The following is a 230,686-nucleotide window of genomic DNA, read 5'->3' as shown; positions in this document are numbered from 1 at the left end:
TGTCGGCCTTGATGTAATTGGCGATCGTATTACCGAAATAAACATCACCAGCCCCACCTGTGTGCGGGAAATTGAAGCCCACTTCGATTTCAGTATTATGGGTAAACTGTTTGATGCCATCGAGAGTAAACTGGCAGTCTGAGGAGCGTTGAATGACTGAATTGAAATCCCTGCAAAATCACTTTTTAATCGCAATGCCGTCATTGGATGATCCGTATTTTTCGCGATCCATCACATATATCTGCGAACACAACAGTGAAGGCGCAATGGGTATTGTTATCAATCAGCCTTCTAACATGAACCTGAAAGAACTGCTCGAACAGACAGACAAAGACGGCACCTTCAACGACAGCATTGCTGAACAAATCATTCTGGCCGGTGGACCGGTGTCCCAGGAGCGAGGCTTTGTATTACACAGTGATGAAGGAGATTGGGGCTCTAGCCTGAAAATGGCGCCGGGTGTGGTGGTAACCACATCGAAAGACATTCTCTCAGCCATTGGTCATCAGCAAGGCCCAGAACATGCCCTTATTGCGCTTGGCTATGCGGGTTGGGAAGCCGGTCAGCTTGAGCAGGAAATGCAGGAAAATGCCTGGCTAATGGTAGAAGCCGACACCGATATTCTGTTCAATACCCCCATGCATCAAAGATGGCAATCGGCGGTGAAAAAGCTGGGTGTGGATGTTTGGCAACTTACCCCGCAGGTGGGCCACGCCTAAGATGAGCCGTTCCGTTTTAAGTTTTGATTTTGGTACCAAGAGTATCGGCGTTGCGGTGGGTCAGGAAATCACTGGCACCGCCTCTCCCCTTGCTGCATTAAAAGCCCGAGATGGCGTTCCCGACTGGGCGCTGGTGCAGAAGATCTATGACGAATGGCAACCTAGCCTAGTGATAGTTGGCCTGCCGCTAAATATGGATGGCACCGAGCAACCCGTCACCCAGCTAGCAAAGCGCTTTGCCAATCGTCTTGAAGGCCGTTTCAATGTGAAAGTAGAAACCTGGGATGAGCGCCTGTCTACAGCCGATGCCAAAGCCATGTTATTCGAGCTCGGTGGCTTTAAAAAGCTGACTAAAGACAAAGTCGACAGTGTGTCTGCCTGTGTGATTTTTACCAGTTGGGCGGAGAATCAGTATTAGCTAACTGTCACCCAATGCCAGCTCATCGTGTACGGTCTGGCATTTCCAACATAAAGAAAACTGACCATCATTGGTTTCCCCACAGGCAGTGCACTGCCAGGTTCCAGAAAAATCAGCAGGACTCAGCGCTTCGACAATTTGTTTAGCTTTGGGCAACCACTGCTCATCGAGCAGCCATAATTCCATTTGCGTTTCCTGCCAGGGGAGCTCACCCACAGCGCCGCCCGCGTACTCATTCTTTACCAAATAAGGGATATTGGCGGCGTCCAACTCAGAGCGAACCTGCTGCACCAAAAACCGGTCGTCATCACTGAAAAGTTTCTGCATCGCCCCTCTTATTTTTCACTTAGTCCATATCGATTGAGACACCTGACAGCGAGCCCAGTTCAGAACCTTCGCTGCTGTCGAGTTTGATCATCAGGCGTAAATCATTGGGTGAGTCAGCGTGATGAATCGCTTGTTCATAACTAATACGATCTTCTTTATACAGATCATACAATGCCATATCAAAGGTACGCATGCCCATTTCGCGGCCTTTTTTCATCGCTTCTTTCACTTCACCGATGCGGTTTTTCTGAATGAGATCAGAAACCAGCGGTGAATTAAGCAAGATTTCGATGGCCGCTACCCGACCCTTTTCATCTTTCTTCGGCACCAGTTGTTGCGCCACAATCGCACGCAGGTTCAAGCTTAAATCAAACAACAGTTTGTTATGCATTTCCTTCGGCGCTAAGTGCATAATACGCTCGATGGCCTGGTTGGCGTTGTTGGCGTGAAGCGTTGCCACACACAAATGGCCGGTATCGGCAAACGACATGGCGTATTCCATGGTCTCCATGGAGCGAATTTCACCCAGCAAAATTACATCAGGCGCTTGTCGCAACGAACTTTTCAGCGCGTCATCAAAGCTCAGGGTATCAATGCCTACTTCACGCTGAGTGACCACACAAGAACCGTGTTTATGAATAAACTCAATGGGATCTTCAATGGTAAGAATATGCCCCTTGGTATTGTGATTTCGATGGTGAATGAGTGCAGCCAATGAGGTAGATTTACCGGTACCGGTTGCCCCTACCATCAACACCAGACCACGTTTACTCATGATGATGTCTTTTAGAATTGGCGGTAAACCCAGTTCGTCGGCGGTGGGAATTTCCGTCACAATTCGGCGGGCAACCATACCAATGGAGTCCCGTTGCCAGAACGCACTGCAACGAAAGCGTCCAATCTCTTTAATACCCACCGCAAAATTACTTTCTTTGTTTTCGCTCAGTTCTTTTATATAGCGTTCTTCCATTACGCTGTGTACCAGTTCCTTGGCTTGAAACTGTGTAAGCGGCCCGCTGCTTAAGTGCGTTAGCTGGCCGTCAATTTTTGCACTCACCGGAAAACCTACAGAAATAAAGATGTCCGATGCGCCGCGCTCGGTGGCAAGTTTAAAATAATCCGTTAATGTCACCCTGTTCTCCTTACATCATTTTGTTTTTATCAACGGACTTCGCAGCCGCGTCTTGATGTGAGATCACGCCGAGGGCAACCAGCTTCTGCAGCGCCTGATCCATGGTTTGCATACCATGTGCCTGGCCGGTCTGAATCACCGAATACATCTGTGGTACTTTATCTTCACGAATAAGGTTTCGAATGGCCGGAATCCCCACCATTATTTCGTGCGCCGCCACACGGCCGCCGCCCACTTTCTTCAGTAGGGTTTGAGAAATAACGGCGCGCAGTGATTCTGACAACATTGAACGAATCATGGCTTTTTCTTCTGCCGGGAATACATCGATAATACGGTCAATGGTTTTCGGGGCGGAGTTGGTGTGAAGCGTACCGAACACCAAGTGTCCAGTTTCCGCGGCGGTCATTGCCAGACGAATGGTTTCTAAATCACGAAGCTCGCCCACCAGTACCACATCCGGATCTTCACGTAGCGCTGAACGCAGTGCATTCGAGAAGCTATGTGTATCGCGATGCACTTCCCGCTGGTTCAATACGCTCATTTTATTTTCATGCACGAATTCGATAGGGTCTTCGATGGTAAGAATGTGGTCGCGTTTTGTGTTATTGATATGATCGATCATCGCAGCCAGCGTAGTACTTTTACCCGAACCGGTAGCGCCGGTTACCAGCACCAAACCCGTTGGCTGATCAATTAGATCACGGAAAATAGGTGGCGCGGCAATGTCATCCAGCGACAATACTTTACTGGGGATGGTACGTAAAACCGCAGCAGCGCCTCGGTTCTGCATAAAGGCATTAACACGGAATCGAGACAAATCTTTTACTTCAAAAGAAAAATCCACTTCCAGGTTTTCTTCATACTCTTTGCGCTGCTTGTCGTTCATGATTTCATAAATCAGCGCGTGAACCTGTTTGTGGTCAAGCTCAGGGATGTTCAGCTTACGCATTTCACCGTCAACACGGATAATAGGCGGCAACCCAGCCGATAAGTGCAAGTCAGAAGCTTTATTTTTAACACTGAAAGCTAAAAGTTCGGTAATATCCACAACCATGTCTCCAAACGCCGATTGATTAATGCAAACAATAGCAGAACGACTGAAATCCGCACGCTCGCGAATCGAACTAGCCACTGCAAGTGCGCATCGTCCTCCAAAATCCGTTGAATTACTAGCGGTAACCAAGACCAAACCGGTATCCGATATTGTCCAAGCGTATGAAGAAGGACAACGTTTGTTTGGCGAGAATTATGTGCAGGAAGGTGTTGAAAAGGTTCAGCAACTCAGTGAATACACCGATATTGAATGGCACATGATTGGCCCGTTACAATCGAATAAGACCAAAGTGGTTGCCGAACACTTCGACTGGGTACAAACCATCGACCGCGAGAAAATCGCCCGCCGGTTAAACGACCAGCGCCCTTCATCGATGAAACCACTTAATGTGTTAATTCAGTTAAATATTGATGATGAAGACAGTAAATCAGGTATTCAGCCAGCTGAATTACCTGCGCTGATTGACACCATCCAAACTATGCCTAATCTGAAATTACGTGGATTAATGGCCATTCCAAAAGCCGCACCCGATGAACAGCAGCAGAACGCAACGTTAAGCGCGCTGGCGGATTTATTCCATCAATACCAGCAAAATCTGAGCGAATTTGATACCCTGTCCGTAGGAATGAGCGGGGATATGGACGCCGCCATCGCCCACGGTTCTACCATGGTAAGAATTGGCAGCGCGATTTTTGGCGCCAGGAGCTAACCCTCCTGCCCCGCTATCTTGTAATTTGAAATGACAAAAAGGGTATTCATGCAACAAAAGAAATTGGCTTTTATTGGCGCAGGTAATATGACACGCAGCATCATCAGCGGGCTTATCCAGTCTGGTTATGACAAGGCAAATATCATCGCCAGTAATCCCTCTACGCCAAAACTCGATAAACTGAGTGAAGAATTCGGCATTCAGGTTACCCAGTCAAACGATGAGGCCTGCCAGTTTGCTGATGCCATTGTGCTGGCAGTGAAACCACAAATGATGGGTGACATGCTTGGCGCGCTGCAGGAAAACAACGACTTCGCTGGAAAGCTGTTTTTATCTATTGCCGCTGGCCTGCCGGTATCCCGTTTACAAGAAATGCTAGGCGGCGAGTATCCGGTGGTACGCGTAATGCCAAACACGCCAAGTTTGATTGGTAAAGGCATGACTGGTTTATACGCCGACGACACCGTGAGCAGTGCCGACCGCGACTATGCCGATGATGTGATGAAAGCTGTCGGTGAAACCGTATGGGTTGAACAAGAAGACGGCATTAATGGCGTTATCGCCGCCGCAGGCAGCAGCCCGGCTTATTTCTTCCTGTTTTTACAGGCCATGCAAGAAGAAGCCATCAACATGGGCTTCGACGATAAAACCGCCCGTGAAATGGTGCAGCAGGCCATGCTTGGTGCCGCTGAAATGGTTTGTCACAATCCAGATATTGAATTAAGCGAGCTTCGGGCCCAAGTTACGTCTAAGGGCGGCACCACAGCAGCGGCCGTAAACACCCTTCTCGACGAAGGCCTTAAAGAAACCGTAAGCAAAGCGATGCGCGCAGCGGTTTCACGGGCTGAAGAAATGGCTAAACAACTTTAAGTTTCACAGGAAAAACAGTTAATGAGCAACGCATCGGCCTTTCTTATTTCCACCCTTTTCGATTTGTATTTGATGGTGGTGATATTACGATTGTGGTTACAGCTGGTAAGAGCGGATTTTTATAATCCTGCCAGCCAGTTTATTGTTAAAGCGACCCACCCAATTGTGGGGCCAATGCGCCGGGTCATTCCGTCCATCGGCAATTTTGATACGGCGACGTTTGTATTAGCGCTGCTCGTAGCTGCGCTGAAGTTTGTGGTGTTAATCGCCATGTTCGGTGGTAATTACGATCCACTTTCTATTGTTATTCTGTCTGTGGTCACGGTAATCAATGAAACGTTCAGACTGATGTTCTGGGTACTGATCATTCGCGCTATTCTTAGCTGGGTATCTCAAGGTCAGAACCCCATTGAATACGTGATGTATCAGCTCACGGAGCCGTTCCTGGCCCCCATCAGAAAAATTATTCCGCCTATTGGTGGCTTGGATTTATCGGTGCTGGTTGCCATCCTGTTGCTGCAGTTTATTCAGATATTCCTCAGCAGTACCTTTGGAATTCATTAGTGATATGATTGAAAGGCAGCAGTACGCTGCCTTTTTTATTGCCAGGTCGTTTTTTAGCGCTAAGCTTTTTTAAAGGGTTATCAATAAGGACATCATGATGAATCAACGCCATATTGCTTATCTTCTTCCACTTGTTACTGCTTTCTTCCTGTTGTTAAGTGGTCAGGCAGCAGCCGAACAGAAAAAGCAGTTAGGCGATTGGGATGTCCATTACATCGTGGTAAACACCACCTTTTTCACCCCAGAGGTCGCACGTAGCTACGGCATTGTGCGCAGCAAATATAACGCGCTGGTAAATATTTCTGTACTCGACAAAGCCACGCAAGAAGCCCAGGTTGTCTCTGTTAGCGGTACCGCAACCAATTTACTTGGCACGAAAAAATCGCTCACATTTAAACGAGTGCAGGAAGAGGATGCGATTTATTATTTAGCCCCCCTGTCGTTTAACGACAGGGAAACCTTTCGGTTTAATATTGAAGTGCAACGGGGCAACGACACACAAACGCTGAAATTTCAGCAGGAAATGTTTGTGGAGTAGCAACTAATCTTACAATGCCGCAGGGTTCACGTTCGGCCTTTTACGTTTGGCAACGCAGGGAGCAATCATGAACAAACGTCTTATCTTTAGTGTTTTTCTGTTTATTTTCAGCTTTTCCTCATGGGGTTTTGACGGCAAAAAGCTCGACCAATTGCTTGAAACGCTCGCCGCTAACGACAAGCTGATGGTAAGTGTGGCGGTAACCGAACACGGCCAACCGATTTATCAAAAGGCAGTGGGGTTTGCCGATATTGAAGCGGATAAAAAGGCAGATATCCACACCCGCTACCGCATTGGCTCAATTACCAAGACCTTCACCGCCACGCTGATTTTTCAGCTTATAGAAGAAGGCAATCTCTCTCTCGACACGCCACTTGCAAACTTCTACCCGCAAATTAAAAACGCTGAAGACATCACCATTGCCATGATGCTGAGTCATCGTAGCGGCATTCATAATTACACAGATTTACCAAACTTCTTCGCCACCGCTCATGTGCCGAAGAGCAAGCAGGAAATGCTGAAACTTCTCGCATCGCTAGACAGTGATTTTACACCCGGCAGCAAAGCCAGCTATTCCAACTCAGCTTATATGCTGCTTGGTTTTATTATTGAAGACATCAGTGGGAATACCTACGCGGCGCGACTTCAGTCTCATATTCTGGACAAACTATCGCTGACTGAATCGTCTTTTGGTGATGTTGATAATGACGACCACAGGGCCCGCTCCCACATGTTCCAGCAGAGCACCTGGCAACGTGTCCCTGAAGCTGACCACTCAGTGGTTCTTGGCGCCGGCGCCATTATTTCTACTCCCACGGATGTCGCGAAGTTTCTCTCTGGTTTGTTCGCAGGTAAACTTATTTCCAGCGCATCGCTTTCAAAAATGAAAACCATTAAAGATGGATATGGTTCTGGCCTGGCCCGGTACCCGTTTAATGATAAAACCCTATATGGTCACGATGGCGCTATTGACGGATTCAGATCGTTTACTGCAACTCAGGAAGACGACGATGTTGCTGTTGCCGTTTTCACAAACGGCATTAATTATCCATTGAATGATATCAACATCGCTGTGTTTAGCAGTTACTATGGAAACGATTTCGATATTCCCGATTTTTCTCAGCAAGCGATTACCTTAACCACGTCCTCATTAAAACGTTTTGAAGGCGTATTCGCCTCTGATGCTTTACCGCTGAAAATCACTTTTTTCGTTAAAGATGCTCAACTGTATGCCCAGGCGACTGGCCAAGGCCCTCTTCCCCTGACGCCCTTTTCTCCTCACGAATTTCGTTTTGAGCCAGCACGTATCACAATCGTTTTCGATAGCAACGGATCTGGCATTGATGTGGACCGCTTCACGCTCCACCAGGGTGGCGGTAAATTTCCGTTTGTTCGTGAATAGTCATATGGGCCGGAATGAAAAAAGGCCTGCATAATCGCAGGCCTCGGTAAGTTGTTTATCAGATCTAATTATTCAATCTGACCGCGCAGCTCGCCGTCAGGATTGGCTGGCGTATGCACGTTCACATAGTGGCCACCTGAAATCAGCACGTTGTAAATATCCATATCGATCATGGTATTTACTGGAGTCATCCACATACCCATATCATCCATTGACTGTTCCAGACCCACTAGCACATCGCCATTTTCTCCCGCAGCACCGGTATGAATGTGTGCCATAGTGGCATCGTCCACGCCTTCGGTATGGGCCACGAGGCTCAGGTCATAGGTCATGCTGTTCACCAGCGCATAGCCATTGCCCGTTGCCGTGGTCGTTACCGCAGGAACTTGTTGGTCACCGGTTAATGGGAAGGTTACCAGGGTGTATTCCGGTGTCAGGATTTGGCCGCGGATTTCGCCGCCCATGTTTGCTGGCGTATGCACGTTCACGTAGTGTCCTCCTGAAGCCAATACCGCCAGGATATCCGCATCAATCATGGTTTCAGCAGGCGTCATCCACATGCCAATATCATCGGCAGACTGCTCTAGCGCGACAAGTACGTCGCCATTCATGCCAATGTTACCTGTGTGAATATGTGCACCTGTTGCGTCATCCACGCCTTCTGTATCGACAACCAGCTCCAGCGCGTAGGTTGATGTATTCACAAGTGCATAGCCGTGACCCATTGCCATGGTGTCGACCACAGGCACTTCTTGCTCGCCATCTAACATAAAGGTCGCGAGAACATAATCATCAGTCAGGATCTGCCCGCGAAGCTCACCACCCGCATTATCGTTGGTGTGAACATTCACATAATGACCGCCGGATGCCAGCACGTTGAAAGTCTCTTCGTCGATCATCGCATTTTCTGGCGTCATCCAGGTACCGGCATCACTACCCGATTGCTCAAGCGCGACCAGCACGTCACCATTCATACCCACTCGACCGGTGTGAATGTGTGCCATGGTGGCATCGTCTACACCTTCGGTAACGACTTTAAGTTCTAAGCCGTAATCATTGGTGTTAACCAGCGCATAACCACTGCCGAAGGCGTCTGTCATTACAGCTGGAACTTCCTGCGCGCCAGATAAGGCAAATGTCGCTAAAGCATAATTTTCAGTCAGTATTTGCCCGCGAATTTCACCACTTGGGAAGTCAGGAGAATGCACGTTGACATAATGCCCGCCGGATACCAGCACCGCGAGGATGTCTTCGTCAATCATGGTGCCTTCGGGCGTCATCCACATTGTCATGTCATCCATTGACTGTTCAAGGGCAACTAAGACATCACCAGTGGTACCAATGCGTCCCGTATGAATGTGCGCAGCGCTGGCGTCATCTAAATCTTCGGTATAAACGACCAGGTCAAGGTCGTAGGTGGTGGTTGAAACCAAGGCATAACCGTAGCCATCAGCCATGGTAGATACCGCTGGTACCTCCTGCTTTCCACTCATTTTGAAAGTAACGATAGCCATATCATCTGATACGATTTGGCCGCGAACTTCTCCGTTTTCAAAGGTTTCTGTATGAACATTGATGTACCAGTCGCCGTCTGCCAGATCTTCGATCAGCTCGCTGGTAACGTCGGTTTCAGCAAGGGTGTAAGCGTCGTCGCCATCCATTTCAAAACCAAAAGCCACATCGCCATTCATCCCAATATCGCCATCGTGAATGTGCACAGCCGTCACACCATCCACACCACTGATATCCACAGAAGCACGAATTTGCATGAGGTTTTCATCGACCTCTACGGTCGCTGTCGCCATTTGCATGGAGCCCGTCATTGGTACCGACTGCATGCCGTTTAAATCAATATTATATGTGGTGGTAGCCGTGAAGGTTGGCTCTACAGGTGTTTCAATAGGATCGTCATCATTGTCGCTGCCGCATGCTGATAGCATCACTGCGCTGCCCATGATCGCTAGCTTGTATAATTTCATGAATCTCTCCGTCTGGCAAAACAAAATTAACAATCTTTTAACGCAATCTGGACCATAAAGTTTATTTATTCACTTAAATAACCTTAAAATTTTCATTAACAATTATTAATGCCTAAACAAGTTTATGATTTCCGTCGCTTTATCCGATTTGTTTAAAATGATAGAGGTAATTACCCATTGATTATTTCTTCAATCGTGTTTTTAAGAGTACTAAACAGCTTTATTCAACCTGTTTCAGGTGCTTTATCGTAATAGAGATAAGTCAAACACATGAGAGGTAGTCATGCCTGAAGGGCCGGAAATTCGCCAAAGCCGGGATGCTTTGGCAAAAGTGCTAAAGGGGAAGAAGCTGAGCAAAATTATTATTGGCCTGGAATCACTAAAAGCCAGTCAGCCAATGATTGCAGGGCAAACAGTATTGGACGTGGACTGTAAAGGCAAAGCCATGCTTATCCATCTTAGCAATGGCAAAACAATTTATTCTCACAATCAACTTTATGGGAAATGGGTTGTTGTCGAAGGCGAAGAGCTACCAGAGTCGAACCGTTCTCTGCGCTTAGGGTTATTTACTAACAAACAAAGCGCCTTGCTTTATAGCGCTTCTGATATCGAGTTATGGGATACCGTTAGTCTGAGTGAACATCCGTTCCTCAGCAAAATCGGTCCGGATATTCTGTCTTCAGACACCAGCGCTAACGTTGTTTTGCATCGACTGCAATTAAATCAGTTTCGACGGAGATCCTTTGCAGCACTTTATCTCGACCAACATTTTATAGCTGGGCTCGGTAATTATCTGCGTAGCGAAATTCTGTTCTATGCGGGTTGCGATGCTACCGCCCGACCCATGGATTACGACGACTGCAGGCTGAAAAAGCTGGCTGAGCAAACCGTTGATGTGGCTTTGCGCTCCTATAAAACCTTTGGCTATACTGTACCGGATAAAGCATACCGCCGCGCAATAAAAGAAAAAGCGGATTACGACAGTACGCGTTTTATGGTGTTTGATCGTGAGGGAGAGCCCTGTCGCGTTTGCGGGACGTTAATTCGCAAAAAGACGCTTTCTGGCAGACGGCTTTATGAGTGTCCGAAATGTCAGCCTGCAGCGGAGTAATCACGCAGGCTGATAGTTCATAGCGATTTTCTTACTCTGTCGGCAAATAGCTGGTCTCATTTTTCCAGGCAGCTTCATATGATGGTCTGCCCAGCACCCGTTCAGCATAAGCTTTCACGTTATCGTAAGTGAAGTCGAGCTTGTTGCCCTTGGCCCAAGAGAGAATATGACCCGCGACAATATCAACACCGGTAAACATATGACCGGTCAGGTAGTCCTGATCGCCTAACAACTCGGCAAAGGTTTTCAGTGCCACTGTGAATTCAAATTTTGACACGTCCTGCATTTTCTCGATGCGGTATTGTTCCGGTAAAGCAAAATCGTGCTTCACCATGGTCCACAGAGGCTGCTCGAGTTCGGTAACCAGAAACATCATCGCCTGTTCATAGAGCATGCGCGGGGTACTGCCCAGTGTCGGCATAAATTCTTGGTAACCGTGCTTGTCCATCAACCAGGTAACGGTAGCGGCTGACTCACTCATTGGCCCGTTTTCTGTTAGCAGAGTTGGAATTTTCCCGGCAGGGTTTAACGCCAGAAAATCCACACTTTTGTGCTCGCCTTTTCTGAGATTAATCAGTTTGTATTCGTAGGGTAAACCCAACTCTTCCAGTGCCCAAGCCACACGCACTGAGCGAGTGCGCGGAAATCCATAAAGTGTATACATTGCCATTTCTCCTGATGGGTCTGTTGATCTGCCTCTTATTGAGGCAGCATTAACTCTACTTAGCATAAGCCATTACAGGTTATCACCGCAATTCACCACTCTGGGTAGCAAGTTTGATTTTCAAAAAATAGCTCTGCAGGAAAAAAATTAAAAAAATTTGTCAGGATTACTGAATCGTCATCGTCTATGGGGATATCGAAAACATAAAGCTTGTTGGAGGGCAGTGTGTATCTAACAAGGAATGTAACTTTAATGAGGGATTACCCATGACAACTTCCGTAATGCAACAGCAATCCACAACCACTTCCAGCAATACAGACAAGGCCGCGTTTACTTATGCTACCGGTTGGCAATGGTTAAAAGAGGGCTTTGCGCTGCTACGTAAATCACCAGTAAAAATTATCCTCTTCGCGATGTTACCCATGCTGCTTAGCGGGTTCATCCAGTTGCTACCGGCTCCATACAGTATCATCACGTCGAAATGGTTTGGAGCAGCGGCAGTAGCCCTACTTTGGCCACTTCTACATCATATCAATCTCACGGGGCAGTTTTCTTTTAAATCGGCGTTCTCTTCCGGCAACTGGTTATCTGTAGCGTTATTTGGCTTAACGGGTATTGCTATGGCAGCCATGCAATTTGGCGTAGCCATGTTAGTGATTGGGCCTGATGCTGTAGACCTCTTACTGCACATGAAACAAACCGAGGTTGCACGTTGGCAGCTCGGACTCGTATTTGCTTCCGCAATGCCTCTGATGCTACTGTTATCTTTTGCACCAGCAAGAATACTATTGGAAAATCAGCGTGTTATGAAAGCTATTTCAGAAAGCATTCACTTTTTAACCAAGGCATGGAAACCACTTCTGATCATCGGTATTGGCTATGCGCTTATCTTATTTGCCGCGCCGTACATTATCCTCTCTGTCATCATTTTCGGCCCATTGATGAGTTGTGCTCTATACGCTGGCTACACGCACCTCACAGCACCTAGTAAGTAACAAACCTTGAAAGCGCCCCATATCACACGCCTGCTGAGAGACTTCGCGCCATTAATTGCGCGGGTCGCGGCAACTTACGAGAAAGACACGGCATTACAAGAAGATCTTATTCAAGATATTTCTCTGTTGGTATGGCGGGCGCTGGATAGCACCGAAAGTAACGAAAATCAGTTTCGGGAAGAATCCACTCTGAAAACCTACATCGCAAGAATTGCTCACAACCGGGCCGTCGACCATGTCATCAAGGAACAGCGCAGGTATGCAACGAGTGAGGAATATGATGAATCGTCTGACACTTTTTCTACGCCAGCCAATAGCCATGAACAGGTTTTGGATCTCATGAGCGGACTTCACAAACTGAAAATCAATTATCGTCAGGTCATTGCACTACAACTTGAAGGCTTCTCATACCCAGAAATTGCCACGACACTAGGGCTCAGCGAAGATGCCGTAGCACAGCGCGCCAGCAGAGCTAAGCAGCAACTAGCAAAGCTGATGAACAGGAACTGATAAATGGACCCACAAATTGAACAATGGCAGCAGGCATTTAAAGCGAACACGCCAAAGGTTGATACCGAGGCGTTGATTCAAAGAACCCGCCGTGCCAGACAAAAAATGAAGTGGAAAGCGTTTGCCGATGTTGCCGGCGCTGTGGCAGTGACACTATTCGTTCTGTATACCCTGATATTTGACGTACAAAGTACCGGCCAATTTACTTTAATTGCCTGTTTACTGCCGGTTCCGCTAGCTTTTACAGTATGGTCGTTCCGCCTGCGCCACAAACAATGGACGATGCAAACGTCAGATGTTTACAGCATGCTGAACTTTGAAAAAAACGCGCTGCATAAGCAAGTTCATTACTGGAAAGTCAGCTTTATTGCCTGTGCTGTGATTTGGCTGGGATTATTGCTTCTGGCAATCATCAATATCACGCTTTATGCCACCTGGACATTGTGGCTTACCCAACTGCTCGCGAATGCAGTAGTGGTGCTTGGTGCAGGATGGCGTTATCGCTATTTGAAAAAGGCGCTTCCGGACAAATTGGAACGTATAGAAGAGGTTAGCTAATCGACGAATGGCAGATATGATATCAGGAACGAAGTTACAGCTAACCTGAAGCGTATTGATGAAGCCTATTCGGCTTCATCGCGCAGAAAAACTAAATCCGTATCGCTGCTTTGTTCTTCTGAAAAGTAGTACCCTGCCATATTAAACGCCTTCAAACCTGCGACATCCTCAACCTGATTTTCAATGATGTAGCGCGCCATGAGACCACGGGCTTTCTTGGCGAAGAAACTGATAATCTTATACTGGCCGTTCTTTAAATCTTTGAAATGCGGCGTGACAATCATGCCGTCTAAGGATTTTGCCTTCACCGACTTAAAATACTCATTGGATGCTAAATTTACCAGCACGTTGTCACCTTGTGCTTCAAGGGCTTTATTCAATGCAGTGGTAATGTCTGCCCCCCAGTATTCATAAAGGTTTTTACCTTTGGGATTTTCCAGCTTTGTGCCCATTTCCAACCGGTATGGCTGCATTAAATCCAGCGGTTTTAGCAAGCCGTAAAGCCCAGACAAAATACGCAGATGAGCTTGCGCATATTCCACGTCTTTATCTTTTAAAGAGTAAGCATCTAGCCCGGTGTATACATCGCCGTTGAACGCATAAAGCGCTTGTCGCGCATTGTCCTTGGTGAACGGAGTACTGAAAGAATCGAAGCGGTTTGCATTCAGCGTCGCCAGTTTGTCACTGATTTTCATAAGTGAAGATAAATCAGCCGGTGTTAATTTCTTACAGGTTTCAGCTAATTTTTCTGCCGAAGACAACATCTCTGGCTGCGTATAGATTTCCACCGGAACCGGCGATTCGAAGTCGAGATTTTTCGCCGGTGATACCACTACTAACATTCTATTTCCTCTTTAATTCAATTCGTCCGCACCGCTGTATTGTCACCGGTTAGGCATGTCATAAAGGTTACCACAAAATACGGCCCCATCGGTGAACCGGTTTACTGCATTAACGTGATTACCATTCTTCGTTTTAGCCGTACATTTTCACCCATTACGGTGTTATTTATAGCGCCAGTCTGTTATAAATTTACTAAATTCGATCTGGTTTAATCTTCCGGACATACAAACTCTACATTTGGGTTGATTTAGTTATTCACAACCCCAGAATTCTACCAGCGGGTTTGCACAACGCAGCCGGCTGTTCGTTTTATTTAAAACATCTATTCAGAGAGCAATGATGAGCAATCAATTAGACGCGCTGCGCGAAATTACCACGGTTGTTGCCGATACAGGCGACATTGAAGCGATCAAAAAATACGAGCCGGTAGACGCTACCACCAACCCTTCACTGCTGCTTAAAGCGGCGGGTATTCCAGAGTACGCTGGTTATATCGACGATGCGGTAGCCTGGGCGAAACTGCAATCTCAAGATCCTGCGCAACAATTAACTGATGCGTCTGACAAACTGGCCGTCACCATTGGTAAAGAAATTTCAGGTGTTATTCCAGGTCGCATTTCTACAGAAGTTGATGCACGTTTGTCTTTCGACACCGACGCCACCATCGCCAAGGCTGAGCGCCTGGTTGAGCTGTACAACGATGAAGGCATCGACAAATCTAAAATCCTGATTAAAATCGCCTCTACCTGGGAAGGTATCAAGGCCGCTGAAATTCTTGAGCAGAAAGGTATTCAGTGTAACCTGACACTGCTGTTCAGCTTTGCCCAAGCCCGTGCTTGTGCCGAGGCAGGTGTGTACCTGATTTCCCCGTTTGTAGGCCGTATTCTCGACTGGTACAAAGCCAACACAGACAAGAAAGAATACACCGCAGACGAAGATCCTGGTGTAGTTTCCGTAACCCGCATTTACAACTACTACAAAGAGCATGGTTACAGCACCGTGGTGATGGGTGCGAGTTTCCGTAACATCGGTGAAATTCAGGCGCTGGCCGGCTGCGACCGTTTAACTATCAGCCCGAATCTGCTGGAAGAACTGAAAAACAACACTGACGAACTGCCAGTGAAACTGAAAGATAATGGCGCAACCGCTACACCAGGCGCGAAACTTGACGAAGTTGGTTTCCGTTGGGACATGAACGAAGACGCCATGGCAACCCAGAAACTGGCTGAAGGTATCCGTAATTTTGCGGCAGACCAGGAAAAACTGGAGACCATGCTGAAAGAAAAGCTTGGTCAGTAATTGCCTTGGAGGCCTGTTAATCGAGTAACAGGCCTTTTTACTATTCGGAATTGGAAATACGATGACAGATTTTACTCAACAGCCAGCCTGGGAGAAGCTTTCTGGACTGGCTAAAAGCATCAGCGACACGCACATGCGTGACTGGTTTAATAGCGACCCATCACGGGCAGATAAAATGCAGGTTGAAGCCTGCGGCCTGTTTGTTGACTACTCAAAGAACCGCGTGACGGATGAAGTGCTAAGCGAACTATTCACTCTGGCAAAGGCCCAGGGCGTAGAAGCCCACCGTGAGGCAATGTTTAGCGGTGAAGCCATTAACAGTACCGAAGGCCGTGCCGTGTTGCATACCGCTTTACGTAACTTTAGTGGCAAGCCAGTCGTGGTTGATGGCGAAGATGTGATGCCTGAAGTTCTGGCAACATTGGATAAAATTGAAGCCTTCACAGCCTGTATTCATTCGGGCGAGCATAAGGGTTATACCGGGAAAGCCATTAAGCAAATCGTTGCCATTGGCATAGGCGGCTCATTCCTTGGCCCCAAAATCATGACCGAGGCACTCAAGCCGTATACGTGTGACGCGGTGAAAGTGCACTTTGTTGCCAACGTTGATGGCTGTCACATTCACGATGTGCTTGCCAGTGTCGATCACGAAGAAACCCTCGTCGTGATGTCTTCTAAGTCATTCTCGACGCAGGAAACCTTGCAAAATACGTTAACTGCCAAAGCCTGGTTCTTAGGTGAAGGTGGTAAGCAAGAAGATATCGCGAAACATTTCGTTGCGGTGTCCTCTAATGTTAAAGCCGCGACAGAATTTGGTATTGCCGAAGAAAATATCTTCCCAATGTGGGATTGGGTAGGTGGTCGTTATTCACTTTGGTCTGCTATTGGTTTGCCTATCTCACTGGCACTGGGTTTTGAAAACTTCAAAGGCCTGCTGGAAGGTGCACACGAAATGGACAAACATTTCTGCACTGCACCATTCGAGAGCAACTTACCGGTTATCCTGGCGGTGCTTGGCGTGTGGTATCGCAATTTCTTCGATGCACAATCTCATGTAATGCTGCCCTACTATCATTACCTGCGCGGCTTGCCTGCATATGTGCAGCAGCTCGATATGGAAAGTAATGGTAAGCAGGTCACACTAGAAGGTAACGTTGTTGACTGGCAAACCGGTCCGATTATCTGGGGTAGCGAAGGCACCAATGGCCAGCACAGCTTCCACCAGCTCATCCACCAGGGCACCTCTGTGATCCCCGCAGACTTTATGCTGCCGCTGAATGTACCGAATCAGAACGACACGCATCATGCTATGTTGGCGTCTAACTGCTTCGGTCAAACTCAGGCACTGATGCAGGGTAAAACCTTTGATGAGTGTTTCGCCGATTTAGAAGGCAAAGGGCTTTCAGAAGAAGCGCGCAGCGCACTGGCACAACACAAAACCATGCCGGGCAACAAACCGAGCAACACTATTTTGTTTGAAAAGCTCGATCCGCAAACACTTGGCGCACTCGTTGCAATGTATGAGCATAAGGTATTTGTCCAGGGCGTTATCTGGCAGGTGAACTCCTTTGACCAATGGGGCGTTGAGCTTGGCAAAGTACTCGGTAATCAGGTACTTGCTGGCATCCAGGGTGAAGTAGAAAGCGATACGTTTGATGCATCAACCCAGCAACTTATTAGTCGATTCAGAAACGCCAATGCACCAACTTAAGGAAAGTTAAGCTGGGTTAAACCAGACATGGTGCATCTGACAAACGGCCGGTTTTTACTGGCCGTTTTCATTGGGCAAATCCACACGATGTCATACAACCGTCACAATTTGTTAATAAAAAGTAAACTTTTTCATTTTATTATCGTGTCGACTGTGATACAAAAGTAGTCAGAAGGATGAAAAAACATTCAATTCTGGCACTGATGTTAGTGGTGTATAAAAGGAGATCCCAGTGGATAAGTCAGATCTGTTTGCAATGTTAAATATTGAAGAAACTCCGGCTAAAACTAAAAGCAAGAAACGAAAGTGGAGAGAAATCGAAGCTCTGCAGGACCGATTCAAACTGGAAAAGGAACTGGCAGAAATCGATTACGGGTTTGAGTACGAACTGGAAACCATGGAAAGATAAAACGAAAACGGCCACCTGGAAACAGGTGGCCGTTTTGCTTTATTAGACCAGGGTAGAGGTTTAGTTAAACCTGCCATGTTATGGGTGTTTTCTGGTGTTGCTTTAGCCACGTGTTTGCCTGGCTAAAATGCTGACACCCGAAAAAGCCACGACGAGCGGAAAGTGGTGACGGATGCGGTGATGTCAGTACCAGATGGCGCTGACTGTCGATATTCGCCCCTTTTTTCTGCGCGTGGCTGCCCCACAATAAAAACACCACGCCGTCGGTGTGACGATTTACTGTGTCTATAACGGCATCAGTAAATGTCTCCCAACCGAATTTGGCGTGACTGTTTGCACGCGCCTCTTCCACGGTAAGCACCGTGTTAAGAAGCAACACACCCTGCTCTGCCCAGCTTGTCAGATTACCATGCTGCGGGATGCTGAATCCGTCGATATCAGTCGCCAGCTCTTTGTAGATATTCCGCAACGAAGGCGGAATTTTAACGCCGTCTCGTACCGAGAAACTCAGACCATGTGCCTGACCGGCACCGTGGTAAGGATCTTGCCCCAAGATCACCACTTTCACGTCATCCAGCGGTGTCATGGCAAAGGCATTGAATACATCTTGCTCGGGTGGATAAACCGTTTTCTCCTGCCGGGCCTTATCCACCTTCGCTATCAGTTCGACAAAGTAAGGCTTAGCCTTTTCGGGGCTAAGCACTTCGTGCCATGAACTCATTTTAAAATAGAGAACATGTGCGCTTTCAGCGCCTCGTAGTCAGCAGGTAGTGGCACCGCCTGACTTTCTTTGCTTGAGCAGTCTACCAGTGCCTGAGGCAGGCTTAACGGTGAACCCAGAACGTTTTCCACGGTCTCGCGAAATTTAGCCGGGTGCGCGGTTCCCAGGAACACGCCATATTCACTGTCACTCAGATCGTGGCTTACAGCACGATAAGCGATAGCGGCATGTGGTTCGCTGGTGTAACCCTGCTGCGCCAACTGACGCATGGCAATTTGCGTGTATTCTTCATCAACACATTCGCCGCGCAGGCAGTCTTTATCCAGGTATCCGCGCTCAATAAGCGCTTCAATACGTGGCCAGTTGTTTGGCTGGCTTACGTCCATGGCGTTAGACATGGTTGCGACGGTAGGATTTGGCGCCCACTCACCGGTTTTCAGGTAACGGGGAACCGTATCATTGAGGTTTGTTGCAGCCACAAAACGCTTAATTGGCAGACCCATAGACTTGGCAATCATACCCGCTGTCAGGTTACCAAAGTTGCCGCTAGGTACGGAGAATACCAGCTCTTCACGCTGCTCAGGCGTTAATTGGCTTACGGCTTCAAAGTAGTAGCAAACCTGTGCCAGCAGACGGCTGATATTGATTGAGTTGGCAGAGTTAAGATGCAGACCTTCGCGTACATCCGGATCGTCAAACGCGTTTTTAACCATCGCCTGACAGGCATCGAAATCACTCTCGATAGCAACCGTATGAATGTTATCACCCAACGTAGTAAACAGTTTTTCCTGCAACTGACTGATTTTACCTTTCGGGAACAGGATGACCACGTTGATGTTAGGAATACCGTGGAAAGCATGGGCAACCGCTGCACCCGTGTCACCCGAGGTTGCAGTAAGGATAGTAATTGGCTCGCCATTACTGATACGAGACAACACTTGTGCCATGAAACGGCCACCAAAATCTTTAAACGCCAGTGTCGGGCCGTGGAACAATTCCAGCGTTGCCACTTTGTCGTTTACACTGACAACCGGGGCCGGAAACGTGAAAGCCGCTTCAACGATTTCCTGCAGCGTGCCCTCGCCCAGCTCATCGCCGATAAGGGCAGTGAGCACTTCAACGCTGCGCTCTACAAACGGTTTTTCCAGCAGTGCGTCAATGTTTTCCAGTTTAGGAATGCTGGTAGGAAAATACAGGCCCTGATTCTGACCCAGACCACGTTTTACAGCTTCAGAAAATGATGCTGTATCAGATGCTACTTTTAAATTTACTAATTCCACTTGGGATACCTTTATTCTTTCACTTGCTGTTCTACCGCGCCTTTTTCAGGAATGCGGCAAACGTGGCTGAAGCCATCTTCGTTTTGTACATAATTAGCCTGAAGCCACTCGCGAATTGCCTCAGCTTTATCTGCGTCGTCACACACGGCAAACACGGTAGGACCAGAGCCAGAAATACCAAATGCCAGGCCGCCATTTTCCATGCTGAACGCACGGGCATCATCAAACCCCGGCAGTAACGATTTACGATAGGGTTCTGCAATAACATCCTGCATTACGCTGGCAGCTAAATCGGTATCGCCAGCATGCAAGGCATGCACAAACACACCCAACTGACGACCAAAGGTTAACGTATCAGCCATGGCCACTTCTTTTGGCAGAATATTACGGGCTGCCGACGTAGACACACTAATTCCAGAGTAACATACCACCCAATACCAGCTTTTCACGGTTGGCAACTGTACGGTAACTTTCGCATCATTGCCGGTCATCAGCGTTAAGCCGCCTAAATAGCATGGCGCCACATTGTCATAGTGGATACTGCCGCTGATCTGCCCTTCCAGTTCGCCCATCATCAACAGAAGCGCGTTTTCATCAAACGGGTAGTCGAAATGTGCGTTCAATGCATGGAAAGCAGCAACAATGGAACTGGCACTGGAGCCGAGTCCACTGCCGATAGGAAGGTTTTTATGTAGCGTCATCGCCACATGATGGGTTTCTTTGCCCGCTTTCACCATTTCTTCAAAGAAATGTGCGTAGCAAAGTGTCACGATATTATTGTCAGCACCTGGCGGTAATTTGTGGGCAAAAGCGCCGGTACAAGTCAGCGTGAATTCGGCAGCATCGCTGACTTCCACCACATCGCCAAGTTCTGTGCCGTCCACAGGTGCCAGCGCGGCACCCAGAACGTCAAAACCCAGACTAACATTGCCAATTGAGGCAGGCGCGTAAGCGCGGGTTGTTTTCATACTACTATCCTTTAATTACAGCGCCATTTGTTTCCACGGCATGGTACGCAGGATATCTGCAAATACCCCCGCCGCTGTTACCGTACCACCGGCACCATAACCACGAATTACATAAGGAATTGGCTGATAATAATCACTGCTAATTGCCAGCGCGTTCTCGCCGTCTTTCACTGCCGCCAATGGATGAGACAATGGTACCGCCTGAATGGTTACTCGGCACTTGTCACCATTGATGCTACCGATATAGCGCAGCACGCTATTATCTGCTTTGGCGGCATCAACACGCTTTCCGAACTCCGCATCCAATTCTGGTAACTGCTGCATGAACTCATCAATAGAGGCGCCCTCAGCAAAACCCGCAGGCAGTACAGATTCAATTTCGATATCTGACAACTCAAGCGCAAGACCAGCTTCACGAGCCATAATAAGCAGTTTACGGGCAACGTCCATACCACTTAAGTCGTCACGTGGGTCTGGCTCAGTGTAACCATTCGATTTCGCTGCCGTGGTGGCTTCAGACAGGCTCATGCCTTCTTCCAGCTTTCCGAATACATACGACAAGCTACCAGACAAAATACCTTCAAACTGGTGCAGTACGTCACCGGCTGCAAACAGTTTTTGCAGGTTATCGATAACCGGCAAACCGGCACCTACCGTTGTTTCATACAGGTACTGACGGTTGGTGTTCTGTGCCGTGCGACGCAGCTTTTTATAGTAAGCCATGGTGTCGGTGTTGGCTTTCTTGTTTGGTGTCACCACGTGGAAGCCCTGCTCCATCATGTCGACATACTGTGTTGCCACTGCTTCATGACTGGTACAGTCAACAATCACTGGGTTTACCAGGCTGTTATCGTTAGCAAACTGGTGCAGACGGTCTACGCTCAGCGTTTCGGATGACTCAGCCAGCAGTGATTTCCAGTCGCTAGCCACATCAATGCCGTTGCTGTCGAGCAGCAATTTACGGCTGTTAGCAATACCGTACACGCGCAGTTGAATGTTACGTTTAAGCAACGCGGGTTGCTGACGGGCGATCTGACCCAGTAACTCTGTACCCACATTACCGCAGCCAACCAGGAATACGTCGATGGTGTGACGATCTGAGAAGAAATTCTGGTGGATCACGCGAACGGCTTTTTTCGCCTTTTTCGCTTCAATCACGGTGGAAATAGAACGTTCAGACGAGCCCTGCGCGATAGCAACGTTATTTACCCGAGCCTGCGACAACGCAGCGAAGAAGCGGGCCGCCAAACCTTTGGTGTGGCGCATACCGTCGCCCACGAGCGTAACAATGGCCAGGTCGTGACGGACTTCAATTTGATCAAGCAGCTGGTTTTGTAGCTCAAGAGTAAAGGCATCTTCCAGCAGGTGCTGGGCACGTACGGCATCTTTTTCCTGGATACAGAAGCTAATGCTGTACTCAGAGCTGGACTGCGTGATGAGACTAATGGAAATATTCGCATTGCTCATTACTTCAAATACGCGACTCGCCATGCCAACCATGCCCTTCAAGCCAGGGCCAGCTACATTAAACATGGTCACATTATCAAGCTGGGAAATACCTTTTACGGAGGTCCAGATTTCACTTTTTTCATTGCTGATGAGCGTACCCGGTGCCGCTGGGTTTAAAGTATTTTTGATAAGACAAGGAATGTGGTGCTGAGCGATGGGGCCAATGGTCTTAGGATGCAGTACTTTCGCGCCGAAGTAAGACAGTTCCATGGCTTCCTGGTACGTTAATTTATCAAGCAGTACCGCGCCTTCAACCTGATTCGGATCGGCGTTATATACGCCGTCTACGTCAGTCCAGATTTCGCAGCACGATGCATCGATACACGCTGCCAAAATCGCTGCAGAATAGTCAGAACCGTTACGGCCCAGCGTTACTTTTTCGCGATCGTCATTGGCTGCAACAAATCCAGGCATTACCAGGAACACGCTACCGTCGCTAACCACTTCACTAAAGCGGGCCTTACTTAATGCCACATCGGCGATGCTGTCGAGGTACTCGCCATTTGCCAGTACGTAATCAACCGGGTCGATAAGCTGATTGGCTACACCTTTGCTTTCAAGAATACCGCCAAACATAGACACACTGATGTATTCGCCAAGGCTGAGAATTTCTGCCGCCACTGAATCTGGCGCAGTACCCAGTAAACGAATACCTTCGAGCTGCTGTTTTAAGATGCCTAAACGGCTGGCAATAAAAGTAGAAACCTTTTCAAAAGGGAAATCAGTAAGGGTTTCATCGAGTTCTTTAGCGATACCGTTTACCAATTCATCTAGCTTGGTGAACAACGGGTTGAAATCTTCGCCGGCAGCGGCTTGATCACAAAGCAGCGACAGCGCGTTAGTGACGCCCTTCGGGGCAGAGAGCACTACGGCTGCGCCCTCGGTTTGGTGGGCGGTCATACAAATCTCGGTAACGCGAAGATAACGTGTTGCGTCGGCCAGAGAAGATCCACCAAACTTTAAGACTTTCATGTAATGCTCCTTTCGGTTTTATTTTGCTACATCAACGCTTAATTGCGTAAAAAAAAACCCGCTCCTTGTTGGGGGGCGGGCTTTCGATGTCTGTTTGCTTATGCGCACTAGCCAGCGACCGCCCTCAACGAGGTGGTAATAATCATCATGCCGGTGGTGCTAATAATTGTTTTCATAGCGACAATTTGCCGTATAGACGTCTAACTGTCAACCGCGATTTTGCTTTTTCTGGGTAAAACACCGCCAAATCAGAAAATTTAGTCCTAATAAGCGCGCAAAACTGACATGCCATATTGCAATATGGCAAAACAATCATCCTAAGCTCCCCTCACTCACCGGGAAGTTTTTGCTTTGCGTGCCGGTAAATTTTGCCCGTAACAATATTCCCATCAGCTTCCTCCCAATCGACACATTCACAGCTACTCTAAAAAAGTAAAACAAAATCAGTTGGTTTCACGCCGTAATTAAAAGCCTATCAATAAAACACAAACGCCATTTTGCGGCATCTTCTTTGCTCTGCGAGTGATAGTAGTTAATCACTTCCTTTATTACCTTCTTTTCGGAGCCTATCGATGTCTTCATTTAACGGATTACTCGGCGTTTCACCCGTAGCGAAAGGCTACCAGTTTGCGGTTTGGGCCCCCAACGCAAAAGCGGTGGCAGTAACAGGTACTTTTAATGGCTGGAACGATAACGGAACGGCACTGAACGCAACCAACGGTGGCGTGTGGTATGGCTGTATCGATAATGCAGAAAACGGCCAGGAATATAAGTTCATCATTACAACGCGACAGGATGAGCGGCTGGTAAAGAATGACCCACGGGCGCGCAAGTTAACGAATAGTGTGGGCAATAGCGTTATCTACGACGATGACTTTCCTTGGGAGCATTCCCCGTTTAAAGCCCCTCCCATCCATGAACGGGTAATTTACGAAATGCACATCGGCACCTTTAATAAACCGATGGACGGCCACGGCACTTTCGCAACGGCTATTGAAAAGTTACCCGAACTAAAAAAGCTGGGCATCAATATTATTGAGCTGATGCCGGTTAATGAGTTTGCCGGCGACATTAGCTGGGGATACAACCCGGCTTATCCTTACGCTGTAGAAGAAGCCTATGGCGGCCCGGATGGTTTGAAAGAATTTATTGATGCCGCCCATGGGCTGGGCATGGGTGTCGTACTCGATGTTGTGTATAACCACCTTGGCCCCAGTGATCTGGATATTTGGCAGTTTGATGGCTGGCAGGAAAATGATAAAGGCGGCATTTATTTTTACAACGACTACCGTAGCGCCACCCCCTGGGGCGACACACGCCCCGACTACGGCCGTCAGGAAGTGCGTGACTATCTCACCGACAACGCTTTAATGTGGGTGGATGAGTTTCATGCCGATGGCCTGCGTATGGACATGGTGCCCTATATGCGCAGCGTGTCTGGTGCCGATAATGGCGAGGATGATATTCCGGAAGCCTACGATTTGATCCGAACCATAAACCAACAAGTCCACCAGGCGCATCCAGATAAGATGACCATCGCTGAAGACTTACACTCCCACGAATACATCACCAACCCGGTTGAAGAAGGGGGTTGCGGTTACACTTCTCAATGGGCCGCTGGCTTTGTTCATCCTATCCGTGATGCACTGACAAAAACGGAAGACAGTCATGTCGATTTAAATACGGTCGCCTCTTCGGTGACAAATGTGATCAGCAACAACCCGTTCGCCCGGGTGGTTTACACCGAATCCCACGATGAAGTGGCAAACGGACAGTCGCGGCTGGTTGAAGAAGTTGCGCCCGGCAATGTAGACGATAATTACTTCGCTCGTCAAAAAGGTATTCTGGCTGGCGTACTGGTACTGACGTCCGTCGGCGTGCCCATGTTGTTCCAGGGGCAGGATTTCAAAGAATCCGGCTGGTTCGACGATAACCACGATATTGAATGGGACCGCAAAGAGCGCTTTAAAGAGTTTGCTGAAGCCTTCGCTGCACTGGTGGCACTGCGCACCAATAGTGACGGTAAAAGCGCCGCCCTGACCGGCGGTTCCGCGGAAGTCATTCACAAAGATGACGGGCAGAAAGTGCTGGGGTATAAGCGTACGAACGGACTTGATGACAAGTCAATTTATGTGTTTATTAACCTTTCCGGGGCTGATGTCGATGAATACCGGCTCAACGGCTTACCTTCAGATGCCAAATGTTTGTTCAGCTGGCAGGACGGGATCACCACTGACTCGTTTTCAGTTAACGACAACCTTATTCACATGACGCCTTACTCGGCTTTTATATTTTCCGGCCACTAAGGTGGTACAGGTAGTGAAGTTATAACTTCACTGCCTGATTCGTTCCGGCGCTTTCATAAGCGGCTTCCATTACCTCAATGGCAGCAATAGCATCTGCTGGTGTAACCGGTGGTTTATCACCATTTTTTACTGCCAGGGCAAACTGAGAATAGTAGTCGTGGTAATTCCCCTGCTCGCAGCGAATGTGGGTTTTACCTTCAGCAGTAGCTAAAACCGGCCAACGCGATTTCTCTTCTATGCCCCACTTTTCGGGATTATCTTTCGGCCGGTCTCCGGCAAAAATTGCTGCCGCCTGAACGTCGGTAGAATTAGAGTAATAACTGCCGGACTCTCCATAAACAATAAACTCTTTGGCTACCTGATAATTCAGTTTAGACGCTGAGACATGGGAAGTAATCCCGCTCGTGTGTTTGAGTGTAAGACAGTAACTTACGTTGGTAAGCCCCTCCGGATACATCTGATTATCAAGACTGGCATAAACAGATTCTACCGGGCCAAGTAAATGCAATATCTGATCGATTTGATGAGAACCAAGATCACGCAACAGCCCGCCCTCAGGGCCTTTCTCCAGAGTCCCCTGATCATCCAGATCAAAGCGGGTATGAAGCCGGGATAGTTCGCCTAAAACACCGCTATCCAGCGTTTTTTTCAGAGTGAGCACATCTGTATCAAACCGTCTGTTATGAAAAACGCCCAGTACGACGCCTTTTTCCTGCGCCTTTTCCTCTAGAATCCTGGCGTGCTTTACATCAGGCGCAAATGGCTTGTCCGCTATTACATGCAGCCCCGCATCGAGCGCTTCGAGTACCAGCGACTGACGCGTAGCTGGCGGTGTGGTAATTGTTACTGCATCCACTGAACCAGAGGCAATCATGTCCGTAAGGCTGCTATAAACAGGCAATTCAGGAAAATCCGCCTTAACTTTAGCAATAGTTTCCGGTGCTCTGGCCACTACTGCAGCCAGCGTTACCCCTTTCGCTGCTTCGATAAACGGTGCATGAAAATGTTGTCCGCCAGTACCGTAGCCTACTAATCCTATGCGCATAAATTCCTTAAAGCGTGGCCAGTAAATTGAGCATTAACAATACAGTAACGAAAAATGCATTTCAATTTAAAATAAAATGAAAAATAAATTTAGCAACTGGTCTTTTTCAACTCCTGTCGACTATTAATATTCCTCTGCCTGGACGACACATTTGAAACTGATTCACTAAAAAAAATAGCCTAACCCCATCATCAATCAGTACAAAAAACAACCAACGTCAGCAACTAAAGATATAAATTCAAATTATTTAAGACACGATTTAAAACAGTCACAATTAAAAAAATACCATTAAACTTCAATTATTTGAAATCAGAATAATCCAAGAGATTTGCTGCAGCACCCTGAGATCAGCAACAAAAAGACACTTGATAGATTCAACTCAAATCATTAAGCTTTATTTTAATTGAACGGTCAATCAACAAAAAATTATGCCTAAAGTCGGAATGAAACCCATACGAAAGCAGCAGCTTATTGAAGCCACGTTGGCTTCAATTGATGAGTTTGGTCTGTACCACACAACCATTACTACTATCAGTAAAAAAGCGGGCTTATCGTCTGGGATCATTAATCACTATTTTGGTGGTAAGCAGCAGTTAATCGAAGCCACTGTGCGTCATTTACTGGACAAGCTAAATCATGTTCTGGTCGAAAAAACGGCTGGGCAAACCTTGTCTCCGGTTGAGCGCCTTAATCTGATTGTTGAAAGTAACTTCAGTGTGTTTCAACGCTCAGAGCCTGCTACTAAAGCCTGGTTAAGTTTTTGGGAACAGTCGCTGCACGTGCCTGAACTGGCGCGACTACAGCACATCAACAACCAACGTTTGTTGAGCAACTTACGGTTCTCCTTCCGACAGCTCATGCCAAAAGATGAGGCTATCGAAGCGGCTCAGGCAACCGCTGCAATGATTGACGGCTTTTGGCTGCGCAGTGCCTTGAGTCAGGAATCGAATCCTGACTTTGAGGCAAGTGAGCGCCTTTGTAAGCAATTTATTGCAAAACTAATTTCTTAATTTCGGAGCATTTAATGTCGTTACCCCGCTACCAGAATTTCGTACATGGTAAATACCTGGCTAATAGCACAGGTGAAACCTTTGATGTCATTAACCCCGCCACCGGTGAAGTGGCCTATCAAATGGAAAAAGCTTGTGATGATGTCAGACAAGCGGCAATGGAAAGCGCCCAGGAAGGCTTTGCTGTTTGGAAAAAAATGTCAGGAATGGAGCGCAGCCGCATTTTGTTGAAAGCGGTTGCCTTGTTGCGTGAACGCAATGACGAGCTGGCAAAAATTGAAGTTCTGGATACCGGTAAAGCCTGGCAGGAAGCGTCGGTAGTTGATGTGGTAACCGGTGCAGATAGCATCGAGTTCTTTGCTGGCCTTGCACCTTCCATCGAAGGTAATCAACAAGATTTAGGCGGCGACTTCTACTACACCCGTCAGGAACCCCTTGGGATTTGTGCCGGTATCGGTGCCTGGAACTATCCCCTTCAAATTGCCTGCTGGAAATCTGCACCAGCATTAGCCTGCGGAAATGCGATGATTTTTAAACCTTCTGAAGAAACTCCGCTGGGCGCACTCAAGCTGGCAGAGATCTTCATTGAAGCGGGTGTACCCGCAGGTGTGTTCAACGTAGTTCAGGGCGACGGTGAAGTGGGAGCCTGGCTAACCGCGCACCCTGAAATTGCCAAAGTATCGTTCACTGGCGAAGTGGGTACAGGTAAAAAAGTCATGGCGAGCTCTGCTTCTTCACTGAAAGACGTCACCATGGAGTTGGGCGGCAAATCGCCACTCATCATTTTTGATGATGTGGATGTAGACAATGCGGTTTCTGCCGCCATGCTCGCGAACTTTTACACCCAAGGCGAAGTGTGTACCAACGGTACCCGGGTTTTCGTTCATAAGCGTGTTTATGCCGAGTTCATGGAAAAACTCAAGCAACGCACTGAACAGAACATCGTTGCCGGCGATCCGATGGACCCTGCGACGAATCTGGGAGCATTGATCTCTGAGAAGCACCGTAACCTGGTGATGGATTATATCCAGAGAGGTAAAGATGAAGGCGCGACGCTGGTAACCGGTGGTCACGCACTTAAACCGGCATCTGCGCCAAACGGTTATTTTGTTGCACCAACCATTTTCACTGACTGCACCGACGATATGACCATCGTGAAGGAAGAGATTTTCGGTCCGGTGATGTCGGTATTAACCTTCGACGACGAAGACGAAGTAATCGCCCGGGCGAATGACACACACCTTGGTCTCGCAGCAGGTGTTTTCACCAAAGACATTACCCGTGCACACCGCGTTATTCATCAGATGGAAGCCGGTATTTGCTGGATTAACAGCTACGGTGCATCACCCGCTGAAATGCCGGTTGGCGGCTATAAGCAGTCGGGTATCGGTCGCGAAAATGGTTTGAAAACCCTGTATCACTACACCCAGACCAAAGCGGTTTACATCGGCATGTCTGATGTAGAAAGCCCGTTTTAATCTAGGAGGTCTGATGCAGAAGTTTGATTATATTATTGTCGGTGCCGGTTCAGCAGGTTGCGTATTAGCCAACCGTCTTACTGAAAGCGGCGACCACAACGTATTGCTCATTGAGAATGGGGGGAGTGATAAAAGCATCTTTATTCAGATGCCTACTGCCCTGTCTATTCCAATGAACACGACAAAGTACGCCTGGCAGTTTGAAACCGAGCCAGAGCCTCATTTGGACAATCGCAAAATGCACTGCCCCCGTGGTCGTGTGCTCGGCGGCTCTTCGTCGATTAATGGCATGGTGTATGTGCGTGGTCATGCCAAAGATTTCGATGAATGGGAACGACACGGTGCCACCGACTGGAGCTATGCGCACTGTTTGCCATATTTCAAAAAAGCGGAAAGTTGGGCGTTTGGTGGCGACGAGTATCGTGGCGGCAAAGGCCCCTTAGCCACTAATAACGGCAATAACATGGAGAATCCGCTTTATTCTGCTTTTATCGAAGCGGGCGTTGAAGCGGGATATTTCCAAACCAAAGATTATAACGGCGCTTTGCAGGAAGGCTTCGGCCCCATGCATATGACGGTAAAAGACGGCGTACGCTGGTCGGCATCGAATGCGTATCTTCGTCCTGCCATGGGACGCAGTAATCTTACTGTTATTACTCATGCCCTGGTTGAGAAAGTCCTTATCGACGATAAAGTCGCAAAAGGGGTTCGGTTAACCCGTAAGGGCAACACGGAAGAGTACTTTGCTAATGAAGTGATTTTATCGGCGGGTTCAGTAGGCTCCCCTCACCTGCTGCAACTATCGGGTGTGGGCGACGCTAACACCCTTAAGGCGGCAGGCATTGAGGTTAAACATGCGCTTCCGGGCGTGGGCCAGAACCTGCAGGATCACCTAGAGTTTTACTTCCAGTTCCGCTGCAACAAGCCCATTACGCTGAACGGCAAGCTGGACTGGTGGAGCAAGTTAAAAATTGGTGTTCGCTGGATCCTCACAAAGAAGGGGCTGGGTGCAACCAATCACTTTGAATCCTGCGGCTTTATTCGCTCTAAAGCCGGCGTTGAATGGCCTGATTTGCAGTATCACTTCCTGCCTGCAGCCATGCGTTACGACGGTAAGAGTGCAGTGAAAGGACATGGTTTCCAGGTTCACATTGGCCATAACAAGCCAAAAAGTCGCGGCCATATTAAGGTGACATCGGCCGATCCAACCGTGCCACCAGAGATCCTGTTCAACTACTTAGCTGAAGAGGAAGACCGCGAAGGCTTCCGTGATTGCGTAAAACTAACACGGGAAATCATTGGCCAGGATGCGTTATCTGCGTATCGCGGTGAAGAGATCCAACCGGGTAAACACGTACAAACCGACGAAGAAATTGATGCCTTTGTGCGTCAGAACGTTGAAAGTGCTTATCACCCTTCGTGCTCATGCAAAATGGGCACAGACGATATGGCCGTAGTGGATCCGCAAACGCGGGTACACGGCGTGAAAGGCTTGCGGGTAGTGGATTCCTCCATCTTCCCCACCATTCCCAACGGCAACCTCAATTCGCCGACAATTATGGTTGCAGAGCGAGCCGCAGATTTAATTCTGGGCAAATCTGCATTACCACCGGCGACCGATACACCCGTTCTGATGGAACAGGACTGGCAGACTAAGCAGCGAGCTAACTCGTAAGGGTTACTCGCCAGTTTACGCTCGAACAGCATTTAACTTGGGAGAAATTATGACCACCTGGTTATCCGCCGGGCTGATATTCACGTACGCGTCTATCGCCTTTATCCTGTTGAAATGGGGCCGCATCCGCTGTGTCGGTGTTACCCCAGTTCGCACATTAACGTTTATCGCTATTTTGTTTACCTCTGGGCTCGATGTGGGCCTGATCATGTTCCCGCTGACTGAATTTGCCGGTTACGCCGATACGGCTGTGAGCCCGGAATACAGTTTTGCCAACCCGTTAGCCATTGAGTTCGGGTTCTGGGGTTTCCTGATTTGGAGTTTCTACTTCCTTACCTGTTTCTATTTTTGCGTGATTGAACCGCGGGTGAAGTTTTTCGAAATTTCCTGGGTAAAGTTCATAAATAATGTAGTGATCATTGGTACCTGTGCCTTCACTGCTTATTTATTACTGGCAAATTTGCCCTGGTATTTGCCTTCACTGGAAGACACCAGCGTGGGAACGGGTATTTTTTATCTTATTGTTCTGGCTGTAATTAGCGGGGCGGTATATTCCAGTACCAGCTTGAAATACGTTCGTATTTTAAGTTTGTCGACCACCTGGTTATTCATCGGCCTTATCGCGCTGATGTGGGCAGGCGCCTTCTTAGGTGACAACGGCTCTGTAGGTGCGTTTATTAATACCACTGCCATGATGGGTGACTACTTTGGCAACATCGAACAGTTTCTGTTGCCGCTGAACGATTATCACGAATTTTACCTGTTTTGGTGGTTTGCCTGGAGCATCATGATTGGTCAGTTTACCTCCCGTTTCGTGGGTGGTTTACGTACCTATCAGGTTCTGGCGGCAATGTTGATATTTCCGTCAATCCCCATCGCGACATGGTTCTCCGTACTATACTTCTATCACGATAACGGGTTGAACACTGGCGGCTTATATAACCTGGCCATGGCATTTGTGGGCATCACATTTGTGTTGAATTCATTGGATTCACTGGTGCGTCTGTACACCGACAACCTGAATATCACTGTGGCCCGTTTTGGCAAAGCCAAATACATCATCGGCAACGTGGTGGTATTGAGTTTACTTACCATGCTGTTCCAGCTGGATTTCCTGAAAATCCAGTGGGTGGGCGCGTTAGTGATTGGCTTGTTCTTCATTTGTGCCGGTTACATGGCTGTCACTAAAGCAAGAAAAGTCAGCAATATCGAAGCTTCACCAAAAGAAAACAAAATTGATTTCACTAAAATAGAGACTCTTAATTAAATGAAAAAAGCAGTATTAATTAAATCACTATTACCGTTGGCAGCGACCAGTCTATTGGTAGCCGCTGATGCCCAGGCCGATTGGTCTGGCACCGTTTCGCTAAATTCAGACTACACCTTCAATGGTGTGAGCCAAACACAGAACAACCCAGCTCTGCAGGGCAGCATAGACTACAGCGCCGACAATGGCTGGTATGCGGGCACCTGGGCTTCTAACATTGACTATGCCGGTGACGAAACCAAACTGGAGTGGGACGGCTACACAGGTTATTACCAGGCGCTGACTGACAGCCTGAGTCTGGATACCGGTATTGCTTATTACACTTACCACGGCGCCGACTACAGCAGCGACTACAATTATCCGGAAGTCTACGCCAGCTTTAATCACGGCAATAAACTGGGTAACACAGAGCTCAACTTCTGGTATAGCTGGGATTATTTCGGATTGGGTGGTGGACACTCAATTATTATGCTGGCCCATTCTTTTGAAGTGGCACCAGGTCACACCATTCGCATTAGTGGAGACCGCTCAAACAGCCATGATGAACAAGCATGGAGCTGGGACGGCGATAACGACTATTATCACTGGCGACTGGCTTACCTGACTTCTTATCAGGGGTTTGATTTTTCCTTGGCGGCAGAAGATACCACCATGGATCTCGACAGAGCAGATGCCCGCATTGTGGCGTCAGTGAGCAGAACTTTCAGTTTCTGAGCATTTATCTGAATATTGGCGGTGCGTGCACCGCCATCTGTTAACTTGTTATTCGAGCTAAACAAACTTCCTTAAGATCACTTCCCGACTGCATACACCTTTTCACGATTGTACCGCATCACAAATGGCATCAGAGTCAGGGGTAGCTGATATCCCGTTTCCTTAAACCACCTGTCATCATAATTAATCTGCTGATGAGCACTGGCGTTGAGGCGCATAGGATTGCCAAATAAAACATGGTGTTCTGAGTGATGTATATCACGTTCTTGATCAGCGGGTTCTAAGCCGCATTTTTCGAAGGTGCGGGCCAGCGTATTTCGCACATCAAAGCAAAACGCTTCATACCCGATTTGCTGATAGGAAAGGCCAGATCGAATCAGATTTGCTTCCCGCTTTCTATTTCGAGTATACCAGCGAACCATCTGGTACCAGTAATGCCCTTTTGCTTTTTTAAATCCTTTACGGTTCTCAAGGCGAGCGAGTCGGGTTTGCGAAACAGCAAATGAGCGCACATCCCTGAGCAGAAAAATCACCTGTGGATCGGCATTTTTAAGTTCGCTCAGCAAAGAAATATGATCTTCCCCCTTCGAGGTATCAACGATTCCCAAGTCTGCAAACTGCTCGCGGAAGGTATCAAGAACAATTTGATATCCTGCACGAATATCGGCTTTATCCGGCTTACCAGTATGTTTCTGTTGTTGCTTCACCCGGCTAAGTGCAACACGCCAGAAGCTGCATTCAGAAGCATGCGCTCCACAGCTGCAACGTTGTGCGGGATCGTCCAGCCAGAAATCAGGCTGTTCACGCAGTACCTGATAGATTTCTCCTAAAGAAACCAGTTGCCAGTGACAGGCCAGCGCCATTGAAAGCACAGTTGAACCCGAATGAGACTGACTGGTGATCGAGATGATTTTTTGCGTGGAGGGGGTCGATATTTGATTCATAAATGCTTTTCTACGAAATAAAAGTACGTCGAGTCAGCATTTATTCTGCAACGGGAATGCGTTACAGAGTTAAGCTTTACTGAAAATTTACGTCAAAAATTCTTAATTAATAATCATCGTTAGTCAGCTATAACGCAAGGCAAAAAAAGCCGGCGGACACTTCACTGAACCGCTGGCTTTTTTTGTAAGTTTAACGCTTAGAAGCGATAAGCCACTTTACCGTAAACATAACGACCGGTGAAACCGTAAGGCGAGAAGCCAGAATACGGGAACAGGTTAGTAAATGTAGACGGCGACTCAACCAGGTAGCGACTTGCTTCCGGGTACACATCAAACAGGTTGTTAGCACCTACCGATACCGACAAGCCTTCCGTTAGTGCCACATTTACGTCTAGATCCGTGATCCACTCAGCAGGAATAATTTCATTGGTTGCCGCAGTAGAAGCTGGATCTTCCACCTCACCGTAACGGGTAGTGCGCAGGGTGGTGGTATAGCGATCGTAGTTCCAGGTCACACCCAGATTAAATTTATTATCCGGTGAGCTAGACTCGAAGCGACGCAGTTCAACACCCGAGAACAGGTTGTCCTGGTCAAACCCAGCATTCTGCAGCACTTCTGGTGCATCAATCACATCGGTAACTTCGTTGTCGTTGAAGTTCGCGCCCAGATTGAAGTTGAATGCGCCCCACTCTGCCGTTTGCAGCGTGTAAGTAGACACGATATCGACACCCTGCGTGCGTGAGTCAATGGCATTCAGGAAGAAACGCCCCTGTGTGGCACCGGTACCCGCCAGCAGCGCAGTAATGGCTTCACCAGACAAGTTGTTCGATAACACGATGCGATCATCAATATCGATGCGATAGAAATCTACAGTCAGGTTAAAATCAGCCGTTGGCGAATAGGTAAAACCTGCACTGTAGTTCGTCGATTCCTCGGCATCCAGACCCGGGCTACCTAATGCCTGCGCTACTTCACTGGAAGGCGCGAAGGTACCGGTTTCGGTAGGTACATCGTCAATGAATACTGTAGAGATAGAAGTAAAGTACTGCTGTTGCAGGGAAGGTGCACGGAAACCCGTAGAAACCGATGCGCGCAACGCAAACTCATCAGTGATAGTCACTCGGTTAGACAGTTTCCAGTTAAAGGTGCTACCGAAGTCAGAGTAGTCTTCGTAACGACCAGCTACCGCAACATTCCAGTTTTCCAGCACGTCAGCTTCTAAATCCACATAGAAACTGTAGTTATGACGGCTGTTTTCGCCAGCAGATGCAGGGGTGAAGCCAGGGAATACCTGAGAACCGGCCGCAGCCAGGGTATCGCCTTCACCGGCAATTTCAAGACCGCCTGCCGCGTATGGACCTTGCAAGTAGGACGCTTCTTCACCGGCAGAGATCTCATAGCTCTCGTGACGATATTCTGCGCCCATGGCGAAGTTCATTTCACTGTAGAACACACCGGTTTCTACCAGACGAGAGGCATCCGCATTCACTACGGTGGTGTTATATTCCAGAGTACCGGCGTCGAAGCTAGTCTGGCTGGTTGGGCCCACAGAGGTGTTCAGCGTATTTACCACGCCGTATTCCAGTTTGTTACCTCCATGGGTAACAGACAGGTCGTAATTCCACACATTGCCGTAGCCTTTTATACCAGCAAGTAATGACGTATCAGTGATATCAGTGGTAATTTGCGGCAGGAAACCATCAGGATAAATAGTCACAATGTTACGGCCATCCTGAGCCCGACGATAAAAACCACCGCTGATTGAATCACGGGTACTGGCACCGGCTGTTGCGTAGAACTCAACCTCATCGGTCAGCGCTTTACCTGCATTCACGAACAGCGCGTAGTCTTCTACTTCACCGTTACCATAAACGTGATTGTAACGGTTAGCTGTCAACTCGCGTGGGTCGAGGTTGCCATCAGCATCGCGGGCGTAGTTTTCGCGAGGGTCGAAATCGGCACGATTAGCCTGACCACGATCGCGATATTCGGCAGACACATTGATGAAGCCATCATCGCCCCATTCAAAGCCCATGTTGCCGCGCAAGGTGGCAGTTTGTCCGTCGGTCAGGCTGCGGTCTGAACCAGTATCAAAACCTAAGTTACCTTCGTCATTAATGTACACACCGTTTAAATCTGGCACGCCGTCCATGGTGGTCACGTTTGCACCGTAGGTGGCAGAAAACTCACCGCCTTCGGAAGCGTCTTTCAACACGATGTTGATAACACCGGCAATGGCGTCAGAGCCATACTGGGCTGCCGCACCATCACGCAGTACTTCAATACGCTTAATGGCATTGGCTGGAATGGCATTTAAGTCTACTGCCGATGAGCCACGGCCCACTGAACCGTTCAGGTTAAGCAGTGCGCTGGTATGACGACGCTTACCGTTTACCAGTACCAGCGTGTGATCCGGTGCCAGACCACGCAGCTGCGCAGGACGCACGTGGTCAGTACCGTCGGTAATGGAAGGCTGCGGAAAGTTAAAGCTAGGCAGTAACTGGTTCAGAATCATGTTAGTTTCTGTCAAACCCGTCGCTTCGATAGAAGACGCATCGATGATATCAATGGGTACAGGTGAGTCATTAACGGTGCGGCCCACACGGCGCGAACCAACAACCTGAATTTTTTCCAGATCGGCATCAGCGACGGTGTCAGTTTGCGCCTGCACCTGTGTTGAAAAAGAAAGCGGCAAGCCGATAATGGCTGCAGAGAGAAGAGAGTATCTGAATTTAGAGGAAATGCATCTTTCCTGTTGCATAGTGTGTTCCCGAATTTATATGTGAATTCAACCCATTGCATGCTCTGCAATGATGGCGTCGTTGCGCCTACTGTTTTTTCTGGCGTCAGGGTGAGACTTAGGCATCTAGTAATGATGACTTTTTATTATTTGAAAAGGACAACGTGTGGTTAAAGCGGACTGAGTTTTTAGGCAACTAGCCAGCTACGTTGCGCACCGGAGTTAATCACAACTGCCGACGCAACTCCAAGACTAAACGAACAAGATCCGTTAACCGTCTTCTTTTCGTAGACGAACTGTCATTTTTCTTTCATAAAATAACGGTCCGGTTTACGACCGGAATATGAAAAAGGATTAAAAGGAGTCTGTTGAATGTCTTCAGAAATAAAGACACTGTCGAGTAAAGTGGTGTACGAGAATAAATGGATGCGAGTGCGGGAAGATGCCATCGAACGTCCTAGCGGCCAGCAAGGCATTTACAGCGTGATGGAAAAACCCGATTTCACTGTAGTCATTCCGATCCAGGATGATTATGTGTACATGGTGGAGCAATACCGATATCCGGTAGAGAAGCGACAATTAGAATTCCCCCAGGGCACCTGGGAAGAGAATGGCCAGGCCGATCCGGCAGAACTCGCCGCTGGCGAACTGCAGGAAGAAACGGGCTTGCTGGCAAAAAGTTGGACCCATGTGGGTTATCAGTATTTAGCCTACGGTTTTTGTAACCAGGGTTATCACATCTGGATTGCCACAGATTTCACCATGACCGAGCAGAACCTCGACCCGGAAGAAGAAGGGCTCACCTGCCATAAAATTCGCCTTAGTGAACTTGATGAGAAAATCAAAAACGGCGAAATTCTCGATGCGACCACCTGCAATGCATTAGGCCTAGCCCGGATGAAAGGACTTATTTAGGTTCATCCAGGGATGAATCGCCATCGCGCCAAGGCTGATCTTAACCGGTACTGTTATAAGTAGAAACCTTCATAATGAGCAACCGCTTTAAGGAGATGACTATGAGTAAAGTTGTACTGATCACCGGCGCGTCCAGCGGCATTGGCGAAGCTACGGCCAAAAAACTGGTACAAGAAGGTCATAAGCTTATCATTACCGCGAGAAGTAAAGATAAACTCGACACCATTGCCAGCGCGCTGGGGGAAGAAAACGTACTGGCAATGGCTGCCGATGCCACCCAGTTTAACGAGCTGGCATCCGTTGTAGAAGCTGGCGTGAATCATTTTGGTCGTCTGGATGCGGTGTTTGCCAATGCGGGCAAAGGTGTGAACACGGCAGGTACTGAAGCGGGTGATCCTGATGAATGGGATACCCTAATCGACCTAAATGTCAAAGCTCTGCTATGGACGGCTAAACTCACCCTGCCCCATCTGAAGAAAACCACCGGACATTTTCTGCTGACCAGCTCAGCCGCTGGCAAAATCCCGATTAAGGGCTCCGTTTACGGTGCCAGTAAATGGTTCGCTTACGGATTCGGAATGAATCTGGCTGAAGAGATGAAAGAGTGGCAAGGTCGCTGTACCACTATTTGTCCTGGCATGGTCAATACGCCCTTTTTCGACGAACCCAAAGACGATAAACTGCAGCCAGAAGACGTGGCGGATGCGGTGGCCTATGCTATTGGCACTAACGCTCGTAATAGCGTGCGTGAAATCTATCTGATGCCGGCTAACTAGATCTGCCTAGCCGAACACTCCAGGGCTGACACGGCAGCAAGGTCTCGCCTTGCTGCTATTTTATGGCCAACCATTACCCATTCTTATCCTGGTGATAGTCAGCATTCACCAGAGTGTTGTGACCGGTAAAATCGCTGTGCTAGTGTTAGCCTGTGAAACCAGATTGAGCACCGGCAATGACAGACACGCGCCTGGCGAACAAAATCGCCTTTCAAATTCTCACCCACTTCGATAAAAGTTATCGCTGGTTTACCCGCATCACCCGGGGAGCCAAAGAGCGCTTCGAAAACGGCGAATGGCAAGCAACACAAATTGCTTCCCGCGAGCGCCTCAACATCTACGAGAAAAGCGTGTCTGATGCGGTTGCCGATATTTATCATCAGGTTGAGGTGCATCAGCGGGATCGCAGCTTCTGGCAACAAATGAAAGAAACCTATACCCGTCACCTGGAAACTCACCCACAGTTTGAGCTGGCAGAAACCTTCTACAATTCCATTATCGGTCGTCTGTTTCGTCACCAGTCATTCGAAAATGATGTGATGTTTGTGCTGCCAAGCCGCTGCTATCTGCCAGGACGTGATCGGGCACAGGTGATCAACAGTTTAGATACCACCACCACGGTAGCTGAAATGTATGAGTCGATTTACAAGTTATACCGCTTTAATCTGGCTTTTGAAGATCGTCAGCGCGACATGGACAGCCTTGAAAATGCCCTGCGTAAGCGTTTGAACAAAGCGCAACTCGCCAGTGTGGAATTAGTCGAAATCTTAAAACCCGTATTCTATCGCGGCAAATCGGCCTATCTGATCGGGCGCATTTGTATGCCCGGTGAAACCCTGCCTTTTGTGATTTCCATGCACACCAACAATAGCCAGGAAATTTATGTGGATGCCCTGCTTACCGACCGGCAGGATCTTAGCGTGATTTTTGGCTTTGCCCGCAGTTATTTCATGGTGGATACCCAGTACCCGGCTGAAGTGGCGGCGTTTCTGCAGGAACTTATGCCCAACAAAAAGCATTTTGAACTGTATATGTCGCTAGGCCATCACAAGCACGGTAAAACAGTATTTTTCCGCAACTATCTTCAGCACCTCGATAACACCGACGATATTTTTGAACGGGCGCCGGGCACTCGCGGCCTGGTCATGATGGTATTTCATCTGCCCACCTACGGCGTGGTGTTTAAAATTATTAAAGACGAGTTTGCTGAGAGTAAGAAAATCACCCGCGAGCACGTAAAAGAGTGTTACAAGCTGGTGAAAAACTCGGACCGCGTAGGCCGTATGGCAGATACCCACGAATACGTGAACTTCCGCTTCCCGCTTAATCGCATGGCGCCTGAACTGATCGACGAACTGAAATCGACCTGTGCCTCTAGCTTGGAATTTACTGACGATGAATTAATCATCAAGCACCTCTACATCGAGCGCAAAATGACGCCGCTGAACCTGTTTCTGTTACAGGAAACCGATGAAGATAAACTGCACAATGCGATAAACGAACTCGGTTTATGCATAAAACAAATTGCCCTTGCCAATATTTTCCCCGGCGACATGCTGCATAAGAACTTCGGCATTACCAAAGGCGGTCGGGTAATATTCTATGATTACGATGAGATCTGCCTGATGAAAGATCGTAATTTCCGCGAACTGCCCAAATCCGATGATCCCTACGCACTGGACACCTTATCAGTTGCTCCCAACGATGTATTCCCAGAACAGTTCGAACACTTTATTGTGGGTAAAAAGAAATTCAAAGATATTCTCAAGTCGCTCCATGGTGATTTAATGACGCCTGAATATTGGCGAGAGGTGCAGCGCATTACTGCCCGTGGCGATGTTCAAAACTTTACCCCGTATAACCCAGCCATGCGTTTTCAACTTCGGGAAACCTGAACAACAAACTTCAGCTATAGTGTTGATAAACCGATTTTTCGGTAGCATTGCAATATTAAAAGAATGTCACATTTGACGTTTTAGTCGTGAAATCGCTTATTATTGTGATCAATGTCACGTCGTTTTGGCGTAAGAAGTCCTGTTAACATTAACTAGCAGAGCCGGATGTATGAAAGCGTTAATCATTGAAGACGATCCCACTGTTGCAGAACATATTCGCAGCGGATTGGAATCAGCCGGACACGAATGCTTTCATCAGAGCGACGGTAAAAATGGATTAAACCGGGCCCTTGATGAACATTTTGATCTGGTGATTCTGGACATCATGTTACCGGAAATGGATGGATTTACGGTGTTGGAAGAAATCAGAGCCGTACACCCCGCATTACCGGTATTATTATTGAGTGCTAAAAGTCAGGTAGACGATAAGGTTCGCGGGCTGCGTTCCGGTGCCAACGACTATCTCACCAAACCTTTTGCCATTGAAGAATTGCTTGCCCGCGCTGAGGGTCTTGCAGGTCGCCCTGGTGCTGCCAGCAAGGAAACAGAGCTTTCGGTAGGCGATTTAACATTAGATCTGCTTCGCCGCAAAGTGACCCGGGGTGAAACAGAAATCGACTTGCAGGCGAAAGAGTTCCAACTGCTAGAATGTTTATTGCGAAACCGCGGCAAAGTGGTTACCCGCAGTATGCTGTTGGAGCGGGTTTGGAATTATCACTTCGACCCACAGACTAATCTTATTGATGTGCATATTAGCCGTCTTCGCCAAAAGGTAGATAAGACCTTCAACATACCGCTTATTGAAACGGTACGTGGCACGGGGTATCGCATTTCTGAGGGCCTCAGTTGATTGCAATTGGTGCGTTTACCCGCAGCTCAAGCTTCCGGGTAGGCGCGCTCTTTACCGCTTTATCTTCCGCCGGGATCTTGTTTATCTTCTACTTCTGGTCGTTGGCCGACGACGACAAGCTGCTGGCTGAAGCCCACTCTGCCATTGCAGCGGAAAAATTCCTTTTCTCCGAGTTATTTCGCAGTGGTGATATTGAGCAAACGATATCCAGTGTGAACCGGCGAGTGAGTTTGCCGAATAACGACACACTCGTAGCATTGTACGACAGCAATCAGAAAATTCTTGCCGGCAATCTACAACGCTTACCAGACTACGACGCAACAAACGTTCCCGTTATTCTCTCGTTACCCATCACCGAATACCTAAGCAAGGCCGTAGCGAATGACAGCTACCTCGCCACCAGCGATTACTTCTTAATAGATGACATTCCTTTAGGGGAATACCGCATCATGGTGGCGCGAAGCGTGGAAGCACTCTATAGCACGCAGAAAATTGGTCGCGCCCTTGGCTGGCTGTTTATTGTTATGTTGGTAATGATTGCGGCATTGAGTTTTGGGGTCGCCATCTATGTGGTAAATCGCATTAACCGCATGTCGCGTACCGCCAGTGACATTATGGACACGGGAAATTTGGCTGCGCGTATGGAGATAGACAGTAACTGGGATGACTTAAGCCGACTGGCAATCGTGTTTAACAAAACCCTGGATAAAATCGAAAATTCAGTGAAAAACATCAAGCAGGTTTCAGATAACATTGCTCACGATCTGCGCACACCGCTGACCCGCCTTCGTGGTAAGCTTGAGCGCATGCCTGACAGCGAACTTCGCGACGATGCCATGGCTGAAACCGACAACTTACTGGGTATATTTAACAGTCTACTGCGCATTGCTGACGTGGAAAGTGAGCGACAGCGCGCCGGATTTGAGCGCGTTGCCCTGCATACTGTGGTGAATGACGTTATCGATTTGTACGAACCGCTGTTAGAAGATCAGCAAGTCAGATTAACCACAAATATCGATGCCGTTGAGATTGAAGGCGATCCGCACTTGCTGTTTCAGGCGCTCAGTAACTTGGTCGACAACAGTCTTAAGCATGCTAAAAGCAGTGGGCGCATTGAGGTGCTGCTGAAGCAATACGGGAACCGAAACATCATTGCCATATTCGACAGCGGCAGAGGCCTGCCCACGGCTGAATTTGAAAACCTGGACCGACGGTTTTATCGAGCCGAGCAAAGTCGCACCACCCCTGGTAACGGATTGGGCTTGTCGATGGTGAGTGCGGTGACATCTTTGCACTACGGTAAGCTGTGGTTTGTAGATAACCCACTGTGTGAGACAAGCGGGTTTGGAGTGGTAATGAGTCTGCCAGTGCGATCAAGCAAGAGCCTGTCGCACTAGCCATCTAAGTTATCTTACATCAATGCCGGAATGCCCGGCAGTAAGCCTACCAGCGCCATCACTGTTGTTAGGATCACAAACATGACGCCTGGAATGATCCAGCGACTCATATGAGACAATTCGGCACTCCGTTCCTTACTCCCAATCAGGCCCAGATTATCTAACAGCATGGTGAGAGACCAGCCAAATGCCGGATTCACCAATGAGCTGGCAAATACTACTATTGCCGCAGACTGGGTGGTTTTCCCTTCACGGGTCATTTCCATACCGGCTTCCAGCAATGGAACAAATACGCCCACAATCAACGCGACACAGAGTACCGGTTCCCAAATTGCTAAATCCATGGGATAGCCCATCACCGCCGCCAACACACAAAATAGCGCCGTTAAGATTGCCCCTGCTGGAATGGGACGCTTGGCAATGGCCGCAGGCACCATGTAGGTCCCCCAGGAAGAAGTAAAATTCGCACCGCCCATTAAAGAGCCGGCAACCTGACGGGTAGCCGCAGATACCATAGTATCGTCGATATTCATGTGCACCCGCTCGGTTCTGGCCGGATAACTGATCTTCTGAAACACCTGGTGCCCGAGGAAATCCGGAGACCACATGGCTACAGCTAACACTGCGAAAGGCAGTACCACAACAAAGTTTTCTACCGTGGGTAACCCTAGCATCCAGCCAGTGTCATCGCCCCACCAGTACATGGGATTGAAGTTGGGTAAACCAGGACCCGTGGAAAATTCAAACGGCGCCCCGAGTAAAAATGCGACCCCGCCCCCAATGAGACAGCTAAGCGGCACTGCCAGCCAACGCTTTTTCCAGTGTTCAAGCAGCGCGTATAAAACGATGGTGGAGATAATGACGATGAACGCAATATGCGCCATTCCAATGCCTTCCGCCCAGGCGATGAGCTTTTTCACCTGTGATGTTGTGCCAATGAACCCCAGGTATAGCAACAAACCACCGCACACACCGCGACTGGTAAGGCTGGCAAGCAAACTTCCCCCTTTGAACACAGCGAGCAGTAAGCCAAAGATACCAATCAACAAACCAAATGCCATGGGATGACCACCAGCCGCCACCACGATAGGAATAAGCGGAATAAGCGGTCCGTGCGTACCTGCCAGGTTGGCGGTGGGCAGGAAGAAGCCAGAAAACAGCAAAATAAACACCGATACGATAATTAACTCGTAGCGCACGTTTTCAAGAATGAATCCATCGCCTAACCCCAGCTGACTGGCGAACGTTGCTGCGATTGCCCCCACCATGACGACTTTACCGATAGTAGCCGCGAGCGCGGGAATGGTGTCTTCCCATTCAAAACGATAATCTTTAAACGGTAAATTTGGACGCCAGCGCTTTGGCGCCATGATTTGCAACTCGTGCTCTAAATAGTCATCGCGACTGCTAAACGATGAAGACCGCTTGTGTAAGTCGGCGTATTGCCCTGATTTATTCGGCTCAGCGTCAGAGGACGGCAGATCAAACTCAGTACGTGTTCCCATACTTTCTCCGGTTGACTAGAAAAGAAAGCCCATCCTATGTGAAGAAAACACGCAAAAATGTTAATTTATTTAGCCTAAATTAACACAAAGAAAACAACCATGTATTAATTATCAATATTCCCTTTATCTAATGGGTGCTGAAATACCGTTATCCTGCATAAAAATAGTGAATTCACTGCCCCACTTGCTATTAACATTTTAGCAACATAAGTACCTACGCTATTAGTCGTATATTCATGATCAACCGCAATGAAATTCCTCAAAATTCTCTTGCTAAGTTATTTGTCGGCAATCGGCAACACCTTATCGCAATCGTGTCAGAAGCTTGAACTATTCACCTTGTTTGCCGTATCGACCCATATGGTTAGTTTCGCCATAGCGCATGAAACCAACCCTCTTCCGGGCAGTTCAGCAGTATGCCCATACGCGATGTCAAACGCATACGCGAATCTCTGACTTCCTGTTCGGAAGCCTGGTCTGTAACTTACACAGAAGGATGGTAATGTGACTTCATCCAGTCAGAAAAAAACCAGCAAATTCACACTATTCGTGGCGTTATTGCTGCTTATCTGTGGTCTTCCCCTGCTTATTGGTGGTGGTTGGCTTGCTGCCGTTGGTGGCAGTTTTTATTATCTTCTTGCCGGTATTGGCATGCTTGTTTCCGCTTTCCTGCTGGCGAAAAACCAGCGCGCGGGGGTATGGGTTTATGGCTTAGTGGTGCTGGGAACCGTGCTTTGGGCGGCCTGGGAATCAGGGCTGGATTATTGGCGCTGGGTGCCCCGACTCGATGTTGTCATGGTGCTTGCACTGTTTGTAGCGCTAACGATGCCACGCCTTCGCCAACCATTTAGCAAGAAAACCGCTTACGGCTATGCGGGAGCCTCTGTGGTGGTATTCGCAGTAGCCTTCGCGCTGGCGTTTGTGCCTTATGGATTTAATCAGTACGACGATGTTCCTGTCACCGCAAAAACCTCTTATAAAACGTTTACCGGCAGTAGTGATATTTCCGACGCCCCTGCCGACGGTGACTGGCCGTCTTATGGACGCGATAACGCGGCCACCCGTTATTCTCCACTGACACAAATTAACCTTAAAAACGTGGATCAACTCGAACGCGCCTGGGAGTTTCGTACCGGTGAAATGGATGTGAAGAGTTGGGGTGCAGAAACCACGCCTATTAAAGTGGATGACCGACTTTATCTTTGTTCAGGTTTGAACAACATGTTTGCGCTGGATAGCCGCACCGGCGAAAAAATCTGGCAATACAATGCGGGACTCGATCAGATAGACATTCCATACACAGCCGCATGTCGTGGTGTGGCGTACTATGAAACGCCCGCATCGGCAATGGCCGACGGTCAGACAACCTGCAAGGCGCGAATTATTGAAGGCACGCTGGATGGACGCATTATTGAGGTGGATGCTGAAACCGGCAAACCCTGCGAAGACTTTGGCAATAACGGTCAGGTCAATATTAAAGAGCACATGGGCGAAACCCCGAACGGCTATGTGGCCATTACAGGTGTACCTAATGTGGTACAAGGCGTGATTGTAACCGGTCATCAGGTAATCGATGGTCAGGCACGCTACGAACCTTCAGGTGTCATTAAGGGTTTTGATGCAGTAACCGGCGAATTGAAGTGGGCTTGGGACATGGTGCGCCCTGATATCGACACTGTTCCACCGGAAGGCGAAACCTACACCCGTGGTACACCGAACATGTGGACCACAGGTACCGGTGACAACGAGCTTGGTTTAATTTACCTGCCTATGGGTAATTCCACTGCAGATTATTACAGCTCCATGCGCCGCAAAGAAGAACATGAATATTCCAGCTCACTGGTGGCCATTGACGTTAATACCGGTAAACCAGTTTGGCATTTCCAAACCGTACATGCAGATGTGTGGGACTACGATTTAGGTTCACAGGTGACGTTGCTGGACTTCCCCACCGAAAATGGCACTGTGCCGGCACTCATGCTGCCATCAAAACAAGGCGACTTGTATGTGCTTGATCGCCGCACCGGTAAACCACTCACCGAAGTCACTGAAAAACCGGTGCCTGTGGGTGGCGTAGAGCCTGAAGAGCGTAGCCCTACGCAACCTTTCAGTGGCTATCACGCTTTGCGCAAACCCGATCTGACACCGCAGGATATGTGGGGCGTCACCCCGTTCGATCAGCTTGCCTGCCGAATTCAGTATCAGGAAGCCGCTTATGATGGCATGTACACCGCGCCCACCGTCGACCAGCGCTGGATACAGTATCCGAGCTATAATGGCGGATCAGACTGGGGCAGTGTGGCTATCGATCCTGTACGTGGCGTTATGATTGCCAATTACAACGACATGCCCATGTACAACAAGCTGGTACATCGGGAAGAAGTGAATGAAGAAGGTTGGCTAACCCGGGCGCAAGAAAATGAAAAATTTGGCGGCCCCACTGGTGGTGCTGAAGGCGCGGGCGATCCCCAGGTAGGCACACCGTACGGCATTGATGTCAATGCGGGCTGGCGCTTACCGTTCACTGGTTTACTGTGCAAAGAACCTCCTTACGGCGGTATCCGAGCTATCGAGCTTGCCTCGGGTAAAACTCTGTGGGACAGACCGCTGGGTACCGCACGCAATAATGGTCCGTTTGGTATTGCATCCCACCTGCCAATCAACATTGGCACACCGAATAACGGTGGCTCTGTAGTGACTGCCGGTAATCTTATCTTTATTGCTGCAGCCACTGACGGCCTTATCCGTGCCATTGATATCAACACTGGAGATACGGTATGGCAGGACGAACTACCTACTAGCGCCCAAGCGAATCCGATGGTGTATGAGCAGGATGGTAAGGAATACCTGGTTATCATGGCCGGTGGTCATCACTTTATGGAAACCCCGGTTGGTGACTATGTTATTGCTTATACGTTACCAGACTCAGTGACGAGTGCCGCTGGTAGTCGATAAATTCATTGCCAGAACATAAAAAACGCCAGTTCGCTGGCGTTTTTTTTATTTTTGCTTTTGCCGCATCTCATTCCTGCGCATGGGCATGCCATCGATACGCTGAAACAAGCCGTTTAGCGATAACTCATTACCTCTCGCTTTTACCCCACCGTCCTTGCCTATCAACAACACGTTTCCATCTGCATTCAGGTATCGCTCCCGGGTATTCTGGCTGAAGGAGTCGGTCAGAGTTCCAGAATAATTCGTTAGCGTTTCATTGCCATTTACAATAAACCAGAGCGTGTCGCGGTCTGAAATATCCTCTTTGGCATCATGTAGCATGGCCAAATCACTCTCACGATTTTCACTGAAAATGAGAATTATCCTGTTTTTCCATCTGAGCTCAGTGAGAGAGTCAAGTTTTTGAGGCGCTGCGTCTACAGAGAATATTGACAATAACGCGGGTAGTAAAAATCGTTTTTTCATCAGGTTTTCTCACAAGTTAATGGATTGTCAGGAATAGCGCTGTATCGCATAGCGTAGTACCAACGCAGTCCTGACTAATTTATAACGATACAGTTTTGGAAAAGCTCAATCAGGCTGCCTGAATGGCAACAACTATCATTGCCCCGGACAGAGTGATATTAAATTTACAACCTTTCACAAAGTGATAATTCAGCCGCATTTATTTTATGTTCGGCGCTTTATGGGAATGTGAGCAATACTCTGCTCATTGAGAAAAGCTCTTGCGAATAAGCATAAACAATCACCTGCAATAATGTTACATTATAACATATCAATCAATATAACCACATCGCGACGCATGCAAAGAAAGTGGAGAGAGTGTTGAGTTCTACATTAATAAAAAATGTCACTATTGTGAATGAGGGATGTAAGTATCCGTCTGATGTACTTATTAAAAATGACAGAATAGAAAAAATAGCCCACACCATTACGCCCTCTGGTCCGGAGGCTGTAATAGATGGACAAGGAGGCTATTTGCTTCCCGGTATGATTGATGATCAGGTGCACTTCCGTGAACCGGGACTAACGGAAAAAGGCACCATCGCCACCGAGTCAGCCGCGGCTGTTGCGGGCGGAATTACCAGCTTTATGGAAATGCCGAATGTGAATCCGGCAACCACCACAATTGATGCATTGGAGAAGAAATTCGCTATTGCCAGAGAAAAGTCGTTGGCAAATTATTCCTTCTATTTAGGTGCAACAGAAAACAACATTGAGCAAATCAAACAACTCGACCCCGCAAAGCACTGCGGTGTGAAAGTATTTATGGGGGCATCTACCGGTAACCTGCTTGTCGAGAACCCACAGGCTTTAGAAGCCATATTTCGTGAAGCGCCCGGGATCATTGTCACGCATTGTGAAAGTGGCTCGGTTATAGAAAGTAACCTCAAACGTCTGCAAGCTGAGCAAACAGACATTTCCATTATTCATCACCCCGTCATTCGTGATGTTGAAGCCTGTTACGCATCATCGTCTTATGCGGTGAGTCTGGCTGAGAAATATCAAAGCCATCTTCACGTATTGCACTTAACAACAGCTAAAGAGCTGTCGCTTTTTAAGCCTGGCCCGATAGAAAATAAACGTATTACCGCGGAGGCTTGTGTTCATCACTTGTGGTTCAGTGAAGAAGACTATGCCGCAAAGGGCAACCTGATAAAGTGTAACCCTTCCATAAAAGCGGCTGTCGACAGAGACGCACTCATTTCTGCCGTTAATGACGACCGAATTGATATTATTGCCACCGATCATGCGCCTCACACCCTGACCGAGAAGCAAGCACCCTTTATGAGCGCCCCTGCAGGCCTACCGTTGGTGCAGCATGCGTTACTTACCCTTCTCGACCATGTTATGGCGGAACGTATGACAATAACGAAAGTGGCGGAAAAAACCGCACATAATCCAGCTAAACGTTATGGCATCATTGACCGGGGATTTATCCGCGAAGGCTATTTCGCCGACCTAGTTCTCATTGACTCGAATGACTCTACGCCCGTCAGTCATAGTAACGCCCTGTATAAATGCGGCTGGACACCTTTTGACGGACACATCTTCAACACAAAAATAGCTGCCACATGGGTAAATGGTCAGCAAGTTTATGACGGGCAAAGCGTAAAGCCTGCAACAGCTGCACGCCTGCACTTCGATAAAACCCTATTCAATAAATAACAAACCCAAACGACAGGAAAACAAATGAAAAAAACACTAATCGCCGTTGCCATGACGGCTTCAATCCTGGGCTTACAGGCATGTTCGCCAGCCCCCTCTTCTGAGAACGGCAACCAACATGGCGTTTCAGTTGAAAGCACTCAAAAAGACAATCAGGACAACCCTTTATTCAAGGCTAGCCCGTTAATTTACGAGGCACCGGTTTTTGATAAAATCGACAACGCCCATTTTCTCCCGGCCTTTGAAGAGGGCATGAAACAGCACAGCGAAGAAATTGAAGAGATTGCAAAAAATCCGCAGCCTGCGAGTTTTGACAATACCCTTGTTGCTATGGAAAAGAGCGGGGCTCTGCTTACCCGCACCAGCCGGATATTTTTCAATTTAGCGGGCACGGATAGTTCTGCAGAGCGTCGTGAACTGCAGAAAACACTGGCGCCAAGGCTGGCTGCACATCGCGACAGTATCTCACTGAACCATCAATTGTTCAGCCGGATTGAAACTCTCTACAACCGTCGTGATGAACTTAAACTCGATGCAGAATCGCTGAGACTTCTTGAAGAAACCTACGGGAGTTTCGTGCATGCCGGTGCGAAACTCAATGAAGTGGAAAAGAATAAAATCAAAGACATAAACGAAGAACTTTCTACCCTGACAACTCAATTTTCACAGAACCTGCTGGCAGAGACGAAAGCGATTGCCGTGCTCGTTGATGATAAAAATAAGCTGGCAGGGCTTTCAGAGCGACAAGTGAAAGCTGCTGCGGATGCAGCGACGGCAGACGGCCATGAAGGCCAGTATCAAATAAAAATCACCAATACGACCCGACAGCCCATTCTGGCCTCTCTTGAAAATCGTGAATTAAGACAAAAAATTTGGGAGACCTCTGCATTTCGTGCCCAATCTGGCAGTAATGACAACAGTCAAATAATTGTCAGACTAGCAGAACTACGCGCGCAAAAAGCTAACCTCCTCGGATATAAAGATTGGGCGAGCTATAGCCTGGAACAACAGATGGCAGGGACACCTGAGGCAGTTTACGACATGCTCGGCAGCATGGTACCTGCGGTAGTTAAAAATGTTGAAGCAGAAGCGGCAGATATACAAAAGCTGATTGATGCAGAAGGCAGCGACTTTATCCTTGAACCCTGGGACTGGGCGTATTATGCAGAGAAAGTCCGGCAAGCCCGTTATGATCTGGATGAAGAACAGGTAAAGCAATATTTCGATTTTGATCGGGTGCTCGAAGACGGCGTTTTCTTCACAATGAATAAATTGTTTGGTATCCGCTTCGAGCCACGTCCGGATCTTCCGGTCTATCACCCTGATGTGAAAGCATACGAACTCTTCGATATCGACGGTAAAAGCCTGGCCATTTTTTATGCTGATTACTTTGCCCGCGACGGAAAACGGGGCGGTGCCTGGATGAGTTCATTTGTCGGACAATCGCATTTATTGAATAAAAAGCCGGTTGTAGTGAATGTTATGAATATTGAAAAGGCCCCGGACGGCGAGCCTACGCTGGTTAGCTATGATAACGTCACCACCATGTTTCATGAGATGGGCCACGGTGTTCACGGCATGCTCTCAGATGTGAAATATCCGTCCTTGTCTGGTACAAATGTTTCCAGAGATTTTGTTGAATTCCCTTCAACCTTTGAGGAAGACTGGGCAGCGTATCCGGAAGTCATTGCAAACTATGCAAAACATTATCAAACCGGCGAGCCTATCCCGAAAGACTTATTAGACAAAGTGATCAGCTCCAGAACCTTCAACATGGGCTTCGACACGCTTGAATACATGTCTGCCGCCCTGCTCGATATGGAATGGCACTCAATCACGCCGGATAATATCCCTGCAAACATCAACAAATTTGAACAAGCTGCTCTGACCAAACACGGTGTAGATATTGATTACGTGCCACCCCGTTACAAATCAGCATTCTTCTCTCACTCTATGGGCGGAGGCTATTCTGCCGGCTACTACGCCTACATGTGGAGTGAAATTCTGGCCGCCGACGCATTTGCCTACATGCAAACAAAAGGTGGTTTGAAGCTGGAAAACGGCATGCAGTACAGAAAACATATTTTGGCCACAGGAAATTCTCGCCCTCCTATGGAATCTTACAAAGCATTCCGTGGTCAGGAACCGACAACCGAAGCGTTGCTTATTCGCAGAGGGTTAAAAACGCGAATTAATTAACTAGAACTAGGTTTTTTGCGAGGTTACGCCCTTCCCTTTTCGGGAAGGGCTTTAAATCACACCGCTCTACTTGTCATTTGCCTTAGGACAAATTGAGTATTTAGTCGCTGGTAACCACGGCAACAGCGTTATGAGCATGCAAGCTTTCCTGATGCTCCACTTTGCACCAGAATTTATTCACATAATCCATCGCGCTAAGAGACATCTGTAATTTTCTTGCTGCATCTTCACAGAACATCTGATTAGCCGCATTTAAACGGGCAAACTCCTGTTCATCTATCCGCTTTACTGCCGTCTGCACCGGGGTGGCAAGCACATCTTCGAGCGCCCAGATAAGCGTATCCGGGCACGGCCATGCTTGTTCATTTAGTGTTAAATGAATATACGCAAAGGAGCGCTGACTGTGGGGTGTTGCTATTGCACCATCCGGCCCCTGTAGCCACGTCAGAAGTCGCGCTTTTTCTATCAAGGGTTCAGAGAAAACACTATCCACGGCCTCCGCTGTCAATTGCTGAGAAAGCGACGTAGAGCAAGGGCAAGTGCTGGAATACGGTATTGCTAATTGCATTTGATGCGTAAAGTCTTGCTCATTTTTCTCAGAAATGAGTGAGATGCTGTAAGCCTGAAATCCCGACCTTCCACTTAACAGAGCGGGTTTCTCTAGCGTAAGAGAAAAGTCGATACTGATTCGGGCACTTTTGCTAAGGCCCTGCTGGCTGGAAATCATATCTTCCAGCAAGCTTTCTATTGATTCTTTTGAATACTCCTTAACAGCAAAATCGTTGATGCATGAATACAAACGGGACATATGTATGCCTTTTGCTGAGCGGTCATCAAGACTGACATAGATATCAGAAGAAGCTGCAACGGTTTGCGTTGCATTAGCTAAAGCAATATTTAGCGGTATGGCAATACCGTCCATACCAACCCAGCGAATTGTTGAATGCAAAGAAGATGAAGTGTCCGAAGTAATATCGGGAATAACACGAGAAGACAAACTGAACTCCAAAAGATATATAAAATTACAAAAGATGCACGCTATAGTGGCCGGAATCAGGCAGGATCTCCGTGAATAACCACTTCGTGTTTGTTTCTGTTTACAGCTAAGTAAAAGCAATTCGGCCGGCCAGTGTGGCAGGCCGGACCTGATTGTTTAACCCGACACAAAATGCAATCTCCGTCGCAGTCGAAGGATAGCCCGACCAACGATTGGGTATGTCCGCTTGTTTCACCTTTAAGCCACAACTGCTTACGTGAACGGGACCAGTAGGTGACGTTGCCGGTTTCCAATGTGTGAATCAGGGCCTCTTTGTTCATCCAGGCAAACATGAGCACTGTATCCGTTTCACTATCCTGAGTAATAACCGGGATAAGCCCATCCTGGTTAAATGCCAGCTCGCTGATAACATCGCTAAGTGGAAACGCAGTTTGGTCAGATAATGACTCTATGCTGCGGAAATAGTCTTTAGTCATTTGAATTTATTACCGGATTTATAGTAATCGACTTAAAGTGAATGCAACTCATAACGCATCCCCTCATTGAGAAAAACTATTACGAGTTACCATAAATATCTATCTAACGTAATGTTATATTATAACAATACTGGCATAAAGAATTGTTACTTTTTACTGATACCTGCTGAAGTTTAAGTGGCAAAACGCCGGAGAGATGGAATGTTAAACTTTAATAAAGAAGACAGAAATTAGTGTACTGCCTTATTTAATGCAGAGCAGATACATCATTTCAAAGTCTAAAACCGGAGAACTATCAAACATGTTTAACCAAGAAATGGTTCATACAGCGCTACAAACCTGGTGTGATAACGTTGTAAAAGTAGGCAAAGTCCATGCTGAAGGTGGTGACGCGGCAGCGTTTTCAAACCAGGTGCTTACTGATAATTACGATTATGACAATGGGCACGTGTTGTTTAAACCCACCCTGACTTTCGGAGAGCAAACCTTCCGACCCACCAAAGAAGGTGCTTTATCTTACTTTGTAGGTGGTAACAGTGACTATCCTAATGATGGCGGGTTCAAGTTAAAGCCGTGGGTTAAGGTTTGGTATAGCAAAGAAGACTTTATTCTTCATGGCGACCTGGCCATTGTTCAATGTAATGTGCATTTTATCGGTGCTGATGACAGTCACATTTTTGTGAACAAAAGTTTCGTGTTTAAACAATGCGAAGACGGCAAAGTGCGTATTATTCTTCATCAATCATCGCTGCCCTATCAGTCTGCTTAAATAGCCCTGGCAACTGCAAGGTAGTAAGAGATTACCAAGCTGTGCGTACCCTGGTGCGCACGGCTTTTTACTAAATTTTTCTGGCATGCTATGAAGAACAGCTATAGTGGGAAACGCCACCTGCATATAAATATTCTTCAGGTCGTTTTTTACAATATTTGCTTTCCAACTCGCTGGTTTGCTCACTGTAGGGGTGAGTAAAAACGTTTTGTAATTCGTTAATCAGGGAATAGTCCCCGGCTGCTGCTTGTTCGTAGGCCGGCACAACCAACCATTCCCGCCAGGCGAACTTAGGATTAACCTGCATCATTCGCTCAGATACTGTGCTTGCATCCTCGCATCGTGTGACTTGTGCTTTCCAACTCTCGAACCATTGCTCCCATTTTACTTCCAGGGATTCGGATAACGGCTTGTAAAAGCTCTCTTTCAGCGCGCTGAATTCAACGGGTAATGATGACAGCCCACGGAAAAACAGTGTGTAGTCTACCGGTGTCTGCATCATCAGTTTCAATAGTTCAATGACAAACTCCGGAGCGACTGTATTTAACCCCAGTTTAGATGCCCACATAGCGTCCAGCTTTTCCTGCATGACAGCCTCAAAACTTTTATTGATCTCGTCAAGTTGCTCCAGCTCTTTACTGCCTGATAATAACGGGGCAAGCGACTGACAAAACATGGAAAAGTTCTTTTGCGCAGCCACAGGCTGATTAAGAAATGAAAAGTGCCTACCGCCTCCGGTCCAGGGTTGAAAAAAAGGGTCGAAAGGCTCACAGAATCCAAAGGGGCCATAGTCCAGCGTAAAGCCACCAGCTGCACAGTTGTCGCTATTAAAGTTCCCCTGACAGTAGCCAACTCTAATCCAGTTTGCGATAAGGTCAGTCAGCCGGTGTCGAAACGCTACCGCCAGATGAGTGACTTTCGCTTCGAGAGGCTGGTCTGCGGAAATATCTTCGCTGTATTCCCTAACAATAAGGTGCTCAACCAAAGCACGCAATTCTGCCAGCGCCTCAGGGTGCTGATTGCTGCGGGCACGACGGGCAAACAATTCAAGTTGCCCCACCCGAATGAACGAGGGCGCAACGCGGGTAGAAATGGCTACCGGGTTTTCAACCATCATGGTGGGGTCGGCGCTCCGGGAATTGTCTTCATACCAGGGTCTGTATACAGTGTCTGTAGCCGAGGCTATCAAACATAATGAACGAGACGTGGGAACACCCAGGGCATGCATATATTCCTGAGCAAGAAACTCACGCACGCTAGAGCGCAACACCGCCCTGCCATCGGCTCCCCGGCAATAAGGGGTTGGCCCGGCGCCTTTCAGCTGCATTTCAAACCGGGAGCTTTCACCATTAACCTCAAACACAGAAATTGCCCGGCCATCACCATAACCATTGCCGGTTTGAAACGGACACTGCTGAATATATTCGGTGCCGTAAATAGACAGCGCATAGCCGGTGGCCCATCCGGTAAAACGAATGGGTGCAGGCTGGTTGCTTAGATCGCCGGAAAATAAGCGGATAAAATCGATATCTTTTGCCAGCTCATCATCAAACCCGAGTTCTTCGAAAAGTACTTTACTGTGTGCAATACAAATCGGCTCTGCAATAGACGTCGGTTTCACGGGTACGTAATGCCCTGAAAATACCTGACGGGGATGATAGTCATCGCCAGATTCGGTGGACTGCGGATCGCGGGTGAGCGCTTCGATGAAACTGTAGTCGACAATCTCTGCCAGCCCGGTCACAGATTTTATTCCAGCTTTACGCTTCTCATTCGATGCATTCATGTCAATAACCCTTATTTAGTGGCCAGCGAAGACAGGCAAGACCGTTGCATATCTATGAGTTTATAGTTGTCAGTATATTTGGAATACGCCTATAAAAGCCAGGTAAAGCAATTGGAAGGTTTCAAGCCTCGCCATCCTGTTCAGGTTCTGCTGCACCACCTGAGCTAAAAAATAATGCATGGCCAAACCGGTACAGTTTAAGGCCATGCATCTCCTCTCTTTATCTACAGATTACCTTAAAAACGCCTCGTGTAATCCGCCGTCCACGCTGATAACTTGCCCGGTTGTTTTACTTAACTGGCCGGAAATAAGCAGGTAAGCCGCCTCAGCCTGATCATCAGGTGTAATGGGTAATTTAGTCAGCGTCCGCTGTGCATAAAAATCAGCGAGTTTATTGCGCAGCGACTCTGTGCTTTCTGTCTCATCAAACCCGATATCATATTTGCTCAGCGAAGAGATCACCCGCTCCCTTGGAAACATACTGCTTCCCTGCACCACGGTAGCCGGCGCAAGGGCATTCACGTTCACCAGCGGAGAAAGTGTTACCGCTAATTCCCTGACCAGATGATTAGCCGCCGCCTTGCTGGTGTCATAAGCGATGGAACCTTTTTTCGATACTGCAGCATTAACACTGGTTGTCAGCACTAACGCGCCCTTCAGCCCCTGTTTAGCCCACACATTCTGAGCCTCTGAACCAACGATATAACCGCCTTTCACATTTACGTTGAAGCTGAGGTCGAAAATCTGGTCGTTAGCCAGTAAATCAGCGCCTTCGGCTTTAAATACGCCCGCAGTTACGATGATTTTATCAATACCGCCATACGCCATTATCACGTTTGAAAGCATTGCTTTAACTGACTCTCTGTTGGTAATGTCTACTTCAAGTGCAATAGCGGGCCCGCAGCCTGAAATCCCTGTTCCCGCAACACCAATGCCCTGTCCAAGCTTAGCGGTCAGTTCATTTGCTGTCTGCTTAGCATTTTCTGCACGAAGGTCGGCACAAACCACGTGCGCGCCTTCGGCTGCTACGCGATGGGCTGTCGCTTTACCAATGCCGTCACCGGCACCAATCACCACCACGATATCTCTTGCTAAAGGCTTCTCTTTGGGCATGCGCTGAAGCTTCGCTTCTTCTAACGCCCAATACTCAATGTCGAATGCTTCCTGGGGAGGGAGCCCCTGGTATTCAGAAATCGCTTCAGCACCTCGCATGACTTCTACTGCGCAGTTATAAAACTCAGCGGTTACGCGGGATTCACTTTTATTCTTACCCCATGCAATCATACCAACGCCCGGAATAAGCACCACCGTTGGACTTGGATCACGCATAGCGGGAGAGCCTTCGCGCTTACAGGCATTGTAGTAGTCAGCGTAATCCTGCTGATACGCCTTGAGTCCCGCTTTGAATTTCTCTATTAAACTGTCAACGTTCTCTGTCTGCGGATCGAAATCAACAAACAAGGGTTTAATTTTGGTTCGCAGAAAATGATCAGGACAAGAAGTGCCCATACTCGCTAAACGTGATGCATCGTGACTATTCACAAACCGTAAAATCGTACTGTCAGCCTGCACGGTAGCGATAAATTTCTTCTCTTTTGAGATAAGCCCACGGGCTACGGGTAAAAAGTCAGAGAGTAAATCTGCACGTTCCTGTTCGGAGAGAGACTGGTATTTTTCGCCGCCGAACGTTAATTCACCCTTATCATGCTCTTCAATAAACCGGGCTGCCCGTTCCGCGATACTCAGAGAAAGGTCGTAACAGGCTTTACTTTCGTTTGCCCAGTTTATGTGCCCGTGCTGACCCATCAAAACACCGTCAATTCCCGGATTTGCCTCGTAAGTCTTTTTCAATAGCAGAGCCGCTTCCCATCCCGGACGGATCCACGGCATGTAAGCAAGTTTGCCTCCCCATATCGTTTCAGTGAGTGCAACCTGGTCTTTACAGGTGGCTACAGCGATAACCGCATTTGAATGCATATGATCGACATGCTTTTCATCAATCATAAAATGGAGAGGCGTATCAATAGACGAGGCCCTTGGATTTAAATTGAAAACACAGTGTGGGAACATGCCAACCATGCGGTCTTCGCCTTTCTCTTTGTAGCCTTTGTCTTCGAAAGATTGATAGACATTATTCAGCGAATTGAGCTTCTCCTGATAAAGGGTCGCGAAGTTTTCTTTCACCGAAGTTCGCAAGTCACCGCCGGAACCTTTCACCCATAGTACTTCAACTTCGGTACCAGTTAGCGGGTCTTTATCCATGATTTTTGCCGATGTGTTCCCCCCACCCGTATTGGTTATACGAAGATCAGAACCCAAAATATTAGAGCGGTAAATTAAGTTCTCCACCGCATCTAAATTATTCACTTCTTCGTCATTCCAAAGATAATCGACATGCATGAATTCTTCTGGCTTATAAATCATCTGAACGCTCCTGTAATTGATATCAATTGAATAAAACTGAAACAAAAAACCAATATCAATCAAATTCAATCATCTATAGATATAAAAAATGCCTTCCTCCAATGAAGGAAAGCCATACAGAGCATTCTACATAAAACAAACGTTATAACATAACACTTATTTTCATTTAACTAGTTAAGGTTACATATTGAAACTGCAGACGCACAATTTATTTACAGACCCATATTTCAGGGGAATCAAATCATTGCTTCTGCATAAATATGGTCACTTCCGCCATGGTTATACCAAACTTCTTTATGTAAGAACGGTTCATCATGGTGTCTTCAGATATGCCAAAAAACCAGTCGTCAAAGGCGACTTCATAAGTGGTATCATCAACGGGTAAATCCATGGAATAAGCGAAGTTAAAAGCATTGCCGTAACTGGTGCCTTCTGCAGTTCCCAGAATATCGCCCGCTTCACCAGCAAATGTATTATTTCCGGTAGGGGTAATGCGCCAGGTTCGGTTTTTCACACCGTCGCCTAACTGATAGTTAAAAGACTCGTCCAATATCAGCGTTTCACCATCCTGACGGGCATCAATATCAACAATAAATCGTTGCACCACCTCACCAGAACGGTTCTGCACAATGCCCCAAGCTTTCACTTTGCCGTCGAAAAAATCATACAGATCAAATTTTGGCTGCTGATTGGTGTACGCATCACTTTGCACTGAGCCCGCACAACCCGTCAGACTTCCCACCAACAAGGCTGCTGCAGCTAACATCGCAAAATTTTTCATTCTTTTTCTCCCAGTAATTGTTCTCGCATTTCCGGTTCAGAGGTACTTTCAGACAGCCAGATACCAAAAAAGGCGCGGGTAAATGCAGGATCGTCTACGTTGCCTATAGCCTCGCCATTAAAGAAGAAGCGGGTATGTCTATCCTCATTGACTTCACCCATGAGTGTGTCGCCGTCTGATACATCCGGGAAGATGGCGGTCATCGTAGACTGCCATTCAGCCAACTTGTCTTCGTCTTTCAATCCCTGCTTGCGCATCTCTTTTGCCGATCGTTCAGCAATGTCACGCCCACCCAAGTCGCGCAGATATGTCAGCTTTAGCGCGAAGGGTTTGTCCTCGGCCCATTTACCGTTTGGCGCGTAGAGCACGGCATCGTACACATCCCAAAAGAGGTAAGTCAGCCTGGCTTTCCCCACCCTGTTGCTCTCGGTGGAGAGTCGTTCAGCATCTGCTAAAACAGGCGCAGCATAAGTAAGGCTTAACAGTAGATGCGCGACAACATTGAGCTTAGGCATGGCGTACTCCTTTCTTATTTAATGTTTACAGGCTTTACGAAGGGCGTGATCATTCATTAACATCTGTTAATGTAGTCTGCTTACCGATATCTGCCACGGTCGGTGGTTGGCGGCCGCAATCCTATTTAGTGCGGCCAATGAATCAGGAGCGTTATGCAAGACAAAGTCGTCGTTTCAGACACTCAGCTTTCAGAAGTTGCCGAAAAAATGTTGGCGCTGACCACGCCAAGCCCACTTACCGACTTCAAACCAGACTGGCCAGGCGCTGAATTTGTCAGCATGCAAATAAAACGGGATGATCTTATACACCCGATTATTTCTGGAAATAAGTGGCGCAAACTAAAACATACCCTGAATGCCCTACCCGGCAGTTGTCGACACATCATCAGTTTTGGTGGCGGCTTTTCTAATCATCTTCATGCCTGCGGTTATTTATGCATGAAATTGGGTATTCACTTCACGGCACTGGTTCGCGGCGATTACACAGCCAATCCCACGCCGATGTTACGCGACTTAGCCTCGTGGCAAGCCGACATTCAGTACTTGGATAAGGCCACGTATTCCAAACGAACCGACCCTATTTGGCTGGAAAACTTGCAAAAACAGTATCCTGAGTCTGTACTTATTCCTGAAGGCGGCAGTCAGGCTCATGCGCTTAAAGGGGTGGCAGAGCTGTTAGAAGAAGACAACAGCGCGTGTGACCATATTGTGGTCCCTGTTGGCAGTGGCGCCACCCTGGCCGGTTTGATTGGCGCAAAAAGTCCTCCGGTTTCAGTCACCGGCATTGCCGTTTTAAAAGGCGAAGGCTATCTTGAGTCGCTGGTGCAAGCGTTACTACCAGCAACGGGGCAACAACACCCATGGCAAATTCTGCATGACTATCATCAGGGTGGTTACGGTAAGCGAAACGCTGCACTGACAAGCTTTTGTGATGATGTGACACAGCAGTACAATGTGCCGGTTGAGCCTGTTTATTCTGGTAAATTATTGTTCGCGATCAAAGATTTGCTCGAAAAGCGATTTTTCCCCGATGGCACAAGGCTGAGAATCGTGCATACTGGTGGTCTTCAAGGAGCAAGATAATTTGATCTGTCGGTGTAAGAATTACGTTCTAAGCCATGTAAACCTTACAGTTTTTCACTGCACCAGGTTGCCTTTTTCAGGAACAGCCACTCGCGCGTTCCACACGCTATAAAGGAGAGCCACATTGATAAATAATCCGCAGCAGCTGCCTGAACCTCTGCAATTGCTGGTAAACCGTTCCCTCCAGTTATGTGAACTGATGTTGCCGCACTGCAGTGCCCTTTATCCGTTTGCTGCTATTTATGAAGACGGACGCGTGGGTTGCTTGTTTGCCGATGATCGATGCCACGGCGAAAATGAAAGTTATCTCATCGAGCAATTACAGTGGCGTATTATCGACACCACTACCGATACGGAAAGTTACAGTGTGCTGGTGTACGCAGCCACGGTGACAACCGACAGACATAAGCAGTTGAATGCGATTGCCATCAATGCAGGGCATCCAAATGGCGATGAAACCATGCTACTCTACCCCTACTTTCGTGTGGGGAAAAAAATCGTTGTCTCCCCTCCAATTCCAGGCTGAAAAAATGCTGCCAGCAGGCTAACTTTGCTTGCCAAAAAGTTGATGTCTGCTAGCATTCAGCGCAAATTTACCTAACGTCACGGAAACAAGAATATGTCTCGCGTTTTAATTATTGGTGCTGGCGGCGTCGCTGCTGTAACCGTTAAAAAATGTGCCCGTCTGCCTGAATATTTTGACGAAATTTATCTGGCCAGCCGTACCGTTTCGAAATGCGAAGCGCTGCAAAACGAAGTTGGCGCTGATCGTGTTAAGGGTGTCTTTGCAGTAGACGCTGACGATGCAGCTGAAGTAGAAAAGCTGATCAATGAAGTTAAGCCTGATTTGGTGGTAAACCTGGCACTGCCTTACCAGGATCTGCCTATCATGGACGCCTGTCTGGCAACTAAAACTGATTATTTGGATACCGCCAACTACGAGCCAAAAGATGTGGCTAAGTTTGAGTACAGCTGGCAGTGGGCGTATCAGGACAAGTTTAAAGATGCTGGCATCATGGCACTGCTGGGTTCCGGTTTTGATCCGGGTGTAACTAACGTTTACACGGCATATGCGGCTAAGCACCACTTCGACGAAATCCACTATCTGGATATCGTTGACTGTAACGGCGGTGATCACGGTCAGGCGTTCGCGACGAACTTCAACCCTGAAATCAATATCCGTGAAATCACCCAGCGCGGTAAGTTCTTCGAAGGCGGCGAGTGGAAAGAAACTGATCCACTGAGCGTACGTGAAGATCTGGACTACCAGAACATTGGTGTACGTGCTTCTTACCTGATGTTCCACGAAGAGCTGGAATCTATCGTTAAACACTTCCCTACCCTGAAGCGTGCCCGTTTCTGGATGACTTTTGGCGATGCCTACCTGAACCACCTGCGTGTGCTGGAAGGTATCGGTATGACCAGCATCGAACCGGTTGAATTCCAGGGCCAGAAAATAGTGCCTCTTGAGTTCTTAAAAGCGGTTCTGCCTAACCCGGGCTCACTGGCTGAAGGCTACACCGGCATGACCTGTATCGGTACCTACATTACCGGTATTAAAGACGGCAAAGAAAAGACTATCTTCATCTACAACAACTGTGACCACGCAGTATGTAATGAAGAAGTGGGCGCACAAGCCGTGTCTTACACCACCGGTGTACCCGCCATGATTGGTGCCATGATGATGCTTCAGGGTAAATGGCATAAGCCTGGCGTATGGAACATGGAACAGTTCGATCCGGATCCGTTCATGGACGAGCTGAACAAGCACGGCCTGCCTTGGCACGTGATTGAATGTGACGAAAGCCCGTTCAAAAAGTAATTCGGAGTATTTGCGTTGACTGATTTAACTCAGCGATCTGATGTGCCTTCTCCCGCATATGTGCTGGAAGAAGCGAAGCTCATCCGCAATCTTGAGCTGATGAAACGCGTGCAAGACGAGTCTGGGGCAAGAATTATTCTTGCCCTTAAAGGCTTCTCTATGTGGTCGAGTTTCGACATCATCAAACCTTATCTTCACGGTGCCACAGCCAGCTCTGTCTGGGAAGCCAAGCTTGCCGCTGAAATGGGTAAAGAGGTGCATGCGTTCTCGCCTGCTTATAAAAAAGCGGACATGGCTGAGCTGAAAAAGCTGGTCAACCATATCTCGTTTAACAGCTTGAATCAGTGGCAAACCTACAAAGATGACTTGTTCAATGTGTCCAAAGGCATTCGTATTAATCCTGAACACCAGGAAGCGGAAACCCCGCTGTACGATCCGGCGGCGCCAGGTTCCCGTCTAGGTATTCGCGTTTCAGAGCTTGAAGGTGTGGATTTAACTGGTATTGAAGGCTTCCACTGTCACAACCTGTGTGAGTGTGATTCTTTCGCTACCGAGCGCACCCTGCTGGCTATCGAAAAGCGTTTTGCCAAATGGCTGCCTACGCTGAAATGGCTGAACTTAGGTGGTGGTCACCTGATGACGCGGGAAGGTTACGATGTGGATCATCTGATCAAAACACTGAAAGACTTCAAAGCTCGTCATCCGAATCTAGATGTCATTCTTGAGCCGGGCTCAGCGGTGGCATGGCAGACTGGTCCGTTAATCGCGGAAGTGGTAGATATTGTTGAGAACGAAGGCAAGATTGCCATTCTTGATATTTCCGCTACAGCGCATATGCCTGACGTACTGGAAATGCCTTACCGTCCGGCAATTCGCGGTGCAGCAATGCCTGGCGAGAAGACGTATGACTATCGCTTAGGTGGCAATTCCTGCTTGGCAGGTGATGTTATCGATACCTATTCTTTCGATAAGCCTCTAGAAATCGGCGACCGTCTGCAGTTTGAAGATATGATTCACTACACCATGGTAAAAACCACGTTTTTCAATGGTGTGGAGCATCCATCAATTTGCATTCTGCGGAAAGACGATAAGCTGGACGTGATTCGTCAGTTTACCTACGAAGACTTTAAAGGTCGTCTGTCTTAAAACAGGCTGTCAGGAAACTCTGCAAAAGCGCCTCCTTGGCGCTTTTCTTTTATCCAACTCTAACATCTTTCATACCAACGCCTATACATCATTCTGTGAACCGCCGAATTTCCAACGCTCAACCTTTATCTTAACGGCACGTTGAACTTCTCTATTTCTGGCAATGTATAAACCGCAACGCATCTAAACAACTTTTTGGATTTTCGGAGCAGTAATGTGGAAAGACTTTAAAAGCTTCATTGCCAGAGGCAATGTGCTGGACTTGGCTGTGGGTATTATCATTGGTGCCGCCTTTACAACCATCGTTAAGTCGCTGGTAGACGATATTTTGATGCCGATCATCGGCCTGTTCACCAAAAATGTGAATTTTTCAGATCTTTACCTGAATTTATCCGGTGGCGAATATGCCACGTTAGAAGCCGCGAAAGCCGCCGGGGCAGTAACCGTAAATTATGGTTTGTTCATTAATGCCGTGATCAACTTTCTTATTGTGGCGGCGGTGGTTTTTATGATGGTGAGAACGCTTAACAGGCTGAAAGAAAAAGCCGAAGACCCAAAAGATACCAGTATCAAAACCCCTCAGGATATAAAACTACTTCAGGAAATTCGCGACGCATTGGTAGAGCGCAAAGCTCCCTGAGTCATAGCGACAGGAAAACCAAAACTCTCCCGTCGATATTTATTGGCCTGTCAGGGCAGTTCGGCGGAATAATTCGCCAACTAAATGACTGTACTGCCACGACAAATACCGGTATCCCCTACCGTGTCATCTAGCAACAATTCGCCGTCGAGATAGATTTTGAATTCTGTGCCTTCAGGGGCACTGATACTGTATTCCAATGCATACATGTGCTCTTCGTGCACATGCACCGTGGCTTCCTTTTTAGGGTAAACAAGGTCGTAAATACCGTTGTCGTTGCGCTCAGCAACCACATCCAACATCCAGGTACCTTTTGCGATTTCGATTGATAACACCCTTTCGATCATGGTCGTTCCTTATCTTCGCTGCCGCCTGGTTAAAATGACGGCGGCCTTACCGAATTGCGGCAATGTCTGCCCGTGCGACTATTCTACGCCTGATGTTTTCAATGTTGGCTGTCATCCATATCAAGACCAGCCTGATACAACGCATTTTTCTTAAGATTATAGTGTTCTGCTACAATCGCAGCAGCCTTCTTCAGCGGCAATACAGGCTTCAGTGAACTGAGCAATGCCAGAGCTTCCGGCGGTAACTCCCGAGGCACGTCTTCAACGCCACTGATCATCAACACAAACTCGCCTTTTTGACGCACGGGGTCAGCTTCGAGCCATTCTGCCACCGATGCAGCCGAGCCATCTACGTAAGTTTCAAAGGTTTTCGTCAGCTCTTTGGCCAGAACAATATGACGCTCGTTCCCCAACGTTTTCTTCACATCGTTGATAGTATCGAGCACCCGGCGCGGCGCTTCATAGTAAACGGTGGTAAATGTACGTTCTTTCAAAGTTTCCAGCACCTGTGAACGAGGCCCGGTTTTCGGCGGCAGAAAGCCTTCAAACATAAAGCGGTCGGTGGGCAAACCCGATGCACTGAGCGCTGTAATGGCCGCACAGGGGCCAGGAAGTGCAATCACATTGATCCCCTCCTCCCGACAACGACGCACCAGTACGAAGCCCGGGTCGCTAATAAGCGGCGTGCCGGCATCACTAACCAGTGCAACCGATTCCCCTTCTTTCAAACGCTGACATAGCATGGCTGTGCGCTTGTCTTCATTGTGCTCGTGCAATGACAGGGTGCGGGTAGAAATAGTGAAATGCTGCAGTAATTTGTGCGTATGACGGGTATCTTCTGCCGCAATCCAATTCACTGATTTCAGTGTTTCCAGCGCACGGGGCGAAATGTCATCAAGATTACCAATTGGGGTAGGCACAATATAAAGCGTTGCAGATTCGATCATAGCGCGAGCTCACAGAATAAACATTAGATTGGCTGCCCTGTTTCGAAGCTAAGACATCGATACAGTGAACAAACACTTAGGTTGTGTTTAAACAGCGGGGCCACCAGAGATTAGGGGGATGATTGTACCATGTCATAAGGCCAGTTTATTCATGCAAACGTAGATTTTCTGCCTGTTTCCGTTAAACTGACCCGGTATCCAGGTAGAAGGAATTCTCGGTGAATTTGTCCGCAAGCTGTCTTCGTATCCCCCAACTTTCTCTCATTGCCAGCGCACTGTTCTTTGCAGGCTGTGGAAGTGCTCCAGGCCCGAAACAAACCCGGGCGCCGGTGAAAAGTGTTATCGATAAACCCGCCGTTGACGTAGAGGTCACACCGGCGCAATTACTTACCGATGCGCAAAGTGTGTGGTTAAACGAGCGCGATACTGAACAGCGCAATGCGCTATTGCTAGCCGCAGTTGGGCTTTATCTCGATGAAGGGCAGTTTAATAAAGCGCAACAAATCCTGCTTTCTCTTAAGCAAAGTCCTTTATCTGAAGAACACAGCATTCTCACTAACTTGTATACCGCCAAGGCTTACATGGCGCAGCCTAGCGTGACAGAATCTGAACTGCTAGCACTGCTCCAACCGCTGTCTGGCGATCAAGCTGTGCGTCAGCAACAGCAAGAGTTGAAATCGCAGTTGTATGCGCAACAGCATCAATGGCTGGCTGCGGCTGATGCCCTCATCGACAGTCGCGAAGCCGACGAAGAGTTGGTGTCTCAGGTGTGGCAGTGGGTAAATGCAGCTTCAGACAAAGAACGTGCCGCTGCAGAAGCCCGATTTTCCAGCCTCCGACCATATTTAGCACTGTATGATTTAGCTGAACAGGAAGGCCTGAATGCTGCCGCTCTTAACCGTTCCTTAGCGCAATTCAGCCGGGTATTTCGGGGACATCCCCTGGTTCAGTTCCTGCCAGCAGAAATTTTGGCTGCCACCCAGGCAACTGTCACAGCACCACAAGAAGTTGTGGTTCTGCTCCCCCTTAGCGGCAAACTTGCTGCCACTGGCACCACCGTAAAAGAGGGCTTACTGTCGGCCTATTATCAGCAAAGCAACGACAACGAATCCCGTCGCGCGCCGGTAAAATTGCATTTCGTTGATACCGTAAACAAATCCGCTGACGACCTCTTAGCTGCTGTAGCAGGTTATCGCTGGGTAATTGGCCCCCTGCTAAAAGAAAACGTGGATGCCATCATTAACCGAGTCTCACCTGAAACCTACATGCTGGCATTGAACCGCGCAGAATTCCCTACCGACTCAGTAACGCCACCAGCCACCAATTCTGTGCTGGAGAGCAGCAATGTTCCTGTATTGGCAGATATTACTCTGCAAGCAGAACAAAGCTTGAATACGCTGGCACAGGCTAAAGCAAAACATGCCTTTTTCGCCCTCGCGCCAGAAGACGAAGCCGGACAACTGGCGGATTACATTTATCAAAATGGCTATAAAACGCCAATCGTGGTGTCGGCACAAAATAGTGTAAACCAACGAATGAAAAGCGCGTTTACCGCCCGTTGGCAAATGCTGAATGACAATGTCGCCCGCAATAAAAAAGTGAAGTTAACCACGGTTGATTTCACCGATAGTAACAGTCTACGGGAAGGCATTACTGCCTCGTTGGATGTGGCGCAAAGTCGCGACCGCATCAAGCAAATCGAATACATGGTGAACGAGAAATTGTATAACGTGCCCCGGAATCGCCGGGACGTTGATGCCATCATCGTTTTTGCTTCGCCAGAGCAAACCGAGTTGCTTAACCCCATGGTGGAAGCCAGCCTGAGCCCGTTCAATGGCCAAACGGTTCCCGTGTTCGCCACGTCACGCTCTATCGAATACGATGACAGCAAAAACCAATGGCGCGATCTACAAAACGTACGCTTCCTCGATATGCCCTGGATGATGCCGCAAAGTCAGTGGCAGGATTTACGATCACAATCTCAGGCATTATGGCCTCAACGTAGTACTAATATGTCGCGACTGTTTGCATTTGGTGTTGATGCCTACAACCTCCTCCCCCACGTGCCAAGTATGATGACATTGCCGCAAACTAAAGTTGATGGCCTTAGTGGTACCATGCGAATTAACGCAAAAGGTGAAGTTATTCGCACGCTGCCCCAGGCCATTATCGATAATCAGGCAGTGAAATTACTCTCTGAAGACGGATCAATTTCTGCCGGACGCTAACCTATGGCGGCAACCACCCAAATTGGTCAGCTAGGTGAACAAAAGGCCCGACAATATCTTGAAGATCAGGGCCTTTCGTTTATCTGCGCAAACTATTCCGCAAAAACCGGTGAACTTGACCTTGTAATGCAAGACAATGAAACTATTGTTTGTATCGAGGTGAAGTACCGCGATGATGATGCTTATGGCAGCGCCGTCGACTTCGTTACCCCATCTAAATTACGAAAAGTAAAACGCACCTTTGAACATTATTTACTGTCTCGGGGTCTTAACCCAATTCACACACTCATGCGAGTGGATGTGGTAGCATTAGATGGTAACAAGCTGAACTGGCTGAAAAATGTGTAAGGCGCTAGCCGCCCATCAGGCAAGCAGAGACGTAACCTAAGTAAAATAATATGATAGAAAAAATAAAAGCGAATTTTACCGAAAGTATTCAAACGAAGATTTCTGCCATCGAGATCCTGCCTGAAGCCATAGAAAAAGCAGCGTACATGATGGTGGAAGCGCTTATTCGTGGCAATAAAATTCTTACTTGCGGCAACGGTGGCTCAGCCAGCGACGCCCAGCGCTTCTCTTCAGAAATGCTCAATCGCTTTGAGCGTGACCGTCCAAGTTTGCCGGCTATTGCACTTAGTACCGACACCTCAACATTGACTGCCATTGCCAACGACACCGCCTTCGACGAAGTGTTTGCCAAACAGGTACGGGCACTGGGTCAACCTGGGGATATCTTGCTGGCTATTTCCAGCAGCGGCAATGCCAGAAATGTGATTGCAGCAGTGGAGGCAGCGCTTTCAAGAGATATGACGATAGTCGTGCTTACCGGCCGGGATGGCGGAGAAATTGCGGGTTTCTTGAGTGAGCACGATGTAGAAATTCGTGTACCGTCTAACCGCACGGCGCGAATTCAGGAAGTTCATCTACTTGCCATTCACAATTTATGTGAATGCATTGATGATATGTTATTCCCTGCAGACCATGGAGACGAACATTAATGTGGTGTAGTACAAGGAAAGCACTCTGTGCGGTAACCGCACTTACTCTGTTATCAGGCACACAAGGCTGTGCCGTAGTGGCCGTCGGTGCTGCCGGTGCATTAACGGCCAAGGTTGCCAACGACCGACGCACGGTAGGCACCCAGCTTGATGATCAGACAGCCGAAGGCCAAGTGTCTTATCAGTGGTCGAAAAGCGATGCGCTGAAAAAGAGTACAAACCTGCAGATTGATATCTACAACGGTGTTGCGCTGGTAACAGGCCAGGCGCCAAGCCAAAGTCTTATCGATGAAGCGATTGCCGGCGTGGAACAAATTGAGTACGTGCAGAAGATCCACAACCAGATCCGCCTGCAAATGCCTATTGAAGCCTCAACCCAGGCCAACGATATTTGGCTGGCATCAAAGGTCAAAACCAAATTACTGGCTGACGAACGCGTCCCTTCGCTACAGGTTCGGGTTATTGTACAAAATAGCGAAGTGTTTTTAATGGGTCGTGTAACTAACCAGGAAGGCACGTATGCGGTAGAGATTGCCCGTAACGTCAGTGGTGTTCAGCGGGTCATTCGTGCGTTTGAAATTATGTAATTAAGGGGCCTGTCGCCCGCTTTATTTCGCACCAATTGCGTTCTATCGCACAAAAAAATGCCGACATCGCGGTCGGCATTTTTAATGGTTTCATTTGCGCTTAATGCGTTAGCTTATCCAGCTTTTTACCAGTGCACTTAACTCTTCAGACTGGCTATTCGAAAAGAAACATTCCTGGAATTGCGCTCCGCCAACTGCTTGCTTAACCAAATCTTCAGGGAGTGCCTTCAGCGCTTCCACAATAGGTTTGTTCGTTGCAGCTTTTACATCGTTAAGAATAACCGCATTGGCATTTTGCGATTCGCGGCGCTCTGGCGGGTAACCCAGACCGGTTTCGCCGGTGAAGGCCTTTTCAAAAATATAGCGTACGTTCAGTTCCGCGCCCCAGCCAAACCCTTTGGCAAACGGCAGCGCCAGCGCATTACCGTCGTTAATTTGGGCAAACAGATACGCATCTGCAGGGTCGATGCAGTAACCACAGACCACACCAGGGTAGGCATTCAGGGACATCAGCGCGCCCTGACCTGTACCGCAACCCGACACAACAAAATCTACTGCTTTACTGTTTAGCAGCAACGCAGAAATAATGCCCAGATGAATGTAAGTAAGACGATGGTCATCATCATTTTTCATACCTACGTTAAAAATCTCGTGACCCTGTTGTTGACCAACGGCTTCAAGTTGCTCAAGTACCACAGCATTTTTCGATGCCTGGCTAAATTCGTTCATTAATGCAATGCGCATGGGGTGTTCATCTCCATTTCAGGTTATGGCAGAAATGTTGGCGACTATCAGTTACAAAGTAAACGATACACATCTGGTTTCGGGATTTCGTTTCATATATGAAAAAATTGGCGAATAGGTATGCAATTAAAAACTTCTCGGTTAGCAGGAAGGCGGGTGTACAATGCAGGCTCAGGAAACAGCTATCATAACAACCGGCACGATTTTTTCTCTTTTTCAGCGTTTCTCGTGTCGTGATTGTAAAAAAGGAATTTTATGGACAAATACCTGATCCCCAGTGTTACTCACGCCTGTGAAATCTTCAGACTGCTGGCATCCGTGCCTGCTGGCCTAAGCATGCATGAACTAGAGCTAGCCATGGACCTCCCCCGCACAACATTGTTCCGGTTACTCAGAACCCTGTGCCACGAGCAAATGCTGGAAAAAAAAGGTAAAAAATACCTGTGCGGAAATGAACTAACCCGACTGGGTCTGCATATGATTAATGCTGACCATTTACATCAGGTGGCGGTGCCACATATTCAGCGACTGGCATTAAAAAGCGGACACACGGCGCACCTTGCGGTACCTAATAATGGTAAAATTCTCATTGTAGAAGTGGTAGATAGCCCGAATCCACTCATGGTGTCTAAACGCCCAGGGGGAACGGCGCAAATGCACTGTACCGCCACGGGAAAGGTTTTTCTGGCAAACCTGTTCTTTGATCAGCTCGACGAGATCATCGAACAGAATCCACTGGAAAAACACACAGAATTTACCATCACCGACAAAGCCGGGTTAATAAAAGAACTCAATCGGGTCATTGCGAGTGGTTATGCGGTGGACGAACGAGAACTCAACCCAGAGGTGCGCTGCCTGGCTGCGCCTATCAGGAATAATCAGGGTGTGGTTGTTGCCTCCATTGGCATAACGGCGCCCGCGGTGAGCTTCACTAAATCAGCCATTCCTGCGGTAGCTGAACTCGTAAAAGAGGCGGCAAGAAACATATATAAAGACGCTTATCGACAGCGTCTATCTGAATCAACCTGAATCTAGTTCGATGAACTCTGGATACACTCTAGTACTGGACTCTTTTAATACAGGACTCTTTAATACAGGAATTTATGCAAAGACTTGACCGCCAGACTGCCACTGCACTACTGGTTGCTGCAACCTTATTTATGGAGGTGCTGGACTCCACCATCATCACCACTGCCTTGCCAATCATCGCCAAAGACTTTGGGGTTGCCGCTGCGCATCTCTCAGTGGGGATCTCCGCTTACCTGGTGGCCGTAACCGTGTTTGTGCCCATTTCCGGCTGGTTGGCAGATCGCATCGGCCCCAAGGTAATTTTCAGCGCGGCAATTTGTGTCTTTGTGCTGGCGTCTTTGTTATGTGCAATCAGTACCGACCTCTACACGTTTACCGCCGCCAGAGTACTTCAGGGCGTAGGTGGCGCCATGATGGTGCCGGTAGGTCGTCTGGTCGTTATCCGAACCTTACCCAAAAAAGATTTTGTGCGTGGCATGGCAATCCTTACCTGGCCTGCCCTGGCCGCGCCTTTGATTGGCCCAGTGTTGGGTGGTTGGATAGCTGAAACCTTCAGTTGGCACTGGATATTTCTGATGAATGTACCGCTGGGAATGCTGGCCCTCATCGCCGGCTTTTACCTGATAAATAACAATAAAGGTGAGCCCCAGCCATTTGATATTAAAGGTTTCTTGCTTAGCGGTATTGGCTTCGGATTGTTTATGGCCGGGCTTGAGTCATTTAGCAGTCGACCTGAAAGCTTACTTTTTCCCTCTCTACTCACTGGTGCTGGTATATTACTTCTAGTTCTTACTTTCTGGCATATGCACCATGCAGAAAACCCGCTGTTTTCACTAAAAGCCATTTCGGTTCAAACCTTCAGAGTGACGGTAATGGGCGGTTCGGCAATTCGCATGGGTTTAGCCAGTGCCCCCTTCCTCATTCCGTTAATGTTACAACTTGGCTTTGGTTACACAGCTGTTCAAGCAGGCTCATTATTTATATGGCTCTTCGCCGGTAATCTGGCAATGAAGCCCGCCACAACCTGGATCATGAATACGTTTGGCTTCCGCACTGTGCTGCTTGCCAATACCGTGCTCATTGCGCTGAGCTTTGTTCTGATTGCACAGTTTACTGCACAAACCCCTTACCTGATTATGGTGCTGGTGTTGTTTTTCAGCGGAATGACGCGCTCAATGCACCTTACGGTACTGAACACCATCAACTTCGCCGACATTCCACAACACGAAATGCGTGATGCCAATACACTCAGTGCCGTGGTGATGCAAATGACCCGAGGATTGGGTATTACTTTTGGCGCACTCACCCTTGCTTTGGCCACGTTTATCACCGGCACCTCTACAGAAGACCCGTCTATTTTTGATTTTTCACTGGCATTTTATATGTTAGCCGCGGTCACCTTACTCGCACTGATAGACAGTTCCCGACTACCTGCTAATGCCGGCGAAGCCATTTTAAATAAACGAGCAAAAGCCTAAATGCATTGATGAGCCTGGCGTAGTCTGCTGCGCCACGGCTTCCTTTCTCTCTTTGTAGTGGCATACCGTATTGTGCAATGTTTGACAGAGACACCTACCACATTGAAATACCTTTAAATTGTCGAAGATTGTCGACAAAATTCGAGTAAAAAGGTTGACTAACATCATGATCACGCCTACATTGTCGACAGTTTAGTTAACAAGCTGTTGATCTTTTAAGTATGGAAATAGCCGCAGAAAGCGCCGTAACCCACGCTGATAAAACATTTTTCCGGCTTCGTAAGGACATTGTTGAAGGTGTCATTGAGGCCGGTTCGAAACTCAGCGAAACCGAATTGTCGACAAAATACGATGTTAGCCGCGCTGTAATTCGTGAAGCAATTAATCGTCTTACCGCCAGTCACTTGGTTGAACGCCGTGCTAATGTGGGTGCTCGCGTAGTGAGCCTGTCTCCACAAGGGCTGATTCAACTTTATCAGGTTCGCGAAGCCTTAGAAGGTATGGCTGCTCGCCTTGCCGCCCAGAACATGAATCAGCAGGAAATTGATGATTTACAAGGTTTGCTGAACGACCACTTCGATGAGGTGAAAGACGGCCAGCGTTATTACCAGGAAGCCGGTGATGTGGACTTCCATTATCGCATTGTTCTGGGAAGTAAAAACCAGCACCTCATTTCCGTGCTTATCGATGGCATTTATCACCTAGTGCGTATGTACCGTGTGCAGTTTGGCATGGCCGGTCCCCGCGTCACCACCGCCTTCGACGAACATCGTCACGTCGTACAGGCCATCGCCAACCGTGATGATGAATTAGCAGAAATGCTGATGCGCCGACACATTTTGTATTCGAAAAACAATATCGAACGCAAACTTCTTCACACTTCACCGCATTAAACGGAGATTATTCCATGCACAGTGCAGGCAAGAAATTTCGTCAGGCTTTAGCCGACAACAAACCGCTTCAGATTGTAGGCACCATTAACGCCTACTCTGCCATGATGGCGAAGCAAATTGGTCATCAGGCCATTTATCTGTCGGGTGGTGGCGTGGCAAATGCGTCGTATGGTTTGCCGGATCTGGGTATGACCTCACTGAACGATGTGCTGGTTGATGTGCAGCGCATTACCTCTGCCTGCGATTTGCCACTGATGGTTGATATCGATACAGGCTGGGGCGGCGCATTTAATATTGCCAAAACCATTCGTGATATGGAAAAAGCCGGCGCAGCAGCGGTGCATATGGAAGATCAGGTGGCGCAGAAACGCTGTGGCCACCGTCCGAATAAAGAAATTGTGTCCACTGAAGAAATGGTAGACCGCATTAAGGCCGCCGTTGATGCCCGTACCGATCCGGACTTTTTTATTATGGCCCGTACTGATGCGTTTGCCCAGGAAGGTCTTGAAAAAGCGGTTGAGCGCGCAAAAGCGTATGTTGCCGCCGGTGCAGACGGCATTTTCGCCGAAGCGATTAAAACTGAAGAACATTATCGAGCCTTTGCCGACGCGCTGGATGTACCGATTCTGGCCAACATTACTGAATTCGGTCAGACCGAGTTGTGGAACAAAAAAGAGTTGGGTGAATGGGGTGCCGACATGGTGCTGTATCCGCTGAGCGCGTTCCGCGCCATGAATAAAGCAGCCGAGCTGGTGTATCAGTCGATTCTTACTAACGGCGATCAGAAAGCGGTGGTTGATACCATGCAGACCCGCATGGAGCTTTACGACTATCTCGGCTATCACGACTACGAGCAGAAGCTCGACGAATTATTTTCTAAATCGAAATCTTAAATCACTAATTGTACCTTACACACGATTATAAAATCGGAGACAAGATAATGGCTAAAGAACTAAGCGGTGCCGGTTTACGGGGCCAGGTAGCAGGTAAAACAGCGCTTTCTACCGTAGGGAAATCAGGTTCGGGACTCACTTATCGCGGCTATGATGTAAAAGATCTGGCCAATCATTGTGAGTTTGAGGAAGTGGCCTATCTGATCCTCAAAGGCAAACTACCGAATAAAGGCGAGCTTGCTGAATACAAAGCCAAACTGAAAAGCATGCGTGACTTGCCAGCTGCATTAAAAGAAGTGCTGGAGCGCATTCCAAAAGATGCTCATCCCATGGACGTGATCCGTACCGGTTGCTCCATGCTAGGTAACCTTGAAATGGAAAACGACTTCTCTGAACAGGAAGCTGTTACCGATCGCATGCTGGCTTGTTTCCCAAGCATTATCTGTTACTGGTATCGTTTCAGCCATGACGGCATGCGTATCGACACCACTACCGATGATGACTCTATCGGCGCCCATTTCCTGCACATGCTGCACGGCGAGAAGCCTCGCGAACTGCACGAACAGGTCATGCACGTATCGCTGATCCTGTACGCCGAGCATGAGTTCAACGCGTCTACCTTTACCGCCCGCGTGTGTGCTTCCACCCTGTCTGATATGCATTCGTGCATTACCGGCGCCATCGGCACCCTGCGTGGCCCGCTGCACGGTGGTGCTAACGAAGCTGCGATGGAAATGATCGAAGGCTTCACTTCTGCCGACGATGCCGAAGAAAAAATGATGGGCATGCTGGAACGCAAAGAGAAAATCATGGGCTTCGGTCATGCCATTTACCGCGAGTCTGATCCGCGTAACGAAATCATTAAAGGCTGGTCTGAAAAACTTGCCGCCGATGTGGGCGACGAGGTGCTTTACCCGATTTCTGTGCGCTGTGAAGCCGTGATGTGGCGTGAGAAAAAACTGTTCTGTAACGCTGACTTCTTCCATGCGTCTGCCTACAACTTCATGGGTATTCCTACCAAGCTGTTTACACCGATTTTTGTGATGTCACGCCTTACCGGCTGGGCCGCTCACGTTATGGAGCAGCGCGCGGATAACCGCATTATCCGTCCGTCTGCAGAGTACACCGGCGAAGAGCTGCGCACTGTTACACCTATCGACCAGCGAGACTAGGTGCTTTGGCGGGCCACCACATTGCCTGCCCTGATGTTGCCGGAGAAGACCAATTATGAATACTGATTATCGCAAACCGTTGCCAAATGCCGGTTTGGATTACTATGACACCCGTGAAGCCGTGAACAGCATCGAAGCCGGTGCTTATGAAAAACTGCCTTACACTTCCCGGGTACTGGCTGAGAACCTGGTGCGCAAATGCGACCCAACTATGCTTAGCGATTCCCTGAAACAGCTGATTTACCGTAAACGGGAGCTCGACTTTCCGTGGTTCCCGTCTCGGGTAGTCTGCCACGATATCCTTGGCCAGACAGCACTTGTGGACCTTGCTGGACTGCGTGATGCCATCGCGGAAAAAGGCGGTGATCCGTCGAAAGTGAATCCGGTGGTACCGACTCAGCTCATCGTCGACCACTCACTTGCAGTGGAACATGCTGGCTTTGAAGAAGACGCGTTTGATAAGAACCGCACAATTGAGGACCGCCGCAACGACGATCGTTTCCACTTTATTAACTGGACCAAAACCGCGTTTAAAAATGTAGACGTGATTGGCCCGGGCAACGGCATTATGCATCAGATCAATCTAGAAAAAATGTCACCGGTGATTCACGCCCGCGACGGCGTGGCGTTCCCGGACACCCTGGTTGGTACCGACAGCCACACTCCACACGTTGATGCACTGGGCGTGATTGCCGTAGGCGTCGGCGGCCTGGAAGCGGAAAGCGTGATGCTTGGCCGTGCCTCCTACATGCGATTGCCTGATATCATTGGCGTGGAACTTACCGGTAAACCACAGCCAGGTATTACCGCCACAGACATCGTACTGGCGCTGACCGAATTCCTGCGTAAGGAAAAAGTGGTTTCGTCCTATCTGGAGTTCTTCGGTGAAGGCGCCTCTGCGCTGACCATCGGTGACCGCGCCACCATTTCCAACATGACACCGGAATACGGTGCCACCGCGGCCATGTTCTACATCGATGAACAGACTATCGACTACCTGAAACTCACTGGCCGTGAAGACAAGCAGGTTGAGCTGGTAGAGCAATACGCCAAACTTACCGGCCTGTGGGCAGACGATCTTGAAACCGCTGAATATGAGCGGATGCTGAAATTCGATCTGTCTACTGTTGGCCGCAATATGGCTGGCCCGTCGAATCCCCATGCCCGTCTTGCCACCAGCGATCTCGCAGTTCGTTGCATCACCGGCAGTGTGGAGCACGAAAACGGACAAATGCCGGATGGTGCGGTGATCATCGCCGCCATTACCTCCTGCACCAATACCAGTAACCCGCGTAACGTGATTGCCGCCGGCTTACTGGCCCGCAACGCCAATGCCAAAGGCCTGCTCAGACAACCATGGGTGAAAACTTCACTGGCACCAGGCTCCAAAGCCGTGAAACTGTATCTGGAAGAAGCCGGGCTGCTAACTGAGCTGGAAAAGCTGGGTTTTGGTATCGTGGCCTTCGCCTGTACCACCTGTAACGGTATGAGCGGCGCTCTGGACCCGAAAATTCAGGAAGAAATTGTTAAGCGTGACTTGTACGCCACGGCGGTATTGTCCGGTAACCGAAACTTCGACGGCCGTATTCACCCTTATGCAAAACAGGCATTCCTGGCGTCACCACCGCTGGTTGTGGCTTATGCCATTGCCGGTACGATTCGCTTCGATATCGAAAAAGATGTGCTGGGTACCGATGCAGACGGTAACCCGGTGACACTGAAAGATATCTGGCCATCCGATGAGGAAATCGATGCTATCGTGAAAAGCGCGGTGAAACCCGAGCAGTTCCGTCAGGTGTATGAGCCCATGTTCGACCTCAAAGTCGATTACGGCAAGGATCTGAATCCGCTGTATAACTGGCGTCCGAAGAGCACGTATATTCGTCGCCCGCCTTACTGGGAAGGCGCACTGGCCGCTGAACGTACGATGAAAGGTATGCGTCCGCTGGCTATCCTGGGTGACAACATCACCACCGATCACCTGTCGCCGTCGAATGCCATCATGGCGTCCAGCGCGGCCGGTGAATACCTGTCGAAAATGGGCGTACCGGAGGAGGATTACAACTCCTATGCGACACACCGTGGTGATCACCTTACCGCTCAACGCGCGACTCTGGCTAACCCGAAACTGTTTAACGAAATGGTGCTGGAAGACGGCAAAGTGGTACAGGGCTCGCTGGCTCGCATCGAGCCGCAGGGCAAGGTGGTGCGCATGTGGGAAGCCATTGAAAACTACATGAATCGCAAGCAGCCACTGATCATCGTGGCCGGTGCGGACTACGGTCAGGGTTCATCCCGTGACTGGGCCGCCAAAGGCGTACGTCTGGCCGGTGTGGAAGTGATTGTGGCCGAAGGTTTTGAGCGTATTCACCGCACTAACCTGATTGGTATGGGTGTGTTACCGCTGGAATTCCACGAAGGCACCACCCGCAAAACCCTAGGACTGGATGGCACCGAAACCTATGATGTGGAAGGTGAAGTCTCGCCAGGCGCAACCCTGACGGTCGTCATCCACCGCACTAACGGCGAAGCCGAAAAAGTAGACGTAAAGTGTCGTTTGGATACAGCCGAAGAAGTATCTATCTACTCAGCGGGCGGCGTACTGCAGCGCTTTGCTCAGGATTTTCTTGAGTCTGAAAACGCCTGATAGCCCCGTCACAGACCGGACAGTAATTCTGCTCCGGTCTGATTTTTCCCTTCTTATACAAAGGTGAGAGCACATTATGAAATTCGCCCCTCAAATTAAAATTCCAGCTACTTATATTCGTGGTGGAACTAGCAAAGGTGTGTTTTTCAAATTAACCGATTTACCGGAAGCAGCACAGCAGCCGGGGCCGGTGCGTGATGCGCTATTATTGCGTGTTATTGGCAGCCCCGACCCTTACGGCAAACAAACCGACGGTATGGGCGGCGCGACCTCCAGTACCAGCAAAACCGTGATCCTGTCGAAAAGCGAACAGGAAGGTTATGACGTGGACTACCTGTTTGGCCAGGTCGCCATCGACAAGCCATTCGTGGACTGGTCCGGTAACTGCGGCAACCTGACCGCGGCTGTCGGCGCTTTCGCCATCAGCAATGGTCTGGTAAACCCCGAAAGCGTGCCGGAAAACGGCATTGCCACGGTAAAAATCTGGCAGGTAAATATCGGCAAGGCGATCATTGCTAAAGTCCCCATGAACAATGGCGAAGTGCAGGAAACCGGCGACTTCGAACTCGACGGCGTGACCTTCCCTGCCGCTGAAGTTCAGATTGCGTTTATCGATCCGGCGGATGGTGAAGGCAGCATGTTCCCCACCGGTAATCTGGTGGACGATCTCGAGGTGCCCGGTGTGGGCATGCTTAAAGCCACCATGATCAATGCCGGGATCCCGACCATTTTTATCAATGCTGACGCTATCGGCTATCAAGGCACTGAGCTGCAGGACGCCATTAACAGCGACAGCAAAGCACTGGCCATGTTTGAAACCATCCGTGCCCATGGCGCGGTGAAAATGGGCCTGATTAACAACATCGAAGAAGCAGCTGCCCGCCAGCACACGCCGAAAGTCGCATTTGTCAGCGGTCCGGCTGAGTACGTGTCCTCCAGCGGTAAAGCGATTGCCCGTCAGGACATCGATCTCAATGTACGCGCTCTGTCCATGGGTAAACTCCATCATGCGATGATGGGCACCGCTGCCGTCGCCATTGGCACCGCGGCGACCATACCCGGTACGCTGGTGAATGAAGCGGCCGGTGGCGGTGAGCGCAGCTACGTGGTGTTTGGCCATCCTTCCGGCACGCTGAAAGTGGGCGCGGAAGCACAATTATATCAAGACGAATGGCAGGTAAATAAAGTCGTTATGAGCCGCAGCGCCCGTGTGCTGATGGAAGGCAATGTGCGCGTGCCTGGAGATGTACTCGACGTCTGAGCAAACTTCAGAATTGCTATGTGCGAAAACGCGACCCGGCGCGTTTTTTTGTGCCTTTTAAAAATTGGGTTTTCAATGGCTTGGCGTGAAGCGAAGGAAATATGCAGAGTGGCGGGACTTAGAATGGTATTCATCAGCATTTATATCTGTGTATACTGCTTCGGAAGCTTGTAAACATTAAGTTAACCGGTGTGGTTGTTGTTCTATAAAACCGGCATAGAACGGAGACAACCCCATGTCATATTATGGACGACATCAGAACCGCCCCTTTCGATTGCTTTCCCTGCTGACAGTTTCAGCACTCAGCCTCACGCTACTCAGCGCTTGCGACGATGACGACGAGCCACTTCCTGAACCGCCACAATCTCTTGACGCCTTTGACGACGACGGCGTACTGGAAGCCAATATCCGTTGGACAACCTACGGCGTGCCGCATATCACTGCTGACAACCTGGAGAGTCTGTCTTACGGGGTGGGTTATGCGTTTGCCAGAGATAACCTGTGTATTCTGGCCGACCAGATTGTGCGCTATAACTCTCAGCGCAGCCGATATTATGGTCCCGACCTTGTGCCCGGCAGCGGCGACAGCAGCCACCTGATCAGCGACTTTGGTTTCCTCACGATAGGCATCCGCGAAATTGCAGAGGATTCGCTGTCCTCCATGAGCGAAACCAGCCGGGCCATGTATCAGGGTTATACTGCGGGTTACAATCGCTACCTTGAAGATACGCCGGTAGCGGAACAAGATCCCGCCTGTGCGGGACAGCCTTGGGTAACCCCCATCGACGCCACCGATTTGCTCACCTATTCTCTTGGGGTTGCTGTACTTCCCGGTGCGACGAACTTCTTGAGCGCCATGTTTGTAGCCGCTCCTCCCGGCAAAGACTTTACGCCCGTGCCAGAAAGCGCGAATCTCACGTTAAACATTAATCACACCTCAGCGATTCCTGATACCAATCCGTCAGAGCTCGGCTCTAACGGCTGGGGGCTGGGAGCGGATAAAACGGAAAATGGTATGGGCATGGTACTGGCTAATCCGCACTTTCCCCATACCGGCAGTCTGCGATTCTGGCAGTTCCATACCACCGTGCCAGGTTTTCTGAACGTAACCGGTGCTTCGCTCATTGGTTTGCCTGGCGCAGTGAATATCGGCTTCAACGACAACGTGGCCTGGACCCATACCTTCTCCTCGGCAGAACATTTTGTGGTTTATCAGCTTTCACTGGATGAAACGGATACCGACGCCCAGACCCAGCTAATTGACGGCGAAGCCGTGGCGATTGAAGAGAAAGACATGGTGATAGAGGTCGCTGTGGGTGGCGGACAGACCGTGAATGTACGTAAGACTGCGTATTACACTAACTACGGACCGATGATTGAAATACCCGGCAGCTTCGACTGGACTGCAACTCAGGCATTCGCCATTAAAGATGCCAACCTGCCCAACCTGGATATTCTCGACCACTGGATGGCGATGAACCTGGCCACCAGCATGGACGAATTCAAACAGGCTTTTATCAATTACGACGGCGTGATCTTTAACAACACCATGGCCGCGTCCGCCGATGGTCAGGTGTTTTATATCGATGATTCTACTGTGCCGAACTTATCAGCTACGGCAATCGGTGCCCTCACCACCGTGCCCGAACTGGTGCAGACAAAAGCTGCGGCTGGCTTCACCGTGTTGCCGGGAAACCAATCAGTATTTGATTTTGACGGCCCGGTGCCTTATGAGGCGGCACCGAAATACGAAGGCAATGATTCGGTGCAAAACTCCAATAACAGCTACTGGCTGACCAATGTGGATTCGCCCATCACCGGCATCTCGCCGCTTTACGGTGGCGAAAACGATCAGCAGACACTACGTTCCCGAATGGGCCAGAAGTTACTTGAGGAAGGTAGCGGCAGTGATGGCCTGTTCACTTCTGACGAAGTGGAAAGCCTGCTGATGAGTAACCGCAGTTATTTGGCAGAAGAAATCCTCGCCGACGTGCTCGCCATGTGCACCGCGCAGGGCTCAACACCGGTAAATGTGGATGGTGAAAGCGTGGTTATTGAGGCGGCCTGTAATGCATTAGCGCTGTGGGACAGCACCATGAATACCGACAGCGTTGGTGGTCAGGTCTTCCGGGAGTTTGCCTACCAGTTCCAGACAAATCCCCAGTGGGAAGTCGCTTTCGATGCCACTCAGCCTCTGACCACACCTTCTGGTCTCGTTACTAATGCCACCACCCTTGAACAGTTTGCCCGCGCGGTCACCGTGCTTGAAGCCGCTGGCGTAGCACCTGATGCGACACTGGGCGAGGTGCAATTTGTGCAGCGTGCCCGTCCTGACGGCACGGCCGATCCCGAGCGCCTTCCATGGGGCGGTGCCAATAACGTGGAAGGCGGCTTCAACGTGTTCCGCCCGGTGCCAAACACCAGTGGCCTGCTGCCGCAGAACGCTACCCTGCTGCCGCAAATCAGCTATGCGCCACTCAATGATGTGTCTGAAATCAGCGCGGAAGCCGGAGGCTACCGCATTAATTACGGCAGCAGCTGGATGATGGTGGTGAATTTTACCGATACCGGCCCTGCTGCTCGCGCTCTGCTAACGTATTCCCAGTCACGGGTTTATGGCAGCGATCACTTCTTTGATCAGACCCGCTGGTACTCCGCCCAACCCGCCCTGCGGCCAGTGGCATTTACAGATGATGAAATTGAGGCAGCGAAAATTGAAGAGATGACGCTGGTATCGCAGTAGTTTTTCGGGTCAGCAATTTTTGACAGAAATCTACCGGGTCAGTTTACCGGTGATTTTTATCATCAAAACAGCGCAGTGAAACAGCATAGTGAAACTGCGCTCAACGTAGCACTACAAACTCAAAACCCGTCTTCCGAACAGTCGCTGTTTGGCTCCTTTACTGATGTAATCGAAGAAAAGGTCAACGAAACACTTCAGCAGCGTCTGGCTGAAATTGAACACGCCGTTATCGATACCATTACTCAATCATTCAAATACTAAAACCGGTTAGGGAAAACTACTCATGAAAAACTTAAAATTACGTACTGCAATCTACGCACTGGGCCTTTTCGCTAATTCCGCTTTCGCGGGTGAGAGCGACAAGGACCATTCATCGGTCTGGAAAGTCACTAAAGGCGAAGACAAGGTTTACGTAGGTGGCACTATTCACATTTTGCCCATTACCGAGTTCCCGCTGCCATCTCAGTTTATGAAAGCTTACAAGAAATGACCGTAGATAAAATGAAGCGTGAGTCTCCGGCATCTTTCGATGAAATGATGGTACAGCGCAACAAACGCTGGATCAGTCAAATCGAAGCCATGTTCGGCGATGAAGATCAGGAACTGGTACTGGTCGGTGCAGGCCACCTGGTGGGCGACGACAACGTGTTGGAATTACTCGAGGCCCGCGGCTACCAAATTGAAAAACTGTAAGATTTATCCTCCCAAGGACCTTTGAGCCTGCGCTTCGCACAGGCTCTTTTTTATTTATTCACTGCTCTCCTCCAACTGCTGTCAGAGAATTGACGAAAAAATAGGCACGCAATTTGATATCCCTGTTTACAACGACGTAACAACTAGCGTCGACACTCAACACGTTAGCAGGTTTAAGGGGTTACACATGCAGGCACTATTGATTGAAGATGATTTTGTTTCTTCGGCAGCACTCTTCACAGCACGAAGATATGCATTGGCGGGACATCTGCGCCGTCATAATGGCGAATCCTTTATTCATCATCCCCGCGAGTTGGCTAAACTTCTGAGTGGCTTCCCCCATAACCGCGATGTGTTGGCCGCTGCCTGGCTTTCCCGACCACTGCAGGAAGCCTATGCAGACGTAGAAGAAATTGAGGATTGTTTCGGCACTAAAACCGCAGAACTGGCCTCGAAACTCGCCGCTTTTAATCTACCAGATAGTTGTTCCTTGCCGGCAATGGCTAAAGTCGAATTTGCCGCTATCCGAAATGCCGGCCCCGTGTTGCAAACCATGGCATTGGCACATCTTTTTGTACTCGCAAACACAACGGCTGAATACAGCCCTGAAATGTTGGCACCGTTTGCAAAATGGTTGAGACTACACATTCATACATTTAATCAGGCAAATACCCGATTAATTGAAAAAGTCAGTGCCTGGCTGCTTGAAACAGAACAACAGGAGTTTGTACTAGAGGACGCGGGCTGAGCCCGCCTTATGAACTTAGTAAGTTGAGCGTCAGTTTACATCCATGACTGGCGCTTGGTTTCGACTTCCCACAATGCTTTATCGGCAACGTTTACACAGAATCCATATTGAAGATAGGGAACCACCACATCACCACTGGCCAACACATAGCGAATGTTCGCCAATCCACGTCGTTGCATCAGCACGCTTTGAGAAACGCCAACCTGCTGTACCTTATGTAGCGCGAAACAATATCTATCAATACCAATGATGCCTTTGCGTACATAACAATGGGTTTCGTCTTGCCAAATTCCCCACGCCCGCCAGCGTAAATAGATAAGTAAACAGTGAATAGCCAGTACCGGTATGGCAATGAAGAAAAGTTTTAAATCATCATTAGCAAGGCTCAACGCCGTCAAGAAGAGAAACAGCGGCACGGCGGTGAGTGCTATCCAGCGCCCGATAAAACGTTGACTGATTGGTTGATAAGGCGCGTCGTACAGGCAATTGCCTGGCATAGCATCGGCAGCGAGCGCTTGCGCTTCTGGCGTAGTCACCGACGGTACCACTAGTTTGTTCGTAGCGTGTAACTCTTGCTCGGGATTAGCACCGGTCTTATTCTGTTCGAAAAAGAAGTTCGCTCGCTTAAGCAGATAATCGAGCCAGTCTTGCTTTACCGAAATCATCTGCACACGGGTTTCCCGCATACTCACTTCCTGCAAGCTAAACAACCCGGAACGGCGAATGTAACGGTCGGCTGTACGGGTAAGCGTATAGTTGTAATACACCATTACCGAGCCGCCAACAGAGATTAATGCCATGACCCCAAAAACAACCATCATGGTTGAAATGACGTACAAGCCCATCTGCCACCATGCTACCTGCTGGTCGGCGAAGAGTGCATCAACAGAAAGCCCGAGTGAATCAACCCAATCAAAAATAAATCCTGAAATTTCCTGATAAAACGGTGCTGCTGCACCGAGAAAAATCCATACTCGATTGTTTGTTAGCCCATGCAATACCAGATCAAACAAACTGCGACGATTGATCACCCGCTCGTCATCGCTTTGCATTCCGTCGCTAGCCTGCGCTGAACCTGATGCCTCTGTTGGCTGTTCAGACGCAGAAGCCGCTTTATTTGCAGTCGCACTTGCCAAGATCTCCTGACGCAGAATTTTGGCATCATTCCGGTCTACGGCGACGATTTTAGCTTCTTCTTTTCCTGAACCCGCGGTATCCAAAATCACCACGGTATAGTTGGTGAGGCGATAGTAAAAAGGCTGCTCAATTTTGACATTTTGAATGCGCCAGAATGGCAGGTTGAGGTTTCTGCGTTTTAACATACCGCTGCGAATTTCTATGTGCTGGTCCAAAATGCGGTATTGATAAAACCAATAATTGACCACGCCACTCACCACAATAATGACCGCGACGAGCACCGCGCCAGGGATGAAATACGGAGAGTCGACAATATCAAATTGATTTGCGGAATAGGCTGCTACCGAAATAAGCACGATGAACTGGCGAACAAACTGAACGATATTCGAAGCAATGAAATAGATGATCGCAACAGGTGCCAGACGTCGCCAGCTTTTTCCCGTAGCCAGAGAAGTCAGTTCTGCATCCATTAACGTGCTCCGACGTCTTTGTGCTCGAGAATGAATCGACGAATTTTTTGGGCTTGCTCTACGGGAAGGCCGGGAATTTCAAATGTATGCGCTACGCCACCAGCGGAAAAGACCTGCAATTTTGCCAGCCCGGCCATTCTGTCTACCGGGCCACGTTTTATCTCAATATGCTGTACGCGCAGCACAGGCTGACACGTCACAGAACGAAAAATCAGCCCTTCGCTGAGCGAGATGTCTTGCTCCCGTAAAGCGAACTTTATTCGTCGATCTGCGAACCAGTGGTAAAAGAAGATCCAGGTCAAAAAAAAGAGAAGTCCGGCGCAAATAAATGGATAGGCTTGTTGTAAGCCCTCAGGCAATTCAGCAAAAGGCTGAAACCTGATAGCACTGACAATAAAAAGTAGAATACTGAAAATCAATGTGGTGATGATCAGATTCATTTTGCGGTAAGCCGGAGAAACCGGCTCGTAGTTAAGGTTATCGAGCGATGGTAAGGCGGCCGTGTCTAGCTGCCCATTACAAAAAGCACTACCATCCATGGTTGTCATGACAACTAGTCCTCAATCATCTGTGTATTAAGCCATTCGTGCAGCGCTTTCATATCGTGCGCCACTGCCATTTGTAGTTCTTCCACCCAGTCATGCACGTTCTGCCACCACGCAGGATGGTCGCCCTGTTGGATCTGGTTCGCAATTCGCTGCACCCGGGACAGCCCCACCGAGCCCGCAGCGCCTTTAATCTTATGCGCCTGTGAGCAGACTTCAGACTTTTCATCGGCACTCAGACTCAGTTGCAGAATTTCCATGTACTCGGGCATTTTATCCTGGAACACTTTCACGCTAGCACGAACCATGTCTTCACCAATGGTATCCACCAGCATTTGCAATAACTCAATATCGAGAATGTTCGATAAGGCTTTGCTGTTGTCCGTTTTAGGCTTGTTCTCCACCTCGGTATGCAGTGGTGCCGCCGGTTCGGTAAACAGGGCATTGAATACCTCAATCACGCGACTTTTCTTAATCGGCTTGGCAATAACATCATCCATGCCGTTCTGCAGATATTCTTCACGCTTCTTAATCACGTTAGCGGTGAGCGCCACCATGGCAGTCCCCATGACTAAGTCTTCGTCGCGCAGGGTATTGGCAACATCAAAGCCAGTCATATCAGGCAGCTGAATATCCAGCAGGATAAGGTCGTAATGGTTGTTACGAGCTTTATCAATTGCTTCCTGGCCGGTCATCGCCACATCGACAGTTTGACCGAGCTTTTCAAGCAGCGCTTTGGCTACCATTACGTTCAGTTCGATATCTTCCACTAACAGAATATTTAAATCTGTTACCAGCAGTTTTGATACCTGCATCGGCGCTTTGGAGATATGTAATGGCAGTGTAATTTCAAACCGGGTGCCTTTACCCACTTGACTGGTTACACTGATATCGCCATCCATTAAATCAACCATTTGCTTACAGATGGCCAAACCGATACCGGTACCGGTTGCCGACTGGTGGTCAGGGTGATCGACCTGATAATACATGGCGAAAATCTTGTCGATTTCCGACTCAGGAATACCCACACCGGAATCTTCCACCACGTAAGTGACCATGGTCATGTCGTCTTTAGCTTCCGTAGCAGACACACTTAAGCGCACATTGCCCTTCTGCGTAAACTTCACGGCATTAAACAAAATGTTCCACAGAATTTGGCGTAACCGGGTTCCATCCACTTCCACTAATTGTGGTAGAGGCTCTTGAATCTCGGTAATCAGTTCCAGCGACTTATCTGCGGCCAGCAGACGAATGATACTCGCCAGTTCCTGGGTGAAATCTCGCAAAGAAACCGTTTTAAGGCTGAGTTCCAGTTTGTCGCGGTCGAGCTTATCAAGGTCGATAATGTCATTAAAGATATTACCCAACGTGATAGCACTGGCGTAAATGGTACTCACCCAGCTAAATTGTTCATCGCTTAAATCGGTATCACGCAACATGCGGCTTAAGCCAACAATCCCGTTTAGCGGCGTACGTAGCTCATGAGAAATCGTAGCGATAAATCGGGTTTTATCAGTACTGGCCTTGGCTGCGGCATTTTCAGCCTGCTTGCGCTCGGTCATATCACGACCGAAAGCCAGCAAACCTAAACGTTTGCCTTCATTATCGAAGAACGGTACCCGTTTCATTTCGAAGTAACGACGACGGCCATCGGCAAAGCGTAACCATAATTCTTCCGTCATGCTTTCGTTAGTTTCGAGTACTTCTTGGTCTGAAGCAACAATCTGTAAGGCCAGTTCTTCTTCAAATACATCGTGCAGAGTAAGGCCAACTAACTGCGCTTCCGTTTTCCCGGTAAGCATTTCTGCAATCCGGTTACAGCCAGCGAAGCGCCCTTCTTCATTACGGTAGTAAATAAGGTCTGGCGACGCATCGATGATGGAGCGTAATAAGGTAGATAAATGCCTGGCTTGCTGCTCAGAATGCGACTTTTCTTCAATTTCCCGTTCGAGATCTTTGAATACCGCTTCGCGATCATCCTGGGCTTTACGTCGCTGTTCCATTTCATGATTGAGCTGTCGAATGTTGCTTTGCAACTCTCGATTCAGAAACACATCTTCTTCGCGTAGACGCTCAAGTTGGCTAACCACTTCTTTCAGATTAACCCGAGACGTTTCTAACTGTTTTACCAGCTCACTAAGAAAGTAAAGCACCCAAGGGGCGGACATCATGGTCAGCACTACTGCGATAATAAAATCGTCAGGCTGAACCTCGTTCCCCATCGCCACACGGATCACGTATGAACCGCCCAACGTGAATACCAGCGTAACCACAACAAAAAGCATGCTGAGCTTCAGCGTGCCAAAACGTTTGATGAATTGAGCGAACTTTATCGCCCAGGAATCATTTGGTGAGTCTTGATGCATAGCAACCGTACTACAAATAACTAAAACTATAACCTGAAGCACTTATATCACTTTCAGCAGGTAAAACCCACAGGTGTCATAATTATGAGTGCATAATTGTGCGTTGCACTTTCTGTTAGCCAATAAATAATCATCGAAGGACACATCTATATAAAGGAAGCAACTTGAGGACATTCGTCGGCTGACTTTGCGTAACGCTCGTCAGGCGCGTATATTAAATAAACAAATACAACTTTTGTGCGGAAGCCTCAGAAATCCGTCAAAACGATATTCATTCAGCCACACCGGATAAAATCATATAATTAACCACATTAACTGAATGAATATTCAATTTTAAAGCTGTAGACAGGGTTAAACTTTAGTATAAACGTACTAAAGCGGTAGATTTTTGAGCGCCGAGCTCAAAATTCAAACAGGCCAATTAAAACCGTAAGCAACTGATAAAAAACAGCTTTATTAAATAAAAGTAAAATTGATGCCGTCATGTCATTTTTATCATTTGATTTTATATTCTAATGTATGTATTTTGTACGGCCCGCTAAGCAATAGTGCATAAAAATGCGGATAACGACTGGCGTCCTACTAATAATAATTAACGACATAAACAGACGCTTGGAGTATGGTTTATTCCTGCTCTGATTTAACGTCTACACGATATTGTTGAGATGCGTGCCCTTCTCGGGTGACGATCCGACACATGCCTTGTCCAGTCGAAGGTTGAAGGAGTTTTAAGATGAGTTTATATAATCCCAATGATTCCCGGGATAACTGTGGCTTTGGTCTTATTGCCCACACTCACGGGGAAGCCAGCCATGAACTGGTGACGACTGCTATCCAGGGCCTGGACAGAATGCAGCACCGTGGTGGTATTGCCGCTGATGGTGTTACCGGTGACGGCTGTGGATTGCTGCTACAAAAGCCAGATGCCTTTTTTAAGGCCATTGCCGATGAGAACGGCTGGAAGCTGAGTAAGAAATATGCAGTAGGCATGATCTTTCTGAGTCAGGATGACGAGCTGGCACAAGCTGCCAGAGAAGTACTCAACGAGGAACTGGAAAAAGAAACCCTGACCGTTGTTGGCTGGCGTAAAGTGCCGGTAAATCACGATATTCTGGGTGAACTGGCATTAACCGGTGTACCACAAATCGAACAGGTTTTCGTGAACGCCCCTGCGGGATGGCGTAAACGCGACGTAGAGCGTCGTCTGTTTATGGTTCGCCGCCGTGCCGAAAAACGTCTTGAAGAAGACAAAGATTTCTATGTTGCCTGTCTGTCAGGATTGGTAACGATTTATAAAGGCCTGGTTATGCCTAAAGATCTGCCTGCCTTCTATGCAGATCTCGCCGATGAGCGCTTAAAAAGTGCTATCTGTGTTTTCCACCAGCGCTTTTCTACCAATACGCTGCCTAAGTGGCCTCTGGCTCAGCCTTTCCGCTTCCTGGCACATAACGGTGAAATTAATACCATTAAAGGTAACCGCGACTGGGCGATGGCCCGTACCGGTAAATTTTCTACGCCGTTAATTCCTGATCTGAAAGACGCCGCGCCTTATGTTAATACAGAAGGTTCTGACTCGTCTTCACTGGATAACATGCTGGAACTGTTCCTGGCCGGTGGTATGGATTTATTCCGTGCTATGCGCCTGCTGGTTCCGCCTGCGTATCAGAACAACCAGACCATGGATGAGAACCTGCGTGCATTCTACGAATTCAACTCCATGCACATGGAGCCGTGGGATGGCCCTGCCGGTATCGTACTCACCAATGGTCGTCACGTTGCCTGTAACCTCGACCGTAATGGTCTGCGTCCGGCGCGTTATGTGATCACCAAAAATGGCTTCATTACCCTGGCATCCGAAGTGGGTATCTGGGATTACAGTGAAGCTGATGTGGTAGAAAAAGGCCGTGTAGGCCCGGGCGAAATGCTTGCGGTGGACACCTACAACGGTAAAATCTGGCGCTCTAACGAAATCGACGATGACTTAAAAGATCGTCACCCGTACCGTGAGTGGCTAGACAAGCATATCCGTCATTTAACGCCTATCGACCAGATGGACTCATCCCTGCTGGGTAAGCGGGTGTTTGATGACGACACCCTGGCGGTGTATCACAAGCTGTTTAACTACAGCTATGAAGAAATCCAGCAGGTTGTTAAGGTTCTGGCGAAAGACGGTCAGGAAGCAGTAGGCTCTATGGGTGACGATACCCCGATGGCCGTCCTGTCTTCTAAATCCCGTACCGTTTATGACTACTTCCGTCAGCAGTTCGCCCAAGTTACTAACCCGCCCATCGATCCGCTGCGTGAGAACCACGTTATGTCGCTGGCCACCTGTATCGGTCGTGAGCAGAACGTATTCAGCGAGACCTCGGGTTACGCCGACCGCGTATTGTTCTCATCGCCGGTGCTGGTTTACACAGACCTGAAACAGCTGCGCGAGTTTAATCCGGATAACTACTATTCAGAGAAAGTCGACCTGCAATATAAGCAGGAAGAAGGTCTGCGTAAGGCTATCGAGCGCATCTGTAACGAAGTGGAGTACCTGGTTAAACAGAAACGCGCCGCTTTCGTTATTCTGTCTGATCGCAACATCAAGAAAGATCGCCTGACTATTCCAGCGGCCATGGCTACCGGTGCGGTTCACCGTCGTCTGGTAGAAAAAGCGCTGCGCTGTGATGCTAACGTGGTGGTAGAAACCGCTTCTGCCCGCGACCCCCATCACTTTGCTGTGCTTATCGGTCTTGGCGCCACCGCGGTTTATCCGTTCCTGGCCTACGAGACCATTGAACAACTGTGCGAAAAAGGCGAGCTGACCTGCAGCGTTAAAGATGCTGTGTTGAACTACCGTAAGGGTATCAACAAAGGTCTGTACAAAATCATGTCTAAAATGGGCATCAGCACCGTGGCGAGTTACCGCAGTGCGAAACTGTTTGAAGCCATTGGTATTAACCAGGAAGTGGTTAATCTGTGCTTTAACGGCGTGCCATCACGCATTCAGGGCGCCGGTTTCGACGACTTCGAACAGGATGCGATCAACCTTGCCCGTGTCGCATGGCTGAAACGTAAGCCTATGTCCCACGGTGGTCTGCTGAAGTATGTTCACGATGGTGAATATCACGCTTATAACCCGGATGTGGTGAAAACACTGCAAACGGCGGTGGTATCCGGTGAATACAGCGACTATCAGGTTTATGCGAAACATGTTAACGAGCGTGCGCCTTCGCACTTCCGTGACCTGTTGAAACTGAACTCACCGAACGAAGCGATTGATATCAGCGAAGTTGAACCGGCGGAGAATCTGTTCCCCCGTTTCGACACCGCAGCCATGTCTATCGGTGCGCTAAGCCCTGAAGCTCACGAAGCGCTGGCGATTGCGATGAACCGCTTAGGCGGTCAGTCGAACTCCGGTGAAGGTGGTGAACACCCTTCCCGTTTCGGTACAGAAAAGAACTCTAAAATTAAACAGGTGGCCTCTGGTCGCTTTGGTGTAACCCCGCACTACCTGGTTAACGCCAACGTTATCCAAATCAAAGTGGCGCAGGGTGCGAAACCGGGCGAAGGTGGTCAGCTGCCGGGTGACAAGGTTAACAAGTACATCGCGCAACTGCGTTTCTCTGTACCGGGCGTAACCCTGATTTCACCACCGCCACACCACGATATTTATTCTATCGAGGATTTGGCACAGCTTATTTTTGACCTCAAGCAGGTTAATCCGACCGCGCTGATTTCAGTTAAACTGGTATCAGAGCCGGGCGTAGGGACTATCGCGACCGGTGTGGCAAAAGCCTATGCTGACCTCATTACCATTTCTGGTTATGACGGTGGTACCGGTGCCAGCCCGCTGACTTCGGTGAAATACGCAGGTAGCCCATTCGAACTGGGCCTTGCTGAAACACAGCAGGCGCTGATTGAAAACGGTCTGCGTCACAAAGTACGCGTACAGACTGACGGTGGCTTGAAAACCGGTCTGGATGTGATCAAGGCGGCCTGTATGGGTGCAGAGAGCTTCGGTTTCGGTACAGGACCAATGGTTGCGCTGGGCTGTAAATACCTGCGAATTTGTCACCTGAACAACTGTGCGACAGGTGTTGCAACTCAGGATCAGAAGCTGCGTGATGAGCACTTCATCGGTTTACCGGAGATGGTGATGAACTACTTTAAGTTCATTGCTCAGGAAGTCCGTGAAATTATGGCAACGTTAGGCGTACGCAAGTTCGAAGAACTGGTAGGCCGTACTGATTTACTGAAAATGGTTGACGGTATTTCAGCAAAACAGAACAAACTGGATCTGTCTCCACTATTGGCTACGCCGGTAGAGGGTGAACACACTCGTCTGTTCTGTTCAGAAACCACCAACCAGCCGCTGGATAAAGGCGTGCTGAATGCGAAGATGCTCGATGATGCCCGTGAAGCGATTCATAACGGCACCGGCATTCGTCTGAGCTATCCTATCCGCAATACTGACCGCTCCGTAGGTGCCATGCTGTCCGGCGAAATCGCCAAGCATCACGGCAACCATGATATGGAAGATGTGCCGGTAGAAATTCAGTTCACCGGTACAGCCGGTCAGAGTTTCGGTGTGTGGAACGCGGGTGGTTTGCACATGCGTATTGAGGGTGATGCCAACGATTATGTGGGTAAAGGTATGACCGGCGGTAAGCTGGTGATCTATCCACCTAAGAACATCAGCTTCGACGCTCACAGCAGTGCCATTATGGGTAACACCTGCCTGTACGGTGCGACCGGCGGTAAGTTGTTTGCAGCAGGCCGTGCCGGTGAACGCTTTGGTGTCCGTAACTCTGGCGTAACAGCCGTAGTTGAAGGTATCGGCGACAACGGTTGTGAATACATGACTGGTGGTATCGTTGCAGTACTTGGCCCGGTAGGCGTGAACTTCGGTGCTGGTATGACAGGTGGCTTTGCTTATCTGTATGACGAGAACGGCGACCTTGATGCCCGTGTTAACCCTGAGTTGGTTGAAATCATGGATATCGGTGATAAGGCGATTCTGTCTGAGCACTTACGTGGTCTGATTAATCAGCATTACGAAGAAACCGGCAGTGAGCACTCCCTGTCCCTGCTGACTAACTTCGCTGAATCTGTGAAGCGCTTTAAGTTAATCAAGCCGAAAACCAGTGACGTTAAAAACCTGTTGGGCCACATCAGCCGTTCTAGCGACGAGCTGCGGATCCAGGCGCAATAAGAGAGGTAGGTGAAGTAATGGCTAAAAATGTTTACCAGTTTGTTGATGTTGAACGGATTGACCCGCCGAAAAAACCTATCATGGTGCGCAAGGCTGAGTTCGCTGAGATTTATCAACCGCTGACACAGTCACAAACCGAAGGCCAGGCAGATCGCTGCCTGGACTGCGGTAACCCGTACTGCGAATGGAAATGCCCGGTGCATAACTACATCCCGCAGTGGCTGGACCTGGCTAATCAGGGTCGCATCATGGAAGCGGCTGAACTGTCTCATAAGACAAACAGCCTGCCAGAGGTATGCGGCCGTGTATGTCCGCAGGACCGCCTGTGTGAAGGTGCCTGTACCCTGAACGACGAGTTCGGCGCGGTGACCATCGGCAGTATTGAAAAATACATCACCGATACCGCGTTCAAAATGGGCTGGCGTCCGGACATGTCTGACGTAGTGTGGACTGACAAGAAAGTAGCAATCGTCGGTGCAGGCCCTGCAGGTCTGGCATGTGCGGATATTTTGGTTCGTAACGGTGTTAAACCGGTTGTCTTCGACAAGTACGAAGAAATTGGCGGCCTGCTCACTTTCGGTATTCCTTCGTTCAAACTGGAAAAAGACGTGATTAAGCGTCGTCGTGAAATCTTCACTGAAATGGGTATTGAGTTCAGACTTAACACCGAAATCGGTAAAGACATCGACTTCCAGAAGTTACTCGACGAGTACGATTCAGTCTTCCTCGGCATGGGTACGTATAAGTCTATGCAAGGCGGTTTTGACAACGAGCACGTTGAAGGTGTTTATGATGCGCTGCCGTTTCTGATTGCCAATACCAACCGGGTAATGGGTCTGGAAAAAGATCCGGCAGACTTTGTCGATATGAAAGGCAAAACTGTTGTGGTACTCGGCGGTGGTGATACCACCATGGACTGCGTACGTACGTCTATCCGTCAGGGTGCCAAGCGCGTTATCTGTGCTTACCGTCGTGACGAGGCCAGCATGCCAGGTTCTCGCAAAGAAGTTCAAAATGCGAAAGAAGAAGGTGTGGAATTCGTATTCAACGTGCAGCCGCTTGATATCGCGTTAACCGATAAAGGTACTGCAGCTGGTGTGAGTCTGGTAAAAACCGAAATGGGTCCACCAGACGTGAATGGCCGTCGCCGTCCGGTTGAAGTGGAAGGCTCAGAACACGTGCTTGAAGCTGACGCGGTTATCATTGCATTCGGTTTCCAACCGAGTCCTGCTAGCTGGTTTGCTGACTACGGCATCATTCTTGACGAGAAAGGCCGTGTTATCGCCCCTGCCGGTGGTAAATACGCTTATCAGACTGCTAACCCGAAAATCTTCGCCGGTGGCGATATGGTGCGCGGCAGTGATTTGGTGGTTACTGCCATTGATGAAGGCCGTAAAGCCGCTGACGGTATTCTGGATTTCCTTAACGTGTAATCCGGTCACCGTGATGATTAAGAGCCACTGTCTTGTACAGTGGCTTTTTTGTTTGTGTAGAGAATACCTGCTGCGCAATACTCACGTGTCTTCACAGATACCCACATTTCATTGTTGTATTCACCGATCTCTCCTATAGTTTTTCTACATTGAGAGGCCAGACGGTCTTGTGTCAGGAGAACCGAAAATGAGAACGAAAACCTACAGTCTGATTGCAGCGACCCTACTCAGTGCGGCGTCACTCTCGGTGGCTGCAGCACCAGTGACGGTGGCATGCCCGTCTGATTTTCATAAACTGACGGTGCCATCAGATGCCAAACAGTGTCAGCAATTCGACGCCACATTGCCTGCGACACTGGTGTTCTATTCGTCCACCCCACAACAATCGCTGATTGACCATTTCCAGGCTTCGTATCCAGGAATGGCAGTGGTTGCCTCTGTGCAAGGCCGTACCTTACTCACCGCCAACAATGACAATGTACGGGTGATTATCTCTCCCGATAATAAAGGCTCACAGGTGGATATGATGGTATTGGGAGAACAAGAGTAGTTACAGATATTCAACGGAAAAGGGCCGGCGCTGCCAGTCTCTTAGGCTAATTTTAACTTGCCGCTCCATGCTGGCATTCGCTTTGCAAAATCCGGATAGCAGATTTATTTCTCACCGAAAGACGTCACAAATTTGACGCTTTGATTTTGTATTCGCGAGGCACATTATGGAACTGGCAATAATTTTAATGATGTTACTGATTGTGGTGGCACTCGGTGCCATGAAACTGTCGGATAGCGGGGTAAGTTTTCCCTTTCGCAGTAAACCGCAACTTTTTACTCCTGTGGAGCACAATTTCCTCAAACTCATCGAGCAAGCAGTAGGCCGAGAGTTTCGGATTGTGTGCCGCGTGCGTTTGAGCGATGTACTTGCAGTACGCGCTAAGGCGAGTAAGAAGCAAGGCTCCAGTGCCATGTCTCGTGCATCTTCTAAGCAACTCGATTTTGTATTGTGCGACCGTGAAGACATGACGCCGATTATGGCAATCGACTTGGTGCACAACGATGGCAAGAATAAATATAAATCTCAGCGCGACTTTTTCGTCAATGGTGCGCTCGACGCAGCAGGCCTTCCCCATGCTCGGATTAAAGTGAAAACCGGCTACTCGGTGGAAGAAATTCGCGAGTGTATTGAAAGTAAGTTGGTAGCATACCGCCGCAGACAACAGAAAATAGCGCAAGCACCTACGCTGAACCCTGCACCAACTAAGCGCCCTACCCGTCCTGTACGGTCTAGCCGGGCTGCCGCTGCTTAATTAAACAGTTACTCTCCGGGTCGGAATTTCCCCCAAGGATTCCGACCCATTTTCTGCTAATTTCTGTCAGTTTTGCTACTTTCATATTACCATTAGTCAATACCCACTAATCTGCAATCTATGCCAACTCTGGCTATCGTGCAGCTCAGCTACGGAACTCAACTATGAAAATCGGTATTCTTGGTGCTATGGATGAAGAAATAGCGCTACTTCAATCGTCGCTGGAAAATTGCGAAACCCGTCAGTGGAAACACCTGACCTTCTACACTGGCACATTGCATGGTGCAGAGGTTGTGCTGGCGAAATGCGGTATTGGTAAAGTGGCATCAGCACTAGCAACTACTGCACTTATCGAACTTTACGCCCCGGATTATGTGGTGAATACTGGCTCGGCCGGTGGTTTCGACCCGGCTCTGAATGTAGGCGATGTGGTAGTAGGCAGTGCCGTTAAATATCACGATGTGAACATTACCCACTTTGGTTACGAACTCGGGCAGTGTGCAGGTATGCCAGCGCACTACGAGTGTGATCAGAAGCTCATTGATGCGGCAACCGCGGCAGCGCAGGAATTGTCTCACGTGCAAAACACCACCGGTATGATTTGTACTGGCGATTCTTTCGTAGGTTCTGATGAGGCCGCGCAAGAAATTAAAGAAACCTTCCCTGCGATGAAAGCCGTAGAGATGGAAGGTGCGGCCATCGGCCAAACCTGTTTCATGTTGGAAACCCCGTTCCTGGTTATCCGTTCGTTGTCAGACATTGCTGGTAAAACGTCTTCGGTGTCGTTCCAGGAATATTTGGAAACCGCCGCGAAACACTCTGCGCAACTGGTAATGGGAATGATTGCCCGACTGGCATAAATAACACCGCATGGAAGCACTTTACCAGAGCCCGGTATTACAAAACCTATTATTGCTGTTGGTGGTAGTGGCCATCGACAGCCTCTGGCGCTGGCCGCAGAAATATCATCCCCTCACACTGTTTCGCTTACTTGCCGACGGCATGGCCAAGAAAGTTAAACCTACCACGTCAGAAAACCCGACACAGCACCGAATTTCGGGCGCATTGGGTGCCATTGTGCTCATCGTGCCGTTTACTGTGCTTGTGGGGATTCTGGTTTCTATGGCGGAATATCCGCTATTTTTTGAGGCAGTAATTTTACTAAGCGTAATGGATTTCGCTCAAATCCGTTTTCACTATAACGCTGTGGTTACCGCGTTAAGCAAAGAGAAAAAAGTACTGGCCCGTGAAATGGCCGGTTACATGGTAGCGCGCGATACCGACAGGCTGTCTGACATTGGTATTGCGAAAGCAGCAATGGAAAGCCTGCTGCTGCGTTTCTACTATCAATTCTGTGGCGTCGTGTTTTGGTTTTTGATTGGTGGACCGGTAGCGGCGCTACTGTTCAGACTGTTATTGCTTTTTAGCTGGCAGTGGCACTGGCGGAAACCCGGATTTTACTGGTTTGCACTGCCCGTGCGCACCATTACCCGCTTGCTAAGTCTTGTACCCGCTTTCATCGGTGCGGGCTTGCTATCACTCGCAACCAATCCTATTAGCGGCTTCAAAGCCCTATTCGCTAGCCCAGCAAAAGACAGCACTTCACTTTTGTTGGCGCTTTCTGGCGGTAGTCTGGGCATTCGCCTGGGCGGCCCCTCGCTTTACGCCGGCAACATGATTCGTTATGCCCGAGTAGGTGGCAAACGTGAAGTCCGATTCTCTGATATGGTGTATTGCCGTCGTGCCATTATCCGCACAATTTTGCTGCTGCTAAGCCTGTTGATAGTGGTACTCACCCTTATTCACGCGTTGCTTTAATTTCTTTCAATAAATACTGAACTATTCGTAGTGCTCCTGCCGTAATAGATGAGGTAAACTGTATTAGGACCGGTCTACGAGTTGCAATGACGATGGATACGACTATGCGCAAACTACTTATTGTTACCACACTGCTTTTCGCAACCATTTTAATTTCGGCGATTTACTGTTCCGATGACGCTGAAGCTGACGGCATCGGGAAAATAACAGCAACGCCCTATTTGCTAGACAAAGTAAAAGCCGATGAATGGCTGCTTATTGATGTACGCAGTCCGCAGGAATACGCTGACGGCCATATTCCAGGGGCGATCAATATGCCTCACGAGCAAATAGATGAATATGTTGAACAGCTTAATGATGCCCGCGACAAACCGATTATCATATATTGTCGCTCAGGCAGACGGGCGATTATGGCAATGCAGATCCTTGAACAGCAGGCATTCACCGATGTGAATCATCTTGAAGGCGATATGCTGGGCTGGACAGAAGCGGGGCTCCCGGTTAATAAATTAGCCATGTAACCCTTGCTCGTATGGTAGCAGAGCCAGTAAGCTGGTAATATTCCGCGCTTTGATTTTAAGCAGATCCACCTGAATGCAGATAGATATCGCCACGCCGGCTATGTTGTTTCCGGCAATCTCACTTCTTCTCTTAGCCTACACCAATCGTTTTTTGACGCTGGCAACGATCATTCGTAATTTTGCCAGAGAAAACCGAGATGAAAATACCCAGGCTCAGATCAGAAACCTCCGTCAGCGCATTTTGTTTATCAAGCGCATGCAGATTGCCGGTGTGGTGAGTTTCTTTCTTTGCGTACTCTCCATGTTAGCGATTTACCTGACTTATCAGAATGTGGGCAATTGGATTTTTGCCCTTAGCTTGGTGTGCCTGATGTATTCGTTATGGATGTCTGTGCGTGAAATTCTGATTTCCGTTGAAGCCCTCGATTTCCACCTGGACGGGATTAAAGATGACAAAAAATCATCAAAATAGCGTCAGCGCCCCTTCCGCAAAAGATATCGAATATTCACCACTGGCCCCCGAACATTTCAATGGCGTGTTATCGTTGGGTAACCGCATTCAGGGTGACGGATACCTGACTCATTTCACATTGGAAGAAATGTATCACCAGGGCTTTCATAACGGCATTAATGCCAGTTATGTAGCGATGTATAGAGGTGAAATCGTCGGCTTCCGTCTTACTTATGCCCATTCTCAATGGCAGCCCGATGAATGGTGTTCAGTGAAGAAGTGGCCTGTCGACCCTACCCGCGTTTGTTACTTTAAATGCAATACCGTGGACGACCATCTTCAAGGTTGTGGCATTGGCAGCACCCTGCTTGCCCTCGCCACAGAGAAAGCGAAGCAGCAAGGTGCCCTCGCTGGCCTGGCTCACATTTGGTTGGGCAGTCCTGGCAACAGCGCCTTTCGCTATTTCAGCAAGAATGGTGGTGAGTTAATTGCACGCCATCCCGGAAAGTGGCGTTACGCGTCTATCCATGAAGGCTACGATTGCCCGGTTTGTCCAGGCTTCTGCGAGTGTGAAGGCGCAGAAATGATGCTGGTTTTTTCATGAGTTACGATCCGCTGATTTCTTTCAATAACTTTTATGAGCTCAATTTTCTTCATAAGAATCCATCATATATTCTGTTTGCTTTCTAAAATTATCCTCAAGCGCAACAATTGCGGCCCACATACCGGAAATAAAAAACAAGCAAATAGCGATAGGCATACTTGCTAAGAACCAAAATTCTTTTCGCATAAAACCTATAAAAGTTAACGGGAAAGAAAATAAAAACACAAGGATAGCCAAATAAAAAGTTACCTTAGCTAAAACTAATAGGACACCCAGGTTTTTAGTATGTATATTTCTGTATGGAATCACTTAACCTCCAGTTGATATCAGATTAACACCTGCTCGTTTGCTGAACCACCTCATAATAACTTTGGATACGAATAGGAACTAAGGTTTACGTCCCCTAGAGCCTATTCATAGTCGGTGAAAAATTAGCACTCAAAATAGAATTTTAACCACATACTTTTTTCCAAGTGCAGGTATGCCTATTTTCCGTCGGTATACAAGATGCTTTTATATATGAGCAAACTTCACCAACATCTTTTGGATCATTCCCCCATTGGACGTGATAGTAACGCAACCATAGTTCCATATCAAAAAACTGTTCTGCAGTTTTTAACCTATACTCCCTAGATATCTCCGAATTTTTGTCTGGTATCATATTACAATTACTATCAAAAGATTCTTTGGGAACAAATTCAACTTGCCCAGACATAAATCCATACTTTACAAGCACTGAACTATTATCGTTAAATTTTAATCTAACTGGAATAATAGGTAAGAAACTATTGACGTTAAGATACCTAGAAACTGATGCTGCAAAATCATTCGCAATGCCTAACTCAAGTGCGCTCACATCAGCTCTGTTATGTAGTTCGAGCATTACATTCTGCAATTCCTGGTTTGCGTTCTTCACTTCAAATGCATTTGTTGGAGTGATGATGTTGACAGCGGCATAATACTCTCCAACGTTACAAGCTTGTTCTTGAACTCCAATTTCTTTCAGAGTCAGATTAAATGCCGACAATTTTCGTTGCGAGGTTATAAAATCATTTGCAGAATGATTGACTAACAAGTCTATTTTTGACATCTCGATAAACGATTGAAAAATCGTAGAATGATGCATCTAGTTCGGTTGGCACATTCAACTCAATAGCTTCGATATGCTCTATAAAATCATCTATAATTACTTTAGATATTTTATAGTACTTGATAATACTCTCGTCAGAATTAACTACTAAAAAATAATGTGGTCTGGCTTTCGGACGCTTACTTTTAGCTTTTGATAGCATTTGTGAAGATGAACATCCATCGCATTCGAAAACATAGTCTGTTGCAAGCACTTTTTTGGTATAAGTTATAGAGCCGAGCACTACAAGTAGAAAATAGAAAATAGAAAATAGAAAATTTCATTTTAATAACTATCCTTGTTTATCAGAAGTTGATCTTTCCAACATTACCTTACTTTATAAATCGATTTTTATTAATATCACAGTAAAAATCTCGCTACAAGAGTTTTTATTAGAAATGATTTACTGCGAATTTAACGAATTAAATATGAGCATATCCTGTTAATTCCACGACAGGTTATCTTAAGTAGTTTTATACCCGCGAATTCAACTTCCGAGTGCAACACTGATCATACATGCTCATTCTTCATATCCCACGGTGATTTAAAGCCATATCGTTTTATTGGCGACTGTTATGTCGCCTTTCTATTGCAACACAACCTTCCTGAATTCGGGGCTCCCTCATAGACGTTCATTTTAGGATATATTGTCTGATTAAACCGTTCGTATTTTCATTGCTTCCTCGCTCAAGCACCCGGTTTTCTTGTCTCTGTAAGAGATGTGCGTGTTTGGAATATCTTTACAAGTAATTCAATGTCCAATTCTAAGTTTGTTTCGATTCTGAGTAGGGGTTATGGGGTTTTGATGCAATTGATAAATAGAGTAACTCTTTGTATTTCTCACAACTATGAAGATCGATATATAGACGGTCATTCGTTGTTGAATACTGAACCCAACTAAACCTTTCAACAGAAATGCCAGCAAACTAACTCATATCAGCCCCTCTCGCCTGATGAAATACTACGGGGTGCTACCAGATGGTCGTCTGCTGTTTGGTGGACGTGGTGAAGTAGCAGGAAAAGGTCACGACAGCTTTCAGGCGAAAAGGCGGTTGTACAAAGCGCTACAGCGCAGTTTTCCGGCGCTGGCAGGGCTTGGCATCGCTCACTTCTGGAGTGGCTGGGTAAGTGTGTCTTACGATGATTTACCCCGTATTCGCTATGATGCAACGAATAAAATCGGTTACGCCATGGGCTACTGCGGTTCCGGCGTGTCTTTTGCGGCGCTCGCCGGTAAACGACTGGCTCAGCAGCTACTGGGAGAAAAAATCGATACGTCACTACCCGTTTACGCTGACGATCTGCCCCGCTTCTCTCTGCCACAGTTTCGCCGACTGGCGCTGCGGGGGCTTTATACCTGGGCGGCGATAAGCAAACAGTAACATCGCGGCTCTGCTCAGAAGGACAGAAATCAGCTCAATAAAAAACCCGCCATCCGGCGGGTTTCGATATTCTTACTTTGGCTGAATCAGGCGGTCAGCGTCACACGGGCAAACTTACGTTTACCCACCTGATAAACCGCTTCGCCGGCTTCGGTCAGCACCAGGCGGGTGTCTTTCACTTTCTCACCATCAATCTTTACTGCGCCTTGTTTAATCATGCGCATGGCGTCCGAGGTTGAACCTACCAGACCGGCTTCTTTCAGCAGATTGCCGATGGCAATACCATCAGCTTCTATGGCCACAGAGACTTCTGGCATGTCATCAGGAATGGCGTTCTTCTGGAAACGCTGAATGAAGTCCTGGTGTGCACCTTCGGCAGCGGCTTCGTCGTGGAACCGTGCGATAATTTCTTTCGCCAGTTCAATTTTGATGTCGCGAGGGTTAGTACCGGCTTCGACTTTCGCTTTCAGCTCTGCGATGTCTTCCAGCGGACGGAAGCTCAGCAGATCGTAGTAGCGCCACATCAGGTCGTCAGAAATCGACATCACTTTACCGAACATGTCGTTAGGTGCATCAGTAATACCAATGTAGTTACCCAGCGATTTTGACATCTTCTGCACGCCGTCTAAGCCTTCTAACAGCGGCACCATTACCAGGGCCTGCTGGCTTAAACCTTCATCTTTCTGCAGTTCACGACCCATCAGCAGGTTAAAACGCTGATCAGTACCGCCTAATTCCACATCGGCTTTCAGGGCCACGGAATCCCAGCCCTGTACCAGCGGGTAAAGGAATTCGTGAATCGCAATAGGCTGACCATTCGCATAGCGCTTTTTGAAGTCGTCACGCTCAAGCATACGGGCAACGGTTTGACTGGCAGCCAGTTTGATCATACCCGCCGCACCTAGTGCATCCATCCACTCAGAGTTAAAACGGATTTGGGTTTTCTCTTTATCGAGAATTTTGAACACCTGTTCTTGATACGTTTGCGCGTTTTCCAATACCTGTTCTTTGGTTAAAGGCTTGCGTGTCACGTTTTTACCAGTAGGATCACCAATAAGACCGGTAAAATCACCGATCAGGAAAACGACATTGTGGCCTAACTGCTGAAAGGTGCGAAGTTTGTTGATGAGGACAGTATGACCGAGGTGCAGATCCGGCGCAGTTGGATCAAAACCCGCTTTAATGGTCAGAGTCTTGCCTGATTTGAGTTTTTCAATTAACTCTTCTTCTGGCAGGATTTCATCCGTACCTCGTTTAATTTCAGCTAAAGCGGTTTGCCAATCGGTCATGCTCGTACCACACTTATTAGAATTACTGGGAAAAATAATCGGAGCATTTTACGCATCCCAGTGAACCTTTGAAAGACTTGACCGTCAAAAATCGGCTTCCTGCACGATCTAATTGTGAATTTACAGGTGCTTTGGTGGAAAGTCGTGCTGTAACACGATATTCTCAGGCTGGGCAGTAATATGAGATTGAAATTACCGTGGTTCTGAAAACATTCAAAAATCTTCCCAAACCACACCGAACCGGGTTGGTGATCGCCAGTTTTTTACTGGGTGGTCTTATTCTTCTTCCTTCCGAACCGGTTGAGGCAAGTCGTCATCAGGAGTCATTGGTCCTGGACGCAGGTGTTCGTTATCCCCTTGATATCGCAGTAGCCGACACGCCGGAAGTGTACGTTGCTGAAGATGAAGGCAGGTGGGAAACCTATAAAGTGGGGCGTGGCGACACGCTGGCTAAAATTTTTAAACGTGCTGGATTCTCACCTCGCGATACCTACGAGGTGACGCAAGCTGGCGAACTGGCGAAAACGCTGGTGACCTTGATCCCTGGCGATGAGTTATCGCTGCGTGCAAATGAGGATGGCAGTTTTAACGGCTTGCGCTATCGCGTATCGGTTAATGAAACGCTGCTTATTCAGCGCGACAAAGAAAACGATAAACTCGTTGCCGATATTGAAGCGAAAGACATTGAAACCCGCTACAACTTTGCTCAGGGTGAAATTGACTCCAGTTTCTGGAATGCCGGTGTAGAAGCAGGCCTGACAGATAACCAGATCATGCACCTGGCTGGCATTTTTGGTTGGGACATCGACTTCGCCATGGGTATTCGTAAAGGCGACATGTTCAATATCGTGTACGAAGAAAAGTACATTGATGGCGAGTTTGTTGGTTTTGGCGATATTGTTGCCGCAGAGTTTGTGAATCAGGGTGACCGTTTCGTTGCGATTCAGTACGAAGATGGTAACTACTACACGCCGGAAGGCCGCAGCATGCGCAAGTCATTCCTGCGTGCGCCTATCAACTTCAAGTACGTGAGTTCTAACTTTACCAAAGCCCGTTTCCACCCTGTGCAAAAGCGCTGGAAAGCGCATAACGGCACAGATTACGTGGCAGCGGTTGGCACCCCTGTTATGGCTGCCGGTAACGGTAAGGTAATAGAAGCCTCGTACAATAAGTACAATGGTAACTACGTATTCATTCAGCACGGTGAAAAATACGTGACCAAGTATCTTCACCTGAAAAAGCGCGGTGTAAAGCGTGGCGAAACGGTGAAGCAAGGTCAGACTGTGGGCTATCTAGGTTCAACCGGTATGGTCACCGGTGCGCACTTGCACTATGAATTCCTGGTGAATGGTGTTCATCGTAACCCACGTACTGTTGAGTTACCCAAAGCGGAACCTATCGATCCGAAAGAGCGTGATGCATTTATGCAAATAGCGGAAACCCGTTTGCACGAGTTAGATAATAACAAGCGCATCATGCTGGCAATGAAATAAGTTGTTTTCCCCATTGAAAATGCCCGACGTGTCGGGCATTTTTGTTTCCCCCGAAAAAGAAAAGCAAAAGCGCTATGACAACACATCAGGTTACCGTATTAACCGCAGAAGCGTCTGATTACGCTGCACTTGTTCCCGGTTCATTGCCTGAACATGTTGTTCTCGACTGTGTCACCGATGATCCGACAAAAGTCGATTTAGAAAATACCACCATTTTGCTGGCCGATCCGGATTTAGCCACGCAGGTTATTCCTCACATGCCAAAACTGGTGTGGTGCCAATCGATTTGGGCGGGTAATCGCCCTCTTTTGGCGCTGGACAGAAAAGACTATATTCTTACCCCGGCAAAAGGCGTGTTTGATGTGCAAATGCGTGAGTTTGTATTTACTTACTTGCTACATTACTGCCGCAATGTTGATGGCTACCGCGAGGCCCAACAGCAAAAAGAATGGTTCCAGCCAACCTTTGGCCGTCTGTGCGGAAAAACCCTCGGCATTACCGGCGCGGGCAGTATCGCCAAAGCGCTGCTGCCGGTAGCGGCTAGTTTGGGCCTGAAGGTCATCGGCGTTAGCCGTTCCGGCGAGCATCAAGACGGCTACGAGCAAATTTATACGTGGGATACCATGGATGATTTCGCGTCCCGCTGCGACTATGTGTTGAATCTGATGCCAGACACACCCCAGTCGGCAAACCTGCTCAACAAAGACTTCTTTGCCCGACTGCCAGACCACTGCGTGCTGATTAACGCAGGCCGAGGCACGGCTATCGTTGATGAAGATCTGATTGCCGCTCTGGACGCTAATCAGCTGCAGGCGGCGGTACTGGATGTGTTTCGTGAAGAGCCCTTACCAGCATCACACCCGTTCTGGGCGCACCCGAAAATCCGCATTACCCAACATACCGCAGCAGAGTCCCGCCCTGAGGATATCGCGGCGTTATTTGTGGATAATCTCGAACTATTACTGGAAGGCAAACCGCTTCCCCACCAGTTCGATTTTTCCAAGGGGTATTAGCAAGAAAAGCGCCGATGAAGGCGCTTTTTCGTTTAATGGCAATACACCTAACCTCGCGGATCTGTTGCTGTCACTTCTATTCTGTCGCTATTGCTGTGGTGGAAAGCTTTCAGCGCATCTAGGCCGGTAAGCGGATGCAGTTCACGAAACTCTACCCAATCAATGAGCGTGAAAAGAGCGATTGACGGGTAACCCCAACCATCAAACTCGCCAGCGTCAGCCATTTCATTCAACAAACTCAGCGTTGACGCGATGCGTTCCTTCTGCAAACGCACAAACAGCTGATCATTAGTGGCTTCAATGCCAGAACGTTTAAGCATGAAGAGTTGCACAAAAGAATCGTTCGCCGCATCAATAAGGGTAAGCTGATTTTCTTGATCCCAGGTTAAAGGGGGTAGATCCAGTTTCGCCAGTAAATAGCTGTGAATGACTCTGGAGTCGAAAATCATTTGACCATCGTCTTCCAGGCAAGGCACTTTCAATGTGGGATTTTTAGAGGCAAGTATGTCTCTGCCTTCACCCTCAAAGATGTTCAAGTTAATGAATTCATGCTCGGTATTTGCCAGTACAATACGAATGCGTCTGACAAACGGTGATGTGGTTGAACCGTATAATTTCATCTTATGATTCCTGTATTGGGGAATTCTCGATTAGTACGGCTAAACAGTAACGGGGATTAGTATAAATTGGTACAGGGTACAGCGGTAAAATCCGACCGGTGAACCCTGTAAAGTGATGAATAACCGGATTAGATACTAAAGCTGGAACCACAGCCACAAGTGGTAGTGGCATTCGGATTATTCACCAGAAAACGTGAACCTTCCAGGCCATCCACATAATCGACGGTGCCGCCAACCAGATATTGCAGACTCATTGGGTCTACCACCAGCGTAACGCTGTCTTTCTCAATGGTCATGTCGCCCTCGTTCACTTTCTCATCGAAAGTAAAACCGTACTGGAAGCCTGAACAGCCACCACCGGTTACGTACACCCGCAGTTTAAGATTCGGATTTTCTTCCTCTGTCACCAGCTCTTTGACTTTTTTCGCAGCAGAATCAGAAAAGTCGATTGGCAGTGCCATTTCTACAGACATAGTTACCTCACAAAAACGCTGAGCAGAATGCTCATCAATCTGCTAATTATCTAATACCTGAGTAGAGCATTCAACTATTAGCGCGAATGAGCGGAATAACTGTCAGCAGTGAAATCGTTTTATCTTACGCTTGCAGGTTTCCTACGAGGCTATTTATATCGCATTCCCGCAGAATATTTCGCCGGAGCTTCCCCGTACCATTACGAGGCAGCGCTTCGATGAGATGTATCACTTTAGGCAGTTTATAGCGGGCCAGCCCTTTTTCCATTTCCCGTAATAAGCCTTCCTTGTCGAAAGATTCATGACTCACAGAGGGCACCACAAACAGACAACCGGATTCTCCCCACTTTTCGTCCGGTACACCTATCAGCGCACATTCGAGTATTTGCGGGAAACGCAGTGCCACAGCCTCAACTTCAGCGGGATACACATTCTCTCCACCGGAGATGAACATATCTTTGATGCGATCCACAATCCGGATATAACCGTCCTCGTCGCTCACGCCAATATCACCGGTCTGAAACCAGCCGTCAGGTGTGAAGCTGCGTTCGTAAGCACGTCGGTTCTTCCATATATCCACAAACAGGTTCGCCCCTTTGATCTGTATTTCACCGGCTTCACCAAATGCCACCGGTTGATTACCCGGTCCGGTCAGCCGCACATCGATACGGTGTGTAGGCAAACCCACGTAACCGGCTTTCTGATCGATAATACGCATATCAAAGCTCATCCCGAGCACGGTGCCGGCTTCACTCATGCCATAGCCGTCCACAATGGGGATGCCGTCATTCAACCATGCTTTGATTTGTACTTCAGGATGCGGCGCACCGCCCGTCAGCAGCGCTTTTAATCCCGTCATTTTTGACGCATCAAAATGTGCCAGTTGACGAAGGGCATTGGCCATTTGGGGTACACAGAAATAATGACTGACCGCCAGCTCAGGATCACACAACCGGTCAAAGGTGCGGGCCGGCTCGAATCCGTCAGAAATGATTAATCGCCCACCGAAGTAAAGCGCAGGACGCACACAGGAAATCAGGCCGATGACATGGAACATGGGGGTCTCGCACAAAAAGGTACTGTGTTCGTCCACATGCCCCAGCAAAGCCATATTCTGCGTGGTTTCCATAATGGTTTGTTCGGTATGTACAATACCTTTTGGTAACCCTGTCGTACCCGATGTGTAAAGGATAAGCGAAGGCGCTGCTGCGTTCTCGTTACCGGTAGCAGATGGTGTCAGTTCGCTGACCAGATCAGGCAGTGCGGAAAGCGCTACATAGGGCAAACCGGCACGATCAGCCTCTTTATCACCACATACCAGCGAAGGCTCGCAATCATCCAGTAATTGCATTAATTCTTCCTGAGACAACCGCCAGTTCAGAGGAACAAACAGTACCCCTGCCCGTCCGCAAGCCAGATGCAGCGCCACGGTTTCAGCAGAATTTCTCGCCAGACAAACCAGCCTGTCACCCTTATGCACACCTTGTTGTGACAACCAGGTCACCAGGCGGGAAACGAAACCGTCCCACGCCTCATATGTCCAGCGACGCTGCGAGGTAATGTCGTACACCGCTTCGTCTACGGGACGCAGACGGGCCTGAAAAGAGAGAAAATCCATGCTGCTCACTCCGCTTACTTCTGCTGACTCTTATCGTATGCACCCAGACCCGGCTTATAGGTCTTGTCATCAATAAACTGCTTGATGCCTTCTTTGCGGCCATCGTTATCGAAGCTGTTTGCTGCTTCCTGAGCACGTACCAGATAGTCTTCCGCATTGTCGTAAGTCATTTCTTTCACGCGGCGGATAGCATCTTTTGTGGCTTTCAGGGCGACCGGATTTTTGCCTTTCAGCACATCACAAACTGCCTGTACACGGGCTTTCAGCTCACTCAGCGGTACCGCTTCGTTAACCAGTCCCCACTCAGCCGCAGTTTTACCGTCAATGTTCTCACCCATCATGGCGTGGTACATGGCTTTACGCAGTGGCAGCAAATCAGCCACGACCTTACTGGCACCGCCGCCCGGCAAAATACCCCAGTTAATTTCACTCAAACCGAATGTGGCTTCTTCGGCCGCAAATGCGAGATCACAGCCGAATAACGGGCCGTACGCACCGCCAAAACACCAGCCATTGATCATGGCAACCGTTGGCTTGTGGTACCAGCGCAGACGGCGCCACCAGCCGTAAGCTTCTGACTGCGCCCTGCGTGTTGCGCCCAGGCCTTTCGCTTCGTTTTCTCGGAAATATTCTTTTAAATCCATGCCCGCACTCCAGGAAGTGCCTTCCCCTGTCAGCACCAGCACGGCTACATCGTCGCTGTACTCCAGCTCATCCAGCACCCGCATCATCTGGCGGTTCAGCGCCGGATTCATGCAATTGCGTTTTTCCGGACGGTTCAGGGCAACCCACGCCACCCCGTTTTCGATTGTCACCGCTACGGTGTTTGCTTCCTGATTTTCTGTACTCACAATCATTCCTTACTCAAAACGATAAAATTCAATGCTTTAAAAAATTAAATGGGATAGTGGCCGGGTTCAGTTTCCACCGTGATCCAGCGCAGCTCAGTAAACTGGTCGATACCGGCTTTGCCGCCAAAGCGTCCGTAACCGGAGGCTCCCACACCGCCGAAGGGCATTTGCGCTTCGTCATGCACGGTAGGGCCATTTACGTGACAAATACCGGACTGAATTTTTCCGGCGATTTTCATGCCCCGTGCTGTATCACGGGTGAATACCGCCGCACTGAGTCCGTACTCGGAATCGTTGGCAATGCGCACCGCATCCGCTTCGTCTTTTGCACGGATCATCGCCACCACCGGGCCGAAGCTTTCCTCACTGTAAATCGCCATGTCAGCGGTGACTTTATCCAGCACCGTAGCCGGCATCAGTACCGATGTGGCTTTACCACCGGTAAGGATCACGGCACCTTTGCTGACCGCGTCGTCAATCAGCCCGTTGACCTTTTCTACGGTTTTCTGATCAATCACCGCACCCAACGGAGTGTTCCCTTCGCGGGGATCGCCGGTTTTCATGGTGGATACCTTAGCAGCCAGCTTGTCCGCAAAGGCATCAGCCACCGCATCCACCACAACCAGACGCTCGGTAGACATACAGATCTGGCCCTGATTCATGAACGCGCCGAAGGAGGCCGCTTTCACCGCTTCATCAAGATCAGCATCGTCCAGCACCAGCATTGGAGCTTTACCGCCCAACTCCAGTAAGCAGGGCTTCAGATGTTCTGCTGCCCGTTTTGCGATAATGCGGCCCACGGCGGTTGAGCCGGTGAAATTAATGCGTTTTACCGGTTTGGCATCAATCAACGCACCCACAACATCAGCGGCATCTTCCGGCGCATTGGTGACGATATTCACTGTATTTTCAGGGAATCCGGCTTCTGCCAGCGCTTCGATGATCAGCGAGTGAGTGCGTGGACACACTTCCGATGCTTTTAAGATCACCGCATTGCCGCAGGCAAGTGCAGTGGAAATGGCGCGAACGCCCAGAATAATTGGCGCATTCCAGGGAGCAATTCCCAGAATGACACCTACCGGCACACGCTGAGCCATGGCAACACAGCCCGGTTTGTCAGACGGGATAATTTCACCGCTGATTTGTGTAGTGAGTGAGGCGGCTTCACGCAGCATGGAAGTTGCCAGCATCAGGTTAAACATGGCCCAGCCTGCAGTGGCGCCGGTTTCTTCCATCATGGCTTTGACGAAATCGTCTTTCTTACCTTCAAGGGCAATGGCAGCCTGAGACAGGATGGCACGGCGCTGGTTGGGGCCAAAACCAGACCAGATTTCAAAGCCTTGCTGTGCTTTTTCTGCAACAGCCTGCATTTGCGCACCTTTCATTGCCGGTGCCTCACTGGCAACTTCGCCGGTGAGCGGGTTTAAGCGGGTAAAGTTCATCATCACTCCGTTTTCCGGTGGATTAGTTATTTTGTGACGGCTGACAAAGGAGAATGCGTTGCTGTTCCCCGTCCGCCCTGTTTGTTATTTAAGAAATAAATCGCCAGTGTGGCTACCAGCGCGCCGGTGCCCATGGCAATGGCCACACCCTGCAAGCTGACGCCATTTGTGAAAAGTAGTCCGGCAACCACCGGGCTCAACGCTGCACCACCGCGACCGATACCTATGACCACACCTGTACCGCTAGCCCGCACGTTCGCCGGGAACGCCTGTGCCATCAGTCCATAAAGCCCTACAACACCGGCATTAGTGAAAAAACCTGTGGCTGCGGAGACCAGCGCCAGCGTACCTAAGTCGCTGTAGCCAATGCCGAATACCGACACCATCACGAAAGCCAGAATAAGTACCGGTATCATGGTGAGTCGTAAATTCAGCTTGCTGGTAAGCAGCCCCAGTAAGATGGCACCTACCGCACCGCCCAGGTTTGCCCACACCAGCACCTGACCGGCCTGTGCAGCACCAAAGCCCATGTCCACCACAATTTTGGGGATCCACTTGAGAATGAAATAGAACGTCATGATTTGTGCAAAGTACGCCACCATTAACAGCAGCGTGAGCTTGCGCATTTCAGGCGAAAACAGGGTGCTGTAACTGGATTTTTGGGCTGATACTGCCGGCGCAGGCAATACATCCAGCAGAGGCTTTTTCATACGCGTAAGCAGATGATTGACCTTGTCCAGCGTGTTTTCTTTCGGATGGTTAACCATATACAGCAGAGATTCAGGCAGCCAGAACGCCACCACCAGCATAAACAAACCGGTAATGCTGCCGCCGAAAATAAATACCGCACGCCAGGTGTGGGTTTCCAGTAACATAGAGGCAATACTGCCGCCAAGCACTGCGCCGATGGGATAGCCGGTGGCCATGATAATGACGCAAAGGTTGCGGCTTTTCTTATTAGCAAATTCCGATACCATGGCGTTCGTAGAAGCCAGCATACCGCCAATTCCCAAACCGGTAATGAAGCGGATGATCAACAGTGTCATCACGCTATCGACGAACGCCGCACCAAACATGCCAGCTGTCATCAGTACCAGACAAAACTGAATTGTGGGTTTGCGGCCAAATTTATCGGCGATACCGCCCAGAAAAATAGAACCGAAGGCCATCCCCACCAGCTCCATAGCCAGCACCACACCGAGTTCGGCACGGTTAATCCCCCACTCAGCGGCAATACCCGGCGAAGCAAAGCTAATAGCCAAAACATCAAAGCCATCCAGCGCATTAAGAGAGATACAAATGACAATTGCCACCCACTGCACAGGGCTTAATTTGGAATCATCAAGAATTGCGGTTAAAGACATAGTGGCCATCCTCTAAGTCACTTACGCAAAAAGAAATTAAGGCGTTAGACGTAAATAACTTGTGTAATCGTTAAACACGATATTAACAATTAAACACATTCTGAGAATGGCATAAAGTGACTAATTACTTTGCAAAAAGTGACACTCTATATTTTATGCAAAGAATATTAAGCTTCGCTGTCAGTCAGAAGCTGTTGTCTGAAGTCCCGGGGCGACTGCCCGGTCCAGTTCCGGAATGCTCTGGTGAAAACGGCAGGGTCGGAATAACCGACTTTTTCTGCCACTTCATTGATGCGTAATCCCTGCTGGCCAAGGAAAAATATGGCTTTATCCCGTCTCACCACATCTTTCAGTTGCTGAAATGAGGTGCCTTCATCTTTCAGCTTGCGCATCAGAGTGCGCGTTGTCATGTGCAACTTACCAGCACAATGTTCTATCGTGCCGGTGCCGTTTGACATGGCTTTACTCAAAATCAGCTTGAGTTCCGTCGCCAGGCTGTAATCAGCTTTATATTGACGAAATAACTCAAGAGGACAGCGGGACATGAACGCCTTTAACGACGCTGCGTTTTGCTTTACCGGCCGCTCCAGATAATGGACAGGAAAAACTAAAGCAAGTTCAGTATGGTTAAACCGGTGAACGCCGGGAAATAAATAATGATACTCGCCAATATGATTAGGCGGCGGATAGGGAAAGCGGGTTTCATTAAGAGGAAGAATGTCTGAAATCAGCCAGGACGCATAGCGGTGCCAGGCCAGCAAACAAATTTCAGCAAAAAGGTGGTCCGGATCAAGGTGCATTTCCGTGGGCCTGATGACCAGGCGGACAACGTCTTTATCTTTGTGAAGGGTGATAAAATCATCATCTGTGAGCAGATTATAAAAGCGTGCACCTAAGGCCAGCGCCTGCCCCAGCGACGACTTTTGAACAGTCAGCTGCCCCATCATGTAATAAGAGCCTGATTTCAGCCGGTAGCCGGACATCCCCATACTTTCATCACCGAGGTCGTCCCAGATAAGCTTCTGAAAGAGCGCCAGCTTTTCAGCCGGCACCCGCTGGTCCGGTTTATCAACCACAGATTCATTTAAGCCGGCTGATTCGAGCAGGCGCGCACTGTCTACGCCACGCTCTTTGGCTGCATGGTAGAGCGCAGTAATGTAGTGGTTCGATGCACTGCCATACTCAAAATGTCTTCTCACCGGCAAAACCTTCTCTAGTGGCCTTCAGCTTTAGTGACTTTCAGGTGTTTTACACACATAACTGCCAGCATCATTCCCGTTGCCTTCCCCTTTATAAGTGGTCACCGACGGATACGGACAAAGAGGACGGGTTTCTTCTGGCATGCTTTCCCCGTAGGCAACAACGGAGACAGGCTTGTCACCCTTTTCAACCCAGTCTACCAGTGAAGAGAGCATATCGAACTGATCCAGCGCCTGTTCACCGCCACGACAATGACCCATTCCCGGCACAAAGTAAAACTGTGACCACTGGCTGACCTGTTCGTAGCCACCGTTTTGCGCCACCATGTCATTGAAATAGGCTAAGGTATCTTTAGCCGAAAACCAGGGGTCGCTGACACCATGGAAGAACATTAGTTTGTTCTCTTCAACAACAAAGGTCGACAAATTGGTCAGCGTGGCGTTACCGGGCTCCAGAGGAAACCCGTCCGCGATAGCCAGTTCCCGGTTAATGTCAAAGGGCTCATCAATGCGGGCCCGTCCCAGTGGACCAGGCTGAGCAGACAGTAAGCCCGGTGCAGAGCGGGCCGGTTTATCGTCGATACCGGTATCAAAGAAAAATCCCGGATACACGTTATTTCCGTTTCTGTCAGCCGGACCGTTAAATGCGGTTACCAGCCCTTTGGCTTCTTCCGTTGTTAAACATGAATCACGGTGCTGTTGCCCGTCGCAAATCATTTCACCGGGGTCAAATTCGCACTGTTCCACCGCAAAAATCAGTCCGTCTTCACGGCCGTCCAGACCATCACATTGCGCCAGCAGTGCTTGCTCAACGGCTTTTTGTTTCTTGTCACTGAAAGGAGGCTGATTGTTTCCGCTCAGCGCCCGCAATGTTTTCGCCACATACAAATCTGCAATTTCTGAGTAATTCGTTTGTCTGGCCGGTGCGCCTGCAATAATGCCATCAAATAAATCGGGGAAGCGTTGCGACATGGTCATGGCTTCACGCCCGCCTGTTGAACACCCGACAAAATAATTGTTCTGCGCCGGCTGCGAATACACTCCGGTGATCAACTGTGAAACCAGCTTTGCGGTTTTCGACACAGCCCCGGAGTAAAAGTTGAGTAACGCCTGCTGATCTTCAAAAAATGAAGGATCGAACACCGTATCAGACTGGTGCCCGCTGTCTGTACTGGCGACGGCAAAGCCCCGGAACAGCGCGGGCGTATCACCGGCAGCCAGCGCACCTAACGGCTCGCGGATCAGGCCGTTTAAGCCGCCTCCGCCCTGAAACAGAAACCGGCCATTCCAGTCAAAGGGCAAATTCAGGCCAAAACCAATAGCGTAGTCCTTCCCTTTTACGCCTTTACGTTTTTCAAACTCACCGGTGATCTGACAATAAGGCATAAAAGCCTTCGCCTGCGCCGGTTTTAATTGTGATTCAAGGGCCGAAACCGACGTTACTGCTTTAACTGACGTTAATGATACGCCTTCAGGCAACATCAACGACGCTTTCAAAGCAGCACATGTTCCGGCATTTAATTGCTCGGCAACACCATTGTCCGCCATCGCTGTAGGCACGGTGCAAAGTAAGGCGGCACCAACCGCCAAGTTACCCATAAATTTCATGCGATCCCTCCGCAAAAAGCAGCGGCAGCACTGCATGGCTGCCGCACACAGTTAAAATGTATAATTGACGTCTATCCCAAAGGTACGGGGCGCGCCATAAAATTCAGTATTGTTGCTGAGCTGCTGCCCGGACACATACTCTTCGTCGGTTAAGTTACGTCCCCAAGCATTCACACGCCAGTTTCCTGTTTCGTAGGTAACCATGGCCGAAAGCAGTCCCCGGTCGGCCAGTAAATCAGTTTCCGGGTCGTAAATCAGATTCGTCCATTGTTCATCTATCCACGCGTAATTTAATCTGGGTGTCAGCAATGCACCATCAGATAATTCAATGGCATATTCAATACCCACAGTGAAGCTTTTTTCCGGCGCATACAGGTTTGGACCTGAGCCCGCAGCCACCAGAAACGGCGTGTAATCGAAGCATGTTCCACTGCTGGCATCCTGTCCTGCGCTGCACTGAGGCAACGACGGTGAACCGGATTCACGGGTGTTAACGATAGGCTGGGTAGGCTCCATTTCTGAGTCGATAAACGAGCCCGCGAAATCAATGGTGAGGTTATCAAGATAGATATCCAGCGCAAACTCCAGCCCGGCGATGCTGGCATCGGCAATGTTGTACACGTCTGAACGGCCGGTGGTCACATCAATATTCGTGTTCTGGAAGTTCTTGTAATCATTATTGAATACTGCCACCGAAGCACTCACCGTATCGTCAAACAGGCGTCCTTTCCAGCCACCTTCAATGGATATCACGGTTTCTTTGTCGAACACCGAGGTTTCTGAATTTATCCCGCCGGGTTTGTATCCTCTGGCGATATAGCCATAGAAACTGTGATTTTTTGAAGGCGTATAGTTCACCGATACTTTGCCCAGAATATCATCATCTTCGTAGTTTCCGGAGATGGTGGCGACCTTGACGCCATCCGGAGCGATGATACCTCTGCCCACTACCACGCCACTTTGCGGGTCGGCTGAGCCTTCAAACCAGGCTTTACGTAATCCGAATTCGGTTTGCCATTGGTCTGAGAAGCGGTAACTCACCTGCCCGAATACCCCTTTTATGACTTTCTGATTCTGAATGTCGATTTCTACCGGAAACGGGCCGTTGTCAATATCCACCAGCACTTCATTCTTCTGATAGTAAGCACCGGCAACCCAGGTAAAATCCTTGCCGTCAGGTGAAATCAGGTTCAGTTCATGACTCACTTGATCTTCTTTGACAAACTGGCTGCGCGTACTCACATCAAGCTCTGTGGCATCGTAGTCATAGATATTATCAATCTCTTTTTCCTGCGTGCCGCTTAACCATTTCACAGACAGTCCGTTTTCAAACCGGTGGGAAATATCCAGTAACAGGCTGTCGGCCGACTCCTCGTTTTGCGACGGGGTGTTATAGGCTAAATCCCGGATTGAGCCAGTACGACCCTCAGAATACGCCGTGCCTTCAATGGGGCGGTATGCAAAGCCGCCGGCAGATTTATCTGAGGTTTCGTATTTTACGTAAATGTCGGTGCTGTCGAGGGGTGACCACGCCAGGCCGAGTCGCGCACTGGTTTCATCCAGACTACCCGCATCGGTGTCGACGCTGCCCGTACTGTTATAAAAACTGTCGCGGTTTTTGTAGTTCACTGCAACCCGCGCGGCAAAAGTGTCAGAAACCGGCAGGTTCACCGCTGCACGGGCATTGCGCGATGCATAATTACCGATCCCCAGCATCACATTGCCGTCGAAATCACCGCCGATTTCCGGTCTGCGGGAAGTCACCATAATGGCACCGCCCGTTGAATTTGAACCGGCAAACGTACCCTGCGGACCACGCAGCACCTGAATATTCGCCACATCGTAGAAATTCAGCGTGCTCACGATAGGCGGTTGAAACAAACCGTCAATGTAGGTGCCCACACCGTTAGTCACGTCGGGATCACCACTTGCCAGGCCAATACCGCGGATATTCACCGACTGGGTTAAGCCAGCATCAGTGATGGTTAATCCCGGTGATGCGAAAGGCAGATCGTCCAGCCGCGACACCGCCTTTTTCTCCAGTTGTTTTGCTGACAGCACCGTCATCGAGGTAGGAATATCCTGCACTCGTTTAATTCTGCGTTCAGATTTTACTGTGATGACTTCCACGTCATCTGCGTCTGAAGCGGTATCTGTTTCCTGAGCGAATGAAATGCTGGTAAAACCTGCCAGCCCCGCCACAACAGCGAGATTAAGCAGATTACGGGTCGATTTTATTTTTGTAGTGTTCAGAAGGTACATGCTTTTAGTCCTTTTGCCTTATTTAAGATGGGATCTGTCAACAGGAAACAGACAACCGTCAAAAACCAAATAACAAGCAAATGTTATTTTTTTGTTTCACTCGCGTGAATGGCATATTACGACTAAAAACTTTGCCGATTACGACAAAGGGGGATTTTTGGCATGTTTTTGAAATTGAATGTTGGAATTGATTTTATGATTAGCCTGATAAATAAAAAAACAGCGGCACCCGCCGCTGTTTTTCAATTTCAATTAATCCCTCGCTCTCGCCCCTTCTTTTGACGGCGCCGGCGGCGTCATCAATACCGGGTTGTCTGCATAGAACGTCATGTCTTCAGCATTCGGCCAGGGCACGGTTTGGGAAATGCTATCCCCACTGCCCCACATCACCACGTCCGGCGAATCCGGAGTGAAAGGTGTCCAGCTTTTGCCATCCGGCAAGGCTGGCTTGCCTGTGCGCGCAAATGACACAATAGCCTGTTGCATGGCGTCGCTGAGCGCACGGTCAAAGGCCGTATAAGTGCGGGTTTCACGGTAAATGTTCAGGGCATCCAGCGTACCCAGCCAGTAAGGCACATCAGCAGTGTGATACACACCGGCCGTCTTCGGATCGTGATCGGCAAAGGTGATGCCTGCGGTATACGGATGCACCCGGGCGAACACGTAGGGGAATACCGGCGATGTCAGGTTTTCAGTTTGTGCCTGTGACCAACGCCACATACTCAGCCCCAACGTGCTGTCTCTGGCCATATCTTTACCGGCACGCATGGCTTCTGCATCAGTGTTGATTGCAAAGCGGCTAAGCAGTTCATCTGCTTTGCCGGGGTAAAGCTGATTCACCAGTGCGGTTAATTCAGCTTTCGATTTCACTCCGCCAAGCGGACTGAAACCTTCATCGCGGGTAAATCCAATCATTGCGGGTATATCGCTGCCTGCTTTATCTGCAAATAACATAGCAGGCTGGGCAGGTAGCACATAGCCGTCGACAACCGGCCCGGCCTTGAAGCTGCCGGAACATCCCAACTGACAATCCCGCTGTGCTTTTAATATCTGATCCGCAGAGATGTGCCTCAGTGCATTGATGTTTTCGGCTTTGAAATATGACTGAATGGCCACCCCGGTTTGCTCCGCGTCCCGGCGGGACGTCATGGGAAACATAAACGCCGAACCGCTCATCCCCACTACTTTGCTGATTAAACCTTTGCCAAAAGGGCTCACCTGCAGATAAGACACAGACGCTGAACCGGCAGACTGACCGGCAATAGTCACGTTCTCCGGATCACCACCAAACTGTCGGATATTCTGTTTTACCCAGCGCAGTGCAGCAAGCTGATCCATCAATCCGTAATTGCCCGATGCGCCGTCAGGCGACTGTGCGGTTAACTCAGGGTGAGCCATAAATCCTAAGATCCCCAGTCGATAGGCAATGCTGATGGTGATCACGCCTTTTTCTGCCAGCGGCTCGCCGCCATAAATGGCCATGGAAGGCGAACCGATGGTGAAGCCACCGCCGTGGATCCATACCACCACAGGCAAACCGTCACCAGCTTTCGCGGCGTCGGGTGCCCAGATATTCATGTACAAACAATCTTCACTGGTGGCTTCGTGGCTGAAGTAGTGATTAATATTGCTGTTACGCAACGGCTGGATGCACTGGGGCGCCATACGGTCGGCATGAAACAATCCCTGCCAGTTGACCGGCTGCGGTGCTTTCCAGCGCAGTTCTCTGAGCGGTGCCTGCGCGTAAGGCACACCAAACCAGGCCTGTACGCCTGAGGGCAGCACTTTACCCTGCAGTTTTCCGCTTTGCGTTGTAATGATGTCTGTGGCTTTGTGTACCACGGGTAGCTGAGCCAGCGCTTCTGCCAGCACCGTGCTGCTTGCCAGCGCAACACCGCTTACCATGACAGCGGTCAGCGCCAGCCGGGAGAGAGCCCGGCTGGTGATCTGTGTTAGCGGGAGAATTGAAAACATACCCTACTGCCCCAGATGCTTATCGAAGAAGTCTGCAGCAATGCTATATCCTTCCTGCGATTCAGGAAAATCAGGGTTGGTCATAAAGCCGTGATACAGGCCATCATAAATGAGCAAATCGCTTTCCACACCGGCGGCCAGTAACTTACGGTGACTGTACGCCGCGCCACTCATCAGAAAATCCCGGGTACCGGTAAAAAACAGAACCGGCGGAAATTGTGCCAGCTTAGTTGCGTCGTTCAGCGGGGCGGCAATAAATTGCGAGGTATCCACACCGTCAAAGTAAGACATTCCGCCCCGTGGTGCAGGTGCAGTAACCGGCTTCATATCCGCTTCGATATTGGTAATGCTCAGCTTACCGGTAAAAACCGAATCGCCTGACGGCGTCATGCCTAATCCCGCGCAATATACGCCCAATGCGCCGGGTACAGGCCGTCCGGCTTCAATTAACATGGCCGTGGTTTGTGATACCAGCATGCCGCCGGCAGAACATCCCACCATACCAATATTCTCGGGCGGCACCTCTTTTGACACCACATCCCAGACCTTCAGTAAGTCTTCACTGGCTGCCGGGAAACGGTGTTCCGGCCCCTGCCGGTACAGAATGGATATCACCTTCACTTTCATTTGTGCTGCAACAGGAATACTGATCAACAATCCGTTCGCTCTCACACCGGTGCGAAAGCCACCGCCCGGGCCGTTCAGAATAAGCCGGTTTGCATTTTTCTCAGGAACGCCCCCTTTAGGTGTAATAATGGCAGCAGAAATACCGTTAATGGTGGTTTCCTCGATGTCTACGGGAAACACCGACTTCATATGATCCACATAGGGTTGCAGATTGTTGTTGTACACTTTCCGGATTTCTTTGATATCGGTGATATCTGACGGCAGCGGCATGGGAGCCCCCGGCCCTTCGGTTGCGCCGCTGCGTTTCAGTACCGCCTGGCCACCTTCACTTAAGGCATCAGGTAGCGGGACAGAAGCGTTACGAATAGTAATAGCGCCTGATGTATCTAATTGCGTTGTCATCTCTGCGGCCCGGGTTGATGTCACAGCAGACAGAGCAAGCAATACAGCTAAATGACGAATAACAGAAACTTTCATTTCGTTCTCCTTGTTATGAAAAAACACTACCGGAGAAGACACCGCTTCTGCCGGTAGTGGCACATCTGCGAGAACAACAATCCCAACCTCGCATAAAACAAAACCTGAAAAGCAAAAAGGCTGCGCTGATTAAACGCTGCCTTTTTCAGGGTTAGAAAGACATGGTGGCACCGACAAAGTAAGAACGGCCAACGATGTCGTAGCTTTCGTTGTCAGTGATGCCCGGCGTTCCGGCCACCACCAGCGGATCTTTATCGAACAGATTGCTGATACCGCCACGAAGATTGATACTTTCGGTGAGACGATAGCGCCCCACCAAATCAAACTTGTTGTAGCTTGGTACACCCGGTACCGTACTGGCGGTATTCGTCAGCGTGCTGCGGTCATCCATGCTGTCGGTGAAGCGCCAGCGCAGGGTAAGGCTCATGGCATCTTTTTCATAACCGAAGCTGGTCTGCGCCCGCAGTTTAGGCCGAGGTGTTGTCATAAAACCGATGGTTCCCGCTTCATCCACACCTTCATCGCCCGGCAATGTCACCACTTCATAGGAATTCACATAGGTGATAACCGAGTGCACAGAGAAGTCACCAGCACCGGTAGACAACTTATAGTTCACCTGGAAATCCATACCGTCAGTCGCCAATTGACCAAGGTTGAAGTAAGGCGTACGTACCAGTTCCAGATAGCCGTCCTGATCTCGCGACAACAGCTGACAATAGGCATTATCTGTGGAATACGTGGGGTTTGAGCCATCCAGGTTGTGGCACTTATTAATGGCTGTTAAACCTGGAACAGCAGAAATAACATCTTCAATTTCTATCGAGTAATAGTCTGCTGACATCATTAATGTTTGATCTGCACCAAACTCCGTATTCCACACGAGACCCAGCGTGTAGGTATCTGCGGTTTCCGGTTGCAGTTCAATGTTGCCCGAGCTCAATGTGGCCGTTGCTGTAGTCGGAAACAGATAGTTGTCTACGGTTTCAACCGGGATCCCCATGGCAACACACAGTCCGCGAAGCTCGCCACTACTGTCTGCTGCGCGCGCTGCGGTGCGCACATCGCAAGGCTCACCACCGGAAGGCGGATTACCAAAAGTGACCTGACTGCCGGTGGCGGCACTGAACAGTTCGTTGATATTCGGCGCGCGGATAGCACGCTGATAACCACCACGTACCATAATTTCATCCGTGGCATGCCACAGACCATCCAGCTTGTAGGCATTTACGGTACCTGAGTACTCGTAGTCAGACATACGGTAGGCCGTACCGATTTCAAACGAGTCTGTTACCGGAATAATGAACTCCGCCGCCAGCTCAGTTACATCGGAAGAACCGGCAGATGGCTGCGCCGCGATGACTGCCTGCACATCCTGTTCAGCCAGCGCTTTATCAGGGCTGAAATAATACTCATCGTTACGGTAGTTCGCCGATGCCGAGAACATCACGTCGCCGGCAGGCAGTTCAAATAAGCTACCCTGTATCACAACGTCAAAGGCGGTACGCTGTAATTCTTCAGTGCTGTGAGTATCACCACTAATGTATGACTGACAAGCGTCCGACATACTCAGCACATTTGCCAGGCCGAAGGGGTTATACCCACCGGCACAAATACTGTCGCCACCGTCAGCAGCGTTAAACAGGGTTTGTACACGGGAAAGAAACACGGCATTGTGCTGTACCTGGTTGTGACGGGAGTTATCCCATGACACCCAGGCATCAAAAGTCCAGTCGCGGAATCCAGTATCGCCTTCAAGGCCCACAATGTATTGTTGAGTCACGTAGTTTTCATCCCAGCTTTTTGCCGGCGTCATCACGTAACGGGCATTGTAAGAAAACGGTGCCGTCGGGTCGGCCCGGGATGCCAGTAATGTGGATAAATCGTCAGGAATAAACGGGTTAGTGACCGGAATCGTTGGCGTACCGAACTGGGTCAGTGTGCCACCTGAGTTGGTCACTGCCGTATGGTCAGTAAACAACGCCTGCGCATAACCGGTAACGGCAGGAGAAAACTCGTAATCGAAGCGGGCAAACAAGTTTTTACGATCGGTTTGCGGGCGCAACATGCCCTGTATTTGTACCGGCATACGCACGTTGCCATTAACAATGCGATAGTCGCTCTCATCGCTGCCCATATAATTCACGGCGCCGGTCTGACTGAACAGCGACCCGTCATCATTGAACCCCAGGTTATTGTTATTAGGCACAGAGCCATAACCATACCCGGCAAACATGGCATCCACCACGGCCTGGTCAGGCAGATTGGTGGCAGAAGGGACAAAGGTACCTGTGCCGATATATGAGGAAGGGATCCCCAGCTGGAAGAAATCAAAGCGATCTTTGCCGTAAAGTGCATCTTGACGGGCGGAGCTGACGGAGATAAACATGCTACTTTTTTCGGTTACTGCACCGGCCGTTACCGAGGCATTGTAACTGGCATAGTCATTTTCCATGGAGTTGCCGTACTGCACATCCACGTTCACGCCTTCAACCCCCCGTTGCGTGACAAAATTCACAACACCTGAAACCGCGTCAGAACCGTACACGGCCGAAGCACCACCGGTAATGACTTCCACATCGCGTACAACAGAGGTAGGTAACACATTGGTATCTACCACACCGGACGAGCTTGAAATTGGCAAACGGCGACCATCCAGAAGAATCAGGTTGCGGGTTGCGCCCAGACCACGTAAGTCCAGTAGTGCACGGCCGCCTGTGCCCTGACCACCCGACGAATCACGGGTGAACTGAGGCATTTCATTCATGGTGGCTTCAACATTCACCTGACCGGTATCTTCAATAAATTGCTCACCCACCGTCATGATCGGGCTAGATGCACTTTCATCCCGGCGGGCAATGCGGGAGCCGGTTACAACAATTTGTTCTACATCGGCAGCATTTTCTGCCTCATTGTCCTGTGCAGTAGCAACGGTAGGGCATAAGGCTAATACCACTGCGGAAGCTATAATTTTGCGGTTGAACCGGGTGACAGGCTGTTTTGTGTTATTTGTTTTTTTCACGGGTCTCTCTCCTGTTAAGAGATTGAGTGTTAACAGTAATGCGTGTTCAACGACCTGTTGACGACGACGGAGTAATTATTCAGGTGCTGTTACAAATTTTAAATTACCAATAGATAACCAAGGCATAACATTTTGTTAACCATGTAAAGAACTTTCAGTTAATTCAAAACGTTGGGGATAGTGGAAAAGCAGCTCAAACTCAGTGACAATGAAAACCAGGAAGGCCAAAATCAAGAAAAATATAATTATAAATCAATAACAAAAAGAACCTTAAAAATGCAAGACTTAGACTTATGACTAATGGTTGATAAAAGATACGAATACTGGCCATTAACCCTTTGTTATAGTCATCACAACTTTAGATAATTTACAGAAGCCCACGAAACGTAATTTAATAACAAAATCATAACAAGTTTAGTTTGTAACCAGTGTTATAGGATTGGTGAAGCAATGACATCTAAGTTGGCACTAATGGGCGCGCACATCAGCCGCTCGAAAATGGGAAAATTGCAGACGTATCTTGCGCAGCAAAATGGCCTCAATATTGATTACGGTTTAATTGATGGCGAAATACTGTCGGACTTTAAGCCCGAAAGCTGCGTAAAACGTCTGATCACCGAAGGCTATCACGGCATCAATGTGACCCATCCCTATAAGCAATCAGTGTATCCGCTGGTGAAAAGCCCGCTGGCAGAGGGTCATGAAAAAATTGGCTCTTACAATACCCTGCGGTTCACAGAAGATGGCATCCTGGGGGCCAACACCGACTACAGCGGATTTAAGCAAGGCTATCTGTACCGCCGTGGCGACAAATCTCCGGGCAAAGTACTGGTTTGCGGTGCAGGCGGCGTGGGCAGAGCCATTATGTTTGCGCTGGCAGAATTGGGCGCAGCTCATCTTTATATCAGTGATATTAATACCACCGCCGCTCAAGCTATGGCTGATTTGTTGGTTAAGCATGGACATTCCGCCAGTGCGGTATCGCCGGATGAAGTTAAGGTGTTGCAGAATAAGGTAGACGGCCTGGTGAACTGCACGGCGCTGGGTATGTACGGTAAGCCTGGTACACCGTTTGATTTAAACTGCCTTTCTCATCCCGAATGGGCCTTTGATGCCGTATATGTCCCATTGAAAACAGATTTTATTAAGGCGTGTGAAACCGAAGGTTTGCAATGTGTAACGGGATTCGATTTATGGATATTTCAAGGAATTGATGCGTACAATTTGTTCTTCGGTGCCAGCGTCGTCGCCACGCCGGCTCTCATTAATGAAGCATTGAGCTGGCTTGATTAAGATTGCCTCTCCTGCATTAGCCGGCCTTTGCGCCGGCTTTTTTAATTGTCAATTGTGCGAAATGTGCCCGGCTTAGGAGGCTTGTGTTATGACTGCATCTAATGCGAGACGATATCCAATAGCACCGAAACCGGCAATCACCCCGGTCGCCACATCAGACAAATACGTGTGGTGACGAAAAGGCTCACGAGCGTGAATATTAGTAAGGTGTACTTCAGTAAAGGGCACTTCACAACTTAACAGCGCATCACGCAAGGCTATGCTGGTATGCCCCAGTGCACCGGGATTAATAATAATATGCTGATATTGTTGTCTGGCAGCGTGAATAGTGTCTATTAGCTTACCTTCACAGTTTGACTGAAAATGCGTCAGAGCAACGCCTTTCTGTTCTGCACAAGCAGTCAACTTAGACACAATATCCTGCAATGTTGCATTGCCATATTTTTCCGGCTCCCGCATACCTAACATATTCAGGTTAGGACCGTTCAGTAGCAATAGTTTCATGGTTTTCTCCTGCAATGCGAAATGCCGGAACGGGTCGTTCCGGCGCAAAAAATAGACGAGATTAGTTTGCGAAATCGCTGTCTTTGATCAGCAGTGTCAGCAACCCGGCCAGCACAACAGGAATAGTGAACACAATAAAGGTGGTAGAAAGTCCGGCACCGGATTGCAATAAGTAACCACCGGCAAAGGGCCCGATTACCGCACCGGCACGCCCTGCTCCGACGGCCCAGCCCACACCGGTGGCGCGGATCTCAGTGGGATAAAGTCTGGCCGACGTTGGCCAGAAGCCGTTGAAGCCGCCATTCAGAGTCACCCCGAGGATATACGCGGTAAGCAGAATCATTGATACGCCCATAGAGACATTGCCGAATACCATCAGGGTGACAGCAGCCAGCACGAAGAATGTAAAAATCATTTTCTGTAAACCGAACCGCACGGAAATCCAGCCAAGCAAAATACTACCGGTGAAGGATCCCAGATTATAAGCGGCGCCGGCAAAAATGCCCTGTTCCAGCGGTAAACCGGCATCCACGGCAATCTTAGGGATCCAGCTGATAATGAAATACAGTGTGAAGAAACCGAAGAATACGCCGCTCCAGAGCAATAACGTGGGTCTGGCACGCCCGTCAGTAAACAGCTTTTTCACCGATGTGCGTGCACTGTCTGCCGGCGCAGCCGGCAGAGTGGCAAGAGGCGCCGCCTTCAGTTTCACCAGAATACGGTTGATGTTATCAAGCGCATTGCCCGGCTGACGCTTGAGCAGAAATTCCGGCGACTCAGGCATGAAGAAAAACACTACCGGCACCATCAGCAAAGTCACAATGCCTGAGATTTCAAACATAACGCGCCAACCAAATTCGGGAATAAGCCAAGCAGAAGCAAACCCGGTTGCCACCGCACCAATTGGATATCCAGCTTGAAGAAACGAAACACAAAGATTGCGTCGTTCCCGGGTAGCAAATTCACTGGTCATGGTTGCCATACTTGCCAATATTGCGCCTACGCCAAGACCGGTTACTACCCTTGCGATTACCAGTTGAGTTAACGATTGCGACCAACCGGAGAACAGCATACCTGCACCGATGGTGGTTACCGCAAAAAGAATCATTTTGCGCCGACCAATCACATCCGCATAGGGAGCGATAAACAAACATCCGAGAGTCATTCCAATCAGAGCTGCACTGAACACAGCCCCGAGCACTGCAGGCTCAATATTCCACTCTTGTGCCAGCACTGGTGCAGTATAAGACATCAACACCACATCCATGCCATCAATCATATTCAGGGTAAAGCAAATCATGACAACAAGAATTTGAAGCGGTGCCATGTTGTTATTTTCGAGTACGCCACGGAGGTGCGTCACACTTTGCTCATAATCGTTAGTAACTACAGACATAAGGACAGATTCCCAAATGTATATTTTTGATTAATATTTCGTTAAACCTTGTGATTATCCTAAGTATTCGGCTCGGAGTTACAATTACTCTGACGTCGGTACACTATAACTTTAAGTTAATAGACTGGTATGAATCTCTGCGAGTTTACTTTGGGCTGTCTCGAAACAGTTACGTAAGTGATTAGACATAGACACTTCGTTGTGGCGCACAAAGTATATGGATTGCCTCACATCGCCGAGGGGCACAGAAACCAGGCCCGGATAACGTCCGGGTATAGCGGTGTATTCCAAAGCAATGGTTAATCCCAATCGCTGCTCAGCCATAGCGCACGCGTCGTCTGCGTAACGCACCATCACAGCGGTTTGCGGCTCTTTGCCGATTTCTTCATAGCCATCGCGGATCGCCTGACCCAACAAGGTTTCAGGGAAATAATTGACGATGGGATGACCGGCGATATCATCAAAAGAAAGTTGTTCTTGAGACGCCAGCGGGTGGTCTTCCGGTAGAACCACTTGCAGACGCAGATGAGTGGAAGGATCAGCCTGAACCAACGGATGACTGACTTCCCCTAAAGCGATAGCAAAGTCAATGCGCCGCTGGCTTACATATTCCGCCATGGCTTCATTCGGTAGCGTTTCCAGTTTAAGCATGACGTCCGGCATCACTTTTTTAATTTCGGCAAAAAGCCAGGGAGCGACCACATTAGACAGGCTGGGCGTGCAGCCTATGTGAAATTGCTGATTATCGCCGCGAATAATGCGTCCGATGGTATCCTCCAGCCCTTCAATACGCTGGTAGATCGGCTCAACTTCACGAAACAATTCCAGCCCTTCCGGCGTGGGTATCAAGCGCCCTTTACTGCGCTCGAACAGGGCGATCCCCATCTTGTATTCCATGTACTTAAGCAACCGGCTTATACCGGGTTGAGACACATTCAATATTTCCGCAGCCCCGCTAATAGTTTTTGCAATCATCACGGCTCTGAATACTTCTAACTGACGAAAATTCAAATTCACTTCGTCACTCCTTACAGGTTACTTAAGCGACACAGATTAACATGAAGTTATACAATACGGACAAGCAGATCTTTTACAAGCGAGAAAACCATTTTTAACATGAATATTGAAGAATTGTCTCTGTCTAAGAAGTGCTGGAATATTTATGAAACACTCTATCGCCTCAGTATGCCTGTCGGGTAACCTGAAACAGAAAATCGAAGCTGCTGCCGCTGCCGGATTCCGCGGCATCGAAATATTTGAAAATGATTTGCTGCTGTACGATGCCTCTCCCGCCGTTGTGCGGCAAATTGCAGAAGATAACAATATCGAGATTATTGCGCTGCAGCCTTTCAGAGACTTCGAGTGCATGCCACGTCAGAACATGAAAAAGAACTACGACCGGGCGGAGAGAAAATTTGATACGATGGCGGAGCTGAACACTGACACACTACTTATTTGCTCCAACGTGTCGCCGGCCTGTGTGGACAATCCGGCATTGGCTGCAGAACAATTTAATCGCTTGGCCGACAGCGCCGCCTCCCGTGGCATCAAGCTAGGCTACGAAGCCCTGGCCTGGGGGCGTTACACTGCTGATTTTACAGCGGCGTGGGATATTGTGAAGCAAGCCGACCATCCGAATTTAGGTATTATTCTTGACAGTTTCCATATTTTCGCCCGGGGGCGAGACCTGTCTGCCATCGCAGAAATCCCCGGAGATAAAATCACGCTTGTGCAAATTGCCGACGCGCCCTGGCTGAAACTGGACGTGCTGCAATGGAGTAGACATTTCCGCTGCTTCCCCGGCCAAGGCCAGTTTCCGGTAGTGGAGTTTATGCAGGAAGTCGCAAAGACCGGTTATGACGGCTACGTTTCTCACGAAATTTTTAACGACGAGTTCCGCTCTACCCCCACCCAAGATACAGCACTGGACGGCAAGCGCTCACTACTCTGGCTGGAAAATGAAATGGCAGGGCGGGCACCGGACATCGTGGCGCCAGAAATTGCCGACAAAGCCATTGCGCCACCGCAGGCTTCCGTGACTGATGTGGAATTCATTGAATTTGCGACTGCGGGCAGTGCGCGGGATACTTTTTTAGAACTGATCAGCGCCCTTGGCTTTCAGCAAACTCATCAGCATAAGAGCAAGGATGTAGCCCTGTTCCGCTGCCAGAACGTGAACTTTATATTGAATCAGGAACCAGACAGTTTCGCTCAAAATCACTTTCTGGTTCACGGCACTTCGGTATGCGCCGTTGGATATCGCACTGACAATGCAGAAAATATGGTGTCCCGCGCCAGCTATTTCAAATATTCCCGTTTTGAAACCGAGGCCCGCCCGCAAGAAATGCAGATCCCAGGTATTCGGGGCATGAACGGGGAATTGGTTTATTTCGTGGAATCTGGAAGCGATCAGCGCCGATTTTATGACGTTGATTTTATTCCATTAGAAACCAGCGCCCCGGTCAGTAAAGCGGCGATGCGTGTTGATCACATCACAAGTGGTATTTCTGAATCGGAATTCTTGTCTACGTCGCTGTTTTACCGCGTACTGTTTGGTCTGAATGTGGATCAACCACAAGATCTTATCGACCCTTATGGCTTGATTGTTAGCCGAACGGCCACCAGTCAGAATAAGAAAATACGTCTTCCTTTTAATATGTCGCGCAGCGGCAACTCTTCTACAGAGCAATTTCGCCGTCGCCATGGTGGTTCAGGTGTGCAGCATATTGCTATTCACTGCGACGATATCCTTACGTACATCGAAAATGTGGACCAGAAATACATTCTGCAGATCCCAGAAAACTATTACGATGACCTCGAGGCGCGTTTTGACTTAATCCCCGAACTGTCAGCAAAAATGCGCAAATATAACTTGTTGTATGACGAGAGCCCCACGGGATACTTTATTCACTGCTACACCATCGATGTTAATGGCTTATTTTTTGAAATTGTTCAGCGCCATCAATATGGTAATTACGGTGAGGCCAACGCCCATGTCCGGATTGCGGCGCAAGTTACCGCAAGGCAGAAAAATCAAAATTAGGCATCCTGACTTCCGGCATTTATCGGCGAGTCGAATACGTCAGACCAATCCAAACTATTGAAGTATTCGCCTCGCTTAGTTTTCCACTGAATGACATCGGTAGTGAAAATAATTTGCTCAGGAACAAACCCCGCCGGCAGCGTAAATTCCAGATCAACCGTTTGAAAATACTTGAATCCCCATTTCACCGGGCCTGAAGGAAATGTTTCGCTATTGGAGGTGGAAACTTCATGGGGAACACCGTCCAATGCGCCGCGAACGGTTATACCTAATTCACCTTTCAAAATTGTTTTATTGTCATTTTGTTGCAGTAGCACCGCAGTAAGCCGGTAACGGTTATCGCTGGCGCTGGCGGCAACCTGCACACCGTCGATGAAAAAGCCGTCCTGAGTGACTTCCGGGGCCACCACCCGTTGATAAAAGCTTAATCTGTCTTCCAGTGCTCGGTTTTGCTGGAGTTGTTCTTCCAGGCTTTTCTTCATCGCAGCCACCGAATTATCCGCGAGTATAGCCTCAACCTGTAACTCGCTTACTCGATTCTTTAGTGTTTTATTTTGCTGTGCTAGAAACGCAACCGATTCCGACTCGCTGGCCGACGCCTTTGCCCCCTCATCCATTTCAAAACGGGCAATCTGATAGCCAAACACCAGCATGAGTATCAACATGGCAACGCAGATCAAGATAAATCGAAAATGCCCCCATTTATCAACCAATTCAGCTCTATTTAACGGAATTTTCATACTTTCTCTTGTTAGTTTCAGTCAATTTCCAGCCACATATGCTGTTAGGAAAAGCAGTGACTTATGGTAGGATAACGCTATTGCAAAAGGATAAGCCACATAAATGCAACTTTCAGCCCTTAGACAGGAATTAGCCCACCCCAGAACATCAGTTCAGGTTTGTTTACTGGGTATCGTTGGCGGACTTATCGCAGCAGGCCTTATCATTCTCTTCCGGCTTTGTGTTGAGTGGGTGCAGGAAAGTGCGCTGGGCTGGCTCACTCAAGTTCTGCCGCACCCGTGGCTCATTTGGTTTGTTATGCCCGTGGGTGCAGTGCTCTGTATTCTCGCCATCGCTTATATTACCGGATTCCGTCATTATCGCCTGGGTATACCGTTCGTTATACACCGGGTTAAGCATCACTATGGCCTCATTCCTTTTCGAACTACGGTAAATCAATTTTTTGGCGGTATGCTGGCGTTGGCAGGCGGTTTTGTCGTGGGCCGAGAAGGGCCATCCGTGCATTTAGGCGCATTTGGTAGTAGTTTTGTTGGGCAACAACTTAACCTCCCCTACAACAGTATTCGTATACTGGCTGGCTGTGGTATTGCGGCGGGCATATCTGCATCCTTTAATACCCCCTTTGCGGCCGTTATTTTTGTTATGGAAGTGGTGCTCAGAGAATACAAAATTCATATCTTCGTGCCGGTGATGCTGGCTGCCGCTATCGGCTCGGTACTTACCCGAATGGTTTTTGGCGAAATCAATGAACTCTCCTTTCTGGCCATCGCCGCCTTTGATGAATGGATGTATTTCTATTTCATACTGTTCGGTATTGCATTGGGCGGCCTGGCCACCTTATTCAATACGCAACTTATGCGGGTGATGCAGTTTTTCCGGCCTGTGAATATGGGGCTACGGCTCTTGCTTGCAGCGGTAATCACCGGTGCAGTGGGCACCTTTCTACCTGAGAGTCTTGGCTCCAGTTTTGCGAACGTGGACCACCTGTTTCACACCCACCCGGGCACGCTGTTGTTGCTGTCGATCCTTGCGGCCAAGCTGGTTCTGGCTATTTTCGCCATTGGTCTTGGTGTGCCTGGCGGTATTATCGGCCCGGTGATGGTAATTGGTATGCTGGCGGGCGCGGTATTGCTTATGCCGCTGCAGTCGTTAGTCGATGTCGACGAATACACCAGTAGCTTCGCCTTGCTCGGTGTGGCGGGTATGCTCACAGCCGTATTACACGCTCCGCTAGCGGCCTTGTCAGCGGTGATGGAGTTATCATATAGCCCGGAAATTATTCTCCCCGCCATGCTGGTAATAGTACCCGCTTACGTTACGGCTACCCAGTTTCTCGGTAACCGTTCTATTTTTATTCGACAGCTCGATTACCAGAATCTGCCCTACGCAGTGACCTCCATTCGTGAAGCACTGGAAAAAACCGGTGTGCTGGCCGCCATGACCACCGAATACAAATTATTTCTGGATGCGCCGGAACAGGTTATTGAGAATTACCTGTCCGAAAACCCGACCTACATTGTGGTACAAAAGATCCGCACGGAATTGGATGTAAGCTACAAGCTGGTACAATACGACGTAAGCTTAGACCACAATGCGCATCCATTAAGCTACTTTGCCCTTGAGGGCGTTAGTAGCCAGGCTACATTGCATGAAGTCTATGAAAAATTGAAAAATGGCCGTAATGGTGCGGTATACATTTATGACCAGTCTGAAAAGGAAATTAAGGGCGTAATTACCTGGAACATCCTTCAGACCTTCCTGCTTCGCGCTCAATACTAAATACAGAGATCAAAATGATTTTGTGGTTAAAAGCCCTTCACATCTTTTTTATGGTGGCCTGGTTCGCCGGTATATTCTATCTGCCTCGCCTATTCGTATATCACGCAGAGACGACGGAACAAAATGTTCGTGATCAGTTTAAAATTATGGAACGAAGACTCTGGTTCTTTGTCACACCTTTTGCAGTACTAACGCTGGTATTTGGTCTCGCACTCATCCACGTTTACGGTATGGCCTGGTTTAAAGCTTCTGGATGGCTGCACCTAAAACTACTCTTGGTACTTGCCATTTACGGATATCACTTCTATCTATATAAACTGGTAAAGCAATTCGCACGGGATGAAAACACCCGTTCACCGAAGTTTTACCGTTTTTTGAACGAAGCCCCCGTACTCGTTTTATTAAGTATTGTGATCCTTGCGGTGGTAAAGCCGTTTTAAGCTTCAGACAACACGTTCAGCTGATTAAAGGAAGTAGTGAGCTGACGTAAATTATTTTGTCCACGGGGAAATGACATGGATGTGAGCAACGAACACCTGAAATTGTTGATAGAGAGAACGGATCAGGCCTTTCAAGCCCTGCTAAAAGAACCTGATTCTGATGAACTCAGTGATGCCTACGAATTAGCCCGGGGCGAACTGAACAATTATGTCAGTTCTGTGCGACATAATATGTCTCAGCGGCAGCGATAATATTATTCCCCTTCAGCCGGATCATTAGCAGCACCAACAGGTTGTGTAAATGATTCAAATTGATTCGGCAGCACTGCCGAGAGCTCTCCAGCCACAATCACATATTCTTTCGCCAGAGACGGCAGTTGTTCCGCCAGTTTAGGCAAATTTTCTGTAAGCTGCTCCCGTTGTTCCACAGACCGTTTCTGCAATGCCAACTCTACATTCGCCAATGTTGAAAAGAGCTTAAGGCACCGGGTTAAACGCCGGGCCGGATCTTCACTTTTCTGAACACCTTTGTCCTGCTCGGGATGCTGCTGAGCCAACAACCAGGCATCTTGCCAAACCGGCTCCATCTGGCTGTGCGCACTGAGTAATCCAGTAAGCCATTCAGACAGGGCTTGTCGCTCTGCAGCATCGACATTCCATACACAGTCATTCGGCACTAACTTTCCGCCTTCCCGCATAACCTGCAGTTCCTGCCGTAACCCATCCATTAGCCCTTCGGCAAGATGGTCGAACGACGTATTGTCTGCTGGCCGACTATCCTGTTTTATTAACCAGGGCATCCAGCTTTCCGGCATAGGAATTTCCGGGCAAGCTGCAACAGCAAAAATAAATCCGCGACAATACATCTGGCTGGGTAACAAACAACTGAATTCAGGCTGGATGAATAATTGCTGAAAGCTTGTGGAGCGCGTTGGCATTAGATGGCAAACCTATGATTGGGAGGCAAGAATGGTTATGCTGACTATCAATATTATAACAATAACATGTAAATAGGGGATGCAGTATGGCTGCAGATAAATCAGGATACATTGTCGCCGCGGCTTTTATCGGACCAGGAACGGTGACCACTGCCAGCATAGCGGGGGCAGACTTTGGCTTTCACTTGGTTTGGGCACTACTTTTTTCTGTCGTCGCCACTATGGTGCTACAGGATATGGCAGCACGGCTCGGGCTGGGTACCGGCCGTGGACTTTCTGATGCCTTACTCACTCTCACCCAAAGCAGACCACTACGCTTTATTGCTTCGGCACTGATCATTTCTGCCATTGGTATTGGCAACGCCGCATACGAATCTGGGAATCTTACCGGTGCCGCCATTGGATTAAATGCGATTGTGGACATAGGCACACCCTCCTGGGCCATGACGCTAGGTGTACTCGCCGCACTGTTGCTTGTTACCGGTAAATATAAGTTGATTGAATCAGTATTGGTTGGCCTTGTCGCACTAATGGCACTGGTATTCATAATCACTCTGATTTTTGCTTCACCAGACTGGTCGGCGATGGGTAAACAACTTGTGTCGCCACGCCTTGATAGCGATACCATTACCATGGTGCTCGCGCTGATTGGCACCACGATTGTTCCCTACAACCTGTTTCTGCATGCCAGCCTGGTAGCTAACCAACACAAAACAACCGAAGACAGTGATGCCTTGCAGGCTTGTCGCCGGCAATCCGTTACAGCCATTGGTGCAGGCGGTCTGATTACACTGGTGATAGTTGCCACCGCCATGACCGCGTTTTACGGCAAGCCTGAAGCACTGAATGCAGGTAACATGGGAACGCAGCTAGCGCCAGTACTTGGCGAGTATGCGCAATGGTTTTTTGCAGCCGGATTATTTGCAGCCGGGCTCACCAGTGCGATTACCGCTCCCCTAGCGGCCGCTTATGCGGTTTGTGGTGCATTAGGTAAAGATGCCGACATGAAAGGCGGAGTATTCCGTTTAGTCTGGCTAACGGTGATTATCTGCGGTGTTGTAATTGCCAGTATCGGTGTAAAACCGCTGTTGGCCATTCTGTTTGCTCAGGCTACCAACGGGCTCCTGCTACCTATCATTGCCGTATTCTTACTGGTAGTTATGAATAAAAGCGCCCTGCCCGCCGCATACAGAAACAGCACGATGAGCAACCTTATTGGTGCTGCAATCGTACTGTTTGTTGTTTGCCTTGGCCTCTACAAACTAGCGAAACTTTTTGTTTAGACAGGCTTGTAGTAAAGTTGGTAAGTGCGGAGCTGGCTATTCTTCCGCAGGAACTGAATCGCCAGCCAATCGTGCAAGAATATCTTCCAGCATACTGCGGCTACAAGCAAAGTTAATGCGGAAGTGATCTGCAGCGTGGAAATCAGCACCAGGCGACGGACCAACGCCCCGGCTTTCAGCCCATTGCTGTACGTTTGGCACATTTAGGCCACTGGCATCAATCCATGCCAGGAATGTGGCTTGTGACTTATGTACTTTCAGGCCAGGGATAGCATTGATCTTTTCCACCAGCAAAGCCTGGTTGCCGCGCAGATATTCCAATAATTCTGCATGCCAGGCATCACAATGGGTAAAGGCCGCCTCTGTAGCCGCCAGCCCCATCAGAGTGACCCATGGCATATGACCGGCTGCAGATTGAACAAACTGCTGACGAAGTTTTCGGTCAGGAATAATCGCAAAGGACGTTCCTAAACCAGCCACATTGAAGGTTTTACTGGCCGCCATCAATGTAATACTGATATCTTTTAAGGCCTCTTCACGGCCTGCTGGAATGTGCTTAGCAGACTCATCCAGAATGAGATCGCAGTGAATTTCATCACTGCACAGTTTCACATCGTTTTGCAGACAGATTTCAGCAACCTTATCAATCTCGGCCTGACTGAGCACACTGCCCACCGGATTCATCGGATTGCATAGAATAAGCAGCTTACATTTCGGATCGGCGGCCTGGGTTTCCAGTTCCGCAAAATCGATGGTCGGTCTGCCATCGACTACCACAGTGCCAATATCGACACGCTCCATACCGTTGATTTTGGGGGCGGCTAACAGTGGAGGGTAATTAGGTGTCTGTACCATCACCTTGTCACCCGGCTTACAATTGGCCTTAATCGCAATGTTAAAAGCAGGCACTACACCTGGTGTCCACACCAGCCAGTCGGCATCGATTTCCCAGTCATGCTTGTCCTTTAGCCAACGCACCACGGCTTCAATAGCAGTTGTATATCCAGCAGGCAATTCATAGCCCATAATGCCGTGTTCAACCTTGGCGGCCAGAGCATCTAGAATAGCGGGCGCACATCGAAATTCGGTATCTGCAATCCAGGCAGGAATGATGTCCCGCCCTTTATATTTTTGCCACTTGTATGAATAGGTTTCCTGACGGGAAGGCGTATCGTCAAAATTGAAAGGCACGTAAAAATTCCTGTAAAGCAGATTAAAGATAAGCGCGCTAATGCGCGTAAACCCTGAAGTAAGGTAACACTACAACGATTAGGACTGGTCTTCAATCCACCAGTTGCTTCACTTTCTGAATAAGATGTTCTGTTTCGAAAGGTTTGGCTAAAAAGGTGGTTGCGCCGCCCTTTTTCGCGGCCATGACTGTATCGCGGGTCGCTTCTCCGGTTAACAGCACAAACGGGGTTTGCAGCCCCTTTTCACGACAGGCTTTTAACAGTTCCAGGCCATTATACTGCGGCATATTTTGGTCACTAATGATAAGCGATAGATTATCCGGTGATTGGTTAATCAGAAAATCATAAGCCATTTCACTGCGGCTAAATGCTATCACGTTGGCTTGAAGCCCGTCTTCCAGGGCAAAGGTAATGATGTCGAGTGTGATAGTGTCGTCATCGACTACCACAATGGTGTACTTCGCCAAACTAAACTCCGTTTGTTTTTTGTTGAGGATAATTCTTTCAGTAGCGGAAGAAAACTATGCTTTGGACGAAAAAAAAGCGCCATAAAGGCGCTTTTTTATAATACATCAACTTGCACTTACTTTGCACGACCTGCACGTTTACGGTCGTTCTCAGTCAGCAATTTCTTACGAATACGGATGCTTACCGGGGTAACTTCTACCAGTTCATCGTCATCGATAAATTCCAGTGCCTGCTCAAGAGACATCTTCACAGGTGGAACCAGTGTTTGCGCTTCATCAGTACCTGACGCACGAACGTTTGTCAGTTGCTTACCTTTCAGGGCGTTTACTGTCAGGTCGTTGTCACGGCTGTGAATACCGATGATCATACCTTCATAAACTTCAACACCGTGACCGATGAACAGACGACCGCGTTCCTGCAGGTTAAACAGGGCGTTAGTCAGTGCTTTACCCATTGCATTGGCAATCAGTACGCCGTTCTTACGCTTACCGATAGTACCGCCTTTGTGCGGACCGTAGTGGTCGAATGTATGGTACAGCAGACCAGAACCAGAAGTCAGGGTCATGAACTCAGTTTGGAAACCAATCAGACCACGGCTTGGAATGATGAAGTCCATACGAATACGGCCTTTACCATCTGGGTTCATGTCGCGCATTTCTGCTTTACGCAGACCCAGTTGCTCCATGATAGAACCCTGGTGCTCGTCTTCACAGTCGATAGTCAGCGTTTCGAACGGCTCTTGCAGCTCGCCGTCAACGTCTTTCAGGATTACTTCCGGACGTGATACCGCCAGCTCGTAACCTTCACGACGCATGTTTTCAATAAGGATACCTAAGTGCAGTTCACCACGGCCTGATACGCGGAATTTATCCGGGTCAGCTGTTTCTTCTACACGCAGTGCCACGTTGTGTACCAGCTCGTCTTGCAGACGCTCAAGGATGTTACGTGAAGTCACGTACTTACCTTCTTTACCAGCAAACGGAGACGTGTTTACCTGGAACGTCATGGTAACTGTTGGTTCATCAACAGTCAGCGCTGGTAACGCTTCAACCGTGTTTACATCACACACGGTGTCAGAGATTTTCAGTTCGCCCAGACCGGTGACTGCGATGATGTCGCCCGCACTTGCAGAATCAACTTCATGACGCTCAAGGCCTAAGTAACCTAGCACCTGACCGACTTTACCGTTACGCTTCTTACCGTCGGCACCAACAACTGTCACCTGTTGGTTCATCTTCACACTACCGCGCTTAACACGGCCAACACCGATAACACCTACATAAGAGTTATAGTCCAGCTGAGAAATCTGCATCTGGAATGCACCGTCAGGGTCTGCATTTGGCGCTTCAACCTGATCCACGATTAACTGGAACAGTGGCGTCATGTCTTCGCCTTTGGTATCTGCATCCATTGATGCCCAACCGTTTAGAGCTGATGCATAAATAACCTGGAAGTCTAACTGTTCGTCAGTCGCACCTAAGTTATCGAACAGGTCGAATACCTGATCCATTACCCAATCAGGGCGCGCACCTGGCTTATCGATTTTGTTGATAACCACGATTGGCTTCAGGCCCTGAGCAAATGCTTTCTGGGTTACAAAGCGTGTCTGTGGCATCGGACCTTCCTGCGCGTCAACCAGAAGCAGTACAGAGTCAGCCATAGACATAACACGCTCTACCTCACCACCGAAATCGGCGTGTCCGGGAGTATCTACGATATTGATGCGGTATTCATTCCAGTTAATGGCGGTGTTTTTCGCCAGAATGGTAATACCACGCTCTTTTTCGATATCGTTAGAGTCCATCACCCGTTCCTGGGCTTCGCCGCGGCTTTCCAGCGTACCGGACTGCTGAAGCAGTTTATCAACCAGCGTAGTCTTACCGTGGTCAACGTGCGCGATAATCGCAATATTTCTTAAATTATTGATATCAGTAGCGTTATTTGCTTCTGTCATGTTTTTAGTCTCGTTTCGGGTGCCTAATCGGGGGGCCAATTCGGAGTGTTTGGTGTACCTGATCTTGCGTAGGCGGGGTAATTTTGGGCGCGATTATATAGGGGATTACTGGTTAATAATAGGGCGGCGTGGCTAAGACGATGATTTATTTTGTCAGATAACTGATTATTTTACGCTCAACTCGCAGGCTCACTCTGCATTAAGCGCCCGTAAAACCCCGGCAATGCCTTAAGTAATGCATTAAGAACTGTAGCACAAACAATCGGGTTCTACCCTGAACGACGGTAAACCTGAACTTTTTCACTGTTCGGACTTCTCGCTCGCGGTCAATCAGTAAACGTACTGAACGCTGCACAATAAGTCATCACAACCATTACGTTCTAAATTATTCCAACGATTTATCGATACCGGTACTAGTATCCGAGTTTGCTTTGTTCTAGTCTAGACGCAGTTTCATTCACCAGCTACTAACTGTTCTTTCAGTATTCTTTTCCTGCCTTCGTATATTTCATCCCGTGGTATAGGTTGACGGTTAAAGTTCACGCTGATGACGGAAGGGTGTTTTGAAACAGTTGAAGGTCTGAAGCGTTACATTTGCACCAAAACAGACATCTCATGCACCAAAATCGTGCATTTGCATTTGTGAATTTATCTGCTACGCCCTGCTAAGCCGCATTCTGGTGCTTAACTACAGCTGGCATGAAAATAGCTTCAGAAATTCCCAATTATTTTGGAGTGAAATTGTTCATTCCACTTTTTAGTATAATAATCCGGAGGACACGATGTCAGTAGAAAAGGCATTAGAGCTCATCAAAGAAAGCGAAGCAAAATTCGTAGATTTACGCTTTACCGACACTAAAGGTAAAGAGCAACACGTTTCGATCCCTGCAGGGTTAGTCGACGATGAGTTCTTCGAAGAAGGTAAAATGTTTGATGGTTCTTCAATTTCTGGTTGGAAACACATCAATGAATCAGACATGATCCTGATGCCAGATGCAGAATCTGTTGTTGTTGACCCGTTTGCAGAAGAAACGCAGGTTAACATCCGTTGTGACATCGTAGAGCCATCTACATTGGAAGGTTACGACCGTGACCCTCGCTCTGTAGCACGCCGCGCTGAAGAATTCCTGAAGTCTACCGGTATCGGTGACACTGCATTCTTCGGTCCTGAGCCAGAATTCTTCCTGTTCGACGACGTTAAATTCCACACTGATATGGCGGGTTCCTTCTTCAAGATCGATTCTGCTGAAGCAAAATGGAATTCAGGCGCAGACTTTGAAGGCGGTAACCTTGCTCACCGTCCAGGCGTGAAAGGCGGTTACTTCCCAGTTCCTCCAGTAGATTCTGCACACGATATCCGTGGCGCAATGTGTCTGGTAATGGAAGAAATGGGTCTGGTAGTTGAAGCTCACCACCACGAAGTTGCAACTGCTGGTCAGAACGAAATCGCTTGTGCTTTCAACACCCTGGTTAAGAAAGCTGACGAAGTTCAAATCTATAAGTATGTTGTTCACAACGTGGCAAATGCATACGGTCAATCTGCGACCTTCATGCCTAAGCCTCTGGTTGGCGACAACGGTTCTGGTATGCACGTTCACCAATCAATCGCTAAAGATGGCAAAAACATCTTCGCAGGTGACAAGTACGCTGGTATGTCTGAAGAAGCACTGTACTACATCGGTGGTATCATTAAGCACGCTCGCGCGATCAATGCTTTCACTAACGCTTCTACTAACTCTTACAAGCGTCTGGTACCAGGCTTCGAAGCACCGGTAATGCTGGCATACTCTGCACGTAACCGTTCAGCTTCAATCCGTATTCCTTACGTAACTAGCGATAAAGCGCGTCGTATCGAAGTACGTTTCCCTGACCCAACGGGTAACCCTTACCTGGGCTTCACTGCAATGCTGATGGCTGGTCTTGATGGTATCATCAACAAGATCCACCCTGGCGATTCAATGGACAAAGATCTGTACGATCTGCCTCCTGAAGAAGCTGCAGAAATCCCAACTGTTGCTAGCTCACTGGAGATGGCTCTGGAAGCACTGGACAACGACCGTGAATTCCTGAAAGCGGGTGGCGTTATGACTGACGACATGATCGATGCATACATCGGCCTGAAGTCAGAAGAAGTAACTACCCTGAACATGTCTACTCACCCTGTTGAGTTCGATATGTACTACAGCGTGTAATTACACACCTGAAGTTACAGAATTAGAAGAGGCCCGCATCAGCGGGCTTTTTTTTGTTCACAGCTTTGGCTAGACTGAACCAAGACTTTACCAGGACGTATTCGCCATGAAATATTTTGTAATGCTGTTATTGCTGTCGGCGCAGACTGTCAGCGCGCAGACCATTTATAAAATAGTCAAAAAAGATGGCACCGTACTTTACACTGATGTGCCTCAAGACGGCGCAGAAGCATTGGAGCTGGCGGGAAACACCGACAATGTGGCAACCAGCTTACCCGTACCTGATGTGCAAGTTCCCTCAAAGGAGGCACCTAAACCCAACTATCAGGTCACCATCACATCGCCACAACCTGAAGCCACCATTCGTGACAACCAAGGCAACTTTTCCATTTCAGCTTCCACCACGCCTACCTTTAACGGTCGCTATCGTCTGACCTTCGACGGCCAGGCACTGCGTATGAACAGCAGTGGTCAATTCAGACTCACCGGCATTAATCGAGGCGCCCACACCTATCATATCGATATTATCGATAATACAGGCAAGACTCTTGCATCTTCCCCTCAACAGACGCTTTATCTACACCAGGCATCGGTGCTGATAAATACTAACTAGCGTTCTATGCTGGCGCAGCCAGCGCACCATGCGGGTTCAACGGGATTATTTTTTTAACCGTGCCTGCACCTTTTGATAACGATAAACTATAATGCACCACAAAGGTGCAATGAAAGGATTGGTCGGCCATGTTAGCCACCGAATATGAAACTAGCCATTTATTAAACACCCTCAACACTGCGCTGGTGATGGTGAATGAAAAGCTGCAAATCGTTTATACGAATCACGCCGGTGAAGCCCTATTTGAAACCGGTTTTAAGCAGTTGTGTGGTCACCAGCTCTCTGATTTCTTCGCACCTAATGCCATTAATGATGCGCGATTACGTGCAGCCATTCGCAAAGGGGAAGACTTCACAGAAAATGATTTTCGCTTATGCTTTAAAGATGGTCGAAACGTACTGTCTGACCTCACCGTTACGAATTTGAATACTGAGCACGGTCCGGCGCTGATGTTTGAAGTGCGCCGGATTGACCAGCAGCGTCGTATCTCCCGTGAAAATCAGCAAAATGCCCAACACGACGCCGCGCGAGAACTTATTCGAGGCCTCGCCCATGAAATTAAAAACCCCTTAGGGGGCATTCGCGGTGCAGCGCAGTTATTAGAAAAAGAACTAACAAACCCCGATCACACCGAATTCACGCAAATGATCGTTGAGCAATCAGACCGGTTACGTAACCTGGTCGACCGCTTGCTTGGCCCTAATTCTTTGCCTAGATTGGAATGGAGCAACTTGCACCAGGCACTTGAAAAAGTGCGGAGCCTGATGAAGGTGGATTCCGATAACCCTATCACCATTATTCGTGATTACGACCCAAGCATTCCCGACCTGAAGGTCGACCAAGATATGGTGCAGCAGTCGGTACTAAATATTTTGCGGAACAGCGTTCAGGCGCTTACAGAGGCGAAAACACCGCATCCGCAGATTCGCCTGGTTACCCGGATCGACCGGCAAATGACCATCTTAGGAAAACGCCATTCTCTCGTTGCGAAAATTCAGATTATCGATAACGGTCCAGGCATTCCCCCAGACATCAAAGACACGCTGTTTTATCCCATGGTAAGCAGTAAACAGAATGGCAGTGGTCTTGGCTTGTCAATCGCACAAACTTTAATTAACCATCATGGCGGAAAAATCGAAGTGGACAGTCATCCTGGTCACACCGAATTCACGCTATATCTCCCCGTTCCCAAAAAGGAGTCGGAACATGAATAACGAGTCCGTTTGGATAGTAGACGACGATAGCTCCATTCGATGGGTTTTGCAGAAAGCCTTGCAAGCTGCAAATATCGCTTGTCTGAGTTTTGAAAATCCTGAAGATTTGCTGCTGCAATTGCAGAGCGGCCAAAGTCCAGAGGTCATCGTATCTGACATCCGCATGCCACAGATGGATGGTATGACGCTGCTTCGTGAAGTGCACGACGTTGACCCACTCATCCCGGTTATCATCATGACGGCCCACTCCGACCTGGATAGCGCAGTTAATGCTTATCAGAGTGGTGCATTCGAATATTTACCCAAGCCTTTTGATATCGATGAAGCCGTTACGCTGACTCAGCGTGCCATTGCCCATGCTCGCGAGCAAAGCCGCCAAAATCAGGCTCCTCAGGACGAGGTAGTCACTGAAATCATTGGCGAAGCACCGGCGATGCAGGAAGTTTTCCGTGCAATAGGCCGTTTATCTCGTTCATCCATCAGCGTGTTAATTAATGGCCAATCTGGTACGGGTAAAGAACTGGTTGCCCATGCATTGCACCGCCATAGCCCTCGCGCAGCCAATCCATTTATCGCCTTAAACATGGCGGCGATTCCTGCAGACCTGGTAGAATCCGAATTGTTCGGTCACGAGAAAGGTGCATTTACCGGTGCCCAGGCGGCACGTCAGGGACGATTCGAACAAGCCGACGGCGGTACGCTGTTTCTTGATGAAATTGGTGATATGCCGTTAGACGTGCAAACCCGTTTGCTCCGGGTATTGGCAGATGGTCAGTTTTATCGCGTAGGCGGACACCAATCGGTATCGGTTGACGTTCGCATCATTGCCGCGACTCACCAAAACTTAGAAAAGCGCGTGGCTGAGGGAAAATTCCGTGAAGATTTATTCCACCGCTTGAATGTCATTCGTATTCATATTCCCTCACTCAATGAAAGACGTGAAGACATTCCGCTATTGGCTCGCCACTTTCTTCGCCGCGCAGCGAAAGAGCTTGATGTCGAAGCCAAAATATTAAGCAAAGAAGCCGAGAAAGTGATGACTCAGCTTGCCTGGCCAGGTAACGTCCGCCAATTGGAAAACGTCTGTCGTTGGCTAACCGTAATGGCAAGCGGCCAGGAAGTGCTACCCAATGATCTGCCACCAGAAATTCACTCTGAGGGCACCGCTGAGAAAGGCACCGCAGCAGCGATTGGCGAATGGCCGGAATTATTAGCTAAATGGACTGATGCGCAATTGCGTGACGGGCATTTCAACATTCTGAACGATGCCATGCTTACATTTGAGAAAATCATGCTTGAGCGTGCGCTGAGTTATACCCACGGTCACAAGCAAGATGCAGCCAAGCGTTTAGGTTGGGGGCGAAACACCCTCACCCGCAAGCTGAAAGAACTGGACGTAAACGGCTAATCCAGAGACCAGGGACGAAAAGAAAAGCCCGCAGCAAATACATGCTGCGGGCTTTTTTGTATAGTCACTTTTTGATGCCGTGTTTTTCTGGTGCAGTCTTCGGCAGAATTATTTGGTTAATAGGCTAGTCATCACCTGGTTGAAATGCCGCACCCATTTCGCACTGAACTGCCCTTTCGCCATGCGATTAATCTCGATAACCGCGTCTTTCTTCGGCATTCTGTTTTCCTGATTATGCGACCGCGCATGCGTCATTGCATCGTAGGTATCCAGAATTGCCAGCAACTTGGCCCCATCACAAATATCGTCTTCTTTTAATCCTAACGGATAACCACTGCCGTCTACGCGCTCATGATGCTGCATTACAATTTTACGGGCATGATCCCATTGATCTAAATGCTCCAGCAATCGCGAACTTTTGTACACATGCGAGCGCATTAAATTAAATTCTGAATCGCTGTAGGGCTCGGTCTTGTTGAGCAAATGAAGTGGCATAAATGCCATGCCGAAATCGTGTACGTAACAGGCCACAGACAACTGATCATCGTCGATAGGGTTACCCGCGGCGTGGTTGACATACAATGCCAACTTGGCAATCCGGTCGCCCCGCCCTGCCCAATAGTTCGAACGGTGTTCAATGGTTTGCATCAAATCTCGAAAGAACAGCATGTCTTCACGTTTTTCTTTGCTAACCGTTTTCAGAATACCCGTATTCGCTACTGTTGCGGGTGCTTTCGCAGCACTAGGCTTATCCTCAACCACAGTTTCTTCCGGTTGTTCAGAAGCAATATCGAGATCAGGATTAAGCAGTAATACCGCATCGGCCAGAAGTTTGTCGTGATCACCTAGGTTCTCTGGCGTAATTCGGGTGATTGCCAGTACCAGTTGCTCATGAAGGTGTTCATCATATTCGGCTTTGCCATCGCTCATGACCTCCATGACGAAGCTTTTCACCCGGTCCATGGTAAGCAATACCAGATCGCTCATAATACTGGTGTAGTTAACCTGCCCTTTACGCAGGTAGTCGAGCAAATCTTCAACGTGCTGTAACAGCGGAATCATCGGCCCGAAGTTTACCAGCCCAAGATCACCCTTGATGGTATGAATAGAACGAAACAGGCTTCTCTGCAACTCGTTGTCTTCCGGACGCAACTCAAGTTCAATAAGCGTTTGCTCACTGGACTCGTATAACTCGTTAATCTCCTCCATGAGATCACTTAAGATATCTTCCTCTAGCTCTTCCGGTGTGAACGTCTGCATTTTATCTCTGTGTAGAATTAAACCGTTACTTAATTTATATCATCACAATAGCAGTTTCGCTAATTCCGCTCGCTAGACTTTTGGATAAGTGACCGCTTGATTAAGCAAACTCAACGATAAAATCACTGATCGGATAACTGAAGCCTGCACGATCCCGTATACTTCGCCGCAAAATTATAAAATAGGAAAAATCGTGTTAGCTATTCTTCGCGTCATCGCGCTTTTAATCGGCTTTGTGTTGGTTAATCTGGTTGTCTTTATTGTCTGTGTGCTGCGCCCGTTTCATAAAAACAACGTTCATTTCGGCGGTAATGCCTACGCGCTTCTGTCTCGCATTGTCGGACTAAAAGTGATTGTCAGAAAAAGTGAAGAAGTGAAAGCTGATACGCCCTACGTGTTCATCGCTAATCACCAGAACAGCTACGACATCATTACTATCTGTAAAGCCGCACTGCCTGGGGTGGTGACCATTGGTAAGAAAAGCCTGAAGTGGATCCCTCTGTTCGGCCAGATTTACTGGCTGTCTGGTAACATCATGATCGACCGCAAAAACAGTGGAAAGGCGCGGGATACACTGAAAATTGCGGGTGAGAAAATTCGCAGTAAAGGTACCTCGGTGTGGGTCTTTCCTGAAGGAACACGAAGCTACGGCCGTGGTATTCTGCCGTTTAAAAGTGGTGCATTCTGGCTGGCTAAAGCCGTAAAGGTACCGATTGTGATGGTTACCGCCAGTAGTACTCACGATAAAGTGAAGTGGAATCGTTGGAATAACGGTGTAGTACTGGTGGATATCGACGCGCCCGTTGAGATGGGGCCAGAACATTCAGCGAAAGGCTGGACTGAGCATTTCGAGCAGCAGATGAAAGAAAAACTCATCGCGCTGGATCAGGAAGTGGCGCAAATTGAATCTGCAAAGAGATAGCATCCTGACGCAGGGTTAATTACACTATCGCTAATTTACTTGTTGAGAGAAAACATGAATCAGTTTGACGAGCGCGAAGAATGGTACGAGTTTAACCAGGAGACCATCGAGGCACTGCTGGAAGATGGTAGTCAGGCCGACGCCGTTTACACCATTGAGCATCACTTAGCTTCCAGTGATTTTGATATTCTGGAAAAAGCGGCGGTAGACGCATTCAAAGCAGGGTTTGAAGTGTCTGATGCGGAAGAACTGATGCTTGATGACGGTGGCACCATTTTCTGCTTCGATGCCATTGTAGAACGGAAACTCGATCAAGATGCCCTGAACAACGACTCTGATACGTTGCTGAAAATTGCCGATAAGCACAATGTGCACTACGACGGTTGGGGAACTTACTTCATGCCCCGCGAAGGCGAGCACGAGCTCAACGATTAATCCTTCGCATAATCTGCACATGCCTTAAACCGACTTATTCAGTCGGTTTTTTATTGTCTGGTGAGCGACAGGGTGTGAATTAACAGTCCGGCATCACCGGGCTCACCATGGCCTGGTAAAACAAGGGTTGCAGCGTTCCCGTAACGGGACAGCACCTTTTGCACTGACGGTCCCCACTGCTGTAAATCCGCATCGCCGGTATAACCCAGCGTTTGCGTTTCAGCGCCGCGGATAAGGCACCCGCCGACAAGAATATTGGCTTCTTCTAGCCAAACTACACTGTTATCTGCTGCATGGCCCTTACCGGGATAAAACACTTCGATGCCAGGAGCCAGTTCAAAAACCTCTTCGGTAATACTGTGCGATGCCAACGGTCTCTGATTGCGCTGAAGGAATGCATTCGTCATCGCCGATGCATACGTCGCCACAGCATTTTCGTTGAGCACGCCGATCCCGGCAGTTCTGTCTTCATGCCAATGACTTGAGAATGACTGGGTTACCGGCATTCCCTGCGCTTTCGCCCACGTCAATAGTTGTCGTGTTTCTTCCGGCGTCCACGGCGTATCAATGATACTGCTGCCTTGCTCAGACAAGACAATCACACCGTTTGATTCAACCAACCCGAAACCTTCCACCGCCTTGTAGGAAACATGAAGCCACACGTTGTCAGACAGCTGCTTGAGCTGCATTTCCCCTGTTGCCTTGGCCGCTGCAGGCAGATGAGTTGCACATAAGATAAAACTACAAAACAGATATTTTGCTAGTTGCAATGGACGCTCGCTTTTAATCATAAGGAGAACTATTCAACTGTTATACCAGTGATTGTACCCAGCCCGCCATGCTTTTCTGAACGGTTCGGTTAAGGGTTGTTTCAGCATTCGTTCAGCTTCAGAACGCCAAACTGTAAAGCATAGTCAGGCACACATGAGAGGAAAGATGATGCTGAAACTAACGAACCGGATTGTAAAAATGCCTTTGGCCACCTTGGTTACTTTAAGTGCCCTACTCGCCGCGCCCGCCTTTGCCGAGTCACAGGAACGTGTCAGCAATGCAAAGGAGTTTCAATTTGGCGAAGCCCATGTTCCTGTTGATGACAAGAAGCTGATAAAAAACCAATCTCTATCTTCGACTGCCAGCGTGGCTAAAAGCAGTAAGAAGCGCAGCGCCATCACCTCAGTGGTTAATTCTGATTTCTGGATTTATGACGCTTGGATTGAAACCTACAACGATACGGATTACGACGGGTATGCATCGACACTGAGTGTACATATTGATGTCGATACAATATACGGTGAAGCGCCGGTTTACGCGGTATTGTATTTAGGTGACGCCGAACAATTTTATGAAGTCCATGACTCTTCGGTTTTCTATATTTATGGCGACAGCACTACCGATGAATTCGTGATCGAGACCGACCTGATTTCTGGCTACCAGCCTTTTGATTATGACATCATGATTGAGATTTATGACGCGACGACTAACGAGTTGGTGGCCATTGCCGATCACACCACAGATGCAGACCTTTCCTATGTGCCTCTGGAAAGTGAAAATTACGATGTGGTGATTGTGGAACAAGAAACCGTGGTTGAAGTTAGGGAGTATGGCGGCGCCCTCTATTGGCCTATTCTCGCGGGCTTATTTGGCCTGGCACTATGGCGCAGAATGCGCCCTTAACCAAAACCATAAATATAAAAGACCGGCTTCGTCCGGTCTTTTGCTGTACATTGGCGAAATACGGGTTTAGGTGTCACAATTAAGTACTACTGGAACAAATGTTGTCGCTATGGAAAATGCACAGAAAACACTGAATCGCAGAAGAATACTCAAAGGGGCATTAGCCACCTGGCTTACCGCGGGTTCTACACCTTTCGCCATTGGCCGGGAAAAGCCTGTTTTACGCGTTCTGGGCACGCATGTCACCCTACAAGAAGCCCTCCGACAACAAGCGGAACAAGATTTAGGCATTCGCATTAAGTTTGAGCCCGGCGGCAGTGCTATTGTGCTTCAGAAAGCATCGATGAATCCTTCTGGTTTCGACCTTTATGAACAGTGGTCGAACAGTATTAATGTGCTGTGGCGGGCCAACGCTATTCAGGCAATCGATAAACGCAAACTGACTTACTGGGATGAAATCAATAATCTGACGAAAACCGGCAAGGTCACTGCAGATGCCGAGATTGGCGCCGGCGATGCGCCACACAAAATTATCAACGTGCAGAAAGACGGAACGCTTTCTGACAAACATACCAATAACATCAGCTTTTTACCCTACGTGCACAATGTGGATTCCTTCGGCTACCTTAGCAAGGAGGTTCCGGCAGATCTCGATGTTAATAACGAGAGCTGGGGGTGGTTGCTCGATTCCAGATACAGTGGCAAGGTGGGCATTGTTAACGATCCGACAATTGGGCTGTTTGACCTGGCATTGGCAGCGCAGGCTAAGGGCTTTATGCGCTTTGAGAATATCGGCGCCATCACGCATGCTGAACTTGATAAGCTCTTCGGCTTGCTCATTGAGTTAAAACAGCTACAGCACTTCAGTGGTTTCTGGACATCGGTACCAGAGTCCGTGCACTTTATGCGTTCAAAGCGGGTGCTGATTGAAAGCATGTTTTCACCGGCAGTGTCTGATCTTAACGGTCAGAATATACCGGTTAAATTTGCGGCGCCCCGAGAAGGCTATCGTGGTTGGCACGGTGTAATGTGTTTGTCGTCGGCCACCCATGGCCGTGTTAAAGACGTGGCCTACGAATATATGAACTGGTGGCTTTCCGGTTGGCCAGGCGCATTTATTGCCCGTCAGGGATATTATATTTCTAACCCGCAGCGCTCTAAACCACTACTCTCTCAAGCTGAATGGGATTATTGGTATGAAGGAAAGCCAGCTTCCGAAGCCTTAAGCGGGCCAGATGGCAAAGTGTCAGTTCAACCGGGGCAGCAACGTTCGGGCGGAAGTTACGAAGACAGGTTTAGTCATGTTGCTGTATGGAATACCGTTATGCCGACTTACGAATACAGTCTGCAAAAATGGTATGAATTCATTACTTCTTAGCGGTTAATAACACTTTATGTTTCATTCAATTCGCATTCAATTAATTGCCGTCCTGCTCCTCATGAGTGCGCTTGTTCTAGTGCAGGGCTTTTTAAGTCGTGCCAACGAGCAAACGTTAACCGAAGGCATGACGAATACGCGCCAGGCGGTTATTGATGTAGGCATAGTTGGCGAACTTGAAAGAGATGTCGTCGATTTACAGCGCAATGTACTTATCTTTAAAGAGATGACCAGCGCCTCTGCGGTAACGCGATTCGAGCGGTTAATGATTTCAATCACGGAAAAGTTGAATGTTCTGGAAAGCTCATCCATCGCAGCCACGTTTGATGACAACGGTGACGACACTTTACAGCGCATGCGCGAGCACCTTGTCGCCTACAAGGAAAATTTTCACACCGTGGTTGATGACAGGCACCAACGGGATCAATTAATTGAGTCTGGCTCACTTATCATCGGCAATGAAATCGATGCTCTGCTTCAAACGGCGGCAGAAAAACAACACCTGTCGACAGGTAAAATTAACCAACTGCGTATACAAATCATTGCGTTGGAAAATACCATTTTACGTTATCTGCTTGAGCCCAGCATGGACACCATTCAGGATTTTCGGGATTCGCTGGCGTCTGTGTACGCGTCACTGGAAAACGAAAGCACCGAAAGCGCCGTTGCGATCAAAGCGCAAATTGAAGGGCTTGAAGAACGCTTCCTGCAACTGACTCAGATCACGCAGAATAATTTGTTTCTGGTAAATGTGGTCATGGCGGGTTCAGCCAACGAATTTCTCTATCTGAGTCGGGAGCTGGCCAGTCACGTAAGTGCGCAAACCAATATTATTAATCGGAATGCGCAGAATGCCGCAATAAGCGCCAGGTTGAACGGCGAAATCTACCTGGTGATTGCCATCGTTTTAGCATTTGGATTTGCGATATTTACCGTGAAGCGGGTACTGACCCCCATCCGAAATATCACAGGTGTATTTAACGAGTTGGCTAACGGTAAAGAAATTGAAGCCTTACCGAACCTGGAGCGACGGGACGAAATTGGCAAATTGACCCGAGCAGCCTCCGTTTTCAAGGATAAGAACGCGCAGACCCGTTCACTCCTTAAAAACGCGCAGGAACTCAACGTTCAACAGGAAGCGTTGAATAAAGAGCTTGCCGAATCGAAGCGTAAAGCAGAACGGGCAACGGCCTCGAAGAGTATCTTCCTGGCGAACATGAGCCATGAAATACGTACTCCACTAAATGGTATAATCGGATTGCTGGAACTGGCACACCAGCAACCTATGTCAGCCATGCTCAAGGACTATCTTGATAAAGCCTCCTATTCGAGTCAAATCCTGGTAAGCGTGATCAACGACATTCTCGATTTCTCGAAAATTGAAGCAGGAAAACTGGAGCTGGAAAATGTCAGTTTCTCACTGCATTCAGTTCTCGATAATCTGCTGGCGGTGGTGAGTCTTCGCGCCCAGGAGAAAAATCTCAGCGTACGTCTGGAAGTAGATCCTTCCTTACCCACCAGAATCGTAGGTGACCCACTGAGACTGTCTCAGATCTTAATGAATATCTGTACCAATGCTGTGAAATTTACCCAACAGGGTTCGGTTAACGTGTTCATTAAAGGCATGGTGAATCAGTTGGGTGATAAAGTGGTCCTGCGCATCGAAGTCACAGACACGGGCATAGGCATGTCGCAAGCCCAGGTAGACAGAATTTTTCAGCCGTTTACCCAGGCCGATGATTCGACAAACCGCAAATTCGGCGGTTCCGGGTTAGGACTCACCATCGTTAAACAGCTAACGGAATTGATGGCCGGCAAGCTGAAAGTTTCATCAGAGCCTAACAAAGGGTCGACATTCGTTATTACCATTCCCATGTCTATTCAGAATCAACAACGAGGTATTCTGGCCGATGTGCCTGAATTGCCGTTAGGTAGCAGCTATTATTCCGATCGCCCCCTATTACCCAAGAGCTATTTCGAGCTGTTAAAACTGAGAACAGCCAAACAGCCGCTACGTGCACTCAAAAGTGACGTGGGTGTTCCAGCCTCGTTATTGGTTGAAATTGACAGCTACGCAGAATTTAAATCGTTACTGCCGCAGCTTACGCTCTATGAGCGCCAAGGGATCCCTGTGGGGATCATTATGGAAACACAAACCGGGCAGTTGCAGGAGAAAATACAAAGTCAGTGGCAAGGCCCCATTCTTCTGCACCCCTTTACGCCAGGACAATTCATTGTTTTTATTTGTGCATTGGCAGGTGTAGAAAGCAAAGTGTACAGCAAGGACGTTTCGGAAGAATCGACCATGCTGGAAGGACACATCTTGCTGGTTGAAGACAATAACATTAACCAGGTTGTTACCGGTGAAATGCTGTCATCGTTAGGCCTCACCTTTGACATTGCGGAAGATGGCTTGCAAGCCGTAACCAAAATCAGCAATGCGCCGGTATATGATCTTGTATTGATGGACGTGCAGATGCCGGTTATGGACGGTTATGAAGCAACCCGAAGAATACGGGAGAAAGGGCTGAATGAACTGCCTATTATCGGCTTGTCGGCGAATGCGATGAAAGAAGACCATTCTCAGGCGCTGGAAAACGGCATGACCGACTATTTAACCAAACCGCTTAAGCGAGGTAAATTATCGGAAATGCTAAAACGTTACCTGCACACCGAATCCACTGAGCGAATGCGGCGTTCAAACCGCCGGTAATGTAAGCAGCCTATGCCTAGCTAGTGTAAAGACATAAAAAAAGGAGCGTTGTGATACGCTCCTTTTTCATTTGTCGCCAGACTGAGATTACAGCGCGCTAATGGTTGCGTGTTGCTCTTTCAGTTTTGCCAATGCTGTTTCAGCCTCTTCCAGCTTGCTACGCTCTTTGGCAATAACCGCTTCAGGGGCACTGTTAACGAATTTCTCATTAGACAGTTTACCGTTGGCGCGGGCCACATCTTGCTCGGCCTTACCCATTGCCTTGGCAATACGGGCAAGTTCGGCGTCTTTATCAATCAAGCCTGCCATAGGGATAAGAATTTCCATCTCACCCACTAACGCGGTAGCACTCGCTGGCGCCTGTTCACTGGCTTTCAGCGTGGTGATGGACTCCAGTTTCGCCAGTTTATCGATAAATGGAGCAGCTAAGTCCAGGCGTTCCTGATCTTCCTCACTCACATTACGCAGAATAGCGTTCAGCGGCTTGTTAGGAGAAATGTCCATCTCACCACGAATATTGCGAATACCAATGATAAAGCGCTTCAGCCACTCGATGTCGGCCAGTACCTTGTCATTCTCACGCTCCGCTTTCACTTCAGGGAAAGACTGGATCATGATGCTGGTTTCACCTTCTTTCACACCGGCATCACTCAACGGTGCAACACGCTGCCAGATGGTATCGGTGATGAACGGCATTAATGGGTGCAGCAGACGCAGTAACTGTTCAAGCACGTTGATTAGCGTATGACGTGTTCCGCGCTTTTCAGCATCAGTAGACGCATCGCTGTTCAGTACCGGCTTGGTCAGCTCTAGATACCAGTCACAGAACTGGTTCCAGGTGAACTCATACACGGTTTGCGCGGCAATATCGAAACGGTAATCAGCCAGCGCCGATTCAAACTCTTTCAGGGTTTTCTGGAACTGTGCCCAAATCCACTGATCCGCCAGACTCAGCACCAGTTCACCGCCGTCACGACCTGTATCTTCGGTTTCGGTATTCATCAGCACAAAGCGTGATGCGTTCCAAATCTTGTTACAGAAGTTACGGTAACCTTCCACACGGCTCATATCGAAGTTGATATCGCGACTGGTTGATGCCATCGCTGCGAAAGTAAATCGCAGGGCATCGGTACCATAAGCATTAATACCATCAGCAAACTGCTTGCGGGTATTTTTCTCAATCTTCTTAGCCAGTTGCGGCTGCATCATGCCTGATGTGCGCTTGCTAACCAAAGATTCCAGATCGATACCGTCAATCAGATCGATTGGGTCCAGTACGTTCCCCTTCGACTTCGACATCTTATCGCCGTTTTCATCACGGATAAGGCCAGTGATGTAGATATCTTTGAACGGAATTTTGCCGGTGAATTTCTTCGTCATCATGATCATTCTGGCTACCCAGAAGAAAATAATGTCGAAACCCGTTACCAGCACAGACGACGGTACAAAGGTATCCAGCTCTGGCGTTTCTTCCGGCCAGCCCATGGTCGCGAACGGCCATAGTGCAGATGAGAACCAGGTATCCAGCACGTCGTTGTCTTGCTTCAGCTCAACGGCGTCTTCGAGCTTGTAACGACTGCGAACTTCCGCTTCGTCACGACCCACGAATACGTTACCTTCGTTGTCGTACCATGCAGGAATACGGTGTCCCCACCACAACTGACGAGAGATACACCAGTCCTGGATGTTGTTCATCCATTGATAGTAGGTTTTGTTCCAGTTCTCAGGAATAAAGCGGATTTCGCCACTTTCTACCGCTTCAACCGCAGGTTTAGCCAGCGATTCTACTGCCACATACCATTGATCGGTCAGGTACGGTTCGATAACCGCACCGGTGCGATCGCCACGTGGTACTTTCAGTTTATGATCGACTACCTTTACCAGCAGACCTTCAGCGTCCAAATCAGCAACGATTTGCTTACGGGCATCGAAACGGTCCAGACCACGATAGGCTTCTGGTGCTTCGTTGTTAATTTTCGCATCGTCGGTGAACAGGTTGATCATTGGCAGGCTGTGACGCTTACCCATGTCGTAGTCGTTAAAATCGTGCGCCGGGGTGATTTTCACACAGCCGGTACCAAATTCAGGATCGACATAATCATCAGCGATGATAGGGATAAGACGGCCAGTGATTGGCAAACGAATATCTTTGCCGATGAAGGCTTGATAACGCTCGTCGTCAGGATGGACGGCAACGGCAGTATCGCCCAGCATGGTTTCAGGACGGGTAGTCGCTACGACCAACTCACCAGACCCATCCGCCAGCGGATAGCGCATATGCCACATGTGGCCGGCTTCTTCTTCGTTCAGTACTTCAAGGTCGGAAACCGCGGTGTGCAGAACGGGGTCCCAGTTAACTAAGCGCTTACCACGATAAATCAGGCCTTCGTCATGCAAGCGAACGAATACCTCTGTTACCGCTTTGGACAAGTTATCGTCCATGGTGAATACTTCGCGGTCCCAATCGGTAGACGTGCCCAAACGGCGCATCTGACGGGTAATCGTGCCGCCAGACTCTTCTTTCCATTCCCAAATTTTGTCGATAAAGGCTTCACGGCCTAAATCGTGGCGTGTTTTGCCTTCTGCATTCAAACGACGCTCTACCACCATCTGCGTGGCGATACCGGCGTGGTCAGTGCCCACCTGCCATAAGGTGTTGTCACCTTTCATGCGGTGATAACGGGTTAACGCATCCATGATAGTTTGCTGGAAGCCGTGGCCCATGTGCAGACTGCCCGTTACGTTTGGTGGTGGCAGTAAAATACAATAAGGGTCACCGTGTCCTGTTGGCTTGAAATAGCCTGCTGCTTCCCATTTTTCGTAGCATTGCTGCTCAATGGATTGCGGTTCAAAGGTTTTTTCCATTACTTACTCTCAACTGTCAGCAGATTTAAACTGTAATTGGCAGCCAGCCTGCTGATACTGTTTATAGCGAACCCGCGCCGCTTGTTTGGCGTCATCCGCCACCGGCACGAAGTCATAAATGGTTTGATAAGAACGGGGCGATGTTAACATCTCTCCGCTTAAATTGACGATGAGGTTGCGACGGGAAAGTTGACTTTCCTGCCAGCAGATTTCCACCGGCGTACCGGCGCCCGGCCCTTCCCCACACAAATTGTGCGGTACGAAGCGGTCTGCAGGAAGTTGCCAAAGCAGCTCATCAACAGCTTCGGCAGACGATTTGTTGGCACAATACACCACGCATTTCTGGCGTTGTGCATAGGCGCTGGCAATCAGGTCGCAAGCGCGGGATTCACCCGCGTCCTTGCCATCGCTGAGTTGCCAGAAGGTTACCTGAGGCATTGCGCTCAGTCCTCTTGCTTAATGCCGGAGCGGTTCATCAGGAACTGAGACAGCATAGGTACCGGACGACCGGTTGCGCCTTTGTTCTTGCCACTGCGCCACGCAGTACCGGCGATGTCCATGTGTGCCCAGTTGTATTTCTTGGTGAAACGCGACAGGAAACACGCTGCGGTGATAGAGCCCGCTGCGCGACCACCTAGGTTGGTGAAATCTGCAAACGGACTTTCCAGTTGGTCCTGGTACTCATCCCATACCGGCAAACGCCATGCGCGGTCCGAGCTTTGCTCACCGGCGTTCATCAGTTCGTGGGCCAACGGGTTGTGCGTGCTCATCAGGCCGGTAGCGTGGTTACCCAGCGCGACGATGACGGCACCGGTTAATGTTGCCACGTCGATAACCAGTTCAGGGTCGAAACGTTCCACGTAGGTTAACGCATCACACAATACCAAACGGCCTTCGGCATCGGTATTCAACACTTCCACCGTTTGACCAGACATGGTGGTAAGAATATCACCCGGACGATACGCTTTACCGTCAGGCATGTTTTCACAGCCTGCCAGTACACCAATGATATTAATTGGCAGGTTCAGTTCGGCCACGGTTTGCATGGTACCCAGTACGCCAGCAGCACCGCCCATGTCGTACTTCATTTCGTCCATGGCTTCGCCCGGCTTAATAGAAATACCGCCAGAGTCGAACGTCAGCCCCTTGCCCACCAGCACAATTGGCGCCTGATCGTCAGGACCGCCTTTATGGCTGATGATACTCATCATAGATTCGTTGTCGGAACCGCGACCTACCGCCAGATAAGAATTCATACCCAGCTCAGCCATTGCCGCTTCGTTAACCACTTCGGCACTAATGCTGTCGTAGCTTTCAGCCAGCGACTGTGCTTGTTCCCACAAGTAAGCAGGATTACAGATATTCGGCGGCATGTTGGCCACGTCTTTGGTGAGCGCAGCACCTTTGGAAATGGCCAGACCGTGCTCGATAGCACGCTCGCCCACGGTGAGTTCACGACGGGTAGGTACGTTAAGTACGATTTTACGCAACGGACGGCGAGGCTCGCCCTTTTTGGTTTTCAGTTGTAAGAAGGTATACAGGGAGTCTTGAGTGGCTTCTACTGCCTGGCGGACTTTCCAGTAAGTATCGCGGCCTTTCACGTGCAGTTCGGTAAGGAAACACACCGCTTCCATTGAACCCGTTTCGTTCAGGGTTTTGATGGTTTTAGCAATGATTTGCTTGTACTGGCGCTCGTCCAGTTCACGCTCTTTACCGCAGCCAACCAGTAGTACGCGCTCACTCAGTACGTTAGGTACATGATGCAGCAGCAACATCTGGCCCGCTTTTCCTTCCAGATCACCACGGCGCAGCAGGTTGCTGATGTAACCTTCACTGATTTCATCCAGCTGTTCCGCCACCGCAGTCAGGCGACGAGGTTCGAAGACGCCGACAACAATACATGCGCTGCGCTGTTTCTCCGGACTGCCACTCTTTACACTAAATTCCACGATAACACCTCGCTCTTTTTATCTTGTGATTTGCATGACGTTAATTTCGCATAACGTTTTGCGCTGCAATATGTTTTAATACGCAGCCATATAGCGATAACACTGTTGAAGACGCTTTCTGTCGTTATAGTCGTACTGCTACAATGGTCTTTATACCGCATGTAACGTAGACGGTTTAAGCGTCGCATCATGCAATCGGGTTATTGATACACAGGCAAAACTTGTAAAAACAGTTAGTTTACTCAACATCGTGCGCTTTTTCACTATAATTCCAAATTTTCCAGAGGTGCCGGAATGCTGATATTCCGTTATCTGATAAAGGAAACGCTGAAATCTCAGATGGCTATCTTTTTTATTCTGATGGCCATTTTTGTGACTTTACGTTTCGTTCGTGTTCTTGGGGATGCGTCCGATGGCGACATCCCCGCCGGCCTTGTGCTCGGCTTCCTCGGGCTTTATGCCCCTATTCTTGCGTCTTTAGTGCTGCCTATCAGTGCGTATCTTGGCATTATGCTGGCCCATGGCCGACTGTACGTTGATTCAGAAATGACGGTACTACGCGCCTGCGGGGTGAGCGAGTGGTATATCACCCGGGTGATGCTTTTGCTGTCAGTATTCATTATGGTGCTTTGCGGCGTTATTACCCTTTATTTGGCGCCTTCAGCCGCTGAAAGTGAGTATCAACTTCGCGAGAAAGCCAGAAGTGAAGCGGGTTTCTCAGCCATTATGCCAGGTCGATTCCAACAAACCGGTAACGGCAAAGCGGTTATCTTTGTACAGGATATAGACTCATCCAACGATACATTAAGAAAGGTTTTCCTGTCGCAAACCCAACAGGATGCAGAAGGTAACCAGGTACGTGTTGTGCAAGCGCAAACCGGTCAAATCCAGAATAATCCTGACGGCACCCGTAATCTGGTGCTTCGAGAAGGTGTGCAATACGAAGGCACGCAAACTGAAAAACGTTATCGGAAAGTGGCGTTTGATGAATACCAAATTCAGATTGCTGATGAGTCAGAAAGCGAACCTCGCCGCAAGGTTAGCGTGTTACCCACCATGGAGTTGCTGAATGACGATTCTGTGGAAGCCCGAGCCGAATTACAGTGGCGATTGGCTATTCCACTCTCTATTCCGTTTCTGGTGCTAATCGCGGTTCCATTGAGCTCTGTCGACCCTCGTCAGGGCCGATTCGGCAAAATGTTCCCGGCTATACTGCTCTACCTTGGCTACTTCTTGCTGTTACTCGCCAGTCGCCGAGTACTTGAAGACGGTAAAATTCCCATGTGGCTTGGCCTATGGTGGGTGCATGGCATTATGCTGGTGATTGGTATGACGCTGATTATCAAAGACAGGCGCACGGGTGCGGCGATACGCGCCCGACTGTTGGGGAGAAAATAGATGTTTAAAATCCTCGATATGTATATCGCCCGTACGTTGTTGGGCACCATTACGGTCACCCTTTCGGTGTTGGTTGGGCTGTCTGCGCTGATTAAGTTCGTTGAACAGTTACGCAAGCTGGGTGAAGGTAATTATGATATCGCCGTGGCCAGTTTGTATGTGTTGCTCAGTTTGCCCCGGGATCTAGAGCAATTCTTTCCCATGGCGACTTTGTTAGGTGGCTTGATTGGGATGGGCTTGCTCGCCAGCAACAGTGAATTAGTGGTCATGCAGGCGGCCGGTATGAGCCGCTGGAACATCATTAATTCCGCCATGAAGTCTGCCATCGTGATGATTCTGTTTGTGATGGCAGTAGGCGAATGGGTTACTCCTTACAGCGAGTCTAAAGCCAAAGAGATACGCACCGAAGCCATATCAGGAGGGAGTCTGTTTTCTTCAGATGAACTGACCTGGGCGAAAGATGGCAAGCACTTCGTGAGTATCGGTCAGGTTGTAACCCGGGAAACCCTCCGGGATATCACCATATATGATTTTAATGAAGATTTGTCGCTGAACACCCTTACCTACGCAGAAGAAGGGAATTACGATGGGAATAATTGGTGGTTAAGCAAGATCTCGGTGACATCCTTCACCGACAGCGCCATCGATATTACCGACAGTGACAAACAGCGTTGGAACTCTTCACTGACACCCGACAAACTAGGCATTGTTGCGATTAAACCTGAGGCGCTATCGATTCAGGGGCTTCATGATTATGTGCAGTACCGTAAAGGCAATGGACAAGACAGCAGCCGTTATGAACTGGCGTTCTGGCGTAAGCTACTGCAACCCGTATCTATTGCGGTAATGCTGTTAATGGCGCTGTCGTTTATTTTTGGCCCGCTACGAAGTGTGACCATGGGCGCCAGGGTGATCATGGGCGTACTCACAGGCTTTGGTTTTTTCATTACTAACGAAGTATTCGGGCCATTAAGTCTGGTATATTCACTGCCGCCGTTTGTCGGCGCTATTCTTCCCAGCTTGCTGTTTGCCGGTGTGGCTGCGCTGCTGCTTCAACGATAGATAACCTGATGTGAAAGAGCTGGTTTGTTACCAGCTCTTATGATCGTTGGCTTCTTTGGAAAGATGTATCACTTCCGTTTTAGCAATTCTGTCCTGCAATGACTGTTTGTTTTTTAAATCGAATAATACCAGCAAGGTACCGAGCCCGCCTAACGACGTGATCAAACGCACAATAAGGCGACTCCAGGTCATCGGTTCATCCACCGTACTGTAAATACGCAGCCGCCAGGCTCGCATGCCGATGGTTTGCCCGCCCTTTTTCCAAAACCATAAAAAAAAGCCGACTATCCAGCCTCCTACCCAAACCTGAATAATCGATTTGTAGAGCGTGGATGCTTGTATAAGATCCGCGGGCTCGGCGTAACCTTGTAAATCCATCACACCATTTTTAAGCAAGACAACAAAGGTAACAATGATCACCATGGCCGCACACATGCCAACGGCAATGGCCACTAGCGTGTCGTAAACCATTGCAACCAGACGCCTAAAGAACCCTGCGCGCTTAGGCGAATTATCCAATTTCTGCTCTGCCGATGTTGCCGCAGTGGTAGGTGATGAGCCGGAAGCGGATGGCTTAGGCTTTTGCGATTTGTTCTTTTTTCCCACTTCAGTCCTTTATCGATAGCCGCGGAATTCGCGATAAGTGTACAAAATCTAGCAACCAAATGCGCTCATCATTTTTCTGATCGAGATCAATAAAAACGAGGAAACCTTATGGTTACTCGCAATTAATAATGATTATTATTTGCGAAATCATTTATTCAAATCTAGAATGCCGTCCTCAAAAAATTACAAACATTTTTCATTTTAAGTTAAAGGACGCATTTCAATGAAAAAGCACACACTTGCATTCGCAGTACTCTCTGCACTTTCCGCACACGCATCAGCCAATACAGCAGCCGAGCCCGAACATGTTGAGATTTGGGGCACTACGGTAAAAAGTTCTTCCGTTTTTATTGGTGAGCAGGCTATCGAGTCTAAACAAGCAGACCATTTGAGCGACCTGCTCCGCGATATTCCCGGTGTAGACGTGGGCGGAACCCACTCTCTAAACCAACGTATCAACGTGCGCGGCTTAGATGATACCGATCTAGAAGTGCTGATTGATGGTGCTTCACAGACTAACTACATGTTCCACCACATGGGTAACCTGAACATTAACCCTGATATTCTTGAATCTGTAGACATTCAAGTGGGTTCAAACTCTGTAGTTCACTCTGGCTTAGGCGGTGCACTGGAATTTCGCACCAAGTCTGCCAGCGACTTGCTTACTGACAATGAACAGTTCGGTGGTCGTGTACTTGCCGGGTATAACACCAATGACAGCCAGTACCTGTCGCTTACCGGCTTTGGCCAGCTCACTGACGACCTCGATATACTGGTTTATGGCACCAGCATGAACCGAAATAATTTCGACGACGGCGACGGCGTGGAAGTACTAGGTAGCGACGGTAAGATTGAAAACGCCATGGCTAAGCTAGGCTGGAATATCGACCAAACTTCTCGTGTTGCCATTAAGTACGATGCCTATCGTAATCGCGGCTGGTATTCTGCCCGCCCAGATATGGGCGTTCGCACCAATGCCGCTATTGGCGGTGGAGAAGTGCCATTGTTCGACACGCATTACGACCGCGACACGCTTAGCGGTCATTACGAGTTGAACCTGGGCGCCATGCTCAATTTACGCGCCGATTTGTATCAGAATGAACAGGAATTATGGCGCAATTACAATGGCGCCACCACCGAGGGAACCTCTAAAAACACTGGCTTAACATTGATTGCAAACTCGTTGGTTAATACTGCAGATATCCGCCATCAGTTCACCTACGGCGTGAAGTGGATTAAAGCCGATAATCAAAGTGAAAGTGTAACAGATGGCGTTACAACGCTGGGCCGCGAGCAAGCTGACGATACCGGTATTTTTGTAGAAGATGCCATCGATTTTGGTAACGGCTTAGTGGTAACGCCAGGTGTTCGTTATAATCATTACGACAAATCTTCTATGGCTACCGAGGGCGTAGATAGCTGGAGCGATTGGCAAACCGCATTGGCCGCGGAATATGCCATTACCCGCGAAATCGTTGTGCATGCAAGTACCACCGATCTGTTTAAAGGCCCTCAACCTGGTGAGATTTTCGTGAACGACCAGGCAGGAAAAGTGCGTAACCCAGATCTGGAACCAGAAACTGGCACGAACCGTGAAATCGGCATCCGCTACAACAGCGCAGATGTACTGGGCGCCGACGAATTTCGTGTTGGCTTCACCGCATTTAAAACCGAAATCGATTCCTATATTGAAGAGGTGGATTACCCTGAAGATGACTGTACCGGACGTGGCTGCCTAACCTGGGACCGCAATATCGGCTCTGTAGATATCGACGGTTTCGAAGCCAGTGTTTTCTACTCATTGGATGTGTTTAATGCGTTAGTAACCTACGCAAAATCTGATTCAGAAGTGAAAGACAGCACAGCCGTAACTCAACCGCTCGATCGCGAAGTGGGTGACAGCATGGGCCTTACGCTTAACTACTACCTGACAGATTACGACGTTGATTTGCGCTGGCACACCCAGAAGACTTTCTCAGAAGGCGCTAAAGCGGGTTTTGCGGTACACAACGTGACTGCCATTTGGCACCCTGAATACTTCCAGGATAACCTTAACGTGACGCTGGGCATTGAGAACCTGCTCGACAAGTTGTACGTTTCTCACGCATCCAGAACCGGCACTACCACCCACCCGGTGTTCGGCGCACTGGAATTGAGCGATTACGAACCTGGACGTAACATTAAATTGTCGGTGGCGTATAAGTTTTAAAGGCAATTAATCGATGGCGATAAATAATGTGCGGCTTCAGTCGCACATTATTTATCCATCTAGGTTGCATAAGGCAGATATTCCGGAAAAAGTGCTTGTCACCCAACCGCGTATCGCTATAATGCACCACACATCGACTCAGTCGAATGCCAGTGTGATGGAATTGGTAGACATGACGGATTCAAAATCCGTTGCCTTCGGGCGTGGCGGTTCGAGTCCGCCCACTGGTACCATTATCTCCCTTTGCGGGAAAAACAATAAACCGACCTTTTGAGTCGGTTTTTTTGTTTATTCTACTTATCTTTAACTTCTCTAATGCTGGGAATAAGCTAAACCTACCATCTAATTACGATGTTATGCTCTTCCCTCAAGCACGATATATCGTCATTACATATAATTCCATTCTCATATTCACATGCAACTTTTAATGCTAGTCAATCCAAATCTGTAGGAGCCAAACGGATTGTTAATAATCAAGTCCCGTTAACGTTCAATCCCAGATTCATCGCACCGAAGGTAAATTGTTTCTATTTTCAGTAACCTTATTACGATTTATCGTAAAGCGCTCCAGTCCGAAAAAATTGTGGTAGTTTTGTTGTTATTTTGTAACTCGAATGTTTCCTGCAGTAGCGGATCTACAAGGTAACCACCATGGATAGAAGACAAATTTTAAAATATGCAGCAATGCTCACTGGCACAGCACTGTGTGCTCCAGTGACAGCATCGATGCTCTCGGATTTAAGTAGACTTTCAGATAACGCTTCTGCCTCACCCAACCTGACGTTTTTTGCCGCTGATGACTTTCAGCTGCTGACACAAATAATGGATACGATCCTACCTAAAACCGATAGCCCGTCGGCGTCAGATGTTGGGGCTAACAAGATGATTGATCATATGTTTGCCGTTGTTTTCGAACCTGAGTATCAACATAAGTTTAATGGGCAATACAAAGCTCTGCGCCAATTGCTTGAATCAAATAACTTCTCACGACTAAAACCAGACCAGAGAAGCAGTCTTTTACGTCAGTTAGAGCTAGGTGAGAAGCAAAATGACGCTTATTGGGCATATACAGATATCAAGCAGCAAACAGTGGCTTATTACCTGCTCTCGGAACAGATTGCAGAACACTATTTAAACTATTTGCCAATTCCTGGTGAATATAAGCCGTGTGTGTCGTTAGCGACATTAGGCGGCAAGGCATGGGCAATATGAAAATGAAAAATAATAAAAACTTTGATGCGATTGTCATTGGTTCTGGCATCAGTGGTGGATTTGCTGCCATGGAATTATGCAACAAGGGTTATAAGACACTGGTACTTGAACGTGGGCGCATGGTTCAACATGGGCAGTATCCTACTGCTCATATGGATACCTGGGATTTGCCTAATCTCAATAAAGTCTCTCTCGAAGAAAAACAGCAACATTACCAAAAACAGGACAGGCTGAATTGGTGGGTTAATGAAGACAATAAGCATTGGATCAACAAAGACGACGAAAATCCCTATAACGAAGATCAACGTTTTGACTGGATTAGAGGTTACCATGTTGGCGGTCGTTCCATCATGTGGGGACGACAATGTTATCGCTGGAGTGATATTGATTTTAGCGCCAACCTTAATGAAGGTGTGGCCGTAGACTGGCCAATTCGTTATGCGGATATCGCTCCCTGGTATGACTACGTAGAGACATTTGTTGGCGTAGCAGGTCAGGCTGAAGGTCTTAAACAAATACCAGATGGTGTATTTTTAAAACCTTTCCAACTTAATTGCGTTGAGCAAAAGATGCGTGAAGCGGTAGCAAAACGCTATCCCGATAGAGTTGTGACGCCAGGCCGTGTCGCTCATCTGACCGAATACAACCCTGAAGTGCATAAAGGCCCCAGAGGACAATGCCAAAGCCGCAACCGTTGTTGGCGTGGCTGCCCTTTCGGTGGCTATTTCAGTAGTTTATCCTCTACGCTGCCTGTCGCCGCCGAAACCGGCAATTTAACCGTGCGGGCAAACAGTATCGTGATGGAAGTTGTGTATGATGCCAAAACGAAAAAAGCCAGTGGGGTAAAAGTTAAAGATGCTGAAAGTGGTGAAGTTATTGTGTTCAATGCACGCGTCATTTTCTGCAATGCCAGTACGGTAGCCACAACCGCTATTTTGCTTAATAGTCGTTCGGATACTTTCCCTAATGGTTTGGGGAATTCAAGTGGAGAGCTGGGTCACAACTTAATGGATCATCACTATGGTATGGGTGCATCTGGCACACTACCGGGCCATGAAGATGATTATTACCAGGGGCGCAAGCCTACAGGTTTTTATATTCCTCGATTTACTAATATTGATGAGCAAAGCAAACAGAAAGAATATATTCGTGGTTTTGGTTATCAGGGTGGTGCTATGCGCGTGCAGAATAATCCGCACGGTTTAGTTGGCGAAGAATTAAAAGCAGAAGTCTTTAAACCCGGACCTTATCGTATTGGCGTGACCTGTTTTGGCGAAATGTTGCCATATCATGAGAATCGAATGTATCTGAACTTCAACCAGCGGGATAAACATGGTTTACCCATGGTCACCTTTGATGCCAAATTACGTGATAACGAAATGAAATTGCGTGAGCATGGGGTTAAATGCGCGATTGAAATGCTGGAAGCCGCCGGCTGTGTGGATATTACGAGTTACAATAGTTTAACTGCTCCTGGTGCATGTATTCATGAAATGGGGACTGCGCGAATGGGACGAGATCCAAAAACCAGCGTGTTAAATAAATGGAATCAAATGCATGATGTTTCAAATGTATTTGTAACCGATGGTGCTTGCATGACCAGTTCAGGTACACAAAATCCAAGTATCACCTACATGGCATTAACCGCGCGAGCCGTGGACTATGCGCATAAGCAAATTCAGCAAAACAAATTATAGATTGCTGATGTTCCGAAAAGGCAGTGTCAGCCCCGTGGAAACGTGCCTAATATTGGGCGAATGTAGCGTTGATGGCCTGCCTCTACTCACTATTTTCCAGCGCCTTCTTCAGCCATTCTGGCAACTTTCGATCTTCAGCGGGTTTCACCCTGTAAAGTTTGAAGTTGCCATGGGCGATTAAACGTTCAGGATACCGCTCGAAACGTTGTTCGAAATCGCCTTCAATGACATCTCGAACTGGATAACGAATGGTGATTTTAGAAGCAAACAAGCTGCCTTCGAGCTTCGTGGAAAGTTCACCGTTGTTTTGCGTTAGCCATTCAGGTTTAAAGTACATGATTGCTTTATGAGAATTGCCGGTAGAATACACGGTGAGCACGGCATTTTGATCAGGCTGATAATTCAGTGTGACCAACTTCAGCTTTTCTTCGTTGGCAGTCTCGAGAATACCCATCCAAAACCCAAACCGATCCGTTTTGTGTTCTGAAATAATTTGCTCTAACGCGCCGGATTCTGCTGCAATAAACTGTTGAGGTGTGGGAATTGCGTTCAGTTTTTCCAGTTTATAGGCCGAAGCCAGCAACGTGCCGGTTTCAACTTTTATTGATTCGGTTACGAAGAAACCGGTAGTGGACGGGACCAACGTTATTTTTAAAGGCAGTTTCTCTCTGGCAGTATCGGTACGAATTGTACAGCCGAATTCGTCGCACGAAACATCCTTGTCAGAGAACGATATGGATTCCTGGGTTTCCATTGCCGAAGCAATTTTGTATGACGTGAAGCTATGGGCTTTATTTTCATTAATTGTCAAAACATGAAACTCGCCAAATTCGCGTTTTATCCCTTCCCATCGGCCAATGGGTAGATACTGATTGCGGGTAGATTTCAGCGCCTCCAGTTCAGCCCCAGACTGGGTTTCGGCGGCAGTATGCGTAGTCGTTTGGCTGGTGCAGGCAGTCATTACCACCAAGACAAATAGTATCAAAAAGTATTTCACAATCACTCCCTGTGAATATTGATGTCTGTGCGAGGCACAATGCTAAAGATAGCGAAGATAAAAGTTTCGATGAGGAGCAGGAGGCTTGTATGTGCTCGTTTAGCCAGCCTTGCGACAGGCTAAACGCGCTTAGGCACACACTTATTATAGTGCGTGCTCTTCGGTTATACGGATAACATTCGCGTCACCATCTTCAACCCGTTTAATCACCTTTCTTGCCTCAACAATGTATTTTTCGGGTACAGGCTTAGGCTTCGACTCGTCTTTTGCAATAGTGGTCATGGTCTTCCACTCTGCAATTCTGTCATCCAATGCATCAGCAGCACCCAGAATAATACTCCAGCCTGTCAGATTTAATTTGAGATAATAGGTTTTGCCCGCTTCAATATTTCCCTGAGCAACTGCCCACATATTCTGCAGCTCCACCATGAAAAGGTGCTCGCCAGGCTCAACCTGATATTGAAGTAACTCTCCAGCACCTAAGGTGCCGACAAAGCTTTCACCGTCCCACACTTCACTTTTCGCGCCATCGCCCATGAAGACCGAACGACGAACAAAATTTACCGTTGCTTTATCTTCTTCCGGCTTGTTCTGAAACGCCACCTCTTTCATATTCCCCAAACCCGCACAGCCAGCGAGGTTAAAAGACAATAATACAAAAACAATAATTCCAATTTTCTTAAACATGCTAATCCCTGTTGTAAGCCTTTGATTTTATTTCTAATCACGGCATTAGTTTACTTATTTTGCGAATACGCCGAAGAAGAATAAACGTAAAATACAGCTAGCACAAGAAAGCAAAAAACTAGCCTAACACTGCCTCAATTTACCTCATCCATTAGTTTGAATTTTGTTTTCGCGTATCGCAAAGGGCGCGGCACTGCATGCCCTAGCCCTTAGTGCCCGCAGTGCTCCACGTAGAAAGCTAACCTTATTTTATTCTGAACGAATTAAATGAAAATCGGTTTGTCTGCCGTCGATATATTCCACTTTATCACCGTCGAAAAAGGCATCTTCCTCCAGCATTATTCTAATTTCTTTATTCCACTCAGGTACGAAATTAGCTGCATTCAGCTCAATCGAAAATGCTGTGTTGGGATATAGCGGATAATCTCCCACTACCGGCAAACCTTCTTGCGCATCCCACATTCCTATCGTTGGGCCCGCTGCATGCCCATGAAAGCCAAGAGGATGTGTGTATACCGAAGGTTTGATGCCCTCACTGATTGCCTGCTGCCGGGTGCGTTTCAGAATGTCATTGCCTGAGCGACCCAGCATAAAGTTGTTGATAAGCAGCGTTTGCAAACGATTAGCATTGGCGAGCGCTTTTTGTAATCCCTCTGGGGCTTTTGTTTCACCCGGCTTTAGCACATAGGCATGTTGCTGCTGATCGGTATTGAGGCGTAGATAAGTAATGCCGAAATCTACATGGAGTAGGTCGCCAGGCTGAATTACAGACTCACTGCCTTCTTCACTAAACGTTTCTATCTGGTCAAACTCGGCATTGTCAGCCCGCTGGATAGACGCTGAAGGATGGAACCAATTACTCACCCCCAGTTTGGTACTTTGATCGCGAAACCACCACACAAGGTCGTCAGTGGTGGTTTTTCCCGGCGTGACGACTTCGTTTGAAAACGCCGTGGCAATGAGTTGATGACCAATAGCCGCCAACTGCGGGTACATTTGCATTTCAAGGGCACTACGGGTTTCCAACCAGCCTATGGCCAGTTTCTCCGCCGACACCAGGCGTGAACGATACTCTGGTGACAAAGCCTGGGTCAGCTTTTGTTTTTCGGTAAACGACATGCCATCTGCGCGTTTAAGCGCAAGCTGAACTTCATGACCGACTGAACGACTAAAATGAAAAAACGCAGCCGAAGCTGCGTTTAATACATCGTTTATAGTTTTTCTATCTCAGCCACCATCTGACTGAACTCGGCAAGTTCCACTTCCAGGTACTCGCCACCATCGCGCCATTCCACACCGATAACTACATTGTCTTCTGCCAGATCTTCCATCCAAAACTCCAGCCAGTCTGAAACCGAAATGGCTTTAGGCACATAGTCCTGCCATTCGTCGGTGCAATGTTCACGGGCCAGTTCAGCGCTTGACCACAGCGGCATCACGTCAGTGTTTTCGTAGTTTACTGAGTCGACAATTACCCAGCCTTCGCTGCTCTTGTCCTGCAACGCCCATACTTCCTGCGTTTCCTTAACCTGTGTCATAAAATCGGCTGAATCTGCGTGTTTATCTGTCATGATGAACTCTGGGTAATAAATAAGGCAGCTATGATACGGCTTGCTAGCCTGTTAGGCCAGATATTCGCGCTACACTAGCTGATTCAGTCGACCAGAGTTGGTCTGCTCTCGGTTACTTCATGCAACTCCACTGTGATAAGTTCAGCTTATTGCCAATTAACTGTAACCAGCATGAAAACTTGCTTTGTTTTGATTCTGTCGAGCTTGCATTTCCTTCTTTAATATTCTTTAGTTCAGCTTGTGTGGGCTCAGCCTCGCATTCAGCTCTTTCAACTACATTAACCATGGTCATTCTCCGTGTAGAATTTAACCACAGTGTTGCGTTTATCGCTGTACATCACCAACGATAAAACCTAAGCTAAATTATAAGCTGAGCTTATATCAATAAACTCACATCACTGGAATACTTTTACTAGCCTATGGATAAACGATTACGCTGGCTGAACAATCTTGCCTGCTTTGAAGTAGCGGCACGCCACCAGAGCTACAGCAAAGCTGCCGAAGAACTCTTTATTTCGCAGGCAGCGATAAGCCAGCAAATGCGGCAGTTGGAAAGCAATCTGAACGTCAAGCTTTTTGCACGTCAGGCAAAGAAAATGGTGCTTACCGAAGCCGGTAAGACGTTGTTTTCCGCCTGTCAGAGAGGATTTACTGAACTGCTCCATGGGCTTAATCAGGTTGAAGAAGCGCCCCTTGATGGTGAGCTGACTGTAAGCTCCACACAGGCATTCTGTGCACTCTGGCTGGTCCCTAACCTCTTCGAATTTTTCAGTGAATATCCGGGAATTAATATTAATGTTCAGGGCTCGAATCGCATTGAAGATCTACGCGAATCGCAAATTGACGTAGCAATCCGCTTCAGTACCTCAAGTACGCAGCTCAAAGACGAATCACTGGTGGTAGAAAAAATAGATGAAAACGCAGTTTACCCAGTCTGTTCTGTAAAGTTTTATGAAAAATATGCCTTTAAATCTGCGAGCGATTTTAAAGCCGCAAGGTTATTTAGCTTGGCCTACGAAAACAAAGTAGATTGGGAAAGCTGGTTTGAACATGCAAACGTTGAGCTAGCCGCAAATGAACTGAAAAAAATCGAAGTTACCTCAAGCGATCTCGCACTAAGTGCAGTACTTGCAGGCCACGGTATGATGCTGGCTTCCGATATCATGGTGGGTGAATACGTGAGAAGCGGCGAACTCGTTATACCCCTCAACCTGCCCCATCCGATTACGTGGAAATCGCATCTTGTTTACTCAAGAAACAATCCTAAACAAAAACGAATTGCTGCATTTTGTGACTGGGTAAAAGCGGAACTGCCAAAGGAAAAGGTGATCTCAGACTTTTCTGTGCAGAGCTGACGCCTCCTCATCTTACTAAAACTTGGCATCGCTTTCAGACAGGATTTCGACTGACAGTTTCCGGTACCAACAAGATTTTGCTATTGGCGTTTCAGCTTTAATTTTATGCGCAGAACCAAAAATTCGGCCGGTTTCAATGGTGCGAAACCTACCTGAATGATGACTAATCCACGGTCTACATCTGTCTGTGTCATCGTCTTAGCCAGCCCACACTCTACAAAATAGACATCATCAATCGAACTTCCCTGAAAGGCTCCAGCCCTGAACAATCCGTCCATAAATGAAGTGATACACTCGCGGAGTGAACGCCACAGTGGAACATCGTTTTGCTCAAATACAGCCCATTGAGTGCCTGAATAAATACTCTGCTCAATAAATATTGCGGTGCGTCGCACTGGAAGATATCGCCACTCAATTTCAGTACTACTGGCTAACGTGCGGCTTCCCCAGATAACAGGCCCATAGCCTGATAGATCTCGTAAGCAGTTAATACCCCTCGCATTGAGTGCACTTTGCGCCTGTTTTCCAACTAAGTACTGTAATCCACTTACTCTAAGAGCGGTTTCTACGCCAGCTGGCGCTTTCCAGACTCCCTGGCTACTATCCACTTTTCCCCATATGGCTGCAGCAACTGCTGCTGGGGGAATGACCACTTTCTTGCTGGCGGCTGGATTTTCCTCACTATGATAGCAGGGGTTAGCCACAGTAACCCAAGGATAGTAAAGAGCCGAATAATCCGACTCCGGGAGATTTAACCGCTGTACTTCGTCCGGAGTATTGAGTTCTGTGTCCGCAGGCGGATCAATTATCACCATGCTGGCCATCCTGGTATCACAATACTCGATAGTCGAGGCAATAATCTCATTCCGGGTGCCATCCGCAGGCCATTGCTGTCCCGGTAAAACAATAATAGAAACATCACTATATTTGTGAAGTACTTGTTCATAGAACGACCGGTAAACTTTGGCTGACGGGACACTCTGTGCTCCGTTCGCTAACGCCGAAAACGTCGAAAATCTTGATGTACCAATTGTGTCCTGATTTGGGGGGAGCGCCGCCCGATTAAGTACTCTCACCTCAACAAGCGCTGAGCTTTCATTAACCACCCTTTCCACAAAATTTTCTTTCGCAGGGTTCATACTAAGTTTGCGAAATATCTCTTTGGAAAGTGGAATAAAATCATGTCCGGAGCTCTCCATACCGAGATGAAGCTCAAATAGCTCGTCGTCATGGGCAACAGCGATTCGCAGTAGATTGCTCCAGCACCCTTTACTTGTAGCTTTGACTTCCAGTACGTCTGTATTGCCGTTTTGCAATACGACGCTTCCAGCCAGCGGACTATGAAATGCCGTATCTTCCATAACTCGGCAAATATAGGCTGCTTTACCGCCATTCTGATAAAACGCCCAAACCGCCAGTGCCATTTCATCTTTCTCACTGCTAACGCCTGAAGACCGGGAGTATTCTCCAAAGTAGCGAATATACTCATGCCACGAGTGAATTCGTGTCGGTATATTTTCGGGCCCTCGGTAGGCTTCACCAACAAAAGCAACTGTAGAAGTGGAAATCGCTTTAATAGGCTTGACTTGGCTCGTGATCTCTTCAACGTAGACATCGGGACGACGGTACTTTGGCATAGTAAATCTCCGTCAAATAAATTGACTTGAACTTAGAGAATCGATGCAGTTAAAACCAGACAGCGGCTATCAGATTGTTTAAAGCTGAATGTTCATCTCGAACTGCTTTCCGCTTTTCAGAACATCGAATTTTAGTAATACCACAACACAGCCCTTTTTTGAACAAAAATTAAACAGATGCATTTTACACTTTTAGCTGATACATTTTTAACCAGCCAGAAAGCAGTCGGCTTTTTATTACGGAAAAAGCATAAAGGACTGTGGACTAACCATGTATTACACATCAGAAAGCCACCTGAAACCGGTTAATGACATCTCGCGAGTTTCCGGCACTGTGAATACACCGAGGCTCAATGTACGTGCCGCGCCGTCACTCAGTGCCACACGTCTGGCTACACTGCATCAGGGAGCCTCGGTTAAAACACTGGCAATACTTGATGGCTGGCTGGAAATCGAATTTAACCACCAAACCGCATATGTTGCCGCCCCCTATGTTGATCTCACCTATTCTGCCTCTGGATACTATGCCTGCGTGAGCGCAACACTGCTAAACGTTCGAGCGGGGCCAATGGCGACGGCAAACCGGCTTGGTCAGTTGGCTAACGGCAGTCGCATCTGGGTTGAACGCCCCCTTCAGGGATGGAGCCAGATTCGGTTCAACGGTAACCGGGGCTATGTTGCCAGTGAATATATTACCCGGGATGATCGATCAGTTAGCGAGAGCATTCACACAATTCCTCTTACAGACCGCGAAGACGTCACGCCCGACATCGACCTCAAAAGGAGCGACAATGCCCCTCAGGCATTCATGAAACCGCCGGTGATTTTACCCATTAAGGGTGACGGTACCTCCCGTGCGGTGGCCAGCACATGGAATCGCTTTGGGGCTTTGCTCCTAGAGCTATGCGAACAGAAAAATATCAGTACAGGTGCCGCCGTAGCGGTTCTCTGTGTGGAAAGTTCAGGTAAGGGATTTGAGCAGAATAACAGTAACAGAATGATTATTCGATTCGAGAATCACAAGTTCTGGCGGTACTGGGGGAAGTATAACCCTGAGCAGTTTCGTCAGCACTTTCGATACCGGGATGACAGGGTATGGCTGGGTCACGAGTGGCGAAAAGGGCCCACAGAAACCTGGCGCACATTTCATGGCAATCAGATTGCCGAGTGGGAGGTGTTCGAATTCGCCTGCATCCTCAATAAAGAAGCCGCCATGTTATCTATTAGTATGGGCGCACCTCAAATCATGGGTTTCAACTTCGAACGTACCGGTTATCAGACTGTCGTCGAAATGTTTAACGCTTTTTCTTCCCACGAACAATTTCAGATACGGGGACTCTTCGATTATTTCTCTTCATCGATGCTCAATTATCTGCGAAACGAAGATTTCACCGACTTTGCCAGCATGTACAACGGGTCAGGACAAAAAGCCGTTTACGGCGAAAAAATTCGCAAACACTACACCGTGTTTAATAAGTTAATGCCACAGGTAAATACCTGACAAGGAGGTTGCCATGAAGGTATTTTCCTTCATTAGCAATATTTTCGAACTTGCCGTAAAAGACCAAGCAAGGCCAGCAGAGAAGTCAGATAGCTCAGCCTTAGGCTAGAATAAAACGGGTACGAGATAACTCTGCAATTTCCCATACCCGTTTTCTGCTAGCAGATTACTCGACCACTGGTTTCAACACAAAACTATACTGATAATCCCGCCACGGCAGCGTATAACGATACAGTGGCGACTCGCCCCAGGAATTGGTGCCGCCTACGCCGCGCTGACGATAATCAACGTACAGGAAGGCATTATCGGTTTGCGGGATTTGATAGCTGTGCAGTCCCTGCTTTTTAAACTGGTCATAATCGAACAGATCATCTTTTGACAGGTTAAAGCCAATTGTAGGTTCTCCGGAAACCCGGAACGTTTCTGCGCCTTTACCGCTAAAATCAGCCTCGTACACGAACGATCTATGACCGTTTTCCTGGGGACGGGCATATTCGTGACCCAGTTGCTCAATATTGCGGGTATAACGCCCGAACATGGCGGAGTGATGGCGGTCACGGTAGTTCTCGTGAGGACCTCGGCCAAACCAACTGACGGTATCGTAATTTGGCAACAGTTCCATACGATAACCAATGCGCGGCAACTCAGGAAATTTTTTATGTGCGGCCGCGTAGAAATTCACACTCACTTCCAAGGTGCCGTCTCCGGCTATGGCATAGCGGGTAAAGTAGCGACTTTCCAATGTCGGTAATGCATGCTCCGTGTTGATAATAACCCGGTTGCCTTCCGTCGAACTGGAGATAGACGTCAGTTTGGCAGACTCGTACAGCTTCTGGTATACCTTCGCCTTCTCAGGATATTTCTCACCAAAATCGTTATCTGTAGGCGCACGCCAGAACCAGGGCACCATGGGTGATGCAAGCTGCTTGTCACCATTTGCTGTCCACTGGCTGAGCCAGCCGCTTTGCTTATCGAACGTATAGGTTTGCTTGCCGGCTTTCACAGCAATGGCACTAGACGCCGTATTCACGGCAGGCAACTGACCTTCACCGAGAGACGGTGCCGCTGCCATGGCGTTGATTGCCAACGGAAGCTGTTCGGATGCTACTGCGACATCGGCAGCCTGCAGTTCATTTTTCTGTTTCGGGTAGAACCGGAATGTCAGGTAGTAACGCTTGCCTTCCTGTGTTTTATTGCTAAAGGATGGAAGGGTAAACGTGCCGGACTGCTGTGGTTCGATATCAAGATTTTGAATATCGCCCTGAGCAATAATGTTGCCGTTTTCTTCCAGCGCCCAATTCAATGTCAGGTCGTTCAGAGAGGTGAAATACCGGCGGTTAAATACCTGGATCTGACGTTCGCCCTTACCGGCAAAAGACACTTCCACATCCTGATATACATACTTCACTTCTTCTGCATGAGGGTGCGGCTCGCGATATGCGTTCATCACGCCATTCGCACTGAAATTCTCGTCGTGATACACGCCTTCTGGCTCAAAGTCACCGCCATAACCAAGGAAAGTGTTACCGTTCTTGTCCTTAGTCTCGATGGTCTGATCAACCCAGTCCCAGATAAACCCACCCTGCAGCGCCGGATATTTACGGATCAGTTGCCAATAGTCATAAAGTTCACCCACTGAGTTGCCCATGGCGTGTTCGTACTCGCACAAAATCATTGGGCGAGTGGGATCAGAGAGCGCATAGTTTTCCATCAATGGAATGGACGCATACATTTTGGCGAACATGTCGGTGTGGGACTTGGTGCGTGCCTGATCAGACATGACCGGACGGTCGGTGCGGGTTTTCAGCCAGTGATATAACTGCTCGGTATTTGGACCGTCGCCGGTTTCGTTGCCGATAGACAGGATCACCACCGCGGGATGATTTTTGCTCGCTTCATACATGTTGCGAACGCGATCGAGAAAGGCGTCTTTCCACAACGGGTTATTCACGATGTGCTTTTTGGGATCGTAGTTGCTGTCTGTGGCACCGAACGCGTGGGCTTCCTGATTAGCTTCATCTACCAGGTATAAGCCCAGCTCATCAGCCAGTTCATACCAGGCAGGATTGTTTGGATAGTGAGAATTTCTTGCTGCGTTGATGTTGTGTTGTTTCATCAGCAAAATATCGCGGCGCATGGATTCACGGGAGATCACATGACCGGTGCGCGGATCATGCTCATGGCGGTTTACACCTTTAATCAACACCGGCTTGCCGTTAATCAGTACGTTTCCGTTTTTCAGCTCACTGCGACGGAAGCCAATCCGCTGCCAGGCATACTGTGCGGTATCACCTTTCCCTGCGGCGACCTGTAGGCTGTAAAGGTTTGGCGTTTCTGCCGTCCATTTATCAATGTCAGGTAAGGTTGCTGAAGCGGCACAATCGGCACCTTCCCCCTGCCCCTGCCAGACCAGCTTCTCATTTTTGCCAAATAGCTGGTAACTGACATTGCAGCTATCCATTACGTCGTCAGAGCCGGTTTGTACGTCCGTCTTAAGAGACAACACACCCTGTTCGTAGTTGTCATCCAGTGTGGCAACCACTTCAATATCGCGAATATGTTGTTCAGCAGGTGTGCGATAAAGATACACGTCCCGTTCAATGCCCGACAATCGCCACATATCCTGAAGCTCTAGATAGGTGCCGTCTGACCACCGGTGTACCTTTAGTGCAATCAGGTTATCTCCACTTTTGAGCTTGTCAGTAATATCGAATTCAGCGGCGGTTTTTGAATCCTGGGAATACCCCACGTATTTGCCGTTCACCCAGACAGAGAATGACGATTTCACCGCACCAAAGTAAGCAACAACACGATCACCGGCCCAGTCGTCCGGCACGTTCACATGTTTACGATACAAACCCGTGGAGTTGTTCTCTGACGGAATTTCGCCGGAAGGGGTTTCGGGGCCGTAATCCAGACGAATATTTACATAGTTTGGGTAACCGTAGCCGTTCAGTTCCCAATTACCGGGTACCGGGATTTCTCCCCAGCCATTTTCAGCAAAATCCGGCTGCATAAAATCATCAGGAGCAGCATCAGGATTTTCCGCCAATTTAAACTGCCAGGTGCCGTTCAACGACAAGTAGTCGCTGCTGTCCCAGGGCACACTAACAAACTTTCCTGGATCATCAGTAAAAGCAAAGAAATGGGCGCGGGGTTCAAGGCGGTTCTTTTGTAGAACTTGTGGGTTTTGCCAGTCAGGCAATTCGCCGCTCCCCGTCTGAGCAAGGGCTGCAGTCGAAGGCGTTAGCACTGTACAGAGTATAAGGAATCTTTTAAACATAACTATCCTGTCAGAGTTGCAGAATGGGAAAATGACAAAGACAAGCGCACTGCTGCGCCTGCCTTTTTAGTCAGAATGCTTAGAAACTGGTGCGAACACCGAGGGTATAGCGTGCGCCGTTATCGATCATCTGAATGAACTGTTCACTGTAACGACCATGACGACGTAACTCTTCACCTGTCACGTTGATACCTTCAACGAACACAGTGAGGTTCTCATTGATGTCGTAGCTGGCGCTTACATCGAACTGGCCGTAGGTTTCAGTGAAACGAGGCTCGGTTCCGCCAAGAGGACTCACCAGATCCTGCATGAAGCCTTCACGATTGTTGTAGGCAACACGTGCTTGCAGCGGGCCTTGCTCGTAAAACAGAATGATATTCTGCGAATCACCCAACCCTTCCAGTGCAAAAACCTGCGTGTTGTCTTCACTGTCCAGTGAAGCGTCACTGTTTACGATAGTGGCGTTAGCCTGAATACCGAAGCCGCTTTCGAAAGTATGTAACCAAGCAATCTCAAGACCATTCACATCAGCCGTTTCGCCGTTATCAGGCAAACGTACGGTGAAATCGTACGGACCACTGGCCAAGTTTAGCGTGCGGGTTTCAAACGATGCCACGATGAAGTCTTCAACTTCTTTTTTGAACGCGGCCACAGACAAGTAACTGGTATCGGCGTAGTACCATTCCAGTGACAAATCGAAGTTAGTCGACAGGAAAGGTTTCAAGTCGGCGTTACCAGAGTCTGCCTGTAGGTTATTCGGACGGGTAACAGACACATTGAACACTGGCACTAAATCACTCATGGTAGGACGGGTGAGGGTTTCAGAGAAGCCAACACGCAGCATTAAGTCATCGGTAAGATCCATTTTCGCGTTGATGTTTGGCAGCAAGTTGGAGTAGCTGTTTGATTCGGCAATCGGCACCCCTTCACTGGTAGCATAAACATCGCTGTAGTCTGAAGGATCGTTTGGCACCGGAACCACGTCTAACAGTTCGCGACCATAACCGGTGGTAGTGGTATCTGTCTCGCTGTAGCGTAAGCCAAAGTTAATATCCACAGGCATGTCGGAGATCAGCAAACTAAAATACATTTGCGCATATAGGCTGAGTACTTCTTCTTTCACAGAGAATGAACTGCCAGCGAGTGAGGGACTATTCAAACCTTCAGCGTCTACGATTGCACGAACTTCATCGAAGGTTTGCCCAGTATTGTCAGCAACCTGCTGAATCGCATCGTCAGAGATTGCGTAATCAAAATAGGCTTCCGGATCGTAAGCAATCCATTGTTGGCTGGCATTTGAGAAGTAGTTCTGAGGCGTGTAAATATACAGAAGCTCATCAGGAATATCTGTCTGATAGCCGCAGTACACATTACATAAACTAGACGTCAGGCTGTTGTTGTCTTTGCTGCGATCCTGATAGTACGCACCAAATTCCATTTTAGAGAATGCGTTATTTGAATCAGGTAACCAGGTAAAATCAGCACGATATTCGTTGATGGTATCTTTGATGTCGTAACCTTCGCGGTTGGTTACGTGCATACGTCCTGCCGGAATATCGGTTAACGCATCAGAGCCACCTTCGATATTGATGGTTGGTGTTTCACCAGAAAAATCGAGACTGTAAGCGTTGTTGTAGCCCACCACGGTGAAATAGTTATTACCACCGCTGTTGTTCTTCGCCGTTGATGTAGATACATCGAAGTTAGCCGTAAAGTAGTCGTTTACCAGCCATTCGTAATTGATACCGTAGGCCTGAATCTCCACATCACGGGCGTCGCTGCTTTGAATGAAGTCGGTCGCGCCACCTACACCGTTTACCAGTGTACTGTCGAGAGATGTTACCGAGCCATTCTCGTTAACCACAACGTTATCCAGGTTACTGTCTGACAGCCAATGCCCTACCGTATTCCTGCGGGAGCCCACTTCAAATTTGGAATACAACGCATCAACTTTTAGCATCATGTCGTCTTGAGGGGCATACTGAACCACCACATTTCCACTGGTGCGCTGACGGTCACCAAGATCGACGATCTGATCAAAGTTCTGCGGCACATATACGCCATTAAACTGGTCATTTTCAGCGTACTGCGGGTCGTCTACCTCTGAACGGTTAGTCAGGCTGACATTCGATCGCCAATCTCGCACCTGAAGGATGTTAGTTTGCGCCTTCCGTTTTTGCAGGGAACCCGCGACAAGTACGCCTAATTTATCATCCATAAACCGATTGGTGATCAGGCCAGAAATTTGCGGCGTGATCTCTTCTGAGATTTCTTCATACATGCCCTTGGCACTCGCAGCGCCTGCGAACCCTTCAAAATCAAACGGATTTGCAGTTGTTACATTTACGGTAGAGCCGATACCGCCGGCTTGAAGAGACGAGATAGGGCTTTTATAAACATTAGCGCCACTGATGAGCTCTGCCGGTAAAGTGTCGAAGCTAAACTCACGCCCCTGATTCTCTGTCGCGATTTGTCTGCCGTTAACCAAAACGGTATTAAATTGAGGCCCAAACCCCCGAACAGTAATGAACTGACCTTCACCACCACTTCGGTCAATAGCGACACCAGTGATACGCTGAAGGGATTCAGCAACGTTCTGATCAGGGAACTTACCCAGATCTTCCGCAGAAATACCATCAGATACGACATCCGACGCCTTCTTGTTGAGCATGGATTCTTTAAGTGAGTTTCTGAAACCACGTACTTCAATGACTTCGGTGTTTTCGGCTGTCGCTTCTGTACTCTGTGCCATCGCTATAGATGTATTGAGTGACGAAACGATTGCTAAACATAGTGAACTTTTAAGAAAAATATTTTTTTTCGTGAAACCGGTATTTCTGCTCTCAGTCATGTCTGTCTCCTTTCAGGGCATCCGCGCGCCCCGTATCCTTAATTTGGCCGTTGAATAAATTGCAAATTTTCCATAACCAAACGTCACGATGCTTAACTACGACTCAAAGTTAAACGTTTACCCTTGCAACCCTGTTTTCTCTTGTTTTTATTGTTTCGAAAACGGTGGTGCTATTTTAGCCGTGACGTTACCCAACCAAAATATTTATATATATCAGTAGAATAAGTTATGAGCACAGCGGATGTTACCGCCATTGGAGAGGCGTTAACTCCGCTACACTGGTCTTGCAAATCCAAGGTTAAACGTTAAACCTTAGACTAAAGTATACTAAGGTAACGTCAAGAATATGTAAACAAAATGTTTACATGAGAATAAAATAAAAAATTTATACCAACAATAACGCGTAATGTTTAACAAACTGTATTGTCTGGTACGGCTTACTGGCAGGTTTGTTTAATGAAAAGGAGGATGATGAACAGGGAAGTTCAAGAGACTGAAATCGAGGATTTTTATAACGGACAAGTGGATTGTTAGGAAGGGAGTAACTAGCGAGTTGAGCAACGAAAAAAACTCGCTTCATTGTGAAGCGAGCTTTTTGCTTTTACATATGATTATTCTGGACGAACGGCTGTCACTTCAATTTCTACCAGGTAGTTAGGGTTTGCCAACCCTGCTACTTGCAGCGCAGAACGTGAAGGCAGGTTAGGCTGCTCGTCTGTGCCAAAGAACTGCGTGTAACCGCGCATAAAACCAGCGAAATCCATCTTACCATCCATTTCCGGATCGCCAACCAGGAACGCTTGCATCTTAATCACATCCCCCATGGTCAGGCCAAGGCTTTTCAGGTTTTCATCGATGCGTTTCATCACGCTCACGGTCTGCGCTTCGGTATCACCGTAAGCTTCACGCGTACCCGCAGGGGCATCAGGAAAACTTACTCCAGGCACAGAACCACTTAAGAAAACGATTGTACTGGTTGCTGGCACTTCAGAGGCGCGCAAAATGGGGAAGTCAGAGCCAATCAAGCCATGACGGATAACGGTTTCTTTCGGTTCAGCCGTCGCTTCGGCTTCGCTACAGCCAGTGTTAGCAAGTGCTGCAGTAAGTAACAGTGGGGCAATCAATAGTTTATTCATTTTATGTGTTTCCTGATATTAACGTTTGGCAATTATTTTTACATCGTCTGCGCTAACTTTATCGGTAAAGTTATTGCCGAAATGGGTACGTGTGTAATTCACCACCTCAGCAATTTGCTCATCAGACAGATATTGTTTTAGTGCGGGCATACCGCCCATTCCGTTGCTCACCATAAAGGTAACGTAAGCACCGGCGCTCAGTTTTGGATTATTAGCCAATGCAGGATAGCGACCTGCGCCTTGCGCTCCTTGCGCTTCAGACATATGGCACCCCTGGCAAATTGCATGATAGAGCTCGTCACCAGACGCTTCTTCAAATTTATTCCCCAGTGAAAAACCTGCGTCATCGGTTGCCAACGCAGCTGCGCTAAGCGAAAACAGGCCAGTTACCACTAATGCTTTAATTGAAGATTTCATTATGTGTTCCCTTTTATTTTACGCAGCGGTTGCTACCGCTTTTTTGTGTAATCGCTTAATGGCATCGTGGGCGGAGGAAATCGCCCCTTCCTGCCAGGCAGGAAGATGTGAAGCATGCTCACCGGCCAACACCAGTCGGCCATCAACCTGACACAAGTTATCGTAGTGCTGCTCGCGCTTCTCTTCTGTCCAGGCGCCAAAGCAGCCTTGAGTCCATGGCACACGGTGCCAGCCAACAGCAATACCGTTGTTAAACTCTTCAGTGTATTGAGGGTGAATTTGCTTTCCATATTCCACTGCTTTCTTAACCCGTTCTTCCGGCGCTAATGAGGTGAATTCAAAAGCATTCGGCCCCCAAACATAGGCGCCTAGCAGTACGCCCTTACCTTTATCGTAATACTTCGTGCTTGGGTAACTGATGTTGGTGATGGGTAAGTCGGTATAAGACACGCCGCCGAAAATGGCTTCGTCCTGTTCCCAGAAGCGACGATTAAACTCGAGGCCCACTTTCACCGATGATGCATAGGGCACCGAGCGGATAGCAGTCTGCATTGCGCTGCTCGCTTTCACTGGGATCTGTGAAAGTATGGAAAGCGGAATCGTGCACACACACCAATCGGCTTTCGCTGTTTTAGCCACGCCCTGGTGTTCATAATCGACTGTCACGCCCGTATCGTTTTGATCAATCTTGGTAACGCGTGCGTTGTATTCAATCAAGTCACCAACGCGTTTCTCAAAGGCTTTTGCAATATTGTCCATGCCACCGACGGGTTGGAAGATGCTGCTTTGAAATTCAATGTCTTGCCCGTTTACGATGAATTTCCACAGGTCTGACTGTAGCAAGGCACTTTGATCTATAAGGTCACTTGGCTCGCCGTTGCCTGACAAACCACCGCCCGGTGGAATGGCAAATCCGCGTCTTAGGCTGGTTTCATGAGACTTTTGATACTTTCCTTTCTCATTCAGCGCCCCCCAGTGCCGCAGTGATTCGAACAGCTTTTCACGATCTTCAAGACTCAAAGAATCGTCCAGTGCATTTTGATTGATGGTCTTTGCCAAAAGCTCAGCAGCATAGCCTTGATAATCAGCTTGAACCGTACGATAACGTTGCGGCTTACCGCCAAAGGCCTTAGTGGAATGCACCAGTGCGTTGTAGTTCACCTGAATGAAAGGTTCGATGGCAATGTTGAATTCATTAATGTAAGACATCACGTGATGATGGTGATACGGCACACGCCACGGACCTGGATTTATATAGTTGCCTTCAGCGAATTTACATTGCTGTGTTGCACCACCCAGTTCGGTATAGCTATCGCCTCCCCGTAGTGTCCAGCAGCGTCCACCAGCACGTGAGTTAAATTCGAGAATTTTTACTTTATAACCCGCTTTTCTTAGTTCATAAGCTGACGTCATTCCAGCGACGCCCGCGCCCAGTACCAGTACAGTCGCGCCTTTTTTAACGCCACTTAAATTTAATGAACCCGGGTGTGAAGACTCGGCTGCGAAACCGAGGGATGTCATGGCCTGATACATGGCCCCGGCTCCCGCCGTCTTTCCGATCCAGCCTAATAGCGCCCGGCGGCTCATACTATGATTGGTCATCGAAAATACTCCTCGTGATGATCAAATTACTCAAGGTCGGGCTTCAATTGCACTGTCAGTACCAGCTTTAACTTCACTGAGTTTAAACAGCAAAAAATCGCGATAATTCGTCGATATGTAAAATTTATGAAAACAGGAGCCGCAATTATTTGGCGTTGTGCACAAATCAATCGCATGACTGCACTTATTCAAAGCAGTCATTGCACAATAAATGTGTTACGCATCGCGCTGATTTGGTGCGCATGACGCACCTATGCCATGTCAGGTAAAGATGTTACCGATATATCTGAGAAAAATAATCGAAGCAGGAGAGAGAAAAATTTATAAAAGCAAATAGCAATTTAGTAGTCTGAGGAACATTAATTTTGTGCTTCACCCACAGTGAACCGAACACAACACTTCACGTACCAACACTAATTAAAATGCGCAGTGTGCTTCGTAGAACACTCGGTTTCATGAAAAGGCTGGCAAATGGACGACAGAGAAAACGGAACAAATAACCAGCAAGACAGTATTTTGCAGCCTGGAGTTAAGGAAAGTCGCCATATCCGTCTGCTCAAGACGCTCGTTGGCTTGGCAATTATCTATACCTTATACCTGGCAAAATCGCTGTTAATTCCGCTATTTTTCTCTGCACTGGTAGCGCTGCTGTTAAGCCCGCTTGTTAGAATTGCGCGCAGGTTCTTTATTCCTCCTTCGCTATCTGCAGCCGCACTTATGCTCTTATTAGTAACGCCATTCACATTACTGGGGCTGGAATTAGCCGAGCCCGCACAACGGTGGATGCAGTCTTTGCCCAAAATAGCGGCAGAAGTCACACAGGAAATTGAAGAAATAAGTGACACTTTAAAGCAAGGCGCAGAACTCACAACGCCTGAGCCAGCGAAAGAAAACACCTCATTTTTTAGCTGGTTTGATGATGAAGAAGAAGAACCAAAACCCAAGCCCGATGATGACAACACAATGACGGACAGGCTTAAACAAAGCGGTATTGAATTAGGTCTGACCATATTAAGCAGCGCACCTTTGCTGTTAGCTCAGATATTTGGCTGCCTGATCTTAATCTTCTTTTTATTAGTGTTCGGCCCTAACCTATTCAACGTATTCATTCGCGATTTTCCTATTGTGACCAACAAGCGCAAGGCACTGGTGTTGGTTAATCATATCCAGCGCGAACTTTCTGCGTACATTATTACGATAAGTATGATTAATGGCTTGCTTGGTATTGCCACCGCTATCGCATTTACCTTTCTGGGTGTACAGGATGCAATATTGTGGGGTGCGTTAGTTGCGCTGTTGAATTTCGTGCCTTATTTGGGCGGTCTGATAAGTTGCAGTATTCTATTGGTTGCAGGCGTGGTGCAGTTTGGTCTGGTGTCTGCTGCTTTGCTACCCGCTTTTGTATTTCTCGGTATTAACATTTTCGAGTCACAACTTGCCACGCCCACGGTGCTAGGCCGCAGCTTGCGACTTAACCCGTTGATTATCATCTTATGGCTATCGATTGCCGGCTGGTTGTGGGGCATCGTCGGCGTGTTGATGGCTGTACCCATTTTGATGAGCTTTAAAATTATCCTGTCTAATTTAGGTGCCCTGCCCCACTGGGTGAAGTTTATCGAGTCGAAGTGATTATCCAGCATTCAGCAGAAAAGGCATAGGCTAATAAACTTCAATAAGCCCTTCTTTTCCGGCCCCGATACACCCCTTATTTTGCTGGCAGGCAATGCTCCAGATGTTGCTTTTACTGATCACCTGCCATTCACTGACATCTGGCTTTAGCACGGCCACGCCATCTGGATTACTCACCCAGTATTCAATACCTTCCGAGGTAGGTAACAGCGCCGAGCCGTAAACCGCTCCCCTGAGCGGGAGTGGCGGCAACGCAACCCACTTGCCGCTTCCCGAATGATAAAGCCAGGCTTCCGCCTGCTTGCCTGCAGCCTTCAGACTGCCACCAGCAACGAAAATCGCCTTCCCTTCAACCTGAACTGAAAAAACGCCGCCAGCCTCACCACCAGGTATGGGGGTTTCAAGGCTTTGCCATTCCCCGTTTTCCTCAATGAGTAGCCGCGACGATTCGCCGTTACCGGTACCAATGATAATACCGCTGTCGTTGTAACGGCTCAGGCAAGTTCCACTAGAGGCAAATCCCCCTTCAGAAGGTTGCGCCTCGATGTTCAAATTCAGACGTTGCCAATGTTTTCCGCCATCCTCAGTGGAGAGAACAAAAAGCCCCTTCTCATCGGAATCTCCGTAAAGCCAGCCGTTGCTTTCATCTGTCATTGTAAAGCAGTCATAAAATGTAGAAGACGCTTCCCCTTGCAATACTTGCTGCCAACGCTCTCCCTTTTCACCACTAATATAAATACCCGATTTATTCCCTTCTCCGGCGCTCATCACAATAAGTTGACCGTTTTCCAAATACTGGTTGTCTCTGAATTGCAAAAAATCAGAGCGTGCAGGCCCATTAATTTTTCGCCACTGCAAACCGTTATCCTCTGAAAGATAAATGCCGCCGCCACTGCCGCTGGCAACCACCGTATCGTTTTGCCAGGTGACCGCCTGAAACGACACACCTTTATCGAGCTGATGGGTAGTGATATTTTCCGCGGCATGTGCGTCTTTTTCCGTAGCATGTGCAGAGGGCGCCAAACTGGCAAACGCCATCGAGAAGGACATCATTAATGTAGAAAGCGAGATGTTTTTCATCGAAGGTCTTTTAATTCGGTATTTATTCATAAGCGGGGCATGTTCCTTTGCATAATTAAATCGAGGTACGGGTAATTCAGAGCGGCAACCAGTGTAGACTGACCTTTGTCCTGAAATCAAAACCTTAACGACCGCAATTTATCGAAATCCTCAACAGATGCTGCACGTTTTCATTGAAAGATCGATTATGATAGGTAGACCTGTTCAACCGAGACCAATATGAATCTATCGCAGATAGAAGCCTTTTGTGCCATCGCCGACACCGGTTCAGTGTCTGAAGCGGCTCGTCAACTGGAATGCAATCGCAGTAAACTTAGCATGGCGATTAAAGTGCTGGAAAGTGAGCTTGGTGTAGACTTATTCGTGCGTACCGGCAATCAAATTGCGCTGTCGGAAGTCGGCAAAGCCATTTATAAAGACTGTGAAAGTATGCTTATTACCGCTACTCGCATTCGCGGTACGTGCGCCCAGGTAACCGAGGAATTTGCCGCCGAGGTATGGATTGCGCCAGACGACTCCCTCCCCGACTCGGTATGGCAGGGATTTATCCACCAGCTAAACAACCTGTTTCCCAATACGTCCTTTAATCTTATTTTGGCCTCAAGCGGCGATCTCGCCAATCTGGTCGCAACTCAACAAGTCGATTATGCCTTTGGTGTAGATTACGAACGTTTTGATGACGCCCGTATCACCTATAAACCATTGGGAAAAATTCGCATGATGTCGGTGTGCGGTGCATCGCACCCGCTGACTAAACTAAAGCGGGTCACCGACGAAGATTTGCGAAAGTCCATGCAGGCCGCGATGGTTTATTTGAATGAACAGAATAACTCGAGTCTGGAACCCTTCTCTCGCCGCTATATTGGTTTTTCCAGCTTCGAATTTATGCTCAATACTATTTTGACAGAAAGTGCCTGGGGGGTATTACCCGAACCATTAATTCGCCACCATCTCAGGGAAGAGCGCCTGGCCGTAATCCGTCATACCTACGGCTTAACGCAAGAGGATTATTGCATGGTTAGTTTAACCGGAAGTGCGGATAACCCTGCAATGGCGTGGCTGGCGGATAAGCTAAGCGACTATCTGTTTGACTTCTGAGTATAAACACCCCGCTAAGCGTCAATTTTATTGACACCACACTTTACTCGTATCCCTATGATTATTTTGACAAATATATCAAACCAGATTTTCCCGGCCGATTAAGACACGAGAATGCCGTTGTAAAAAAGCCCGATTGGACGAAAATAAGCGCAGTTTTCAACAGGTGTTTATTTTATGTGTATCCAAACAAGCCGCAATGAAAAGCGTACTCTGACCCTCTCAGCCCTTTCTGCACTGCTCTTTGCAGTTGCCGGACTGGTGATTGGTTTGCTTGTAGATTCACTGGTTATTGTGTTCGATGGTGCCTATTCTCTGGTGAGTCTGGTGTTAACTTTATTGTCGCTAGCTGCAGCCCGCTTCATCGCCGCGCCATCATGTGATCGCTTCACCTTTGGCCGCGCAGTATTTGAACCTGCCGTGATTGCGATAAAAGGCGCTGTTATCTTGCTCGTAGTGGGTTACTCACTTTACGCCGCGGTAGAAGCCTTGCTAACTGGCGGTCGTGAAGTAGATGCCTCAGTAGCCACAGCGTTTGGCGTGGTAAACGTGCTCGGCTGTATTGCTGTATGGGCATTAATTGCTGCACAAAGTAAACGTCAGCATTCAGGTTTACTGGATGCCGAAGCTGACCAGTGGCTAATGGACACTATGTTAAGTGTGGCGGTAACTGCAGGCTTTGTGGTGGCTTGGTTGATGACACAAAGCTCACTGGCTGCCTATGCGGTCTATGCCGACCCGGTGATGATGCTGCTTATCTCACTTTATTTCATCAAAGTACCGCTGAATATGCTGACATCGGCATTGCGCGAAATCTTCCTGATGGCGCCGAGTGAAGAAATTCGTGAACGTATCGATCAAAGTGTACTGGAAGCGGGTAAAGATTCAGATCAGGAAATTGAATTGGCGGGTGTGGCAAAAGTAGGTCGCGAACTGTGGGTTGATGTAGATATTTATCCAGACGACAGTGATGTCATCAGAGTGAAAGATATCGAAAAAACCCGTGAAACCATTCAGAAGCGTTTGGCTAAGTTACCGCTGGAACTTCAAATTAATGTGAATATCGCCAGCTAGCGCGGAACACTTCGAACAGGCCGTTATTTGGCCTGTTTTTATTAGCAACGCCAAGTTCATTAGCTCTATTCTATATCTGAGCCACCACCTTTTAATAAACTCAGGTTTTTTATCATCAACGGAATGAGACCAAGCGCCGCGGTAGCAATTCCCAATAGAGAGTCCAAAGAGCTACCGCTGGAATAAATAAAGGCGGCCATCAACACCAGCAATATGGCAAAAATGGGGATCCGTATGATGCTCCAGACTCCAGTGCTGGTGTTGTCCATCCAGCTTTTCATCACAGATTCGGGTTCTGCAGTCAGTACAAACTGCCTGAAGCTTTCATTGATAAGATGCCATCCCTTGTCTCTGTATAAGTAACAGCGCCGAACCAAACGTTCGATAGTAACTGCACTTTGAGGATTAATCGTTGCCCCGTGGGCCATACGCCAAAGAATGATTTTCTCATTAATGGTGCATTCTTCCCATTTGCGTCGATAGAGGGGGCCTGCATGTACCAGCATAAATTCTATCGCTTGTTCAGGCTCCCGTATTTTCTGTATCTCAAGCTGCTGCCATACGGAGTTAATTTCTGGCCAGGCCGCACATTCATGGCTAAGAAGCTCACAAACGTTAAACGGATTTTCTGGCAGAAATTTGTGCATCGGTGACCACGCATAAGACTTATCAAACTCTGCGAACAGTTTTGACCAGCTGGCCTTCTCATCAACATCCGGAATCACTGATGCGTCTAATTCGTATGCGTTCGGGTTAAGCAGGCGATAGAGCGGAGCGGTTTCGGCCACCATCACAAGAACTATGTCTTTATGTAGATGCAATTCAAAAAGTAAACTCAATGCATCTTTCCTGGATTGTGGATTCAGACTTAACTGTTCAAGCGCAGAAAGCGCCACCACTACATTTTCTCCAGAATGCTTTTTCACAAACCTTTCAACCTTCTTCACGAAATGGAAGGCATCAGAATGTTCATCTATACAAGTAAATTTATCAAGACACTCTGTAATACGAAACACGCTGTCGTCAAAAATCACAAACGAGCCGTTTTGTTGAGAAATTTTGAGTAATTCTATTTCACCCTTAAGTCTGGTTGTATTCAGAATCAACTGCGAACGACCGTCAATTTTTAGCTTTTGGAAATTCAGCTCAGGGAAATCAGACTGATATGAATATCCGGCGCTCCCCATTTCATTCACTTGATACTGACCCAGAATGTGTTCGCCCATCATCCGGCGTACTATCAGTTGTCTCACGGTCAGATAAAGCGCGGCAGGCATCCCGATAAACATGAGCATTGCAATCATTAACCCACCAGGGGTTTTCAAGGGTTCCATTAAGAACAAATCAGCCCGGTACTGCAGTTGCCTCACATCAGCCGGATTATTTTCCATTAAATCGTTCTTCGCAGCTAAAGCAAGCTGACTAATAAACTCTGTTTCACCAAGGGTTGAGCCGAACAGATAGTTAAATAACTTATCTGTAGAATTTGTCGTGCTTTCATTTACTTCAGAATGAATCGTCACCCATTCAGGCATATGAGTTTTATAAGCAACGTTTCTTTCCAATTTAAAGAAACGCTCTGTTATTAATTCAAATTTATTACTTAACTTAACGTTACATAAAGACTTAAATGGCGAGTAGGCTACGCGCCCCTGCTCGCTTTTCATTTCACAGGCATCGCCAGCCAAAAATCGAATATACTCATTAAATGACTCATTTTTTTCTTCTATTTCTTGTTTGATTGCCTGCTCTTCAAATAGTGCCTGGCGGGAGAGCAGATAATCGTGAGCACTGAAAAGAATGATGGTCGCAGGTACGCTTGCTGCAAAATAAATAAGACTTGTTAAGAACCAGACGTGACCGGTTGAAAAGCGAACTTTCTCTATGTCGTTTTTAGGCCTAGAGCTTGATGGCTTCCAGTAATAACGCAGCACAATCTGCCACATTCCTATTAGCATAAATATGCAGGTAATGATGAGAAAACTCTGATATAGCGCGATCACCGCAAGCGCCGCAATGCAAGGGTATACAATACCTTTTGCCCATACTTTGTTAATGAGGGGGTTTTGCCATAATTTACATTGGCTATTCTTTAGCAGTGCGCTGCTGGCTGCTACGATTAGCACGAACCCGGTAAGAGCGCTGACCTTATTCTCAAGTATTATTTTGTGGTCATCGTTCCAGGTAAAAAGCGCGCCAATAAACACAGGAATGCAGAGACCGGCAAAGGCAAAAAGAGGCCGTCGCCATCTGTAATACATTGAGTAGCGTAGTTGCCAGCAGTATATTAAGAGATATGCCAGCATTCCTGCAGTAAGGGCCCAGAGAAACAGTCGACCGCTAAGGCTAACAACCCACCCCATCTGCAGAGTGACAAAGAGTCCAGCTGCAAAAATTAGCAACGCCCCCCATGAATAGCAATGCCGTTTTTTACTATTGAAATAGCAAAGATCTCCCCAAAAGCACTGTACAGTAACGTAGCGAAAAATGACGAACCCTGGAATGACAACAAGTAAAAAAAGAAAAACGGTGGTGAATACCATTACCATGTTGTTGGTATTCACTTCAGTAGGGTCGAAAAATACGACCAGATGCCATGGAATGTTGTTTGGGATGTCAGGGATCAACAGTGAGCCCATGACCATCCTGTGAGGTACCCCTTTATAATCTAACTGGATGGGAACGCTCTGCTTTGTTCCTGAGTTAATAGCTGCTCTCAGTAACGCATGTTGGCTGGTTTCAATAATAAAGTTTTCAATCAGACTTAATGAATCGTCACTATGAAAAATAACCTTACCCTTGTCGTCAATTACGGCAAAACCAAAACTATCAGGTAAGATCCGGTCTGTAAGAGAAGACAATCTTGTACCTGCAAAATACATTTTCAATTTATTCGTGGACTTATCTGCTGAGGCTTTACCTTCATATAAAGGTGGAACGGTAAACATGAGATTTCTACGGCCATCTTCAATATTAAATACTCGCTCCATGAAAACCTTCTGGGAATAGCCATCATCAAAATTTATTTCCCAATATTCATCCTTTAATCCTGCTTTGAAATATTCCCGGCTTGATAGTTCGAGCTTGGTAGTGTTTACAATATTTGCCGATATATATGAAACAGGCATAGATTTATCGTCAATGACATAGCCTTTATCATTCAGACTGGCGAAGGACTCAAGAAAATAACAATTATTTCGGCCGAGAACTTTCCTTCCGAGCAATTTAGGGTTCAGCAGGCTTTCATCATAGATAGGTTTCGCGCCCTTTATGTCTGAGTAGCTTGGCTGCCACGGAGAACTTATTTCAAAGAATGATTCATAACAATTAGCATCAAGGGGGTTCGGAAGAGTTAAAAAAGTAAGCAGGAAGCCATGCACATACGATAGGCTACCAGGTTTCCAAGGAATTTCAGTCAATGAAAATTCAACCAACGAATTGACACAAGATTCTAACAGTTCCCTCTGAATTCCATAATGACAGATATTAGGAAACGGGTGCGGAAGCGAATTTTGATAAAAAGCTTGCGAACCGTCTTTATCACCGGAAGCAATCCCGTTAGATTCATTTACGTTAAAAGTCAATAAATCAGACGTAATGTCCATTAACGTCTTTAATTCATCTGTGACTTCCCGACTAATTTCCTGATGTAACTTTTTAAGTTGCTTATCTTTTACATCGATGAGGTAATCCTGGAATAATTGTTGTGAAAGTCCGATGGTAATAATTCCTACAGCGACAATGAGGCCTAATACGATCTGACTTTTATCTGCCGGTTGAATAGGATAGGTGGCGCTGATAAAACGAAGCTTAAGCAGCGGGATAATGGCAATAAGTAATATCAGAGCTAAAATCAGCCACATCAGCATATCTGGTGGCAACTTTAACTTTTGGGAAATGATCAGCCGCTTCTTTACGATACCGACAAGATAGTAATTTTTGTCATCCGCACTCATCCCCTTACTTGTTATAGGGTGAAGATAAACCCGGTACGTCGTATCATCAAACTCCACATCATTGTAACGGGTACCTGAAAGACGTATTAACTGGGAGGAAGTATTGTGGGCACTTCTCTCATCGCCTTCCGAGTCAAATACCGGCGCCAGGTTGCTGATATTCCTGAAAAACAATTCAGGATCATCGACGAGTTTCGTAGCGTTGTTAACTACACTTTTAACTTCACCGCCTTCTTCAACTAACGCAACCGTCTGGAAACGATTAAGTCTCATGCCTAACACATGTGTTATGCTGCTCTGAAGGGTGAGTGTCAGTTCAGTATTCGTACCATAGTATCCAGTCTGTTCAAACCTGACAGTATCGTATTCCGGCAAAGAAAATGTAAATACAGGCTTGTTTTTTATAACGTCATTTGTAAATTTTCTCTTCTCATCAAAATTCAGGACTTTTAAATCACGAAGTTCGTTCGAAGACATACTAAGCAAGCGGATATTATTTTTGGCCCTCTCTAGACGATTTTCATCAGCTTGAAAGTTTTCTGGCAAGGAATAAGCGGAGGTTTTTTCTACCTTCTTCAACGTTCGGTGAATGGTGCCTTCAATCTGTTGCAATTCACGGAAATAAAGCGTATTGAGAATATCTTCATTCCTCTCCATTTTCAGAAAATAAACAATACCGAAAAGGGTGCCGCCAAGGAGAAGAACGAGGATCAGGAATAATAGTCGCGAGAGGTTACGCTTAAGCGGTGTCATAAAGCATCCTTGCTTTAATAACGTCACATCCTATCGAAGTCGAACTGCAGTAACCACTAAACGTTATAACTGAATAATTGTATAAAAATTAACCTCATCATAGCGTTCACAGTACTCTCTTTCAATAAGAAAAAAGCGATATAAAAACAAATATAAACACCGTATAACGCTAGAAAACGAGCAATACGATGCTTATAACTAAAGAGTTACCGATAAATATTAATTTGGGGCAGACGCTTTACCAAAACGGCCTTCCACTTGTATACAGCCCCGCGATCATCCCTAAATTACCTAGAGTTATTCCTATAAGAAGCCAGAAAGTACCGGAGCAGGAACCGAAAACCGACAACGCTCTTTTGCCTCTTGTATTTTCATCGGCGGCGATAATGATTTGCGTTTTGCGGGTTTGTACGAAAATCACAACCATCATGAGTTCGTAGGCCACAATCGGGAATACCCACCCCGAAGTGAATTCGTAGGCAGCGGTCAGCAAAACGCCAGTAATACCGATGCCAATCATGGTGCGCTTACGTTCTTTTCTCAGCGCTACTTTTCGACCTTCGTTTCGCATGCGACGCAACGGAATTTCTGCACTCAGGTAAACTGCAATTAAACCGGCAAATGTAGCCAACATGGCGCCGCTGAATATCCATTGTAGCGCACCTATCAAACCGCCTTTCATAGCTGTTGACGAACTTGCACCTGAAACAGTGGCAGCCTGAGCGGGCGAACTTATGCCCGCACTAGCGACAAGTACTGAACTAATAGTCAGTGTGGGCGCTGTCGACAGAATAAGGGCTCCGGATTTATCCAGCAGTTTTCCTTTCAATGTCTGACGCGCTCGGCTTAGTTGCTGACGAACCGATGCATCGGAAATCGACAACAATGTCGCGACCTGTGCGCTAGACTGCTCCTCACGGTAATACAACAGAACAATTTCACGGGTTTCTTCCGGCAAGTCGTCAATTACCCTTGCAAGAATTTGTGCCTGTTGGCTTCGACTTAATACCGTTTCAGAATTGCCGTCGTCCAGACAAAACTGTGAAAAAAGTAAGTCTGCCTCGTCGCCCCCAACTCTGTCGGTAACCCGGTTATCCCGAAGATAATTAAACGCCGCATAGCGGGTTGACTGCCTGAGCCAGGGTAAAAAGCTAGCCGGTTTTTTCAACGTGTTGAGTTTTTGCCAGCATTGAATGTAAACCTGCTGCGCCACTTCCTCACTGGCATCGAGATCTTTCACAATCGCCAGGGCGATGCAACTGATGGTATTTCGAGTGGCATAGATTAGACGGGTAAAGGCGTTGTTGTCGCCTTTCATGGCAAGTAATACGTCTTGTTCTGCGATTTGCACACTCATGATCATTCCTTGATAAAGTGGTTAATCTGTTCATTCAGCCAGGCTGGGTCGTCATTCATAATAAAATGACGAGACTGAGTGTTCATTATTACCTTACCGTGTGGCGCTTTCGCAAGTTGTTGAAGTTTCATTTTTTGTTCCTTATCAGTGAATGTACATAGCTCCGCGTACATATTGGTGAGTACTTAACAAGGAAACGAAGACTTAAGAGTTTGTGACAAATTAACTTAAATTTTTTTCTGGTGATGCCACTAGAAGATTATTGAGTGACTAAACAAAAGCCCGATGAGTAACCGGGCCTTCCTGAGTCTATAAAATTAAAATGCTCACTAAAGCACCTTCTTCCACGCCTTTTCAGGTAATAGATACAAACCGTTCGGTGATTTCTCACCTTCATTGATAATAAAACCGATACCCGCAGCCATTACAGCCAGTGTCACGTCGAATGCGTTGATGCTGTCGCCATATCCGGCAGTCAGGTTAAACATAGAACCATCGGCAAGAAGAAATACCGTTTTACCGTTAAGGTTGTAAGCATTCACATAAGGCATAGGAAGAGATTCAGTACTATTGGCTTTCAGGTAAGCCACATCGATTTCTTTTGCCACGTGACCCACATTCAGCACAAACGCACCGTCTTTCAAGTTATCCAGATGGCGCGCGCTTACCACACCAGCCGCGCCGGTGGCGGTGGCAAGTACATCTGCCTCTTTCGCGGCTTCATCCAGGCTTACGACAGGCCAGCCATCATATTTGGCTTGCAGTGCGCGAGCAGGATCAAGTTCAGCCACTTGCACCTGCGCACCGAACGCTTTTGCAGATGCCGCCACGCCTTGTCCTACCAGCCCATAACCGATGACCACGACCGTCTTTTCATGCAGTGTGAGGTGCGTAGTCTGGAAGAACGTCTGCCAGGCGCTCAAGCCCACCATGTGACGATTATGCAGACCTTCTTTTACTGGCAAATCGTCCCAGTTAAAAATCGGGTAACGGGGGGCTACACCACCTAACCGCGTGATACCGGAACCGGTGGCTTCAAGACCTGCTTTTACCGTGGTTGATGCGTCGCTCTCGTGCAGACGGGTAGTTAAATCTGCGCCCATTTCACACAGATGTGTTGGCTGCCAAGCCAGCGCTTTATCAAAAGATTCAGACCAGTCTGCGTCGCTCATATCGCGCCAGGCGTGAGCCACTGCGCCTTTTCCCACCAAATAAGCAACTACGTCATCCTGCACGGTTGTCGGGTTACAGGTTGTGAGAAATATTTCGCAGCCTTTATCCAATAGACCTGCTACCAGCGGCGCCATTTTCAGATCAAGGTGCATGTTACAGGCAAGGCGAACGCCGCTAAGGTCGGGAAGTGCCGCCAACGCGTCGCGGGTACGGGTCATATGAAGGGTTGCCCAGTCTAGCTCGGCCTGAAAATTCTGATACATGTAATTGCCTGAAGAAATTGGAAGAATAAATCGGGGCGCCATCATAGCAGGCTTCGCCTGGATCTTAACGGCAAAACGCCCCAATTATCATGCCGTTAGTCAGACGCAGATTAATCCTTCATCGACGGCGTTTGATAAGCACTGGTTCCCCACAATGGCACTGTCGACAAACTGTGCTTGAAGCTTCCTGATGTTTCCTTAGTGGAATACGCGAGGTACATCAATGTCTGACTTTTCTTATCGAGGATCCGGCGGATTTTCATATTCTTAAACAGCACACTTTTCGACTTACGGAATATCACTTCACCAGAGTCCGATTTATCAATCTCTGTCAGCATGGCGGGCGTAATGTCACCGGTTTGACGGCAAGAAATTGAACTATCCGATGGATCAGCCAGACTCAAGTTCGCTTCGATGCTTGCCACATGACAAGTCACGCCGGGAATACCCGGGTCGGTCAGCGAATCAATTTTGATGTCTTTAGTGGTAAATAAACCCAACGACACATCACCCACCTCATTGTCGGAACAACCCGAAAGCAACAGCAGGCTCGCCGCAGCAACACATAATCCGGTTCTCATAAAACATCCTCTTTTTTCTATTTTGTCAGCGTACAATGTTCCGGCGCGTTTTTCATTGCGCTTGTTCAGCGAAAACAAAAATGGCGCCCATCAGGCGCCATTGTTAATGCATATCCATCGTTTAATCGATGGTAGTGATCCAGCCGAAAGGGTCTTCAATTTTACCGTATTGAATACCGGTTAACTGGTCATATAGATGCTTGGAAACTGGGCCTGATTCGTTGTTATTTACTACGTAATCTTTTTGCATAAAGCACAGTTTACCTACTGGAGAGATAACTGCCGCGGTGCCACAGCCAAACACTTCTGTGATTTTGCCTGATTCGATATCAGCCACAACCTGATTCACATCCATGCGCTCTTCGCTGACTTCGTAACCAAGGGTTGGTGCCAGTTTCAGAATAGAATCACGGGTGATGCCTGGCAGGATGCTACCACTAAGTGCAGGGGTAACAATCTTTTTGCCTTCGTAAACGAAGCAAATGTTCATCGCACCCACTTCTTCAATATATTGTCCATGAACCGAATCCAGCCACAATACCTGTGAGTAACCCAGTTCGGCCACTTTCTCAGACGCCATCAGGCTGGCCGCATAGTTACCACCGGTTTTCGCTTCACCGACACCACCAGCCACTGCGCGACGGTATTCATCGGTAATATAAACCGCAATAGGATTAAAACCGCCAGCGAAGTACGCACCAGATGGGCCAGTGATAATGAAGTGGGTATATTGTGAGCTGGCGCCCAGACCCAGCTTGCTGCTGGTTGCAATCATCGCCGGACGAATATACAGCGATGAACCGTCTTTAGAAGGCACCCAGGCTGCATCGAGCTTAACCAGCTTTTTCAGTGCTTCCAGGTGTAAGCTTTCTTCCACCTCAGGCATAACCATACGCGTTGCTGAACGGTTGAAACGACGGCAGTTCGCTTCCGGACGGAACAGGTTAATCTTACCGTCTTCACGACGATACGCTTTTAAGCCCTCAAAGATTTCCTGGCTGTAGTGTAGAACCGCGGCGGAAGGGTCTAATTGAAGTGCCTGATAAGGGACGATTTGCGCATCATGCCAACCCACACCTTTGTCGAAGACCTGGCGGAACATGTGATCAGAAAATACTGCGCCAAAACTAAACTCCTGGGGACATTCGCCGCGTTTGTCGGCATCCAGAGGCAACACTTCAATAGACATCTCAACCCTCACTAATTAAACACTCATTGTTTCGGAAAAAGCAGACGACACGATTGTCGAAAAGACAGTATGGGTCAGATTCGGAGATCCAGTTTAAGCAATGTGCTGGAGGCGGCGACAGCCGTTGATCACCAGGCTGCCAGAGTGAACCGACGAAGACATGGTCGTTGCTGGTTCGCAGTTTAGCGCAGACACCGCTTAGAAAGAAGTACGAGGAGGCGGTTTATTCTGCTTGATAGACGAACAAGGGGCTGTCGACGGCAAACCGACAGATGACCGACTGTTTCGAAATCGGTTATGTGGTCGTTAGTGCATTTTCACCTGCCGAGAAAAAGACCCGATATTTTCATACCGGGTCTTTTACTTTCACGCAGCTACTTCCGCGCAGTTAATGCGCCGCAGACTTATTTATTCACATCCTTCGCTGGCGTTCTTGCATCCGGGAAGGCCTCACCTTTCAGCGGATTAATGGGGTTCAGTTTAATCTGCTCCTCGAGATACTTAATCGCTGCGTTAAGCTGGGCATCTTCGCCGTTGAATGTGGCATAGGGCAAATTATCCACTTCGATGTCTGGGCTGATGCCTCGTCCTTCGGTGATCCAGCGCCCATCGGCAGCGAATACCGGGAATTCTGCAACACGGGCCATACCGTTATCTGCCACCGAATTTCGGCCAGTTAGCCACACACCGGCACCCGCCGTGGTTTTGCCGATCACCGGCGCAATGCGCATGGCGCGCACACCTGCGGTAAAGGTTTCACCGTCGGAGTAGGTAAACTGGTCGGCTAACACTACCAGATGACCACGGAAAGTTTGCTGCATATTCGTGCCGGTACTGCCATCAGGATATTGCCAGAACATCCACACACGACGCAGCAACTTCTCCAGAATCATACTGTCGACGTTCCCGCCGCGATTACGGCGCACGTCAATAATGAGTCCGTCTTTGCGATACTGGGCATAAAACTCTCGGGCAAAGTTAGCCACATCACCACCGCCCATTGCGTACAGATGCAAATAGCCAATATCTTCATTGGCTTCACTCACCTTCTCGCCGTTAGCCAGTACCCAATCTTGATAACGTAAGCCGAAATCTTTACCTGTGGTTGCCGGCGTAACAACGGTTTTCAGTTTCTCACCGTTTCGCACCAGTCCAAGCAGCACCTGTTTACCGGCTTTGTTCAGCAGTGCACTCACCAGTTGTGCCTCTGTTTTTACGTCGCGGCCATTAACAGACTCGATGATGTCACCTTCCTGTGCATCGACTCCGGCTTGTGCCAGCGGCGGCGCATCCGACGGTACTTCGGTATCGTAGCGATAGATATGGGTGATTTTCACGCCCTGTTCCGTGTCATTAAACACGCCACCCAGCATGGCAGCTTTAGGCTGCGCTTTATCGATGGGAATATCACCGCCCCGCACCTGACTGTGCAAGGTATTCATTTCACCCATCATTTGCGCGAATACGTCATTGAGTTCATCACGATGAGTAACGCGTTTTAACAGCGGTGCATACTTATTTTCAACCTGTTCCCAGTCGACGCCGCGCATAGTAGGGTCGAACAACGATTCACGGTGCATCAGCCAGGCGTCGTGAAACATTTGCGCCCACTCTTTTTGCGGATTAATCCGCATCTGCCAGTCACCCGCTTTTACCTGCGCGTCGGAGAGATCTTTGGGAAAGCTGTTTTTTGCCGGCACAATGTACATGTTCTTGTTGCCATTACCTCTTTTGAACACAAACATAGCTTTGCCATCTGCCGACAGTTCGTATCCTGCAATACCGGAGGTAACCGTCTTCAATTTAGCGTCGTGTTTAAATTCCAACGCTTTGAGGGTGGCGTTTCTCCCACTTCGGTCACTAACAAACAGCAGAGACTTGTTCGCACTCAGTCCAAAATAATTGCCTGGTGCAACAGGTACCTGCCAGAGCCGCGCATTCAGGCCATCCCATTGTATTCTGCCGGAATCGTTGGCTTCTTTTCCATCCTCGTCCTGCTCGGTGTTTTCGTCGTCTTTGCTATCAGCTTCTTGTTCTACTCGAGTGAGTTCCGTTGGTGCAGAAAAACTAAAATCCGCGTCATCGGTTAGATTAAGGGCGAAGATCTGCGTGCGCTTATCAAACTCGGTACCCATGGCGCGGTCGCCCCACGGGTTTGATGGTGTAGCCACAAAGTTGCGTTCCGACAGGAAATAGAGCCATTTGCCATCTGCGCTAAAAGCAGGCGAGTAAGACTGGTATTTATCCGACGTGACATCTTGCCCTTTGTTATCTTGCAGAGAGTAGAGGAAAACGCTGTTACGTTCGTTACCGGTTTTCGTGCGGGTAACCGCCAGCATATTGCTGTCACCAGACCACACAATGTCAGACTTAGCAAACAAACCATCGCTGTCGTCGAACACTTTCACCTGCGACTTATCTTCGAGATTCATTAGCCAAACTGCACCAGCTTTGTCGTCAAAGGCGAGCCAATTGCCATCAGGCGACAAAGACAACTGCCAGCGATAGGTTGATGCGCCGTGAGTAAGCAGTTCTGCCTGCGCGGAGCCATCAGCAGCGAAACGCCAGATCTCCAGTTCACCGCTGGCATCGTTAAGCGCATACACCCATTTGCGGTCTTTGCTCAGTAGCGCCTGACGGCTCCGAGAGTCTTCCGGTGTGGCAATTTCAACCAATCGGGAGCCATCTGTGGTGGCAACCGCAATACGTCCACGAGCAGTAATCACTACTGCATCACCCGTGTTGGCTAAGGACACGTTTTTCAGCAATTCCAGTGGGCTGTTGTCCCAATGCTCACGCAAATATGGAAAATCGGAAACAAGCTGGATCGGCAGGGTTTTATTGCTGCCCGCTTTCAGATCCCGCACTACCAGATCAGCACCGTTCTGATACACCGCTTTGCCATTCCCTATCGCAGCGCCGCGCACGGTCCAGTCATCATATTGCGTTTCTTTTCGCGCTGCCTTGCCATCTAGCGTCATTGACCACAGGTTGTCGATGCCGTCCTGATTGCTGATAAAAAACAGTCGGTTTTCATTTAGCATTGGTGTGCGGATAGACCCTTCGTGCTCTGCCGTTAGAAGCTCAGCTTCTTGGGTAGAGCCCAGTTTCCAGCGCCATAAACGCCCTTTCGCGCCGCCCTGATAATAATTGGCATTGTCGCCGGAAAGTTGCAGACCGAAGCGAACGAAGTAGAGCCACTCGCCTTTATCATCAATTACACCTTCTACGGCGTCAGCCAGCGGCAGAGTGGTGGTTTTACCGCTTTTCACATCCAGCAGTTTCAGCACATAGCTGTTGGTCGGGCCCACCCGGCTGTTGGTGCTGTACAGGATTTTTCCGTCAGCGGTCCACTGATGCAGCTTCATACCCGAATTTTCGAATGTGACACGCTCAGCCAGACCGCAGCGAATAGGTTTGATGTAGACTTCAGGCGCGCCTTCATAATTAGCAACAAAAGCCAGTTGTTTCCCATCGGGGGAGATCACCGGCTGAGTTTCATCAGCAAGTTGCGTGGTCAGGCGAGTAGCGGCGTAGTCACCTTTTTGGTTATCTTTCAGTGTGACTGACCAGAGATCCCCTTCGGCATTGAATACCAGCTGGTTATCATGAATGGCTGGCTCGCGGAAATAACCCGGCGCAGCCAGCGCCTGTGTCACCGTCAGACTCAGTAGTCCAAGGGCACCACAAAAAGAAAGTGCGGATTTCATTGATGTTTTCCCTGTTCTAAGTGCTTTATAATTAAAATAATGGTTTGTTGCGGGCTGTTCTTTTCATAACCTGAACACAATGCGTAACAACAGACAACCGTCTTCTGCCCTCATTCAGTGCTAAGGAACCCTTTTGCTTTTAGACACCCTTTCTGTTGCGGATGTCAGTATCGTGCTGGCAATCGGCTTTATGGTTGGCCTTGCCAAGGCCGGTATTCACGGAACCACCCTGCTTTCAGTGCCATTGCTGGCGCTGCTGTTCGGCGGGAAAGGTTCGTCGGGCATTATGCTGCCCATGCTGATTGCCGCTGACATCTTTGCAGTCTATCACTACCATCGTCACGCAAACTGGCGCTTTCTGATGAAACTGTTCCCTCCTGCGATTGTCGGCGTACTGCTGGGTACCTGGCTGGGGGAATCCATCGACGATGCACTCTTCGTACAAATTATGGCGGTGATTATTTTTCTAAGTGTGGGCCTGATGCTGTGGCTGGAAAAGCGCAAAACGGCGGTGCCAGATAATCACGCTTTTGCGGCCGTTACGGGTGTGATGGGCGGCTTTACCACCATGGTAGGTAATCTAGCTGGTTCGGTAATGGCGGTGTATCTGCTGAGTATGCGTCTGCCGAAGAATGTGTTTATTGGCACCGCGGCGTGGTTCTTCCTGGTTATAAACCTGTTCAAAGTGCCGTTTCACGTTTTTGTATGGGAAACCATTACGTGGGAAACCCTGCAGCTGGACTTACTTGCCCTGCCATTGATTATTGCCGGTGTATACACGGGGATTTGGCTGGTGAAGATGATCAGTGAGGTGCACTATCGCTGGCTGGTGATTGTGATGACCCTGGTTGCCGCTGTTGCGCTGCTGCCCGGCACACTGTGATATCAGCGCGGGCGGTAAGCATTACATCGGTCGTTTTGCCATTAACAGATAAAGCCCGCCTGCCACCGCGACGCCAACAAACCAGGCATACGCATAGAGATTATCGAAGATAACAGGCACGCTCTCCACTACACCAGCAGCATGCAGAAACCCGGGCAGATTCGGCAGAATACCGACTACCAGGGCGACTAACCCTGCCCGGTTCCAGCCGTTGTCAGCCCCGTATTCACCGTCATGTGTAAACAGTGCATCCGCATCGAGCTGACATTTTCGCAGAATAAAATAGTCTGCAATCAGAATGCCCGCGATAGGGCCAAGCAGCGCGGAATATCCCACCAGCCAGGTAAACAGATAGCCACCGGCGGTTTCCAGAAGTTTCCACGGGAAGATGGCAATGCCGATACCGGCAGTGATGTAACCACCCATCTTAAAGCTGATTTTTTGTGGGTTCAGGTTGGAGAAACCATAGGCGGGGGCAACAATATTTGCTGCCAGATTGGTGGTTAATGTTGCCAGCGCCAGTGCTGCCAATGCGATTACCACGCCCATGCCGCCCATTCTTCCGGCCAGCACTACCGGATCCCAGATAGCCTCACCGTAAATGGTGACTGTCGCAGATGTCACCGCTACACCGATGAACGCAAACAACGCCATAGGCAGCGGCAGGCCAATTGCCTGACCAATAATTTGATCCCGCTGACTGCGGGCAAAGCGGGTAAAATCGGGAATATTCAGCGCCATGGTCGCCCAGAACCCAACCATAGCGGTAAGACCAGGAATGAAGGTGGACATAAACTGCCCCTCCTTTGCCCCGCCTTGCACAAATTGCGACGGTGCTGACAACATTTCACCAAAACCGCCGGCTTTGAGATACGCCCATATCAGCAGCGCCAGCCCCATGGCGATCAAAAACGGTGCTGCGTAGGTTTCCAGCCAGCGGATGGAATCGGTACCGAATTTAATAAACACCAGATGCAGCGCCCAGAACAATAGAAAACAGATGGTTTGTGCCACATCGATGCCAAGGAACGGCAAAGGATTGGTGACTAGCGCATCACCAGTGACGGCATTCAAGATAACGTAAATGGCGGAACCGCCAACCCAGGTCTGAATACCAAACCAGCCACAGGCCACAAGTCCTCTCGCTACCGCAGGAATGCGGGCGCCACGGGTGCCGAAGGAAGAACGCAGTAATACTGGAAACGGCACACCGTACTTCGCCCCCGCGTGACCAATCAGCAGCATGGGCACCAGCACAATGGCGTTGCCCAGCAATACGGTGGTCACAGCCTGCCACCAGTTCATGCCCTCCGAAACCAGGCCGGCGGCCATCATATAGCTGGGTACGCATACCACCATGGCAACCCAGAGCGACGCATAATGCGCCCAGGTCCAGGTGCGCGCCTCAGATGCAGTGGGTGCTAAATCCGCGTTCCACAGGTCTGCATCGTGTGCAGGCAAACTGCGTTGTTTTTCCATTCCTTCAGGGCCCTAATGATGTTGATGAAATATCTAAGTGGCAGCTTACCGCATCTACGCGACTATCGTCAGGATGTCTCCTCTGACACATATCCCGAAAGGTGAGTGAGGATGAGATCATTCACGATATTGGGTACGGTAACAGTACATGCATGGCCGCCATAATCCAGCACCGATATAGCCGCACAGGACAGTCTGGCGGCGAGGATTTGTGAGCGTTTCCACGGTACCAGCAAATCATCACGGTTGGCGATAATAAACGTATCGGTTTCGATGCCGGACAGACGATCATCAATATTGAATGTGGTTAACGCCTCAATACGCGCTAGCAGGTTGGCCTCATCAGGAAAATGCGCAAGCATGTGCGCTTCTTCAGCCTGCAATGCTTCAGCGTGTTCCACAATCCAGTCAGGCGGGTACAGGATCAGCGCCTGCATCTGCAAGAACGCTGCTTTGTCTCCTGCTGCCAATAACGCTTTGCGGATATTAAAACAGCGGGCTGAATGGATATTCGGACAGCTCCAGGCATTGATGGGGATGAGGCTTGTGAGCATGGACGGACGTTTGAGCGCCAGTTCCAGCCCGACTAGTCCGCCTAGCGCGTGGCCAATAAGATGGCATTCGGTAACGTCCAGACTATCAAGCAACGCCAGTAATTCATCCGCCATATCTGCAATCGTGTAGCTTTCCGGCAGTGCCGCCGGACTGCGTCCTGTACCGAGGTGATCGTAAGTGATCACCCGGAAGTTCTTTGTCATCGCCTCAAGTTGCGGTTTCCAGAAGTTAGCCGATCCGCCCAGTCCTGAACTTAATACCAGCGTGGGCGCGTCTTCATTTCCGGCATCGCTGGCTCCGGCAGGCTCATGTATTTCATAGTACAACACCGGCTTATCCGACATGGGCGATACTGGCTATTTCCACTAACGCTTCCGGCTTCACCAGCCCCACTTGAATGCAGTAGCGGGCCGGTTTCTCCCCCGGAAAGTACTCAGCGTACACCTTATTGATCGCGCCGTAATTGGCCCAGTCGGTGAGCAGAATGGTGTTGAAGGTCACATCATCCATAGTGCCTCCGGCTTCCTCAATCACGCTTTTAATGGTTTCCAGTACGTGACGGGTTTGCGCTTCAGCATCCCCCACATGCACCACGTTGTTATCTTTATCGAACGGCAGTGTGCCAGAGACATATACGATGTTGTCGGCCATGGTGCCGGGTACAAATGGAGCGATAGGCACGCCGGTGCCTGCGGGAATAATTGCTTTCTTGCTCATGGGCATTTCCTTGTTATGAGGCCATCAGGGTACAGAATTCATCCACGCTGGAGACCCAGCCGAAAAAGGTTTCAATGTTAAACAATGCGGCATCGTGGGCACTGCGGGGCCCCGCCTGATAAGTCGCGTCTTCCAATATAATGCCGAAATACTCCAGAAAGAAGCCGTCACGCAAGGTCGATTCCACACACACATTGGTGGCGATACCAGTGAAGATAAGATTACGAATGCCACGGCTGCGCAGCATGCTGTCGAGGTTGGTGTTAAAAAAGCCGCTGTAGCGGGTTTTCGGGATCACCATGTCGCCGGGCTGCGGTTTAAGTTCATCGACTAAGTCGTAATCCCAGGTACCTTTGGCCAGCATGGTGCCCATCAGTTCAGGCTGCTTACGCATGGTTTTAAGGGCGTTGGATTTGTACCAGTTCGGTGAGCCCGGCCCACCAGCCTCGTGATATTCTGGGTCCCAGCCATTTTGGAAAAACACCACTGGCATGCCGTTAGCACGGGCCACTTCTAGCACTTTGATGGTTTTAGCAATCACCGGGGCCGTGGTAGACACATCAAAACCCGCTTTATCCAGATAGCCGTTTTTGCTGGCATAGGCGTTCTGTAAATCCACCACAATGACTGCGGTTTCTGCGGGATTAAAAGCGATAGGCTCGGGTCTCGCGGGCAGTACTTTTTGCGTAGGCTGCCCTGCCCGCTCAGACTGAAAATAACCGGCCACTTCATAGTAAGGCTGCTCTGCCATCATGCGGCTCCTGTCTTGTCGTAAAGATGCTGACGGGATTTCATCAGTGGCTGAATTTTGGTGCCGAAATCATCCATGCCTTTGAGGAAATCATCGAAGGTCAGCAGTACACCGCCACAGCCGGGAACGGTATCAATTTCATCCAGCATGGCAGCAACCGAGGCGTAGGAGCCCACCAGCGTCCCCATATTCAAATTTACCGCCGAAGTGGGGTTGGTCATGTCGCGGACGTTGGTATCTTTGCCGGACGTTTTGTCTGCGGCGCCCTGCTCTGCCATCCAATCCAGCGCGGACTGATCTTTACCTTCTTTGTATAACTCCCACTTCGCCATGGCCTTTTCATCGGTTTCGTCGGCAATCACCATGATCAGTACTGCGGAATCGACCTTTCTCTCAGCTTTCGCAGCAGCTTCAATTAAACGTTCAGAGGTCGGTGAAAATGCAGTCGGTGTATTCACCCCTTTTCCAAAACAAAAATTGTAGTCAGCATGTTTTGCCGAAAACGCCATACCTGACGCACTTTGTCCGGCACAGATAATAGGGATTTTGCGGGACGGTTTAGGCAGCATACGGCAGTCATCCATTTGGAAATGCTCGCCTTTGAAATCACTCTTGCCAGTCTCCCACAGCTCTTTCACCACGGTGATATATTCTTCGAGATATTCGTAGCGGTTACCAAAGAACTGATCGCCGGGCCACATGCCCATCTGAGAATATTCAGGACGCTGCCAGCCGGTGACCAGATTCACGCCAAAGCGGCCGTTGGAAATGGAGTCGATAGTCGTGGCCATGCGCGCCATGATCGCCGGTGGCATCACCAGGGTCGCCGCGGTGGCATACAGCTGAATTTTGCTGGTCACGGCAGCAAGGCCGGCCATCAGGGTGAACGATTCGAGATTGTAGTCCCAGAACTCGGTATCACCGCCGAAGCCACGAAGCTTGATCATCGACAGGGCGAAATCCAGATCGTACTCTTCAGCCTTCATCACGATTTCTTTGTTTAAATCAAATGTCGGCTTGTACTGAGGAGAAGTTTTTGAAATCAGCCAGCCATTGTTCCCGATTGGAATAAAAACGCCTATATCCATTTTCGCTCTCACTTGTTGTTTCGTGACCACCGATATAGCAGCCATCCCTGACGATTTTTCTGATAGTTTTCATCATCGTTCACAAAACAAGCGAGCATTAATCGCGCCATGAATTTAAAGCCATTAAATTCATAAAGTTAAATTAAAATAAACACAAAAATCAGACCATTTGGTCCATTTTAGTTCAGTGTTATTGGCTGCTTTGCAGTCTCATGGTGCAAAGTTTGATCGGATTCAGGTTATTCTATAGAGGTTGTAAAAAAGGAAAAAGGCACCTCTAAAAGGATTGACTATGCGACTACATTCCCTAGACGCCATACGCGGCATTGCCATTCTTGGTATTCTCATCATGAACATTCCGTATCATGTGAATATGCTAGTGGGCTATGCGCATTTTGCGCCGCCCTTGTTAGCCGACCAAATAGTGAGTTTTCTGCAACTCATCTTTGCCGACGGCCGGTTTCGTACTTTGTTCAGTATTTTGTTTGGCGCGGGGTTAGCCATTCAATACGGGCGCTGTGAGAAAAATAAGTACGACCCATCGCTTTTTATTAAAACCCGACTTAACTGGTTGCTCCTATTCGGCGCATTGCACGCGCTGTTTATTTTCGGGGGTGACATTCTGATGTACTACGCGATTTGCGGCATGATCGCGAGAAAGTATCTGATGAATGACAATGCAGCATTAATGATGAAGGCACGTAAGTTTCTGATTATTGGAGGCGTCGTCATCCTGGTTATGTTCGTCGCCATGCTTGTTTTTTCCTCGCCGGACCATTTGATGATACGCGGCTCAAACAACTATCAAGAGCAGTTGTCCGTGTGGCGTGGCGGATACATCATTCAGATGTTGGCGCAAGGCGGTGTGGCGCTGGCGTTTCTGGTATTCGCTTGCATTGTGATGATATGGCAGACACTTGGCCTGATGTTGCTGGGCGTGTACCTGTTCCGAAGCGGATTTTTCGTCAATGGTTTCAGCCCGCAGTTATTCAGAAAAATCCTTATCGCCGGTATCGCAAGTACACTGCTCGCCATGCAACCGCTGATATTACAGTCGATATATATGGAAGAATTCGCGGTGATGTTGTCATCGATTTCCGCGATATTTGTGGCATTGGTGTACGCGCACCTACTAGTAAAATGCCAGCAAAACGAAAACTGGCTGTACAGTACGTTAAGCAATTGTGGTCGTATGGCGTTCTCTTTATATTTGTTGCAGTCCATCTGCATGGCGATACTGTTCCGGGCGATAATGCCCCACATTAATCCCGCATTTGAAGAAACCATGACACGAACCGATTTACTTTTCATCGTTGTGGTATTTACTGCTATTCAAATGCTGCTGGCGAATGTGGTGATGAACACGTTCGGTCAGGGGCCGTTTGAGAAACTGTGGCGATATTGCTATTTGCGCAGCTTCAATAAAAAGTCAGAGAAAGCGGCACTGAAGGCAAGTGAAGAGCCACCGAAAGCCTGAACGATATTACTCCTTTAACAAAGCGCCCACCGACTCTCGCAGCACTGCCAGGCTGCGGGCTTCAAACCATGGATTACGTACCAGCCAGCGGTTATTCCGCCCTGACGGATGAGGCAATACATAGCGGTTACCTGGAGATTGTGTTGTCGCTTCTACGGCTTGGGTCAGGGTTTTAAATTGTGGCAAGTAATACTGCTGGGAATAGCGGCCAATGTGGATAGTCAGGGCTGGGTTTAACTGTTTAATCACGCTAGCATGCCAGGTTTCGGCACAAATTTTTGGCGGCGGCGCATCCGCACCATTTTTGTAACCTGGGAAGCAGAATGCCATGGGCATATGGGCGAACAGGCCGGAATAAAACTCCTCTCTGTCTACGCCCAACCAGCTACGCAGTTTGTCGCCGGAGGCATCGTTCCAGGGTTTATTACTTTCGTGCGCCTTGATACCCGGTGCCTGTCCGATGATCAGAATGCGGGCATGTTCGCTGAACTGAAACACCGGATTCGGAACATGGCTGAAATCGCCAGCGCAGAGAGTACACCGGCGAATTTCAGCGGTTAACTTCTGACTTTCAGTTATTGTTGTCATGTTACCCTCCGGGTTGGCTCACCGCAGTTTATCTGAGAAATAATCCATTAACGCTACTACTCTGCGGGAAGGTGAACGGCTGCCGGGATACACGGCATACAAATTGACGGCCTCAGAGGTATACGCGTCCAGTGCACTTACCAGTCTGCCTGCCTTAATATCTTCAGCTACATCGATGGCGGATTTGAGCACCACGCCAGCACCACTTATCGCCCAGTTTCGCAGTGCCCCGCCGTCGTTTGTGGTACGGTTACCGGATACTTTTACCGAGAACCGTTTTTTCCCCTGACTAAAATACCACTCGCTTTGCGGTTTGCCGGGCCGGGATAATACCAGACAATTATGGGTACTGAGATCATCCGGATGTTCTGGCATTCCATGCTCTTCCCAGTATCGCGGAGAGGCGCAGATCAGTCTTCGCTGATTAACGAGAAGCCGGGCTTTGTGTCGCGAATCTTCCAGAGGACCGGTGCGAACAGCAAAATCAAATCCCTCATCCACTAAATCCACCACGCCATCAGTCAGGTTCATATCTATGCTGACTTCAGGATGCCGTTGCAGAAACCGATCAATGAGCGATGGCAACCGAGTACGGCCAAAATCGTTTGTAGTGGTAAAGCGTATACTACCGCGCAGCGGTCCGTTGTCTGTCATAGCATCAATGGCGTCGTCCAACTCTCTGATAATTCGCCGACAGTCCTCAACGAAGCGTTCTCCTTCCGGCGTAAATCGCATTGTCCGCGTTGTCCGCACAACCAGCGAGGTTGCCACCTCATGCTCAAGCTGTTGCAACGCCTGTGTTACTGCAGAAGGGGCGATATTTCGTTGCCGAGCCACTGCTGCCAGAGAACCCGCATCATGGATTTCCACGAATATTTTCAGTAATGCCAGTCTATCCATTATTCACTCATTTTGAATAAAGCGTTCTTGTATGACTTATTTATTCTTATTTTTTCAGATTTTAGACTATCCGGCATCACACAATCGAAGGAGATTATGATGGCGACTGAAATAACACGAGGCGGCGACGGTAACGGTGCACTGATTGGCGCAACACTTTTTATTGTTGGAGGTGGATCTGGTATGGGCAAAGCGATTGCTGCAATGGCCATTGCCCGAGGTGCCCGAGTGGCACTGGCTGGTCGCAGTAAGGAAAAGCTCGACGCCGCAGCGAAAGACCTTGGCGATAACGTTATTGGTACCTATTCACTGGACGTATCAGACGGGGCGCAGGTTAACGACGCACTGGCAGCAGAAGGCCCTTACGACCATATTATCTCTACCGCGGCCAACCTGGCATTCAAACCGTTCCTTGAACTGACAGACGAAGATATAGATAACATGCTTGGCAGTAAATTATATGGACCGGTAAATCTGGCCAGGGCGGCAGATAAACACCTGAAACCTACAGGTTCAGTATTGTTCTTTTCAGGTCTTGCCGCCTATCGTCAAGGCGAAGGCTCTTCGTTGGTCGGTACGGTAAACATGGCATTGGAAAGTTTGGTAGCTAACCTTGCCATCGAAATGAAGCCAAAACGCTTTAATGTCATTTCCCCTGGCATAGTCGACAGTGAAACCTGGGCATCGATGAATCAGCGTGAAAAAGCCGGTTTCTTTGATGATATTTCTGAAAAACTCCCGGTAGGACGGGTTGGCAAGCCGGATGATCTCGCCCATGCAGCGCTGACTGTGCTGGAAAACGGATTTATTGATGGCACCGTAATCAATGTGGATGGCGGCGGTCGGGTAGTTTGATCTCCCCCGCTTCATTACGACAGATTTCATTTTTGCTCCTCATCAACTAACAGGAGACTTTATGACCCACATGCTCATCGCCGGCGGTTCTGGTGTTACCGGACGCGGCGCTATTAACGCCCTGAAAAAGTCAGGCTGGCGTTTCTCCACAATTAGTCGCTCATCTTCAGGGGTGGAAGATGAGCCACATTTATCAGCTGATTTACTCGACCCGGATGCACTGGAAGCAGTGAGCGGCTCTCTTAAGCAGGTTACCCATATTTTTTATGCGGCCCTGAAGCCTTCTGATGATCCAAAAACAGAAGCCCGCGAAAACGGCGATATGTTTCGCAATCTGATTAACGCTGTTATTGCTTCCGGTGCCGATCTCAAGCAGGTGATATTTTTACAGGGTGGGAAGGTTTATGGCGCCCATCTCGGGGTTTATAAAACACCGGCCCGGGAAGATGACAGCCGGCATTTTCCGCCAAACCTGTATTTTGAACATGAGGACTTTGCCCGCACACTAACAGCCAAAGGCATTATCTGGACCGCTCTGCGGCCTGACATCGTGATTGGACATTCGCTGGGGTCTGCCATGAACATGGGTAACCTGATTGGTGTGTACGGCACGCTTTGCAAGCATCTTGGCGTTGCCATGCAGTTTCCGGGAACCAGTTCGGCTTTCGATGTACTGGTAAATACCTGTAGTGTAGAAGTGCTGGGTGATGCTGTGGTGTGGGCAGCACTGAATAATCATCAGGGCGCATTTAATGTAACCAACGGCGATCAGTTCCGCTGGAAGCATGTCTGGCCAAAACTGGCCTACTGGTTTGGCGTGGACGTGGGCGAACCTCAGCCTATCAGTTTGCAGCAGAGGTTGAACGAAGCTTCAGCAGATTTATGGCAGGATATTGCGACAAAATATGAACTGGAAATAGATGACATTTCCACGCTGGCGCAGGGTGCATTCGGTGATTTCATCTTTAACGTAGAAACTGATGCCGTGTTTGATGTCACAAAAGCCCGTCAGCATGGCTTTACTAAAATGCAAAAGCGTTCTGACGATGACCTTATCGCTCATCTGGAGGCCATGGTAGAGCAGAAATTAATCCCAGTTCCTCATTCAGTCCGGTAAATCTGTCACGCTTAATATGCCATTCTGCGCTGTCGCGCGAATGGCATACCGCCCCGATGACTGGCATCGGGCCAGCGTAGTCAGCTTGATGTGATGTCAGACGTTAAGGTTATTTCATCCAGTTTTTCCTCAATAAACGTCACCGCATCCACCACCGTCGCAACAGAACGATAGAAGAAATCCAGCGGGATATTTTCATAGGTATCGCTGGGTTTGTGATAGTGCGGATGATCTTCCACACCGAAATACAGAAACGGGATGCCCTGCTTAAAGAAAGAACCGTGATCCGACTGCATCGTCCAGTCCTGATGACCATCTTCCGGCTTATCATGGCCCATCAGCAGATGAATGCTGGCCCGGGCTGCAAGTTCTTCAATCAGTGGTGTCAGTGCCGGATTATGATACGTGCCGGAAACATACAGCTCGTCTTTGGTGTTCTGCGCGAGCATGTCGAAGTTAATCGCCAGAGCCGGATTGTCGATGCCGTGCTTATCAAGCGACGCGGCAATATGGCGGCTGCCCTGTAATCCCATTTCCTCAGCATCCGGGAAAATGATCCACACATCATGCTCAGGCGGAGTCGCGGCGAAGGTTTCCATTACCGCCAGTGCCGCCACCACGCCGGACGCATTGTCGTCGGCACCGTTATAAATCTCGCCCTTGTTGATACCAACGTGGTCGTAGTGGGCAGTAACAATCAGACTCTTGTCAGAATCGCCGGTGCCTTCGAGATGCACCAGAATATTAGTGCCTTGAATCACTTTTCCTTCACCCTCTTTGCGAGGTTGAACGTCAAATGGCAGCACTTCCACATCCACATTGCCTTTAAAGGCTGTCGCATGAATCCTATCCAAAATGTACTCACGGGCTTTTTCAGATCCTTCAGAGTCTGTTCTACGTCCTTCCATATCGTCGGCAGAAAGGGTTTTGAGGCCAGAGGACAGCACTGACGGCTCAACAGGGCTGGTTTCACAAGAGGCAGACTGACTGAACAGAAAGGCTGATGTCAGCAAAAGAGCAACGGGAGAAAACTTCATGGTAGTTCCTTTAAAAATGCATGGCAGGAGCATAACGGAACTACCACAAATAGGCGAGGCCATAATTTGCGAATGGCATTACGGCCTACCTTCATCACTCACAATGTGCCACGCATAGAAGGTGGCGGCACTGCCAGTTGGCCGGATTCAGTGAGCGTAAATGACGCCCGTTTAGACGCGTCTGAGTTACCACCCACATACACATCAAACTGGCCTTTCTCGAAACCGTAACTCATGTCAGCACGATGATACGCCAGGTCTTCAGCGGTCAGCTCAAAGGTTACCTCACGGCTCTCGCCGGCTTTCAATTTCACTTTCTGAAAGCCTTTCAATTCACGAACCGGACGGGTTACCGAGCCCAGCTTGTCATGAACGTACAGCTGCACCACTTCCTCGCCGTCCCGTTTTCCTGAATTAGTCAGGTTGACAGAGACTGTCACCGAGCTACCGGCATCCAGCGTCTCGCTGGAAACGCTGACTTCCCCGTAATTGAAGGAGGTGTAGCTGAGACCGAAGCCAAACGGATAAAGCGGCGTGTTCGCTTCATCGAGATACCGGGACCGGTATTTCTGCTCAGCGCCATTCACATCATACGGGCGGCCGGTATTTTTCATATTATAAAAAATCGGGATCTGGCCTTCAGAACGGGGAAAAGTAATCGGTAATTTTCCTGACGGGTTGTAATCGCCCACCAGCACGTCAGCGATAGCGTGTCCGCCCATCGTTCCCGGATACCAGGCTTCAACAATGGCATCCATGTTTTCCTGTTCCCAGTTAATGGTTAACGGACGGCCATTCATCATCACCAGCACCATGGGTTTGCCAAGCTGTTTTAACTGCTTCATCAGCGCCAGCTGGGTACCGGGCATATCCAGCGAAACGCGGCTGGCGGCTTCGCCGGTCATGTCCCATTTCTCGCCCATGGCCAGCACAATCACATCGGCCTGCCGTGCAACCAGCATCGCTTCATCAAACCCAGAATTATCCTTCGAACCAATATCGTAACTGGCCCCCCTGGCAGTAAGCAGGTCGGCATTTTTGCCCAGCTTTTCCCGTAATCCTTCAAGTAGCGTCACCGGCTTATCATAGCGGTCTCCAGCGGCGGCCCATGAGCCAATCATGTCCTCCTTGCTGTCGGCAAGCGGGCCAATCAGGGCAATGCGCTGGCCTTTTTTCTTCAGTGGCAGAATGTCGTTATGATTCTTCAGCAGTACCATCGATTTACGCGCCACATCCCGGGCATCATCCAGATACTCCTGTTTGCCGATAACCGACTTCTCCCGTTCGTTGTCTGAATAACGATAAGGGTCGTCGAACAATCCAAGCCGGTATTTCATTTCCAGAATACGCTTCACCGCGTCATCAATTTCAGCTTCGGTAACGGTGCCCTTTTCCAGCGCCTGTTGCAGGGTTTTCACGTATGCCTCGCCCTGCATGTCCATGTCGACACCAGCGTTAACCGAAATTTCTGCCGCATGTTGTAAGTCAGCGGCATAACCGTGGGGAATCATTTCATTGATTGAGGTGTAATCTGTCACCACGAAACCTTCAAAACCCCAGCGCCCTTTTAAAACATCCTGCAACAGGTAATGATTTCCCGTTGCAGGTATGCCGTTCAGTTCGTTAAATGATGTCATGAAGGTGGCAACCCCCATATCATTGAGTGCTTTGAATGGTGGCAGATAGGTGTCCCACAATTCCCGCTCTGACATGTTCGTGGTGCTGTAATCCCGGCCAGCCTGTGCCTGCCCATAAGCCGCATAATGTTTCGCACAGGCCAGCACGGTATCCGTGTCACTCAGGCTGTTTCCCTGAAATCCGGCAACCCGGGCTTTGGCAATCTCGGTTGCCAGAAACACATCTTCTCCGGCACCTTCTGATACTCTACCCCATCGCGGGTCCCGGGCGATATCCACCATCGGCGCAAAGGTCCAGTGAATACCGTCGGCTGCCGCCTCTGCCGCAGCGACCTGTGAACCTCTTTCAATCGCCTGTAAATCCCAGGACGCGGCTTCACCCAGTGAAATAGGGAAAATGGTGCGGTGGCCGTGAATAACGTCATACCCGAATAACAGCGGAATACCCAGACGGGTTTGCTCAACCGCAACCTTCTGCAGTTTACGGGTGTAGTCTGCGGTGAATGCATTAAAAATGCCCCCAACATTACCCGCCTCAATCTGCTCCAGATAATCATCAGACATAGACGGGCCGGTCACGTCCCAACCGCTGGTGAGCAAATTCATCTGACCAATTTTTTCTTCCAGTGTCATCTTTGCCATGAGCTCACCAACGGTTTTATCCATCGCCCGTTTATCGTCATGCCAAACAGTTTCGGATACCTGAGAATGTTTAGCAGATTGCGCTTGTACATTCGGCACCAGTTGGCTGCCTGTTGTTAGCGCCAGCGCCGCGCCAAGGGCGATGGCAAGAGTGGTTTTGGAAAAGGTCATGAAGAAGGCTCCTGATTACTTTTTGCGTTGAGGCGGATACGCACGTTGCGGTCAACCGAGAAACCGAGCTTTTTTAGCCCGCGCTGCACGTCTTTATCTTTCATGAAAGTGTTCCACAACAGTGCGGACCGGTAGTTTTCAATCATGCCCACGATGGGTCCCTGATCGATAGCAAGATAGGTATTGCGTACCTGAGTTTCAGGATCGCCAGAAACGCTCAGGTTGATGCCATCGAAAAAGCCCATACGGCCGAACAAATGTTTACCGTGGTTGCGGTAAAGGTTTTTTAGCACCTTCATCGATTCTTCCGGGGTATATGGCATCGACGACAATGCTGCCGTTGGCGCAATTGTACCGTGATCCCGCTCCGCGCCAGGCGCGTGAGCGGTGTAGCCAACGGGCACCATATCGCCGGCGGTCAAACCCCAGAAATCCTCGCCGTAACCTTCCCAGCCAAATGGGTTGTCGATGCTGTAAGCGCGGTTAATCAGCGTGTGGCGACGGTTTTGTTCCCAGTAATTGGCGTAACGATCTCGCAGACCTCTTGGATCCAGCCCCATGAAACTGTAGTGGGCAAAGAACAGCGGGCCGCCCATGTTGACCTTATTACCCAATGGTAATGTGATGCCGTAATACTCAGAGTAATTGCGGAATGTCTCATTTTCCCAGCTTGCCCAGCCATCGTGGTAGGGCTTTGCGGAAATTGGATTGGTGGGTGATGACGCTGCCAGCACGTAAACGATCAGGGCTTCGTTGTATCCCTTGATCGGATGGTTCATTTTCCAGCCGTAATTTTTCGACCAGTGCCAGTACAGAATATCTCGGCCTTGGGTGTACCATTGCCAATCCATGTCTTCCCACAATGCAGTAATACGCTGGCGCAGGCGCTTTTCTTCTTTGTCATCGCCATCGAAATACTGACGGGCGGTGAGCAGTCCCTGCATCATAAACGCAGACTCTACAATATCGCCGCCGTCATCGAACTTACTAAAGTTAAAGGCGTTCAGATCGTCAGCGGTATACCAATGCGCCCACATACCTTTAAAACGTTCAAATTGCTCCAGATGGTCAGTCATTTTATTCAACCGGGCGACAGCCGCTTCCCGGGTTATCCAGCCACGCTCTGCAGCGGTGATGATGGCGGCAATACCAAAGCCAGTACCGCCAGTTGTTACAATATCACCGTCTTCATCCATAAACGGAATGCGTTCTCTGGCCATGCCGCTAGACGGTTCAGCATATTCCCAGAAATAGCGGAAGGTGTATTTCTGCACCATGTTCAGCAGTTCGTCATCGGTGAAATCCCGGGTGCTTGCAGTGCCACTGGCAATTTCAGTGGCTTTATCGTCTTCCACTGCCATCAGGCGGTATTTAAGATGCAGGTTCGCTCCCATATCACGGACAAAATCCAGCGCAAAACTGCTGTTGGTTTTCTTGCGAGTCTGCCATTTCTGACCACCGTCGGATGACACATCAATCCGGTAATGGGTGCCTTCCTCATAGAGAGCATCCCAGTTCAGCTCCACATGGCTGTCGTACCCTTCCAGTGTCCAGTCAGCCGCCATCGCCGGAGGGTGCATTGCCAGAATTGCTGCGGCGGAAATACCGCGAAGAAAATGTGATAAACGCATTGTCGGGTCTCTGATATAAGTCGTTGTATTTAAGTTGTGTCGTCAGGTAAAAGTACGGGGCAGCAAGCCTGCCCCGATAATCGTCCTCTTCAGAGGATCTGATTGATAATGTTTAGAAGCGCCAGCCGGCAGAGAGTTTCAACTGACGCATACCGCCATTTGAAGCCGAGTTGTAGTTTGGCTGACCGAAAGTTTCTAAGTCCGGATTTAAATAGAAATTGCCGTAGTTGTCCTCGTTGAACAGGTTCTGCACGTCGAATCGAATCCATGCAACAGAGTTCGCAATAAGATAGTCGGTAGGAAAATCTTTGCTCAAAGCCAGATCAAACCGGGAATAACCACTCTTCGACGGTTCAGCCCGCTCGAAGGTACACTGGTTGTTATCGTCGCACAGGGTGTATTGGAAGATACGCTCTGACGACCAGGTGTACTTGGCAGTGAGCGCAATGTTCCACGGCAGGTCGTAGGAACCGGTGATCACCACACGATGGTCCGGCACGCCTACGGATTTATTCCAGCCGTAGTCGCCTACACTTTCATAATCAAAGGCATACACTTCGCTGTAAACCCGGTTCTCTTCTGCATCGGTAAAGGTGTAGGCAAGGTTCACGCCCCACCCATCTTTATGAGAGCGGTTCAGTTTGAAGTAAAGGTTGTTGGCGCGGGTTTCGCCATCGTTAGTGGCGATGATCAAACTCCCCCACCCTGGAATACCGTAACCCCACGGCGCTCCCCAATTAGTGCCTTCCTGAAAGAATTCACCATTTGGCAAGCGATTACCCAACAGCCAGTTGAAGCCATTTTTACTCACTACCCGAGCTAAGCTGACTTCGGTATTCCAGTCACCAAACACGCTGCGCACACCGAAACTCATCTGATCCGAATACGGCATTTTAAGATCATTAGGGAGCATGTAACGGGTTCCGCGGACTTCGGTGCTGGCAATCAACGAATCCAGACCTCTTTGCGTGAGGTACGACGCATCCCAGGGTACACAGTTTGTGGCAGAGGCATCACAAGGATTGGCGGCATCGCCCTGGAAGAAGTATTCCGCGGTGGTGAATGAACCCGTGCTCATTTCCAACTGCATAAAGTCAAATTGGTTACGGTCGTAAGACCGGCCATAGCCACCAAACAGCATGTGATTCCTGTCTTCATCCATCACGTAACTAAAGCCCAAGCGAGGCTGCCAGGCACCGGTGAAGTACTCCCGCTCAGTACCAGTGCTAATGTAGTCGTCGATGTTGTAATTCGCGTTCTGAATATTTTCCCAGCCACGGAGAGCTGCAACTAAATCGTCGGGGGTCTGATAATTTTTGTAGCTCGGCGTTTCTTCGTAATCCCAGCGAATACCGATGTTCAGAGTGAGTCGATCGGTGACCTCCCAATCATCCTGGATGTACAGACCTAACTGACGGTTCTTCGCTTCAACGGCACCGCCGACAGAGCCGCTCGCGGGGATCCCCCATTGCACACGATAAGGCTGAACCACATCAAATTCACCCTGGCCATTGAATTCAACGTTGTAGTAATACTGCGGATTTATTGGCTGCTGCTGGATGGTACGAAGCTCAATGTCTTTATATTTGATGCCGGCTTTGATTACATGGTATCCGTTCCATTCCAGATCCAGCCAGGTGAAATCGTTCTGGATCCCCCAGCCCTTCTGGCCCTTTTCCTGGTAATCCTGGCCACCGCCAACATTAATAATTGATTGATTTTCTGCGGTTTCCAGTCGCATACCGATCTCATCAGTAAAGGCACGTGGATTCCAAGCAGCGTCTTCATAGGTCACACGGAATTCATTCTGCCATGCGTCAGCGGTATAGGTATATTTCACGTGATAACGATGGTCTTTAACCTCCCGATCCACGCCATATTCGTAAGCATTGGCGCCACCGAAACCAGAAACATCACTTTCGTCACGCAGTTTAACCGACGCTTCCAGGGTCTGGTCGGCGTTAATCATCCAGTCAATCTTGCCAAAAAACAGATCTTCTTCGAAATCAGACGCGAAACGACCAATACTTGATGCATATTCAGAAGGTAAGGTGACAAAGTCTATCCCGGAACCACCAATCACATCCTGTGGCTGAGCGATGGTTTTCTTCTCATAGGAAGCGAGGAAATGCAGTTGATCTTTAATGATCGGGCCAGCGAATGTTGCACCGGCGTGACGAATTAACGAACGGGTTTTGCCTTCCGTTTCATTAGGCTCTGCTTCGCGGAAGCCTTCATCGGTGTAGTCGACAAAAAAGTCCCCTTCAAACTCGTTGGTACCGGAACGGGTAACAGCAGTGATCGCTGTACTCCCCACCTGATCGTACTCGGCTTTGTAGTTTTGGGTAATCACTTTGTATTCGCCGATAGCGCTCTGCGGAAACGGGTTACCACGGCTGGAATCCTGACCGGTAACACCGCCCTGAAGTACATAATCTTTCTGGCTGACACCATCGAGAAATACATTCACACTTCGCTGATGCTGAGCACCACCGCGTAAGCTAACGCTTCCGTCAGCGCCAGTATTCACCTGAACGCCTGGTGCGAGGTCAGCGAAAGCGAGAAAGTTACGGTTGTTTTGTGGCAAACGCATCATCATTTCGGGCGTAATGTTGGTACCGATTTCGCCACCTGAGAACGCCTCAATACGGGTACCAGATACGGTGATCACTTCTACATCGTCTTCGCTGGCTGCCACATCGAAATTCAATCGCGCAGACTGTCCAACTCTTAATGTGATTTCTTCCACATCACCGTCAACTATGACCTGATAGGTGCCGGGACGCAGGCCGACAAACACATAAGAACCATCTTCGCGCGTGGTGGTTTCGTTCACATAACCCCGCTCGGTATCACGGGCCATGACTTTCTTACCCGCAGCGTTGTCAACGGTGCTAACGACCTTACCCCGCAGTGTTGCTCCTTCAATTTGTGCCAGTGTAGGAAAACTGGTTACGCCGGCTGAAGCAATGGCAACGGCAAGGGCACTGCGTTTAATCCAATGTGGTGTGGTGTTCATATGTGTCTCTCCATAAAAGTGGCCCAGTGCGCTCCTGCGATACTCCACACGCAACCTGTCGCCAAAAAGATCTGGTAAATAGGCTGTAACGCCCTTCTTTATTTTTGGAAACCGATTTCATTACCCAGGCAATAAAAAGCTGGATTCAGGATCGGTTACGCCCTGCTCCAGCGATCTGATTTCGAATTTACATTAGCCTAAAGTCTAAAGTCAAATACAAAAAATTAACATTAACTCTCAAGAAAAATAACAACACTCAAATATAAGAGCATGAATTTATTGAAATTAAGCTAAAACGCATTGTTAAAATATTGATACGCAGCCAGAGTCCAATAAGATTATTTCTTAACATTAAATCTCAAATGATTAATTTGTGAGTGGTGTATCTCCACCTTCTCCCCAGAGGTATAAACTTTGAAAAAGAAACAAAAAACGGCATATAAAACAGTTGTAAAGTTCAATACATAGACAATTAAAACGCCAAAATGGAAACCGATTTCCAAGCAAAATTGCTTTACTTTGCAATCGATGCCAGACTTAACCACCCGCATTCGGGCTCCTAATAGGAATATCGACCTGAGCGATGGCAGTTATTTGCATAAAAATAAACGTATTTCCGGGGCATCCAGAGAATGGACTATAAAAAAACAACAACGGCGAATACCAATAAAGAAATGGCCATGAGTGACATCGCCACAAAGGCTGGCGTTTGCAAGGCAACCGTTTCAAGGGCTTTAAATACGCCAGATCGAGTAAGTGCCAAAACCCGTGAAAAGGTGCTTAAAGTGGTTGCTGAAATGGGCTATACGCCAAACAAGCTGGCTGCCGGTCTGCGTCAGGGTAAATCCCGCAATATCGCTATCATGTTGCCAGATATTACCAACCCTTACTTTTCCCCAGTGATCAGAAGTATCGAGAATGTGGCACACAAGCGGGGCTATTCGGTGGTGCTTAACGATACTCAGGACGACCCGGCATTAGAACGCACCTTTGCCGGGATGGTGAGAACCCGACAAGTTGACGGCATAATCACTAATTCCAGTCGCATCCCGTTTGATATCGACCCCGCCAGACCAGTGTCAGAACAGCTTCCGCCGCTGGTGAATGCATCGGAGTTCGCAGAGCTAAGTGGTATTCCCAAAGTCGGCGTCGACAACTACCTAATTGGAGTGGAGGCCACTGAGCATTTGCTTGCCCTCGGTCACACCCGCATTGGCATTATTGCCGGGCCGGACACTATCAACAGTAGTCTTTTACGGGAACAGGGATTTCGGGATACGATGGCAAAGGCCGGCGCTAAGGTTGAGGAAAAGCTGGTTTTTCACGGTGATTTTTCCAGCCAGTCTGGTGTTGAAGGCGCTCAGAAACTGATGCAGCAACGCCACCGTCCAACCGCGCTATTCTGTTTTGGTGATCTCGCCGCCATCGGCGCGCTCCACGCATTAAGAGAGCTGGAATACCGTATCCCTGACGATGTGTCTGTGATAAGTGTAGACGGTATTGCGCTGGGTGAATATTGTGCCCCACCACTCACTACCATTGCTCAGCCTATGGAACAAATAGGCAAAACCATCGCTACCATACTGCTGGATCTGATTGATGGCAAACCACCACAACAAGAAGTGAATATTCTGCCCCATCAGTTGGTAGTGCGCAAAAGTACCGGGCCGGTGCCGGGGTAATTAGTGATGAATACGGTATTCTGTTACTCGGCCTAATTCAGTGACTCGACTTACTTCTGTTCTCGCCTAAGCACAATCAACCCCACAACCAACGATGCTAGCGCCGCCACGGTGCTGAAATAAAACGCCACATTGGAAGAATATGCCCAAAGGTAACCGCCTAGTGCCACGCCGCTTGCTTGCCCCGCGCCGATACAAACAGCGCTATATAACGCCTGCGCTTTGCCTTGGTTTCGACTTGATGCCACCTGCTTAAAAAGCAGGACCGCAATGGTGTGTACCGCACTGAAACTGACACCGTGCAAAAGTTGTAAAAGGGTAAATTCCACCACACTACCAGTTTGCGTTGACATACCTAGCCAACGCAGCGTGGTGAGCGCCAGACTGAAAAGTAGCAGTGTGCGAAGTGAAACATAACGCATCAGCCAGGGCATCAGCGCAAACACCGCAATTTCTGACGCTACACCCACAGTCCATAAGTTACCGGTGACGGCGGCACCAATCCCCTGCTCTTTCAGCAATAAACTGTAAAACCCGTAGTAGCTGCCGTGACTGAAATTCACTAAAAAGAAGATTAAAAGCAATCCCCATAGCGCAGGCTGTTTCCACAAGCTTTCTGAATTACCTTTCGGCATAGATGATACTTGTAGTGGCGACTGCCCCTGATTTACCAGCGTGACCAGCCACAAAACGCATAGCAAACCTAGGACGATATACGGCAGGCATTCCACAGAATACTGCTCAACGATTTGACCTACTGCCCACACTGCAGTCAGAAAGCCGCCGGAACCCCATAACCTGATCCGCCCATATCCTTCTGGCTTGTTTGCCAGATGACTAAGGGTGATAAGTTCAAACTGGGCATTTAGTCCTTGCCAGCAAAAAGCGCTCATACACAAAACTGCCACCAGCGCCCAGTAACTGTTGAAACAGAAGAACGCTCCTGCAAAGCTGACCACGGCGAACAGGTTACCCATCTGAATAACCCGAATCCTAGAGGACGCCCGATCGCAGATTTCCCCCCATGCATAAGGGGCGACAATGGTGGTAACCATTTGAAGCGAAGTAAGCTGACCGATTTGCCATGGCGAATAGTCCAGCGACTGCATGAACAACATCCAGTACGGCAGCATAGTGCCAAGCACGGCACAATTGAAAAAATAGAAGGCAGATAATCGCCAGTAAGGACTACTGGGCGTTACTTTAGTCGCTATCGACAAACAGGTTCCCTGCCGTTGCCGTTTAAAGAATTTAGGCTTACTGCTGCCTGACCACCGCTTCCTGCATCACCAGCTTACCCACGATGCGCTTCACCACGGGTGAAACCATCATGATGATGGGAAAGGCAATGGCAAATGTCATCGGCCAGGACGTCAGCCAGCGACTGATGAGGTCGTCAGCAAAACCAATGTTAATCGTTGTAACTACCAGCGACATGATACCTGACATAAAAAATGCCATGAATAAAGCGAAAACAACGGGGGCGAAACGGGGATGGATCATGATTATCAGCCTCTTTGTCTGGCTTAATTTTGCACATATCAGAAGTTAAATTGTACATGATGACACGCAGTATTCACCAGTTTTATGCCGCCTGTACGCCACGTCTTACGTAATTTTCACGTTCATTTCATTCTGCTAATATAACCTTTAAATATCGGTTAACTATCCATGTTTAAAAAATGCACGCTGCAAGGCTTTCAGTGATGTTTAAAGTGGGTTAAATACCGATTTTATAACGCTGAATAAATCAGTCCGCCTTACTCAACATCAAAAAAATCAGTCAGCCTCTGCTTCTGCATTCCTGCGGCATCAAAATTATCAGACGCAAGCCATGCCTGATAGCCCCCACGCAGTCTTGAGTACTCGTTATCCAAAATGGCGTACCACGCGGTGTCGCGGTTTCGCCCTTGTGTTACCAGCATTTGCCGAAAAATACCTTCAAAGGTAAAGCCAAACCGCACTGCCGCCGCTCTGGATGGCGCATTAAGTAAATCACATTTCCATTCCAACCTTCGATAACCTAGCGTGGAAAAAACATATTCAAGTAAAAGCGACATGACTTCTGTCGACATTGCAGTGCGTTGCATCAAGGATGAATAAACCAGATGACCCACTTCAATTACCCCATTCGTAACATCAATTCTCATGAGTGCAACCGTGCCCAGAGCATTTCCAGTCGCGTTGTCGATAACGGCAAACTGGTATGGATCGCTTTTATTCGCCATTCCAATCAGGAAGTCCCGGTAGTCTTTTAATGAAGTAAAAGGGCCGTAAGGTAAATAGGTCCAATTCCGCTCATCTTCACTTTGCTGAAAAGCTTGGTAAAGGCTCTCTGCGTGACGATGAGCGTCGAGTCGCTCTAATCGGCAGTATTTTCCTTCAATACACGATACTGTAGGCGGTTCAACTGGCTGCCATTCTGGTAACGTTTCTCCAACCGGTTGTCCAAATTCATTGAGTTTCATGGTCTATTCAGTATGTGGCAAGTTTGAACCCAAAATACGTTGCCACCGAAAATATAGCAATACCCTTCATTTGTAGTATTTGGGGCTTTTTTAGCCGTTTTTTAAAAGAGTATATTTGAATGGGCACTCGGCTGGAGTGGTATTTAGACAATATCTATATTCCACATCTCATCAATCGTGTTGAATACGGCTGGCCCTAGAGCAGAAAAACACTAATCCGAGCAAGATACTGCATCAGACATCACAAACCAAATCTAACTAAAAGCGCTGAATAGCCCAATTCAGCGCGATAAGCGCAATGACCGACGACGCCAATGGCATTATTACCGAAACATAAGCACGTACATGCCGAAGCGCTAACAGCACCGGTAGTAACAATAGCACCACGACTAACTGTCCAATTTCCACACCGATATTAAACGATGCTATGGCCAAAAGCGGACTGGCAGCATTCGCTTGCAGCTCTCCGAAAACGCTGGCAAAGCCCATTCCATGCAGTAAACCAAACGCAAAAGTGATAAACACCAAACGGTGAATTACCGGCCAAATATTGTTTAGCGCCGTGAGCATAACTGAGATGGCAATACCGAATTCAACCCAGCGACTAGAGGGTTGATACCAACCTAGTGCCGTAGTGGTAAGTGTGACTGAATGTGCCACGGTAAAAGCCGTCACCAGCCACAATGTAGATTTGAGAATAGTGCCAGTACGTTCCTCACCCTGCCAACGATTGTCTTTTCTCACCAAATTAACAGTGAGCAGCATGGCCAGTAAAAACAGAATGTGATCTATACCAATCCAGATATGAATGATGCCCTGATAAACAAAGGTCGTTATTGTCTGCCAGGCGGTAGTACCTGAGTCGGTCGCCAACGCACTTTCTCTATGTGAATCAGTGAATACATCGGTAAGACTGGCACCACCAATTGTCGCCGTTAGCAGGGTTTTATGACTCGCTTCCATGTCAAATACACCCTGGTAACTAACAACTATAGCGGAGTCTGTAGGACAAGTAAGCGTAAATGGAATCGCTATCAGATCGATGCCAGATATGCTCTCCATGGCAACATCTTTAAAGACTGGGCGACATAGCGTGTCCTGCTGAGTAAAGCGTAGCACTGAGGCGGCATAATCATGTAATCCGGGCTGTGCTGCCTTCACCTCTTGCCAGGTAAGATCGCCGTCGAAATTCTCGTCGAGCTTCACCTCAATCTCAAGGTCATAAGGCATTAACGACAACCTTCCCTCAAGCTGACGCGTGTCTTCACCAGACAGGGTCAAATAGCCATTACTCAGCTCGTGCGCAAAACCTTTACTGGCGACAAAAAAACTGAGCTGAAGCACCATGAGTACTATTGAAAGCTTTGCGTAATACACCCAGCGCATAGGGTACTCCATTGTATTTACTGCCTTAATTCCAACGCATTGGCTCGTTGCAATAACATTTTATCGTCCCAAGTTTTGCCGTGCTCCCAATTGAGCTTTGCAAAGTGCATTGCCTTCACCGGGTCAGCATTTACATCGAGGTAATACCGCGCCAACTGGGCTGCGTGCACATTATCACCACGCCATTCCCGCATTGTAACGCGTTGCTTCATAATTTGTTGCCAGAAGTCGTTGGCTGCTAACGTAGCTTCCGCCTGAGCGAGTCTGACAAGTATGGCATCATCCACATTAGAAGGTGCCTTGATCAGCGGTGTAAGTTTATCAATAACAGCGCTGGAGCGTTCCAATTCAAGCTGAATGTCGGCCCAAAGGGCAACACGGCTAATCGGCGCAGCCGACAAATCGATATTACTGAGATAGTCTTCTGCCTCTTCAGGTTTATTCAGTGCCAATGCCATCGCCGCTAGAATTTCTCCTGCCCAGCTATCGATAGCAGGAGCGCGTTCGAGACCTGAGAACTTACGTAGTTGCTGTAATTTTTGATAGTCTGCTTCGTCTGGCTGCTGCTGAGCATCGATATCCAGCAAACAAATGGCAGCGAATGTGGGCTCGCCGATGCCAGCCAACTTTTGACAGGCCTTGCGTGCCTGCTCAGGGCTTCCCCGATTCACTTCCACTGTAGCAAGTAACATGAGGGCAGAAGCTGATGCCCCGTGCTGTCTGATCGTGTTGTCGAGCACTTCAGCAGCCTCGTCAAACTGATGTTGTTGTTGCAATAATCTGGCATGAAAAATATGCCATTCGGGATTAGTAAGTTGTGCATTCAACCCGCGTAGAGTTTGTCTATAGAGTTTGCGTAGCACTTTTTCCGAGCCATTTAACGTACGGGCTTGCTCCAACTCCTGCTGCAATGTCTGCACATCGGGTAATGCATCAGAGGGCCGTTCCCAACTCGCGATAATCGTGTTGTTGTCCGGATAGTAAACTGCAGCTTCTGCATGATTATTGACACTCGTCCCAAGTGTCACCAACACGGTAATGAGCAAAGTGACAGCACCCGCACATATTATGCCGGTAAGCAGCGTTGTAACGTCTTTCGCTATTCTCATGGCTAGTTCCCTGTTAGAAAGCCATCCCTGGCCAAATGTACTGTGGTATTAATAATCGTTCAGCAAATCATCGTAGGCTGTTGGATCATCATCATCAGAGAACTCTCTGCCATTAACAGGCAAAGGCATGTCCGTTGCAGATTGATTAAAAGCGGCACGAATGTACGCTGCGCTTTCCACCTGCTCGGCTTCAACCGTAATGCCAATAGTGCCACTCACAGGGTCACTTTCACCATCTGTTACCGTGAAAGTAAACATGTCTTCGCCGGTGAATTCACTCGCAGGAGTGAATGTAAAACTGCCGTCGCTGGCAACTTCAACCGTACCGTTCGAGGGCGCGTCAGCGAGCGCGAACGTCAGTGTGTCGCCATTTTCGTCAGTTGCTGTCAGCATGTCGGAAAAAGGGGTATCCACTGTAGTGGTGAAGTTGTCAGAAACGACTTCTGGCGCGTAATTGACGACCTCATCGTCATCGTCACTGCCACAGCCGGTAAGCACCAGGCTCGCGGCTGCGAGTAAGTATAAATGTTTCATCATGGCTCCTTATTCTGCTGAGCCAGAAATAGGCGTGGCAAGATACGGGAAGCTGCTATTCATCATCGATGCGTCTACCGGCGCACCATCGGTAAACGGCACGTTACCCACGCTGGCATCTTCTTCTGCACACAGCCCTAAATCCGTTGGCTCACCGTTTACCGGGATCGGATAGCATAAAGCACCCATCACCACGCGAAGAGCGATATCTACCACGTCATCACCAGGGCGGCGTCCATTTGGGAAACCCGCCAGATCATCGCCAGCTACGCCAAACGCAGACTGCTCACCTGCTGGTGTCGCGGCAATGGCGGTGTTCAAACGCAGCATTTCTGATGCAGTTACTGAAGCCTGCTGATTAACACCTGGGAAGCCGGTAAGAAACGCGGTGACCAAATCATTACGTGGAAAATTAGTGGGTGCCAATGTTTCGATAGACGTGCCAAGCGTTGTATTTACGGCATCACGAAACAGAATATTCAGCAGTTCAGGCAGCACGGGATGGGTAACGTAGTCGGCAAACTGACCATCCTCAGATGGATGCGACGAGTTAAACTTATCTTTGTCGGCAAGACCAATTACCAACTCATTGACCAATGGGCTGCCCAGACGAGAAACTTGTGTCATCGCGCCGCTAGCCACGGCGGGTTTATCGAAGGTAGCATTGGGGTTTAGAATTCTGGCTTGTGGCAAACTGGCGGTTGTCCAGGCACCAACGGTGCCGTTACCGTCACCGGTGATACATGCAGCCGGAATTTCAACGGCAATGGAAGTGACGTTTTTGTCAGCTAAATCGTCATTATCGGCACTCTGCGTTATGCCTCCCGGAAAACCATCACCGTCACCGGCTCCTGGTGCGCTATCACCTTCAACGGGCACATAATTAACCAAGTCAAAAGTATCCCCCAGATTTACGACGAAGGGGTCTTTGCGTTGTCCGACAAAAACCTTGCCGTTATTGTCGCAGCCGGGCACAGAAAAACTATATACAAACTGCCCTGCATAGCGTTCGTACTCTGTGGAACTGGTAAAGGTTTTATCACCAATGTAATCCAGCGGCTTCGAGAACATGTCACCTTCGGACGGCATTAGCATGGTACGTTCGCCAGTACGCGCATTACCGCTAACCCACGTCATGGTGTAACTTTCAGAAAAGTTGGCATTGCTTTGGTCGTCAGCACTAACCGGCCCTACATTTTTCAATGGCACCTTTATCATTTTCTGGTCGCCTTCTGGACCCACCGGTAAAGCTACACCTTCGTTTTCAGCCGCCAGCATGGCGCTGAACTGGAATGCAAAAGTGATATCTTCCATGGCGTCGCCATCATTATCGATATGGATGGCATAAACGGCATCGGGATCCATAGCGAAATAATTCGGGCCCCCGTAAGCGTCCTGCAACGGAATATAGTTAGCTATTAAGGTTACATAACCTTCGCGACCGGTTTCATAGCTGTTAAACATATAAAAATCGGTTGCATCGACCGTTGGAGCACGCGTAATTGCAGGTGCTTCACGGTGGCTAGACGCCAATGCAGAAGTAGAAACACCTGCAAGTAATGCAGCTGAGACAGCGAGGCTGAGCGGTTTGAACGGGGACATAGACATACCTTTTTTTAGTGAATGTACAACTAGCCATACGGGGAAGATGGCTAACTAGATGCAATATTTTTAAAATAATTTAAAAAAAAATCTTAAAAAGTATGTAACAAAAGACCTATCTCGCCAGTAGAAATCCACTCAGCAATGGCTTCTTACTGTTATCTAAACAAATTTTGTAATAGCTTCGTCCACCGGCACATCACCATCAGTGAGTTCGATAATTTTGTGCGTCAGTGCTTTGTTATCGATAATGGCCCGAATGGTATCGGCAACATTGTCACGAGAAACATCGCCATATTTAATTGCGTACCCGGCGTTTACTTTCCCGGTGCCTTCTTCGATGGTCAACGTGCCTGGACGGAGAATGACCCAGTCCAGCGCACTTTCTGCAAGGTACGCATCCGACAGACGTTTTACCCGCATATAGTTTTCAAAGGTGTCTGAAATCTTTTTGCCACGACCCGCATCAGGAAAAGCAGAAACCAACACAAACCGCTTAGCCCCAGCGGCAATAGCGGCATCTACGGTTTTTTCCAGGCCCTCGCCATCTACCTTATTCGTAAGCTCTTCACTGGCGCCGCCCGCACCCGCGGTGAACACAACGGTATCACAACCTTTGATGGCCGAAGCCAGGGTGGGTACATCGGTTTCTGTGATACTCAATAAGCACGTGCGCGCACCCCGCCCTTCCAGATCCTGCTGTTGCTGCTCTTTTCTGTGCATAGCAACAACGTGATGACTCCCTTTAACCAGTTTTGAAACAAGACGGGTACCCACATTGCCCGCAGCGCCAACAACAAATACATTCGCCATTTTCATACTCCTATGATGTGACCTTTGCCGCCCTGAAAGGCAGCGAAATGAAATAAGTACCTCTTTGTTACTTACCGAGTGGTCTTGAGATCAACCTTTGCGATGCGACGACCGAAAACGACGATCTATCGATAAAGTGAACAACTCTAGGTGAGTACGGTATAAAAATGAGTTCATTTGTGTCTCGGAGTCTATTTATGTTTCGTGTGTTTTCCCTAGCCCTTCTATTTTGGCTTAGCGCTTTTCATTCAATTGCTGCCACCATTCCCCCGATGGACAAGCGCTTGTCTAATTTGAATTATCCTTTCGCTGTCGACACTTACCACTTTAACTCTCAAGGCAAAGCGTTAGACATGGCCTATATGTATTTGCCGCCGGAAGAAAATAAGCCTGTTGTCACCTTGCTTCATGGTAAGAATTTTAATGGTGCATACTGGCAGCAAACGGCTGAGTTTCTGCAGGACAACGGCTACGGCGTGCTGATCCCAGATCAGATCGGCTTCGGGAAGTCGTCTAAACCCACTGACTATCAATATAGCTTTGCTGCGCTGGCCAACAATACTCGCGGGCTGCTGGAAAAGTTAGATATTGATCAGAGTGTGATAGTGGGCCATTCCATGGGCGGTATGCTGGCTACCCGTTTTGCGCTGTTGTTTCCCGAACACACCGCCAAACTGGTTCTGGTGAATTCCATTGGCCTGGAGAATTATCTGCTTTATGAAAGCTACCCTGATATCGAATCGGCGTTTCAACGAGAGTTGAATAAAAAACCAGAGAACATCGTGACCTATCAGCAAAAGAACTATTACGATGGCAAGTGGAACGACGACTACGCTAGCCACGCGGCTTTTTTGCAGGGGTGGATAAAGGGAGACGATTGGCCACAGTTAGCGAAAGTGGCAGCACTGACCTACGACATGATTCTTACCCAACCCGTAATAGAGGATTTTCAATATTTGAAAGTCCCCTCTACGTTGATCCTCGGTACCCGGGATCGTACTGCGCCAGGGCGAGCAAGCAAACGTGAAACGGTTACCCGCGAACTCGGTCGCTATGACAAGTTGGGTGCCGAAGTGAAACAACGAAACAGTACGCTTTTTATTGTTGAACTAGAGGGGTTGGGCCACCTGCCACAGATTGAAGACTTTGCGACTTTTAAAGTCCCTTTTTTGAAAGCAGTTGAATTAGCGCCCGCTCTATAGGGGCGCTTAATTAAGACTTCACCAAAACTTCACAAGATCGTCAAACTACGGCGAATTAGCGATTATCAGCGGCGAAATATCCTCTACATACCACTGAGGTCTTATTCCGTTAACGAAATATCGGTGTAAAGTTTACATCGATATTAAGCTTTATCGACATATCGTTCTCATTCGTTGTATTCCGTTTTCTCACACATCTTCGAATAGACTTTTTTATCCCTATAAACACGATCGGAGTGAACATGTTTTCTGAATCCAGGGTTTTGTGTCCGCAATTGAAAAGCAAAATAATGACCGCTGAACAGGCTGCGGCATTTATTAACGACGGCGACACAGTCGGTATGAGTGGTTTTACTGGCGCTGGATACCCTAAATCTCTACCCCGCGCGCTGGCAAATCGTGCCGGAACTGAACACAAAGCCGGAAGGCCTTTTCAGATTAATCTCTGGACCGGCGCATCGACTGCACCAGAATTAGATGGTGTACTCGCTGAAGCCCAGGGTATTAATATGCGCCTGCCATTCCAGTCTGATCCTACCTGCCGTAAGCAAATCAATAATGGTCAGATGCATTACATCGACATTCACCTGTCTGAAGTGTCGCAATACGCGTGGTCAGGCTTTTTGGGTAAACTGAATATTGCCGTTATTGAAGTGACGGCAATTCACGAAAATGGCCGACTGGTGCCGTCTTCATCCATTGGCAACAATAAAACCTGGATTGAACAGGCTGATAAAATCATTCTTGAAGTGAACAAGGGTCAGAACCTGAAACTGGAAGGCATGCACGATATTTATTACGGCACCGCACTACCGCCCCACCGTAAACCAATTATGATGACCAAAACCGACGATAGAATTGGCGACAGTTATTTTCGTATTCCGCCAGAAAAAATTCTCGCCGTTGTTGAAACAGATGCACCAGACAGAAACAGCCCTTTTACGCCACCTGATGCAACATCACGACAAATTGCCGACCATATTCTGGATTTTTTCCAGTTCGAAATTAACAAAGGCCGCTTACCGAAAGAACTATTGCCGCTGCAATCCGGCGTGGGGAACATTCCGAACGCCGTATTGGAAGGTTTGGATACCGGTGGCTACAAAAACCTCACCGCTTACACTGAAGTGATTCAGGACGGCATGCTGAAAATGTTGAAGTCGGGCACCCTGTCTTCAGCGTCTGCAACGGCCTTCTCATTGAGCCCCGTGGCACTGGAAGAACTGAACGACAATATTGACTTCTATCGTGAGAGAATCATTCTGCGTCAACAGGATATCAGTAATCACCCGGAAGTGGCCCGTCGTCTTGGCGTAATTGCCATGAATGGTCTGCTTGAGGCGGACATCTACGGCAACGTGAATTCCACTCATGTAATGGGTACGCGAATGATGAACGGTATTGGCGGTTCTGGTGACTTTGCCCGTAACGGCTATTTGTCGATTTTTGTGACGCCTTCCATTGCTAAAAACGGGGCTATTTCGTCGATTGTGCCTATGGTTTCACACGTCGACCACACCGAACACGACACCAAAGTGATTGTGACCGAACAGGGCCTGGCAGACCTACGTGGCCTGTCGCCTCGTCAACGTGCCAAACTCATTATCGACAAATGTGCACACCCTGACTTCAGAGATCGCCTGCATGATTACTTCGAGCGCGCCTGCGCAACCGGCCGCGGCATGCACACTCCGCATATTCTGGGCGAAGCGCTGAGCTGGCATGAGAACTTTGAACGCTACGGGAAGATGTAGCTGCTAAATAACTATGTTTTTATAGAGGAAGCCTGTACTAGTTACAGGCTTTTTTGCTTCTAAAATACTTCCGTTACTCAGTCCAGTTTCGCTTCCTTCGGCATGCTGCCAATATTTTCCCCTAAGTACTTTCTCTTTTGTGCAGAGTTAGGCATTCATTTGAGTTCAGTTAAGAAATTAGCGCATCAAAGATGTCTATTCACCCTGTAATATA

Annotated in this window: 187 protein-coding genes, 1 tRNA gene and 1 pseudogene (1 of these 189 running past the window's edge); 96 read left to right on the top strand and 93 right to left on the bottom strand. The window is 48.5% G+C overall.

The features are described from left to right. The 3 genes in view from gshB to ruvX are tightly spaced (at most 10 nt apart) and all read left to right on the top strand, a layout consistent with a single transcriptional unit that may run on beyond the window. Positions 1-142: the final stretch of a glutathione synthase gene (gene gshB / locus ACXAFQ_RS10235; RefSeq protein WP_474821120.1), read on the top strand. It extends 809 nt beyond the left edge of the window; 142 of the gene's 951 nt are visible here — the last part of the coding sequence; its start codon lies beyond the left edge, outside the window; its stop codon occupies positions 140-142. Positions 143-152: 10 nt separating this feature from the next. Beyond that, the gene (locus tag ACXAFQ_RS10230; RefSeq protein WP_474821117.1) at positions 153-719 is read left to right on the top strand and encodes a YqgE/AlgH family protein; all 567 of its coding nucleotides are present in this window, start codon (positions 153-155) and stop codon (positions 717-719) included. Between the two features lies 1 nt (position 720). Next, complete coding sequence (gene ruvX / locus ACXAFQ_RS10225; protein ID WP_474821113.1) at positions 721-1,137, top strand: Holliday junction resolvase RuvX; 417 nt, start codon at positions 721-723, stop codon at positions 1,135-1,137. Here the strand turns inward: ruvX and ACXAFQ_RS10220 are convergent, their stop codons facing one another. The 3 genes from ACXAFQ_RS10220 to ACXAFQ_RS10210 are packed head-to-tail and all read right to left on the bottom strand — an operon-like array spanning position 1,138 to position 3,644. After that, positions 1,138-1,464 (bottom strand): putative signal transducing protein, encoded by a 327-nt coding sequence (locus tag ACXAFQ_RS10220; RefSeq protein ID WP_070124941.1) that lies wholly within the window; start codon positions 1,462-1,464, stop codon positions 1,138-1,140. A gap of 19 nt (positions 1,465-1,483) precedes the next feature. Continuing rightward, complete coding sequence (locus ACXAFQ_RS10215) at positions 1,484-2,596, bottom strand: PilT/PilU family type 4a pilus ATPase (protein ID WP_474821109.1); 1,113 nt, start codon at positions 2,594-2,596, stop codon at positions 1,484-1,486. Between the two features lie 10 nt (positions 2,597-2,606). Continuing rightward, positions 2,607-3,644 carry a type IV pilus twitching motility protein PilT gene (locus tag ACXAFQ_RS10210; RefSeq protein ID WP_070125090.1) on the bottom strand — a complete coding sequence of 346 codons (1,038 nt, stop codon included), beginning with the start codon at positions 3,642-3,644 and terminating at the stop codon, positions 2,607-2,609. Positions 3,645-3,672: 28 nt separating this feature from the next. Between ACXAFQ_RS10210 and ACXAFQ_RS10205 the strand changes: the two genes are divergently transcribed. The 5 genes from ACXAFQ_RS10205 (at position 3,673) to ACXAFQ_RS10185 (ending at position 7,733) form a co-directional block, all read left to right on the top strand. Further along, positions 3,673-4,359 (top strand): YggS family pyridoxal phosphate-dependent enzyme, encoded by a 687-nt coding sequence (locus ACXAFQ_RS10205; protein WP_474821104.1) that lies wholly within the window; start codon positions 3,673-3,675, stop codon positions 4,357-4,359. 48 nt (positions 4,360-4,407) lie between these two features. Then, positions 4,408-5,229, top strand: coding sequence for a pyrroline-5-carboxylate reductase (gene proC, locus ACXAFQ_RS10200; RefSeq protein ID WP_474821101.1), 822 nt, complete (start codon positions 4,408-4,410; stop codon positions 5,227-5,229). Between the two features lie 21 nt (positions 5,230-5,250). After that, positions 5,251-5,793 carry a YggT family protein gene (locus tag ACXAFQ_RS10195; RefSeq protein ID WP_474821098.1) on the top strand — a complete coding sequence of 181 codons (543 nt, stop codon included), beginning with the start codon at positions 5,251-5,253 and terminating at the stop codon, positions 5,791-5,793. A gap of 94 nt (positions 5,794-5,887) precedes the next feature. Next, positions 5,888-6,331: a DUF4426 domain-containing protein gene (locus tag ACXAFQ_RS10190; protein ID WP_474821095.1), complete on the top strand. Its 444-nt coding sequence runs from the start codon at positions 5,888-5,890 to the stop codon at positions 6,329-6,331. 67 nt (positions 6,332-6,398) lie between these two features. Beyond that, a complete protein-coding gene (locus tag ACXAFQ_RS10185) occupies positions 6,399-7,733 on the top strand; it encodes a serine hydrolase domain-containing protein (RefSeq protein WP_474821092.1) in 1,335 nt (444 codons plus the stop codon). A 68-nt stretch (positions 7,734-7,801) separates the two neighbouring features. Here ACXAFQ_RS10185 and ACXAFQ_RS10180 read toward each other — a convergent pair whose 3' ends face one another. Continuing rightward, positions 7,802-9,712, bottom strand: a complete 1,911-nt coding sequence (locus tag ACXAFQ_RS10180) for a CHRD domain-containing protein (protein ID WP_474821089.1) — start codon at positions 9,710-9,712, stop codon at positions 7,802-7,804. A 283-nt stretch (positions 9,713-9,995) separates the two neighbouring features. Here ACXAFQ_RS10180 and nei point away from each other — a divergent pair, with 283 nt between their 5' ends. Beyond that, positions 9,996-10,823 carry an endonuclease VIII gene (gene nei, locus ACXAFQ_RS10175; RefSeq protein ID WP_474821085.1) on the top strand — a complete coding sequence of 276 codons (828 nt, stop codon included), beginning with the start codon at positions 9,996-9,998 and terminating at the stop codon, positions 10,821-10,823. 31 nt (positions 10,824-10,854) lie between these two features. Here the strand turns inward: nei and ACXAFQ_RS10170 are convergent, their stop codons facing one another. Then, on the bottom strand, positions 10,855-11,487 hold the full coding sequence (locus tag ACXAFQ_RS10170) for a glutathione S-transferase family protein (protein WP_474821082.1): 633 nt from the start codon (positions 11,485-11,487) through the stop codon (positions 10,855-10,857). Between the two features lie 266 nt (positions 11,488-11,753). Between ACXAFQ_RS10170 and ACXAFQ_RS10165 the strand changes: the two genes are divergently transcribed. Genes ACXAFQ_RS10165 through ACXAFQ_RS10155 form a run of 3 tightly spaced genes read left to right on the top strand, consistent with a single transcriptional unit; the run spans position 11,754 to position 13,550 of the window. After that, positions 11,754-12,482: a hypothetical protein gene (locus ACXAFQ_RS10165; protein ID WP_474821079.1), complete on the top strand. Its 729-nt coding sequence runs from the start codon at positions 11,754-11,756 to the stop codon at positions 12,480-12,482. A 6-nt stretch (positions 12,483-12,488) separates the two neighbouring features. Continuing rightward, positions 12,489-12,992: an RNA polymerase sigma factor gene (locus ACXAFQ_RS10160; protein WP_474821075.1), complete on the top strand. Its 504-nt coding sequence runs from the start codon at positions 12,489-12,491 to the stop codon at positions 12,990-12,992. Between the two features lie 3 nt (positions 12,993-12,995). Beyond that, entirely contained in the window at positions 12,996-13,550 is a 555-nt protein-coding gene (locus ACXAFQ_RS10155; protein ID WP_474821071.1) for a hypothetical protein, read from the top strand. 65 nt (positions 13,551-13,615) lie between these two features. Here ACXAFQ_RS10155 and yaaA read toward each other — a convergent pair whose 3' ends face one another. Then, positions 13,616-14,392: a peroxide stress protein YaaA gene (gene yaaA / locus ACXAFQ_RS10150; RefSeq protein ID WP_474821069.1), complete on the bottom strand. Its 777-nt coding sequence runs from the start codon at positions 14,390-14,392 to the stop codon at positions 13,616-13,618. A gap of 340 nt (positions 14,393-14,732) precedes the next feature. On the opposite strand from yaaA, the gene tal reads away from it, so the two are divergent. From tal to ACXAFQ_RS10135, 3 genes are all read left to right on the top strand, one after another. Beyond that, complete coding sequence (tal, locus tag ACXAFQ_RS10145) at positions 14,733-15,692, top strand: transaldolase (RefSeq protein WP_070124924.1); 960 nt, start codon at positions 14,733-14,735, stop codon at positions 15,690-15,692. A gap of 61 nt (positions 15,693-15,753) precedes the next feature. After that, complete coding sequence (pgi, locus tag ACXAFQ_RS10140) at positions 15,754-17,403, top strand: glucose-6-phosphate isomerase (RefSeq protein WP_474821065.1); 1,650 nt, start codon at positions 15,754-15,756, stop codon at positions 17,401-17,403. Between the two features lie 232 nt (positions 17,404-17,635). Further along, a complete protein-coding gene (locus tag ACXAFQ_RS10135; RefSeq protein WP_083272968.1) occupies positions 17,636-17,812 on the top strand; it encodes a DUF3545 family protein in 177 nt (58 codons plus the stop codon). Between the two features lie 64 nt (positions 17,813-17,876). Here the strand turns inward: ACXAFQ_RS10135 and ung are convergent, their stop codons facing one another. Genes ung through thrA form a run of 4 tightly spaced genes read right to left on the bottom strand, consistent with a single transcriptional unit; the run spans position 17,877 to position 23,262 of the window. Further along, a complete protein-coding gene (gene ung, locus ACXAFQ_RS10130) occupies positions 17,877-18,533 on the bottom strand; it encodes a uracil-DNA glycosylase (RefSeq protein WP_474821058.1) in 657 nt (218 codons plus the stop codon). Continuing rightward, positions 18,530-19,813, bottom strand: a complete 1,284-nt coding sequence (gene thrC, locus ACXAFQ_RS10125; RefSeq protein ID WP_474821054.1) for a threonine synthase — start codon at positions 19,811-19,813, stop codon at positions 18,530-18,532. The genes ung and thrC overlap by 4 nt, the downstream gene beginning before the upstream one ends. Before the next feature lie 11 nt (positions 19,814-19,824). Beyond that, positions 19,825-20,781 carry a homoserine kinase gene (gene thrB, locus ACXAFQ_RS10120; RefSeq protein WP_474821050.1) on the bottom strand — a complete coding sequence of 319 codons (957 nt, stop codon included), beginning with the start codon at positions 20,779-20,781 and terminating at the stop codon, positions 19,825-19,827. A gap of 15 nt (positions 20,782-20,796) precedes the next feature. Next, complete coding sequence (gene thrA, locus ACXAFQ_RS10115) at positions 20,797-23,262, bottom strand: bifunctional aspartate kinase/homoserine dehydrogenase I (protein ID WP_474821048.1); 2,466 nt, start codon at positions 23,260-23,262, stop codon at positions 20,797-20,799. A gap of 572 nt (positions 23,263-23,834) precedes the next feature. Here thrA and ACXAFQ_RS10110 point away from each other — a divergent pair. Beyond that, positions 23,835-25,568 (top strand): alpha-amylase family glycosyl hydrolase, encoded by a 1,734-nt coding sequence (locus tag ACXAFQ_RS10110; protein ID WP_474821045.1) that lies wholly within the window; start codon positions 23,835-23,837, stop codon positions 25,566-25,568. Positions 25,569-25,587: 19 nt separating this feature from the next. Here ACXAFQ_RS10110 and ACXAFQ_RS10105 read toward each other — a convergent pair whose 3' ends face one another. Further along, on the bottom strand, positions 25,588-26,613 hold the full coding sequence (locus tag ACXAFQ_RS10105; protein ID WP_474821042.1) for a Gfo/Idh/MocA family protein: 1,026 nt from the start codon (positions 26,611-26,613) through the stop codon (positions 25,588-25,590). A gap of 428 nt (positions 26,614-27,041) precedes the next feature. On the opposite strand from ACXAFQ_RS10105, the gene betI reads away from it, so the two are divergent. The 5 genes from betI to ACXAFQ_RS10080 are packed head-to-tail and all read left to right on the top strand — an operon-like array spanning position 27,042 to position 32,757. Beyond that, positions 27,042-27,623, top strand: coding sequence for a transcriptional regulator BetI (gene betI / locus ACXAFQ_RS10100; protein WP_474821038.1), 582 nt, complete (start codon positions 27,042-27,044; stop codon positions 27,621-27,623). 14 nt (positions 27,624-27,637) lie between these two features. Next, entirely contained in the window at positions 27,638-29,101 is a 1,464-nt protein-coding gene (betB, locus tag ACXAFQ_RS10095; RefSeq protein ID WP_474821033.1) for a betaine-aldehyde dehydrogenase, read from the top strand. Between the two features lie 13 nt (positions 29,102-29,114). Beyond that, entirely contained in the window at positions 29,115-30,776 is a 1,662-nt protein-coding gene (betA, locus tag ACXAFQ_RS10090; RefSeq protein ID WP_474821029.1) for a choline dehydrogenase, read from the top strand. A gap of 49 nt (positions 30,777-30,825) precedes the next feature. Beyond that, positions 30,826-32,043, top strand: coding sequence for a BCCT family transporter (locus ACXAFQ_RS10085; protein ID WP_474821026.1), 1,218 nt, complete (start codon positions 30,826-30,828; stop codon positions 32,041-32,043). Next, complete coding sequence (locus tag ACXAFQ_RS10080; protein ID WP_474821022.1) at positions 32,044-32,757, top strand: TorF family putative porin; 714 nt, start codon at positions 32,044-32,046, stop codon at positions 32,755-32,757. It begins immediately after the preceding gene. 77 nt (positions 32,758-32,834) lie between these two features. Here the strand turns inward: ACXAFQ_RS10080 and ACXAFQ_RS10075 are convergent, their stop codons facing one another. Both ACXAFQ_RS10075 and ACXAFQ_RS10070 read right to left on the bottom strand, forming a co-directional pair. Continuing rightward, positions 32,835-33,701: a hypothetical protein gene (locus ACXAFQ_RS10075; protein WP_474821018.1), complete on the bottom strand. Its 867-nt coding sequence runs from the start codon at positions 33,699-33,701 to the stop codon at positions 32,835-32,837. Between the two features lie 197 nt (positions 33,702-33,898). Beyond that, entirely contained in the window at positions 33,899-36,463 is a 2,565-nt protein-coding gene (locus tag ACXAFQ_RS10070; RefSeq protein ID WP_474821014.1) for a TonB-dependent receptor plug domain-containing protein, read from the bottom strand. Between the two features lie 351 nt (positions 36,464-36,814). Here ACXAFQ_RS10070 and ACXAFQ_RS10065 point away from each other — a divergent pair, with 351 nt between their 5' ends. The 5 genes from ACXAFQ_RS10065 to ACXAFQ_RS10045 all read left to right on the top strand — a co-directional run bounded on the left by ACXAFQ_RS10065 (position 36,815) and on the right by ACXAFQ_RS10045 (position 42,275). Further along, positions 36,815-37,357, top strand: coding sequence for an NUDIX domain-containing protein (locus ACXAFQ_RS10065; protein ID WP_474821010.1), 543 nt, complete (start codon positions 36,815-36,817; stop codon positions 37,355-37,357). Between the two features lie 95 nt (positions 37,358-37,452). Next, positions 37,453-38,133, top strand: coding sequence for an SDR family oxidoreductase (locus ACXAFQ_RS10060; RefSeq protein WP_474821438.1), 681 nt, complete (start codon positions 37,453-37,455; stop codon positions 38,131-38,133). 176 nt (positions 38,134-38,309) lie between these two features. Next, the gene (aceK, locus tag ACXAFQ_RS10055; RefSeq protein ID WP_474821006.1) at positions 38,310-40,028 is read left to right on the top strand and encodes a bifunctional isocitrate dehydrogenase kinase/phosphatase; all 1,719 of its coding nucleotides are present in this window, start codon (positions 38,310-38,312) and stop codon (positions 40,026-40,028) included. A gap of 169 nt (positions 40,029-40,197) precedes the next feature. Continuing rightward, on the top strand, positions 40,198-40,878 hold the full coding sequence (locus ACXAFQ_RS10050; protein WP_070124894.1) for a response regulator transcription factor: 681 nt from the start codon (positions 40,198-40,200) through the stop codon (positions 40,876-40,878). Continuing rightward, the gene (locus tag ACXAFQ_RS10045) at positions 40,875-42,275 is read left to right on the top strand and encodes a sensor histidine kinase (protein ID WP_474821000.1); all 1,401 of its coding nucleotides are present in this window, start codon (positions 40,875-40,877) and stop codon (positions 42,273-42,275) included. The genes ACXAFQ_RS10050 and ACXAFQ_RS10045 overlap by 4 nt, the downstream gene beginning before the upstream one ends. Positions 42,276-42,289: 14 nt before the next feature. On the opposite strand, the gene ACXAFQ_RS10040 is transcribed toward ACXAFQ_RS10045, so the two are convergent. Continuing rightward, positions 42,290-43,780: a DUF3360 family protein gene (locus ACXAFQ_RS10040; RefSeq protein ID WP_474820996.1), complete on the bottom strand. Its 1,491-nt coding sequence runs from the start codon at positions 43,778-43,780 to the stop codon at positions 42,290-42,292. Between the two features lie 504 nt (positions 43,781-44,284). Between ACXAFQ_RS10040 and ACXAFQ_RS10035 the strand changes: the two genes are divergently transcribed. After that, a complete protein-coding gene (locus tag ACXAFQ_RS10035) occupies positions 44,285-46,735 on the top strand; it encodes a membrane-bound PQQ-dependent dehydrogenase, glucose/quinate/shikimate family (RefSeq protein ID WP_474820992.1) in 2,451 nt (816 codons plus the stop codon). 45 nt (positions 46,736-46,780) lie between these two features. Here ACXAFQ_RS10035 and ACXAFQ_RS10030 read toward each other — a convergent pair whose 3' ends face one another. Then, positions 46,781-47,200: a DUF4174 domain-containing protein gene (locus ACXAFQ_RS10030; RefSeq protein ID WP_474820990.1), complete on the bottom strand. Its 420-nt coding sequence runs from the start codon at positions 47,198-47,200 to the stop codon at positions 46,781-46,783. A gap of 360 nt (positions 47,201-47,560) precedes the next feature. On the opposite strand from ACXAFQ_RS10030, the gene ACXAFQ_RS10025 reads away from it, so the two are divergent. Both ACXAFQ_RS10025 and ACXAFQ_RS10020 read left to right on the top strand, forming a co-directional pair. Continuing rightward, a complete protein-coding gene (locus ACXAFQ_RS10025) occupies positions 47,561-48,904 on the top strand; it encodes a dihydroorotase (protein ID WP_474820986.1) in 1,344 nt (447 codons plus the stop codon). Between the two features lie 24 nt (positions 48,905-48,928). Continuing rightward, positions 48,929-51,103: a M3 family metallopeptidase gene (locus ACXAFQ_RS10020; RefSeq protein WP_474820982.1), complete on the top strand. Its 2,175-nt coding sequence runs from the start codon at positions 48,929-48,931 to the stop codon at positions 51,101-51,103. Positions 51,104-51,203: 100 nt separating this feature from the next. On the opposite strand, the gene folE2 is transcribed toward ACXAFQ_RS10020, so the two are convergent. Then, entirely contained in the window at positions 51,204-52,100 is an 897-nt protein-coding gene (gene folE2, locus ACXAFQ_RS10015) for a GTP cyclohydrolase FolE2 (RefSeq protein ID WP_474820978.1), read from the bottom strand. 56 nt (positions 52,101-52,156) lie between these two features. Next, entirely contained in the window at positions 52,157-52,576 is a 420-nt protein-coding gene (hisI, locus tag ACXAFQ_RS10010) for a phosphoribosyl-AMP cyclohydrolase (RefSeq protein ID WP_474820974.1), read from the bottom strand. A 301-nt stretch (positions 52,577-52,877) separates the two neighbouring features. Between hisI and ACXAFQ_RS10005 the strand changes: the two genes are divergently transcribed. Further along, positions 52,878-53,345: a hypothetical protein gene (locus tag ACXAFQ_RS10005; RefSeq protein ID WP_474820972.1), complete on the top strand. Its 468-nt coding sequence runs from the start codon at positions 52,878-52,880 to the stop codon at positions 53,343-53,345. Between the two features lie 88 nt (positions 53,346-53,433). Here the strand turns inward: ACXAFQ_RS10005 and ACXAFQ_RS10000 are convergent, their stop codons facing one another. The 4 genes from ACXAFQ_RS10000 to ACXAFQ_RS09985 all read right to left on the bottom strand — a co-directional run bounded on the left by ACXAFQ_RS10000 (position 53,434) and on the right by ACXAFQ_RS09985 (position 58,851). Continuing rightward, positions 53,434-55,131 (bottom strand): protein adenylyltransferase SelO, encoded by a 1,698-nt coding sequence (locus ACXAFQ_RS10000; RefSeq protein WP_474820969.1) that lies wholly within the window; start codon positions 55,129-55,131, stop codon positions 53,434-53,436. Positions 55,132-55,362: 231 nt separating this feature from the next. Beyond that, the gene (locus ACXAFQ_RS09995) at positions 55,363-57,555 is read right to left on the bottom strand and encodes a bifunctional rhamnulose-1-phosphate aldolase/short-chain dehydrogenase (RefSeq protein WP_474820966.1); all 2,193 of its coding nucleotides are present in this window, start codon (positions 57,553-57,555) and stop codon (positions 55,363-55,365) included. Positions 57,556-57,796: 241 nt separating this feature from the next. Then, positions 57,797-58,336, bottom strand: coding sequence for a DUF3833 domain-containing protein (locus ACXAFQ_RS09990; RefSeq protein WP_474820962.1), 540 nt, complete (start codon positions 58,334-58,336; stop codon positions 57,797-57,799). Beyond that, entirely contained in the window at positions 58,333-58,851 is a 519-nt protein-coding gene (locus ACXAFQ_RS09985; RefSeq protein WP_474820959.1) for a chalcone isomerase family protein, read from the bottom strand. The genes ACXAFQ_RS09990 and ACXAFQ_RS09985 overlap by 4 nt, the downstream gene beginning before the upstream one ends. Before the next feature lie 153 nt (positions 58,852-59,004). On the opposite strand from ACXAFQ_RS09985, the gene ACXAFQ_RS09980 reads away from it, so the two are divergent. From ACXAFQ_RS09980 to mscL, 5 genes are all read left to right on the top strand, one after another. Continuing rightward, positions 59,005-59,934, top strand: a complete 930-nt coding sequence (locus ACXAFQ_RS09980; RefSeq protein WP_474820957.1) for a 1-aminocyclopropane-1-carboxylate deaminase/D-cysteine desulfhydrase — start codon at positions 59,005-59,007, stop codon at positions 59,932-59,934. A 124-nt stretch (positions 59,935-60,058) separates the two neighbouring features. Beyond that, entirely contained in the window at positions 60,059-60,460 is a 402-nt protein-coding gene (locus ACXAFQ_RS09975) for a hypothetical protein (RefSeq protein WP_070124884.1), read from the top strand. Between the two features lie 93 nt (positions 60,461-60,553). Then, positions 60,554-61,756 carry a saccharopine dehydrogenase family protein gene (locus ACXAFQ_RS09970; protein WP_474820951.1) on the top strand — a complete coding sequence of 401 codons (1,203 nt, stop codon included), beginning with the start codon at positions 60,554-60,556 and terminating at the stop codon, positions 61,754-61,756. 15 nt (positions 61,757-61,771) lie between these two features. Next, complete coding sequence (nspC, locus tag ACXAFQ_RS09965; protein WP_474820948.1) at positions 61,772-62,902, top strand: carboxynorspermidine decarboxylase; 1,131 nt, start codon at positions 61,772-61,774, stop codon at positions 62,900-62,902. 214 nt (positions 62,903-63,116) lie between these two features. Further along, a complete protein-coding gene (gene mscL, locus ACXAFQ_RS09960; RefSeq protein ID WP_474820946.1) occupies positions 63,117-63,542 on the top strand; it encodes a large conductance mechanosensitive channel protein MscL in 426 nt (141 codons plus the stop codon). A gap of 80 nt (positions 63,543-63,622) precedes the next feature. On the opposite strand, the gene ACXAFQ_RS09955 is transcribed toward mscL, so the two are convergent. After that, the gene (locus ACXAFQ_RS09955) at positions 63,623-63,889 is read right to left on the bottom strand and encodes a hypothetical protein (protein WP_070124877.1); all 267 of its coding nucleotides are present in this window, start codon (positions 63,887-63,889) and stop codon (positions 63,623-63,625) included. A gap of 98 nt (positions 63,890-63,987) precedes the next feature. After that, positions 63,988-64,836: a 16S rRNA (cytidine(1402)-2'-O)-methyltransferase gene (rsmI, locus tag ACXAFQ_RS09950; protein ID WP_474820939.1), complete on the bottom strand. Its 849-nt coding sequence runs from the start codon at positions 64,834-64,836 to the stop codon at positions 63,988-63,990. Positions 64,837-65,054: 218 nt separating this feature from the next. Here rsmI and ACXAFQ_RS09945 point away from each other — a divergent pair, with 218 nt between their 5' ends. From ACXAFQ_RS09945 to ACXAFQ_RS09930, 4 genes are read left to right on the top strand one after another with little or no spacing between them, the layout of a single operon-like run. Then, on the top strand, positions 65,055-67,064 hold the full coding sequence (locus tag ACXAFQ_RS09945) for a penicillin-binding protein activator (protein WP_474820935.1): 2,010 nt from the start codon (positions 65,055-65,057) through the stop codon (positions 67,062-67,064). Positions 67,065-67,067: 3 nt separating this feature from the next. Further along, on the top strand, positions 67,068-67,412 hold the full coding sequence (locus tag ACXAFQ_RS09940) for a YraN family protein (protein WP_474820931.1): 345 nt from the start codon (positions 67,068-67,070) through the stop codon (positions 67,410-67,412). 50 nt (positions 67,413-67,462) lie between these two features. Then, the gene (locus ACXAFQ_RS09935; RefSeq protein ID WP_070124870.1) at positions 67,463-68,062 is read left to right on the top strand and encodes a phosphoheptose isomerase; all 600 of its coding nucleotides are present in this window, start codon (positions 67,463-67,465) and stop codon (positions 68,060-68,062) included. Next, the gene (locus tag ACXAFQ_RS09930) at positions 68,062-68,649 is read left to right on the top strand and encodes a BON domain-containing protein (RefSeq protein ID WP_474820926.1); all 588 of its coding nucleotides are present in this window, start codon (positions 68,062-68,064) and stop codon (positions 68,647-68,649) included. Before ACXAFQ_RS09935 ends, ACXAFQ_RS09930 begins: the two co-directional genes overlap by 1 nt. Before the next feature lie 108 nt (positions 68,650-68,757). On the opposite strand, the gene ACXAFQ_RS09925 is transcribed toward ACXAFQ_RS09930, so the two are convergent. Continuing rightward, the gene (locus tag ACXAFQ_RS09925; protein ID WP_474820922.1) at positions 68,758-69,393 is read right to left on the bottom strand and encodes an RpiB/LacA/LacB family sugar-phosphate isomerase; all 636 of its coding nucleotides are present in this window, start codon (positions 69,391-69,393) and stop codon (positions 68,758-68,760) included. Positions 69,394-69,648: 255 nt separating this feature from the next. On the opposite strand from ACXAFQ_RS09925, the gene ACXAFQ_RS09920 reads away from it, so the two are divergent. The 12 genes from ACXAFQ_RS09920 to ACXAFQ_RS09865 all read left to right on the top strand — a co-directional run bounded on the left by ACXAFQ_RS09920 (position 69,649) and on the right by ACXAFQ_RS09865 (position 82,950). Further along, positions 69,649-70,422: an IclR family transcriptional regulator gene (locus ACXAFQ_RS09920; protein WP_474820919.1), complete on the top strand. Its 774-nt coding sequence runs from the start codon at positions 69,649-69,651 to the stop codon at positions 70,420-70,422. 74 nt (positions 70,423-70,496) lie between these two features. Next, positions 70,497-71,900 (top strand): MFS transporter, encoded by a 1,404-nt coding sequence (locus tag ACXAFQ_RS09915; RefSeq protein WP_474820916.1) that lies wholly within the window; start codon positions 70,497-70,499, stop codon positions 71,898-71,900. A gap of 221 nt (positions 71,901-72,121) precedes the next feature. Then, positions 72,122-72,793 (top strand): GntR family transcriptional regulator, encoded by a 672-nt coding sequence (locus ACXAFQ_RS09910; protein ID WP_474820913.1) that lies wholly within the window; start codon positions 72,122-72,124, stop codon positions 72,791-72,793. Positions 72,794-72,807: 14 nt separating this feature from the next. Then, entirely contained in the window at positions 72,808-73,686 is an 879-nt protein-coding gene (gene prpB, locus ACXAFQ_RS09905; RefSeq protein ID WP_474820909.1) for a methylisocitrate lyase, read from the top strand. Positions 73,687-73,733: 47 nt separating this feature from the next. Then, positions 73,734-74,858: a bifunctional 2-methylcitrate synthase/citrate synthase gene (gene prpC, locus ACXAFQ_RS09900; protein WP_474820905.1), complete on the top strand. Its 1,125-nt coding sequence runs from the start codon at positions 73,734-73,736 to the stop codon at positions 74,856-74,858. 55 nt (positions 74,859-74,913) lie between these two features. Beyond that, complete coding sequence (acnD, locus tag ACXAFQ_RS09895; protein ID WP_474820902.1) at positions 74,914-77,505, top strand: Fe/S-dependent 2-methylisocitrate dehydratase AcnD; 2,592 nt, start codon at positions 74,914-74,916, stop codon at positions 77,503-77,505. Positions 77,506-77,581: 76 nt separating this feature from the next. After that, positions 77,582-78,766, top strand: coding sequence for a 2-methylaconitate cis-trans isomerase PrpF (gene prpF / locus ACXAFQ_RS09890; RefSeq protein WP_474820899.1), 1,185 nt, complete (start codon positions 77,582-77,584; stop codon positions 78,764-78,766). 235 nt (positions 78,767-79,001) lie between these two features. Continuing rightward, positions 79,002-81,509 (top strand): acylase, encoded by a 2,508-nt coding sequence (locus ACXAFQ_RS09885; RefSeq protein WP_474820897.1) that lies wholly within the window; start codon positions 79,002-79,004, stop codon positions 81,507-81,509. 75 nt (positions 81,510-81,584) lie between these two features. Further along, positions 81,585-81,770 carry a hypothetical protein gene (locus ACXAFQ_RS09880; RefSeq protein WP_474820894.1) on the top strand — a complete coding sequence of 62 codons (186 nt, stop codon included), beginning with the start codon at positions 81,585-81,587 and terminating at the stop codon, positions 81,768-81,770. A gap of 22 nt (positions 81,771-81,792) precedes the next feature. Then, on the top strand, positions 81,793-81,999 hold the full coding sequence (locus ACXAFQ_RS09875; protein WP_474820891.1) for a TraB/GumN family protein: 207 nt from the start codon (positions 81,793-81,795) through the stop codon (positions 81,997-81,999). Continuing rightward, positions 81,996-82,202, top strand: coding sequence for a TraB/GumN family protein (locus ACXAFQ_RS09870; RefSeq protein WP_474820887.1), 207 nt, complete (start codon positions 81,996-81,998; stop codon positions 82,200-82,202). Before ACXAFQ_RS09875 ends, ACXAFQ_RS09870 begins: the two co-directional genes overlap by 4 nt. A gap of 187 nt (positions 82,203-82,389) precedes the next feature. Further along, positions 82,390-82,950, top strand: coding sequence for an HD domain-containing protein (locus tag ACXAFQ_RS09865; protein WP_474820884.1), 561 nt, complete (start codon positions 82,390-82,392; stop codon positions 82,948-82,950). 35 nt (positions 82,951-82,985) lie between these two features. On the opposite strand, the gene ACXAFQ_RS09860 is transcribed toward ACXAFQ_RS09865, so the two are convergent. Genes ACXAFQ_RS09860 through arcB form a run of 3 tightly spaced genes read right to left on the bottom strand, consistent with a single transcriptional unit; the run spans position 82,986 to position 87,468 of the window. Then, entirely contained in the window at positions 82,986-84,557 is a 1,572-nt protein-coding gene (locus ACXAFQ_RS09860; protein ID WP_474820880.1) for a PH domain-containing protein, read from the bottom strand. After that, positions 84,557-85,105 carry a PH domain-containing protein gene (locus ACXAFQ_RS09855; protein WP_474820877.1) on the bottom strand — a complete coding sequence of 183 codons (549 nt, stop codon included), beginning with the start codon at positions 85,103-85,105 and terminating at the stop codon, positions 84,557-84,559. Before ACXAFQ_RS09855 ends, ACXAFQ_RS09860 begins: the two co-directional genes overlap by 1 nt. A 5-nt stretch (positions 85,106-85,110) precedes the next feature. Continuing rightward, complete coding sequence (gene arcB / locus ACXAFQ_RS09850) at positions 85,111-87,468, bottom strand: aerobic respiration two-component sensor histidine kinase ArcB (RefSeq protein WP_474820873.1); 2,358 nt, start codon at positions 87,466-87,468, stop codon at positions 85,111-85,113. Positions 87,469-88,201: 733 nt separating this feature from the next. On the opposite strand from arcB, the gene gltB reads away from it, so the two are divergent. From gltB to ACXAFQ_RS09805, 9 genes are all read left to right on the top strand, one after another. Then, on the top strand, positions 88,202-92,668 hold the full coding sequence (gene gltB / locus ACXAFQ_RS09845; RefSeq protein WP_474820869.1) for a glutamate synthase large subunit: 4,467 nt from the start codon (positions 88,202-88,204) through the stop codon (positions 92,666-92,668). Positions 92,669-92,685: 17 nt separating this feature from the next. After that, positions 92,686-94,101 (top strand): FAD-dependent oxidoreductase, encoded by a 1,416-nt coding sequence (locus ACXAFQ_RS09840; protein WP_474820866.1) that lies wholly within the window; start codon positions 92,686-92,688, stop codon positions 94,099-94,101. Positions 94,102-94,288: 187 nt separating this feature from the next. Further along, a complete protein-coding gene (locus ACXAFQ_RS09835) occupies positions 94,289-94,651 on the top strand; it encodes a hypothetical protein (protein WP_070124839.1) in 363 nt (120 codons plus the stop codon). A gap of 166 nt (positions 94,652-94,817) precedes the next feature. Further along, a complete protein-coding gene (locus ACXAFQ_RS09830) occupies positions 94,818-95,405 on the top strand; it encodes a DUF2726 domain-containing protein (RefSeq protein ID WP_070124837.1) in 588 nt (195 codons plus the stop codon). A gap of 164 nt (positions 95,406-95,569) precedes the next feature. Further along, positions 95,570-96,265, top strand: coding sequence for a 5'-methylthioadenosine/S-adenosylhomocysteine nucleosidase (mtnN, locus tag ACXAFQ_RS09825; protein WP_474820858.1), 696 nt, complete (start codon positions 95,570-95,572; stop codon positions 96,263-96,265). 10 nt (positions 96,266-96,275) lie between these two features. Next, a complete protein-coding gene (locus ACXAFQ_RS09820) occupies positions 96,276-97,223 on the top strand; it encodes a cobalamin biosynthesis protein (RefSeq protein ID WP_474820855.1) in 948 nt (315 codons plus the stop codon). Between the two features lie 104 nt (positions 97,224-97,327). Then, positions 97,328-97,744 carry a rhodanese-like domain-containing protein gene (locus ACXAFQ_RS09815; protein ID WP_474820851.1) on the top strand — a complete coding sequence of 139 codons (417 nt, stop codon included), beginning with the start codon at positions 97,328-97,330 and terminating at the stop codon, positions 97,742-97,744. Between the two features lie 73 nt (positions 97,745-97,817). Then, positions 97,818-98,216, top strand: coding sequence for a DUF2721 domain-containing protein (locus ACXAFQ_RS09810; RefSeq protein WP_070124830.1), 399 nt, complete (start codon positions 97,818-97,820; stop codon positions 98,214-98,216). After that, entirely contained in the window at positions 98,194-98,799 is a 606-nt protein-coding gene (locus ACXAFQ_RS09805) for a GNAT family N-acetyltransferase (protein ID WP_474820847.1), read from the top strand. The genes ACXAFQ_RS09810 and ACXAFQ_RS09805 overlap by 23 nt, the downstream gene beginning before the upstream one ends. A 39-nt stretch (positions 98,800-98,838) precedes the next feature. Here ACXAFQ_RS09805 and ACXAFQ_RS09800 read toward each other — a convergent pair whose 3' ends face one another. Both ACXAFQ_RS09800 and ACXAFQ_RS09795 read right to left on the bottom strand, forming a co-directional pair. Next, positions 98,839-99,108 carry a hypothetical protein gene (locus tag ACXAFQ_RS09800; RefSeq protein ID WP_474820844.1) on the bottom strand — a complete coding sequence of 90 codons (270 nt, stop codon included), beginning with the start codon at positions 99,106-99,108 and terminating at the stop codon, positions 98,839-98,841. A 142-nt stretch (positions 99,109-99,250) separates the two neighbouring features. Further along, the gene (locus ACXAFQ_RS09795; protein WP_474820841.1) at positions 99,251-99,925 is read right to left on the bottom strand and encodes a hypothetical protein; all 675 of its coding nucleotides are present in this window, start codon (positions 99,923-99,925) and stop codon (positions 99,251-99,253) included. Between the two features lie 956 nt (positions 99,926-100,881). On the opposite strand from ACXAFQ_RS09795, the gene ACXAFQ_RS09790 reads away from it, so the two are divergent. Then, positions 100,882-101,310 carry an NAD(P)/FAD-dependent oxidoreductase gene (locus ACXAFQ_RS09790; RefSeq protein WP_474820838.1) on the top strand — a complete coding sequence of 143 codons (429 nt, stop codon included), beginning with the start codon at positions 100,882-100,884 and terminating at the stop codon, positions 101,308-101,310. An 86-nt stretch (positions 101,311-101,396) separates the two neighbouring features. Here the strand turns inward: ACXAFQ_RS09790 and tyrS are convergent, their stop codons facing one another. Further along, positions 101,397-102,599 (bottom strand): tyrosine--tRNA ligase, encoded by a 1,203-nt coding sequence (tyrS, locus tag ACXAFQ_RS09785; protein WP_474820834.1) that lies wholly within the window; start codon positions 102,597-102,599, stop codon positions 101,397-101,399. Between the two features lie 197 nt (positions 102,600-102,796). On the opposite strand from tyrS, the gene ACXAFQ_RS09780 reads away from it, so the two are divergent. Together ACXAFQ_RS09780 and ACXAFQ_RS09775 are read left to right on the top strand one after the other, a co-directional pair. Beyond that, a complete protein-coding gene (locus ACXAFQ_RS09780) occupies positions 102,797-104,092 on the top strand; it encodes an OapA family protein (RefSeq protein WP_474820830.1) in 1,296 nt (431 codons plus the stop codon). 74 nt (positions 104,093-104,166) lie between these two features. Then, entirely contained in the window at positions 104,167-105,105 is a 939-nt protein-coding gene (locus tag ACXAFQ_RS09775; RefSeq protein ID WP_474820826.1) for a D-2-hydroxyacid dehydrogenase, read from the top strand. A 47-nt stretch (positions 105,106-105,152) separates the two neighbouring features. Here the strand turns inward: ACXAFQ_RS09775 and ACXAFQ_RS09770 are convergent, their stop codons facing one another. The 12 genes from ACXAFQ_RS09770 to ACXAFQ_RS09715 all read right to left on the bottom strand — a co-directional run bounded on the left by ACXAFQ_RS09770 (position 105,153) and on the right by ACXAFQ_RS09715 (position 122,639). After that, positions 105,153-105,725 (bottom strand): glutathione S-transferase family protein, encoded by a 573-nt coding sequence (locus tag ACXAFQ_RS09770; protein WP_474820822.1) that lies wholly within the window; start codon positions 105,723-105,725, stop codon positions 105,153-105,155. Positions 105,726-105,853: 128 nt separating this feature from the next. Next, complete coding sequence (gene erpA / locus ACXAFQ_RS09765; RefSeq protein ID WP_070124818.1) at positions 105,854-106,198, bottom strand: iron-sulfur cluster insertion protein ErpA; 345 nt, start codon at positions 106,196-106,198, stop codon at positions 105,854-105,856. A gap of 124 nt (positions 106,199-106,322) precedes the next feature. Further along, positions 106,323-107,816, bottom strand: a complete 1,494-nt coding sequence (locus ACXAFQ_RS09760) for an AMP-binding protein (protein ID WP_474820820.1) — start codon at positions 107,814-107,816, stop codon at positions 106,323-106,325. A gap of 14 nt (positions 107,817-107,830) precedes the next feature. Further along, positions 107,831-108,667 (bottom strand): p-hydroxycinnamoyl CoA hydratase/lyase, encoded by an 837-nt coding sequence (locus ACXAFQ_RS09755; RefSeq protein ID WP_303572699.1) that lies wholly within the window; start codon positions 108,665-108,667, stop codon positions 107,831-107,833. A 44-nt stretch (positions 108,668-108,711) separates the two neighbouring features. Next, the gene (locus ACXAFQ_RS09750; protein ID WP_474821434.1) at positions 108,712-110,112 is read right to left on the bottom strand and encodes an aldehyde dehydrogenase; all 1,401 of its coding nucleotides are present in this window, start codon (positions 110,110-110,112) and stop codon (positions 108,712-108,714) included. A gap of 23 nt (positions 110,113-110,135) precedes the next feature. Next, a complete protein-coding gene (locus ACXAFQ_RS09745; RefSeq protein ID WP_474820816.1) occupies positions 110,136-111,473 on the bottom strand; it encodes an MFS transporter in 1,338 nt (445 codons plus the stop codon). A gap of 167 nt (positions 111,474-111,640) precedes the next feature. Continuing rightward, complete coding sequence (locus ACXAFQ_RS09740; protein ID WP_474820813.1) at positions 111,641-112,672, bottom strand: AraC family transcriptional regulator; 1,032 nt, start codon at positions 112,670-112,672, stop codon at positions 111,641-111,643. A 30-nt stretch (positions 112,673-112,702) separates the two neighbouring features. After that, positions 112,703-114,280: a tannase/feruloyl esterase family alpha/beta hydrolase gene (locus ACXAFQ_RS09735; RefSeq protein ID WP_474820809.1), complete on the bottom strand. Its 1,578-nt coding sequence runs from the start codon at positions 114,278-114,280 to the stop codon at positions 112,703-112,705. Between the two features lie 51 nt (positions 114,281-114,331). Then, positions 114,332-116,542, bottom strand: coding sequence for a TonB-dependent receptor (locus ACXAFQ_RS09730; RefSeq protein WP_474820805.1), 2,211 nt, complete (start codon positions 116,540-116,542; stop codon positions 114,332-114,334). A 252-nt stretch (positions 116,543-116,794) separates the two neighbouring features. Then, positions 116,795-118,516, bottom strand: coding sequence for a carboxylesterase/lipase family protein (locus ACXAFQ_RS09725; RefSeq protein ID WP_474820803.1), 1,722 nt, complete (start codon positions 118,514-118,516; stop codon positions 116,795-116,797). 3 nt (positions 118,517-118,519) lie between these two features. Continuing rightward, positions 118,520-119,620 (bottom strand): alpha/beta hydrolase fold domain-containing protein, encoded by a 1,101-nt coding sequence (locus ACXAFQ_RS09720; RefSeq protein WP_474820801.1) that lies wholly within the window; start codon positions 119,618-119,620, stop codon positions 118,520-118,522. Positions 119,621-119,771: 151 nt separating this feature from the next. Further along, positions 119,772-122,639, bottom strand: a complete 2,868-nt coding sequence (locus ACXAFQ_RS09715) for a TonB-dependent receptor domain-containing protein (protein WP_474820798.1) — start codon at positions 122,637-122,639, stop codon at positions 119,772-119,774. Positions 122,640-123,089: 450 nt separating this feature from the next. Between ACXAFQ_RS09715 and ACXAFQ_RS09710 the strand changes: the two genes are divergently transcribed. Next, positions 123,090-123,932, top strand: coding sequence for a shikimate dehydrogenase family protein (locus ACXAFQ_RS09710; protein WP_474820796.1), 843 nt, complete (start codon positions 123,090-123,092; stop codon positions 123,930-123,932). A gap of 72 nt (positions 123,933-124,004) precedes the next feature. Here ACXAFQ_RS09710 and aroQ read toward each other — a convergent pair whose 3' ends face one another. The 3 genes from aroQ to ACXAFQ_RS09695 all read right to left on the bottom strand — a co-directional run bounded on the left by aroQ (position 124,005) and on the right by ACXAFQ_RS09695 (position 126,849). Next, entirely contained in the window at positions 124,005-124,436 is a 432-nt protein-coding gene (gene aroQ / locus ACXAFQ_RS09705) for a type II 3-dehydroquinate dehydratase (RefSeq protein ID WP_474820793.1), read from the bottom strand. 61 nt (positions 124,437-124,497) lie between these two features. Further along, a complete protein-coding gene (locus ACXAFQ_RS09700) occupies positions 124,498-125,832 on the bottom strand; it encodes an MFS transporter (RefSeq protein WP_474820789.1) in 1,335 nt (444 codons plus the stop codon). A gap of 111 nt (positions 125,833-125,943) precedes the next feature. Then, positions 125,944-126,849: a LysR family transcriptional regulator gene (locus tag ACXAFQ_RS09695; protein ID WP_474820785.1), complete on the bottom strand. Its 906-nt coding sequence runs from the start codon at positions 126,847-126,849 to the stop codon at positions 125,944-125,946. A 145-nt stretch (positions 126,850-126,994) separates the two neighbouring features. On the opposite strand from ACXAFQ_RS09695, the gene ACXAFQ_RS09690 reads away from it, so the two are divergent. Beyond that, entirely contained in the window at positions 126,995-128,875 is a 1,881-nt protein-coding gene (locus ACXAFQ_RS09690) for a bifunctional sugar phosphate isomerase/epimerase/4-hydroxyphenylpyruvate dioxygenase family protein (RefSeq protein ID WP_474820783.1), read from the top strand. Here the strand turns inward: ACXAFQ_RS09690 and ACXAFQ_RS09685 are convergent. After that, positions 128,872-129,615: a DUF6776 family protein gene (locus ACXAFQ_RS09685; protein ID WP_474820779.1), complete on the bottom strand. Its 744-nt coding sequence runs from the start codon at positions 129,613-129,615 to the stop codon at positions 128,872-128,874. The genes ACXAFQ_RS09690 and ACXAFQ_RS09685 overlap by 4 nt on opposite strands. Positions 129,616-129,718: 103 nt before the next feature. Here ACXAFQ_RS09685 and ACXAFQ_RS09680 point away from each other — a divergent pair, with 103 nt between their 5' ends. The 3 genes from ACXAFQ_RS09680 (at position 129,719) to ACXAFQ_RS09670 (ending at position 132,087) form a co-directional block, all read left to right on the top strand. Continuing rightward, positions 129,719-131,395, top strand: a complete 1,677-nt coding sequence (locus tag ACXAFQ_RS09680; RefSeq protein WP_474820775.1) for a chloride channel protein — start codon at positions 129,719-129,721, stop codon at positions 131,393-131,395. 14 nt (positions 131,396-131,409) lie between these two features. Then, on the top strand, positions 131,410-131,835 hold the full coding sequence (gene hemJ / locus ACXAFQ_RS09675; protein ID WP_474820771.1) for a protoporphyrinogen oxidase HemJ: 426 nt from the start codon (positions 131,410-131,412) through the stop codon (positions 131,833-131,835). 75 nt (positions 131,836-131,910) lie between these two features. Further along, the gene (locus tag ACXAFQ_RS09670; protein WP_474820767.1) at positions 131,911-132,087 is read left to right on the top strand and encodes a hypothetical protein; all 177 of its coding nucleotides are present in this window, start codon (positions 131,911-131,913) and stop codon (positions 132,085-132,087) included. Between the two features lie 2 nt (positions 132,088-132,089). Here the strand turns inward: ACXAFQ_RS09670 and ACXAFQ_RS09665 are convergent, their stop codons facing one another. Next, positions 132,090-132,773, bottom strand: coding sequence for a UPF0149 family protein (locus ACXAFQ_RS09665; RefSeq protein WP_474820763.1), 684 nt, complete (start codon positions 132,771-132,773; stop codon positions 132,090-132,092). 86 nt (positions 132,774-132,859) lie between these two features. On the opposite strand from ACXAFQ_RS09665, the gene ACXAFQ_RS09660 reads away from it, so the two are divergent. Then, complete coding sequence (locus ACXAFQ_RS09660; protein WP_474820759.1) at positions 132,860-134,056, top strand: Nramp family divalent metal transporter; 1,197 nt, start codon at positions 132,860-132,862, stop codon at positions 134,054-134,056. 36 nt (positions 134,057-134,092) lie between these two features. Here the strand turns inward: ACXAFQ_RS09660 and ACXAFQ_RS09655 are convergent, their stop codons facing one another. The 3 genes from ACXAFQ_RS09655 to typA all read right to left on the bottom strand — a co-directional run bounded on the left by ACXAFQ_RS09655 (position 134,093) and on the right by typA (position 137,668). Next, positions 134,093-135,247, bottom strand: a complete 1,155-nt coding sequence (locus tag ACXAFQ_RS09655) for a MalY/PatB family protein (protein WP_474820756.1) — start codon at positions 135,245-135,247, stop codon at positions 134,093-134,095. A gap of 91 nt (positions 135,248-135,338) precedes the next feature. Continuing rightward, complete coding sequence (locus tag ACXAFQ_RS09650) at positions 135,339-135,713, bottom strand: response regulator (protein ID WP_070124759.1); 375 nt, start codon at positions 135,711-135,713, stop codon at positions 135,339-135,341. Between the two features lie 116 nt (positions 135,714-135,829). Then, positions 135,830-137,668, bottom strand: coding sequence for a translational GTPase TypA (typA, locus tag ACXAFQ_RS09645; protein WP_474820749.1), 1,839 nt, complete (start codon positions 137,666-137,668; stop codon positions 135,830-135,832). Positions 137,669-138,450: 782 nt separating this feature from the next. On the opposite strand from typA, the gene glnA reads away from it, so the two are divergent. The 4 genes from glnA (at position 138,451) to glnG (ending at position 143,095) form a co-directional block, all read left to right on the top strand. Beyond that, positions 138,451-139,860 (top strand): glutamate--ammonia ligase, encoded by a 1,410-nt coding sequence (gene glnA / locus ACXAFQ_RS09640; RefSeq protein ID WP_474820746.1) that lies wholly within the window; start codon positions 138,451-138,453, stop codon positions 139,858-139,860. 106 nt (positions 139,861-139,966) lie between these two features. Next, positions 139,967-140,473 (top strand): DUF4124 domain-containing protein, encoded by a 507-nt coding sequence (locus ACXAFQ_RS09635; RefSeq protein WP_474820744.1) that lies wholly within the window; start codon positions 139,967-139,969, stop codon positions 140,471-140,473. Between the two features lie 128 nt (positions 140,474-140,601). Then, positions 140,602-141,687, top strand: coding sequence for a nitrogen regulation protein NR(II) (gene glnL / locus ACXAFQ_RS09630; protein ID WP_474820741.1), 1,086 nt, complete (start codon positions 140,602-140,604; stop codon positions 141,685-141,687). Continuing rightward, the gene (gene glnG, locus ACXAFQ_RS09625; protein ID WP_474820736.1) at positions 141,680-143,095 is read left to right on the top strand and encodes a nitrogen regulation protein NR(I); all 1,416 of its coding nucleotides are present in this window, start codon (positions 141,680-141,682) and stop codon (positions 143,093-143,095) included. The genes glnL and glnG overlap by 8 nt, the downstream gene beginning before the upstream one ends. Positions 143,096-143,203: 108 nt before the next feature. Here the strand turns inward: glnG and ACXAFQ_RS09620 are convergent, their stop codons facing one another. Then, positions 143,204-144,355, bottom strand: a complete 1,152-nt coding sequence (locus ACXAFQ_RS09620) for an HD domain-containing phosphohydrolase (RefSeq protein ID WP_474820734.1) — start codon at positions 144,353-144,355, stop codon at positions 143,204-143,206. A 193-nt stretch (positions 144,356-144,548) separates the two neighbouring features. Between ACXAFQ_RS09620 and ACXAFQ_RS09615 the strand changes: the two genes are divergently transcribed. Then, a complete protein-coding gene (locus tag ACXAFQ_RS09615; RefSeq protein ID WP_474820731.1) occupies positions 144,549-145,277 on the top strand; it encodes a 1-acylglycerol-3-phosphate O-acyltransferase in 729 nt (242 codons plus the stop codon). A 54-nt stretch (positions 145,278-145,331) separates the two neighbouring features. Further along, entirely contained in the window at positions 145,332-145,712 is a 381-nt protein-coding gene (gene rraB / locus ACXAFQ_RS09610; RefSeq protein WP_070124747.1) for a ribonuclease E inhibitor RraB, read from the top strand. 50 nt (positions 145,713-145,762) lie between these two features. Here rraB and bla read toward each other — a convergent pair whose 3' ends face one another. Further along, on the bottom strand, positions 145,763-146,401 hold the full coding sequence (gene bla / locus ACXAFQ_RS09605) for a subclass B1 metallo-beta-lactamase (RefSeq protein WP_474820729.1): 639 nt from the start codon (positions 146,399-146,401) through the stop codon (positions 145,763-145,765). Between the two features lie 250 nt (positions 146,402-146,651). Here bla and ACXAFQ_RS09600 point away from each other — a divergent pair, with 250 nt between their 5' ends. The 3 genes from ACXAFQ_RS09600 (at position 146,652) to ACXAFQ_RS09590 (ending at position 151,477) form a co-directional block, all read left to right on the top strand. Next, positions 146,652-147,386 carry a choice-of-anchor H family protein gene (locus ACXAFQ_RS09600; protein ID WP_474820726.1) on the top strand — a complete coding sequence of 245 codons (735 nt, stop codon included), beginning with the start codon at positions 146,652-146,654 and terminating at the stop codon, positions 147,384-147,386. A gap of 109 nt (positions 147,387-147,495) precedes the next feature. Next, positions 147,496-148,764, top strand: coding sequence for an ABC transporter substrate-binding protein (locus ACXAFQ_RS09595; protein WP_474820722.1), 1,269 nt, complete (start codon positions 147,496-147,498; stop codon positions 148,762-148,764). 16 nt (positions 148,765-148,780) lie between these two features. Beyond that, a complete protein-coding gene (locus tag ACXAFQ_RS09590; protein WP_474820718.1) occupies positions 148,781-151,477 on the top strand; it encodes an ATP-binding protein in 2,697 nt (898 codons plus the stop codon). Positions 151,478-151,564: 87 nt separating this feature from the next. Here ACXAFQ_RS09590 and ACXAFQ_RS09585 read toward each other — a convergent pair whose 3' ends face one another. Genes ACXAFQ_RS09585 through pepA form a run of 3 tightly spaced genes read right to left on the bottom strand, consistent with a single transcriptional unit; the run spans position 151,565 to position 156,291 of the window. Further along, the gene (locus ACXAFQ_RS09585; RefSeq protein WP_474820714.1) at positions 151,565-154,342 is read right to left on the bottom strand and encodes a valine--tRNA ligase; all 2,778 of its coding nucleotides are present in this window, start codon (positions 154,340-154,342) and stop codon (positions 151,565-151,567) included. Between the two features lie 9 nt (positions 154,343-154,351). Continuing rightward, positions 154,352-154,780, bottom strand: a complete 429-nt coding sequence (locus ACXAFQ_RS09580; RefSeq protein ID WP_474820711.1) for a DNA polymerase III subunit chi — start codon at positions 154,778-154,780, stop codon at positions 154,352-154,354. 5 nt (positions 154,781-154,785) lie between these two features. Then, complete coding sequence (gene pepA / locus ACXAFQ_RS09575; RefSeq protein WP_070124737.1) at positions 154,786-156,291, bottom strand: leucyl aminopeptidase; 1,506 nt, start codon at positions 156,289-156,291, stop codon at positions 154,786-154,788. A gap of 294 nt (positions 156,292-156,585) precedes the next feature. On the opposite strand from pepA, the gene lptF reads away from it, so the two are divergent. Then, complete coding sequence (gene lptF, locus ACXAFQ_RS09570) at positions 156,586-157,689, top strand: LPS export ABC transporter permease LptF (RefSeq protein ID WP_070124735.1); 1,104 nt, start codon at positions 156,586-156,588, stop codon at positions 157,687-157,689. Continuing rightward, a complete protein-coding gene (gene lptG, locus ACXAFQ_RS09565; protein ID WP_070124734.1) occupies positions 157,690-158,751 on the top strand; it encodes an LPS export ABC transporter permease LptG in 1,062 nt (353 codons plus the stop codon). 27 nt (positions 158,752-158,778) lie between these two features. On the opposite strand, the gene ACXAFQ_RS09560 is transcribed toward lptG, so the two are convergent. Then, entirely contained in the window at positions 158,779-159,222 is a 444-nt protein-coding gene (locus ACXAFQ_RS09560; protein ID WP_474821431.1) for an RDD family protein, read from the bottom strand. A gap of 358 nt (positions 159,223-159,580) precedes the next feature. Here ACXAFQ_RS09560 and ACXAFQ_RS09555 point away from each other — a divergent pair, with 358 nt between their 5' ends. From ACXAFQ_RS09555 to ACXAFQ_RS09540, 4 genes are all read left to right on the top strand, one after another. Then, positions 159,581-161,566: a TonB-dependent receptor domain-containing protein gene (locus ACXAFQ_RS09555; RefSeq protein WP_474820706.1), complete on the top strand. Its 1,986-nt coding sequence runs from the start codon at positions 159,581-159,583 to the stop codon at positions 161,564-161,566. A gap of 148 nt (positions 161,567-161,714) precedes the next feature. Further along, positions 161,715-161,799: transfer RNA gene (locus tag ACXAFQ_RS09550), tRNA-Leu, on the top strand. Positions 161,800-162,217: 418 nt separating this feature from the next. Continuing rightward, positions 162,218-162,778, top strand: a complete 561-nt coding sequence (locus ACXAFQ_RS09545; protein ID WP_474820703.1) for a gluconate 2-dehydrogenase subunit 3 family protein — start codon at positions 162,218-162,220, stop codon at positions 162,776-162,778. Then, entirely contained in the window at positions 162,766-164,475 is a 1,710-nt protein-coding gene (locus ACXAFQ_RS09540; RefSeq protein WP_474820701.1) for a GMC oxidoreductase, read from the top strand. The genes ACXAFQ_RS09545 and ACXAFQ_RS09540 overlap by 13 nt, the downstream gene beginning before the upstream one ends. Before the next feature lie 82 nt (positions 164,476-164,557). Here ACXAFQ_RS09540 and ACXAFQ_RS09535 read toward each other — a convergent pair whose 3' ends face one another. The 4 genes and pseudogenes from ACXAFQ_RS09535 to ACXAFQ_RS09520 form a co-directional block, all read right to left on the bottom strand. Next, positions 164,558-165,472, bottom strand: coding sequence for a hypothetical protein (locus tag ACXAFQ_RS09535; RefSeq protein ID WP_474820697.1), 915 nt, complete (start codon positions 165,470-165,472; stop codon positions 164,558-164,560). 144 nt (positions 165,473-165,616) lie between these two features. Continuing rightward, a complete protein-coding gene (locus tag ACXAFQ_RS09530; protein WP_474820693.1) occupies positions 165,617-166,159 on the bottom strand; it encodes a hypothetical protein in 543 nt (180 codons plus the stop codon). 249 nt (positions 166,160-166,408) lie between these two features. Next, a pseudogene (locus ACXAFQ_RS09525) lies at positions 166,409-167,287 on the bottom strand (M24 family metallopeptidase); the annotation flags it as partial. Positions 167,288-167,370: 83 nt separating this feature from the next. Next, entirely contained in the window at positions 167,371-167,730 is a 360-nt protein-coding gene (locus ACXAFQ_RS09520; protein WP_474820689.1) for a DUF2750 domain-containing protein, read from the bottom strand. A 419-nt stretch (positions 167,731-168,149) separates the two neighbouring features. Here ACXAFQ_RS09520 and ACXAFQ_RS09515 point away from each other — a divergent pair, with 419 nt between their 5' ends. Beyond that, positions 168,150-169,085 (top strand): LysR substrate-binding domain-containing protein, encoded by a 936-nt coding sequence (locus ACXAFQ_RS09515; RefSeq protein WP_474820685.1) that lies wholly within the window; start codon positions 168,150-168,152, stop codon positions 169,083-169,085. 80 nt (positions 169,086-169,165) lie between these two features. On the opposite strand, the gene ACXAFQ_RS09510 is transcribed toward ACXAFQ_RS09515, so the two are convergent. After that, positions 169,166-170,722, bottom strand: coding sequence for a phage tail sheath family protein (locus ACXAFQ_RS09510; RefSeq protein ID WP_474820683.1), 1,557 nt, complete (start codon positions 170,720-170,722; stop codon positions 169,166-169,168). A 271-nt stretch (positions 170,723-170,993) separates the two neighbouring features. On the opposite strand from ACXAFQ_RS09510, the gene ACXAFQ_RS09505 reads away from it, so the two are divergent. Then, positions 170,994-172,223: an N-acetylmuramidase domain-containing protein gene (locus ACXAFQ_RS09505; protein WP_474820679.1), complete on the top strand. Its 1,230-nt coding sequence runs from the start codon at positions 170,994-170,996 to the stop codon at positions 172,221-172,223. 166 nt (positions 172,224-172,389) lie between these two features. Here the strand turns inward: ACXAFQ_RS09505 and ACXAFQ_RS09500 are convergent, their stop codons facing one another. The 5 genes from ACXAFQ_RS09500 to ACXAFQ_RS09480 all read right to left on the bottom strand — a co-directional run bounded on the left by ACXAFQ_RS09500 (position 172,390) and on the right by ACXAFQ_RS09480 (position 181,512). Continuing rightward, positions 172,390-175,506 carry a glycoside hydrolase family 2 TIM barrel-domain containing protein gene (locus ACXAFQ_RS09500; RefSeq protein ID WP_474820677.1) on the bottom strand — a complete coding sequence of 1,039 codons (3,117 nt, stop codon included), beginning with the start codon at positions 175,504-175,506 and terminating at the stop codon, positions 172,390-172,392. Between the two features lie 79 nt (positions 175,507-175,585). Beyond that, positions 175,586-178,357 (bottom strand): TonB-dependent receptor, encoded by a 2,772-nt coding sequence (locus tag ACXAFQ_RS09495; protein ID WP_474820675.1) that lies wholly within the window; start codon positions 178,355-178,357, stop codon positions 175,586-175,588. A 611-nt stretch (positions 178,358-178,968) separates the two neighbouring features. Then, positions 178,969-179,493: a RidA family protein gene (locus tag ACXAFQ_RS09490; protein WP_474820673.1), complete on the bottom strand. Its 525-nt coding sequence runs from the start codon at positions 179,491-179,493 to the stop codon at positions 178,969-178,971. Between the two features lie 18 nt (positions 179,494-179,511). Then, positions 179,512-179,910, bottom strand: coding sequence for a c-type cytochrome (locus ACXAFQ_RS09485; RefSeq protein ID WP_474820670.1), 399 nt, complete (start codon positions 179,908-179,910; stop codon positions 179,512-179,514). Positions 179,911-179,928: 18 nt separating this feature from the next. Next, on the bottom strand, positions 179,929-181,512 hold the full coding sequence (locus tag ACXAFQ_RS09480) for a flavin monoamine oxidase family protein (protein ID WP_474820666.1): 1,584 nt from the start codon (positions 181,510-181,512) through the stop codon (positions 179,929-179,931). Positions 181,513-181,983: 471 nt separating this feature from the next. Between ACXAFQ_RS09480 and ACXAFQ_RS09475 the strand changes: the two genes are divergently transcribed. Beyond that, positions 181,984-183,141 (top strand): AI-2E family transporter, encoded by a 1,158-nt coding sequence (locus ACXAFQ_RS09475; protein ID WP_474820662.1) that lies wholly within the window; start codon positions 181,984-181,986, stop codon positions 183,139-183,141. Positions 183,142-183,171: 30 nt separating this feature from the next. On the opposite strand, the gene ACXAFQ_RS09470 is transcribed toward ACXAFQ_RS09475, so the two are convergent. Beyond that, positions 183,172-184,221 carry a WD40/YVTN/BNR-like repeat-containing protein gene (locus ACXAFQ_RS09470; protein ID WP_474820659.1) on the bottom strand — a complete coding sequence of 350 codons (1,050 nt, stop codon included), beginning with the start codon at positions 184,219-184,221 and terminating at the stop codon, positions 183,172-183,174. A gap of 219 nt (positions 184,222-184,440) precedes the next feature. On the opposite strand from ACXAFQ_RS09470, the gene ACXAFQ_RS09465 reads away from it, so the two are divergent. Continuing rightward, positions 184,441-185,319, top strand: coding sequence for a LysR family transcriptional regulator (locus ACXAFQ_RS09465; protein WP_474820655.1), 879 nt, complete (start codon positions 184,441-184,443; stop codon positions 185,317-185,319). A gap of 177 nt (positions 185,320-185,496) precedes the next feature. After that, positions 185,497-186,393 (top strand): cation diffusion facilitator family transporter, encoded by an 897-nt coding sequence (locus ACXAFQ_RS09460; RefSeq protein WP_474820651.1) that lies wholly within the window; start codon positions 185,497-185,499, stop codon positions 186,391-186,393. Between the two features lie 65 nt (positions 186,394-186,458). Here the strand turns inward: ACXAFQ_RS09460 and ACXAFQ_RS09455 are convergent, their stop codons facing one another. The 7 genes from ACXAFQ_RS09455 to ACXAFQ_RS09425 form a co-directional block, all read right to left on the bottom strand. Next, positions 186,459-191,102 (bottom strand): hypothetical protein, encoded by a 4,644-nt coding sequence (locus ACXAFQ_RS09455; protein ID WP_474820647.1) that lies wholly within the window; start codon positions 191,100-191,102, stop codon positions 186,459-186,461. A 238-nt stretch (positions 191,103-191,340) separates the two neighbouring features. Next, positions 191,341-192,459, bottom strand: a complete 1,119-nt coding sequence (locus ACXAFQ_RS09450) for an RNA polymerase sigma factor (RefSeq protein WP_474820643.1) — start codon at positions 192,457-192,459, stop codon at positions 191,341-191,343. Positions 192,460-192,461: 2 nt separating this feature from the next. Then, complete coding sequence (locus tag ACXAFQ_RS09445; RefSeq protein ID WP_474820639.1) at positions 192,462-192,590, bottom strand: hypothetical protein; 129 nt, start codon at positions 192,588-192,590, stop codon at positions 192,462-192,464. A 198-nt stretch (positions 192,591-192,788) separates the two neighbouring features. Beyond that, positions 192,789-193,895, bottom strand: coding sequence for an adenosylhomocysteinase (locus ACXAFQ_RS09440; RefSeq protein ID WP_474820636.1), 1,107 nt, complete (start codon positions 193,893-193,895; stop codon positions 192,789-192,791). Between the two features lie 110 nt (positions 193,896-194,005). Beyond that, entirely contained in the window at positions 194,006-194,476 is a 471-nt protein-coding gene (locus tag ACXAFQ_RS09435) for a CreA family protein (RefSeq protein WP_474820633.1), read from the bottom strand. Between the two features lie 121 nt (positions 194,477-194,597). Beyond that, the gene (locus tag ACXAFQ_RS09430; RefSeq protein WP_474820630.1) at positions 194,598-195,665 is read right to left on the bottom strand and encodes a branched-chain amino acid aminotransferase; all 1,068 of its coding nucleotides are present in this window, start codon (positions 195,663-195,665) and stop codon (positions 194,598-194,600) included. Positions 195,666-196,069: 404 nt separating this feature from the next. Further along, the gene (locus tag ACXAFQ_RS09425; protein ID WP_474820627.1) at positions 196,070-199,375 is read right to left on the bottom strand and encodes a S41 family peptidase; all 3,306 of its coding nucleotides are present in this window, start codon (positions 199,373-199,375) and stop codon (positions 196,070-196,072) included. 133 nt (positions 199,376-199,508) lie between these two features. Between ACXAFQ_RS09425 and ACXAFQ_RS09420 the strand changes: the two genes are divergently transcribed. Further along, positions 199,509-200,258, top strand: a complete 750-nt coding sequence (locus ACXAFQ_RS09420) for a sulfite exporter TauE/SafE family protein (protein WP_474820625.1) — start codon at positions 199,509-199,511, stop codon at positions 200,256-200,258. Between the two features lie 21 nt (positions 200,259-200,279). On the opposite strand, the gene ACXAFQ_RS09415 is transcribed toward ACXAFQ_RS09420, so the two are convergent. From ACXAFQ_RS09415 to rutA, 5 genes are all read right to left on the bottom strand, one after another. Beyond that, on the bottom strand, positions 200,280-201,737 hold the full coding sequence (locus tag ACXAFQ_RS09415) for an NCS1 family nucleobase:cation symporter-1 (protein ID WP_474820622.1): 1,458 nt from the start codon (positions 201,735-201,737) through the stop codon (positions 200,280-200,282). 68 nt (positions 201,738-201,805) lie between these two features. Next, a complete protein-coding gene (rutD, locus tag ACXAFQ_RS09410) occupies positions 201,806-202,636 on the bottom strand; it encodes a pyrimidine utilization protein D (RefSeq protein WP_474820620.1) in 831 nt (276 codons plus the stop codon). Continuing rightward, complete coding sequence (gene rutC / locus ACXAFQ_RS09405) at positions 202,626-203,009, bottom strand: pyrimidine utilization protein C (protein WP_474820616.1); 384 nt, start codon at positions 203,007-203,009, stop codon at positions 202,626-202,628. Before rutC ends, rutD begins: the two co-directional genes overlap by 11 nt. A gap of 13 nt (positions 203,010-203,022) precedes the next feature. Continuing rightward, complete coding sequence (gene rutB, locus ACXAFQ_RS09400) at positions 203,023-203,763, bottom strand: pyrimidine utilization protein B (RefSeq protein WP_474820613.1); 741 nt, start codon at positions 203,761-203,763, stop codon at positions 203,023-203,025. Continuing rightward, positions 203,760-204,893: a pyrimidine utilization protein A gene (gene rutA / locus ACXAFQ_RS09395; protein WP_474820610.1), complete on the bottom strand. Its 1,134-nt coding sequence runs from the start codon at positions 204,891-204,893 to the stop codon at positions 203,760-203,762. The genes rutB and rutA overlap by 4 nt, the downstream gene beginning before the upstream one ends. A gap of 247 nt (positions 204,894-205,140) precedes the next feature. Between rutA and ACXAFQ_RS09390 the strand changes: the two genes are divergently transcribed. Beyond that, positions 205,141-206,325: a DUF418 domain-containing protein gene (locus tag ACXAFQ_RS09390; protein ID WP_474820606.1), complete on the top strand. Its 1,185-nt coding sequence runs from the start codon at positions 205,141-205,143 to the stop codon at positions 206,323-206,325. Positions 206,326-206,331: 6 nt separating this feature from the next. On the opposite strand, the gene ACXAFQ_RS09385 is transcribed toward ACXAFQ_RS09390, so the two are convergent. After that, positions 206,332-206,913 (bottom strand): uracil-DNA glycosylase family protein, encoded by a 582-nt coding sequence (locus ACXAFQ_RS09385; protein WP_474820603.1) that lies wholly within the window; start codon positions 206,911-206,913, stop codon positions 206,332-206,334. A gap of 18 nt (positions 206,914-206,931) precedes the next feature. Next, entirely contained in the window at positions 206,932-207,813 is an 882-nt protein-coding gene (locus tag ACXAFQ_RS09380; RefSeq protein ID WP_474820599.1) for a LysR family transcriptional regulator, read from the bottom strand. Between the two features lie 99 nt (positions 207,814-207,912). Here ACXAFQ_RS09380 and ACXAFQ_RS09375 point away from each other — a divergent pair, with 99 nt between their 5' ends. Next, a complete protein-coding gene (locus ACXAFQ_RS09375; protein WP_474820597.1) occupies positions 207,913-208,668 on the top strand; it encodes an SDR family oxidoreductase in 756 nt (251 codons plus the stop codon). A 61-nt stretch (positions 208,669-208,729) separates the two neighbouring features. Further along, positions 208,730-209,785 carry an SDR family oxidoreductase gene (locus tag ACXAFQ_RS09370; protein WP_474820595.1) on the top strand — a complete coding sequence of 352 codons (1,056 nt, stop codon included), beginning with the start codon at positions 208,730-208,732 and terminating at the stop codon, positions 209,783-209,785. Positions 209,786-209,865: 80 nt separating this feature from the next. On the opposite strand, the gene ACXAFQ_RS09365 is transcribed toward ACXAFQ_RS09370, so the two are convergent. The 4 genes from ACXAFQ_RS09365 to ACXAFQ_RS09350 all read right to left on the bottom strand — a co-directional run bounded on the left by ACXAFQ_RS09365 (position 209,866) and on the right by ACXAFQ_RS09350 (position 217,922). Then, the gene (locus ACXAFQ_RS09365) at positions 209,866-210,822 is read right to left on the bottom strand and encodes a M20/M25/M40 family metallo-hydrolase (RefSeq protein ID WP_474820591.1); all 957 of its coding nucleotides are present in this window, start codon (positions 210,820-210,822) and stop codon (positions 209,866-209,868) included. A gap of 98 nt (positions 210,823-210,920) precedes the next feature. Then, a complete protein-coding gene (gene bglX / locus ACXAFQ_RS09360; protein WP_474820587.1) occupies positions 210,921-213,272 on the bottom strand; it encodes a beta-glucosidase BglX in 2,352 nt (783 codons plus the stop codon). Then, positions 213,269-214,903, bottom strand: a complete 1,635-nt coding sequence (locus ACXAFQ_RS09355) for a glucoamylase family protein (protein WP_474820584.1) — start codon at positions 214,901-214,903, stop codon at positions 213,269-213,271. The genes bglX and ACXAFQ_RS09355 overlap by 4 nt, the downstream gene beginning before the upstream one ends. A 112-nt stretch (positions 214,904-215,015) precedes the next feature. Then, a complete protein-coding gene (locus ACXAFQ_RS09350) occupies positions 215,016-217,922 on the bottom strand; it encodes a TonB-dependent receptor domain-containing protein (RefSeq protein WP_474820579.1) in 2,907 nt (968 codons plus the stop codon). Between the two features lie 632 nt (positions 217,923-218,554). Between ACXAFQ_RS09350 and ACXAFQ_RS09345 the strand changes: the two genes are divergently transcribed. Then, positions 218,555-219,604, top strand: coding sequence for a LacI family DNA-binding transcriptional regulator (locus tag ACXAFQ_RS09345; protein WP_474820577.1), 1,050 nt, complete (start codon positions 218,555-218,557; stop codon positions 219,602-219,604). A 50-nt stretch (positions 219,605-219,654) separates the two neighbouring features. Here the strand turns inward: ACXAFQ_RS09345 and ACXAFQ_RS09340 are convergent, their stop codons facing one another. The 8 genes from ACXAFQ_RS09340 to ACXAFQ_RS09305 all read right to left on the bottom strand — a co-directional run bounded on the left by ACXAFQ_RS09340 (position 219,655) and on the right by ACXAFQ_RS09305 (position 227,516). After that, positions 219,655-220,824, bottom strand: coding sequence for an MFS transporter (locus ACXAFQ_RS09340; RefSeq protein WP_474820575.1), 1,170 nt, complete (start codon positions 220,822-220,824; stop codon positions 219,655-219,657). 37 nt (positions 220,825-220,861) lie between these two features. Then, positions 220,862-221,107, bottom strand: a complete 246-nt coding sequence (locus ACXAFQ_RS09335) for a DUF2798 domain-containing protein (protein WP_474820571.1) — start codon at positions 221,105-221,107, stop codon at positions 220,862-220,864. Positions 221,108-221,364: 257 nt separating this feature from the next. Further along, a complete protein-coding gene (locus ACXAFQ_RS09330; protein ID WP_474820566.1) occupies positions 221,365-222,072 on the bottom strand; it encodes a GNAT family N-acetyltransferase in 708 nt (235 codons plus the stop codon). Positions 222,073-222,330: 258 nt separating this feature from the next. Next, entirely contained in the window at positions 222,331-223,458 is a 1,128-nt protein-coding gene (locus ACXAFQ_RS09325) for a HupE/UreJ family protein (protein ID WP_474820563.1), read from the bottom strand. Positions 223,459-223,475: 17 nt separating this feature from the next. After that, a complete protein-coding gene (locus tag ACXAFQ_RS09320; protein ID WP_474820558.1) occupies positions 223,476-224,567 on the bottom strand; it encodes a tetratricopeptide repeat protein in 1,092 nt (363 codons plus the stop codon). A gap of 48 nt (positions 224,568-224,615) precedes the next feature. Further along, positions 224,616-225,104 carry an Ig-like domain-containing protein gene (locus tag ACXAFQ_RS09315; protein ID WP_474820554.1) on the bottom strand — a complete coding sequence of 163 codons (489 nt, stop codon included), beginning with the start codon at positions 225,102-225,104 and terminating at the stop codon, positions 224,616-224,618. A gap of 6 nt (positions 225,105-225,110) precedes the next feature. After that, positions 225,111-226,703, bottom strand: coding sequence for a DUF4331 domain-containing protein (locus tag ACXAFQ_RS09310; RefSeq protein ID WP_474820549.1), 1,593 nt, complete (start codon positions 226,701-226,703; stop codon positions 225,111-225,113). A gap of 162 nt (positions 226,704-226,865) precedes the next feature. Beyond that, complete coding sequence (locus ACXAFQ_RS09305) at positions 226,866-227,516, bottom strand: SDR family oxidoreductase (protein ID WP_474820545.1); 651 nt, start codon at positions 227,514-227,516, stop codon at positions 226,866-226,868. Between the two features lie 197 nt (positions 227,517-227,713). Here ACXAFQ_RS09305 and ACXAFQ_RS09300 point away from each other — a divergent pair, with 197 nt between their 5' ends. Beyond that, entirely contained in the window at positions 227,714-228,718 is a 1,005-nt protein-coding gene (locus tag ACXAFQ_RS09300; protein WP_474820541.1) for an alpha/beta fold hydrolase, read from the top strand. 242 nt (positions 228,719-228,960) lie between these two features. Beyond that, complete coding sequence (locus ACXAFQ_RS09295) at positions 228,961-230,472, top strand: acetyl-CoA hydrolase/transferase family protein (RefSeq protein ID WP_474820538.1); 1,512 nt, start codon at positions 228,961-228,963, stop codon at positions 230,470-230,472. Positions 230,473-230,686: the final 214 nt, after the last annotated feature.

It is taken from the genome of Alteromonas sp. ABH2_165, assembly GCF_056159945.1.
Note: the sequence above shows the minus strand (reverse complement) of the source record. Positions and strands in the feature narration are given on the sequence as shown.

Bases quoted from the DNA above. Each gene is read 5' to 3' on its own strand.
- ACXAFQ_RS10230 (WP_474821117.1), top strand. From the start codon at position 153: ATGACTGAATTGAAATCCCTGCAAAATCACTTTTTAATCGCAATGCCG.
- ruvX (WP_474821113.1), top strand. From the start codon at position 721: ATGAGCCGTTCCGTTTTAAGTTTTGATTTTGGTACCAAGAGTATCGGC.
- ACXAFQ_RS10220 (WP_070124941.1), bottom strand. From the start codon at position 1,464: ATGCAGAAACTTTTCAGTGATGACGACCGGTTTTTGGTGCAGCAGGTT.
- ACXAFQ_RS10205 (WP_474821104.1), top strand. From the start codon at position 3,673: ATGCAAACAATAGCAGAACGACTGAAATCCGCACGCTCGCGAATCGAA.
- proC (WP_474821101.1), top strand. From the start codon at position 4,408: ATGCAACAAAAGAAATTGGCTTTTATTGGCGCAGGTAATATGACACGC.
- ACXAFQ_RS10195 (WP_474821098.1), top strand. From the start codon at position 5,251: ATGAGCAACGCATCGGCCTTTCTTATTTCCACCCTTTTCGATTTGTAT.
- ACXAFQ_RS10190 (WP_474821095.1), top strand. From the start codon at position 5,888: ATGATGAATCAACGCCATATTGCTTATCTTCTTCCACTTGTTACTGCT.
- ACXAFQ_RS10185 (WP_474821092.1), top strand. From the start codon at position 6,399: ATGAACAAACGTCTTATCTTTAGTGTTTTTCTGTTTATTTTCAGCTTT.
- ACXAFQ_RS10180 (WP_474821089.1), bottom strand. From the start codon at position 9,712: ATGAAATTATACAAGCTAGCGATCATGGGCAGCGCAGTGATGCTATCA.
- nei (WP_474821085.1), top strand. From the start codon at position 9,996: ATGCCTGAAGGGCCGGAAATTCGCCAAAGCCGGGATGCTTTGGCAAAA.
- ACXAFQ_RS10170 (WP_474821082.1), bottom strand. From the start codon at position 11,487: ATGTATACACTTTATGGATTTCCGCGCACTCGCTCAGTGCGTGTGGCT.
- ACXAFQ_RS10165 (WP_474821079.1), top strand. From the start codon at position 11,754: ATGACAACTTCCGTAATGCAACAGCAATCCACAACCACTTCCAGCAAT.
- ACXAFQ_RS10155 (WP_474821071.1), top strand. From the start codon at position 12,996: ATGGACCCACAAATTGAACAATGGCAGCAGGCATTTAAAGCGAACACG.
- yaaA (WP_474821069.1), bottom strand. From the start codon at position 14,392: ATGTTAGTAGTGGTATCACCGGCGAAAAATCTCGACTTCGAATCGCCG.
- tal (WP_070124924.1), top strand. From the start codon at position 14,733: ATGAGCAATCAATTAGACGCGCTGCGCGAAATTACCACGGTTGTTGCC.
- pgi (WP_474821065.1), top strand. From the start codon at position 15,754: ATGACAGATTTTACTCAACAGCCAGCCTGGGAGAAGCTTTCTGGACTG.
- ung (WP_474821058.1), bottom strand. From the start codon at position 18,533: ATGAGTTCATGGCACGAAGTGCTTAGCCCCGAAAAGGCTAAGCCTTAC.
- thrB (WP_474821050.1), bottom strand. From the start codon at position 20,781: ATGAAAACAACCCGCGCTTACGCGCCTGCCTCAATTGGCAATGTTAGT.
- thrA (WP_474821048.1), bottom strand. From the start codon at position 23,262: ATGAAAGTCTTAAAGTTTGGTGGATCTTCTCTGGCCGACGCAACACGT.
- ACXAFQ_RS10110 (WP_474821045.1), top strand. From the start codon at position 23,835: ATGTCTTCATTTAACGGATTACTCGGCGTTTCACCCGTAGCGAAAGGC.
- ACXAFQ_RS10105 (WP_474821042.1), bottom strand. From the start codon at position 26,613: ATGCGCATAGGATTAGTAGGCTACGGTACTGGCGGACAACATTTTCAT.
- betI (WP_474821038.1), top strand. From the start codon at position 27,042: ATGCCTAAAGTCGGAATGAAACCCATACGAAAGCAGCAGCTTATTGAA.
- betB (WP_474821033.1), top strand. From the start codon at position 27,638: ATGTCGTTACCCCGCTACCAGAATTTCGTACATGGTAAATACCTGGCT.
- betA (WP_474821029.1), top strand. From the start codon at position 29,115: ATGCAGAAGTTTGATTATATTATTGTCGGTGCCGGTTCAGCAGGTTGC.
- ACXAFQ_RS10085 (WP_474821026.1), top strand. From the start codon at position 30,826: ATGACCACCTGGTTATCCGCCGGGCTGATATTCACGTACGCGTCTATC.
- ACXAFQ_RS10080 (WP_474821022.1), top strand. From the start codon at position 32,044: ATGAAAAAAGCAGTATTAATTAAATCACTATTACCGTTGGCAGCGACC.
- ACXAFQ_RS10075 (WP_474821018.1), bottom strand. From the start codon at position 33,701: ATGAATCAAATATCGACCCCCTCCACGCAAAAAATCATCTCGATCACC.
- ACXAFQ_RS10070 (WP_474821014.1), bottom strand. From the start codon at position 36,463: ATGCAACAGGAAAGATGCATTTCCTCTAAATTCAGATACTCTCTTCTC.
- ACXAFQ_RS10065 (WP_474821010.1), top strand. From the start codon at position 36,815: ATGTCTTCAGAAATAAAGACACTGTCGAGTAAAGTGGTGTACGAGAAT.
- ACXAFQ_RS10060 (WP_474821438.1), top strand. From the start codon at position 37,453: ATGACTATGAGTAAAGTTGTACTGATCACCGGCGCGTCCAGCGGCATT.
- aceK (WP_474821006.1), top strand. From the start codon at position 38,310: ATGACAGACACGCGCCTGGCGAACAAAATCGCCTTTCAAATTCTCACC.
- ACXAFQ_RS10050 (WP_070124894.1), top strand. From the start codon at position 40,198: ATGAAAGCGTTAATCATTGAAGACGATCCCACTGTTGCAGAACATATT.
- ACXAFQ_RS10040 (WP_474820996.1), bottom strand. From the start codon at position 43,780: ATGGGAACACGTACTGAGTTTGATCTGCCGTCCTCTGACGCTGAGCCG.
- ACXAFQ_RS10030 (WP_474820990.1), bottom strand. From the start codon at position 47,200: ATGAAAAAACGATTTTTACTACCCGCGTTATTGTCAATATTCTCTGTA.
- ACXAFQ_RS10020 (WP_474820982.1), top strand. From the start codon at position 48,929: ATGAAAAAAACACTAATCGCCGTTGCCATGACGGCTTCAATCCTGGGC.
- hisI (WP_474820974.1), bottom strand. From the start codon at position 52,576: ATGACTAAAGACTATTTCCGCAGCATAGAGTCATTATCTGACCAAACT.
- ACXAFQ_RS10005 (WP_474820972.1), top strand. From the start codon at position 52,878: ATGTTTAACCAAGAAATGGTTCATACAGCGCTACAAACCTGGTGTGAT.
- ACXAFQ_RS10000 (WP_474820969.1), bottom strand. From the start codon at position 55,131: ATGAATGCATCGAATGAGAAGCGTAAAGCTGGAATAAAATCTGTGACC.
- ACXAFQ_RS09995 (WP_474820966.1), bottom strand. From the start codon at position 57,555: ATGATTTATAAGCCAGAAGAATTCATGCATGTCGATTATCTTTGGAAT.
- ACXAFQ_RS09990 (WP_474820962.1), bottom strand. From the start codon at position 58,336: ATGAAAAATTTTGCGATGTTAGCTGCAGCAGCCTTGTTGGTGGGAAGT.
- ACXAFQ_RS09985 (WP_474820959.1), bottom strand. From the start codon at position 58,851: ATGCCTAAGCTCAATGTTGTCGCGCATCTACTGTTAAGCCTTACTTAT.
- ACXAFQ_RS09980 (WP_474820957.1), top strand. From the start codon at position 59,005: ATGCAAGACAAAGTCGTCGTTTCAGACACTCAGCTTTCAGAAGTTGCC.
- ACXAFQ_RS09970 (WP_474820951.1), top strand. From the start codon at position 60,554: ATGTCTCGCGTTTTAATTATTGGTGCTGGCGGCGTCGCTGCTGTAACC.
- mscL (WP_474820946.1), top strand. From the start codon at position 63,117: ATGTGGAAAGACTTTAAAAGCTTCATTGCCAGAGGCAATGTGCTGGAC.
- ACXAFQ_RS09955 (WP_070124877.1), bottom strand. From the start codon at position 63,889: ATGATCGAAAGGGTGTTATCAATCGAAATCGCAAAAGGTACCTGGATG.
- rsmI (WP_474820939.1), bottom strand. From the start codon at position 64,836: ATGATCGAATCTGCAACGCTTTATATTGTGCCTACCCCAATTGGTAAT.
- ACXAFQ_RS09940 (WP_474820931.1), top strand. From the start codon at position 67,068: ATGGCGGCAACCACCCAAATTGGTCAGCTAGGTGAACAAAAGGCCCGA.
- ACXAFQ_RS09935 (WP_070124870.1), top strand. From the start codon at position 67,463: ATGATAGAAAAAATAAAAGCGAATTTTACCGAAAGTATTCAAACGAAG.
- ACXAFQ_RS09930 (WP_474820926.1), top strand. From the start codon at position 68,062: ATGTGGTGTAGTACAAGGAAAGCACTCTGTGCGGTAACCGCACTTACT.
- ACXAFQ_RS09925 (WP_474820922.1), bottom strand. From the start codon at position 69,393: ATGCGCATTGCATTAATGAACGAATTTAGCCAGGCATCGAAAAATGCT.
- ACXAFQ_RS09920 (WP_474820919.1), top strand. From the start codon at position 69,649: ATGGACAAATACCTGATCCCCAGTGTTACTCACGCCTGTGAAATCTTC.
- ACXAFQ_RS09915 (WP_474820916.1), top strand. From the start codon at position 70,497: ATGCAAAGACTTGACCGCCAGACTGCCACTGCACTACTGGTTGCTGCA.
- ACXAFQ_RS09910 (WP_474820913.1), top strand. From the start codon at position 72,122: ATGGAAATAGCCGCAGAAAGCGCCGTAACCCACGCTGATAAAACATTT.
- prpB (WP_474820909.1), top strand. From the start codon at position 72,808: ATGCACAGTGCAGGCAAGAAATTTCGTCAGGCTTTAGCCGACAACAAA.
- prpC (WP_474820905.1), top strand. From the start codon at position 73,734: ATGGCTAAAGAACTAAGCGGTGCCGGTTTACGGGGCCAGGTAGCAGGT.
- acnD (WP_474820902.1), top strand. From the start codon at position 74,914: ATGAATACTGATTATCGCAAACCGTTGCCAAATGCCGGTTTGGATTAC.
- prpF (WP_474820899.1), top strand. From the start codon at position 77,582: ATGAAATTCGCCCCTCAAATTAAAATTCCAGCTACTTATATTCGTGGT.
- ACXAFQ_RS09885 (WP_474820897.1), top strand. From the start codon at position 79,002: ATGTCATATTATGGACGACATCAGAACCGCCCCTTTCGATTGCTTTCC.
- ACXAFQ_RS09875 (WP_474820891.1), top strand. From the start codon at position 81,793: ATGAAAAACTTAAAATTACGTACTGCAATCTACGCACTGGGCCTTTTC.
- ACXAFQ_RS09870 (WP_474820887.1), top strand. From the start codon at position 81,996: ATGACCGTAGATAAAATGAAGCGTGAGTCTCCGGCATCTTTCGATGAA.
- ACXAFQ_RS09865 (WP_474820884.1), top strand. From the start codon at position 82,390: ATGCAGGCACTATTGATTGAAGATGATTTTGTTTCTTCGGCAGCACTC.
- ACXAFQ_RS09860 (WP_474820880.1), bottom strand. From the start codon at position 84,557: ATGGATGCAGAACTGACTTCTCTGGCTACGGGAAAAAGCTGGCGACGT.
- ACXAFQ_RS09855 (WP_474820877.1), bottom strand. From the start codon at position 85,105: ATGACAACCATGGATGGTAGTGCTTTTTGTAATGGGCAGCTAGACACG.
- arcB (WP_474820873.1), bottom strand. From the start codon at position 87,468: ATGCATCAAGACTCACCAAATGATTCCTGGGCGATAAAGTTCGCTCAA.
- gltB (WP_474820869.1), top strand. From the start codon at position 88,202: ATGAGTTTATATAATCCCAATGATTCCCGGGATAACTGTGGCTTTGGT.
- ACXAFQ_RS09840 (WP_474820866.1), top strand. From the start codon at position 92,686: ATGGCTAAAAATGTTTACCAGTTTGTTGATGTTGAACGGATTGACCCG.
- ACXAFQ_RS09835 (WP_070124839.1), top strand. From the start codon at position 94,289: ATGAGAACGAAAACCTACAGTCTGATTGCAGCGACCCTACTCAGTGCG.
- ACXAFQ_RS09830 (WP_070124837.1), top strand. From the start codon at position 94,818: ATGGAACTGGCAATAATTTTAATGATGTTACTGATTGTGGTGGCACTC.
- mtnN (WP_474820858.1), top strand. From the start codon at position 95,570: ATGAAAATCGGTATTCTTGGTGCTATGGATGAAGAAATAGCGCTACTT.
- ACXAFQ_RS09820 (WP_474820855.1), top strand. From the start codon at position 96,276: ATGGAAGCACTTTACCAGAGCCCGGTATTACAAAACCTATTATTGCTG.
- ACXAFQ_RS09815 (WP_474820851.1), top strand. From the start codon at position 97,328: ATGCGCAAACTACTTATTGTTACCACACTGCTTTTCGCAACCATTTTA.
- ACXAFQ_RS09810 (WP_070124830.1), top strand. From the start codon at position 97,818: ATGCAGATAGATATCGCCACGCCGGCTATGTTGTTTCCGGCAATCTCA.
- ACXAFQ_RS09805 (WP_474820847.1), top strand. From the start codon at position 98,194: ATGACAAAAAATCATCAAAATAGCGTCAGCGCCCCTTCCGCAAAAGAT.
- ACXAFQ_RS09795 (WP_474820841.1), bottom strand. From the start codon at position 99,925: ATGCATCATTCTACGATTTTTCAATCGTTTATCGAGATGTCAAAAATA.
- ACXAFQ_RS09790 (WP_474820838.1), top strand. From the start codon at position 100,882: ATGAAATACTACGGGGTGCTACCAGATGGTCGTCTGCTGTTTGGTGGA.
- tyrS (WP_474820834.1), bottom strand. From the start codon at position 102,599: ATGACCGATTGGCAAACCGCTTTAGCTGAAATTAAACGAGGTACGGAT.
- ACXAFQ_RS09775 (WP_474820826.1), top strand. From the start codon at position 104,167: ATGACAACACATCAGGTTACCGTATTAACCGCAGAAGCGTCTGATTAC.
- ACXAFQ_RS09770 (WP_474820822.1), bottom strand. From the start codon at position 105,725: ATGAAATTATACGGTTCAACCACATCACCGTTTGTCAGACGCATTCGT.
- erpA (WP_070124818.1), bottom strand. From the start codon at position 106,198: ATGTCTGTAGAAATGGCACTGCCAATCGACTTTTCTGATTCTGCTGCG.
- ACXAFQ_RS09760 (WP_474820820.1), bottom strand. From the start codon at position 107,816: ATGGATTTTCTCTCTTTTCAGGCCCGTCTGCGTCCCGTAGACGAAGCG.
- ACXAFQ_RS09750 (WP_474821434.1), bottom strand. From the start codon at position 110,112: ATGATGAACTTTACCCGCTTAAACCCGCTCACCGGCGAAGTTGCCAGT.
- ACXAFQ_RS09745 (WP_474820816.1), bottom strand. From the start codon at position 111,473: ATGTCTTTAACCGCAATTCTTGATGATTCCAAATTAAGCCCTGTGCAG.
- ACXAFQ_RS09735 (WP_474820809.1), bottom strand. From the start codon at position 114,280: ATGAAATTTATGGGTAACTTGGCGGTTGGTGCCGCCTTACTTTGCACC.
- ACXAFQ_RS09730 (WP_474820805.1), bottom strand. From the start codon at position 116,542: ATGTACCTTCTGAACACTACAAAAATAAAATCGACCCGTAATCTGCTT.
- ACXAFQ_RS09725 (WP_474820803.1), bottom strand. From the start codon at position 118,516: ATGTTTTCAATTCTCCCGCTAACACAGATCACCAGCCGGGCTCTCTCC.
- ACXAFQ_RS09720 (WP_474820801.1), bottom strand. From the start codon at position 119,620: ATGAAAGTTTCTGTTATTCGTCATTTAGCTGTATTGCTTGCTCTGTCT.
- ACXAFQ_RS09710 (WP_474820796.1), top strand. From the start codon at position 123,090: ATGACATCTAAGTTGGCACTAATGGGCGCGCACATCAGCCGCTCGAAA.
- aroQ (WP_474820793.1), bottom strand. From the start codon at position 124,436: ATGAAACTATTGCTACTGAACGGTCCTAACCTGAATATGTTAGGTATG.
- ACXAFQ_RS09700 (WP_474820789.1), bottom strand. From the start codon at position 125,832: ATGTCTGTAGTTACTAACGATTATGAGCAAAGTGTGACGCACCTCCGT.
- ACXAFQ_RS09690 (WP_474820783.1), top strand. From the start codon at position 126,995: ATGAAACACTCTATCGCCTCAGTATGCCTGTCGGGTAACCTGAAACAG.
- ACXAFQ_RS09685 (WP_474820779.1), bottom strand. From the start codon at position 129,615: ATGAAAATTCCGTTAAATAGAGCTGAATTGGTTGATAAATGGGGGCAT.
- ACXAFQ_RS09680 (WP_474820775.1), top strand. From the start codon at position 129,719: ATGCAACTTTCAGCCCTTAGACAGGAATTAGCCCACCCCAGAACATCA.
- hemJ (WP_474820771.1), top strand. From the start codon at position 131,410: ATGATTTTGTGGTTAAAAGCCCTTCACATCTTTTTTATGGTGGCCTGG.
- ACXAFQ_RS09670 (WP_474820767.1), top strand. From the start codon at position 131,911: ATGGATGTGAGCAACGAACACCTGAAATTGTTGATAGAGAGAACGGAT.
- ACXAFQ_RS09665 (WP_474820763.1), bottom strand. From the start codon at position 132,773: ATGCCAACGCGCTCCACAAGCTTTCAGCAATTATTCATCCAGCCTGAA.
- ACXAFQ_RS09660 (WP_474820759.1), top strand. From the start codon at position 132,860: ATGGCTGCAGATAAATCAGGATACATTGTCGCCGCGGCTTTTATCGGA.
- typA (WP_474820749.1), bottom strand. From the start codon at position 137,668: ATGACAGAAGCAAATAACGCTACTGATATCAATAATTTAAGAAATATT.
- glnA (WP_474820746.1), top strand. From the start codon at position 138,451: ATGTCAGTAGAAAAGGCATTAGAGCTCATCAAAGAAAGCGAAGCAAAA.
- ACXAFQ_RS09635 (WP_474820744.1), top strand. From the start codon at position 139,967: ATGAAATATTTTGTAATGCTGTTATTGCTGTCGGCGCAGACTGTCAGC.
- glnL (WP_474820741.1), top strand. From the start codon at position 140,602: ATGTTAGCCACCGAATATGAAACTAGCCATTTATTAAACACCCTCAAC.
- glnG (WP_474820736.1), top strand. From the start codon at position 141,680: ATGAATAACGAGTCCGTTTGGATAGTAGACGACGATAGCTCCATTCGA.
- ACXAFQ_RS09620 (WP_474820734.1), bottom strand. From the start codon at position 144,355: ATGCAGACGTTCACACCGGAAGAGCTAGAGGAAGATATCTTAAGTGAT.
- rraB (WP_070124747.1), top strand. From the start codon at position 145,332: ATGAATCAGTTTGACGAGCGCGAAGAATGGTACGAGTTTAACCAGGAG.
- bla (WP_474820729.1), bottom strand. From the start codon at position 146,401: ATGCAGCTCAAGCAGCTGTCTGACAACGTGTGGCTTCATGTTTCCTAC.
- ACXAFQ_RS09600 (WP_474820726.1), top strand. From the start codon at position 146,652: ATGCTGAAACTAACGAACCGGATTGTAAAAATGCCTTTGGCCACCTTG.
- ACXAFQ_RS09595 (WP_474820722.1), top strand. From the start codon at position 147,496: ATGGAAAATGCACAGAAAACACTGAATCGCAGAAGAATACTCAAAGGG.
- ACXAFQ_RS09590 (WP_474820718.1), top strand. From the start codon at position 148,781: ATGTTTCATTCAATTCGCATTCAATTAATTGCCGTCCTGCTCCTCATG.
- ACXAFQ_RS09585 (WP_474820714.1), bottom strand. From the start codon at position 154,342: ATGGAAAAAACCTTTGAACCGCAATCCATTGAGCAGCAATGCTACGAA.
- ACXAFQ_RS09580 (WP_474820711.1), bottom strand. From the start codon at position 154,780: ATGCCTCAGGTAACCTTCTGGCAACTCAGCGATGGCAAGGACGCGGGT.
- lptF (WP_070124735.1), top strand. From the start codon at position 156,586: ATGCTGATATTCCGTTATCTGATAAAGGAAACGCTGAAATCTCAGATG.
- lptG (WP_070124734.1), top strand. From the start codon at position 157,690: ATGTTTAAAATCCTCGATATGTATATCGCCCGTACGTTGTTGGGCACC.
- ACXAFQ_RS09560 (WP_474821431.1), bottom strand. From the start codon at position 159,222: ATGGTTTACGACACGCTAGTGGCCATTGCCGTTGGCATGTGTGCGGCC.
- ACXAFQ_RS09555 (WP_474820706.1), top strand. From the start codon at position 159,581: ATGAAAAAGCACACACTTGCATTCGCAGTACTCTCTGCACTTTCCGCA.
- ACXAFQ_RS09545 (WP_474820703.1), top strand. From the start codon at position 162,218: ATGGATAGAAGACAAATTTTAAAATATGCAGCAATGCTCACTGGCACA.
- ACXAFQ_RS09540 (WP_474820701.1), top strand. From the start codon at position 162,766: ATGGGCAATATGAAAATGAAAAATAATAAAAACTTTGATGCGATTGTC.
- ACXAFQ_RS09530 (WP_474820693.1), bottom strand. From the start codon at position 166,159: ATGTTTAAGAAAATTGGAATTATTGTTTTTGTATTATTGTCTTTTAAC.
- ACXAFQ_RS09520 (WP_474820689.1), bottom strand. From the start codon at position 167,730: ATGACAGATAAACACGCAGATTCAGCCGATTTTATGACACAGGTTAAG.
- ACXAFQ_RS09515 (WP_474820685.1), top strand. From the start codon at position 168,150: ATGGATAAACGATTACGCTGGCTGAACAATCTTGCCTGCTTTGAAGTA.
- ACXAFQ_RS09510 (WP_474820683.1), bottom strand. From the start codon at position 170,722: ATGCCAAAGTACCGTCGTCCCGATGTCTACGTTGAAGAGATCACGAGC.
- ACXAFQ_RS09505 (WP_474820679.1), top strand. From the start codon at position 170,994: ATGTATTACACATCAGAAAGCCACCTGAAACCGGTTAATGACATCTCG.
- ACXAFQ_RS09500 (WP_474820677.1), bottom strand. From the start codon at position 175,506: ATGTTTAAAAGATTCCTTATACTCTGTACAGTGCTAACGCCTTCGACT.
- ACXAFQ_RS09495 (WP_474820675.1), bottom strand. From the start codon at position 178,357: ATGACTGAGAGCAGAAATACCGGTTTCACGAAAAAAAATATTTTTCTT.
- ACXAFQ_RS09490 (WP_474820673.1), bottom strand. From the start codon at position 179,493: ATGAATAAACTATTGATTGCCCCACTGTTACTTACTGCAGCACTTGCT.
- ACXAFQ_RS09485 (WP_474820670.1), bottom strand. From the start codon at position 179,910: ATGAAATCTTCAATTAAAGCATTAGTGGTAACTGGCCTGTTTTCGCTT.
- ACXAFQ_RS09480 (WP_474820666.1), bottom strand. From the start codon at position 181,512: ATGACCAATCATAGTATGAGCCGCCGGGCGCTATTAGGCTGGATCGGA.
- ACXAFQ_RS09475 (WP_474820662.1), top strand. From the start codon at position 181,984: ATGGACGACAGAGAAAACGGAACAAATAACCAGCAAGACAGTATTTTG.
- ACXAFQ_RS09470 (WP_474820659.1), bottom strand. From the start codon at position 184,221: ATGAAAAACATCTCGCTTTCTACATTAATGATGTCCTTCTCGATGGCG.
- ACXAFQ_RS09465 (WP_474820655.1), top strand. From the start codon at position 184,441: ATGAATCTATCGCAGATAGAAGCCTTTTGTGCCATCGCCGACACCGGT.
- ACXAFQ_RS09460 (WP_474820651.1), top strand. From the start codon at position 185,497: ATGTGTATCCAAACAAGCCGCAATGAAAAGCGTACTCTGACCCTCTCA.
- ACXAFQ_RS09455 (WP_474820647.1), bottom strand. From the start codon at position 191,102: ATGACACCGCTTAAGCGTAACCTCTCGCGACTATTATTCCTGATCCTC.
- ACXAFQ_RS09450 (WP_474820643.1), bottom strand. From the start codon at position 192,459: ATGAGTGTGCAAATCGCAGAACAAGACGTATTACTTGCCATGAAAGGC.
- ACXAFQ_RS09445 (WP_474820639.1), bottom strand. From the start codon at position 192,590: ATGAAACTTCAACAACTTGCGAAAGCGCCACACGGTAAGGTAATAATG.
- ACXAFQ_RS09440 (WP_474820636.1), bottom strand. From the start codon at position 193,895: ATGTATCAGAATTTTCAGGCCGAGCTAGACTGGGCAACCCTTCATATG.
- ACXAFQ_RS09435 (WP_474820633.1), bottom strand. From the start codon at position 194,476: ATGAGAACCGGATTATGTGTTGCTGCGGCGAGCCTGCTGTTGCTTTCG.
- ACXAFQ_RS09430 (WP_474820630.1), bottom strand. From the start codon at position 195,665: ATGTCTATTGAAGTGTTGCCTCTGGATGCCGACAAACGCGGCGAATGT.
- ACXAFQ_RS09425 (WP_474820627.1), bottom strand. From the start codon at position 199,375: ATGAAATCCGCACTTTCTTTTTGTGGTGCCCTTGGACTACTGAGTCTG.
- ACXAFQ_RS09415 (WP_474820622.1), bottom strand. From the start codon at position 201,737: ATGGAAAAACAACGCAGTTTGCCTGCACACGATGCAGACCTGTGGAAC.
- rutD (WP_474820620.1), bottom strand. From the start codon at position 202,636: ATGTCGGATAAGCCGGTGTTGTACTATGAAATACATGAGCCTGCCGGA.
- rutC (WP_474820616.1), bottom strand. From the start codon at position 203,009: ATGAGCAAGAAAGCAATTATTCCCGCAGGCACCGGCGTGCCTATCGCT.
- rutB (WP_474820613.1), bottom strand. From the start codon at position 203,763: ATGATGGCAGAGCAGCCTTACTATGAAGTGGCCGGTTATTTTCAGTCT.
- rutA (WP_474820610.1), bottom strand. From the start codon at position 204,893: ATGGCTGCTATATCGGTGGTCACGAAACAACAAGTGAGAGCGAAAATG.
- ACXAFQ_RS09390 (WP_474820606.1), top strand. From the start codon at position 205,141: ATGCGACTACATTCCCTAGACGCCATACGCGGCATTGCCATTCTTGGT.
- ACXAFQ_RS09385 (WP_474820603.1), bottom strand. From the start codon at position 206,913: ATGACAACAATAACTGAAAGTCAGAAGTTAACCGCTGAAATTCGCCGG.
- ACXAFQ_RS09380 (WP_474820599.1), bottom strand. From the start codon at position 207,813: ATGGATAGACTGGCATTACTGAAAATATTCGTGGAAATCCATGATGCG.
- ACXAFQ_RS09375 (WP_474820597.1), top strand. From the start codon at position 207,913: ATGGCGACTGAAATAACACGAGGCGGCGACGGTAACGGTGCACTGATT.
- ACXAFQ_RS09370 (WP_474820595.1), top strand. From the start codon at position 208,730: ATGACCCACATGCTCATCGCCGGCGGTTCTGGTGTTACCGGACGCGGC.
- ACXAFQ_RS09365 (WP_474820591.1), bottom strand. From the start codon at position 210,822: ATGAAGTTTTCTCCCGTTGCTCTTTTGCTGACATCAGCCTTTCTGTTC.
- bglX (WP_474820587.1), bottom strand. From the start codon at position 213,272: ATGACCTTTTCCAAAACCACTCTTGCCATCGCCCTTGGCGCGGCGCTG.
- ACXAFQ_RS09355 (WP_474820584.1), bottom strand. From the start codon at position 214,903: ATGCGTTTATCACATTTTCTTCGCGGTATTTCCGCCGCAGCAATTCTG.
- ACXAFQ_RS09350 (WP_474820579.1), bottom strand. From the start codon at position 217,922: ATGAACACCACACCACATTGGATTAAACGCAGTGCCCTTGCCGTTGCC.
- ACXAFQ_RS09345 (WP_474820577.1), top strand. From the start codon at position 218,555: ATGGACTATAAAAAAACAACAACGGCGAATACCAATAAAGAAATGGCC.
- ACXAFQ_RS09335 (WP_474820571.1), bottom strand. From the start codon at position 221,107: ATGATCCATCCCCGTTTCGCCCCCGTTGTTTTCGCTTTATTCATGGCA.
- ACXAFQ_RS09330 (WP_474820566.1), bottom strand. From the start codon at position 222,072: ATGAAACTCAATGAATTTGGACAACCGGTTGGAGAAACGTTACCAGAA.
- ACXAFQ_RS09325 (WP_474820563.1), bottom strand. From the start codon at position 223,458: ATGCGCTGGGTGTATTACGCAAAGCTTTCAATAGTACTCATGGTGCTT.
- ACXAFQ_RS09320 (WP_474820558.1), bottom strand. From the start codon at position 224,567: ATGAGAATAGCGAAAGACGTTACAACGCTGCTTACCGGCATAATATGT.
- ACXAFQ_RS09315 (WP_474820554.1), bottom strand. From the start codon at position 225,104: ATGATGAAACATTTATACTTACTCGCAGCCGCGAGCCTGGTGCTTACC.
- ACXAFQ_RS09310 (WP_474820549.1), bottom strand. From the start codon at position 226,703: ATGTCCCCGTTCAAACCGCTCAGCCTCGCTGTCTCAGCTGCATTACTT.
- ACXAFQ_RS09305 (WP_474820545.1), bottom strand. From the start codon at position 227,516: ATGGCGAATGTATTTGTTGTTGGCGCTGCGGGCAATGTGGGTACCCGT.
- ACXAFQ_RS09300 (WP_474820541.1), top strand. From the start codon at position 227,714: ATGTTTCGTGTGTTTTCCCTAGCCCTTCTATTTTGGCTTAGCGCTTTT.
- ACXAFQ_RS09295 (WP_474820538.1), top strand. From the start codon at position 228,961: ATGTTTTCTGAATCCAGGGTTTTGTGTCCGCAATTGAAAAGCAAAATA.